This window comes from Paenibacillus sp. FSL K6-1217, from assembly GCF_045040735.1.
Lineage (GTDB): Bacteria > Bacillota > Bacilli > Paenibacillales > Paenibacillaceae > Paenibacillus_AQ.
In genome coordinates, this window is the sequence record NZ_CP150271.1 from 1 (window position 1) to 230,686 (window position 230,686).

182 protein-coding genes, 4 tRNA genes, 1 pseudogene and 1 riboswitch (1 of these 188 cut by a window edge) are annotated in these 230,686 nt (G+C 53.7%); of the genes and pseudogenes, 141 read left to right on the forward strand and 46 right to left on the reverse strand.

Annotated features, from left to right (window positions below; genetic code table 11):
- The first annotated feature begins 455 nt into the window (after positions 1-455).
- From MHH28_RS00005 to pyk, 5 genes are all read left to right on the forward strand, one after another.
- On the forward strand, positions 456-956 hold the full coding sequence (locus MHH28_RS00005) for a phosphatidylglycerophosphatase A (RefSeq protein WP_405110071.1): 501 nt from the start codon (positions 456-458) through the stop codon (positions 954-956).
- A 147-nt stretch (positions 957-1,103) separates the two neighbouring features.
- A complete protein-coding gene (locus MHH28_RS00010; RefSeq protein ID WP_036700684.1) occupies positions 1,104-1,292 on the forward strand; it encodes a hypothetical protein in 189 nt (62 codons plus the stop codon).
- An 84-nt stretch (positions 1,293-1,376) separates the two neighbouring features.
- The gene (accD, locus tag MHH28_RS00015) at positions 1,377-2,270 is read left to right on the forward strand and encodes an acetyl-CoA carboxylase, carboxyltransferase subunit beta (RefSeq protein ID WP_405110075.1); all 894 of its coding nucleotides are present in this window, start codon (positions 1,377-1,379) and stop codon (positions 2,268-2,270) included.
- 1 nt (position 2,271) lies between these two features.
- Entirely contained in the window at positions 2,272-3,273 is a 1,002-nt protein-coding gene (locus MHH28_RS00020) for an acetyl-CoA carboxylase carboxyltransferase subunit alpha (protein WP_405110078.1), read from the forward strand.
- Positions 3,274-3,638: 365 nt separating this feature from the next.
- Positions 3,639-5,063, forward strand: a complete 1,425-nt coding sequence (gene pyk, locus MHH28_RS00025) for a pyruvate kinase (protein WP_340942247.1) — start codon at positions 3,639-3,641, stop codon at positions 5,061-5,063.
- A 266-nt stretch (positions 5,064-5,329) separates the two neighbouring features.
- On the opposite strand, the gene MHH28_RS00030 is transcribed toward pyk, so the two are convergent.
- Entirely contained in the window at positions 5,330-6,073 is a 744-nt protein-coding gene (locus MHH28_RS00030; RefSeq protein ID WP_405110082.1) for a G1 family glutamic endopeptidase, read from the reverse strand.
- A gap of 102 nt (positions 6,074-6,175) precedes the next feature.
- Here MHH28_RS00030 and MHH28_RS00035 point away from each other — a divergent pair, with 102 nt between their 5' ends.
- From MHH28_RS00035 to MHH28_RS00045, 3 genes are read left to right on the forward strand one after another with little or no spacing between them, the layout of a single operon-like run.
- Positions 6,176-7,357 carry an MFS transporter gene (locus MHH28_RS00035; RefSeq protein ID WP_405110085.1) on the forward strand — a complete coding sequence of 394 codons (1,182 nt, stop codon included), beginning with the start codon at positions 6,176-6,178 and terminating at the stop codon, positions 7,355-7,357.
- Between the two features lie 45 nt (positions 7,358-7,402).
- Entirely contained in the window at positions 7,403-7,924 is a 522-nt protein-coding gene (locus MHH28_RS00040) for an acyl-CoA thioesterase (protein ID WP_405110088.1), read from the forward strand.
- A 22-nt stretch (positions 7,925-7,946) separates the two neighbouring features.
- Positions 7,947-8,345: an FxsA family protein gene (locus MHH28_RS00045; protein ID WP_036695825.1), complete on the forward strand. Its 399-nt coding sequence runs from the start codon at positions 7,947-7,949 to the stop codon at positions 8,343-8,345.
- Positions 8,346-8,870: 525 nt separating this feature from the next.
- Here MHH28_RS00045 and ytvI read toward each other — a convergent pair.
- Positions 8,871-9,986, reverse strand: a complete 1,116-nt coding sequence (ytvI, locus tag MHH28_RS00050) for a sporulation integral membrane protein YtvI (protein ID WP_405117369.1) — start codon at positions 9,984-9,986, stop codon at positions 8,871-8,873.
- Positions 9,987-10,375: 389 nt separating this feature from the next.
- Between ytvI and citZ the strand changes: the two genes are divergently transcribed.
- From citZ to MHH28_RS00075, 5 genes are all read left to right on the forward strand, one after another.
- Complete coding sequence (gene citZ, locus MHH28_RS00055) at positions 10,376-11,488, forward strand: citrate synthase (RefSeq protein ID WP_405110092.1); 1,113 nt, start codon at positions 10,376-10,378, stop codon at positions 11,486-11,488.
- Positions 11,489-11,591: 103 nt separating this feature from the next.
- A complete protein-coding gene (icd, locus tag MHH28_RS00060) occupies positions 11,592-12,887 on the forward strand; it encodes an NADP-dependent isocitrate dehydrogenase (protein WP_405110095.1) in 1,296 nt (431 codons plus the stop codon).
- Between the two features lie 106 nt (positions 12,888-12,993).
- Positions 12,994-13,935: a malate dehydrogenase gene (gene mdh / locus MHH28_RS00065; RefSeq protein ID WP_405110098.1), complete on the forward strand. Its 942-nt coding sequence runs from the start codon at positions 12,994-12,996 to the stop codon at positions 13,933-13,935.
- Positions 13,936-13,983: 48 nt separating this feature from the next.
- Positions 13,984-14,409 carry a hypothetical protein gene (locus MHH28_RS00070; RefSeq protein WP_405110101.1) on the forward strand — a complete coding sequence of 142 codons (426 nt, stop codon included), beginning with the start codon at positions 13,984-13,986 and terminating at the stop codon, positions 14,407-14,409.
- A 316-nt stretch (positions 14,410-14,725) separates the two neighbouring features.
- Positions 14,726-15,976 (forward strand): S-layer homology domain-containing protein, encoded by a 1,251-nt coding sequence (locus MHH28_RS00075; RefSeq protein ID WP_405110104.1) that lies wholly within the window; start codon positions 14,726-14,728, stop codon positions 15,974-15,976.
- Positions 15,977-16,056: 80 nt separating this feature from the next.
- On the opposite strand, the gene MHH28_RS00080 is transcribed toward MHH28_RS00075, so the two are convergent.
- Complete coding sequence (locus MHH28_RS00080) at positions 16,057-16,377, reverse strand: GNAT family N-acetyltransferase (RefSeq protein ID WP_405117370.1); 321 nt, start codon at positions 16,375-16,377, stop codon at positions 16,057-16,059.
- A gap of 135 nt (positions 16,378-16,512) precedes the next feature.
- On the opposite strand from MHH28_RS00080, the gene tnpA reads away from it, so the two are divergent.
- On the forward strand, positions 16,513-16,911 hold the full coding sequence (gene tnpA / locus MHH28_RS00085) for an IS200/IS605 family transposase (protein WP_405110107.1): 399 nt from the start codon (positions 16,513-16,515) through the stop codon (positions 16,909-16,911).
- Positions 16,883-17,971 carry an RNA-guided endonuclease InsQ/TnpB family protein gene (locus MHH28_RS00090; RefSeq protein WP_405110110.1) on the forward strand — a complete coding sequence of 363 codons (1,089 nt, stop codon included), beginning with the start codon at positions 16,883-16,885 and terminating at the stop codon, positions 17,969-17,971. Before tnpA ends, MHH28_RS00090 begins: the two co-directional genes overlap by 29 nt.
- 83 nt (positions 17,972-18,054) lie before the next feature.
- Here the strand turns inward: MHH28_RS00090 and MHH28_RS00095 are convergent, their stop codons facing one another.
- Together MHH28_RS00095 and MHH28_RS00100 are read right to left on the reverse strand one after the other, a co-directional pair.
- Complete coding sequence (locus tag MHH28_RS00095; protein ID WP_405110113.1) at positions 18,055-18,330, reverse strand: hypothetical protein; 276 nt, start codon at positions 18,328-18,330, stop codon at positions 18,055-18,057.
- Positions 18,331-18,346: 16 nt separating this feature from the next.
- On the reverse strand, positions 18,347-19,510 hold the full coding sequence (locus MHH28_RS00100; protein ID WP_405110116.1) for an amidohydrolase family protein: 1,164 nt from the start codon (positions 19,508-19,510) through the stop codon (positions 18,347-18,349).
- A gap of 297 nt (positions 19,511-19,807) precedes the next feature.
- On the opposite strand from MHH28_RS00100, the gene MHH28_RS00105 reads away from it, so the two are divergent.
- From MHH28_RS00105 to thiH, 5 genes are all read left to right on the forward strand, one after another.
- Positions 19,808-20,680 (forward strand): SDR family oxidoreductase, encoded by an 873-nt coding sequence (locus MHH28_RS00105; RefSeq protein ID WP_405110119.1) that lies wholly within the window; start codon positions 19,808-19,810, stop codon positions 20,678-20,680.
- Between the two features lie 148 nt (positions 20,681-20,828).
- Positions 20,829-20,931: riboswitch (TPP riboswitch) on the forward strand.
- A gap of 114 nt (positions 20,932-21,045) precedes the next feature.
- Positions 21,046-21,708: a thiamine phosphate synthase gene (locus MHH28_RS00110; RefSeq protein WP_405110122.1), complete on the forward strand. Its 663-nt coding sequence runs from the start codon at positions 21,046-21,048 to the stop codon at positions 21,706-21,708.
- A complete protein-coding gene (gene thiS / locus MHH28_RS00115) occupies positions 21,705-21,908 on the forward strand; it encodes a sulfur carrier protein ThiS (protein WP_405110124.1) in 204 nt (67 codons plus the stop codon). The genes MHH28_RS00110 and thiS overlap by 4 nt, the downstream gene beginning before the upstream one ends.
- A gap of 30 nt (positions 21,909-21,938) precedes the next feature.
- Positions 21,939-22,703: a thiazole synthase gene (locus MHH28_RS00120; protein WP_405110127.1), complete on the forward strand. Its 765-nt coding sequence runs from the start codon at positions 21,939-21,941 to the stop codon at positions 22,701-22,703.
- A gap of 27 nt (positions 22,704-22,730) precedes the next feature.
- Entirely contained in the window at positions 22,731-23,852 is a 1,122-nt protein-coding gene (gene thiH / locus MHH28_RS00125; protein WP_405110130.1) for a 2-iminoacetate synthase ThiH, read from the forward strand.
- 267 nt (positions 23,853-24,119) lie between these two features.
- On the opposite strand, the gene yfbR is transcribed toward thiH, so the two are convergent.
- Positions 24,120-24,764, reverse strand: coding sequence for a 5'-deoxynucleotidase (gene yfbR, locus MHH28_RS00130; protein WP_405110133.1), 645 nt, complete (start codon positions 24,762-24,764; stop codon positions 24,120-24,122).
- 104 nt (positions 24,765-24,868) lie between these two features.
- On the opposite strand from yfbR, the gene MHH28_RS00135 reads away from it, so the two are divergent.
- From MHH28_RS00135 to phoU, 7 genes are all read left to right on the forward strand, one after another.
- A complete protein-coding gene (locus tag MHH28_RS00135; protein ID WP_405116747.1) occupies positions 24,869-26,572 on the forward strand; it encodes a fumarate hydratase in 1,704 nt (567 codons plus the stop codon).
- Positions 26,573-26,979: 407 nt separating this feature from the next.
- Positions 26,980-29,949, forward strand: coding sequence for a carbohydrate binding domain-containing protein (locus MHH28_RS00140; protein WP_405110136.1), 2,970 nt, complete (start codon positions 26,980-26,982; stop codon positions 29,947-29,949).
- Positions 29,950-30,034: 85 nt separating this feature from the next.
- A complete protein-coding gene (locus MHH28_RS00145; RefSeq protein ID WP_405110138.1) occupies positions 30,035-33,895 on the forward strand; it encodes a carbohydrate binding domain-containing protein in 3,861 nt (1,286 codons plus the stop codon).
- Between the two features lie 649 nt (positions 33,896-34,544).
- On the forward strand, positions 34,545-36,338 hold the full coding sequence (gene pnpS / locus MHH28_RS00150) for a two-component system histidine kinase PnpS (RefSeq protein ID WP_405110142.1): 1,794 nt from the start codon (positions 34,545-34,547) through the stop codon (positions 36,336-36,338).
- 127 nt (positions 36,339-36,465) lie between these two features.
- Complete coding sequence (locus tag MHH28_RS00155; RefSeq protein WP_036725566.1) at positions 36,466-37,194, forward strand: response regulator transcription factor; 729 nt, start codon at positions 36,466-36,468, stop codon at positions 37,192-37,194.
- A gap of 158 nt (positions 37,195-37,352) precedes the next feature.
- On the forward strand, positions 37,353-38,108 hold the full coding sequence (gene pstB, locus MHH28_RS00160; RefSeq protein ID WP_036695861.1) for a phosphate ABC transporter ATP-binding protein PstB: 756 nt from the start codon (positions 37,353-37,355) through the stop codon (positions 38,106-38,108).
- A gap of 77 nt (positions 38,109-38,185) precedes the next feature.
- Positions 38,186-38,845, forward strand: coding sequence for a phosphate signaling complex protein PhoU (phoU, locus tag MHH28_RS00165; protein WP_405110147.1), 660 nt, complete (start codon positions 38,186-38,188; stop codon positions 38,843-38,845).
- 149 nt (positions 38,846-38,994) lie between these two features.
- Here phoU and MHH28_RS00170 read toward each other — a convergent pair whose 3' ends face one another.
- Positions 38,995-39,534, reverse strand: coding sequence for a putative immunity protein (locus tag MHH28_RS00170; protein WP_405110150.1), 540 nt, complete (start codon positions 39,532-39,534; stop codon positions 38,995-38,997).
- A 56-nt stretch (positions 39,535-39,590) separates the two neighbouring features.
- Positions 39,591-39,813: pseudogene (locus MHH28_RS00175) on the reverse strand (hypothetical protein); the annotation flags it as partial.
- Between the two features lie 37 nt (positions 39,814-39,850).
- On the opposite strand from MHH28_RS00175, the gene polA reads away from it, so the two are divergent.
- From polA to MHH28_RS00200, 5 genes are all read left to right on the forward strand, one after another.
- Complete coding sequence (gene polA / locus MHH28_RS00180; protein WP_405110153.1) at positions 39,851-42,520, forward strand: DNA polymerase I; 2,670 nt, start codon at positions 39,851-39,853, stop codon at positions 42,518-42,520.
- Positions 42,521-42,571: 51 nt separating this feature from the next.
- The gene (gene mutM, locus MHH28_RS00185) at positions 42,572-43,414 is read left to right on the forward strand and encodes a DNA-formamidopyrimidine glycosylase (protein WP_405110156.1); all 843 of its coding nucleotides are present in this window, start codon (positions 42,572-42,574) and stop codon (positions 43,412-43,414) included.
- Between the two features lie 198 nt (positions 43,415-43,612).
- Positions 43,613-44,350: a manganese efflux pump gene (locus MHH28_RS00190; RefSeq protein ID WP_405110159.1), complete on the forward strand. Its 738-nt coding sequence runs from the start codon at positions 43,613-43,615 to the stop codon at positions 44,348-44,350.
- A 9-nt stretch (positions 44,351-44,359) separates the two neighbouring features.
- Complete coding sequence (gene coaE / locus MHH28_RS00195) at positions 44,360-44,956, forward strand: dephospho-CoA kinase (protein ID WP_405110162.1); 597 nt, start codon at positions 44,360-44,362, stop codon at positions 44,954-44,956.
- Complete coding sequence (locus tag MHH28_RS00200; protein WP_405116749.1) at positions 44,956-45,519, forward strand: lytic transglycosylase domain-containing protein; 564 nt, start codon at positions 44,956-44,958, stop codon at positions 45,517-45,519. The genes coaE and MHH28_RS00200 overlap by 1 nt, the downstream gene beginning before the upstream one ends.
- A 98-nt stretch (positions 45,520-45,617) precedes the next feature.
- Here the strand turns inward: MHH28_RS00200 and MHH28_RS00205 are convergent, their stop codons facing one another.
- On the reverse strand, positions 45,618-45,836 hold the full coding sequence (locus tag MHH28_RS00205) for an alpha/beta-type small acid-soluble spore protein (protein WP_042126012.1): 219 nt from the start codon (positions 45,834-45,836) through the stop codon (positions 45,618-45,620).
- 166 nt (positions 45,837-46,002) lie between these two features.
- On the opposite strand from MHH28_RS00205, the gene nrdR reads away from it, so the two are divergent.
- The 8 genes from nrdR (at position 46,003) to MHH28_RS00245 (ending at position 49,761) form a co-directional block, all read left to right on the forward strand.
- Positions 46,003-46,479 (forward strand): transcriptional regulator NrdR, encoded by a 477-nt coding sequence (gene nrdR / locus MHH28_RS00210; protein WP_405110167.1) that lies wholly within the window; start codon positions 46,003-46,005, stop codon positions 46,477-46,479.
- Positions 46,480-46,488: 9 nt separating this feature from the next.
- Positions 46,489-46,620, forward strand: a complete 132-nt coding sequence (locus MHH28_RS00215; protein WP_405110170.1) for a hypothetical protein — start codon at positions 46,489-46,491, stop codon at positions 46,618-46,620.
- A gap of 106 nt (positions 46,621-46,726) precedes the next feature.
- A tRNA-Ala gene (locus MHH28_RS00220) sits at positions 46,727-46,802 on the forward strand.
- A 9-nt stretch (positions 46,803-46,811) separates the two neighbouring features.
- Positions 46,812-46,884, forward strand: a tRNA-Lys gene (locus tag MHH28_RS00225).
- 974 nt (positions 46,885-47,858) lie between these two features.
- Positions 47,859-48,002, forward strand: coding sequence for a hypothetical protein (locus MHH28_RS00230; protein WP_405110173.1), 144 nt, complete (start codon positions 47,859-47,861; stop codon positions 48,000-48,002).
- 17 nt (positions 48,003-48,019) lie between these two features.
- Complete coding sequence (locus MHH28_RS00235) at positions 48,020-48,499, forward strand: IS1096 element passenger TnpR family protein (RefSeq protein ID WP_405110176.1); 480 nt, start codon at positions 48,020-48,022, stop codon at positions 48,497-48,499.
- A gap of 195 nt (positions 48,500-48,694) precedes the next feature.
- Entirely contained in the window at positions 48,695-49,288 is a 594-nt protein-coding gene (locus MHH28_RS00240; protein WP_405110179.1) for a TetR/AcrR family transcriptional regulator, read from the forward strand.
- Positions 49,289-49,308: 20 nt separating this feature from the next.
- Entirely contained in the window at positions 49,309-49,761 is a 453-nt protein-coding gene (locus MHH28_RS00245; RefSeq protein WP_405110182.1) for a hypothetical protein, read from the forward strand.
- Here the strand turns inward: MHH28_RS00245 and MHH28_RS00250 are convergent.
- Positions 49,744-50,604, reverse strand: a complete 861-nt coding sequence (locus MHH28_RS00250) for a substrate-binding domain-containing protein (protein WP_405110185.1) — start codon at positions 50,602-50,604, stop codon at positions 49,744-49,746. The genes MHH28_RS00245 and MHH28_RS00250 overlap by 18 nt on opposite strands.
- On the opposite strand from MHH28_RS00250, the gene MHH28_RS00255 reads away from it, so the two are divergent.
- The 3 genes from MHH28_RS00255 (at position 50,530) to MHH28_RS00265 (ending at position 56,255) form a co-directional block, all read left to right on the forward strand.
- The gene (locus MHH28_RS00255; RefSeq protein ID WP_405116751.1) at positions 50,530-50,865 is read left to right on the forward strand and encodes a tautomerase family protein; all 336 of its coding nucleotides are present in this window, start codon (positions 50,530-50,532) and stop codon (positions 50,863-50,865) included. The two genes, MHH28_RS00250 and MHH28_RS00255, sit on opposite strands and share 75 nt — an antisense overlap.
- Before the next feature lie 30 nt (positions 50,866-50,895).
- Positions 50,896-51,222 (forward strand): carboxymuconolactone decarboxylase family protein, encoded by a 327-nt coding sequence (locus MHH28_RS00260; RefSeq protein ID WP_405110188.1) that lies wholly within the window; start codon positions 50,896-50,898, stop codon positions 51,220-51,222.
- 278 nt (positions 51,223-51,500) lie between these two features.
- Positions 51,501-56,255 carry an Ig-like domain-containing protein gene (locus MHH28_RS00265; RefSeq protein ID WP_405110191.1) on the forward strand — a complete coding sequence of 1,585 codons (4,755 nt, stop codon included), beginning with the start codon at positions 51,501-51,503 and terminating at the stop codon, positions 56,253-56,255.
- A gap of 216 nt (positions 56,256-56,471) precedes the next feature.
- Here MHH28_RS00265 and MHH28_RS00270 read toward each other — a convergent pair whose 3' ends face one another.
- The 4 genes from MHH28_RS00270 to MHH28_RS00285 form a co-directional block, all read right to left on the reverse strand.
- Positions 56,472-57,776, reverse strand: a complete 1,305-nt coding sequence (locus MHH28_RS00270; protein WP_405110194.1) for a TerD family protein — start codon at positions 57,774-57,776, stop codon at positions 56,472-56,474.
- 54 nt (positions 57,777-57,830) lie between these two features.
- Positions 57,831-58,406: a hypothetical protein gene (locus tag MHH28_RS00275; RefSeq protein ID WP_405110197.1), complete on the reverse strand. Its 576-nt coding sequence runs from the start codon at positions 58,404-58,406 to the stop codon at positions 57,831-57,833.
- A 135-nt stretch (positions 58,407-58,541) separates the two neighbouring features.
- Positions 58,542-59,927 carry a sensor histidine kinase gene (locus tag MHH28_RS00280; RefSeq protein ID WP_405110200.1) on the reverse strand — a complete coding sequence of 462 codons (1,386 nt, stop codon included), beginning with the start codon at positions 59,925-59,927 and terminating at the stop codon, positions 58,542-58,544.
- Positions 59,927-60,631 (reverse strand): response regulator transcription factor, encoded by a 705-nt coding sequence (locus tag MHH28_RS00285; RefSeq protein ID WP_405116754.1) that lies wholly within the window; start codon positions 60,629-60,631, stop codon positions 59,927-59,929. Before MHH28_RS00285 ends, MHH28_RS00280 begins: the two co-directional genes overlap by 1 nt.
- Positions 60,632-60,803: 172 nt before the next feature.
- On the opposite strand from MHH28_RS00285, the gene MHH28_RS00290 reads away from it, so the two are divergent.
- From MHH28_RS00290 to MHH28_RS00300, 3 genes are read left to right on the forward strand one after another with little or no spacing between them, the layout of a single operon-like run.
- On the forward strand, positions 60,804-61,721 hold the full coding sequence (locus MHH28_RS00290; RefSeq protein WP_405110202.1) for an ABC transporter ATP-binding protein: 918 nt from the start codon (positions 60,804-60,806) through the stop codon (positions 61,719-61,721).
- A complete protein-coding gene (locus MHH28_RS00295; RefSeq protein WP_405110205.1) occupies positions 61,718-62,470 on the forward strand; it encodes an ABC transporter permease in 753 nt (250 codons plus the stop codon). Before MHH28_RS00290 ends, MHH28_RS00295 begins: the two co-directional genes overlap by 4 nt.
- Before the next feature lie 12 nt (positions 62,471-62,482).
- Complete coding sequence (locus MHH28_RS00300) at positions 62,483-63,208, forward strand: ABC transporter permease (RefSeq protein WP_405110208.1); 726 nt, start codon at positions 62,483-62,485, stop codon at positions 63,206-63,208.
- Positions 63,209-63,319: 111 nt separating this feature from the next.
- On the opposite strand, the gene MHH28_RS00305 is transcribed toward MHH28_RS00300, so the two are convergent.
- The 3 genes from MHH28_RS00305 to MHH28_RS00315 all read right to left on the reverse strand — a co-directional run bounded on the left by MHH28_RS00305 (position 63,320) and on the right by MHH28_RS00315 (position 66,607).
- Complete coding sequence (locus MHH28_RS00305) at positions 63,320-64,462, reverse strand: asparaginase (RefSeq protein ID WP_405110211.1); 1,143 nt, start codon at positions 64,460-64,462, stop codon at positions 63,320-63,322.
- Between the two features lie 271 nt (positions 64,463-64,733).
- Entirely contained in the window at positions 64,734-65,501 is a 768-nt protein-coding gene (locus tag MHH28_RS00310; protein ID WP_405110214.1) for an ABC transporter ATP-binding protein, read from the reverse strand.
- Positions 65,501-66,607 carry a FecCD family ABC transporter permease gene (locus MHH28_RS00315; RefSeq protein ID WP_405110216.1) on the reverse strand — a complete coding sequence of 369 codons (1,107 nt, stop codon included), beginning with the start codon at positions 66,605-66,607 and terminating at the stop codon, positions 65,501-65,503. Before MHH28_RS00315 ends, MHH28_RS00310 begins: the two co-directional genes overlap by 1 nt.
- A 401-nt stretch (positions 66,608-67,008) precedes the next feature.
- On the opposite strand from MHH28_RS00315, the gene MHH28_RS00320 reads away from it, so the two are divergent.
- The gene (locus tag MHH28_RS00320; RefSeq protein ID WP_405110219.1) at positions 67,009-68,076 is read left to right on the forward strand and encodes an ABC transporter substrate-binding protein; all 1,068 of its coding nucleotides are present in this window, start codon (positions 67,009-67,011) and stop codon (positions 68,074-68,076) included.
- A 44-nt stretch (positions 68,077-68,120) separates the two neighbouring features.
- Here the strand turns inward: MHH28_RS00320 and MHH28_RS00325 are convergent, their stop codons facing one another.
- Genes MHH28_RS00325 through MHH28_RS00340 form a run of 4 tightly spaced genes read right to left on the reverse strand, consistent with a single transcriptional unit; the run spans position 68,121 to position 71,960 of the window.
- A complete protein-coding gene (locus MHH28_RS00325) occupies positions 68,121-69,137 on the reverse strand; it encodes an ATP-binding cassette domain-containing protein (RefSeq protein ID WP_405110221.1) in 1,017 nt (338 codons plus the stop codon).
- Complete coding sequence (locus tag MHH28_RS00330) at positions 69,137-69,919, reverse strand: ABC transporter permease (RefSeq protein WP_405110224.1); 783 nt, start codon at positions 69,917-69,919, stop codon at positions 69,137-69,139. The genes MHH28_RS00325 and MHH28_RS00330 overlap by 1 nt, the downstream gene beginning before the upstream one ends.
- Positions 69,920-69,948: 29 nt before the next feature.
- Complete coding sequence (locus MHH28_RS00335; RefSeq protein WP_405110227.1) at positions 69,949-70,767, reverse strand: ABC transporter permease; 819 nt, start codon at positions 70,765-70,767, stop codon at positions 69,949-69,951.
- A complete protein-coding gene (locus MHH28_RS00340; protein ID WP_405110229.1) occupies positions 70,767-71,960 on the reverse strand; it encodes a serine hydrolase domain-containing protein in 1,194 nt (397 codons plus the stop codon). Before MHH28_RS00340 ends, MHH28_RS00335 begins: the two co-directional genes overlap by 1 nt.
- 297 nt (positions 71,961-72,257) lie before the next feature.
- On the opposite strand from MHH28_RS00340, the gene MHH28_RS00345 reads away from it, so the two are divergent.
- Both MHH28_RS00345 and MHH28_RS00350 read left to right on the forward strand, forming a co-directional pair.
- On the forward strand, positions 72,258-73,565 hold the full coding sequence (locus tag MHH28_RS00345; protein ID WP_405110232.1) for an APC family permease: 1,308 nt from the start codon (positions 72,258-72,260) through the stop codon (positions 73,563-73,565).
- 144 nt (positions 73,566-73,709) lie between these two features.
- Positions 73,710-73,782 (forward strand) — tRNA-Lys (locus MHH28_RS00350).
- 506 nt (positions 73,783-74,288) lie between these two features.
- Here MHH28_RS00350 and MHH28_RS00355 read toward each other — a convergent pair.
- The gene (locus MHH28_RS00355) at positions 74,289-74,642 is read right to left on the reverse strand and encodes a VOC family protein (protein ID WP_405110235.1); all 354 of its coding nucleotides are present in this window, start codon (positions 74,640-74,642) and stop codon (positions 74,289-74,291) included.
- A 99-nt stretch (positions 74,643-74,741) separates the two neighbouring features.
- Here MHH28_RS00355 and MHH28_RS00360 point away from each other — a divergent pair, with 99 nt between their 5' ends.
- The 3 genes from MHH28_RS00360 to MHH28_RS00370 all read left to right on the forward strand — a co-directional run bounded on the left by MHH28_RS00360 (position 74,742) and on the right by MHH28_RS00370 (position 79,388).
- Complete coding sequence (locus MHH28_RS00360; protein WP_405110238.1) at positions 74,742-75,107, forward strand: DUF4180 domain-containing protein; 366 nt, start codon at positions 74,742-74,744, stop codon at positions 75,105-75,107.
- Positions 75,108-75,240: 133 nt separating this feature from the next.
- Positions 75,241-78,171, forward strand: a complete 2,931-nt coding sequence (locus MHH28_RS00365; RefSeq protein WP_405110241.1) for an insulinase family protein — start codon at positions 75,241-75,243, stop codon at positions 78,169-78,171.
- A 167-nt stretch (positions 78,172-78,338) separates the two neighbouring features.
- The gene (locus MHH28_RS00370; protein ID WP_405110244.1) at positions 78,339-79,388 is read left to right on the forward strand and encodes an Atu2307/SP_0267 family LLM class monooxygenase; all 1,050 of its coding nucleotides are present in this window, start codon (positions 78,339-78,341) and stop codon (positions 79,386-79,388) included.
- A gap of 107 nt (positions 79,389-79,495) precedes the next feature.
- Here MHH28_RS00370 and MHH28_RS00375 read toward each other — a convergent pair whose 3' ends face one another.
- Positions 79,496-80,383: a fructose bisphosphate aldolase gene (locus MHH28_RS00375; protein ID WP_405116756.1), complete on the reverse strand. Its 888-nt coding sequence runs from the start codon at positions 80,381-80,383 to the stop codon at positions 79,496-79,498.
- A gap of 175 nt (positions 80,384-80,558) precedes the next feature.
- On the opposite strand from MHH28_RS00375, the gene MHH28_RS00380 reads away from it, so the two are divergent.
- Positions 80,559-81,206: a hypothetical protein gene (locus MHH28_RS00380; protein WP_405110247.1), complete on the forward strand. Its 648-nt coding sequence runs from the start codon at positions 80,559-80,561 to the stop codon at positions 81,204-81,206.
- A 374-nt stretch (positions 81,207-81,580) separates the two neighbouring features.
- A complete protein-coding gene (locus MHH28_RS00385; RefSeq protein WP_405110250.1) occupies positions 81,581-82,819 on the forward strand; it encodes an RICIN domain-containing protein in 1,239 nt (412 codons plus the stop codon).
- An 84-nt stretch (positions 82,820-82,903) separates the two neighbouring features.
- Here the strand turns inward: MHH28_RS00385 and MHH28_RS00390 are convergent, their stop codons facing one another.
- Both MHH28_RS00390 and MHH28_RS00395 read right to left on the reverse strand, forming a co-directional pair.
- Entirely contained in the window at positions 82,904-84,424 is a 1,521-nt protein-coding gene (locus MHH28_RS00390) for a hypothetical protein (protein WP_405110252.1), read from the reverse strand.
- 20 nt (positions 84,425-84,444) lie between these two features.
- On the reverse strand, positions 84,445-84,939 hold the full coding sequence (locus tag MHH28_RS00395) for a sigma-70 family RNA polymerase sigma factor (RefSeq protein ID WP_405110254.1): 495 nt from the start codon (positions 84,937-84,939) through the stop codon (positions 84,445-84,447).
- Positions 84,940-85,171: 232 nt separating this feature from the next.
- On the opposite strand from MHH28_RS00395, the gene MHH28_RS00400 reads away from it, so the two are divergent.
- Complete coding sequence (locus MHH28_RS00400; RefSeq protein ID WP_405110257.1) at positions 85,172-85,558, forward strand: iron chaperone; 387 nt, start codon at positions 85,172-85,174, stop codon at positions 85,556-85,558.
- A 144-nt stretch (positions 85,559-85,702) separates the two neighbouring features.
- On the opposite strand, the gene MHH28_RS00405 is transcribed toward MHH28_RS00400, so the two are convergent.
- Entirely contained in the window at positions 85,703-87,394 is a 1,692-nt protein-coding gene (locus tag MHH28_RS00405) for a M3 family oligoendopeptidase (RefSeq protein ID WP_405110260.1), read from the reverse strand.
- Between the two features lie 382 nt (positions 87,395-87,776).
- Between MHH28_RS00405 and MHH28_RS00410 the strand changes: the two genes are divergently transcribed.
- Positions 87,777-88,052, forward strand: coding sequence for a CD3324 family protein (locus tag MHH28_RS00410; protein ID WP_405110262.1), 276 nt, complete (start codon positions 87,777-87,779; stop codon positions 88,050-88,052).
- Positions 88,053-88,376: 324 nt separating this feature from the next.
- Here MHH28_RS00410 and MHH28_RS00415 read toward each other — a convergent pair whose 3' ends face one another.
- Together MHH28_RS00415 and MHH28_RS00420 are read right to left on the reverse strand one after the other, a co-directional pair.
- Complete coding sequence (locus tag MHH28_RS00415) at positions 88,377-88,499, reverse strand: hypothetical protein (RefSeq protein ID WP_405110265.1); 123 nt, start codon at positions 88,497-88,499, stop codon at positions 88,377-88,379.
- A gap of 415 nt (positions 88,500-88,914) precedes the next feature.
- Positions 88,915-89,562, reverse strand: a complete 648-nt coding sequence (locus MHH28_RS00420) for a transcriptional regulator (protein WP_405110268.1) — start codon at positions 89,560-89,562, stop codon at positions 88,915-88,917.
- Between the two features lie 321 nt (positions 89,563-89,883).
- Here MHH28_RS00420 and MHH28_RS00425 point away from each other — a divergent pair, with 321 nt between their 5' ends.
- The 3 genes from MHH28_RS00425 (at position 89,884) to MHH28_RS00435 (ending at position 91,801) form a co-directional block, all read left to right on the forward strand.
- Positions 89,884-90,144: a LytTR family DNA-binding domain-containing protein gene (locus tag MHH28_RS00425; protein WP_405110270.1), complete on the forward strand. Its 261-nt coding sequence runs from the start codon at positions 89,884-89,886 to the stop codon at positions 90,142-90,144.
- Positions 90,145-90,154: 10 nt separating this feature from the next.
- Positions 90,155-90,316: a hypothetical protein gene (locus tag MHH28_RS00430; protein WP_405110273.1), complete on the forward strand. Its 162-nt coding sequence runs from the start codon at positions 90,155-90,157 to the stop codon at positions 90,314-90,316.
- A 162-nt stretch (positions 90,317-90,478) separates the two neighbouring features.
- Positions 90,479-91,801 (forward strand): amidase, encoded by a 1,323-nt coding sequence (locus MHH28_RS00435; protein WP_405110276.1) that lies wholly within the window; start codon positions 90,479-90,481, stop codon positions 91,799-91,801.
- Positions 91,802-91,879: 78 nt separating this feature from the next.
- On the opposite strand, the gene MHH28_RS00440 is transcribed toward MHH28_RS00435, so the two are convergent.
- The gene (locus MHH28_RS00440; RefSeq protein ID WP_405110279.1) at positions 91,880-93,154 is read right to left on the reverse strand and encodes a S8 family peptidase; all 1,275 of its coding nucleotides are present in this window, start codon (positions 93,152-93,154) and stop codon (positions 91,880-91,882) included.
- A 210-nt stretch (positions 93,155-93,364) separates the two neighbouring features.
- On the opposite strand from MHH28_RS00440, the gene MHH28_RS00445 reads away from it, so the two are divergent.
- Both MHH28_RS00445 and MHH28_RS00450 read left to right on the forward strand, forming a co-directional pair.
- Positions 93,365-93,679, forward strand: coding sequence for a hypothetical protein (locus tag MHH28_RS00445; RefSeq protein ID WP_405110282.1), 315 nt, complete (start codon positions 93,365-93,367; stop codon positions 93,677-93,679).
- Positions 93,680-94,212: 533 nt separating this feature from the next.
- Entirely contained in the window at positions 94,213-95,622 is a 1,410-nt protein-coding gene (locus MHH28_RS00450) for an FAD/NAD(P)-binding protein (protein WP_405116758.1), read from the forward strand.
- A 90-nt stretch (positions 95,623-95,712) separates the two neighbouring features.
- Here the strand turns inward: MHH28_RS00450 and MHH28_RS00455 are convergent, their stop codons facing one another.
- The gene (locus MHH28_RS00455; RefSeq protein ID WP_405110284.1) at positions 95,713-96,801 is read right to left on the reverse strand and encodes a low temperature requirement protein A; all 1,089 of its coding nucleotides are present in this window, start codon (positions 96,799-96,801) and stop codon (positions 95,713-95,715) included.
- A 184-nt stretch (positions 96,802-96,985) separates the two neighbouring features.
- Here MHH28_RS00455 and MHH28_RS00460 point away from each other — a divergent pair, with 184 nt between their 5' ends.
- Positions 96,986-98,878, forward strand: coding sequence for a UbiD family decarboxylase (locus tag MHH28_RS00460; protein WP_405110287.1), 1,893 nt, complete (start codon positions 96,986-96,988; stop codon positions 98,876-98,878).
- Positions 98,879-99,336: 458 nt separating this feature from the next.
- On the opposite strand, the gene MHH28_RS00465 is transcribed toward MHH28_RS00460, so the two are convergent.
- Both MHH28_RS00465 and MHH28_RS00470 read right to left on the reverse strand, forming a co-directional pair.
- Entirely contained in the window at positions 99,337-100,734 is a 1,398-nt protein-coding gene (locus MHH28_RS00465; protein ID WP_405110290.1) for a transcriptional regulator, read from the reverse strand.
- 170 nt (positions 100,735-100,904) lie between these two features.
- The gene (locus MHH28_RS00470) at positions 100,905-102,062 is read right to left on the reverse strand and encodes a glycosyltransferase family 4 protein (protein ID WP_405110293.1); all 1,158 of its coding nucleotides are present in this window, start codon (positions 102,060-102,062) and stop codon (positions 100,905-100,907) included.
- Between the two features lie 322 nt (positions 102,063-102,384).
- Here MHH28_RS00470 and MHH28_RS00475 point away from each other — a divergent pair, with 322 nt between their 5' ends.
- Entirely contained in the window at positions 102,385-102,576 is a 192-nt protein-coding gene (locus MHH28_RS00475; protein WP_405110296.1) for a hypothetical protein, read from the forward strand.
- An 821-nt stretch (positions 102,577-103,397) separates the two neighbouring features.
- On the opposite strand, the gene MHH28_RS00480 is transcribed toward MHH28_RS00475, so the two are convergent.
- Entirely contained in the window at positions 103,398-104,381 is a 984-nt protein-coding gene (locus MHH28_RS00480) for a zinc dependent phospholipase C family protein (protein WP_405110298.1), read from the reverse strand.
- 135 nt (positions 104,382-104,516) lie between these two features.
- On the opposite strand from MHH28_RS00480, the gene MHH28_RS00485 reads away from it, so the two are divergent.
- Together MHH28_RS00485 and MHH28_RS00490 are read left to right on the forward strand one after the other, a co-directional pair.
- Positions 104,517-105,524, forward strand: a complete 1,008-nt coding sequence (locus MHH28_RS00485) for a helix-turn-helix domain-containing protein (protein ID WP_405110301.1) — start codon at positions 104,517-104,519, stop codon at positions 105,522-105,524.
- 147 nt (positions 105,525-105,671) lie between these two features.
- Positions 105,672-106,466: an SDR family NAD(P)-dependent oxidoreductase gene (locus MHH28_RS00490; RefSeq protein WP_405116760.1), complete on the forward strand. Its 795-nt coding sequence runs from the start codon at positions 105,672-105,674 to the stop codon at positions 106,464-106,466.
- Between the two features lie 89 nt (positions 106,467-106,555).
- Here the strand turns inward: MHH28_RS00490 and MHH28_RS00495 are convergent, their stop codons facing one another.
- Genes MHH28_RS00495 through MHH28_RS00505 form a run of 3 tightly spaced genes read right to left on the reverse strand, consistent with a single transcriptional unit; the run spans position 106,556 to position 109,607 of the window.
- Positions 106,556-107,035 (reverse strand): GNAT family N-acetyltransferase, encoded by a 480-nt coding sequence (locus tag MHH28_RS00495; RefSeq protein ID WP_405110304.1) that lies wholly within the window; start codon positions 107,033-107,035, stop codon positions 106,556-106,558.
- Positions 107,035-108,846, reverse strand: coding sequence for a family 20 glycosylhydrolase (locus MHH28_RS00500; protein WP_405110307.1), 1,812 nt, complete (start codon positions 108,844-108,846; stop codon positions 107,035-107,037). Before MHH28_RS00500 ends, MHH28_RS00495 begins: the two co-directional genes overlap by 1 nt.
- A complete protein-coding gene (locus tag MHH28_RS00505; RefSeq protein WP_405110310.1) occupies positions 108,843-109,607 on the reverse strand; it encodes a sugar isomerase domain-containing protein in 765 nt (254 codons plus the stop codon). Before MHH28_RS00505 ends, MHH28_RS00500 begins: the two co-directional genes overlap by 4 nt.
- Before the next feature lie 634 nt (positions 109,608-110,241).
- Here MHH28_RS00505 and MHH28_RS00510 point away from each other — a divergent pair.
- The 7 genes from MHH28_RS00510 to MHH28_RS00540 all read left to right on the forward strand — a co-directional run bounded on the left by MHH28_RS00510 (position 110,242) and on the right by MHH28_RS00540 (position 118,936).
- Positions 110,242-111,096 (forward strand): carbohydrate ABC transporter permease, encoded by an 855-nt coding sequence (locus MHH28_RS00510; RefSeq protein ID WP_405116763.1) that lies wholly within the window; start codon positions 110,242-110,244, stop codon positions 111,094-111,096.
- Between the two features lie 66 nt (positions 111,097-111,162).
- Positions 111,163-111,951: a carbohydrate ABC transporter permease gene (locus MHH28_RS00515; RefSeq protein ID WP_405116766.1), complete on the forward strand. Its 789-nt coding sequence runs from the start codon at positions 111,163-111,165 to the stop codon at positions 111,949-111,951.
- Between the two features lie 104 nt (positions 111,952-112,055).
- Positions 112,056-113,417 carry an ABC transporter substrate-binding protein gene (locus MHH28_RS00520; RefSeq protein ID WP_405110313.1) on the forward strand — a complete coding sequence of 454 codons (1,362 nt, stop codon included), beginning with the start codon at positions 112,056-112,058 and terminating at the stop codon, positions 113,415-113,417.
- A 123-nt stretch (positions 113,418-113,540) separates the two neighbouring features.
- The gene (locus MHH28_RS00525) at positions 113,541-115,340 is read left to right on the forward strand and encodes a histidine kinase (RefSeq protein ID WP_405110316.1); all 1,800 of its coding nucleotides are present in this window, start codon (positions 113,541-113,543) and stop codon (positions 115,338-115,340) included.
- Between the two features lie 19 nt (positions 115,341-115,359).
- On the forward strand, positions 115,360-116,994 hold the full coding sequence (locus MHH28_RS00530; RefSeq protein WP_405110319.1) for a helix-turn-helix domain-containing protein: 1,635 nt from the start codon (positions 115,360-115,362) through the stop codon (positions 116,992-116,994).
- Positions 116,988-117,767 carry a glucosamine-6-phosphate deaminase gene (locus tag MHH28_RS00535; protein WP_405110322.1) on the forward strand — a complete coding sequence of 260 codons (780 nt, stop codon included), beginning with the start codon at positions 116,988-116,990 and terminating at the stop codon, positions 117,765-117,767. Before MHH28_RS00530 ends, MHH28_RS00535 begins: the two co-directional genes overlap by 7 nt.
- Positions 117,764-118,936, forward strand: coding sequence for an N-acetylglucosamine-6-phosphate deacetylase (locus MHH28_RS00540; protein ID WP_405110325.1), 1,173 nt, complete (start codon positions 117,764-117,766; stop codon positions 118,934-118,936). Before MHH28_RS00535 ends, MHH28_RS00540 begins: the two co-directional genes overlap by 4 nt.
- Positions 118,937-119,934: 998 nt before the next feature.
- Here the strand turns inward: MHH28_RS00540 and MHH28_RS00545 are convergent.
- Positions 119,935-120,504, reverse strand: a complete 570-nt coding sequence (locus tag MHH28_RS00545) for a YdeI family protein (RefSeq protein ID WP_405110328.1) — start codon at positions 120,502-120,504, stop codon at positions 119,935-119,937.
- A 537-nt stretch (positions 120,505-121,041) separates the two neighbouring features.
- On the opposite strand from MHH28_RS00545, the gene MHH28_RS00550 reads away from it, so the two are divergent.
- The gene (locus tag MHH28_RS00550) at positions 121,042-122,952 is read left to right on the forward strand and encodes a methyl-accepting chemotaxis protein (protein ID WP_405110331.1); all 1,911 of its coding nucleotides are present in this window, start codon (positions 121,042-121,044) and stop codon (positions 122,950-122,952) included.
- Here the strand turns inward: MHH28_RS00550 and MHH28_RS00555 are convergent.
- Entirely contained in the window at positions 122,932-123,831 is a 900-nt protein-coding gene (locus MHH28_RS00555) for an NAD-dependent epimerase/dehydratase family protein (protein ID WP_405110334.1), read from the reverse strand. The genes MHH28_RS00550 and MHH28_RS00555 overlap by 21 nt on opposite strands.
- 51 nt (positions 123,832-123,882) lie before the next feature.
- Positions 123,883-124,650: an RNA polymerase sigma factor gene (locus MHH28_RS00560; RefSeq protein WP_405110337.1), complete on the reverse strand. Its 768-nt coding sequence runs from the start codon at positions 124,648-124,650 to the stop codon at positions 123,883-123,885.
- 22 nt (positions 124,651-124,672) lie between these two features.
- On the opposite strand from MHH28_RS00560, the gene MHH28_RS00565 reads away from it, so the two are divergent.
- The 3 genes from MHH28_RS00565 to MHH28_RS00575 are packed head-to-tail and all read left to right on the forward strand — an operon-like array spanning position 124,673 to position 125,821.
- On the forward strand, positions 124,673-125,413 hold the full coding sequence (locus MHH28_RS00565) for an ATP-dependent Clp protease proteolytic subunit (protein WP_405110339.1): 741 nt from the start codon (positions 124,673-124,675) through the stop codon (positions 125,411-125,413).
- Positions 125,414-125,431: 18 nt separating this feature from the next.
- Positions 125,432-125,638 (forward strand): hypothetical protein, encoded by a 207-nt coding sequence (locus tag MHH28_RS00570; RefSeq protein ID WP_405110342.1) that lies wholly within the window; start codon positions 125,432-125,434, stop codon positions 125,636-125,638.
- Positions 125,639-125,653: 15 nt separating this feature from the next.
- On the forward strand, positions 125,654-125,821 hold the full coding sequence (locus MHH28_RS00575) for a hypothetical protein (protein WP_405110345.1): 168 nt from the start codon (positions 125,654-125,656) through the stop codon (positions 125,819-125,821).
- A 44-nt stretch (positions 125,822-125,865) separates the two neighbouring features.
- Here the strand turns inward: MHH28_RS00575 and MHH28_RS00580 are convergent, their stop codons facing one another.
- The gene (locus MHH28_RS00580) at positions 125,866-127,320 is read right to left on the reverse strand and encodes an MDR family MFS transporter (protein ID WP_405110348.1); all 1,455 of its coding nucleotides are present in this window, start codon (positions 127,318-127,320) and stop codon (positions 125,866-125,868) included.
- Between the two features lie 164 nt (positions 127,321-127,484).
- Between MHH28_RS00580 and MHH28_RS00585 the strand changes: the two genes are divergently transcribed.
- Positions 127,485-128,087: a TetR/AcrR family transcriptional regulator gene (locus MHH28_RS00585; protein WP_405110351.1), complete on the forward strand. Its 603-nt coding sequence runs from the start codon at positions 127,485-127,487 to the stop codon at positions 128,085-128,087.
- 94 nt (positions 128,088-128,181) lie between these two features.
- Here the strand turns inward: MHH28_RS00585 and MHH28_RS00590 are convergent, their stop codons facing one another.
- Positions 128,182-130,020 (reverse strand): acyltransferase, encoded by a 1,839-nt coding sequence (locus MHH28_RS00590; protein WP_405110354.1) that lies wholly within the window; start codon positions 130,018-130,020, stop codon positions 128,182-128,184.
- 156 nt (positions 130,021-130,176) lie between these two features.
- Between MHH28_RS00590 and MHH28_RS00595 the strand changes: the two genes are divergently transcribed.
- From MHH28_RS00595 to MHH28_RS00610, 4 genes are all read left to right on the forward strand, one after another.
- A complete protein-coding gene (locus tag MHH28_RS00595) occupies positions 130,177-131,013 on the forward strand; it encodes a helix-turn-helix domain-containing protein (RefSeq protein ID WP_405110357.1) in 837 nt (278 codons plus the stop codon).
- 512 nt (positions 131,014-131,525) lie between these two features.
- On the forward strand, positions 131,526-132,725 hold the full coding sequence (locus tag MHH28_RS00600) for a saccharopine dehydrogenase family protein (protein ID WP_405110360.1): 1,200 nt from the start codon (positions 131,526-131,528) through the stop codon (positions 132,723-132,725).
- 26 nt (positions 132,726-132,751) lie between these two features.
- Positions 132,752-133,888: a carboxynorspermidine decarboxylase gene (gene nspC / locus MHH28_RS00605; protein ID WP_405116768.1), complete on the forward strand. Its 1,137-nt coding sequence runs from the start codon at positions 132,752-132,754 to the stop codon at positions 133,886-133,888.
- 191 nt (positions 133,889-134,079) lie between these two features.
- A complete protein-coding gene (locus MHH28_RS00610; RefSeq protein ID WP_405110362.1) occupies positions 134,080-134,226 on the forward strand; it encodes a hypothetical protein in 147 nt (48 codons plus the stop codon).
- A 12-nt stretch (positions 134,227-134,238) separates the two neighbouring features.
- Here the strand turns inward: MHH28_RS00610 and MHH28_RS00615 are convergent, their stop codons facing one another.
- Together MHH28_RS00615 and MHH28_RS00620 are read right to left on the reverse strand one after the other, a co-directional pair.
- Positions 134,239-134,994: a class I SAM-dependent methyltransferase gene (locus tag MHH28_RS00615; RefSeq protein ID WP_405110365.1), complete on the reverse strand. Its 756-nt coding sequence runs from the start codon at positions 134,992-134,994 to the stop codon at positions 134,239-134,241.
- A 28-nt stretch (positions 134,995-135,022) separates the two neighbouring features.
- The gene (locus MHH28_RS00620) at positions 135,023-136,546 is read right to left on the reverse strand and encodes a stalk domain-containing protein (RefSeq protein WP_405110368.1); all 1,524 of its coding nucleotides are present in this window, start codon (positions 136,544-136,546) and stop codon (positions 135,023-135,025) included.
- A gap of 163 nt (positions 136,547-136,709) precedes the next feature.
- On the opposite strand from MHH28_RS00620, the gene MHH28_RS00625 reads away from it, so the two are divergent.
- Positions 136,710-137,333 carry a deoxynucleoside kinase gene (locus MHH28_RS00625; RefSeq protein WP_405110370.1) on the forward strand — a complete coding sequence of 208 codons (624 nt, stop codon included), beginning with the start codon at positions 136,710-136,712 and terminating at the stop codon, positions 137,331-137,333.
- Positions 137,330-137,983: a deoxynucleoside kinase gene (locus MHH28_RS00630; RefSeq protein WP_405110373.1), complete on the forward strand. Its 654-nt coding sequence runs from the start codon at positions 137,330-137,332 to the stop codon at positions 137,981-137,983. Before MHH28_RS00625 ends, MHH28_RS00630 begins: the two co-directional genes overlap by 4 nt.
- 69 nt (positions 137,984-138,052) lie before the next feature.
- On the opposite strand, the gene MHH28_RS00635 is transcribed toward MHH28_RS00630, so the two are convergent.
- Positions 138,053-138,742 carry an SDR family NAD(P)-dependent oxidoreductase gene (locus MHH28_RS00635; RefSeq protein WP_405110376.1) on the reverse strand — a complete coding sequence of 230 codons (690 nt, stop codon included), beginning with the start codon at positions 138,740-138,742 and terminating at the stop codon, positions 138,053-138,055.
- 154 nt (positions 138,743-138,896) lie between these two features.
- Between MHH28_RS00635 and MHH28_RS00640 the strand changes: the two genes are divergently transcribed.
- The 35 genes from MHH28_RS00640 to MHH28_RS00810 all read left to right on the forward strand — a co-directional run bounded on the left by MHH28_RS00640 (position 138,897) and on the right by MHH28_RS00810 (position 202,856).
- Positions 138,897-139,484 carry a TetR/AcrR family transcriptional regulator gene (locus tag MHH28_RS00640; protein ID WP_405110379.1) on the forward strand — a complete coding sequence of 196 codons (588 nt, stop codon included), beginning with the start codon at positions 138,897-138,899 and terminating at the stop codon, positions 139,482-139,484.
- Between the two features lie 356 nt (positions 139,485-139,840).
- Positions 139,841-140,164, forward strand: a complete 324-nt coding sequence (locus MHH28_RS00645) for a hypothetical protein (RefSeq protein ID WP_405110382.1) — start codon at positions 139,841-139,843, stop codon at positions 140,162-140,164.
- Positions 140,165-140,273: 109 nt separating this feature from the next.
- The gene (locus MHH28_RS00650) at positions 140,274-140,675 is read left to right on the forward strand and encodes a DUF4279 domain-containing protein (protein WP_405110385.1); all 402 of its coding nucleotides are present in this window, start codon (positions 140,274-140,276) and stop codon (positions 140,673-140,675) included.
- Positions 140,676-141,083: 408 nt separating this feature from the next.
- The gene (locus MHH28_RS00655) at positions 141,084-146,636 is read left to right on the forward strand and encodes a hypothetical protein (RefSeq protein WP_405110388.1); all 5,553 of its coding nucleotides are present in this window, start codon (positions 141,084-141,086) and stop codon (positions 146,634-146,636) included.
- A gap of 27 nt (positions 146,637-146,663) precedes the next feature.
- Entirely contained in the window at positions 146,664-154,439 is a 7,776-nt protein-coding gene (locus tag MHH28_RS00660; RefSeq protein WP_405110391.1) for an S-layer homology domain-containing protein, read from the forward strand.
- A gap of 87 nt (positions 154,440-154,526) precedes the next feature.
- Positions 154,527-163,262 carry a chitobiase/beta-hexosaminidase C-terminal domain-containing protein gene (locus MHH28_RS00665; RefSeq protein ID WP_405110394.1) on the forward strand — a complete coding sequence of 2,912 codons (8,736 nt, stop codon included), beginning with the start codon at positions 154,527-154,529 and terminating at the stop codon, positions 163,260-163,262.
- A 30-nt stretch (positions 163,263-163,292) separates the two neighbouring features.
- Entirely contained in the window at positions 163,293-163,982 is a 690-nt protein-coding gene (locus MHH28_RS00670; protein ID WP_405110396.1) for a serine protease, read from the forward strand.
- Positions 163,983-164,247: 265 nt separating this feature from the next.
- Positions 164,248-164,610, forward strand: a complete 363-nt coding sequence (locus tag MHH28_RS00675; protein ID WP_405110399.1) for a LytR/AlgR family response regulator transcription factor — start codon at positions 164,248-164,250, stop codon at positions 164,608-164,610.
- Between the two features lie 86 nt (positions 164,611-164,696).
- A complete protein-coding gene (locus MHH28_RS00680; protein ID WP_405110402.1) occupies positions 164,697-165,875 on the forward strand; it encodes a MalY/PatB family protein in 1,179 nt (392 codons plus the stop codon).
- A gap of 245 nt (positions 165,876-166,120) precedes the next feature.
- A complete protein-coding gene (locus MHH28_RS00685; protein ID WP_405110404.1) occupies positions 166,121-168,424 on the forward strand; it encodes a helix-turn-helix domain-containing protein in 2,304 nt (767 codons plus the stop codon).
- 443 nt (positions 168,425-168,867) lie between these two features.
- Positions 168,868-169,785, forward strand: coding sequence for an ABC transporter permease (locus MHH28_RS00690; RefSeq protein WP_405110407.1), 918 nt, complete (start codon positions 168,868-168,870; stop codon positions 169,783-169,785).
- Between the two features lie 13 nt (positions 169,786-169,798).
- On the forward strand, positions 169,799-170,698 hold the full coding sequence (locus tag MHH28_RS00695) for a carbohydrate ABC transporter permease (RefSeq protein ID WP_405110410.1): 900 nt from the start codon (positions 169,799-169,801) through the stop codon (positions 170,696-170,698).
- A 19-nt stretch (positions 170,699-170,717) separates the two neighbouring features.
- Positions 170,718-172,403 (forward strand): ABC transporter substrate-binding protein, encoded by a 1,686-nt coding sequence (locus tag MHH28_RS00700; RefSeq protein WP_405110412.1) that lies wholly within the window; start codon positions 170,718-170,720, stop codon positions 172,401-172,403.
- Between the two features lie 93 nt (positions 172,404-172,496).
- Complete coding sequence (locus MHH28_RS00705; RefSeq protein ID WP_405110415.1) at positions 172,497-173,864, forward strand: alpha-L-fucosidase; 1,368 nt, start codon at positions 172,497-172,499, stop codon at positions 173,862-173,864.
- A gap of 81 nt (positions 173,865-173,945) precedes the next feature.
- Positions 173,946-174,413: a RidA family protein gene (locus tag MHH28_RS00710; protein ID WP_405110418.1), complete on the forward strand. Its 468-nt coding sequence runs from the start codon at positions 173,946-173,948 to the stop codon at positions 174,411-174,413.
- 41 nt (positions 174,414-174,454) lie between these two features.
- On the forward strand, positions 174,455-175,507 hold the full coding sequence (locus MHH28_RS00715; RefSeq protein WP_405110421.1) for an alanine racemase: 1,053 nt from the start codon (positions 174,455-174,457) through the stop codon (positions 175,505-175,507).
- A 90-nt stretch (positions 175,508-175,597) separates the two neighbouring features.
- Positions 175,598-176,785, forward strand: a complete 1,188-nt coding sequence (locus tag MHH28_RS00720) for an ArgE/DapE family deacylase (RefSeq protein WP_405110424.1) — start codon at positions 175,598-175,600, stop codon at positions 176,783-176,785.
- Between the two features lies 1 nt (position 176,786).
- Entirely contained in the window at positions 176,787-177,845 is a 1,059-nt protein-coding gene (locus MHH28_RS00725; RefSeq protein ID WP_405110427.1) for a Gfo/Idh/MocA family protein, read from the forward strand.
- A 536-nt stretch (positions 177,846-178,381) separates the two neighbouring features.
- Positions 178,382-179,239: a sugar phosphate isomerase/epimerase family protein gene (locus MHH28_RS00730; protein ID WP_405110429.1), complete on the forward strand. Its 858-nt coding sequence runs from the start codon at positions 178,382-178,384 to the stop codon at positions 179,237-179,239.
- A gap of 45 nt (positions 179,240-179,284) precedes the next feature.
- Positions 179,285-182,392 carry a glycoside hydrolase gene (locus MHH28_RS00735; RefSeq protein ID WP_405110432.1) on the forward strand — a complete coding sequence of 1,036 codons (3,108 nt, stop codon included), beginning with the start codon at positions 179,285-179,287 and terminating at the stop codon, positions 182,390-182,392.
- A gap of 37 nt (positions 182,393-182,429) precedes the next feature.
- Complete coding sequence (locus MHH28_RS00740) at positions 182,430-183,296, forward strand: sugar phosphate isomerase/epimerase family protein (RefSeq protein WP_405110435.1); 867 nt, start codon at positions 182,430-182,432, stop codon at positions 183,294-183,296.
- A gap of 390 nt (positions 183,297-183,686) precedes the next feature.
- Entirely contained in the window at positions 183,687-184,643 is a 957-nt protein-coding gene (locus MHH28_RS00745; RefSeq protein ID WP_405110438.1) for a nucleoside hydrolase, read from the forward strand.
- Between the two features lie 141 nt (positions 184,644-184,784).
- A complete protein-coding gene (locus tag MHH28_RS00750; protein ID WP_405110440.1) occupies positions 184,785-186,035 on the forward strand; it encodes a stalk domain-containing protein in 1,251 nt (416 codons plus the stop codon).
- A 162-nt stretch (positions 186,036-186,197) separates the two neighbouring features.
- Positions 186,198-187,151 (forward strand): radical SAM protein, encoded by a 954-nt coding sequence (locus MHH28_RS00755; protein WP_405110443.1) that lies wholly within the window; start codon positions 186,198-186,200, stop codon positions 187,149-187,151.
- Positions 187,152-187,230: 79 nt separating this feature from the next.
- Positions 187,231-188,259 carry a bile acid:sodium symporter family protein gene (locus MHH28_RS00760; RefSeq protein WP_405110446.1) on the forward strand — a complete coding sequence of 343 codons (1,029 nt, stop codon included), beginning with the start codon at positions 187,231-187,233 and terminating at the stop codon, positions 188,257-188,259.
- 469 nt (positions 188,260-188,728) lie between these two features.
- Entirely contained in the window at positions 188,729-190,762 is a 2,034-nt protein-coding gene (locus MHH28_RS00765; protein ID WP_405110449.1) for a methyl-accepting chemotaxis protein, read from the forward strand.
- A 432-nt stretch (positions 190,763-191,194) separates the two neighbouring features.
- Positions 191,195-191,470 carry a CD3324 family protein gene (locus tag MHH28_RS00770; protein WP_405110452.1) on the forward strand — a complete coding sequence of 92 codons (276 nt, stop codon included), beginning with the start codon at positions 191,195-191,197 and terminating at the stop codon, positions 191,468-191,470.
- 340 nt (positions 191,471-191,810) lie between these two features.
- Positions 191,811-192,800: a phosphotransferase enzyme family protein gene (locus MHH28_RS00775; RefSeq protein ID WP_405110455.1), complete on the forward strand. Its 990-nt coding sequence runs from the start codon at positions 191,811-191,813 to the stop codon at positions 192,798-192,800.
- A 241-nt stretch (positions 192,801-193,041) separates the two neighbouring features.
- Complete coding sequence (locus tag MHH28_RS00780; RefSeq protein WP_405110458.1) at positions 193,042-194,367, forward strand: ABC transporter substrate-binding protein; 1,326 nt, start codon at positions 193,042-193,044, stop codon at positions 194,365-194,367.
- A 93-nt stretch (positions 194,368-194,460) separates the two neighbouring features.
- Positions 194,461-195,354 carry a carbohydrate ABC transporter permease gene (locus MHH28_RS00785; protein WP_405110461.1) on the forward strand — a complete coding sequence of 298 codons (894 nt, stop codon included), beginning with the start codon at positions 194,461-194,463 and terminating at the stop codon, positions 195,352-195,354.
- Positions 195,355-196,188 (forward strand): carbohydrate ABC transporter permease, encoded by an 834-nt coding sequence (locus MHH28_RS00790; protein WP_405110464.1) that lies wholly within the window; start codon positions 195,355-195,357, stop codon positions 196,186-196,188.
- 161 nt (positions 196,189-196,349) lie between these two features.
- On the forward strand, positions 196,350-198,017 hold the full coding sequence (locus tag MHH28_RS00795; RefSeq protein ID WP_405110467.1) for a family 43 glycosylhydrolase: 1,668 nt from the start codon (positions 196,350-196,352) through the stop codon (positions 198,015-198,017).
- Between the two features lie 45 nt (positions 198,018-198,062).
- Positions 198,063-199,379, forward strand: coding sequence for an ABC transporter substrate-binding protein (locus MHH28_RS00800; protein ID WP_405110470.1), 1,317 nt, complete (start codon positions 198,063-198,065; stop codon positions 199,377-199,379).
- Between the two features lie 29 nt (positions 199,380-199,408).
- On the forward strand, positions 199,409-201,220 hold the full coding sequence (locus MHH28_RS00805) for a sensor histidine kinase (RefSeq protein ID WP_405110473.1): 1,812 nt from the start codon (positions 199,409-199,411) through the stop codon (positions 201,218-201,220).
- Positions 201,213-202,856, forward strand: a complete 1,644-nt coding sequence (locus MHH28_RS00810) for a response regulator (RefSeq protein ID WP_405110476.1) — start codon at positions 201,213-201,215, stop codon at positions 202,854-202,856. The genes MHH28_RS00805 and MHH28_RS00810 overlap by 8 nt, the downstream gene beginning before the upstream one ends.
- 322 nt (positions 202,857-203,178) lie before the next feature.
- On the opposite strand, the gene MHH28_RS00815 is transcribed toward MHH28_RS00810, so the two are convergent.
- On the reverse strand, positions 203,179-204,456 hold the full coding sequence (locus tag MHH28_RS00815) for a histidine--tRNA ligase (RefSeq protein WP_405110478.1): 1,278 nt from the start codon (positions 204,454-204,456) through the stop codon (positions 203,179-203,181).
- Positions 204,457-204,752: 296 nt separating this feature from the next.
- Here MHH28_RS00815 and MHH28_RS00820 point away from each other — a divergent pair, with 296 nt between their 5' ends.
- From MHH28_RS00820 to MHH28_RS00835, 4 genes are all read left to right on the forward strand, one after another.
- Entirely contained in the window at positions 204,753-205,406 is a 654-nt protein-coding gene (locus MHH28_RS00820) for an HD domain-containing protein (protein ID WP_405110481.1), read from the forward strand.
- A 90-nt stretch (positions 205,407-205,496) separates the two neighbouring features.
- Entirely contained in the window at positions 205,497-206,948 is a 1,452-nt protein-coding gene (locus tag MHH28_RS00825) for a DEAD/DEAH box helicase (RefSeq protein WP_405110484.1), read from the forward strand.
- A gap of 114 nt (positions 206,949-207,062) precedes the next feature.
- On the forward strand, positions 207,063-207,731 hold the full coding sequence (gene catA / locus MHH28_RS00830; protein WP_405110487.1) for a type A chloramphenicol O-acetyltransferase: 669 nt from the start codon (positions 207,063-207,065) through the stop codon (positions 207,729-207,731).
- Complete coding sequence (locus tag MHH28_RS00835) at positions 207,724-208,134, forward strand: hypothetical protein (RefSeq protein WP_405110490.1); 411 nt, start codon at positions 207,724-207,726, stop codon at positions 208,132-208,134. Before catA ends, MHH28_RS00835 begins: the two co-directional genes overlap by 8 nt.
- A 246-nt stretch (positions 208,135-208,380) precedes the next feature.
- Here the strand turns inward: MHH28_RS00835 and MHH28_RS00840 are convergent, their stop codons facing one another.
- Positions 208,381-210,096 carry an ABC transporter ATP-binding protein gene (locus tag MHH28_RS00840; RefSeq protein ID WP_405110493.1) on the reverse strand — a complete coding sequence of 572 codons (1,716 nt, stop codon included), beginning with the start codon at positions 210,094-210,096 and terminating at the stop codon, positions 208,381-208,383.
- Between the two features lie 219 nt (positions 210,097-210,315).
- Between MHH28_RS00840 and MHH28_RS00845 the strand changes: the two genes are divergently transcribed.
- The 19 genes from MHH28_RS00845 to MHH28_RS00935 all read left to right on the forward strand — a co-directional run.
- On the forward strand, positions 210,316-210,420 hold the full coding sequence (locus tag MHH28_RS00845) for a YjcZ family sporulation protein (RefSeq protein WP_405110496.1): 105 nt from the start codon (positions 210,316-210,318) through the stop codon (positions 210,418-210,420).
- 336 nt (positions 210,421-210,756) lie between these two features.
- Complete coding sequence (locus MHH28_RS00850; RefSeq protein ID WP_405116770.1) at positions 210,757-211,911, forward strand: CynX/NimT family MFS transporter; 1,155 nt, start codon at positions 210,757-210,759, stop codon at positions 211,909-211,911.
- 213 nt (positions 211,912-212,124) lie between these two features.
- Positions 212,125-213,096: an ABC transporter substrate-binding protein gene (locus tag MHH28_RS00855; protein WP_405110500.1), complete on the forward strand. Its 972-nt coding sequence runs from the start codon at positions 212,125-212,127 to the stop codon at positions 213,094-213,096.
- A 27-nt stretch (positions 213,097-213,123) separates the two neighbouring features.
- Positions 213,124-214,725, forward strand: a complete 1,602-nt coding sequence (locus MHH28_RS00860; RefSeq protein ID WP_405110503.1) for a helix-turn-helix domain-containing protein — start codon at positions 213,124-213,126, stop codon at positions 214,723-214,725.
- A 76-nt stretch (positions 214,726-214,801) separates the two neighbouring features.
- Positions 214,802-214,885: transfer RNA gene (locus MHH28_RS00865), tRNA-Leu, on the forward strand.
- Between the two features lie 421 nt (positions 214,886-215,306).
- Complete coding sequence (locus tag MHH28_RS00870; RefSeq protein WP_076078321.1) at positions 215,307-215,552, forward strand: acyl carrier protein; 246 nt, start codon at positions 215,307-215,309, stop codon at positions 215,550-215,552.
- A 13-nt stretch (positions 215,553-215,565) separates the two neighbouring features.
- A complete protein-coding gene (locus MHH28_RS00875) occupies positions 215,566-216,894 on the forward strand; it encodes a hypothetical protein (protein ID WP_405110507.1) in 1,329 nt (442 codons plus the stop codon).
- Positions 216,895-216,927: 33 nt separating this feature from the next.
- A complete protein-coding gene (locus tag MHH28_RS00880; RefSeq protein ID WP_405110510.1) occupies positions 216,928-218,037 on the forward strand; it encodes a hypothetical protein in 1,110 nt (369 codons plus the stop codon).
- The gene (locus MHH28_RS00885; protein ID WP_405110513.1) at positions 217,991-219,169 is read left to right on the forward strand and encodes a radical SAM protein; all 1,179 of its coding nucleotides are present in this window, start codon (positions 217,991-217,993) and stop codon (positions 219,167-219,169) included. Before MHH28_RS00880 ends, MHH28_RS00885 begins: the two co-directional genes overlap by 47 nt.
- A 2-nt stretch (positions 219,170-219,171) precedes the next feature.
- Positions 219,172-220,059, forward strand: a complete 888-nt coding sequence (locus MHH28_RS00890; protein ID WP_405110516.1) for a hypothetical protein — start codon at positions 219,172-219,174, stop codon at positions 220,057-220,059.
- Positions 220,056-220,970 carry an FkbM family methyltransferase gene (locus MHH28_RS00895; protein WP_405110518.1) on the forward strand — a complete coding sequence of 305 codons (915 nt, stop codon included), beginning with the start codon at positions 220,056-220,058 and terminating at the stop codon, positions 220,968-220,970. Before MHH28_RS00890 ends, MHH28_RS00895 begins: the two co-directional genes overlap by 4 nt.
- 10 nt (positions 220,971-220,980) lie before the next feature.
- Positions 220,981-221,964 carry an ATP-binding cassette domain-containing protein gene (locus MHH28_RS00900; protein ID WP_405110521.1) on the forward strand — a complete coding sequence of 328 codons (984 nt, stop codon included), beginning with the start codon at positions 220,981-220,983 and terminating at the stop codon, positions 221,962-221,964.
- On the forward strand, positions 221,961-222,764 hold the full coding sequence (locus MHH28_RS00905) for an ABC transporter permease (RefSeq protein WP_405110524.1): 804 nt from the start codon (positions 221,961-221,963) through the stop codon (positions 222,762-222,764). The genes MHH28_RS00900 and MHH28_RS00905 overlap by 4 nt, the downstream gene beginning before the upstream one ends.
- A gap of 9 nt (positions 222,765-222,773) precedes the next feature.
- Positions 222,774-223,577 carry an ABC transporter permease gene (locus tag MHH28_RS00910; RefSeq protein WP_405110527.1) on the forward strand — a complete coding sequence of 268 codons (804 nt, stop codon included), beginning with the start codon at positions 222,774-222,776 and terminating at the stop codon, positions 223,575-223,577.
- Positions 223,578-223,604: 27 nt separating this feature from the next.
- Positions 223,605-224,663, forward strand: coding sequence for a Gfo/Idh/MocA family protein (locus tag MHH28_RS00915; RefSeq protein WP_405110530.1), 1,059 nt, complete (start codon positions 223,605-223,607; stop codon positions 224,661-224,663).
- Complete coding sequence (locus tag MHH28_RS00920; RefSeq protein ID WP_405110533.1) at positions 224,653-224,907, forward strand: acyl carrier protein; 255 nt, start codon at positions 224,653-224,655, stop codon at positions 224,905-224,907. The genes MHH28_RS00915 and MHH28_RS00920 overlap by 11 nt, the downstream gene beginning before the upstream one ends.
- Positions 224,901-226,391 carry a discoidin domain-containing protein gene (locus tag MHH28_RS00925; protein WP_405110536.1) on the forward strand — a complete coding sequence of 497 codons (1,491 nt, stop codon included), beginning with the start codon at positions 224,901-224,903 and terminating at the stop codon, positions 226,389-226,391. The genes MHH28_RS00920 and MHH28_RS00925 overlap by 7 nt, the downstream gene beginning before the upstream one ends.
- Before the next feature lie 116 nt (positions 226,392-226,507).
- Positions 226,508-228,952: a glycoside hydrolase gene (locus MHH28_RS00930; RefSeq protein WP_405110539.1), complete on the forward strand. Its 2,445-nt coding sequence runs from the start codon at positions 226,508-226,510 to the stop codon at positions 228,950-228,952.
- 373 nt (positions 228,953-229,325) lie between these two features.
- A protein-coding gene (locus tag MHH28_RS00935; protein ID WP_405110542.1) for a response regulator crosses the window boundary here: on the forward strand, positions 229,326-230,686 show its 5' portion. 193 nt of this gene lie beyond the right edge of the window; the window shows 1,361 of its 1,554 coding nt (coding positions 1-1,361); its start codon is at positions 229,326-229,328; its stop codon lies off the right edge, out of view.

Below are 230,686 nucleotides of genomic sequence, written 5' to 3' on the forward strand. Positions count from 1 at the left end.
GCAGCGTCAGAATTAACTTATGGGTTGGATTAGCTGACCCGCTATTTTTAATCTGATGCGCTACTAGGAGCTTGTTCGAAGTGAACATTCACATAGGTGTATTATGTGCAATTAAAACCGTGAAAAGAACGACTTTCCTCTCCTAACTGTAGTCTGTACAACTAAATTTGCCCGAATAGGTGAAAACCGGCATATAGAGGCAGTTTAACTGTATCAATTGCAGCTAAATGGATGGTCGGCAGTTAATCAGGCGATTTAGTTGTACAGAATGCACTTGAGCATACCCGTTGCACCATAATCGCGCCATAGATACACTGATCTTTTTAGCACATTTGCCCCCTCTTCCGCATACATTAGGGAACCAATAGAGTGAACTTATGAATCTGTCAGGCTTCACTCTCAAGTTCAGCCAAATCATAGCGGGCCATTGTCCCGTGCGGAAGGGGAATGACATCATGTCCTATCAAATGGCGGAGGAACTGCTGGAGCGCCGGGGAGTCTCGCTGAGTGCGGTCGCGGAGATCGTCTATACCCTGCAATCGGTCTATTATCCGAGCTTAACGCAGGACGAATGCCTGAACAGCGTCAAGTCGGTACTGAACAAAAGAGAGGTCCAGTATACGCTAATGACGGGGATTGCGCTGGATGAACTGGCCGAGAAGAAGCTGCTGCCCCAGCCGTTTCAGGCGGTGATGGAAGCCGATGAATCGCTCTACGGGGCGGACGAGACTCTGGCCCTGGGCATCACCAGCGTATATGGAATGATCGGTCTGACCAGCTTCGGCTACCTGGACAAAATAAAGCTTGGAATTATCGGCAAATTGAATGATGATAAGGGGAGCATTCACGTATTTCTGGATGATCTGGTGGCCGGAATCGCGGCTGCCGCATCAGCCCGGATCGCCCACCGGCATGAGGGTGCGAAGGTCTATCCCCATGTAACCGGGACCGAATAACGGCTGCTCCTGAACCGCTGCGACCGGCCTCCCGGGCCTGAGTCCTTCCTGCCAGGCTTGCTTGCGGGAAAAAAGAAAACTGTGTTATCATAATTTCAATATATTCAGGATACGGCTGGATTCGAGATTAGGGAGGCCTTGCAGGGCATGTGGACGGTAATCTATATAGCGCCGACCGCCAAAGTGGCGGAGATGATCCAGAGGAAGCTTACGGAAGAAGGATTTCTGATTAAATGCCGTCCCATTAATATGTCCAAGCAGCAGTTTGAGATTCTGGTTCCTTCGGGAGAGCTTGAAGAAGTGCAGGAGGTCCTGAATCTGATTCTGCATCCCTGAAGAGTACATCGTAGAGATTCAAGAGCATTCATGACAGCGGCAAGCTGCTAATTACGCAAATAAACGGCTGAAGAGGTGCGACCCTTGTTCAAAGATTTATTTCAGAAAAAACGGAAGTACGCGACTATTCCTTCAGAGCGTCTGGAGCGAAGCGGCGGACCGGCGGAAGGCGAGCGCCCTAAGCGGGAGATTCCCGAAGGCCTCATGAGCAAGTGTCCCAAATGCGGAACGATCCAGTACAGCAAGGAACTGGAGAAGAATTTGAAAATATGCCCGTCCTGCGGCTACCATATGCGCCTGAATGCAGCGGAACGGATTGCGATGACGCTTGACCCGGAAGGATTCATTGAGTTCGACAGCGAGATGGCATCGATTGATCCGCTGAAGTTCCCCGGCTATGCCTCGAAGCTTGCGCAGCAGCAGTCCAAAACCGGACAGGTTGAAGCCGTAATCACCGGCCAGGGCAGCATTGGCGGACATCCGGTAATTGTGGCCGTGATGAACTTCGAGTTCTTCACCGGCAGCATGGGGTCCGTGGTCGGCGAGAAGATTACGAGAGCGGTTGAAGAAGCGACAGAGCGGGGACTCCCGATGCTTATCTTCTCCACCTCTGGCGGGGCCAGAATGCAGGAGAGCATTCTCAGTCTGATGCAGATGGCGAAGACAAGTGCAGCGCTGGCCCGGTTCAGCGAAACGGGCGGACTGTATATTTCCATCGTTACTGATCCGACCACCGGCGGGGTATCGGCGAGCTTTGCCAGCCTGGGCGACATTATTATTGCCGAGCCGGGAGCGGTATTCGGATTTGCCGGACGGATTGTCATTGAGCAGACGATCCGCCAGAAGCTGCCCGAGGATTTCCAGACGGCAGAATTCAATCTGCAGCACGGACAGCTCGATATGGTCGTGCACCGTAAGGAAATGCGCTCCACACTCACCAAGCTGCTGGAGCTGCATGATGTGAAAGGGGGATTTTAGGTTGGCAGGAGAGATGCCTTTTGAAATGCCTCTGGTAGAAATGCGCAAAAAAATCGCTGAACTCAAGCAGTTCGGCGAAGAGAAAGGGATAGATTTCAGCGATGAGGTAGCCCGGCTTGAGGAACGCTACAGCGAGCTGGAGAATGAGATCTATTCCAATATATCCCCGGCCCAGAAGATGCATCTGGCCCGTCATCACGTACGCCCGACCTCGCTGGACCTGATCGGGCTTATCTTCACGGATTTCATCGAGTTGCATGGCGACCGCCTGTATGGCGATGATCTTGCTGTAGTCGGCGGAATTGCCAAGCTCAATGGCCGCCCTGTGACCGTGATCGGCCAGCAGCGCGGCAAGGATACGAAAGAGAATATTCTGCGCTTCTTCGGCAGCGCCCACCCGGAAGGGTTCCGTAAGTCCCTGCGGCTGATGAAGCAGGCGGAGAAGTTCGGCCGCCCGATCATTACCTTTGTGGACACCAAAGGCGCTTACCCCGGCAATACCGCTGAGGAACGCGGACAATCGGAAGCGATTGCCCGCAATTTGTTCGAGATGTCCCAGCTGGCCGTGCCGGTCATCTGCGTGATTATCGGCGAGGGTGGCAGCGGCGGAGCGTTGGCGATGGCGGTAGGCAACCGCGTACTGATGCTGGAGAATGCGATCTATTCGGCGATCTCCCCTAACGGTGCGGCATCGATTCTGTGGAAGGATGCGACCAAGGCGGAGCAGGCGGCGGAGGCCATGAAGATTACGGCCAACGATCTGCTGGAGATGGAAGTAATCGAGGAGATTATTGCGGAGCCCCGTGGCGGTGCTCACCGGGATTACGAAGCGACGGCCGAGGCGGTGAAGGACACGGTCTGGCGTCACCTGGAGGAGCTGTCCGGCATGGATGCGGCAGCGCTTAAGGAAGACCGGTACCTGAAATTCCGCAAGATCGGTGAGTTTTCCGAGTCGGTCCTGGAGCAGGATTCCGAGCAGGAAGAAGCGCAAATTGTGGACTAGGCGGGAGATGCCCGCCTGAGGACGGGCGTCAGCGCCGGTTTGCACTTTTTAACATACCCCCGCTTATTTCTGCCCGTGAACGGGACAAGGCCGGGTATACAATTATTCCCATTATAATCATCCTGCGCTTCTTGCAGGATGATTTTTCTGTTGACGGTAATCCTATATTATTCGACTTTAAATTACAGCAAAAATAGGCACTAACATTGATTTTGTCTTCAACATGCAGTAATATTCATAAGGGCGCAATAAATCGTGCATGTCTTTACATGTGATAAAGTTCCTATACAGAGAGCAAGCCTTATAGTAGATTTTGTAGTTGGAAAACGCGAGACAGAGAGAACGAAAAAACGGAGGAAAACCTAATGCGGAAAAGTAAAATTGTATGTACGATCGGACCTGCAAGTGAATCGTTGGAGAATATCAAAAAATTGATTTTGGCTGGTATGAATGTGGCCCGTCTGAACTTCTCCCACGGTGATTTTGATGAGCATGGAGCCCGGATCAACACGATCCGTCAAGCATCCAAGGAACTTGGCAAGACCGTTGCCATCCTGCTCGACACCAAAGGACCTGAGATTCGTACAGGCAAGCTGGAAGTAGAACCGATTGAACTGGTTCAGGATGAGTATCTGACACTGACTACGGAAGAGATCCTTGGCGACCACAACCGTATCTCCATCACTTACAACAACCTGCCTAACGATGTTCAAGTAGGATCGACCATCCTGATCGACGACGGCCTGATCGGCCTTACTGTTGTCGACATTCAAGGCACCGAAATCAAGACCCGTATTGTTAACGGCGGTACGATCAAGAGCAAGAAGGGTGTAAACGTACCAGGAGTTTCCATCTCCCTGCCGGGCATTACGGAAAAAGATACCAATGATATCATTTTTGGGATCGGTCAGGACATTGATTTTATTGCCGCTTCTTTCGTACGCAAAGCCAGCGACGTTCAGGAAATTCGTGAACTGCTTGCGAAGCATGATGCTTCCCACATCCAGATCATCTCCAAAATCGAGAACCAGGAAGGTGTCGATAACCTGGATGAGATCCTGGCAGTATCCGACGGCCTCATGGTTGCCCGTGGTGACCTTGGTGTAGAAATCCCTGCTGAAGATGTACCTTTGGCACAGAAGCTGATGATCCAGAAATGTAACATTGCCGGCAAACCGGTAATCACAGCTACCCAAATGCTGGATTCCATGCAGCGCAACCCGCGCCCGACCCGCGCTGAAGCAAGTGACGTAGCGAACGCAATCTTCGACGGAACCGATGCAATTATGCTGTCCGGTGAGACTGCTGCCGGGAAATATCCGGTAGAATCCGTACTGACTATGTCCCGTATTGCTGAGAAAGCTGAATCTGCCCTGAACCATCGTGAGATCTTCATGAAGCAGCAGATTGCCCAAGAAACTACTGTAACCGAAGCGATCAGCCAATCCGTAGCGATCTCCGCTCTGGACCTGAATGCCAAGGCCATTATTTCTTCGACAGTAACCGGCCACACGGCACGCGTGGTTTCCAAATATCGTCCTAAATCACAGATCATTGCTGTCACCACTCAGGAAAGAACGATGCGTCAACTGGCGCTGGTATGGGGCGTAACTCCTGTATTCGGTCCGGAAGCTCATTCTACTGACGAACTGCTGGAAACAGCTCTTAACGGCGGTAAAGCTTCGGGTCTGGTCAAAGCCGGCGATCTTGTAGTGATCACTGCAGGTATCCCGCTTGGCCGTTCCGGCTCCACCAACCTGGTGAAGGTAGACACGATTCCAGCCGACTAGGGTGTGGAAGAGATTCTGCAGCACGAATTGAATAGATGAATAAGAGCAGTGGTGCCTGATGCCGCTGCTCTTTTATTTATAGATAAGAATTTATATGTTTTGGGGTCCCCGCAAAGTACCTGAGTCATCATCTGCGCTAAAACCCCACTTTGTGGGGTTATTTTACAGGTTTTCGGGGATATTTTGGACTATGGGGATTACTGCGGGTTGATGTAAATGCTGCTATTATATATAGTGGACTGAGCGTTTTTGCGGGCAGCGGAGGGTCAGGCTTTTTTGGCGAGCGTTTTTTTGGATTTTGCCGGGGTCTTGCTTGTGGGATAGATCCGTCTGACCGTGAAGGCTTCTCCGCAGGAGCGCGGTGCTGAAGGCAGGGCCAGCAGGACATTATCCTGGATCATAATGCCGCCGTCGGAGGCTTTAAGTCCGGGGCTGCGTCCGTTGACCCGGCAGCAAGTGAAGCATACCGGAGAGATTTTGGCCAGCGGTGCGATATCGAAGCCGATCTGCGGAGCCTCTACAATCCATTCGGCGGAGCTTTCCGGCCCGTTATAGCGCTGTACGGTGCGGAAGACCCAGCACTTGCTGAGGTTACGCAGGGTGATGCACCATTTGCCGGGACTGAGCTTGACGATGGAAGCCCGCATGTGGTCACCGGGCGATACCGGCAAGGGAATAACGGTCTCAGAATCAGGTAGAATTTCCCACCAGGCATAATAGCGGACCTTCCCGTTTACCGATTCATGGCCGGTTCCGGTCTGAATCAGACTGCTGTTCTTGAAACCGTCAATGCCGATCCAGGCCGAGGAGAACGTAGCTTTTACCGTAGGCTTTACATAAGGGACGATCCAGTCGGCGAATATCCGCCGGTAGCTGCCTTTTTTGCCGGAGATGGCATAACCGCTCCAGTTGCTGGAAGTCCAGCCGAAGCCGGAATGGGTGGCTCTGCCCGTATTGAGTTTATCCTTCAGACAGGGTTTGCTCCGTGTTAATCTATTGACTTTGCCCACTTGTCCACCGCCTTATAATAGGTTGTGCTCTATTTAATGCAGCAGGCGGCTATGAAGGTTGGGTATTCTGTTAAAAAGAATGAGAGAGGACTTGTAATCCCCATGGAAAAAATATCAAAGCTGCGCGGGTTCTATCTGTTTCTGGGACTGGCCGGGGGCTCCTTCGGCTCCTACCTCTCGCTGCTGCTGAAATCGAACGGACTTGAGGTCAGCCAGATCGGCTTGCTCATGGCGACGGGTACGCTGATCGCCATCTGTGTCCAGCCTTTATGGGGAGTGGTCTCCGACCGGTACAACCAGGCGCGGCTGGTGCTTATTCTGAGCGTCGCGGTTCCGGCGGTGCTTGCGGTCCTGTACCGTTCAGAATATTTCATCGTGCTGATGCTGGTGTACACCGTGTCTACGATCTTCTCCTCCACACAGGCTCCTATAGCCGACTCTTACGCCATTGTGGCTGCGAACAGAGCTGGCTCCACTTACGGGAGCATCCGGATGATGATGAGCATAGGCGCTGCTGTAGGGGCCATTGCGGGGGGGCAGTATGTCTCCCGGTTCTCCGTATCTACTATCTGGCTGCCGTTTCTGCTGCTGAACTGCGTGGCGGTGGTCATTGCCCTGACTCTGCCGAAGCAGGCGGAGGAGAACCGCATGATGAGCCAGTCCTTCTCCCAGGGCGTGAAAAAACTGCTTGGCAACCGCATCTTCCTGGCCTTCCTGGGCGGCAGTTTCCTGGTCAACCAGACGATGACTGCGTTCGGCACCTATTTTGTCATCGCCTTCCAGTCTGTCGGAGGATCGACCGGCACTGCCGGGATCGCCCTGTTTCTGGCGTCGATCACCAATGTTCCGTCCATGTTCTTCGCCTCCAAAGTAATCCGCAGACTGGGGATGGAGCGGACACTGCTGCTTGGCGCAACGATCTATGTGCTGCGCTGGGGGATTCAGGTGGTTTTCCCGTATCCTTCGGTCATGATTGGCGTGCAGGTGCTTCACGGCCTGTCCTTCGGGTTCTTTTATATCGCAGCGGTGGAATATGTATCGAAGATTACTTCTGCGGAGATGCAGGCGACCGGGCAAAGTGTATTTAACATCGTATTCTCCGGGTTAGCCGGCATTCTGGGCAATTTGCTGAACGGGATGCTGCTGAATCAGGGCGGGGTCGGACTGATGAACCTCTCCTGTATGCTTAGCGCGGGAGCGGGGGCGGCCCTGCTGTTCTATGTCGCCCGGAGCTCGCGCCGCAAGCTGCCGCTTGCGTCTGCATCCGGCGGTGTCGGCGCTTAGCGGGCTGCTGGCCGTATAGGCTGTATTTTAGAAAGGAGCATGACTATGAATCCGCATCAACCGGGATGGACCAGCCGCTGGCACAGTACCTCCCTGCGCGTACGTTATCAGGAAACCGACCAGATGGGCGTAGTTTATCATGCCAACTATTTGATCTGGTTTGAGTGCGGCCGGACGGAGATGTTCCGTGAGCTGGGCTTCGACTACCGGAGACTGGAGGGCCTCGGTCTGCTGCTGCCGGTAACCTCCGCAGATTTGCAATTCAAAAGCCCCGCGCGATATGATGATCTTGTTACCGTGTATGCGCGGTTAACAACCTTCTCGGCTCTGAGGGTTGTCTATGAATATGAAATCCGCCGGATGGCGGCGGGTAGTGAAGGCGAAGGGTCCGGGACCGTTAAAGTGCATCCGGCCGATGGCGGAGCTCTCCCCGGCGAGCTTCTGGTCAGCGGCTCGACGAGTCATGTCTGGCTGAACGGGGAATGGAAGCCGGTGCGGATCGACCGGGCACAGCCTGAGCTATTCCACGCTATCGTGGCTGCACTGAAGGAAGAAGAACAGTGTTAACGGAAGAAGAAGGAGGAGCAGTATGATCAGGAACAAATGGCTGTGGGCTGCACTGTTTGCAGTCCCGGCTGTGGAATTATTCGGTTTCATCTATGTCTCAAGTTTTCTTGGAGCGCCCAAGACACTGCTGATCATGCTGGCTACTTCAGTCATCGGTTTGCTAATGATGCGGTTCGAAGGCAAGAAAGTGCTGCAGGACAGCAGAACTCATATGCAGGAGGGACGGGTGCCCGGGCGGACCATGCTGGACGGCTTATGTATTTTCTTCGGCGGTCTGCTGCTGATTCTGCCGGGATTTGTTACGGATCTGATCGGCTTTACTCTGGTATTTCCGCTGACCCGGCCGCTTTACCGGGTTTTTCTGCTGAAATGGATCGAGAAGAAGATGAAAAACGGCACCTTCACCTTCTACCGCAGGTAAGTGGGGAGTGAGGTAGGGCAGGCGGGCGGTTGCTGGCGGTAATAAGGAGTAGTAAGGTTACTTAGGAATACTATGGAGTAATCTGGTGTGTCAAAAGGTGTTCAGTTGCAGGGTGCTGCGGCTGGAGGCCTTTTTGGCGTTAGGGAGTGGTCGGGATAGACCATCAGTTATATGAGTGTGAGAGTTACTTTGACTAACCGCTTGCTGAGGGATTGCCGCGCCCCGATTAAGGCAATGGAGTGGCTTAATTGCAGTCTGTACAACTAAATCGCCGGATGTGCCGCCGAATCTCTGTTTAGCTGTATTTCGTGCAATTAAAATGCCTCTATATCTGGATTTTCGCCCATTTGGGCAAATTTAGTTGTACAAGCTACAGTTAGAAGAGGAAAGCCTTCCGTTTCGCTGTTTTTAGTTGCACAGACTACACTTATCGCTAATGGTTCACTACGCTCAACTAGTTTCGTACCGAGGATGGCAGAGGCAATTAGCAGAGCGCGACGGGCCACCGTTAGTTTTCAAAAGCCCCTAATGCAGCCTGCCGCTGAGAATGTAGCTGCGCAGGGCGCGGAACACACCGGCGCGGGCGAACGCGTCGAGAATAACGAGCAGCACAGGGCCGAGGATCAGGCCAAGCATGCCCAGCAGCTGGAGACCGGCGAACATGCCGATCAGCATGGCGAGCGGATCGACGCCGATACTGCTGGCGAGTACCTTGGGCTCCAGCACCTGGCGGGTGATCAGGATGACACCGTAAAGTACCAGCAGCCCGATGGCCAGCCCCATGTTCCCGGTCATGTAGGAATATAAGGCCCACGGCAGAATGACGATGCCGACGCCCAGATAAGGGATCAGATCGACGATGCCGATGGTCAGGCCTATGGCGAAGGCTGAGCTTACGCCTAGCAGCAGCAGGCCGATAATCACAATCACCGCAGTTACGGAGATCAGCACCAGCTGGGCGCGGATATAGCCGAACAGCGCCTTGCGCAGATCCTTCCAGATCTCCGACACCGGTCTTAGCAGCGGCGCAGGAAGCAGCGCAGTCAGCCTGGCGTTATGCCGTTCCCAGCCGGTGCTGAGGAAGAAGGCGGCCAGCACAATTACAATCAGAATGGTACCAAGGCTCGGCAGCGAGGAGATCAGTCTCAGGATGATATTGAAGAACCCGGTAATCATCTGTGTCACGGCATGGCCGACGGTCTCGGTGGTCCGGTTGATATTGCTGTCAATGGTGGCGTGATAGCCCGGGTTGTCGTGGTAAAACTGGTTGATTTGGTTAATAATATTCTGAATGCTGGCATTACGGCTTAGAGACAGCAGCAGCTCCCGCCACTGGCCGGTATGGAGATCGAAGGTCTGGAGCAGCCCGATCAGCTCCTTCACCAGCCGTGTAATGAGGGCGGTCAGGACAAGAGCGGTGCCTCCGATGTAGAACAGCAGCGAGAGGGATACGGCGAGCCAGCCGGGGAGCTTCATTCCCTTAAGAACCAGGACCAGCGGATGCATGAAGTAAGCCAGCAGCCATGCGACCAGCAGAGGGTACAGGAGCGGCAGCAGTACATATACAGCCAGCAGAATCAGGGCGGCGGCAAGCACGACCCAGAGGCCGCGCAGCATTCTTTTCAGCACAAGTGTATCTATTTTGGTTCCCTCCCACTCTGGCGGACTTCAGGAATAACGGCTCGTCTTATATATATTCATAGGGGGTGTGAAAAGACTAGCGGCGATAGAAAAGGGCAGGTGGCGGGCATATCCATAACCTGGAAAAGTATTCATGAAACAGTTTTTGTATTCGTTTTTTTCTATCCCTCCGATAAAATCATTTGATGCCCTGCAAAGCTTCCATGTTGTTCACATAACCGACAAAATCCGGTATGATAATTAAAGGTTAAAGAGCAGAAATATAGTTGCAATCTTCTGAGCCGGTCCTGAAGCTTTTTTTCAGAGAGTTGAAATACTTAGAAATGTAAATGGTTACATGAGGTTTGAAGCGGCACTATACACTCTTGTTGGCAAAGGAGAGAGATACTATGACAGCTACCAAAGGACTTGAAGGCATTGTTGCAACGACCTCCTCGATCAGCTCTATCGTAGATGGAGTGCTCACTTACCGCGGTTATGATATTGACGATCTTGCGGATCATGCCACATTTGAGGAGACCGCTTATTTGCTCTGGTTCGGCAGTCTGCCGACAGTGCCGGAGCTTGAAGCTCTGCGGCGCGATCTCAGCGCCCATGCTGCGATCCCGGAGCAGGTCCTCGCCCAAATGAAGCTGTACCCCAAGGAAGCCAACACCATGGCCGCTTTGCGTTCAGCCGTATCCAGTCTGGCACTCTACGATGAATCGGCCGATGATATGAGCAAGGAAGCGAACCAGACCAAGGCGCTGAAGCTGCAGGCGCAGATTCCGACTGTAGTTGCCGCACTGGCACGCATCCGCAAAGGACTGGAGCCGGTAGCGCCCAAAGAGGGCCTGACCATCGCCGAGAACTTCCTCTACATGCTGTGGGGAAAAGAGCCGGATGCGGTATCGGTTAAGGCGCTGGATACGGCGCTTGTGCTGCATGCCGACCATGAGCTGAACGCTTCGACTTTTGCAGGACGGGTAACGGTTGCGACCTTGTCCGATATCTATTCCGGTGTGACCTCGGCAATCGGTGCGCTTAAGGGACCGCTGCATGGCGGGGCGAATGAAGCCGTAATGAAGATGCTGGAGGAGATCGGCAGCCTGGACGCGGTGGAGCCGTATATCCTGGGCAAGCTGGAGCGCCGCGAGAAGATTATGGGCTTCGGACACCGGGTATACAAGAACGGCGATCCTCGCGCCAAGCACCTGATGAAGATGTCCAGCGAGCTGGGCACGATGAAGAATGACACTAGTCTCTATGACATGTCAGTCAAGGTGGAAGAGCTGATCACCAGCCAAAAGGGGCTGAAACCGAACGTGGATTTCTATTCGGCTTCGGTCTATACACAGCTGGGGATTGAGCGCGAGCTGTTCACCCCTATCTTCGCGATCAGCCGGACTTCCGGCTGGACGGCCCATATTCTGGAGCAGTATGAAGACAACCGTATTATCCGCCCGCGCGCGGAATATACAGGCATGTCCGACATGAAGTACGTCCCTGTGGACGAACGATAAAGCAGGCGGCAGGCAGGGCGGCCCTTGCGGGCTGCTCTACCCCTTTAGTACAATGAATAATATGAATGCTTGTACATCATACTTTTAGGAGGAATATCTACAAATGTTGAAACTGGAACAATACGATCTGCCCACAGAAGGCGAACAAATTACAATCGAAGACGGCAAGCTGCTGGTTCCGGATCAGCCAATCATTCCATTCATCGAGGGTGACGGGACAGGCCGTGACATTTGGAAAGCCTCCAAGCGGGTGCTGGATGCAGCTGTAGAGAAAGCATATGGCGGTAAGAAACAAATTGCGTGGTATGAAGTGTTTGCCGGCGAGAAGGCCTTCAATACATATGGTGAATGGCTGCCGAACGACACGCTGGAAGCGATCCGTGAGTACATCGTTGCGATCAAAGGCCCGCTGACCACTCCAATCGGAGGAGGTATCCGCTCCCTGAATGTGGCGCTGCGCCAGGAGCTTGACCTGTACGTATGTCTGCGCCCGGTGCGCTACTTCGATGGCGTTCCTTCCCCGGTGAAGCATCCTGAGCTGGTCGATATGGTAATTTTCCGTGAGAACACGGAGGATATCTATGCCGGTATTGAATATCAGGAAGGCTCCGCTGAAGTGAAGAAAGTGATCGAATTCCTGCAGAAGGAAATGGGCGTGAACAAGATCCGCTTCCCGGAAACATCCGGTATCGGCATCAAACCTGTCTCCGAAGAAGGCTCCAAGCGCCTCGTTCGTTCTGCAGTGGAGTATGCGATCAAGCACGGACGCAAGAGCGTGACCCTGGTACACAAAGGCAACATCATGAAATTCACGGAAGGCGCATTTAAGAACTGGGGCTACGAAGTGGCTGAACAGGAGTTCGGCGACAAGGTCTTCACCTGGAACCAGTATGATGTCATCAAGGAACGTGACGGCGAAGCGGCTGCGAACGCTGCCCAGAAGGAGGCCGAAGCAGCAGGCAAAGTCATCGTGAAGGATGCCATTGCGGACATTGCGCTGCAGCAGGTATTGACACGCCCGACAGACTTCGATGTCATTGCGACACTGAACCTGAACGGTGACTATCTCTCCGACGCACTGGCTGCCCAGATCGGCGGTATCGGTATTGCTCCGGGAGCGAACATTAACTATATTACGGGACATGCTATTTTTGAAGCTACTCACGGTACGGCACCGAAATATGCAGACAAGGATGTAGTGAATCCGGGCTCTGTCATTCTCTCCGGCGTTATGCTGCTTGAGCATCTGGGCTGGCAGGAAGCGGCTGACCTGATCTACAAGGGAATGAGTACGGCGATTAACAATAAGACGGTTACTTACGACTTTGCCCGCCAGATGGAAGGCGCGACTGAGCTGAAATGCTCTGCCTTCGCTGACGAGATCATCAACCATCTGTAAGCAAGCCTGCCGGTTAGTATGACAAGTATAAGCTGCACATCCGTGTAGCTTATACTTGCGTCAGGCGGTCTGCAGATCAACATCCTGCTTGGAAGGGAGGGCTACCGTGGCTATCAAACGTTCAAAAATCACTGTCGTAGGTGCCGGGTTCACCGGTGCGACCACAGCGCTTATGCTTGCCCAGAAGGAGCTTGGCAATGTGGTGCTGCTCGACATTCCCCAGCTTGAGAAGCAGGCCAAGGGCAAGGCGCTCGATATGCTCGAAGCGGGACCCGTGCAGAAATTCGATGCCCAGATTACCGGAACCTCCAGCTATGAGGATGCCGCGGATTCTGACATTGTGATTATTACGGCTGGGGTTGCACGCAAGCCCGGCATGAGCCGGGATGATCTGGTCAACACCAATGCGGGAATCATCCGATCGGTCTGCGAGAATGTGAAGCGGGTGGCTCCAGAGTCGATTGTAATCATTCTGAGCAATCCGGTGGATGTCATGACGTATGTGGCCTATCATGCGCTCGGCTTCCCCAAGAACCGCGTAATCGGACAATCCGGTGTCCTGGATACGGCCCGCTACTGTACCTTCATCGCCCAGGAGCTTAATGTATCGGTAGAGGATGTCCGCGGATTCGTGCTGGGCGGCCATGGGGATGATATGGTGCCGTTAGTACGTTATTCCAGCGTAGGCGGTATTCCGATCGACACACTGATCCCGGCAGAGCGTATCGCGGAGATTGTGCAGCGGACCCGGGTCGGCGGGGGCGAAATTGTCAGCCTGTTGGGGAACGGCAGCGCGTATTATGCCCCGGCAGCCTCGCTGGTTCAGATGACGGAGGCGATTCTGAAGGACAAGAAGCGGATCATACCGGTGATCGCTTTGCTTGAGGGTGAATACGGCTATGAGAACCTGTTCCTGGGTATTCCTGCGCTTCTGGGTGCGGAGGGCATTGAGCGGATCTTTGAACTGGAGCTTACGGCGGAAGAAAAGGCTGCGCTCGATCATTCGGCCGATTCGGTCCGCGCGGTGACTGCTTCTGTAACCCTGTAACGGCAAATGCAACGAAGCTTGTACACATTCGAATAGGAGGAGATTACGATGGGTCACATTTTCTTTTTTCTGCATATGATCGGGACACTGGCACTAGGCTTCTATCTCGTGCTGCCGTTCATTCTAAGCGGGACGGCGAAGCTGTCCTCCCCGGCGAAGGAAGGCACCTTGAGTGCTATCGGCGGATTCAACCGGTTTGCCCAATACGGGCTGGTAATCCAATTACTGACTGGCGGCTACATGATGACTAAAGGCGAGTATTCCGTGCCCTGGATGATCATCGTGACTGTACTGCTGCTGGCCATGTTCGCGTTCGGCGGAATTATGACCAAGCCCCTGCGCCTTGCTGCGGCAGGCATGAGAGAGAACCGCGATGTCTCTGCGGAGACGGCTAAGATCCGTACGATGAGCCTGCTGCTGATGCTTTCGCTGGTTATCATGATCTTTTTCATGGTGTACAACTCGATTATTTAAATGGAAGCAAGGATTTATATCAGACGCATTTAAGATTTGAATTGGGAGCATGGTCGTCGTTGCGGTGAACTTTGGACTTCCGGCCGCTGTAGTGTTTGGATTTCCTATTTAAAACCGCTCCTTGCGGTTTTGCTTTTTGTTAATTGCTGTGGTGCATCTTAACTAACAGCTCTGGAAGCCTCGGCCTCCAGGGCTATTTCGTATGTCTGGATGCGCATTGTTGGAGATTGTTCCCAACGGCCGTGGATTCCGCTACACTGTAAATAGGTGCTTGGTTCATTTGGCATCACATACATACATTGGAGTGAGCGCAGTAATGATAGGAAGAAAATTAGTAATGGTGGGGCTAAGTCTGGGCTTGCTGCTGGGTTCAGCCGGGGTTATGAATGCGGCAGCCGATTATGAAGGACACTGGGCGCAGAAGCAGATTAGCCGCTGGCTGGAAAAGGGATGGCTGAAGGGATTCGCGGACGGGACAGTCCGGCCGGATCAGGCGATCACTAGAGCGGAATTTATCGCGTTAATCAACAAGTTTGCCGGGCTGACGGCGGAGAGCAAGGTGAAGGCCGATTTCAGCGATCTGCCTAAGACGGGCTGGGCCTACGAAGAAATCTCCAAAGCGCTCGATGCGGGTATCATCAAGGGTTACGGAGGCACGATTCGTCCGGGCGATCCCGTTATGCGCCAGGAGGCGGCGATTATGGTGAGCAGATTGCTCTATTATGAGACGGGGGGCACGGAGGTATTATCCCGGTTCAGCGATAAGGATCAGATTGCAGGCTGGAGCCAAGCCGATGTCGCTGCAATGATCAATGCCGGAAGAATGAAGGGGTACCCGGACGGGCGGTTTGCTCCAGAACAGGCGATGACCCGGGCCGAAGCGATTGCCCTGCTGGATTACAACAACGTCACAAGTGGCGGCTTGCAGAGTGTAACTATCAGCAGTTCCGAGGGCCTCGGAAGCTTTGAACCGGGAGCCATCAAATATTATAACAATGTTACCGTATCCGGCTATGATGTGCTGCTGCAGAATCTGAAGATTTTCGGAGACCTGATCCTAGACGAAGGTATGGGCAGCGGAGTGGTAACCTTGGACAGTGTTGAAGTACTAGGCAAGGTCATCATACAGGGCAGTGGAGATCCGTCCGTGCAGCTCAAGAACACAACGCTGAATCAAGTGAATGTGCAGAGCAAGAGTGGAACTGTCCGCCTGGTAACCCAAGGCTTGACGTTGGTGAAGGCGGTGTCGGTACAGTCCAGCGTGATTCTGGAGGAGGGGGAGGGTGCCGGAGACGGGTTCACCGATGTTGATCTGCCATCCGGCCTTGCAGCCGGGCTCGTAGTGACGCTTAATGGCAATTTCAGAGACGTGAACATTGAAGCGGAAGGACCCATCCTCCACCTGCAAAAAGGCTCCATACGTACGTTTAAGACTGCGGCCTCTACCTCAGGAGTTAAGCTGGAGCTGGATGAAGGGACAACGGTTACGCAGGCTATTCTAAATAGCTCAACGAAGGTTACAGGGGCGGGTAAGGTTCAGGATGCACTTGTAAAAGAAGATGAATAAAGTTCTGGAAGGAAGGCCGCGATCCCAAGGAGAGCGGTCTTTTATTTGGGTTTAGAACCAGCCTCCAGCGGCATAAGGTATCAGCATCGTTCCCCGGCCTCTATTCCGGTACTCCCCAGGTACTCCCGGTCCAGTATCGCATAAAAGTATTGGTTGACCCACTGGTTGTTCCAGTGTATTTCTTCCCGGAATACGCCTTCGCGGATCATCCCTAGCCTATCCAGCACCTTGATGGAGGAGGTGTTATATTCATTGCACATAGCCACGACTCTGTGGGCCTTCCATTCTTCAAAAGCAAGCATCAAGGCCAGCTGCGCTGCTTCGGTGCAGTAGCCTTGCCCCCGGTATTCAGGGAAAAGACTGTAGCCAAGCTCCCAGCTCTCTCGCTCTTTTACAGAAATTAGTCGAGAAAGCCCACTCCTTTAGGGATGGGATGAATCGTCTTTGTTTAAGGAATATCCTTATGTTGTCAAAAATGTTTTAAATGAGCGCATGTTTTTGTAGCAGTTAAATTATTTTATTGATACAATCTAGGTATGAGACAATCCTACCGAAATACCAAAACAACCGTATCCTTAATTAACTATCATTTTGTTTTTTGCCCTAGATACAGACGTAAAGTGCTAGTCGATCAAGTGGAGATTCAGTTTAAGCAAATCGTTATAAAGATATGTGCCGATCAGGATTGGCAGCTACTCGCATTGGAAGTCATGCCTGATCATGTGCATATTGTTCTAAACGCACGGCCAACCGATTCTCCTGCAGAACTGATGGCGAAACTGAAAGGAATCACTTCCCGGCGCCTCCGTGAACAATTTAAGCACTTGAACCACTTGCAATCCCTCTGGACTCGTTCCTACTTTGTCAGTACGGCAGGGAACGTTTCAAGCGAAACGATCCAACGATATGTTGAAGAACAAAAAACAAGGGGGTGAAACCCTGCAAACCGTAACGATTCAAATCCGCATTTTTCCAACCCATCCGTCTGTACTGGTGGATATGGGTAATGAATACATTCGAACCGTCAACGATTTAACGGAGCAAGCCGAAAGGTCTGGAACGTTTCCTAAGCTAACTTCAAAAACCGTTCGTGCCAATCTACCCTCTGCCGTAAAGAATCAAGTAATCCGAGACGCCAAAAGCCTATTTCAGCGGTTCAAAAAAACGAAGAAGCGTCCTATTCTCCAAAAGAGTGTGTACTACGTGAACAATCAAAATTATACGATTCGGGGCAACCATATTTCTTTCCCCGTGATCCTGGATGGAAAAGTACAACGTCTTATGGTTCCTGCGCTTTTTTCGGATAGGGAGCGAGACATGCTTTCGAATGGGAAGCTTGGACTTCTGCGCGTGGTTCAAAAATCAGCGAAATGGTTTGTTCAAATTTCAACCGAACGCCCCACTGAGCCACCCGATGGTCATGAAGTGATGGGGATTGATTTAGGCTTGAAAGTTCCTGCTGTTGTCGTGACTTCTAGTGGCAAAACAACATTTTGCGGAAATGGACGTAAAAACAAATTTGTTCGCCGTAAGTACAGTACCTATCGCCGCAAATTAGGAAAGCTTAAAAAGCTATCCGCAATCCGTAAGCAGAACGACAAGGAACGTCGTTTTATGAAAGATCAGAATCACAAAATCAGCCGCCAGATCGTGAATATGGCGATTCAAGAAAAGGTGTCAGTCATCAAGCTGGAGAAACTGACGGATATTCGGAAGACGACAAGAACAAGTCGTAAAAACGCTAAACATCTGCATCAATGGTCTTTCTATCAGTTGCAAATGTTCATCGGATATAAGGCGACACTCGCTGGAATCCAAGTGGTTGAAGTGAATCCGGCATACACCTCGCAAACCTGTCCCTCTTGTGGAGGGCGGAACAAAGCAAAGGATCGAACCTATCGATGCGACTGTGGTTATACAGCACATCGGGATCGGGTCGGTGCCATCAACATCATGCGTCAACCTTTGGCAGATGGTAACAGTCTGTCAGCCTAGATAGCTATAAGCTCTGATCTAGGATGGGCGAATGAACTCGCCCTTAACTTAGCAGTAGGGCAAAGCGGAAACGTATGCGCCCGCTAACTAGCTAAGAATCCCACCCTTTTAAGGGTGTGGAGGTTCAAATACCAGTGTATATGCACTTCCCCTACAGGGGTTGCCTCCGGGGAGGAGAGCCGGATCACGAATTGTTTGTGCCAGTCGCTATGGATTCGTTCCGCCACCGTCTTCCGGACCGCCTCCTTGTCGGCTGGAATCATATCCTCGAAAGGCCAGAGCGAAGCGCTCATTTCCAGCTCTGAAATGAAATCGATATCGTCCGGGGTGACCGGAGATAGGGTGATTCTTGCGTTCATTTTGCAAAACCTCCTGCTAGTGTAATTTCGATACGATCTTGCCGTCTTTCATTACCCAGCTGACCTGACGCAGGTTGTTAATATCCGCCAGCGGATCTCCCCCGACGACTAACAGATCTGCCCTCTTGCCTGTCTCAATGGTACCGAGTTCATGATCTAACTTACAGATCTTGGCACCAGATGAAGTGGCGGCCACAATAATCTGCATCGGGGAGAGGCCGGCCTGGCCTAACAACTGGATTTCCTTCCACGGCATACCGGCCCGGTACCACGGAGGAGCTTCTTCGATAAAATCATCCCCCAGGCCAATCTCTCCGCCCGCCTGAATAAATCTCCGGACATTATCCAGCCCTTGCTCCAGTAGCGGCGCTCCGAATTTGTCCTGAAACAACTGAAGTATGGTGAGTGTGGGGACGATGCGGATGCTCTCGCTCACCATTTGCCGGATCAGTTGATCGTCCAGCTGGTCGTAAATCATATGCGCAGCATCGCTGATCCCAGCATCCACCAGAATCTGAAGATTGCGCGCACTTGTAACATGAGCAGATACGTAAGTGCCCATGCTCCGGGCCTCCCGGCAGATCGCTTCGAGAATCTCCTGATTCAGCTGCGGCAGTCCGGCGGTTGCGGGATCGTAGCCGTCTTCCAGCGCTGTTTTGATGAAATGTATTCCTTGTCCCAAGACTTCACGGACCTTAAGCCGAGCCTCTTCTGTACTCTCTACCCCGATAGGCTCCTGACCACCGTAACCGCCTGGAGCCGTGAATACTTTACCGGACGTAAGAACTCTGGGAAAAGCACCGCCCTCCAGCTGCTGCGTCTGAGTGACTACATCGTCAATCGATGCTGCCGTAGTCATCCCCTCATCGCGGATCGTAGTAATTCCTTCTGTAAGGCACGCAGCCAAATATTCCGTATGATATCCGTTAAGCGGCTCATTCTGTATGTACTTGAAGCTGGTATGGGCATGGGTGTGAATAAACCCCGGCAAAATGAACAGACCCTCTAGGTCGATCACTGTAGTTGCGGAGTCAGGCCCGGTTCTCCCGTTAATGTCACTATGCTGTGTAATGGTACCGAAGCGGCCATTAACAATCTCAATGCTTGTATGATGCAGCGGCGGCCGTCCGGTTCCATCGATTACAGTTCCATTCGTCAGCAAGATGCGCTCATTTCTCATGATAGAAGCGTCCCCTCAGTTAAGGTAGTTGTAATGTCTTTCCTCACAAAGTATAGGACATTCCCCTTAGCAGATATAGATAATATTCATTTTGGAAACGTTCGTTGCTTACCGTACTATCGTTCCGCTATAGGTGCCGGTAAATGAAGATTGGGTGTTTTGGCAGCCGCCAAGTGTGGTAAGTAACATAACGTAAAGTGATTGTGACAAGCGAGCAAGATGCATAAACACCCGACCTTAAGCCATGCTAACATGATGAATTCAACATTACATGGAATTGCGAAAGGAGAATGGATTATGCCAGATACAAGCAAGCAATCCGTCAAAACTTTACCTCCGCAGGTACAGGATCAACAGCCCGGAATAGAGAGTGAGATGAACCCGCTCCCGGAATTTGAGACACCGGCCTATAAGGCAGCAGGCAAGCTGCTGGACAAGGCAGCGCTCATTACCGGAGGAGACAGCGGGATCGGGCGTGCGGTTGCCGTTCATTTTGCCAAGGAGGGCGCGGATGTCGTAATCTCCTATCTGAACGAGCATGAGGATGCGGAAGAAACCAAACGCCAGGTGGAGCAGGAGGGCCGCAAGTGTATTCTGATCGCCGGGGATATCGGGGACGAGGCCTTCTGTCAGGATTTGATTCATAAAACCGTGGAAGGACTCGGCAAGCTCGATATCCTGATCAATAATGCGGCGGAGCAGCATCCGCAGGACAATATTGAGGACATTACGGCTGAGCAGCTGGAGCGTACGTTCCGGACGAATATTTTCTCCATGTTCTATCTGACCAAGGCAGCCATGCCCCATCTGAAAAAAGGCTCCACCATCATCAACACGACCTCCATCACGGCGTATCGCGGCAGTCCGCAGCTGCTGGACTATTCATCCACCAAGGGAGCGATTCTCAGCTTCACCCGTTCGCTGTCGATGAATCTGGCCGATAAGGGCATCCGCGTGAATGCGGTGGCGCCCGGACCGATCTGGACTCCGCTGATCCCGTCAACCTTTGACGCGAAGAAGGTCAGTGAGTTCGGCGGCACCCAGCCGATGAAGCGTCCGGGACAGCCGGAAGAGCTGGCTCCTGCTTATGTATACCTGGCTTCGGACGATTCCTCCTATGTGAGCGGACAGGTGATGCATGTGAACGGCGGCGAGGTTGTCAACGGATAAAAAGCAGCGTAACCATACTAATTACACCATTTGCTTAGCAAATGTGGAGAAGCCAGCCGGAAGGCTGGCTTTTGTGCGACGAGATAGGTATAGCCCTGACAGGAATAATATGCTAATATACAACAAGCAAGATGAAACAATCGCATAGAACGATCACTAGGGGTGCCGCAAGGCTGAGACGGGCGTAATGGTCCGGACCCTTTGAACCTGATCTGGTTGATACCAGCGTAGGGAAGTGGAGAACGAATATTGCAGCGGGGGCATACGGCTAGTCCGGGATTCCTGCTTGTGTTCGGAGACTGCTTCCTTTATGGGAGGCGGTCTTTTTTGTGTTGAAGGTGATGGGGGAGTAGGAGGTGAGGGCATTGCAAGAGATTCACGTGATCTCGGACGGGCGGATGCAGCCTGAAGCGCTGGCCGAATGGGCCGTGGCGGTACATCCCAACGTGGACTATATTCATCTCCGGGAAAAGAAAATGTCCGCCCGGGAGCTACTGGCGGCTGCGGAGCAGATACTCGCAGCAGGGGTTCCTCCGGCGAAGCTGGTCATTAATGACCGGATCGATGTCGCGCTGGCCTCCGGAGCAGGCGGTGCACAGTTAGCCTGGCACAGCCTTGGGCCAGCCGCAGTACGCAACCTTGCACCGGCCTTGCGGCTGGGCAGGTCGGTTCATTCCCCGGAGGAAGCGGCAGAGGCCGGGCGGCAGGGAGCGGACTTCTGCCTGTACGGGCATGTGTTCCCGACTGCCTGCAAACCGGGGCAGCAGGCACGCGGACTGGAGCAGCTGGCGGAGGCCGTCCGCCGGAGCTGCGTACCGCTGATTGCACTTGGAGGGATTACTCCGGACAATACCGGAGCGGTGCTGGCCGCAGGGGCGGACGGCATTGCCGTCATGTCCGGGATCTGTGGTGCCCCGGACCCTGTGGCTGCGGCTAATGCGTACAGAGCTGCGGTTGAACGGGCTGCGGCGTGTGCGGAAGCCCGGACTGTGTCCCCGGCACTGGGCGAAGGAGGTGAACAGGCATGAATGTGACCGTTAACGGGACCCGCCAGAGGGTGGAAGAGAGCTGCCGGACGCTGGCGGATCTGCTGGCCCGGCCCGAGTGGGCCGGGAAGCTGGTGATTGTTGAGCTGAACGGCGAGCTTGCCGGAAGAGAGGTTTATGGCGATACGTTACTGAATGAAGGGGACCGGATTGAGCTGGTTCATTTTGTAGGCGGAGGCTAAACACGAACACTTATCCCAGGAGGCGTTAACATGCAAGATCCATTGATGATTGGCGGAGTGACTCTAACCAGCAGACTATTCATCGGCACAGGAAAATACAGCCGCAACACCCTCATTCCCGAGGTCATTGCGCGCTCAGGTTCACAGGTCATTACCGTTGCGCTGCGCCGGGTTGACCCGGAGAGCAAAGACAATATTGTCAGCCATATTCCTTCCCATATGACCTTGCTGCCCAATACCTCCGGTGCGCGCACCGCAGAGGAGGCGGTACGGATTGCCCGGCTGGCGAGGTCGGCGGGGCTGGGCAACTGGGTGAAGATTGAGGTCATTAACGACCAGAAATATTTGCTGCCGGATAATATTGAGACGATCCGGGCGACAGAAATCTTGGCGGCGGAGGGCTTCGTGGTGCTTCCGTACATGAGTCCCGATCTGTCGGCGGCCCTCCGGCTGAAGGCTGCGGGGGCAGCGGCCGTTATGCCGCTGGGAGCGCCAATCGGCTCCAACCGCGGATTGCAGACCAAGGAGCTGATCCGCATTCTGATCTCCGAGACGGATCTGCCGGTGATCGTGGATGCCGGAATCGGCAGGCCGTCCGAAGCGGCTGAGGCGATGGAGATGGGCGCTGCTGCGGTTCTGCTGAACACAGCGATTGCAACCGCCTCAGATCCGCTGCTGATGGCAGAAGCCTTCCGTGAAGCGGTATCCGCAGGGCGCAAGGCTTATCTGGCCGGACTGGGACCTGTGGAGGAGATGGCAGCAGCCTCTTCACCGTTGACCGGATTTCTGTCCTGACTGCTGAAATAAGAGGGAGGAACGATGATGAGCTTTTATGAAACGGTGACCCGGCTGGAGCAGCTTCCTTACACAACATTGTGGAGCCGCTATACGGCAGAGGATGTGAAGCGCGCGCTTCGTGCAGAGCGGGTCGATGAAGAAGGGCTGATGGCGCTATTGTCACCGGCAGCGGAGCCTTATCTGGAGCAGATGGCGCAGAAGGCACACAGGTTGACGCGCGCGCATTTTGGCCATGTGATGCAGCTGTTCACACCGATGTATCTGGCAGATTACTGCGTGAATCACTGCACGTATTGCAGCTTCAGTTCAATTTATGATTTTCCGCGCAAAAAACTGACCCTGGACGAGGTCGCCCGCGAAGCGGAGACCATCGCAGCCACGGGCCTGCGCCACATACTGATTCTGACCGGAGAATCCCGCAATGACAGCCCGGCTGCTTATGTGAGGGACTGCGTGAAGGTGCTGCGCGGATTTTTCTCGTCCGTCAGTATTGAGGTGAACCCGCTCTCGACAGCGGAATATGCGGAGCTCAGGGAAGCGGGCGTAGATGGCCTGACGCTCTACCAGGAGGTCTACCACCAGGAGACTTACCGCGCGCTGCATGTAAAAGGCCCCAAACGCGTCTATCGCAACCGTCTGGATGCTCCCGAGCGGGGCTGTCAAGCCGGCTTCCGTTCGGTAAATATTGGGGCCCTGCTCGGCATGTACGAATGGCGGCAGGAGGCGCTGGCCACTGCGCTGCATGCGAGGTATTTGCAGGACAAATACCCCGAGTGCGAGATCGGGTTGTCCATTCCCCGCTTCCGGCCTTACTTAGGCGAATTCAATCCGGCAAGCGACGTAACCGACCGGGCGCTGGTGCAGATCATCCTGGCCTACCGCCTGTTCCTGCCGCGCTCCGGCATCTCACTGTCCACACGCGAGCCTGCCGCTCTGCGCGATCATCTGGTCCAGCTCGGCATCACGAAGATGTCCGCCGGGGTATCCACCGAGGTGGGCGGACATTCAATGGAAGGGGGCACCCCGCAGTTCGAGATCTCGGACAACCGCAGCGTGAACGAGATTGTTGAGATGCTTGAAACGAAGGGGCTGCAGCCGGTATTCAAGGATTGGGATATCTTGTCGGAGCCGGTTGGCTTGACTTAGATAACGAGAGTCTGATTTATGTAATCTGGGCAGACTGAACACATTGAGCGGATTGAGCAGACTGACCAGACGCATATAACCCGCCGTGAGGCGGGTTGTTTGCGCGCGAAGCGTGCGGGCCGAATGTACACTCCTCATAGCTGACACCGGACGCGGCCAGAAAGCAGGCGGATGGAAAAATCGGCTGCCGTTTAAGAGCGGCATAGGCGTCCGCATGATTCACGCGTTAGGGTGTCTGCAAATGCTATCCCGCATACTGTATTCTATTCACTCCAGGGGTTCAGGCTGTCCACCAGACTGTGATTGACTCATACTGGAAGAGAGCTCGTCCAGCGACATTTCGAAGCCCGGAGCCATGTGGGCAAGGAAATACTCCATCTCAGGCATCTCCAGCGCATGCAGCCTGGCTGCGGTCTGCTCCCGGGCGGCGGCGAATTCGCGGTTGCCTGCGGCGACCTCCCAGACGCATTTCAGATATGCGTCCAATACATCCGCTGCCTTGACGTAACGGAGCAGTCCGGCATCCTCGGAGCCGGGCGGGCTGGTCTGCGGCTGCAGGAGCGGCGCATAGACTGCGCTCAGCTCCGGCGGGATCATGGCCGCCAGCCGGTCGGCGGCCACCTGCTCCATCTCGCGGAAGTTCGACAGCAGACGCGAGTTGTTATGCTTCACCGGCGTAGCGATGTCGCCGGTGAAGACCTCGGTGGCGTCGTGGAACAGCGCCATCGTGGATGCGCGGTCGGCGTTCAGCGTCCGGCCGAAATGGGCATTGCCGATGGTGCACAGCATGTGCGCCAGCAGGGCGACATGGAACGAATGCTGCGCCACGTTCTCCGGGGCGGTGCTGCGCATGAGGCTCCAGCGCTGGATATATTGCAGCCGGTAGAGATAGGCGGAGAAATGGTAGTTCAATTTTGAAGTAACCCCTTTCATGAGCAGCTTAATGTGCTATTATAGTAACTAATTGTACCAGAGTTAGGGCTGCTTGAACCAGATGGAGAGGAGACTGAATGAAGATGCAGCATTTTGAAGAGAGCATTTATAATTTGATTGTAGAGACCTCCACGAATTTGCCGGGTGATGTACGCCGGGCGGTGGCCAGAGGGCGGGCGCTGGAAGACCGGGCGACACGCTCCGGACTGGCACTAACCACGATAGCGCAGAATATCGGGATGGCGGAGCAACAAGTATCACCGATCTGCCAGGATACAGGGCTGCCGACTTTTATTATCCATACGCCGGTGGGCGTGAATCAGATAGAGATGAAGAAGGATATTCACAGCGCGATTATCCGCGCTACGAAGAACGGCAAGCTGCGTCCGAATTCCGTGGATTCGCTAACCGGCGAGAACAGCGGGGATAATCTGGGGGCAGGCACACCTGTGATTCACTTCGAGCAGTGGGAGGAAGAGGGCATTGACGTCAGGCTGATCCTGAAGGGCGGCGGCTGTGAGAATAAGAATATCCAGTATAGCCTTCCGGCAGAGCTTGAGGGTCTCGGCAAAGCCGGACGCGATCTCGACGGTATCCGCAAATGCATTCTGCATTCCGTATACCAGGCGCAGGGACAGGGCTGTAGTGCAGGATTCATTGGCGTAGGCATCGGCGGCGACCGTACCACAGGGTATGAGCTGGCTAAGAAGCAGTTGTTCCGCAAGGTAGAGGATGTGAACCCCAACGAAGATCTGGGCAAGCTGGAAGATTACATTATGGAGAATGCCAATAAGCTTGGGATCGGTACGATGGGCTTCGGCGGTGAAGTGACGCTGCTTGGCTGCAAAATCGGGGTCATGAACCGGCTGCCAGCCAGCTTTTTCGTCTCTGTGGCTTATAATTGCTGGGCTTTCCGCCGCCAGGGCATTCTGGTCCATCCGGCTACCGGTGACATTCAGGAATGGCTCTATGAGAGCGGCACCGGGATATCTGTTGAGGGGGAAGCTGCACCGCAGCCTGCCGCTGAACCTGTGGGTGTAGCTGCTGCAGATCGGGAAGCCTCCGGTGTGGTTCCAGAGGATGCTACAATCCCTGCGGCACCGGCTATTGTATCCGGTACGGGAGAAGCGGCTTCAGATCCTGCCGTACAGGGGAATGTGGCAGCATCCGAACCGGCTGCATCTGCTTCCGCGAGCTCAGGCGGCTCGCGTGAATTCCGCCTGAGCACACCGATCAGCGAGGAGGACATCCGCAGCCTGCGTGTCGGTGATGTGGTGATCCTCTCCGGCGAGATGCATACCGGCCGTGATGCACTGCACAAATACCTGATGGACCACGACGCCCCTGTCGACCTGAACGGTGCGGTTATCTATCACTGTGGCCCGGTCATGCTGAAGGATGACGAGGGCTGGCATGTGAAGGCGGCCGGACCGACAACCAGCATCCGCGAGGAGCCGTATCAAGGCGATATTATCAAGAAGTTCGGAATCCGCGCCGTCATCGGCAAGGGCGGCATGGGACCGAAGACGCTCAAGGCTCTAGGTGAACATGGCGCAGTCTACCTCAATGCCATCGGCGGTGCAGCACAGTATTACGCGGAATGTATCAAGAAGGTCAATGCGGTTGACTTCATGGAATTCGGAATTCCGGAGGCCATGTGGCATTTGCAGGTGGACGGCTTCGCAGCAATCGTAACTATGGATGCGCACGGTAACAGCCTGCACGCCGATGTCGAAAAGGATTCCGCCGCCAAGCTGGCCCAGTTCCGGGAGCCAGTGTTTAAGTAAGCGCACAGTTCCTGCTTCGCTGCCGTCTCTAATGAACGGTAACGTCGTGTATAGCAGCATATCCAGTCAGACCAGAACCTCTTTCATTCCGGTGAAGGAGGTTCTTTGTTGAGGTTTGGAGCTAGTGCGGCGCGTGGCCGAATGTAATCAAATAACCGAACACAATCTGCCTGCTGCACTGCTGCATGAACGCGCGTTTTTGGTTTTTCGGCAGAGCAGGGTTGGCACAGGAGATTTTTTTTGCAGCGAAGTTCGCGGATTTGTCTTGACAGCGCATACAAGAGCGTGGTAATTTTTAGTGGGGAAACCGGTTTCCCTATCATTAACAAATTTCAAAGATTCTGTCGTCGATGTGTTGCTAGAGTTTTAAGCTTGAGCACAGGTTATCCATGAGAGGGAGATGAGGAATGAAAAGAGAACGTAACCGCCTACTTATTCCCGTTCTAATCGCATCCATTGTACTGTCTATCACGATGAGTCTGTTTGTTGTACCGCCTTCTAAGGCGGAGGCTGCGAGTATTGGTACAGTAACCGAGAATGACACGATCTATCAGATTATGGTTGACCGCTTCAATGACGGGGATTCTTCCAATAACGCAACAGGAGCTGCCATCCGCTACGGGGAGAACTCTGAGGAGGATTTCCGTTACATGAAGGGCGGCGACTGGCAGGGGGTCATTGACAAGCTCCCGTATATTCACAATATGGGCTATACCGCGATCTGGATCTCACCGGTAGCCGAGCCGCAGATGACTAACCGTGAGAACAATGGAACAGGCAAGAACACTGCCTACCACGGCTACAATGTCAAAGATCCGAACAAGGCCAACCCTTACTTCGGCACCAAAGAAAAGCTGAAAGAGCTGGTAGACTCCGCGCATGCGCTCGGAATTAAGGTCATCATTGATGTCGTTCCTAACCACATCGGCGATTACATGCTGGGCACTCAGGCTTTTTACGATATCCCATCCTTGCAGCCTGCCGCTCCATTCAATAATCCGGCCTGGTATCACCACAATGGGGACATTAACTGGTCGCTTGCCGATGGACGGTACGATCAGTGGGCCCAGGATTATCTGGAGAATCATGATCTGGGTGGTCTGGATGATATCGACTTCGATGTTCCTGCCGCCAAGCAGGCCATCTTCAGCTCGATCAAGGGCTGGTTTGACTATACCGGTGCAGACGGCGCCCGTGTTGATGCGGCCAAGCTGATGAAGCCGACCGATATCGGCGAACTCCAGAATTTGCTGGGCGTAAATACGTTTGGGGAGAATTTTGACGGCAATGCCGAATTCGTCTCCCGCTGGGTCGGTACCAACAAGGAGTGGGGGATGCTCGACTTCCCGTTATTCTTCTCTGTGCTGAACAGCTTCGCTTACGGACAGTCTTTTGACGCGAATATTAAAGGCACTCTGGCTCAAGACTCCTACTACGGCGGCAACGCCAACCATATGGTTACCTTCATCGACAATCATGACCGCAACCGCTTCCTGACGGAGGCCGGGGGCAGTGTAGAGAAGCTGCAGAATGCGTTGTCCTTTATTTTCACCGTGCGCGGAACGCCTGTCGTCTTCCAGGGAACCGAGCAGAACAAGGGCAACGGCAACGGGCAGATCATGACGGGCGGGATCGCCGATACGTGGAACCGCTGGTCGATGGTGAAGCGGGATCCAAACGGCAATGTGCTGGAGAATTATTTCAATGAGAATGCCAGTACCTTCAAGCATGTAGCCAAGCTGAACGAAATCCGTAAAAATAACCCGGCCCTGCGAACCGGCACCCAGCGCGAAATGTGGTCCGCACAGAATCTGTACGCCTTCTCCCGGCGGATTGATACCGGCACGAATGTCGGCCAGGAAGTGATCTCCGCATTCAGTAATGCGTCTGGGGGCTCACAGACAGTGACGCTGCCGCTGCGCGCCGAAAGCACGCTTACCGCAGGTACGGTTCTGGTGAATCAGCTGAACCCCTCCGATACTGTGACCGTGCAGGCGGGCGGTGTTACCGGTAAGCAAATTACAGTTACCCTAGGCGCCAATTCGGCCAAAATCTACTCCAAAACACAGCCGGTAACCGATACGCAAGCACCAAGTGTTCCCGGAAATGTAACAGCCACCGTACAGAATGCCTCCAGCGCGTTGGTATCCTGGTCAGCATCCACCGATAATGTCGGGGTGACTGGGTATGAAATTTACCGCAATGGAGTGAAGATCGGAACTTCGGCAACGACCTCTTTTACAGATAACGGACTGGTGGGCAGCACCAATTATTCTTATACAGTAAAAGCGTATGATGCCGCCATGAATCTGTCGGCCTTCAGCGCAGCCGCCCTGATTGTCACCCCTGCCGGTAACAGTGTGACGATCTACTACAAGCAGGGTTACACCAATCCGTACATTCATTACCGCCCGGTGGGCGGGACTTGGACGACATCTCCGGGTGTAGCCATTCCAGCCGCCGAAGTAGCAGGCTATAACAAAATCACGATCAATATCGGCGCAGCCACCCAGCTGGAAGCCTGCTTCAACAACGGCAGCGGCACCTGGGACAGTAACGGCGGCAGCAATTACCTGTTCGGGACAGGCACTTGGACCTATACGCCTACAGGCAATATTCAGGCAGGCGGTCCGGTGACGCCAACAGCATCGCCGACGGCTACACCAACCGCGACACCAACTCCAACCGTAGCGCCGACGGCGACACCGACCGTAGCTCCAACCGCAACACCAACCGTTGCGCCAACGGCGACACCTGTGCCAACCGCCACTCCGGCGGGCAACACCGCGACAATCTATTACAAGAATACAGCATTCAGTAACTCGTATATCCATTACAAGCTGGATGGGGCGACCACCTGGACGACTTCACCGGGAGTGCCTATGCAGGCCTCAACCTTCAGCGGCTACAAGTCCATTACCATTCCGCTCGGCACTGCAACCGGATTGACCGCAGCGTTCAATAACGGCAGCGGCACTTGGGACAGCAATGGCGGGAATAACTATCATTTCGGTACTGGCAGCTCCAGCCTGGTAGGGGGGAGCTTAACCACAGGGGAACCGCAAGCAGACAGCGTGACCTTCCGGGTCAGCGTTCCCGGGTCCACCCCGGCGAATGCTCCAGTCTACCTGACAGGATCGTTCAACAGCTGGAATGCGGCAGATTCTGGCTACCTGCTGACCCGCGGCAGTGATGGCGTCTACTCCGTCACCTTGAATCTTCCGGCAGGCACTGCTGTAACGTATAAGCTGACGCGCGGAAGCTGGGGCACGGTAGAGACCGCGTCCAATGGTGCAGATATTACGAACCGGACGCTTACACCGGCAGGCGGAGCACAGACGGTGACGCTGACCGTGCAGCGCTGGAAGGATCAGTAAACAGCTTGAGGGGGCGAAGGATGAATGTCCGGCGCCCCCGTTTTTTTGACGAAGAAGAATGAACCCGATAAAAAGGAGTTGACCAATGACCAGGAAAACCAGGTATCTGCGCCAAATTACAACCCTAATCTTGGGCGGGCTTCTAATCGTTCCGGCAGCCGCGCCTCCTGTCTCAGCAGATATTGCCGCTACGCATGTCTATCATAATCATATGCCTAATTTCTGGGCTTACTATGATCTGAACACTTACAATTCCACCCCTGTAGGCAGTCCGATCCGTTATACCTACGATGGTGAAGTCATCCAGCTGAAGCAGAATCCGCCCGCGGGATATCCCTATTATCTGCCGAATGGATCTCCCATGCCCCATGATGATCTGGTCTCTTACTATTCCCATCACGCAAAGACGGGCGCGTATCTAACGTGGCCCTGGAGTGTGGCGAATACGCTGCACAGCAGTCATCCGCAGGCGCAGATGCATGTGACCATGTCGGGGTCTGTAGTGAACAATGTGAACAGCATCATTCAGCAAGGAAATGTAAGCGGATACAACAATCCTGCCTGGGGAACCCCATGGAAGAACGCCGTAACCCAGCTCAAAACCGCGGGCGGCGACAATAGGCTCGACCTGATTCATTTCTCCGGACATCATTCGATGGGACCGCTGGTTGGCAATGATTATTTGCTCAAGGATATGATCTATCATGGAGCGACGATGGCCCAGCCTTATTTCCTTGGCAGCAGCTACAAGTCATCGAAGGGTTTTTTTCCGACAGAGCTGGGGTTCTCGGAGCGGATCATCCCGGTGCTGAACAAGCTGGGTATCCAGTGGTCCGTGATCGGCAACAACCATTTCTCCCGCACACTTAAGGATTATCCGCTGCTGGATAGTCCAGGCACAGATACGATGATCTCACCGCCCAACCGCAGTGATCTGCAGAATGTCAGCACGGCCGGGGCCTGGGTAAATGAACCGATGTTCAACGAGCAGCAGGTGGTCTACAACAAATATCCGTTTGCCTCCACGGCCCATTGGGTCCGTTATGTTGACCCGGCAACCGGGGCTGAATCGAGAGTGGTCGGCGTACCTGTCGCTCAGGCGCAGTCCTGGGAGGAAGGCTATCTGGGTCAGGTAAAAGCAGATGCGCTTAAGCCGTATGAGAATCTGGTCGCGCAAAAGCAGATTTTTGTCGTGGCCCATGACGGGGATAATTCTTCGGGGCGGGCCGGCTCCGAGGAGACCTGGCGCAATGCCGGGAATGTTACCTATACGGACAGTGGCGTAACCGGAATGGGAATCGATGAGTATTTGCGCAGCAATACACCGGCCGCTGCCGATGTGGTCCATGTGCAGGACGGCTCCTGGATCGATACCCGGGATTCGTCCTCCGATCCGACCTGGTACCATTGGCATCTGCCGTTTGGGATCTGGAAGGGCCAGTTCGCGGCTTTCAATCAGGTGAACGGGACCGCTTACGCCCCGAAGAAGAATTTGGCGGGTGTCGAGGAAGGCATGACGGTATCCTTCGAGAAGGGCTATCATTATCTGGAGCGTAATTTCGCACTGCTTCAGGCTTCCCTGAACTATGCCAAGACCGCCGAGCAGATCTGGCTTGAGGAGCATCCGAATTACTGGAAGCCCGCTAACCCGCTGGACCGGGAGGTGACCTACGAGGGCAATCAGTTGAATCCGTGGATGCTCTCCTATCCCGTGAAGGGCAACCCCGCGAACGACTATGCCGGAGGCGCCAATCCCGCCGAGCTGGCCTGGTACTTCCTGCTGCCTGCGATGGACTCGGGCTTCGGCTATTATGATGAGAATGTGGATGACAGCGTGAAGCCGGCGTTGTCCTTCAATCAATCGCTGTATTTCTCCAAGCCCTATGTATCGCAAAAGCTGGCCAAAGACAAAACCGGCCCCTCCGTCTGGTGGCCGCAGCGCTACCCGTACAATCCGGGCAGCGCGAATGTCAGCAAGGCAGAAGGCTGGACCCTTCAGCATTATAATAATGCTTTTGCCATCTATACCTATGCATTCGATACGAGCGGGATCAGCGAGATCAAGGTGAAGGTCCGGGCACACCGCGATAAGACGGCAGACGCAGCGGATAATACCTTCAAGGTCTATGATCCGGCAGGTCTGGCCGCAGCAGGGATAGCCAATATTGATCCCGCCAAGGTCGGTGCGTGGACGGAGTACCCGATGAATGTCCGCGACCTGAGCGCCGATATCAACGGTGTAGACTGGCAGCCAAGCAGCAAGACGATCATGCAGAAGGTTCCGGCCACGGATATCGGGAATCTGTATTTCTCCTACATCTCCGATTACCGCGATCAGCTGTTAGACTACTATATTGAAGCCAAGGATGCCAAAGGCAATGTGACTCAAAGCGATATCCAGCAGGTCTATGTCGGTGCCGGAAAATATAAGCTGGCGAACGGCAAATATACCGAAAGCATGCAAGGGACGATTGAAGGAACGCATCCGTTCATCACCGATGTGCCCGCTGTCCCGGATACAGAAGCTCCGGCTGTGCCGGCCAATCTTCAGGCCACGGTGGTGAATGCTTCCTCTGTCGGGCTGAGCTGGAATGCCGCTACAGATAATATCCGTGTAACAGGCTATGAGATCTACCGCAATGGCGTCCGGATCGGCACAACTCCCTCTACCTCATATACAGACAGCGGCTTGTCAGCCAGTACAGCCTATGAATACCGGGTTAAAGCTTATGATGCCTCCGGTAACCTCTCCGGCTTCAGTGCGGCAGCAACTGCGACCACACCGGCGGGTAATCATGTAACGGTCTATTATAAGCAGGGTTATTCCACGCCTTACATCCATTACCGTCCCGCTGGAGGGACATGGACGACAGCTCCGGGTGTAGCGATTCCGGCGGCGGAAGTGGCAGGCTATAACAAAATCACCATCAACATCGGCGCAGCCACCCAGCTCGAAGCCTGCTTCAACAATGGCAGCGGCACCTGGGACAGCAACGGCGGCAGCAATTACCTGTTCGGCACAGGCACCTGGACCTATACGCCGACTGGCAAAATTCAGGCGGGCGCTCCGGTTGCACCTAGCGCAACGCCAACAGCTACGCCAACGCCTAAGCCAAGTGTTACGCCAACTGTAACACCAATAGCTACACCGACCGTGGCGCCTACTCCATCACCATCGCCAACGGTGGCACCGACAGTTAAACCAAGTGCAACGCCTATTGCAACACCAACTGTAACACCAACTGTATCGCCGACCGCCACACCGACTGTAGTACCAACAATAGCACCAACCGCAACACCAACTACATCACCATCGGCGGCACCTGTACCAACCGCCACACCGGCGGGCAACAGCGCTACGATCTATTACAATAATACGGCCTTCAGTAACGCCTATATCCATTACAAGCTGGATGGGGCAACCGCCTGGACGACTTCACCGGGTGTGCAGATGCAGGCCTCTACTTTCAGTGGCTACAAAGCCATTACCATTCCGCTCGGCAGCGCCTCAGGCCTGACCGCTGCCTTCAATAACGGCAGCGGTACCTGGGACAACAATGGCGGGAGTAACTATCATTTTGGTACCGGCAGCTCCAGTCTGACGGGAGGCAATCTGATTACCGGCGAACCTCAGGCGGATAGCGTAACCTTCCGGGTCAGCGTTCCCGGATCCACTCCGGCGAATGCTCAGGTCTATCTGACGGGCTCATTCAATAGCTGGAATGCGGCAGATCCGGCCTACCTGCTGACCCGCGGCAGTGATGGGATCTATTCCATCACCTTGAACCTTCCCGCAGGCAGCGCCTTGACGTATAAGCTGACGCGTGGAAGCTGGGCTACGGTAGAGACCACATCCAGCGGTGCAGATACCCCGAACCGGATGCTTACGCCGGCAGGCGGAGCACAGACAGTAACACTGAGCGTTCAGCGCTGGAAGGATCAGTAGTACTTGTAAGTAACAAGCAGTAACGCCTTTTCTAAATGGTGCGGTCGCCATTTAGGAGGGCGTTTTCTGGTTGGTGAGGTGAGCGGACCAATGTAATCGGAAAACCGATTACAATGGGAACGTGCGAGGTGAGCGGGCCGATTGTATGCGAAAACCGAATACAAGGGGCAGCGGTGGGGTGCGGGGCTAAGGTATGCAGGGTTTTCCTGTATCTCCCACCTCTTAAACAGCGCAGCGGGCGGACTGATTGTGGAGAAGCGGTAGCGTTCGCCTTTGTGTCCGGATTTTCACCGATCAGGTAAAAATAATGAAAAATCTGGACACAACAGCGATCGGAACAACGGTCCGTTTGCGGAGCGTCCATTAGAACTCCCACATTGCTCATCCCTCGCCCAGGATTTTGAACCTCAGACACCGCTCCTCCCTCGCCCCCAGGATTTTGAACCTCAGACACCGCTCCTCCCTCGCCCCCAGGCTCTTGAATCTCAGACACCACTCCCCCACGCCCCTCAGTATATTCCAGCCTCCGCATCCCGCTGAGCCCAGATTTTACACTCCGTTGATAATCGCCGCCGGAACTGGTATTTTGCCGAAAATGCAGGTAGAGTGTTCTCAAGGACATAAACACGAGGGAAGAGGACCGCCGCAGATGAAACCATTCCGCATTCGACTTACCATCATACTTATGGCACTGATAGGAATATCAATGACCGGGGCCGGGATCACCATGGCTCAGCTGTTCAAGGATTCGCATATTTCCGTGCTGGAAGAGAACATGTCCCGGGAAATAAAGCTGCTCTCCGGCACCTTCTCATTCATGGATACCAGCAGCCCGGATGCCCTGAACTACTATACAGAACAGGCACAAAAGATCTCTACCTTGACCGGATCACGTGTCACCTTCATTACAAAGCAAGGCCGGGTGATCGGCGACTCGGAGAAGAATCCGCGCGAGATGGACAATCACTCTACCCGCGAGGAGGAGCTGCTGGCCGCGAAGGAAGGGATTGGCCGGGCGATCCGTTACAGCGATACGTTAGACCGTGAAATGATGTATGTGGCGGGTTCCGTGTCCTCGGACCAGGGCTTCGACGGATATATCCGGCTGTCGATGGGGCTGGATACCGTATCCGAAGGGCTGAACCGCGCGTGGATGATCATGGCAGGGGGGCTGGTGCTGCTGTTCATTGCCGCAACCTTTGTGAGCTACAAGGTGGCTTCCAGTATGACCTCACCGCTGGAGCAGATCACCAGAGTGGCGCGGCGGATTACCGATCTGGATTATGATGCCCGGGTGCCGTTGAAGCGCAAGGATGAGATCGGCCAGCTGGCAACGGCGATTAATGCGATGGCGGACAGTCTCCAGGCCCAGCTTAAGACCATCCGCGACAATGAGGACCTGCTGCAGAGCGTACTCGACAATATGACCGGCGGGATCGTGATGATTAACGCAGAAGGGGAGATTGCCCTGCTCAACCGGGCGGCTGAGCGCCTGCTCGATGTGAAGCACAGCGAGATGACCGGACATTCCTATAAGGAGATTAAGCATCACTATGAGCTGACGCGGCTGATTGATGATGGAGTATCCGCAGGTGAACCAATTCACGAGGAGCGTAGCATCTATAATCCGGTAGAGCGGATTGTGCGTCTGGACGGAGTGCCCATGATCCAGGACGGCTGTTCCCGGGGCATGCTTTTCCTGCTTCAGGAGGTTACGGAAATCCGCCGTCTGGAGAAAATGCGCAGCGAATTCGTCGCCAATGTCTCCCATGAGCTGAAGACTCCTGTCGCTGCGGTAAAAGGCTTCGCCGAGACCCTGCTGGGCGGAGGCGTTACGGATGAGAAGACAGCGCGTTCGTTCCTGCAGATCATTTACGATGAGAATGAACGGCTGAACCGCCTGATCGGCGACATCCTGGAGCTGTCCAAAATCGAATCCAAACGCGTTCAGCTGGAATGCTCGCCCATCCACTTAATTGAGTTTTTCGATTCTGTGCTGGAAACGCTCAGTAAGGTGGCAGAGAAGAAGAAGATTACACTTAGCTCGGATGTGCCTGCGGAGTTATTCATGGAGGGAGATGAAGACAAGCTGCGCCAGATCTTCATGAATCTGCTGTCCAATGCGATCAACTACACTCAGGACGGGGGAAATGTCAGAGTGACCGCAGGGAGCATCCAGAAGAAAGATAGCACCGAGAGCGTGCGTTTTACAGTCAGTGATACGGGGATGGGGATTCCGCGCAAGGATCTGCCCCGGATCTTTGAACGCTTTTACCGGGTGGACAAAGCCCGCTCCAGAAGCTCCGGCGGAACCGGCCTGGGTCTGTCCATTGTGAAGCATCTGGTGGAGCTGCATCGCGGGTCGATTAACGTGGAGAGCGATCTGGGCATCGGCAGCTCGTTCATCCTGGAATTGCCGCTGCTGCAGGAAGAGAATCAATAACCCTGCGGTCCATAGATCATAATAGAGATTATATTCGTGATTTTACACTAAGTTAACATTGTGGTGCTATGATGTGCATGTGTGCAGTTTTGTAAAATTAATAACCTATGAAAAGACGGGGGAACCTATGGCACAACGATTGCTTGTCATTGAAGACGAACCGACACTGGCCCGGCTGCTGTCTTATAACCTGACACAGGAAGGCTACGAGGTGACGGTGGAGGATCATGGAACGGCAGGATATGACCGTGCGACTAGAGAACCTTTTGAATTGATCGTACTGGATCTGATGCTGCCCGGCATGAACGGCATTGACATTCTGGATAAATTGCGTGGACAAGGCATCCGCACACCGGTGATAGTGCTGACGGCCAAGAACGCGGAAGAGGATGTTGTCCGCGGGCTGAAGTCCGGGGCGGATGACTATATTACGAAGCCCTTTGGCGTTTCCGAGCTGCTGGCCCGGGTTAGTGCAGTATTGCGGCGGATCTCCGGCATTGCCGAGGAAGCTCCGCCCGAGACGGCGGTATCCGCATCGACGATTATTCTCGGACAGCTGGAGATTTACCCCGAGCGGTATGAAGTCTCGCTGGGCGGACAGAGCATCAATCTGCGGCCGAAGGAATTCGAAGTGCTGCTGTATCTGGCCCGGAAGCCGGGCGTCGTCCTGACGCGGGATGATCTGATGAATGCGGTCTGGGGCTTCGACTATATCGGAGGCCAGCGTACCGTCGATGTGCATGTCAGCTCCCTGCGCAAGAAGCTGGAGCTTGACCCTGAATCCGTGCATATTGATTCCATTCGCGGCGTGGGCTACAAACTGGTCGTCAACAAGAAGAGAACACCGGTCATTTAACGTGGCGGTGTTCTTTTCTCACACAATGAGCACCTTCTCTCCTGCGCTGTTTCACCGCCCAAGGATTTTACACTGCGTTAACAATTCTCTGGAGCTCTATTTACACTGAAAGCTTATCATGGGGAACGAAGATGATGAGAAGGAGACAACAGAAACTAATGAAATCCATCATTGACATAGAGAAGCTAGATCTCTACTATGAGTCATTCCATGCCCTGAAGAATGTGGATTTGCAGATTCCGGAGAAGCAGGTGACCGCTTTTATCGGACCTTCCGGCTGCGGGAAATCCACCCTGCTGCGTACCCTTAACCGTATGAACGACATGATTCCCGGAACACGTATTGAAGGTAAAGTGAATATCGGCGGCAAAAATATCTACAGCGACGAGATCGAAGTGGAGAGTCTGCGCAAGCAGGTGGGGATGGTGTTCCAGCAGCCCAATCCTTTTCCCAAGTCGATCTATGACAATGTGGCTTACGGCCCGCGCCTGCACGGTGTGAAGAGCAAAGCCGAGCTGGATGTCCTGGTAGAACAAAGCCTGCGCCAGTCTGCACTCTGGGAGGAAGTGAAGGATTTCCTCAAGAAGTCTGCCTTAAGCCTGTCGGGCGGCCAGCAGCAGCGTCTCTGCATTGCCAGAGCCCTTGCCGTACAGCCGGATATTCTGCTGATGGATGAGGCGACGTCTGCGCTCGACCCGGTGTCCACACTCAAGATTGAGGAGCTGGTCCAGGAGCTGCGGGATAAGTATACGATTGTAATGGTCACGCATAATATGCATCAGGCCGCCCGGGTATCGGGCCGCACCGTATTTTTCCTGAACGGCGTTATTGTGGAGGCTGCGGATACGGAGCTGCTGTTCTCGAACCCGAAGGACTCCCGCACAGAAGACTATATCTCCGGCCGCTTCGGCTAAGGGTAGCTGCTGCGTAATTCTCAGGTTCTCAGTTAAACCGAATTGACCATTTGTTTGTGAGGAGGATCACTTTCGATATGATTCGCAGAAAAGAATTCGATAAAGATCTGGAAGAACTGCGCTCCCTGCTGCAGCAGATGGGCGAGCATGTAACGGATGCACTCGATGGTGCGATACTGGCCCTGCAGACCCTGGATACGGTACGGGCCCAGGAGATTGTCAAAGCGGATCTGCGGCTGAACGCCATGGAAGACCGGATTATGGAGATCGGCTCACGGCTGATCATCACCCAGCAGCCGGTGGCGAAGGATCTGCGCCGTATTATTGTAGCCTTCAAAATCTCCAGCGACCTGGAGCGGATGGGCGATCTGGCACTGGATGTAGCCAAGGTGACGATGCGTATCCAGGGACAGCAGCTGATCAAGCCGCTTGTAGATATTCCGCGCATGGCGGAGCTTGTCACGATCATGACCACGGAGGCCATTCAGTCTTATCTGGACGAGAACACGGATCTGGCCTACAAAATGGCGCAGGATGACGATCAGGTGGACGGATTGTACAGTGCCATGATCAATGAACTGTATGCCTATATGGTGGAGAAGCCGGAGTCGCTGAATCAGGCAATGCTGCTGACCCTGGTTGGCCGTTACATTGAACGGATTGCCGACCATGCCACGAATATTGGCGAGAGTGTAGTGTATCTGGTTACAGGTAAACGTCCGGATTTGAACCAATAATTGCATAAAGTTGGCGCACAGACACAGCTTCGCAGAACTCTGTGCCCTGAACATCAGGCAGCAAGCCTCCTCCCCGGGGCTTGTTTTTTGTTAGGCTCTGTTAAAGTTTAATGCTGATAATTAAGTTATAAAAATGGAACTTCCATAAATTAGGAAGTTCCCGTTTTTGTTAAATTATCTATTATCTTTAATTGTCTTTTCCGTTCTTTCGTTGATGCATCTAAGGAATTATTAGTTAAGTTATTTACTACCCTTATTGCGTAATCACTGCAAACCATTGCATGTCCTCTCATATGTCCAGTTGCAATGGCCTGAGCAAATGAACGCGCGGAATACTTACTAACGTCAGATGTAGACTCTTTAGCTAATTCGTTAACGGTAAATCCAACTTTTCGTAAATCATAAGCTCTTATACTTCCATTGATTCGCTTGTTTAAAGTTTCTATGCCTAAATTTATACGTGAGTCATTTATTAAATGGTTATCGAGATTATTCAAGTATTGAGTTGCTACTTTTAAAGCCCATTGAGCAAGTAATTTCTGTGGCATTTTTTCCAATTCTTCTTCGATTTTATTTCTTAATTCATTGTTATCAAATATCTTAATTTTAGGGAGACTGTATGTAAATTCTTTCTCCTCTTTCTTTGTTTTCTGCTCGTGTTTATTCCATGCATAATCATCAATGTTCACTTCTATCTACTCCTGTTTTGTATTAAATTCCCTTTAATAATCAAGTCATTCATGCTCCAGTAAAATAATGTGACGTGGGGTACGTTACCCACTAATTCAGCAGACTTACGAAGAGATTATCCTTCTATTATACACTCAACAAACTTTTTTGCGTTCAGATAGTTCCTGCAGAACAGCTCCTGTCGAGGAAGAGGCAGTAAGAATATCAATTAAATACTCTTGTAGGGGGATGGGGCTTCTGGTCTCAGGTTCTGTTTTGTGCGGAGCATATGGTACTATGTAAGGAGAGAAAGCAAGAAAAAGGCGAGGTGCTAGTGTGGACAAGTTGATACTCATTGATGGAAATAATATCATTTACCGGGCGTTCTTCGCCATGCCGCCGCTGACGAATACAGCGGGACAGCAGACGAATGCGGTATACGGTTTCACGACGATGCTGCTGCGTCTGCTGGAGGAGCATAAACCGACACATATGATTGTGGCCTTCGACGCGGGGAAGATAACCTTCCGGCATGAAGGCTATGAGGATTATAAGGGCGGACGCCAGAAGACTCCGCCGGAGTTGTCCGAGCAGTTCCCGCTGCTGAAGGAGCTGCTGAAGGGTCTGGGGGTTCCGCAGTTCGAGATTGAAGGCTATGAGGCTGACGATATTATCGGTACGATCTCCCGGGAGGCGGATGCCGCCGGCCGTCAGGTGATGATTGTGTCCGGGGATAAGGACATGCTACAGCTGGCATCCGAGCATACCACCGTAGCGCTGGTGCGCAAGGGAGTTACGGAAGTGGAGCTCTACGGACCTAAGCAAATTCGTGACAAATATGATCTCACCCCTGAGCAGATCATTGATCTGAAGGGGCTGATGGGCGATGCCAGCGACAATATTCCCGGGGTGCCGGGAGTCGGGGAGAAGACAGCGCTTAAGCTGCTCCAGCAGTTTGGATCGGTGGAGGGCGTATTGGCTGGAACCGGTGAGCTGAAGGGGAAGATGAAAGAGAAGCTGGAAGAGCATGCGGACAGCGCCATTATGAGCAAAAAACTGGCGACGATCTACCGCGAGGTTCCGCTTGAACATACCTGGGAGGATATGGTGTTCAGCGGTATCCATAAGGATACTGCGGGGCCTGCCCTGGCGAAGCTGGAGTTCAAATCCCTGCTTGAACGCCTGTCGCTGAGCGCCTATTCGCATGCGGCGGACGGCCTGTCCGGTCCCGCAGCAGTGGAAGCGGAAGAGCTTACGATTACGATTGTTGACGAAGCCGGAATAGGCGAGCTGGTCCAGGCACTGCCGGGCATCTCCGCCCTGCATGTGGAATCGAACGGGGAGAACCCGCACCGTGCCGAAGTGATCGGCCTCGGGCTGTCTTCGCCGGAGCAGCATTACTTTGTGCCTTTTTCCCTGCTGAAGAGTAAGGCGGCAGCACCCCTGCGTGACTGGCTCGGCGACGAGCAGGCGCCGAAGAGCGGGTATGATCTGCACCGTGCCGATCTGGCGCTGCATTGGCAGGGGATTGCTTTTGCCGGAGCCGCGAATGATGTTCAGCTTGCCGCCTATCTGCTGGATCCGACCGAAGCGAGCCAGAATCTGAATGACCTGACTACGAAATACGGCCTGCCGCGCTTGTCACCGGATGAGGATGTCTTCGGCAAAGGGGCCAAATATCGGATTCCTGAGCTCCAGATTCTAGGTGAGCATGTTGCCCGCAAGAGTGCGACTGTGCTTGGCATTGTGCAGAAGCAGCAGGAGGAGCTGGACAAGACGGGGATGACCGGCCTGTTCCAGGACCTGGAGATGCCGCTGTCGCGGATTCTCGCTGATATGGAGAAGCAGGGTATTGCAGTTAACAAGGATGATCTTCTCCAGCTCGGCAAGGAATTTGAAGCCCAGATCTCCCGGCTGGTCACTGAGATCTACTCCTCCTGCGGAACCGAATTCAATCTGAATTCTCCGAAGCAGCTGGGCGAGGTTCTGTTCGAGAAGCTCGGTCTGCCGGTCGTGAAGAAGACGAAGACCGGATATTCGACGGATGCCGAGGTATTGGAAAAGCTTGCGCCTTATCATGACGCCGTACGCCTGATTCTGCAATACCGCACCCTGGCCAAGCTGCAATCTACGTATGTCGAAGGTTTAATGAAGGAAATTTCGCCGGAGACGGGCAAGGTGCATACCTTCTACCGGCAGACGATAGCTGCTACGGGCCGGCTCAGCAGCCAGTTCCCGAATCTGCAGAATATTCCGATCCGGCTGGAGGAGGGCCGCAAGCTCCGCAAGGTCTTTGTTCCCTCCGAACCGGGCTGGTCGATTCTGGCGGCGGACTACTCGCAGATCGAGCTGCGTGTGCTGGCGCATATCTCGGGCGATGAGCGGATGAAGGAAGCTTTTGTCGAGGATATGGATATTCATACCAAGACGGCGATGGACGTATTCGGCGTTCCTGCCGAGAGTGTGGACAGCAATATGCGCCGCTCCGCCAAAGCGGTTAACTTCGGCATTGTCTACGGCATCAGCGATTACGGCCTGTCGCAGAACCTGAACATTCCGCGTAAGGAAGCGGCCCGGTTCATTGAGCAGTATTTCGAAGTGTTCCAAGGCGTCCGCCGTTACATGGATGATATTGTGGTCGAGGCCCGCAAGCAGGGGTATGTCACTACTCTGCTGGAGCGCCGCCGTTATCTGCCGGAGATTAATGCGAAGAACTTCAATCTGCGTTCCTTCGCCGAACGTACGGCGATGAATACGCCGATTCAGGGAACCGCTGCGGATATTATCAAGCTGGCCATGGTTCATATGGACAAGGCGCTGCACGAGCGCGGCCTGAAGAGCCGGATGCTGCTCCAGGTGCACGATGAACTGGTGTTCGAGGTGCCGGAGGAGGAGCTGGAGCAGATGAAGCAGCTGTTGCCGGAGGTTATGGCAGGAGCGCTGCAATTATCTGTTCCGCTGAAGGCAGAGGTAAGTTATGGCAGCAATTGGTACGAAGCGAAATAGGCTCCCCGCACATGGCAGATATCCGGTATAATGGAGTGGAGGTGAGCCATAATGCCGGAATTACCGGAAGTCGAAACAGTCAGAAGAACACTTAATGAGTTAATTACAGGCAAGCAGATAGAGCATGTCACCGTCCGGCTGCCGCGGATTATTCAGCGCCCGGATGATATTCAGGCCTTTGCCCATATGCTGGCAGGCCATAGTGTAGTTACAGTGGAACGCAGAGGCAAGTTTCTGCGGTTCGTATTGGACGGGCTGGTCATGGTCTCCCATCTGCGGATGGAGGGCCGTTACGGAATGTACCGTAAGGGCGAGCCGCTGGACAAGCATACGCATGTTATTTTCCATTTCACAGACGGGACAGAGCTGCGTTATACGGATGTGCGCCAGTTCGGGACGATGCATCTGTTCCAGCCTGGAGAGGATCTGTCGCTGAAGCCGCTGAATAAGCTGGGGCAGGAGCCGCTGGATGCCGATTTCACGCTGGAGCGGTTCAAGGAGATTGTCACGAAGCGGAGCACCAAGATCAAGCCGTTGCTGCTCAATCAGGAATATATAGTAGGTATCGGCAATATTTATGTAGATGAGTCCCTGCACCGCGCAGGCATCCACCCGGAGGAGACCGCGAAGTCCCTCTCGGAAGATCAGCTGGCCAGGCTGCACCATGCTATTGTTGCGACACTGACCGAAGCGGTTAATGCCGGAGGGTCCTCGGTGAAGTCGTATGTTAACGGCCAGGGGGAGAGCGGGAACTACCAGGATCAGCACAAGATATACGGACGCAAGGATCAGCCGTGTGCCACCTGCGGCACGCTGATTGAGAAGAGTGTGGTCGGCGGACGGGGAACGCATTATTGTCCCACCTGCCAGCCGGTCCCCCTGCTGACGCTGTGATTTTTCGTAATTACAGCACAGCTTCTACAGCCCGTTTCCGGGCCAGCTGCACCTGAGTTATCCGGTTACATCAAAAGATAGGCACTCACTGCCCGTCCCGCCCATATAATGTGTGAAGATTGCTGATTACGGCGAAACGGAGTTCCGGTTAGGATCGCTTGATCCGCCGGCTCCGGTTCTTCACGGGAGGGATTGCGGGTGCTAAGCCCATTGTTGTCACTGCTGCTGCTTGCGTTTGCGCTTAGTCTGGATGGTTTTGGTGTTGGTATTACATATGGACTGCGTAAAATGAAAATTCCCTTGCTCTCGATTGTGATTATCTCACTCTGTTCAGGGGTGGTCATTTATGGTTCTATGCAGGTCGGCGTGCTGCTGGCCAGGGTGGTCTCGCCGCATGCCGCTTCCAGTGTCGGAGCGGTTATTCTCGTCTTAATGGGCTGCTGGTCCCTGTTCCAGATGCTGACGCAGAAAGAAAAGGAGCAGGAGGAGATCGTTCCAGCGGTAGCAGAGGGATATTCCGGGCGGGACGCGAGGCTGGAGACGGCCGCGGCCGTTCAGACGGTGGGGGCGGAATTAGAGGCAGAGCCGCTGAAGCCGGCCGTATTCTCTCTGGAGCTGCGCCATCTGGGCGTGGTCATTCAGATTCTCCGCACACCGTCTTCTGCCGATATGGACGCCTCGGGGAGTATCTCCTCCATGGAAGCCATGATCCTGGGCATAGCGCTGTCGCTGGATGCCTTCGGTGCCGGTCTTGGTGCGGCGCTGCTCGGATTCAGCCCGTGGACCACCTCGCTGATGATCGCTGTATTCAGCGGAACCTTTCTGTTGCTGGGGATGAAGACGGGACTGAGGTTGTCAGGCAGCTACTGGATGAAGCATGCTGCTGCGCTGCCCGCGATATTATTAATTGTTATGGGTATAATGAAGTTATTATGAGGTGAGTACATGATTATAGGCTTAACCGGAGGCATAGCTTCGGGAAAAAGCACCGTGTCTGCACTATTTGTCCGCAAGGGAGCTGCGCTGGTGGATGCAGATGTCATCGCCAGAGAGGTGATGCTCCCCGGACATCCGGTGCTGGCGGCGGCGGTGGAGGCTTTTGGAGACCGCATTCTGCTGCCTGACGGATCGCTGGACCGGGCGGGGCTGGGCGAGATTGTGTTCCGGGACCCGGAAGCGCTCCAGACTTTGAATAACCTGACCCATCCGGCAATCCGCAGGGAAATCAAGGACAGGATGTACGCACTGGAACAGGAGAAGCCGCAGCGGCCGGTCATTGTGGACATTCCGCTGCTCTACGAGTCAGAGCTGGATTCCCTGTTTGAACAGATTATTGTGGTCTATGTTCCGGGGAGGGTGCAGTTAGCCCGCCTCATGGAGCGCAGCGGAATGAAGCTGGAACAGGCTGAGGACCGGTTAAGATCCCAGATGGATATTGAACTGAAACGCAGGAAAGCAACTTATGTTATCGACAACAGCGGAGACTTGGAAGATACGGAGCGCCAGGTTGCCGGACTGTGGGACAGGCTGGTTCTGATATGATGAAGTGGCTGCGCAAAAAAAGAGTGCTGCTGCTGCTGTTCATTGGCTTCACAGCGATTCTGTTTCTCGGCTCCAACTGGATGTCCTGGTTTTATCCCATTTATTATAAAGAAGAGATCCGCCAGCACAGCCTCACATACGAGATGGACCCGTTCCTGGTGGCGTCCATCATCCGTGTGGAGACCAATTACAAGACCGGCCGCGAATCCAAAAAAGGCGCACTGGGACTCATGCAGCTGATGCCGGATACCGCCAAGTGGGCGCTGGAAAAGGCCAAGCTCCCCGAGGTGTCGCTGGAGCGGCTGAAGGAAGAGCCTTCATCCAATATTGAACTGGGCACCTGGTATTTGTCTACACTGTCCAAGCAGTTCAACGGCAACCGTATAGCGGTCATTGCCGCCTACAATGCCGGGCCCGGCAAGGTGCAGAGCTGGCTGGACGATGGACAGTGGGATGGAACCGAAGCTTCTGTGAAGAACATTCCGTTCGGTGAGACCCGTCACTACGTGCAGCGTGTGATTTATTATTATGATCAATACACCGAGCTCTACAGCGAGTTCTAGGGTGCTTATTATTTTGCTGCTGTCATGTAAAAAGAAGCATCAAACGGCCGGAGGCCGTTCGACACTTCTTAGGCAAGCTTATGTCGTTTGTGGACAGGTTATTTGTACTGACCTGCCAACTGCTGTTCAGCCAGGGTTACAAGACGTTTAGTGATGTAACCACCGATCGAACCGTTTTCGTAAGAAGTTTTATTGCCTTGGTATCCATCTGGGGAGAGGGTAATACCGAGTTCCTGGGCAACTTCATATTTCAGTTGTTCCAAGGCACCACGTGAGTTTGGAGCTACCAGGTTATTGGAGCTGTTGTTTTGGCTCATTGCTGTTCACCTCCTATCGGTTGGTAACAGTATTATGTGCCGGACATGCCATATTCATTACAACAAATAAACGGTGTTTTCTGGAAATTAACTTAAGCCCCCTACAGACCGGTTTCAACAGGGAACGGGGCCTGTCCATTCTAATGATAAGGAAGTGAAGAAGCTTATGAAATGCCCTTACTGCGATCACACCAATACCAAAGTCCTTGACTCACGACCGGCCAATGAGAATAAGTCCATCCGCCGCAGGCGGGAATGCGAGCTGTGCAGCCGCCGGTTCACCACCTTCGAGATGATTGAAGAGACCCCTCTGATTGTAATCAAAAAAGACGGCAGCCGTGAAGAGTTCAGCCGTGACAAAATCCTCCGCGGCCTGATCCGCGCCTGCGAGAAGCGTCCGGTCTCTGTAGAGCGCCTGGAGGTCATCGTATCCGAGGTGGAGAAAAGCCTGCGCGGCATCGCCCTCGCCGAGATTGAGAGCCGCCAGATCGGCGAGCTGGTCATGGAGCAGCTCTATCCTGTAGACGAGGTAGCCTATGTCCGCTTCGCATCCGTGTACCGTCAGTTCAAGGACATCAACATGTTCATGAAGGAACTGAAAGGACTGCTCTCTAAGAACACGGAGGAGCTGGACGGGCTGTAAGCTAAGGGAGTGAAGGGTGACGATGATGGCTTAGAGGGACTGGCCTTGGGGTTGAGGGGCCAGTTCCCGGGTGATGCGCTGGTCATCAAAATTAATTTTGAAAAAGTGTTGACACTGAAGGCGGATTTCTGTATTATATAGAAGTCGCCTACGAAACAAATTGATGAATAAGCGACTTGAGCCTACCGCTCAAGATGAATTTTAGAATACATAATGTAATTCTAAATTGGTATAATTGTAATAATATGGGGCCATAGCTCAGCTGGGAGAGCGCATCGCTGGCAGCGATGAGGTCAGGGGTTCGATCCCCCTTGGCTCCACCAATTTCATACGGACTCTTAGCTCAGTTGGTAGAGCAGTAGACTCTTAATCTATTTGTCCAGGGTTCGAGCCCCTGAGAGTCCATCACATGAAGAACGGCAGCGATGCCGTTCTTTTTTGCTGTTTCAGGGGATACGGATGATTAAGTGGGGATGACAATAGGGGCTTGAGATCCATTCCCGAACCGCGCCCCCAACCTAGAACCGCGAAATATGGTTTCCATCAATACCCTTCGGTTCTTAATGCCTGGAAAGGACTGCTACGGACCCCACAGCCCTTATTTTCTCTATTCAGCATAATTAAAAGGGCTAACGGACCGTATCGCGCTTATTGCTTCTTCACCATCCATATATGAGATGAAATCGAGTAAATAGCGCCATTTGAGTCCGTAAGCTTGGTGAAATTGTGCTTTTTGTAGAAATAGGCGCGCCCCGGTCCGATACAGCTGATTGATACCTCATTAGCTTTATAATTCATGCTCCAAAACATACGTTAAACTTTAAGGGGGGCTAATCTCCACAGTAAGAGTATCCCTTTGGAAGTGCTCCTGATTTTAAGTCAGGCAGCAACTTGTTAATATGCTCGATCGCTGTATCCTCCTCAAGCGATACTTTAAAGACTAGTGAGGGGCCGTCGAAACCAGGCAAAGGAGAAATCCATTCCACATCCCCCTGATGATATTGCATATGTTCTGCCAACGCCAGGGTATGGAGATATTATTCCATTCCATCAATGATGCATTCCACATAATAATCGTGATTCATAAATGGCCTCCCTTAATTGAAGGATAAATTAGCTGCTATTATGAATGATTACTCTATAATTATATTGTATAATGTAACGTGATACTTAACATAATAATGCACTCTTGATAGATGAGTAGGTGAGTTTTAATATAGTACATTGCCGTGAAAGGTCTGTCTGAGGTTAGACTTCAGGTTGAAGTGGAGGGACTATTGAAAAAGGATCGAATCCTGTCAGACGGAAAATATTACAGTAAATATATGATGGCGAGATATAAGGAATGAAGAGTAAAGGAATGGGGGATACCAGCGCTAATGGATAAACAAACCGCTCATGAACTAGTTGAAGATGATTATTCAATTGACGATATTCTTGAATCTGCAGGTATACTGACTCCTAACGAAGCAAAAGAACTGTCCGATAAGGTTCGGAGAATGCGTGAAGAAGAGTGGAATTGATAAAAGGGGAGAGTCCGATGACTAAGAACGAACAAGCCAGATTATTTAAAGTAACCCTAAGCGACTGGAACGGTGCAGTGCGTGGACGGCCTACCCGGAAGATTGCTATTTCTGCAAAGGCATCGTTGTACGATCTCGCGGCAGTTACGATTGAATCTTTTGATTTTGATCTGGATCATGCCTTTGGATTCTATGATAATCTCACAAACTGGGCACGCTCTGAGGAAGGCTATGAATCATTTGCTGATGTGGGGGCGGGGGATATGTTTCCCGGAGTGCAAAAAGCGAAAATCAGTAAAGTCTTTCATACTCCCAAACAAAAGATGCTGCTCTTATTCGATTATGGTGATGAGTGGAGAATGATTGTTCAATACCTGGGAGAAACGGAAGTGAAGCCGGGTCAGAAGCTGCCTATGATCACGGAGAGTAAGGGAGAGGCACCTGATCAATATGGCGGTTTTGATGATGATGAAGACGAAGAGGATGAAGAGGTATAACGGGTACGAAAGGCTTGTGCAAAACGCGCATCATGAATTCGGGAGCCGGAGAACAATGGAGGAATAACATATCCGTTGTAAACCAGGAACTCCCGGATCTTTTTATTTCCATGCTTATTTACAAACCGATGGTCGGTATATATAATCATAAACAAATATAATCTGAAGCAAGCTGGATGGAAGGGGAAGTTAGACTTGAAGAACGAAGATCGCCGGAAGCAAACCATCCGGCAGTTGCTGGATGCAACGAAGGAATTGCTGCGGGATAAGAGCTGTCATGCAATCACCTTAAAGGATATTATGGAGCAATCGCAATTATCGAAGGGTGCGATATTCCATTATATAAGGAGTAAGGATGAGATTTTTGCCTGGGTGCTGGAGGAGCGGCTTGAAGCTGTGAATGAACATTTTGAGGAAGAAGTAAGAGGTAGTATTGATAAAAGCTTCGACGGGCCGATGCATGCCATCGCCAGAAATCTTGCCGGATTGGAAGACAGCCATGAAGCGACCAACAAAGTGCTTCTATACCTGCTGGGTAAGGAGAATGAACCGGCGGTAGCGGAGGTGCTTGAGCATTTTCATGAGCGGTCGGTGTCTGTCTCCAGGGATTGGATTGCAACGGGGCAAAAGCACGGGGTGATCAAAGAAAACGTGAACCCTGATGAGACTGCGGAGCTGTTCGTCCTGCTGTCACTGGGTCTGCGTGTGCGTTCATCCCTGCGTACTTCATCTGAGGCCCTTTCAGCGAAAGGGGTATCGGATTTTATGGCCGGAATCCTGAAAAATTAAAGTTGAGGGAAGAAGATACAATGGTTCCTTTTATAGCGTTTATCATATCCTTTTTGCTGTTTCGGGTGGTTGGTCTGCTGGGCTTGACTTATTGGGATGACTGGCAGACATCTCTTCAATGGGCCATATCCATTATGCTACTATTGGGTGCTTCTGCCCACTGGGGACGGCGGCGCTCCGATTTGGTAAGAATGGTGCCGCCTGCTTTTCCGCAGAAAGAATGGATCGTGACGGTTACCGGGATTCTGGAAATGTCCGGAGCTATAGGTATCCTGCTACCCGCTTTCTCAGCAATTGCTTCTGTATGCCTGATCTTGCTTCTTATTGCCATGCTCCCCGCCAATATTTTTGCAGCACGCAGTAACATGACTATCGGGGGCAAGCCTGTGCCGAAATTACCAATCCGTATAGGGATTCAGCTCGTTTTTATCACTGCAGTGCTGCTCGCATCCCCGTTACTCTACCTGCCTTAATCGTGGATAGGACTCCAGTTCTTCTTTTACAAATTGCATTAAAAGCTTCTTGGATGAGGATTGATACTCAACGTTGCGTGATTGTAGCAGACCTATCGGAATGGCGGCGTCCTTCTGCTCAACATGAAGTCTCACAACATTCGGCGGTAACGGCGTGGATTCGAGGACGGCTCCTACAACAGCGATCTGCTGGACGAAGCCCGCAATGGCAGAGATTTGACTTACGGTATGCAGAAAGGGAGTTTCGGTGTACCGGGAGAACTGCTTCGATAATTGGGAATGATATAGACAGGTAGCTCCCCCCGCCATGATTGGATAACCAAGCAATTCCTCGAAAGCAATCTCCTCTCTTGCGGCCAAAGGGTGGTTGTTCCCTGCGATAAAAGTTATCCGTTCCTGATACAGGGGTTCGAAGTGATATGAAGCTGGATCAGCAGGCTCCCCACAGATGGCAAAATCCAATTGATTCTGAAGCAGTGCATGCGAGAGCGAAGCGGTGTTACCGATCACAAAATGGCAGGATACATTAGGCTTATGCTCCATGAATCGCAGAAGCGACCTTGGCAGTACCTCTTTCGTTAACGTTTCCAGCCCGCCGATACTAAGCGTACCGATCTCTTCTTTTTGCAGAGCCTTGGCCTGATCCGCAACATAGGTCCAATGTCGAATCAGACTATCGATCTCAGCAGCAAATATTCGCCCCGAAGCTGTAAGCTCAGAGTCCCAGCCCCGTTTGAACAGCTTGATGCCCAGTTCCTTGACCAACAGCTGCCTATCATTAGCCGCGAAATTAAGAATGCTCTTAGGGAGCATTTTAACGTGCCGCAAGATGATTTCTTTCAAGTCTTCCATGCCCATAAAGCAAGCGAGTTTTATTACAGTCCGAACTATTTAAACATAGAGCGAACGGATGGGCTGCTCTATATTCAGATTACGCTCAAATCCGGGAGAAGCAAGGAGCAGAAAATGAGCTTTTACAGCAAGCTGGCCGAAACGTTGTCGAGCACACTGGGCATCAGGAAAGAGGACGTTTTCGTCGTGCTGGTCGATACAGAATTCGAGGATTGGACGTTTGGCAATGGCATCGCTCAGATGATTGAATGATTGTTCATTGAAGGAAGAGAGGTACTTGGAATGAAGCATCGGAAAATTGCATCGAATGCCCTTGAAGCTTTTGGAGACATTGCTCCTTCGTTCGCGCGTTATTCGGAGGATGTGCTCTTTGGGGAGGTATGGAGAAGGGCAGAATTGTCGCTTCGGGAACGCAGTCTCCTGACGATATCGGCCCTGGTTGCCGGAGGGCTTACTGAGCAGCTACCCTTTCATATCCGTCTGGCCCTGGAGAACGGTCTATCCGAAGAAGAATTGATCGAGGCGATGACTCACCTCGCTTTTTATACAGGCTGGCCGCGTGCCGCATCGGCGATACTAGTTGCCAAGGAAATTTTCGAGGAAATATAACCACACTTGCGCATGTGAGCGAAAAGCTCCGTGCGCTTTTTTGGTTTAGACAATTTTTTTGATAAGAGGTTAGAAAATCGCAATTATTTCATTTTTTCAAGAGCTATACCCCATTTAGGTCCTGATGAATCGGTTTTTGTCGAGAATTGTTAAGAGTTTGTTTAGAGCTGTCTGCTAGAATGGGCGCATATATGAAAATTTCTAAGGGGGCAGATGCCACACTCCAGCAGAATTTGCAATATAGCGCACAGGATGAATGAACAAGGGGGAGCGATACATTGTTTAAGGGTAAGGGATTGAAAAAATATTTCTCGTTGTTACTCGTGATCAGCTTGGTATGGACCGGAGTCTTTCCGGTATATGCGGGTTCAACAGACAACGGTGAGGCAAGCTGGGAGAATCTCGGTTCGCTGCCAGGCGGCAAAAAAGTAAACGGAGTTGCTATAGGCTCCGAAATATTAGTTGCAGTGGGTGAAGAAGGTAGCATTGTTACGGCAAGCGGCCCTACGTCATGGGCAGTTCGTAATTCTGGGGTAGAAGAGGATTTGAACGGCGTTGTTTATACGGGGACAGGCGGCAAATATGTTGCGGTTGGTGACAACGGGATAGTCCTGACGTCAACAAATGGCGTGTCCTGGATACCCTCCGATGGATCCGTCGGTTTTAACTGGAATGGAGTCAGTTATGGCGATGATAAATTAGTTATTGTTGGAGATTCAGGATTTATCATGGAGAAAAATGACACTGGAACTGACTGGAATATAGTATACTCAGACACTACTGCGAATCTGAACGCTGTGGCTTACGGCAACGGTACGTTTGTAGCAGTGGGTGATAACGGTACAGTGGTAATGTCCAAAGATGGATCTGATTGGACTAAGGTAACACGCAAAACAAGCGAGAATTTAAAGGGCATCAGCTTCGGCGGTGGCATGTTCATGGCTGTTGGGGCGTCAGGAACCATTATTATCTCTCCGGATAGTAAGAGAGGCGTTGAGCAGACCCTGGATTCTAAAGTGAATCTGAATGGAGTAGCTTTCGGTAACAGCGTCTTCATGGCCGCAGGAGATGGCGGGAAAGTGTTTTCCACCACCGATATGGGGCAGACCTGGAAGCCTGAGACTACAAACGCGACTGCTAAGCTTAACAGCATCGTATTTTTTCAAGCTATTAATCAATTTATTGCAGCAGGTGATTCCGGTGTGATCATTAGGTCTTATACCGTTCCCAACATTACGCGGGTGCTCAGTCTGACTCCGGGAAATGATGATACCGATGTAGCAGTAGATGCGAATCTGGAGCTGATGTTCAATCAGCCGGTGACGGCAGCCACTGGGGAAGACTTTAATATTAAAATTTTCAAGGCTGCGGATCTGTCCACTCCTGTTGAGACCATCCCAGCGGATGACACCAGCAGAGTAACGGTAAATCCACTTGCCGATACGGTAACGATTAATCCGGGCAAGAATTTCGATCCAGGTATGAAATATGCTGTAACAATTGACGCGGATGCTTTCACTAACGGTGACAGCGGCAATGCAGCGATCGCAGCGGAGGAGTGGAGCTTCACGACTGTTGCTGGACCAGCAGATGAGACCGCTCCAACCGTTATCGATTATTCTCCTGTGCCAGGGGCGATAGGGGTTGATATTGAAACGAATCTGACGCTCACGTTCGATGAGCCTGTAACGAAGGATAGCGGAAACATTGAGATTTACAAAAGTACGGATGAAGTTAATCCGGTAGAAGTAATTCAGATTGATGATGTTACAGTTCTTGATAAGGTAGTAACAATTGATCCTTTTGCAAAACTAGAATATGACACAACCTACTATGTGAAAATAGGAAATACAGCATTCAAAGATGCAGCAGACAACTATTATGCCGGCATCGATGACAGCACAACCTGGCAGTTCACAACAGAAGAAGCGCCTGATACTGCGCCGCCGGTGGTGAGCAGTTATTCTCCTGAAAGTGGAACAAAGAATGTAGAGATCGGCACCAACCTGACTCTTACGTTCAATGAGGATGTACAGAAGGGTGAAGGGCAAATTAAGATATACAATAGTGTCAATAGTGTTAACCCGGCCGCGACAATTCCTGTCAGCTCCGATGATGTAACCATTGACGGCAATATAGTAACGATCAATCACCAGGGGAATCTGGTTTACAGTGCGACCTACTATGTGATGATTGATAATGGTACATTTACGGATATGGCAGGCAACAGCTATGCCGGTATCACGAACAATACCACCTGGCGGTTTACAACAACCAGCCGGCCGGATACGACAGCCCCAATCGTAAACACATACTCGCCTGAGAATGGGGCTACAGATGTAGCTATCGGAGCTAACCTGAAGCTTGCTTTTAGCGAGAATGTACAAGCAGGGGAAGGCAGTATTGTGATTTACAACAACTCGTCCGACAAAATAGCAGCTACGATCTCCGCCGGAGACGTAAGCATTCTGAACAATGTAGTAACCATTAATCCGGTGAACAATCTGGAGTATGGTACAAGCTACTATGTGAGAATTACAGGAGATGCCTTCGCAGATCTATCCGGCAACTTCTACTCCGGAATTGCGGACAGTACAACCTGGCACTTCACCACCCCGGCTGCGCCGGATACAACTGCACCTGTGTTGAACACGTACTCACCTGAGAATGGTGCAACAGGAGTAGCTATTGGAACTAACCTGGAGCTTACCTTCAGTGAGAATGTAAAGGCTGGAGAAGGCAATATCGTCATTTACAATAGTGCGAATCATACACCGGCAGTGACGATTCCAGCGGCTTCCGGGAATGTAACTATCCATAGCAATGTAGTGACAATTAACCCTACAGAAGATCTGAAGTATGGCGCGAGCTACTATGTCCAGATTGGAGCCGGGGCATTCACTGATCTCGCAGGCAACGGCTATGCCGGCAATGCTGAGAGCGCAGACTGGGAGTTCACAACCACAGATGCACCGGATCGGATCTCGCCAACGGTGATTACGTATTCGCCGGAGCCTTGGGCTACAGAAGTGGCAGCGAACGCGAATCTGGTCCTGACCTTCAGCGAAAATGTACGGGCGGCGGCGGGTACCATTGAGATTTTCCGCAGCACCGATGACATTCATCCGGTAGTGGCGATTCCTGCCAGTTCGGAAATGGTGACTATCCTTAATCATGTAGTAACCATTAATCCGGCTGACCATCTGGAGCTTGGGACAAGCTACTTTGTACGTATCTCTGAGGGCGCATTTACAGATCTCGCAGGCAACAGCTATGCCGGCATCTCAGGTATTAATGCCTGGCGGTTTGTAACAACCAGCGGGCCGGATACGGCAGCGCCTCTGGTGACAGCTTATTATCCGGCAGGCAATGCAACGCATGTACCTGTATCTGCTACACTCACACTGACTTTTAACGAGAATGTGTTAACTGGAAATGCCAATATCGAGCTTGTTAATGCAGAGAATGGTGAGGTCGTTAAGTCGATTAAAGCGGACGATAAGACGCTAGTCTCGATTACGGGCTCAACCGTCAGCATCAACACGAACGGCCTGCTTAAGCAGGGTGGCAGCTATTATGTGTTGATTCAGGCGGGGGCTTTTACAGACGAATCAGGTAACAGCTATGCAGGACTTGCGGATAGTAAGGTCTGGAGCTTCTCGACAGTTCCTGTTCCGGTCACGCCAACTGATCCTCCTACACCGGCACCGGGCGGCGGTTCAGGATCAGGCGGGGGAGCCCCGGCTCCGGTACCGACACCTTCTCCGCAGACAGAAAGCATTAATGCAAACGTTGAGAACGGCGCCGCTCAAGGCTCCATGGTATCCTCTGTGGTCATTACCCGCACTAAGGATGCAAACGGAGTGAAGAGTGACACGCTTACGTTCACATTGGAGCAAGCCATCCGGGCAGTTAATGAGCTTAAGGCCGCTGGGTCCAGTATTGCCAGAATCAACGTGCCTGATAAGAATGATGAGGTGGCTGGAACCAGATTGACCATTCCGGCAACTTCCAGCAAGCAATTTGCTGATAATCAGATTATGTTGGATCTTTTCACAGTGAATGCTGAGGTGAAGGTGCCGGGCAGCTCGATGGCCGGATTCGGTACAGATATTTATTTCAATCTGGTTCCACTGAAGACGTCACAACAGAGCGCAGAGGTTGAAGCCCTTGCAAAAGCACAGGTGCAGAGCGTATCCCCCGGTGCCACAGTTACACTTGTGAGCCGTCCGGTAACGATCGACACCAACCTGCAGAGCCGTCCGGTTACGCTGGTGCTTCCGCTTAACAACAGTTCGTTAACAGCGGAGCAACTGAAGGCACTGGCGGTCTTCATTGAACATAGTGACGGCACCAAAGAGCTGGTCAAGGGCGAAATCGTACCTTTCGGCCAGACCGGAAAGTCAGGAATTCAATTCAGTATCAGCAAATTCAGTACATTTACAGTTGTTCTTGCGCAAAATCCTGCGGCCCAACTGAAGGCGTATATGACGGGGTATGCTGATGGCACCTTCAAGCCGGGGAACAGCATCACACGGGCCGAGGCTGCCAGCATTATTGCCCGAACCTTCAGCCAGTCCGCAATTACTGCCGGCGTAGCTTACTCTGATGTCGCTGCCGGACACTGGGCAGCAGACGCCATCGGTCAAGTGACGCGAAGCGGCATCATGAAGGGGTATGGGGCCGGCAGCTTCAAGCCTAACCAGACGATTACAAGAGCCGAAATGGCGACCATTCTGTCCCGTCTGATTACAAGCGCTCAAGACCATGCGGCCGGCTTCAGCGATATTGCCGGACACTGGGCTCAGACAGCCATTGAGCGGATGTCCCAGGCAGGCATCATCACCGGCTACGAGGACGGCACGTTCCGTCCAGACCAGACGTTAACGCGTGCGGAAGCCGTAACCATCGTTAACCGTGCTCTTGGTATCGCTCCGCTGACCAACGCGGTCCAGAAATGGACGGATGTCCCGGCTAGCTATTGGGCATTCGGCAGTATCCAGGCAGCCTCTGTAGATCATTCTGCAGAATAGAATAAGTGTTGCACAAACAGCCCTTCCATCCGTCTTCTGACGGGGAAGGGCTGTTTGGTGTGCAGCTGAAGATATAGGCTGCCACGAGAGCGCGTGAGCCCAATGTAATCGAAAACCGACCACATTGGGCCGGCAGAAGGTGGCTCAGCGCTATCGGCGGTATCCCCCGCCCGCCAGGGGACGTTGTTCCTGATCATGCAGGCCGCTACTTACTCCCTACTTGCTCCCGGTCTCCCACCGTAGATTCCAATGGTAACGCTGGTCCAGCTCCTCGTGACCGCTGAAATACTCCACAAGCCGTTCCACGCTGAAGCTACCATCCGGCTGGCTGTGAAGCATAGCAATGGCGCACATTCCCTTATCGTTGTTGTGCTCGTCCAGCTTGACCTTGATCTCAGGTCCGCCCTGCTGGCTTATGGTTACAACGGCGTTAGCTTGCGACCAGTTTGCGACGCCCTCATAGATGAGGGCAAAGATAACAATCCGCTTGATCTCGGAGAGATAGCGGCTGTTAATCCGCAGATTCTCGCCCGTGGCAATCGAGCCGGTGCGGTCATCTCCGTCCAGGAGAATGTAAGGCGGCCGGTTCAGACTGCCGAAGGATTCGCCGAGCGCCTGGACCGCGCCTTTGAGGCCATTGCTCAGTTCAAACAGACAGCCCAGATCGAGATCTATTCCTTTTCTGCCGAACCAGCTGGAGGATTCGGTCTGAACCCAGTTGAGATTGATGATTATCTCGCCTGCAGCTCCCGGCCCGCTCTGAAGCCGGACCGTCTCCCCCCGGTTCTTCAGCAGCCGGTCTCCGGAATTTCCTGGAGAACCGGGCGGCGAAGCCGGAGGCAACAGGTCCGCCGGCCTCTGCTTAGGGCGTGGCCGCAGCTCCGGCAGAACAAAAGGAGACTTCCGGGGCGGAGCCTCGGGTCTCGCTGTCTGAACCAATGCCTGAGCCTCATCTGCCGGTATACCGTAGCTATGACAAAGGGCGGGCAGGCCGCCGGCATAACCAGAGCCGACTGCGCTGAACTTCCATTCGTTCCGATACCGGTACAGCTCCCCGGCAACTATGGCAGTTTCCACCGTATAACCGTTACCCAGCGGATAACGGAGCAGCTCCGTTCCGTCTGCAGCGCTCATGATCCGCAGATAAGCACCGTTCAAGGAAGAGAAGCTCTGCTGCCGCTTCACGGCTTCATGGATCGTCAACACAAACGCAATGCGCTCGTATTCCGCAGGAATCTGATCGATCCTGACTGCGATTTGTGCGTGGTCAGCCATGCCTGTGCTGATCTGTTGCTCAGGCGGCAATAGGGCTACAGACTGATCATCGGCAGCGGGATGCCCATAGAATATGAGATCCGCCGCAGAAGAGACCCGCTGTGCCTCTGTAAGCAGAACAGCAGAGCTATCAATCTCAATCCCGGCTCCCGCAGCCTGCCAGCCCAGGCCGATGATGAGCTGCGTGAGGCGGGGGTTGTCTTTGGTTATGCTGCATTTTTGCCCCTTGATTAGCTCAAGTGTCATGAGAACCAGCCTTTCCTATGAGTAATTCAAGCTTGAATAAGTGCGGTGTCAGGCTCAGAATCTGCCCCGGCTTCCGGCATCGAGGTTCGGACCGTTCAGATCACTCAGCCGCTCCAGGGTTTGCTCATAGATTCGCACGATATCCTGGATCTTCTGGAATTCGGGGTCCGAGGGCCCCAGATTGTCCATGAACATGCGCTGGAGAATTTCCTTATAGAAGGAGATGCGGCTTCCAACCAGACGGCATTCGTAGTCTATGACCTCTTCAATCGAATGCTGCTGAACGAATTCCATCAGATCATCGGCTAGATCGTCTGCAGGGTTAACACGTGACTCGCGCTCATTGCGCGCAGCAACCGGCGTGTTGACATTATCGAGATTGACGGTGGAGCGGATATCGGTGAACAGAATCCCTTCCTTGGCCAGCATGACCTGAAAAGGCTTGTGCTTGAACAGCTCCCCGGCAACCAGCGTACACATTGCCTGATTCCTCAGCAGAATTCCGTCAAACGGATGAAGCACCCACCCGTAGTCATCCCGGAACAGGTTGAATGTAAAGTACTCACCCCCATACTCATATCTCAGATTAATAGCGGTCTCAGAAGTAAGCTCGTATTGAAATGCATCCATTCTACTGCACGCCTCCTGTTTCTACTTTGGATTTCTATTAGCATAGCAGAAATTGGGGGATCTTGGAGAGAGGATTTTTGCCTAAAAGAAAGAACCCCTTGCAGCGCAAGAGGCTTTTCCATTCGGTGTCTATTATTATTCGTGGAGAGGGGGAAGCTGCAAGGTTGCGCGCAGTCCCCGGCCGGTGGCGCTCTCCAGAACAAGCTTGCCCTTATGGGCTTCGGCAATACGGGCGACCATCGGGAGACCGAGTCCATGGCCCTGGCGGACGGGCCGGGTCCGCCGCCCGGAATATGGCAGCAGGATTAGCTCCGGTAAGTACTCGGCCGGAACGCCCTGCCCGGTATCCGATACGGACAAGGCGAAGCAGGAGGCTTCCTGGCTGCGGAAGATACTGACAACAATTCCGCAGCCGTCCGGGTTATGCCGGATGCTGTTCTGTACCAGATTGCTTACTGCCCGGTACAGCAGCTTCTCGTCTCCCCGAACCTGCAGGCTCTCGTCCGTGAGACAGAGGTCAATCGTATACCGTTCCTCCAGGCCGTTGTTCATGATGTCGGAGACAACAGTTCGGGCCAGAGCGGATAAGCGGACAGGCTTAAGCTGCAAGGGCTGCATGTCATATTCCAGCATAGAGACGAGGTTCAAGTCGCTGACCAGCGACCTTAGCTGTTCCCCCTGACGGCGGATAATTGCAGCCTGCTGTCTTTGCTCTCCGCTCAGATTGGTTTGCTCCTCCAGATTGCTGGCGTAGCCCAGGATCATCGAGAGCGGGGTGCGGATGTCATGGGAGATTCCTGCGATCCAGTTGGAGCGGGCTTCATCCCGTGATTTCAGCAGCGTGCTCCTGTTCTGCAGGGTAGCGGAAGCCGAATTAATGCTCTCGGATAAATCGCTGAAGATCCCGGCAGTCTCCAGGTTGACCGGTTTGTCTTTGGCCAGGGCATGAATGCTGTTGATCAGGGGCCGGATACTGCGGATCAGCCGGGTGCCGATGAACAAGGAGAGGGCCACGGCCAGTACCACATTGCAGACCAGAAGGAGCAGCACCCTTAAGGGAAGGGAGCGCAGCCAATCCGTCAGGTATCCGAGCTGATATTTCTCATACGAATATTTGGGATAGCCTACGACAAGTAGTCCTTCCGGATGCTCCCAGATATACACAGGGTACTCCAGCAAGTAGTAGCGGGAGAATTTCGCCACCTCTATGAGGCTGTAAGCGCGCGGAATTTCCGGCGGCAGCTGCTCACTCCACTGCACCTTGCCTCCCGCATCCAGCAGCATGGCCCAGGCCCTGTTCTGCTGAAGCAGCGCGGCTCCTTTGGGATCCAGGGAATATTTCCCGGCAGACCCTTGCAGCTTTGAGGATATTTCCTGTACGACCTTCTCCGGCGAAGCCTCCTGATGGGTCTCCTTGAAGATTAGAGAGCCGATCAGAATCAGGTTGAACAGGAGCAGCAGCGAAGAGACCAGCAGGGTGGAGCCTACGAATTTGCGTAAAATCCGGACCGCACTGTCCATTACAGCGCCTCCTGCACAATGAGCTTATAACCCAGCCCTCTGACCGTCAGCAAATGCACTGGCTTCGAGGGGTCTGCTTCAATCTTCTCGCGGATTCGCCGGATATGTACCATTAAAGTGTTCTCATACCCGTAGCTGTCATCGCCCCATACCGCCTGGCAGAGGGCATCGCTGGTGACGATCCGGCCGTGGTTCTGGTGCAGCTTGATTAGAATGGCATGCTCCTTCGCCGTCAGCGGCAGCTCCTGGCCTTCTCTCCGTACCACAGCGCTGTCCAGATCGACCACTTGCTCACCTGACCTGAAGACAGGCAGCCGCTCCGGAACGGAGGGCGCATACACCCGCTTCAGTACAGCCGTCAGACGCAGCATTAACTCCCTCGGCAGAAAAGGCTTGACGATATAATCGTCGGCCCCCAGGCCCAGCCCCAGCAAGCGGTCCTCATCTTCGCCGCGCGCCGACAGGAAGAGGACCGGCATCCCGGAGAAGGTCCGTATGGCGGAGAGGAGCGAGAATCCGTCCCCGTCCGGCAGCATCACATCGAGAATGGCGATATCCGGCTTCTCCAGGCGGCACAGCGCGAGGGCACTGCTATAATCTCCAGCCGTATATATGCGGTAATACCCTTCTTTTCGCAAAAAAAGCTCCAGCATCTCACGTATTTTGGGCTCGTCCTCAACAATCATTATTTTGCGGTTCTTCATCGTATTCAATCGTCATCACCCATGAATTAGTATACACGATCAGGCGTTGAAGAATGGGAGGGGCCGGTGTATTTAAGGTAGGCGTAAGGTTAGCTTCAGCCTGTAGCAAGGGAAGGCCTCTATGCTTGGAAGCAAGAGCCAACTTGACAGAAATGGAGCTGAATACGAATCTATGAATACTCATCCAATCATTGAGACTAAGCAATTGACCAAAACCTATGGAGGAACGTCCCGGGTCGATCACGTAAATCTGAAGGTGCAGAAGGGAGAGATCTTCGGCTTCCTCGGTCCGAACGGTGCCGGTAAGACGACTACGCTCAAGATGCTGCTGGGCCTGGTGCAGCCCACTAAGGGGACGGTCAAGCTGTTCGGACAGGAGCTGCGGAACCACCGGCTGGAGATTCTGAACCGGACAGGCTCGCTGATTGAGTCGCCTTCCTATTACGGACATCTGACGGGCCTGGAGAATCTGAGAGTCATGCAGCGGCTGCGCAGTCTGCCCGCCAAGAATATCGATAAGGTGCTGCAGATCGTCCGGCTGGAGAATCACCGGCATAAGCCTGCCGGGCAGTATTCTCTCGGTATGAAGCAGCGTCTGGGTCTGGCCATGGCCTTACTGGCATTCCCGAGCCTGCTGATTCTGGACGAACCCACGAATGGGCTTGATCCGGCGGGGATCGGAGAGATAAGGGAGCTGATTAAGTCCTTGCCTGCCCAGTATGACATGACGATTGTGGTGTCCAGCCACCTGTTATCCGAGATCGAGCAGACCGCTACCTCAGTGGGCATCATCAGTGAAGGCCAGCTGCTGTTCCAGGGGACGATGGCTGCGCTTCAGACGCAGAACCAGGCCAAGATCCACTTCCAGATCAATGATCCCTCCGCGGCGGTCAAAGTGCTGGCTGCACAAGGATATAGGCCAATCATGCAGGAACGGCGGCTGGTGTTCGGCCCTATGCAAGACTCAGAGGTGTCGCGGATCAATGAAATTCTGGTGTCAGGGCAGATTGAAGTGAGCCGGATCGTAGAGTCGAGGAAGAGCCTTGAGGATATTTTCCTGGGTCTCACCGGAAAGGAGCGGAGCCTGTGATGAAAGCCTTGTTCCTGGAATATTATAAAATCCGGCGGAGAAAGGTGTGGGCGATGCTGACGCTCTTTCTGACCGCAGAGCTGGGCTGGGCGTCCATGTCCATGAGCATCTCTATCTCGCGGAGTGCGGACAATGCCACCTGGGAAGCGCTGATTTTCAGCCTCTCGTCCATGAACGGACTGTTCCTGCCGATACTGTCGGCCATTGTGGTGTCCAGAATTTGCGATATGGAGCATAAAGGCGACACCTGGAAAATGCTGATGACCACTTCTGTCGGACGCCGGACAGTGTATGCTGCCAAATTCGTCTGTGCGGGCAGCCTGATCTTGTACGGGATTCTGGCCCAGGCCGTATTTATTGCCGGCTTCGGCAGGTTCCATAAGCTCGCAGAACCGCTCCCGGCAGGCCTGCTGCTAGAGTTCGCTGCGGGTACGCTGATTGCCAGTCTGCTGGTCATCGCGATGCAGCAATGGATATCGCTGGCGGTGAAGAATCAGGCGTTTGCCCTCTGTCTTGGCATGCTGGGCGGGTTCCTGGGGACGACAGCCAGCTTGTTCCCTGCTGCTGTCCGGCAGGTGGTCGTCTGGTCCTATTATTTGGACCTCAGTCCGGTGACTTATGTGTATAAGGCTTCCTCTGGAACGTATATCACAGGGAACATGCCTGTTATTCCATGTATTATTGCCCTGCTGGTCACGCTGGGGTTGTATGTTGCCGGGAACACCCATATTTCCAGACAATCGGTCTAAGGAGGAGAGTTTATGCTTAGAAGTATTGCGGCCGAATGGCCCAAGCTGCGCCGCTCCCGGATGGGACTGGTACTGATCAGCCTGCCTGTAGTCAGCCTGCTGATCGGCTATGCCAACTTTGTGATGAACCGGGAGGCCTTGCAGGGAGAGTGGTACAGCCTATGGACTCAGGTAAGCTTATTTTACGGGGAGTTCTTCCTGCCGATTCTGATTGCCATCTGCTGCGCCTTTGTCTGCAGGCTGGAGCATGTGAACCGGAACTGGAATTTGCTCCTGGCTGCGCCTATATCCATAACCAGTCTCTTCATGGCTAAGCTGGCGATTGTCGGCGTGCTGATTGCGGGAGCGCAAGGCTTGTTTCTATTGTTATACTGGACCGCCGGACAGGCGTTGTCCTTCAGCGGACCCTTTCCGCGGGAAATGATTCTCTGGACCTTCCGCGGCTGGATAGCTTCGCTGAGCATTGCCGCCCTGCAGCTCGGGTTGTCCATCCGTATCCGCAGCTTTGCCACTCCGATTGGAATCAGCCTGTGTGCGGTTTTTGTCGGGCTGGGCCTATATGTATTGAAGCTGGGACTGCTGTTTCCTTATTCGCTGCTGACGCTTGGCATGGGCGTGCTCACTCAGCGGGGTCTGACGGCTATGGAGAATCTGCTATTTTTCTTAATGAATGGGGTGTATCTCGTAGTCTTGTCAATCTGGTCGATCCGCAGGCTCAAATATAAGGATATTGCCTGAGATCTGGCGGGCAGGCGAAAAAAAGACAAGTGGAGGACACCGTCCTCCGCTTGTCTTAGGTATCACCATATGGAGTGGTTAATGCGGGGAATTCACTCAAGCTGCGGCTTCCTATTTGCTCATATCGAAATCCGGCATGCCGATGGTAGAGAACCACTGGCGGATCTGCTCCTGATCCTTGGAGAAGGTGAGGCCGAGCTGAAGCAGGATTCTTGCCTTCTGCGGGAGCAAATCGCCTGCGCCGATGATTCCTTTGGCCCCGGTGTCATATACTGCCCCTGAGCCTGCACGCGTAGCGCTTACGAACAGGACGCCCTTCTCAATGGCCGCTGTGCGGGCGGCTTGCTGCGCGGTGGAGAGGCCTCCGGCACCGTGACCCGCAGTTACAATTCCCTTAACCCCTTCATCAGCCAAGGCAGTGATGGGAGTTGCGGAGGCTTCCGTGTAGCTGTATACTACGTCAACCTTAGCCAGATCCTCCGGCTGGATCGTACTGAGATCAAAAGGAGTCTTCCACTTCTCGGTTCCGGCATCCTTGACGCGGGCCGGCGCACGAACCGCGCGAATCCGGTTCTCGTCTACAGTCCCCAGAGCGCCGTATCGTCCCCCGTCAAAGGTATCCAGGCGCAGCGCATCGGTTTTGGTGACTTCTCTTGCAGCGAAAAATTCATCATTCATCATCAACACCGTTCCGTAATAGGCCGTTTTCTTACTTGCAGCCAGCCGGATTGCATTGAGCAGATTAGCTTCTCCGTCGAAGGAGATGGTATTGGATTGTCTCATCGATCCGGTGAAGACAACGGGCTTCGGACTGCGGACGGTGAGGTCGGTCCAGTAGGCCAGCTCCTCCATGATGTTAGTGCCGGTGGTAACAACTACGGCATCGACAGCAGGGTTGCTCAGCTCTTTATCAACAGCAATCGTAAGATTATATAAGTCCTTGGAGGTGGTTTGCGCCGAGCTGATGTTGCTTAGCTCCGTGCTGGTGACATTAGCTACTTTGGATAGCTCGGGCTGTAATCTTTGGATAATATCCTTTATAGGCACTTTGGGTGTGCCATAAGTTTGAAACAGCTCTCTGGAAGGAGAGGTGGAGGTAATCGTTCCGCCGACGCCTACCACTACAACATTAGGAATGATTTTCCCGGATACGCTGACCTCAGCGGCCTTCGTGAGGGAAGGGAAGGATAACAGGGTGAAGAGAACCAGCAGGGCAGTGAAGAGATTTAGACTTCTTTTGGGAATGAAATTCATAAGTGACCTCCTTTTATTTTAAATTCAATGTAATTATAGGTGACATAAATCATAAATGTCAAAATTATAAATTTACTTTTATGTAAAATAAATCTATAAAAATGCATTAATAACGTATAAATATTAAAAATATTTATTCTAATGTTATTTTATCTAACATCTAAATGTATTTCCTTCCGGTTGGATGTTAATGAAGCTATACGCAAAAAGAATAAACCTGCGGTCAGAAAGCCGCAGGCTGTAATAGATTGTATGATTGAACCCGGGTGGGTTACCTTGTCTCCAGATAGGCGATGCCTAGCGCTCCGGTAACGGGATTGCGGTAGGTCTCGCACTCCACATCGAAGACCTCGCGGATTAATTCCTTCGTCAGAATATCCTCAGGAACTCCGCTGGCGGCGACCCGGCCTTCCTTCATGACATACAGATAGTCGCAGTATTCAGCGGCCAGGGTGAGATCGTGGAGGGCGGCGAGAATGCCGATATCCAGCTTTCGGACAATATTCAGAATTTGCAGCTGATATTTGATATCCAGATGGTTGGTCGGTTCGTCCAGAATCATGAACTCCGGCTGCTGGGCCAGCACACGCGCCAGAATGACACGCTGCTTCTCGCCGCCGGATAAGGAATTATAGCTGCGGTCTGCATGTCTCTCCAGATTGACCTTACTTAGAGCAGAGGAGACGATATCCGAATCCTGTTGATTGTCAGTCTCCAGCATCCCCTTGTGGGGAGTTCGGCCCATCGCTACCATCTCCCGAACGGTGAAGTCGAAGCTCAACTCGTTGAACTGGCCGACCACGCCCAGCTTCCGGGCAACAAGCTTCGGGCTGGCTTTCATTACATTAAGCTCTGAGAGGAAGACATCCCCCTGACGCGGCTTAATGACTTTGTAAATGCTTTTGAGCAGCGTGGACTTTCCGCAGCCGTTCGGGCCGATCAGGCCGACGAATTGCTTATTTTGAACTCTCAGCGAGACCTCCTGGACAATCTTCGCCTCACCGAAGGAGACACTTAGCCGTTCAACATTCAGATTCATCAGCTTTTCCCTCCGAAGGCATAGCCTTTTCTTATCAGCATGTACATGAACATCGGTGCGCCAATTAAGGCGGTAATGATCCCGATCGGCAGCTCCACATTCGGAACGATGGTCCGTGCAATGACGTCCGTCCAGATCAGGAAGATCGCCCCGAACAGAATCGAAGCCGGCAGCAGCCTGCGGTGATCCGAGCCCACCAGTCCCCGCACCAGATGGGGGATAATCAGTCCAACGAAGCCGATCATGCCGCAGCTGGCGACCATGACTCCTGTAATCAGCGCCGTGAGGATCATATAGACTCTGCGGTAAGCGCCCAGATGAATGCCCAGCGTAACCGCCGCCTCATCTCCGAGCAGCATGGCATTCAGCACACGGAACTGCGAGAGGAACAGTATAACGGCAAGCAGGACGGCGATCGAGATCAGCGGAAGCTTGTCCCAGCTTGCGGCAGCCAGGCTGCCCATTGTCCAGAAGGTCACGGTCTTGATGCCTTCGGCGTTGTTTGCGAAATAGACAATGAAGTTGGCGAAGGCGGTACATAGCGCGTTAATGACCATTCCGGCCAGCACCAGCTTGACGGAGGTCATTTTGCCGCCTGCACTGGCGAGTGTGAGGACAAGCAGAGAAGCGCCAACTGCCCCTGCAAAAGCCCAGAAGGCGACTCCGGTCTGGCCGAGCAGCCCCATCGAGCCGAAGCCGACCAGGATGGCGAAGGTTGCGCCCAGCGAAGCGCCGGAGGAAATACCGAGTATGTATGGATCAGCCAGGGGGTTCTGTACCGCCGCCTGCATGATCGTTCCGCACAGCGTAAGTCCGGCACCGATGAACATCGCCATCAGCACACGCGGGAAGCGGATTTTCCAGATAATGTCCACGAATGAACCGTTCGTCAGCTCCTGCACATCTCCAATCTGGATGCCAGTGAGGTGATGCAGCAGAATCCGGTAGGATTGGGAGACAGGAATGTCCACCTGGCCGAAGGAGACCGCAGCCCCGGCGGACAGCAGGGTAAGAATGAACAGCACGCCTATAACCGCTGCGAATCCGTAACGGGTATGAATGAGCGATTGCTTAGGTTGTGAGGATACGGCTATATCGGTATGCATGGCAGTAATAAAGCTCCTTCATTGATAAAATTAAGAACACATAGCAGCATAAGTTTCTGGGCACCGGTTAAGTACACAAGGAACATAGATGTATGTGCTTGGGCCGAATGTAATCGAAAAACCGAACACAATTGGACTGGACGCGCCACGTAGGGCGTGCGTTCATCGCAGGTTGTGCCAGATGTATTTTCAGAAAAACCGATCACAATGTGCCAGCGCGAGCACGTAGCGATGTGGTTTTTTAAATATAAGGCACATTGAGAATGATTGTCAATGATAATAATTCTCATTGACATGGCGGGCAACATTCTATATTCTACGGAGGTATCCCCTGCAAGGCGATGGGCTTAATGCCATTCCCGCAGGATCATAACGTACATACAGAAAAGGGGACCAAGAGAATGAAAACAATATTCAAAAGATATGTACCGCTGCTGGCAGTGCTGGTTATGGCGGTTATGCTGGCCGCTTGTTCATCCGTAGCAGGCAATACGAAGGACGCAGCGGCAACGGCTGCACCTGCATCTGCCAGCCCCGCACCGGTGGAGACTGCACAAGCTGCCAAGACGGTATATCCGCTAACAATTGAGAACCACACGAATAACGGGGAAGGCACGGAATGGAAGACTCACTCCCAGACCTTCGACAAGGCTCCTGACAAGGTAGTTGCGAATACCCAGGGTGCGGCCGAGCTGCTGATTAAGCTGGGTCTTACCGACAAGATGGTCGGAGTAGCAGCCCTCTACGGCGCCGGCGACCCGGCAGTCCAGGAGGAATTCAAGAAGATCCCCGTGATTTCCCAAGACTATGCCAGTAAAGAGCTGGTTGTAGGCAGAGGCCCGGATCTGGTGATGGGACGCGGCGGCCTGTTCGCAGATGCGGATTGGGGAGTCGGGACGGTAGGCGGACTCAATGAACTGGGCATCAAGACCTTCGTGCAGAGCACCAGCCTGGCCGGGGCGACGCTTGACAGCCTGTACAAGGATATTGAGCAGCTCGGCCAGATCTTTGATGTGCAGGAGAAGGCCATTGCATACATCGCAGAGCTGAAGGAACGTGCGGCGAAGCTGAAGGAGGGAGCGGCAGCCACAGGTGCCAAGACCTTCGCTTATGTATCTGACGGGGGCAACGGGGCGATCGCTGTCTATAGCGGCAATGTCGATACTTTTGCGGGAGATGTGCTGGGACTGCTGGGACTGACCAACAGCTATGCGGATGTGACCGGTGAGATCAGCAAGGAGCAATTGATCGCCACCAACCCGGATGTCCTGCTGATCTCGGTCTACACAGGCGGTGTTGATCCTGACCAGACGCTGAAGGCCTTCTACGCTGACCCATCGCTGCAGAGCCTCAAGGCCATCCAGAACAAAGCGATCTATAAGATCGACTTCAACCAGTTCTGGGGCTACAGCTATTCGATCTTTGACGGGGCGGAGAAGCTTGCGTCCGAACTGGCTGCTGCGAAGTAAGCCGAAGCTTGCCATACTCTGTCAAAAAAAAGCAGCCTGAGCTGTCACTGTAACGGGTGACGGTTCAGGCTGCTTTTGGCATTCTCATAGATATTCATAACCACCTGCTGGATCGGCAGCTCCTTGACGGAAATATCCGAGAAGCCGTGCTTCCGGGAGATGCCTTCGATGAACTCGCTGATTGAGATCCGGGCGGTGTCTACCTCCAGCGTGATCTGGAAGTCGGAGGGGCGTTCCATTACCTTGGTGAAGTCGTTGTCGAACGGCGTGTCCCGCACAGACTCGTTGAATGTAAAGCTCACACGCTTCTTCTCCCCCAGGAACAGCTTCAGCCGCTGCAGCGAGTCGTCAAACACCTTCTCGCCGTGGTTAATGACAATGACCCGGTGGGCCAGCTCCTCCACATCCTCCAGATCATGGGTGGTGAGGATGCAGGTCATGTTCTGCTGCTTGTTCATCTGGCGGATGAACTCACGGATTTTGACCTTGGCGATGACATCCAGCCCGATGGTCGGCTCATCCAGGAACAGGATATCCGGCTGGTGCAGCATGGCCATGACGAATTCACATTTCATGCGTTCGCCCAGCGACAGTACACGGGTGGGCTTCTCCATCACCCCGGCGATATCCAGCAGCACCGCCAGTTCCTCCAGCCGGTTATTGAAATCCGATGTGGAGATGCCGTAGATTGCTTTGTTCATCTTGAAGCTGTCGATGGGCGGGATATCCCAGATGAGCTGGGATTTCTGGCCGAAGACGGCTCCGATAGTGCGTACATAATGCTTCCGGTCCCGGGCCGGAGAATGACCGAGTACGTCAATCTCCCCGCTGGTCGGATAGAGCGCGCCGCAGAGCATTTTGATCGTTGTGGATTTACCTGCCCCATTCGGACCTAGCATCCCGCAGATTTCACCCCGCTCAATGGCGAAGCTGATATCGTTCACAGCCTGGACGGAGACGGCTTCACGCCGGAAGAAGCTCGTGAAGGTCTGCCCCATGCCTGCGCCCCGCTTATAGGTAGTATAGCTCTTCGTTAAATGCTTGACATCAATAACCGGCATCAGCCGCCAACCCCCTCATATAATCTGATCATGTGCCGGTATACCCAAATGCCGACCCAGAGAAAGATAAAGCAAGGCAGAATCGCGATGAAATCACCGGCCTGAACCCGGCCTAGCAGTGCGGAGGCCGGGAGGTAGCCGACCATCCCCACGGGAATGATCAGCGTAGCTGCAGCCTGCACCGCCTTCGGGAAGATCGGCAGCGGATATTTGCCGATATGCAGCACACTGTCCGCCAGCTCGGATATCCGCGAATTGCCGACCCATTTGAAGGACATCGCCGCCATCATCAGCGATAATCCGGCCAATACAGCCGTCCCGGCCAGGAACATCCCGGTGAATTGCAGCCACGCGAGGGCGGAGATAGCGCCGATATGCAGAGCGGAGAAGATGAATAATGCAGCACCTCCAAGGAATAATCCGACACTCTCTACAGAGAAGGTAGTCGCTACAATGTAGAACAGCGGATTCAGCGGCTTGAGCAGAATGACCTCGAAGCTTCCCTCACGTACATGCGACATCGTTGTCCACAACAATCCACCGAAGACCAGACTGGAGAGCCCGCTGGACATAGTGAATATAGACTGGATCAGAAGGACCTCGTATAAGCTCCAGCCCGGGAAGCTGGTACCCGCCCTGTAGATTAACAGCGTCACCAGCGGAAACAGAATGTTGCCGATGAGTGTAATCAGACTGCTGACGATGAAGTTCATCCGGTAGGCCGAAGCGGTCTGGATAGCAGAGTACATGCACTGCTTGTATACATCTACATATTTTTTCATAACAGGAACGTTCCTTTCCCTCCGCGTATTCATGCGCCAACCGCCGTGAACTGCTTCATCGCCCGGCGGCGGACCAGCTCATTGCAGCCGAACATTACCAGAACAGCGGCCGCCTGCATGCCTACGGCTTCGGGAATGGACAGCTCAAGGCCGCCAAGTGAATAATGGCCGGTGAATACCATGGCAGGCATGTAAGCAATGTACTGAAAAGGCAGGAACAGCTGTATCACCTGAAGCCAGTGCGGGAAGAAATCAAGCGGAATGAGCGCACCGGAGAAAATACCCGACACCAGCAGGAAGGCGCTGCGAATCCCTCCGGACTGCACCAGCCAGAAGGAAGTCAGGCCAATCGTATAATTAACATAGAAGTTCATCAGGAAGGCCAGCGCCACGGACACCAGGGTCCACGGGAGGCTTGCCGGCCGCATATCGATCCCGAAGATGAAGATAAAGATCAGCAGACACGGCAGGAACTCAAACAAGAAGCCGAGCATCCGGTGCCCGAGCTTCTGGTACAAGGCAAAGGAACGGTGATGCACCGGACGCAGATGGAAGGTGAGGAATTTGCCGGTGCGCACCAGCATCGACAGGTTCCAGTCGGCAAAATCCATAATCAGATACCCGATCAGCGCCGTTGCCCCGAAATAGCGGATCATCTGGGGGAGATCAAGCCCGCCGAGCGTAGTCTGCCCGCCATAGACTGCGGTCCAGATGAAATATTGCACCATGAAATACACCGGGCCGACGATTACGGAGACTAGGGAGTGGGTGCGGTAAGCACTCCATTCCTTATAGGTCACCTCCGCTACCGCCCGCCCAATTAGCCAATTATGCTTGAAGCGGTTCATTACATCAATCCTGACCAGATGATATTGGTTACATTGAACAGGGCTTCCGCATACCAGTTATCGCCTGTGAAGGGCACGAACCATACGGCGGTTAGCTGCTCAGCGGGGTCAATGACCATACAGCAGGCACCGGCACCTTCGTGGAAATAACTGCCCTCGGAATAGAGGAACGCGGGACCTTGGCGCATATCCAGCCCAATGCCGTAGCTCCGGTCTTTGACATTGTTGCCCCAGCAGTAGTCGGGCACGCCATAGAGAGTGCGGGTAGTGATCTTCTCGATGGCTTTGCGGCCCACAATCCGCGTATCCCCCAGCGTTCCCATGCCCAGCAGCATGTTGGCGAACTTGGTCAGATCGGCAGGAGTAGAGACCAGCCCCCCGCCTGTGCGGGATACGTTCTCCCACAGCTTCTCTGCTGGAGATTCATCCGGCAGTGTGCCGTGAATCAGGTCATGGAGCTGCTTTTCTCTACGTTCATTTCGTATAATGAAGCGCCTTGCCAGCGCGGGAGTCGGCTCCCACATCGTGTCCCTCATGCCGAGCGGCTGCAGAATCTGCTCCTCTATGTATTGTTCAGCGGGAATACCCGTGACCTTCTTAATAATCTCACCGAGAATACAAAAGCCGAAGGAGCAGTATTGCCATTCCTCGCCAACCGGTTTGGCGATTCCGCAGCTCAGTGATGCAGTAATCCAATCCAGCTCCCCGTTCTCCGGTTTGTACTGATCGAAATATTCGTCCACCCGTTGCCAATATGACTTATGATAAGGAATCATGCTGGACGCACAGTCCGGGAACAGGCCGGAGGTATGGGTCAGCAGGCTGTAGATATCGATTTTGCTAAAAGGCTCTACGTTAAACGGTTCCAGAAAGGTTCCCACGGGAAGGTCCAGCCGGAGAATGCCATCCTCTACCAGCTTGGCTATGGCGACCGAAGTAACCGATTTGGTGATGGATGCAATGTTATGAACGGACGTCGGCAGCAGCGGCTCCGTGCGGTCTTCGCGATAGGAGAGGGGGCCGATGGCACCGTGCATGAACGTCTTGCCATACCGGGAGACGCAGTATGCAGCGGCCTGGATTTTTTTCTCATCGATCAGTTGCTGAAAGTGGGTATGCAGTACCCCGATTCTTGATGCGTCATATTGAACCTCTGCCGGTGAGCAGTCGGTAATGCCGGGAGTGTGCAGCATAAGTAGATGATTCCTCCTTAAGGTTAGTAGTACCGGGCTTGGGAAGTAGTCAATGAGAACGTTATCCATGAAGAGGAGAACTTCCTGCCATTTCAAAGGGCGGGGCTGCCGGCACGATACGTATAAGTATATTTCCAGGGAATGGATGTGGCAATGACAAGTTTATTTATAACCAAAGTTGACTTAAAGTTGACTTGATGTGGAATTAATCCGGCCCAAAAGCAGGGGAGCGGAGGAGCAGCATAGAAATACAAGTCATATACATACTTACAGAATGGAAGGACAAGGAATGAAGTTATGACAACAAAGCCGTTAACCAAAAGTATTACGTTTGTGCAAGCCCTGGCCCTGGTGGTCGGGATGATTATCGGATCGGGGATTTTTCTGAAGCCTGGCATTGTATTGAATAACGCGGGAAGCCCGTGGATGAGTATTCTGGCCTGGGGCGCGGGCGGAATCATTACCCTGGCTTCGGCGCTGAGTGTGGCGGAGATCGCGGCTGCCATTCCGAAGTCGGGTGGTCTATATACTTATTTAAGTGAATTGTACGGCGGGGTGTTCGGTTATCTGCTGGGCTGGGTGCAGGCGGTGATCTCCTATCCGGCTTCTGTAGCGGCGCTGGCTATTGCCTTTGCAACCTATTCCGGTTACTTCCTGCCGCTGAATTCATGGCAGCAGAAGCTGCTGGCCGTAGGCATTCTGGCCTTCATTCTGCTGATGAACGTCATAGCGACGAAGTTCGGCGGAATCATCCAGACGGTGGCCACGGTGGGGAAGCTGATTCCGGTAGCAGGCATTGTAGGCGTGGGGCTGTTCTCGGATCTGGCTCCCGGCTTCGGCGGTATCGGTACAGCGGCAGCGGGTGCAGGCTTCGGGGCTGCGGTGCTCGGCACACTCTGGGCTTATGACGGCTGGATCAGCGTAACCAATATGGCAGGAGAGATCAAAGACCCGGCCAGGACGCTGCCGAAGGTCATCTCGATTGGGGTTATTTTTGTCATCGCCGTGTATGTATTGTTCAATATTGCGGTGTTCCAGGCGCTGCCCTATGACCAGATTGTGTCGTCCCCGACTCCCGGAGCCGATGCGGCTGAAGCGCTGTTCGGGAGCGGCGGCGGAGCCTTCATTACAGCAGGCATTATCGTCTCTGTACTGGGCGCGCTGAATGGGTATCTCATGACCGCAGCACGGGTGCCGCAGGCGATGGGGGAGCGGGGACAGATTCCGTTCTCCCGGGTGCTGGGCAGGATTCATCCGAAGTTTCAGACACCGGCGAATGCGCTTGTTTTTCAGAGTGTGCTGGCCGTAATCTACATCTTCTCGGGAACCTTTAATACGCTGACAGATCTGCTGGTGTTCGTGCTCTGGATTTTCTTCACCATGGGCGTGTTCGGTGTGTTCCTCCTGCGCAGGAGGCTGCCGCCCGTACAAGGCCGCTACCGCGTGCCGCTCTATCCGTTCACCCCGATTCTTGGCGTAGCAGGGGGACTCTATATTCTGGCCAGCACGGTCATCAGTGATCCGCTGCGCTCGCTTATAGGGATTGGCATCACGCTTGCCGGACTCCCGGTGTATGTGGTGATGAGGCGGAAGAATCGCGTGTAGACAGCAGTTCATAGCCGATGTGAGAAAAGATGAATAAAACAGTTGACAGCACCCGTTCAAAAAAGTATACTATGAAAGTACTTTTGAGCGGGCGCAGTCAGCTTAGAGATCATCGCCTAGAAGAATGATACATAGACACCATACGGACTCTTAGCTCAGTTGGTAGAGCAGTAGACTCTTAATCTATTTGTCCAGGGTTCGAGCCCCTGAGAGTCCATCCCTTAAGAAACGGCAGAGATGCCGTTTTTTTGCTGTCTATGCTGTTTAGGGTACTTCGCTGAAGGTCTGCGTATAATCGAATGCAATCGGCTGCTGCAGCGGCAATAGGGTGCCGAATGTATGTGGAAAACGGCATACATTGCTACCCAAAAGTAGGCGCATGGCCGAATGTGTGTGGAAAACGGTATACATTGTACCCAAAAGTAGGCGCATGGCCCGAATGTATGTGGAAAACGGTATACATTGTGCTCAAAAGCTGGCGCATGGCCGAATGTGTGTGGAAAACGGCATACATTATGCTTGCTCCAAGGTAATCCCTCCTAATCATTCGAGTCTGAAAAGAAGAAGACGTAGGCGGAAAACAAATAAAATGTAGTAGGCGCGTGTGCGTAGGCCGAATAAGGAGCAGGAATGCAACTTATCCAGACCCAAACGCAAGCTAATTCAGAAAATCTGGTGCTCTACTATTGCCAGTCTGTGGATAGCAAGCCAGTCCTAACGCTGCTACATATGCTCGGCAAGCTGCACCTCGAACCCGTCCGGGTCCAGGATATAGAAGAAGCGCAGACTGGGATTCGGCGCGATGGGGCCGCGGGCTACCGGGATTCCTTCCTTACTAAGCTCCGCCATAGCTTCGTCCAGCGACCCAACCTCGAACCCTACGGATACTCCGCATTCCGGCTTCAGCGGCGGGTCATTGCCCTCTATCAGTTCAAGCTTCGGCTGCCCCTCTATCCCCAGCATGACAATCTGCTTCCCTCTGCTCTCGAATCTGCGCTCCACCGGCAGACCCAGAATTCTGTGATAGAAATCAAGGGAAGCCTCCAGATTACGCACCCTGAGTGTCATCCAATTCATACTAAGCTTCATCAATATCCATCCTTTGCTGTACAATTCAGTTGCTGCTGTTATAAGCTATCCGCATATTCTATCATATGCGATCAGGAGGTTGTAACCATGAACATAACAACTATAGAAGCAGGCGGCAGAATCATCGCTATAGTGAGCGGCAACGAGGCCGTGGTGGGGGATGTCCAGAGCGCGCTTGATCTAATGGCAACGGTACGCTATGAGACGGACTGTGACCGGATCGTGATCCATAAGGCGCTGCTGAGCGAGGAGTTCTTTGACCTCAAGACAAGGCTGGCCGGCGAGATTCTGCAGAAGTTCATTAACTATCAGGTGAAGGCAGCGGTAGTGGGTGATTTCAGCAGCTATACCAGCCGCAGCCTGCGTGATTTCATCTATGAATGCAACAACGGGAAGGATATATTTTTTGTGGCGGACGAGGAGCAGGCGGTGGAGAGATTAAGCCGGGTCTAGCATTCGCAGCGTCAGAGCAGGGGACTGCATCCGTTAGCCCGATCCTCTGTGCAGCCGGTAGTGGAACCCGAAACCCCGGATATGATAAGCTCATGGAAACAGGGCAGACCTGAACTCAAGGAGGGAAAAATATATGGGCAGCTTAAACACAGGTGAGATCTATTCCGGGTTTCAAGTCATACGCAAGGAGTACATACGGGAAATCGAATCCTCCGTATACACGCTGGAGCATCAGCAGAGCGGCGCAAGGCTGCTCTATGTACAGAATCAGGATGACAACAAGGTGTTCAGTGTCACCTTCCGGACGCCGCCTGCGGACAGCACGGGAGTGTTTCATATTCTGGAGCATTCGGTCCTGTGCGGCTCGGACAAATTCCCGGTGAAGGAACCGTTCGTAGAGCTGCTGAAGGGCTCGATGAAGACCTTCCTGAATGCTTTTACCTTCGGGGATAAGACGATGTATCCGGTAGCCAGCCAGAATGACCAGGATTTTGCCAATCTGATGGAGGTTTATCTGGACAGCGTCTTTCAGCCGAACATCTACAGTCAGCAGGAGATCTTCGAGCAGGAGGGCTGGCATTATGAACTGCCGGATTCGGGGGCTGAGCTGATCTATAAGGGTGTTGTCTACAATGAAATGAAAGGCTCATATTCTTCGCCGGTGACGGTGCTGATTGACCGGATCAAAAAATCGCTCTATCCCGGCACCATCTACCGTCACTCCTCCGGCGGTGATCCGCAGAATATCCCTGCCTTGACCTATGAGCAGTTTCTGGAGGCGCACCGGAATTATTACCACCCGTCGAACAGTTATTTCTATCTCTATGGCGACCTGGATATCGAAGCGCGGCTGCAATTTATCCATGAGGAATATCTCAGCCGCTATACCCGCAAACCCATGGACACTTCGATTGCTCTCCAAGCACCGACCGGTATTACCCAGCTGACGGCGGAGTATCCCATTCTGGAGACCGAAACCGCTGCCGACAAGACATACTTGAGCTTGAATTATGTAATCGGCACCTCTCTGGACCGGGAGCTGAATCTGGCTTTCGCCATTCTGAAAAGCATGCTGATGGACAGCAACGCCGCCCCGCTAAAACAAGCGCTGCTGGAGAGCGGCCTGGGGAAGGATGTGGTTGCTTTTTATTCGGATAGTATGGTTCAGCCTATGCTGGGTATTGCCTTGACGCATTCCAACCCGGACGCCAGGGAAGCATTCGTGAATCTGGTCAGGGCCACGCTAACCCGCTTAGCTGCGGAAGGCCTGGATGAGAAGCTGGTGCTGGCTGCGGTGAACAGCAAGGAGTTTGAGCTGCGGGAGGCCGATTTCAGCCAATATCCCAAGGGTCTGACCTACAATATGGAAGTCATGAAGGCCTGGCTGTATGACGGGTTACCGTCCACCTATCTGGAATACGAGGCTGCGCTTACGTCGATCCGTGAGCAAAGTGGAAGCCGCTATTTCGAGCGGCTGATTGAGACCTATCTGCTGAACAGTAACCACTGCAGTGTCGTTGTCCTCCAGCCCTCTCAGAGCCTTGCAGGGGAAAAGGATGCCGCCACCCGCAGCCGTCTGGCGGCATACAAAGCGTCTTTGGCCCCGGCGCAGCTGGATGAGCTGGTGCTCAGCACGCAGAAGCTGCTGGCCCGGCAGAACACCCCGGACGCCGCAGAAGACCTGGAGAAGCTGCCGAAGCTGACTCTCCGGGACATTAATCCTATGGCCCCGGCAGGGGTGCCTACAGTGGAATATGTGCTGGATGGAATGAAGGTGCTGCATCATGAAGTGGCTGCCGGTGCAATTGCCTATATCAAGCTGTACTGGGACACCAGCGTGCTTGCCGCGCAGCAGATTCCTTATCTGGAGCTGCTGGCGAGAGTGCTGGGACAGCTGGAGACGGAAGCCTACAGTATTGAGGAGCTGACCAGTGAGATCGGGATTACGACCGGGGGCATCCGTTTTCAGAACGAGGTGTTCGGAGCCGGGAAATCTGCGGAAGGAAGCTATCAGCCCAAGTTCAGCACGCGGATCAAGGTGATGCAGGGCAACATCGGCGGTTCCCTGAAGCTGCTGCATGAGCTGCTCTATGGCAGCAATCTGGATAATCTGTCCAAGCTCCAGGAGATTGTCCGCCGGGAAGCTTCCGGCATGGAAGCGATGCTGACCCAGAAAGGCAACGAGATTGCAGCCAGCCGGGTGCTGTCTTATTTCTCGGACCGGGGGATGTATGAGGAGCAGCTGGGCGGCGTAGCCTATTACCGCTTCATCAAGGAGCTTGCCCGCAGCATTGACCAGCAGGCGGAGGAGCTTGCGGATACCTTGAAGGAAATCTGCGGGTTGTTATTCAATACGCAGAATCTGACGCTCTCTATCACCGGTACGGCGGATACTTATGCGGAATTCGCCGCACATGTGCAGGAACTGGACCTCAGCAGACGGGCAGTGGAGTTCCAGCCGCTCTTGTCAGCAGAGGGGCAGGCGGTCAACGAAGGCTTCATGTCCGCAAGCCAGGTACAGTATGTAGTCAAAGGTTATGACTACAAGAAGCTGGGCTTCGCCTATTCCGGCAAGCTGCAGGTGCTTAAGAAGATCCTCAGCCTGACCTACCTGTGGAATACGGTCCGGGTCAAGGGCGGTGCGTATGGCGGCAATCTGCTCCTGCGCCGCGACGGGGTAATCCTGTTCACCTCCTACCGCGATCCGAACCTGCTGGAGACGCTGGAGATCTATGACCAGGCCTCCCGGTTTGCCGGGGAATATGCGGCAGATGAGGCGGAGATGGAGAGGGCGATTATCGGTACCCTGGCTATGCTTGACCAGCCGCTGAGTCCCGGCGCGCAGGGCCGTCAGGCGGACCGGCATTATTTCGAACAGATCAGCGCGGAAGACCTTCAGCAGGAGCGTAATGAGATCCTGTCGGCCACAGCCGGGGATATGAGAAGCTTTGCCGGTCTGCTTGGGGCGGTAACGCAGCAGAACTACTTCTGTGTGGTCGGAGGCGAATCCAAGCTGAAATCGGCCTCTGGTGTATTTGGCAGCCTGGAGGAGCTGGTGAAATAAGCGGGAGCTTCGAATAACCCATTAGCACAATATCAGCACGAAACAGGGTGCCCACGGGCTGTTGATACAGCCGGGCACCCTGTTTGCTGTGGCTTGAAATTTTCTTTGAATATTCAACTATTTAGTTTTAGAATATAAAGATTACTGACTTCTAGGAGGAACAATACGTGGAACTTGGAATAAGCACCTTTGTCGAGACAACGCCTGATGTGAATACCGGAGTGACTCTGAGCCATGCAGAGCGGCTGCGCGAAGTGGTGGAGGAGATCGTGCTTGCGGATCAGGTGGGACTGGATGTATACGGCGTGGGTGAGCATCACCGGCCTGATTTTGCAGCATCATCGCCTGCTGTGCTGATGGCGGCGGCTGTACCGCTGACGACCCGAATCCGCCTGACCAGTGCGGTCATGATTCTGTCCTCAGCGGATCCGGTACGGGTATTCCAGGATTTCGCTACCCTGGACGGAATATCGGGCGGCCGTGCCGAGATTATGGTGGGCCGGGGCTCGTTCACCGAGTCGTTTCCGCTATTCGGCTATGAGCTGAAGGATTACGAAGAGCTATTTGACGAGAAGCTGGACCTGCTGCTCAAGCTGCGGGAGCCCGGCAAGGTGAACTGGAGCGGCAAGCACCGCCCGGCCATCAGGGATCTGGAGATCTATCCGCGCCCGCAGCAGAACCCGCTGCCGGTATGGATTGCGAGTGCCGGAACGCCGGAGTCTGCGGTCCGCGCCGGTACTCTGGGCCTGCCCTTTGCCCTGGCGATTATCGGCAATGTCAATCCTTCCGATTATGCCATGCATGTACGGCTCTATAAGGAGGCAGCAGCCAAGGCCGGTCATGATGTGTCCAAGCTTCCGATTGCAACGCACTCCCATGGGTATGTTGCGGAGACGGACGAGCTTGCGGTAGAGGGCTTCTTCCCGTCTACACATGCGCGGACGAATGTCCGTGCAGTGGAGAAAGGGCTGCCTCCATATCACCGTGCGGATTACGATGCCGCCCGCAGCTTTGACGGGGCTCTATATGTGGGCGACCCGGAGACGGTTGCCCGCAAAATCATCTACCTGTACCAGCATGTAGGCATCACACGCTTCCTGCTGCATGTCCCGCACGGCTCTATGCCGCATGCTCAGGTGATGCAGGCCATCCGCCTCTTCGGGACAGAGGTAGCGCCCAGAGTGCGGGAGGAGATTAAGCGGTTGAAGCAAGCCTAATGACATTACGGGCTTAGGCAACAGTTAATAGCCCCGGGGCCTAATGGCCGGGGGGCTTAAGTCTGCCAATCTAAGTTACCAGAGTACGGACAGTCAGGTGGAGGACTTTAAGTAATCGAAGCCTCATAGATGGCCTGGATAGACGCAGCAAGGGTGCGGCCAAATTCCTCCTCCGTCTGCTGATCACTAAGGCCCTGGGACAAGGCGCGGGAGAAGCTGGCAATCACTCCATGCTGGCGGGCCAGCTTCTCGTTGGCTTCAGCCTGGGTATACCCTCCTGAGAGGGCTACGATCCGAACTACATGGGGATCTGCGGCGAGCCCGCTGTACAAATTATCCTCTGTCGGGATCGACAGTTTGAGCATAACCTTTACGTCGTCTGCCAGCTCAGACAAGTGTGCGGCCAGTTCCCGTTTCAGCAATTGCTCTGACGCCTGCTTGTCCGAACTAAGAATGTCTACTTCCGGTTCAATAATCGGAACCAGTCCGAAGGCGGCAATCTGCCGGGCCAGCTCGAACTGCTGCTCCACTACCTGCCGGATACCCTCCGGGTTCGCTTCATGGATTACGGAGCGCATCTTGGTGCCGAAGATATGCTTGCTGACTGCCCGCTTCAGCAGTTCATCGAGGGCGGGAATAGGCTTCATGAGCTGGACACCGTTCTGAAGAGCGGCCAGTCCCTGGTCAATTTTGAGAAAAGGCACGACGCCCTTCTGCTCCCACAGGTAATCGGCGGTATATTGCCCGTCTATGAGGCGGTCCATCGTGTTCTCGAACAGAATTGCACCGAGAATATGCTCGCTTGTAAATGCGGGGCTCTGAATAATGCGTGTTCTCATGCTGTGAACCATGGTGTACATCTCTTCGTCCCCTGAATAACGGTCTTCCTTAATACCGTATTGCAACAGCGCTTTGGGGGTGCTTCCCCCGCTCTGGTCCAGAGCAGCTATGAAGCCTTGGCCAGTGTGAATTCGGTTCAATTGTTCGGTATTCATGGTTAGGGTCATTCCCTTCTGCAAGATGAGATGGTTGCTGTACCCTGTCTAGTATAGCACTTGCGCATAAGGACATACATCCGGGCCCGGCAGAGCTTTCCATTTGTGCCTGAGAGATATGGTATGTTACCTTGTTCAATAGGATGGTATGATAGAAAGTGGGGTGAATTTAATTATGACAAACGAAACAACCAATGAGACTACGAATGAGCCGGTCAACGGGGAAGCGGAAGCTGCCGGGAAGGAAATGACCGAAGAGAATTGGAATGAGCTGCTCAAGGCTGTTTTTCATAACGGCATTGTAGCTCTCAAAATGAGCTTCAGCGATGTGGAAGGACAGGTGCTGAACCTGGACAACTACGGCCCGGTCTTTGTATTCCGTGTGAAGGATCAAGATAACGCTGATTATTACTGCGGCTTCTTCCTTCGTGAGCTGGCTGGCCGGTTCCAGTCCGGCAACAGTCCGGAGATCTGGATGGCCTCCTTCTTCCACGAGCTGATGAAGAACAAGGGAGGCAACTCCATGCCCAAGCCGCTCGCCAGCGAAGAGGAAGCCAAGGCCGCTGTCGATAACGTGCTGGTTCCGATGTGTATCGCCGCTGTAACGGAGGAGTTCGCTCCAGAGCAGGTGCATGCCGGACTGGCCTGGAACGAGGAGCATGGACCGGTCTTTGAGGCAGGCTTCCCTGCAATCACGGACGGGAACAACGTATGCGCTATCCCGCTCCACCTGTTACTGACGCATCTGCAGCTTAACCGTGATCCTTCGGAGCTGCTGCTGCAAGGGATGTACAAGATCCGGGAAGAGCACGGCCTGGAGTAGTACGGCAATAACAGTATCATTTTAGCAAAAGCATGGACCGCTTCCATTGGAGAGCGGTTTTTTGCTGTGTTTGATCTTGATGAGGCCTGAAGTTTCGTCTCACTGGTCCCATCCATGAATTAAAACCTGACGCTCTACTAGTGTCTTCCGAAGGACAGCACCCCCGTTCCTCCGGGTTCGCTGGATTGTCAAATTTCTGGTTCTTCGGGGAAGCAAAAGCGATATATATGGGTTGTAGAGGATGAAGGCGTTACCAAGCCAAGGGGATTTCCGAAACCGGTTGGGTAAGCATTCCTTTTCAGGTTTCAATGGCACGAACGTACGCGTGCATTGAAATAAGGCTGGCGAATTTGAATTGTTAGAGGAGGACGAAGATGGTTAAAAGAGGTAAAGTCTTAAGCTTGTTCATGCTGTTCACGTTATTGCTCGCACTGGTGCCTGCGGGTAGCGCAAGCGCAGCAACCTGGAATCTGGCTTGGAGCGATGAGTTCGACGGCTCTTCCCTGAACACGGCCAACTGGACGGCCGAGACAGGCACAGGCAGCGGCGGCTGGGGGAACAATGAGTTGCAATATTATACGAACCGGGCACAGAACCTGAAGGTTACCGGCGGCAACCTTGTGATTACAGCGCAGAAGGAAAACTACGGGGGCATGAACTATACCTCGGCACGGATTAAGACACAGGGACTCAAGAATTTCACTTACGGCAAAATCGAAGCCAGAATCAAGCTGCCTTCCGGCCAGGGAATCTGGCCTGCGTTCTGGATGCTCGGCGCAAATATTACCTCGGTTGGATGGCCGGCCTCTGGAGAGATAGATATTATGGAGCGGGTGAACAATAACGCTGTTGTTAACGGTACGGTGCACTGGGATGCCGGCGGCCATGCCGAATTCGGGAGGGTATCCGGCAATCTGGATTTCTCCCAATATCATGTGTACAGTGTGGAATGGGATTCCAAGTATATCAGATGGTTCGTGGACGGCAACCAGTTCAATGAATTCTATATTGAGAACGGAACCGGCAATACAGAGGAGTTCCAGAAGCCGTTCTTCCTGCTGCTGAACCTCGCGGTAGGCGGCAACTGGCCGGGCGCTCCGAACGGCGCAACCAGCTTCCCGGCGCAGATGTCCGTGGATTATGTGCGGGTATATCAGGCGGGTGCTCCGTCAAGCGGCATTGTCAGCGGCGGAGTCTACACCTTAATGAACAAGGCGAGCGGCAAGGTGCTGGATGTGAAGGATGTCTCTACGGCAGACGGAGCCAAAATGCATCAGTGGACGAATCACACCGCCGCCAACCAGCAATTCAGAGTGGAAAGCACAGGGGACGGCTTCTACAAGCTTACGGCGATGCACAGCGGAAAATTGCTGGATGTGCCGAATGCTTCCACCGCCAGCGGAGTCCAGCTCCAGCAGGCGAATGACAATGGCAGCAACGCCCAGCGGTGGAGCATCGTCGATGTGGGCGGCGGGTATTACAAGCTGATCTCCAAGGCCAGCGGGCTGGCTATGGATGTCGATAACTCCTCTACCGCAGACGGTGCTGTCGTGCAGCAATGGACGGACAATGGAACCGATGCGCAGAAGTGGCAGCTGACCAAGATTAATTAGGGGATGCTTATATTGCTGTAAAAGGGCTGAAGTAAGCAAGAAGCCCCGCAAGCCTGTCGGCTGGGCGGGGCTTCTTGCTCTATTCTATTTCTTTGAGAACAGCTCCATACTTTGCGTCTCCATAATTGGATTCCAAATGCGCCAGACCGATTGGGTAAGCGGCTGCGGGTAGTCTGCAGCTTGACTGCCAAAAGATAAACTCATCTCGACAATTCCCGTACCATCTCTAGAGACCGTGGTTCCGCCGAAGTTGATAAGTGGCGTTTCCCGATTGGTTCTATCATGCACCCGGCCGTTCGCATCGGTGAATTTGTCGTCCAGTCCTACGCCGATGGACTCTGCCTGTACCGCCCCTTGCGAATCGGTATAATAAAACATGTCGGTCATCTTGCGCCGGAGCAGAATCTCTTCCGCCGTTGCATTATGTTCTTTTTTGGAGGTGACTATTTCCCAATCGTTTGTCGGTGCTTCAATCACTTGCTGCTTGTTCGGATCGACCACAAATTTCATACGGTCCGGCTCCAGCGCCGAGATACCGGCAATTTTCAGCGCGATGGAGTCCGGCTGGTTAAGCCCGGTATACCTGAACACCAGCGTTGCCTGCGAGTTGTCTTTGTACACCTCAGAATTATCGGCCGTGATTCTACCCGGATATACCAATTTCTCGGTTTGACTCCCGGTTGCTGCGATCAGAACAGGATTCAGCAGGCTGAAAATCTGTTTGGTGTTCGCCTTGTCATACTCCAGATCGACATAAGTATGGAACGGAGTATACTGTACCTGGCGCACTTTGATCTTTTGACCGTCCACGGTAAGCGTGCGATTCACAGGGAGTGTGCGCACCTGGTTTTTGAATTCGTCCGGGTCAAGCTGAAACGATACCTCCAGACTGGTCCGATACTTGTTGCTGCTGGAAGTGAGCGCCTGGTCGGACGTTCCGGTGAGAATTAGAGTGAACTTCACCTCCTTGGAATCAGTGATGGAAGCCGGATAGTTAGTGGAATAAATAAAATTCTTGTTTTCGCCGGGCTGAATTCTGGATTCGCCACTGTTCCCTAATTCCAGGGCTGCACCCCGATGCGGATCTGGAACCTCATAATCACCGAATTGAATTTTCGTATGCCCAGGATTGACTACTGTATCCGTACCGTTGTGCACATTGAATAGGATATACACTTTACGGCCATCCGTGACGGCGCCCTCCACATCCATACGGTATCCTTTGTTTGTTGCGCTTTGACGGACCGGCTTTACCAGATTTCGTTCCAGGATGCCGCCAATCAGCCGGTTCGTTAATGGCTGTTTGCGATAGTCTGCAAAATCATTCCAGCTTGTGGTGCTGGCCGTCTGCACTGAACCGCCGAGGACGGAACCGTCTGTACCTCCGGCTGGCAAGCCGAAGGATGAGACAATCACAAAAATGGCTGCGGCCGTGGCTAATACGGCGCCGGCCCCATAGGAATAGAAACGCCGTTTGCTGCGTTTTTTCCCTTGCGCCATTCCACTGCGCATGGCCTTATAAATTTTCATTTCCTGAATCGTCTGTGCATCAAGATTGACCTCCTGGGCATCCTGTTTCAGAACGCGCTCTTCTTTTTCCAACATTTCTGCCACCTCCCACATGCTCACATATATTTCCGCAACTGCATGAGTCCTTGACGCATCCAGGTTTTGATCGTGCCTTCCGGCTTATTCAGGACCTTGGCAATTTCGGCGTTCGTCATATCCTGGTAATACTTGAGCATCACGGCATGCCGGTATTTCGGCTTCATCCGCTTCATCGCCCGCTCCAGATCGAGACGATCGCTGCTCCTCATCTCCCGGGCTTCTTCCTCCTCGAGCTTCTCCGTCAGCACGACACGTTTTTTACGCCTTAACTCATCCATGCAGCAGTTGATGGTAATCCGGAGTAGCCACGGTGTGAAGGCCTGCTCGTTTTTGAGCTGTTTGCGCTTCATCCAGGCCCGGCACGAGGCTTCTTGCACCGCTTCCAGGGCATCTGCTTCTGAGCGCAGATAGCTGTACGCGAGCGCATACAGTTTACGGTGCTCACTGGCAAGCCGCTCAAAGAACACCTCTTCATCCATCAGCGCCGGATCTGCTGTATCGGCTTTGTTCATTGTCTTCCCCCCCCATTCACCATCCCCTCTTCCTGTTGTGTTGGTCTATGGAAGAAGTCGTCCTCGAAATATGTTTTCACAAGTAAGACGGAGCTGACCGGAAAAACGATTGATTTTTATTAAAACACATCTCAGATGGTTTACGAAATACACATTGAATTTTGAAAAGCGGTGTGCTACATATAAGTTGGGTTGGCTTAGCGGTCATGCACCTAAAGGAGATGAAGCCTAAGTGGAAAAGAATAAAGTTACCTATGAATCGGTTGACCAGTATATTGCGGACTTTGTACCGGAGATTCAGGAGATTCTGCAGAGCCTGCGCAAGGTCATTGCGGAAGCCGCGCCGGAGGCAGTGGAGAAGATCAGCTACCAGATGCCGACCTTCCACCTGCATAAGAATCTGGTGCATTTCGCCGCCTTCAAAAATCATATTGGATTCTACCCCGCACCTCAGGGGATTGAAGCCTTCAAGGAGGAGCTGGCACGGTATAAAGGGGCCAAGGGTTCAGTGCAGTTCCCGATCCATGAGCCGCTCCCCTATGATCTCATTACCAGAATCGTCAAATTCAGAGTGGAAGAGAACAAGCAGGAGGCCGCAGAGAAGGGGAAGAAGAAGTAAGCGGACAGGCTTATGATCGATCCAACTCAAAAATAAGGGCTGTCCCGGGTAGCCACTTGCTGGCTTCGGGACAGCCCCTAATCGTTGACGCTGTGCTTGATGGTGAATGTAACTTAATTGTAGCGGGTATATGAATCCCGGTCTCTACAGCGCCTTATCGTCTATGCTGTTCAGCCAGCCTTCAATCTCACCGATGACGGAGCCGATGCAGCCATCCTCGAACGGGGAGGTTAATCCGGCAAGCTTCACCAGCTCCGTGAAGGAGCGGCTGCCTCCGGCCTGGCAGAGCTTCAGATAATCCGGCCAGGCCGAGGTGAAGTCCTCGTTCGAGCGTTTCCAGAACTGAAAGGCGCAGAGCTGGGCCAGGGTATAGTCAATATAGTAGAACGGGGAACGGAAAATATGGGCCTGCTTGTGCCAGAAGCCGCCTTGTTCCAGATAAGCATTACCGTCATAATCACGGTGCGGCAAGTATTTCCGTTCAATCTCCCGCCAGGCCTGCTTGCGTTCCTGCGGCGTAGCTTCCGGATGCTCGTACACAAAATGCTGGAATTCATCGACCGATACGCCGTAGGGAATGAACTCCAGACTGTCCGCCAGGTGGTTGAAGCGGTATTTGTCCGCCTCCTCCTTGAAGAACAGGTCCATCCAGGGCCAGGCGAAGAACTCCATACTCATCGAATGAATCTCAGCGGCTTCGGAGGTTGGGAATGCATATTCAGGGACCGCCATATTCCGGCTGGAATACACCTGGAACGCGTGCCCGACCTCATGGGTCAGCACATCGATATCCCCGGAGGTTCCGTTGAAGTTGGAGAAAATAAACGGAGCACGGTAGTCGCTGAAGAAGGTGCAGTAGCCGCCGAATTCCTTGCCTTTTTTGCTGACCAGATCCATCAGCCCGTTCTCCTGCATGAAGGTGAAGAATTCCCCGGTCTGCGGGGACATCTCCTGGTACATCTTCGCACCATTCGCCACGATCCAGTCCGGGTCTCCCTTGGGGGTAGCATTGCCGGAATTGAACTTAATCCCCTCATCATAAAATTTCAGTCCGTCCAGCTGAAGGCGTTCGCGCTGGCGCTGCTTCAGCTTCCCTGCAACCGGCACGATATGCTCATGCACCTGCTTGCGGAAGCCCGCCACCATCTCCGCATTGTAATCGGTACGTCCCATCCGGTCATACCCGAGCTCCACGAAGCTCTTGTATCCCAGCTTGGCAGCGATTCCTGCCCGGACCTTCACTAACTCGTCATAGATCCGGTCGAATTCGGGTTCATGCTCTGCCATGAAGGCATTGCGGGCCTCGAATACGCCTTTGCGGACTTCACGGTCTGTGGAAGAATCGAACGGAATTAACTGTGCCAGCGTGCGTTCTTCGTCCTGGAACAGGATTTTGGCGGACGCGATCAATTGGGAATATTCGGAGGACAGCTTATTCTCCAGTTGCAGATCTTCAATGACTTCAGGGCTGAAGGTGCGCAGTGAGATCTCGGCCAAGCTTAGGAGCTGTGTTCCCCATTCCTGCTCGAACTCGGCTCTGTACCTGGAATTGACGAGGGCTCTGTAATAATCTGTGATGTACTCCTGGATCACCGGTCCGGTCTCGTCCATATAATCTTGCTCTGCCTTGTAGAATGCATCCTCCGTATTAATCGAGTGACGGACGCTGACAAGGGTCTCCATCGTATCGAAGCGGCTTCTCAGCTTATTCACCGCTGCCACGGCAGCCTTCTGCTCCTCCAGATTGCCTGTCTCCAGGTCCTTCAGCAGAGCCGTGAATGCAGTCTTGAATTGCTCCACATCCGGTCGTTCGTATACATATTCTGTGAATTTCACCAGCTATCAACACCCTTTCTTTGCCATATAAATCCTATTATATAATCGGCACCGGCAAAAAACTAATGTTCAGGCAGTAAACTTTGATTATAGCTAAACGTCAGGCTCATTGCGCTGCCCACTTCCATTGTTGAACCCTTCTGGAAATTACACTAGAATAGAGTTAATCTGCACCAATTCTAGAATCCCGGGAGGTGAGGACCCATGTTTCGAATGAGTCATTATGTGAACGGCACGCTCCATGCAAAGCCTGTGGAATAACTAAGGCGAAAGCTTGGCATGGAGCGGATATATTCGCCTGAAGTATGTTTTAAGAAATACAGTTATTTATACACAGGCTTTGCCCTTAAAAGATCAATATATTTTAAGGAGCGAGCCAGAGATGCAATGTATAAATGCAGCAAAACTATTGCCAGACCACCTGTTGAAGGAGATTCAGCAATATATTCAAGGGGAAGCCCTGTATATCCCCACCTGCAAGAGCAAACGCAGAAAATGGGGCGAAAGCTCAGGCGCAGCCGATTACTATAAAGTCCGCAATGCGGAGATCCGTAGACGCTTCCAAGAAGGTGTGGAGTTGGACCAGTTGTGCGAGCTATACGGCTTATCCATCGACAGCATCCGTAAAATTGTATATTCCAAGAACTCGCAGAGCTGATCTGCGGGTTCTTGCTGCTTGGGAGGGACGCTGCGGACCTTAGCGGGAAAAGGGCCGAGCGGATGCTGCGGATGATCAAGTGTGCATAGGTAATAGAAAGTGTGTGGTCAAGGGCATCGACTAAACTGCTATAGCCAAGTGTTCTAAGCGGCTGCGGACTGAGATTCCGCTATTGTGGATTTTCAGGGCCAAATGGACATTTGGTGGACTGACAATCCGTTATTGCTGCTCAGACAGGCCGTTTGGGCGATTTCAAAGGCGGTTAGTGGAGTCTCAGTCCGCGAACAAGCGAATAAGTAGCAATTTCGGCAAAATAACGGCTTCTCAGTCCGCGCCATCAGGCTCACGCACATCCGCGCCATCAGGCTCACACACATCCGTGCCATCAGGCTCGTACACATCCGTGCCATCAGGCTCGTACACATCCGTGCCATCAGGCTCGTACACATCCGCTACCCCAAGCTCGTCGCAAAATCGAATATTCCAAGAACCCGCAGAGCTGATCTGCAGACTTTTTCGGTTAGTGGTGGGGGGGGCGGACTGAGATTCCGCTATTGTGGATTTTCAGGGCCAAATGGATATTTGGCGGACTGACAATCCGCTATTGCTGCTCAAACAGGCTGTTTGGGTGACTTCTAGGTCGGATAGCGGAATCTCAGTCCGCGAAGCGCAGAAAAAACTTGTTTTTAGCAAAATAGGCGCTTCTCAGTCCGCGCCATCAGACTCGTGAACATCCGCACATCAGACTCGTACCCCAGGGCACATCAGGCTCACGCACATCCGACCCCATTCTCACGCACATCCGAGCCAGCCCACCCAGCTACACAGGCTTACTTCTCCCGCCCGCAAGGCTCAGCGCACACTAGCCCCGGAGCTTATACGTGCGAATCCGCTTAGAACCACTCGCCACCTCCAGGATTTGCAGCTCAACGAGATGATGAAGAATGCGCCTCGCTTGACGGTCACATACCCTTAGGTGCGCGGCCAGCTCCAGCGGAGTCAGCGGGCGCAGAATGCGCCGGGCCAGGCGGACGGTTTCTGCCTCCAGCCAGGTTAAGGATGCAGCTACATCAGTAGCAGCGAATCTGCCAATGAACGCAAGCACAAGCTGCTGACAGAGCTGAGGTTCTTCAGTAATAGACGGGTAGGCAATCGGTAAAAAGGTCCAACCATCCAGCGCTAAGAGGCAATGCCGTCTGCATAAGTCTTTGAACCTTCTGACATCAAGGTCCCGTGCATGGGGACCAAACCCTTGAATCTCAATACCGCCCTTGGCACCGCCTGGCATATACGCCAGATCTAAGTAACGGTAACCGTTGTTGAAGTCACGGACCTCCCACTCTGCATACAGAGACTTGAAATTGCCGACAGCGGGAAACCAGATGGAGCGCAGAAACTCTACGGTCCCGTGCCCCAACCCCTTATTAAGAAACTCCAACCTTATTGAACCTGTCTCCGCATGAATCTGTTCCTGAAGCCATTCCTCATAGTGCTGCTCGAATCTCGACAATGAAGCTTCCCCTTTACAGTAGATTGGCCATGAATTCAGAGTGAACCCGAACACAAGAAAAGCCGCCCCGATACAACGTATCCAGAGTCAGCTCCGGGTAAACGTTCTATTGAGGCGGCGTGTTCTTCACGACCTATACGGGTTATTATACCGTGTTTCACATTATAACCGGTACCTTTTATTGCAGAGAGCCAACCAAGAAATTGAAGCTGCCAAACCTACAGCTTGAACCCCCTGTAGCGCAGCTTACGCAAAGGCCATTGTATAAGTCTTTTACAAAAATATACTGTTTCTGTTGGGAGAATGCAGGAGGCGGTGGCGGTGAAAACGGGGCTGCAAATGCACATCATCCATCCGCGAGATGTCTATTACTTCGAGGCGGTGGACCATAAGGTGTTCATCTATTGCCGGGAGAAGGTGTATGAGTCGAGGCAGGGGCTGTGTGAGCTGGAGATGGAATATGAGTCTGGCGATTTTTTCAGGGCATCCAAATCCAGTATTCTAAATGTTGCCCAAATCCAGTCGCTCCTGCTTCATCCTCGCCGATGTGCTGGTGATCCTCTGGCTGTGGCTGTTCACTGACGGCCCGCTGATGGATAAGGGAGTGCTGGTACCATTCGTCGTTGTCATTCTGGTGGTCAAAAGTATGGTGTACGCGATGATGCACATCGACGGGAAACGGGAAGCCAAGCAGCTTAATCAGAAGCTGAATGAGTATAAGCAAGGTGAGGGTCACGGAAACGAAGAGCTTTAGGAAGCTCTGGTGGTAGGTAGCATGAAAGCCATCTTGGAGGGAACCGTCCGGGTGGCTTTTTGAGTTTTTGAAGATGAGAAAGATTGGATATTTCTGTTACCTTTTGAAGGATGAGCCGTAACAAGCCTAGTGTTATACATAATCTTCCATGGAGATGATCTGATGCTGATTCACAAGGTATCCCTGACAGAAATGATGAGCCGGATTCATGAGCCCGGGTATTCACCCGGCAATGTGCTTGACCGGTACATGGAGCGTTACAGACAGCTTGAGCCGCATATCCATGCGTTTGTCCCTGAGCATGAGGTTGAAACCCGGCTTGACTCGGAAAAAGCTCTGCTGGAGCGCACCTCCAGCGGAGCAGCGCGTAAACCGGACTTATTGGGAATCCCTGTGGCCATTAAGGATCTCCTGCATGTGGACGGCCTGCCGACCCGGGCGGGATCACAGCTATCCGCTGAGCTGTTGGCCGGTGCCCAGGGGTCTCTGGTCACTAAGCTGCGTGCCCTCGGGGCCGTGATTGCAGGCAAGACGGTGACCGAGGAATTTGCCTACAACGGGCCTATTGCTACGCGTAACCCGCATAACACCGCGCATACTCCCGGCGGGTCCAGTGCAGGCTCCGCCGCAGCGGTGGCGGCGGGGCTCTGTCCGCTGGCAGTGGGCACACAGACGCTGCGTTCAGTGATTGCCCCGGCCTCCTTCTGCGGGGTGGTCGGGTTCAAGCCCAGCTATGGCCGGGTGCCGCTGGACGGGGTGCTGCTGTTCTCGCCGTCTTTTGACACGGTTGGGTTCTTCACGCAGGACTTGCCGGATATGGAGGCAGCGGCAGCAGTGCTTGTACCGGATTGGGAAGCGGGTGCTGCTGAAGTCTCCCGTAAGCCGGTTCTGGGTATCCCCAAGGGAGTCTATATGGAGCTGATGAGCGCTGAAGTCAAAGGGGTATTCGAGACTCAGATCGCCGGACTTGAACGGCTTGGGTATGAAATCCGCTACGCCGATATGCCGTGGGAAGATGAACTCATCTACGGCAATGCGATGCTGCGCTTCATTGAGGGTGAGCTGGCACGGGAACATGAGCATAGATTCGCGGAGCATCGGGCGGAATACGGCCTTCCCGTGCAGGAAGCGATCCTTAGAGGGCAGCAGATTCCGGAGGAGGAGCTGGAGCAGTATCGCACCCGGCAGCAGATGCTGCGGCAGGGTCTGATGGAGCTGATGGAACAGGAGGGGATTGATCTGTGGGTGTCTCCGGCGCAAGGGGGGACCGCCCCGAAGATAGAGGAGCGGAATACGGGCTGGGCAGGGATGCCTGCGGTCTGGGGATTCGCGGGCCTTCCCTCGGTAAGTCTGCCTGCGGCAACGCTTGGAGGACTGCCGCTCGGCTTCCAGTGCATTGGAGGCTATGGAGAGGACGAAGCACTGTTAGCCTGGGCGCGGCAGCTATGGCCGCATCTCACCTATGAGACAGGAACCGGCGCTTAAGCTGGAGAGCCGGTCCTAAGAGCCAGAAGGGTATACCTGCTGTGAGCAACCGCTCCCTGTGTGACGGGGAGCGGTTATTTAGCGTTGTTTAGGGGGGCAGCGGCGCTTCAGGAACCGTACATCGATCTCCCCGCTGCCGCCGGTATTCGGCTTCAGGCGGAGGGGGAAGGCATTACGCTTCAGCAACTTCTTCACCTGACACGGCGTGAGACAAGGCCGGAGCTGGAGCAGCTGCGCAACGGCACCGGACACGATGGGCGTGGAGATGCTGGTGCCCGACAGCTTGAAATACCGCTTGCCGACCTTATTGCGCGGCATTTCACGGACCAGCCGGGAGCCGGGGGCACGCAGCGAGATCACTGAATCGCCGGGGGCGACCAGATCGGGCTTCACCTTGCCTCCGGGAGCGGGCCCACGGCTGGAGTAGACGGCGATGCGGTCATCCTTCTGCGTCAACGTCCGGCGGTCATTGACGGCTCCGACAGTGATGGCGGAGGGGCTGATCCCCGGTGACTCCACCGTCCGGCGCCTAGGGCCGGCATTGCCGGCGGCGATGACTACGGTGAGTCCGGCTTTGACAGCTTTTTCAACGGCCTGGACGAGCAGATCATCCTTGATATGCGGGGCCACCGGTCCGCCGAAGGACATGGAGAGGATGCGCAGCTTCAGCTTTTTGCGGCGGGTGATGCAGTATTCAATGGCCTTAATGATCGTAGAGTCATAGCCGTCCCCATTCTTATCCAGCACCTTGATTCCGACAATTCCGGCTTCCGGCGCGGGTCCCCGGTACTTGCCCCGGCTGGACCAGCCGTTGCCGGCGGCATCCCCGGTGATATGCGTGCCGTGTCCGTTGTCGTCATACGGGCGCTTCCGGTGATTGATATAATCCTTGAAGGCCAGGATACGGTTCACCGGACGGGTCAGATCGGGATGCGGATATACTCCGGTATCGAGTACAGCGATGTTAATGCCTTTGCCGGTAAGCCCTCTTGAGCGTCTGACCGCCGTAGCTCCTATGGATGGAGTCGCAATGTTAAGCGTAGCCTTCTTCATTCCGTCCAGATAGACTTTATGGACTCCATCCCAGCGGCACACATGCTCCAGACATGTCAGGGATACCTGTGAAGCGACAGCCTGGTGCAGCCGCAGATGATGTTTGACCGGGAGGGCATGCCCTCCCAGATGCTTCCGCAGTGCGCGGAGCCCCGCCGGAGTAAGCGGTTGCCTGAACTGTATAATCACCGGAATAGCAGCAGGTGCGGTTGCAGTGGAATAGGCTTTGCGGATCTTATGCTTCAGGGGCCGGTTGAGCTTGGCGGCGTGACGCCTGACCCATGATGGTTTACTTTTCATATTGGAATCACCTCTATGAAGCAGTGTATGCGGCCAGCTGCCCCGCGGGTACGAAACTATGAATGAGTACAGCGATACATTTATATAAATAACAGGCGAAAAATAGTTTCGGCCGAATCTTCAATTGCATCTACTACTGTATTCCAATAGAAAGCGGTGAGGCAATTGAAAGATTCAGAGAAGAAGGCATTGCTGGCAAAACGTCTACTGATGGCTAAAAAAGCAAGAGCGGCGGCAGTTAGACCCAAGAGACGGCGGATCAGACAGGTGCTTAATAATTTCATCGTGCTTGCAGTGAACAATAACAACGTTCCTTACGAAACGCAGGGCTGGATGGCTACATTGACCCGGAGCTCCGGCACTGTGATCACCGCACAGTTCGATGAATTCGGCGTTGCCCAGTTTAATACGATCAGCACGCTGACATCGGTCAGCTACACACTTAGAATTATCGACGCGGATAATGTGCAGCGCACGCAGAAGTTCGTCCCGTCGAACCGCGAGTTTTTTGTAGCACGCTTCTAAGGCAGCAGCGAGCCTTTACGCTATTGGGGTGCGCTGCATTAGTTTTTTGAAATAATAGATACTATAGAGGATCTGCGGAATGAGGACTGAATGAAAGAGCTGTTTCCGGGGCCGGAGGGCTGCTGGGGGCGGCTTTTTTGGAAATATAAGAATTTATATGTTTCACATGATGAATTTTCCTTCTATTTCTCGCTGAAACGGTACCGTCCTTAAAAGGACGGCAAAGTCGTTTCCACTTGCTGTTCAGGTGATGGCCGGCATCGTTCATCCGCAGAGTGAATTTGTTGCTGATAGGTGTGAGATAATATTCCGTTTGTCAAGCGGATAAGCTTAGCTGGCGTTAAAATATAGGCTCAATGTACAATCCCTTCCGCAGAATTCAGCTCAGATGACAATAAACCTTCCATCAATATTCAAAAGCGGAAGCATACCCTATATAATATCGCCATAGATGTATATCAGGGATTGTGTAACAGGATGCACAAGGAGCAGCAGCGGTGAGCTGAAGATGCCCCGGAAAGGTCGGAGGAATGATGTGCCTGGAAACCTTGAATGAACGCATAAAAACAGATCTCTCTTACCTCGCCTTCGGCGGCGCGGACTGGGTTCGCCCTGTGGAACATGACGAAGGCCATGTCTATGACGTCGTCATTGTGGGCGGGGGCCAGAGCGGACTCGGTGCGGCGTTTGGCCTGCTGCGCGAACGGATATCGAATCTGCTGATTATCGATGAGAACCGTGACGGACTGGAGGGGCCTTGGGAGACCTATGCCCGGATGGTGACGCTGCGCACGCCCAAAGCGCTGACCTCCATTGATCTGGGTATCCCGTCGCTGACCTTCCGCGCCTGGTGGGAGGCACAGCATGGGGCGGGGGCCTGGAGTGAGATGGACAAAATCCCGCGCGGGCAGTGGATGGAGTATCTGCGCTGGTACCGGCAGATTCTGAAGCTTCCGGTACGCAATGAGGTGCGGCTGACGCTGGTCGAGCCTGGTGACGATGGAATCTACCGTCTGCAGGTTACGGGAGCGGGGGCGGGGGCGCTGGCCGGAACGCTGCTGGCGCGTAAGGTGGTGCTGGCTACCGGCATTCAAGGCGGAGGGCAGTGGCATGTTCCGCCGATGATTGCAGAGCATCTGCCGGAGCATCTCTATGCTCATACTTCCCGGCAGATTGACTTCGCCGCCCTTCGCGGCAAGCGGGTGGGGATTCTCGGCGGCGGGGCATCCGCCTTCGATAATGCCAATTACGCGCTTCAGGAAGGCGCGGCTGAGGCTGAGGTCTTCGTCCGCCGCGCACAGCTTCCGGGAGTCAACCCGATCCGCCAGATGGAGGGCTCGGGAATGATTGAGCGGTTCCATACACTTGCGGATGCCGACAAATATGCGGTAATCTCGCATTTCTTCCACTATAATCAGCCGCCGACAAGCGATACCTTCCGCCGCGCAGCGGCGTGGCCCGGCTTCCGGCTGCATCTCGGCTCCCCGTGGCTGAAGGCGGAAGCTGCGGGAGAACAGGCGGTCGTGACTACGCCTGCCGGAGAGTTCAGCTTCGACTATCTGATCATCAGCACGGGCCTTCTCAGCGATCCTGCCCTGCGGCCGGAGCTGCGGCAGGTGGAGGCTCATATCGCCCGCTGGAGCGACCGGTATACGGCGCCTGCCGGAGCGGCGAATCCGCTGCTGGATGCGCACCCGTATCTTAGCCCGGGCTTTGCGCTTCAGAGCCGGGATGAGGCAGGGGGCAAGCTGCTGCATGGCTTATTCGTGTTCAACTACTCCGCTCTGGCCAGCTGCGGGTTATCGGCCTCGGCCATCTCCGGGCTAAGGAATGCCATTCCGAGGCTGGTAAGCGGTGTGGCGGATCAGCTGTTCCAGGATGACCGCAAGCAGATCCTCCAGGCCTATTATGATTATGATGAGATCGAATTCAGCGGACAGTAAGGAAGGAAGAAAGAGGCTGTACCAGAGGCCGGGAATGACCTCTGGTACAGCCTCTTGGGGTGCAATTGGGTATGCTGCCCGGCAGCCGGGTCAGGCAGTAATCCTGGCGTAGAGCGCGAAGAACAGCGCCAGCTCGCCCATGATCAGCACATCCGGTACATGGATTATGGAATCCAGTACATAGAAGAGGGTCAGGAGGGCGGTCAGCAGTGCAAGATGTCCGGCGCCGAGCCGGTGCTGCTTATGCCTGTAGACCTGGAAGACCAGCACTGTAGATGCGAAGTAGAGCAGCGCGGAGCCGAACAACAGATTCAGCATCGGCACATAATGAAGCTGATCCAGGAACAGGAGCTGGATGGACGCTGCAAGCATACATAGCGACAGGTAGATGAACAGATGCCCGTAGATGATCGTCTGCCCGGCAGTCTGGATGTGCATATCGACCTTCTTCTCCAGGTTGTCATAATACTGCCACCATATCGCGATGATTAGCACGAAGGTAAGTGCAGCGAAGCCGACAGATTGCCCGGTCCAGGTGCTGGATTGCAGGACTGCAAGGATGCTGACTACGGATTCCCCAAGCAGGATTAAGGCGAACAGGGAGAAGCGCTCCAGCAGATGATGGGTATTGGCGGGAGTCTTCACCAGAATCCGCCGGCCGGTCAGCGGAAGCATAATATCCAGCACAATCCCGGCGTACAGCACGGCATACCGAAGCCAGGAATCGAAGAACAGGGAGCAGGCCGAAATCGTAAGCCCAATCCAGAAGCGCGTTCCCAAATAGCGGGCCGTGTTCCGCAGGTGCCCGCTTTCTCCGGGATGGACATAATGGTACTGGACAGCGGTCATGATGCGGAGTCCGAGGTAGCCGATCAGAAACGGCAGATAGTTGGCATCGAAATCCACAGACAGGCTGGCCGTCATGATCAGCACGAAGAATAATTGAATGATCAGAAACACGCGGTGCGGGACGGTATCCTTCCCGTAGCGGTTGACGAAGAGGGTCTGGCCTACCCAAGCCCACCAGATTGGAATGAAGATCAGTACGAATTTACCCAGTGTCTCCAGAGACAGGGTCTCGTCTTCTACATGCAGCAGCACATGGCTGGCTTTGGAGACTGCAGCGACAAACAGCAGATCGTAGAAGAGCTCCAGCCAGGTTACTTTTTTGATGATCATTCCGTTGTCCCCTTTGCCGTTTGATTGCCCGGAGCTGTCCGGTCTACAAGTATAATATAGGCACTGGACGGAAAAAGGCAAGACAGGCCGTCAACCGGCCGGGGAATCTTCCGGGAATTGACCTGACGGACACACTCATTGATAATAAAGAGGTTCATATTCTTTAGAGAATGGGAGTAGAAGCATGTCATATCGCAATATGGAAGAATGTATTATTGACCTGGAGAAGCACGGGCATTTGATTCGCATACATGAAGAGGTGGACCCGCATCTGGAGATGGCGGCGATACATATGAAGGTCTATGAGGCAGGCGGTCCCGCACTGCTGTTCGAGAATGTGCGGGGCTCGAAGTACCGCGCGGTCTCGAATCTGTTCGGAACGATTGAGCGCAGCAAGTTCATCTTCCGTGACACATGGGAGTCGTCCCAGGCGGTCATTGCCCTGCGCAGCAATCCTATGAAGGCGCTCAAGCAGCCTCTGCGCTATATCGGAACAGGCCTTGCCGCCCGCAAAGCGCTGCCGATTAAGAAGGGCGGCGGTGTGCCTGCCGGGTTCGAGGAGATTAGGATCTCCGACCTTCCGCAGATTAAGCACTGGCAGGGAGACGGCGGGGCGTTCGTCACGCTTCCGCAGGTGTATTCCGAGGATCCCGATAAGCCGGGCATCATGAACTCCAACCTGGGGATGTACCGTATCCAGCTTAGCGGCAATGAATATGAGCTGAATAAGGAAGTGGGCGTCCATTACCAGATTCACCGCGGCATCGGCATTCATCAGGCCCACGCGAACCGGCGCGGCGAGCCGCTCAAGGTAAGCTGCTTCATCGGCGGCCCCCCTGCGCATACACTCTCTGCGGTGATGCCGCTGCCGGAGGGCTTAAGCGAAATGACCTTTGCCGGGCTGCTCTCGGGGCGCCATTTCCGCTACACTTATGTGGACGGCTTCTGCATCAGCAGCGATGCCGACTTCGTGATTACCGGAGAGATTCATCCCGGGGAGACGAAGCCGGAAGGTCCGTTCGGCGATCATCTGGGATACTACAGTCTGACCCACCCGTTCCCGGTGATGCGAGTGCACAAGGTGTATGCCAAAAAAGGGGCCATCTTCCCCTTCACGGTGGTTGGACGTCCGCCGCAGGAGGACACTGCCTTCGGCGAGCTTATTCATGAGCTGACCGGCGGGGCGATCCGCTCGGAGATTCCCGGCGTGAAGGAGGTGCATGCGGTGGATGCTGCGGGAGTGCATCCGCTGCTGTTCGCGATCGGCAGCGAACGGTATACCCCGTATCAGCAGCTGAAGCAGCCTGCAGAGCTGCTGACCATCAGCAACCGGATTCTCGGAACCGGACAGCTCAGTCTGGCGAAATATCTGTTCATCACGGCGGAAGAGGATCAGCCGGTCAGCACGCATGATATCCCCGGGTTCCTGACCTATATTCTGGAGCGGATCAATCTGCGCCGCGATATTCACTTCCAGACGAACACGACGATCGATACGCTGGATTATTCCGGCACCGGAATCAACAGCGGAAGCAAGGTAGTCTTCGCCGCAGTGGGGGAGCAGAAGCGGAGCTTATGTACTGAGGTGCCTGAGGTGCTGCGGCGGTTGGAGCAGGGCTGGGGGCCGGCGGCCATGATTATGCCGGGGATCGTTGCTGTGCAGGGGAAGCCGTTCCGGGATTACGCCTCGGCGGCGGAGGAAGTCTCCGGCTTGAGTGCTGCGATTGCAGCGCAGGGGCCGCTTGATGCCTGCCCGATGATCATTCTGTGCGATGACAGCAGCTTCATGGCGGAGACGCTGAACAACTTCCTGTGGGCGACCTTCACCCGCAGTAATCCTTCCCATGACATCCATGGGGTAAATAGCATGGTCGAGCATAAGCACTGGGCCTGTGATAATGTGATCATCGATGCCCGGGTGAAGCCGCACCAGGCACCGCCGTTAATTCCTGACCCCGAGGTGCAGCGGAGAATTGAGCGGGTATTTACTACTGGAGCAAGCTTAGGTGGACTGCGAGATCGTAACAGGTCGAGCAGCCATTCCGTAGTGAAGAAAGATAGCGAAGAAGATAGCTAACAAGAGAGCGAAGAAGGAAGAGGCAGGGGGTTTGTAGACGCCTGTCTTTCTTTTGGGTGGCTGTAGGTGTTAGGCGCATAAACGTCATTGTTTGCTATGATGACTTTTATGCGTCTTTTTCGTGATTGGAGAAGAGTCAGGAGAATCGAGGGGAAACGGATTACCCCGGCAGGCCGAATGGTAAATGAGGAGTATGAGATGTAGGCGGAAAACCGAATACAGTTGCTAGTACTAGTGCGCGTGCGCGTGGGCCAGGGGAAGTTCGGGGAGAGCAAACAGGGGCACGGATGCCCCTGATTTTTCTGCAAGTATGATCACTGCTGGATCAGCCGTCCTTGGAACCGTTCCTGGATCAGCCGTCCCCCGTCCCGTGACCCATAGGCTGAACCACGGATTGTACAGCGGCCTCTGTTGCAGATTCATAACCCTCCAGGGGAAGAAAAGCCATAACCGCCAAGCTACACGAAACTAGAAGCATAATCCATTTTCTTGTCATTAGAATCCTGCACCTCTCCAATCAGAAGTCTGTATTGCTCTGTCTGTTCCTCAGTGGCCTGATGCCGGAACTGCTCAAACAGATTGACACATTTAATGATTATGCTGTCACTCTTAATTTTAGCAGCGGATTCCAGACTTTGGAGCAGGAACCCCATTCCTTCCTGGCGATGATGGCGTAAATAATACAAGGCTAATTCAGCGAGAAAGGTAGAATACTGGTCAGCCAGAATCTGCTGGTTGTGGAGCTGCCCGAAGTCCTTCAGACTGGTCCGGTAAGGGATATAGGAAGGGAACTGTTCAAGCACCTCGTCGACATTCCAAGCGAAGCGGTTGGCTGAGATCATAATATGGTACAGGGCTACGAAAATCTCGCTGGCATGCGGGGCAATGTAAGCCACATAATCAGGCAGCACTCCACGGTCGCCGGCCATCATCCGGTAGAGGAGGGTATTGGCCGTGCCCCACTCCTGGAATTGGTCCAGGATGTGCCGGGTGTCATCCCCTTTTTCGCGTATCCAGCTCTTATCCATGTATAGGGCTACGTATTTCAGCGCCGATTCATAGTCCCGGAATTCTTCGCACACACTGGCACGCATCAGGTGCGAATACAGCGCATAGAAGAAAACCGGCTTCTCCGGCGATTTATCCTGGCGGTCCCTGCGCTGTGAACGATGCAGATGGTGGTAGCTGAGCATGGCAAGACGGTGCATCTCCTGGGCCAGCGCATCTACCTTATCCCACTTATGCAGCGAGTAATAGACATGCATCAGAGCTTTTAGCCCATCGAGCTGATCCGTCACCTCCAGCCGGTCCATATAACATTCGAACAGAAGGGCGGCCTGGAGGTTGAGCGTCTGGTTGTCTCCCAGGGCAATGCGGAACAACCGGTATTGGCAGAGGGCTAGCCGCTCCGAATGCTGATACTTCTCGCTGGCGCTTATATTCTTGTACAGCACAGCCGCTGCCTGCCAGTGTTGCTCCTGGAACAAGTCCTCTGCCACTTCAAAAAGCATCGGTGCGTAGATCAGGTTGTCCAGCAGATTTTTGACTACAAGCTCAATACAGTCCAGCCGTCTCAGCTCTGCCGAGCTCAGGATGAAGGGACGCAGCCGCCGCCAGGTCGGTGCTGAATACAGGAAGCATTCATCGACATACATGCTATAGAAATGATCCTCCGGCAATCTCATGCCCCGGGTGATCAATTTCAGATGATTCATGGCAATGGGCTGCTGGCCGCTGAGGATACGGCTTAAGGTGCCGGAATTAATGCCGGACTGGATGGAGAACTGATTAATGGACAACTGCTGGGAATAGAGATAAGCCTCAAGATGACTGCGAATAGTTGTGAGAGGCTTCAAGGGATCACCGCCTGACTGAATTCCATATTTTGGATTATTGTATATGTGTATAATATAAGTCATTATTCCAATGGTCAATAGAGTGATAGGGAGAAACCGTGAACAATACAAAAAAAGCATTCCCGTGATCCCCGGAACGCTTAGTCTTCCTATGTGTGCAGCCAGCAGGGTCAGGCGGTATAAATACCCGCCCGGCTCTTGATTCTCCGGCGCTCGATGACCTCCTCGTAATCCTTAATCAGTCTGTCAAAAATCTGCTCCCAGGAGCGCTGAAGGGCTTGGCGCCGCCCTTCACGGCCCATTGCACTGCGCAGCAGGTGCCCGGCGGCAGCAGTGCTGATCTGCTCTGCCATGGCTTCCGGGCTGCGGGGCTTGAACAGCATGCCGGTGACACCGGGTGCGACCAGCTCCCGCGTTCCTCCGGCATCTGCGGCAATCACGGGAAGCCCCGACGCCATGGCTTCAAGCACGACGTTGCCGAAGGTCTCCGTGCAGGAGGGGAAGACGAACAGATCGGAAGAGGCGTACAGCTGTGCCAGCTCTTCGCCGTGTCTGGCACCGGTGAAGATGACATTCTCCGGTGCCTGCGGCTTCAGCTCGGCCAGCAGCGGGCCATCGCCGACAATCACCAGCTGCACCTTAGAACGCACGGACTCCGGAAGGAGCGGCATGGCCTGAAGGAGGGTAGGGAGATCTTTTTCCGGGGCAATCCGTCCGACATAGAGCAACATTAGCTCTGCTCCCTTGCTGTAACGCTCCCGCACTTCTTCGCTTCGTTTCTCCGGCGAGTAGAGGGTACAGTCCACGCCTCTGGACCACAGGCGCAGCCGGGTGAAGCCCTCCATGCGCAAGCAGGTCAAGGTCTCGCGGGAAGGGGCCAGGACAGCATCGCAGGACCGGTGATACCACTTCATGTATTTCCAGTAGAGCGGCAGGATTCTTCTCATTTTATAGTATTCGAGGTAACGGTCGAAGTGGGTGTGATAGGAGGCGACATGGGGAAGCTGCTGCTTGCGGGCGTAGCGGAGGCCGGTTAAGCCGATGTTGAACGGGGTGGCGAGATGGAGCAGGTCCGGGGCGAAGGCGGCAAGTTCATTTTGCATGGAGGACATGCCTGGCAGGGCAAGCCTGCACTCGGGATAGAGGAAAAAAGGGATGCTGGCGACGGGCCTGACAGGATCGGGGTAACTGCTCTCGGGGGCTGACTTTGGAGTGAACAGCAAATGATCGATTCTCCGGCGGTGCAGGTGTCCGGTTAACCGGCCAAGCGTACGGGCAACCCCATTGGTCTGCGGAAGAAAAGTGTCCGTGAATAGAGCCAGACGCATCGGTATCCCTCCCAGGATTCGTGTTGTCTTGATCTTAACAAGCAACTATTACTTGGAGATCAAACGCAGGTTAAACATCTGGCATGAAGAGGGTAATTTGCAGCGAGGGCCGGAGGGAACCCGGGAGGAGTAGGGAGGAGTAGGGAGGACCAGGGTAGACCCGGGAGGACCAGGGCAACCAGGGAGGACCAGGGAAGACTAGGGAAGACTAAGGAAGACCAAGGGAGGGCCAGGGAGGATCAGGAAGGGCCAGGACAACAAGGTTAAAGGAGGAGCGGATCGGGTATACATGAGGTATCAGGAATGAAGGAGGTATAAGGAGATGAGCAAAGATCTGCCGCCAGAGGTTCCGCCGAAGGTTGTCCCCGATGTGAAGCCGGATATCCTCCCGGAGCCGGTTGTGATCCCGCCGGAGATTGTGCCGGAGAAGCATCCCGAAATCGTACCGCCGGAGCATCCCGAGATTATTCCTCCAGCCCCGCCGGAGATTCCTCCGAATGCTGATCCGCTGTAAGCTGGAATGCTATCTGACATAAGGATAATGTATAGATTATGCTGAGCGCCCGGGGAACCGGGCGTTTTTGTGGAAATATATAGGATACGATAGTTTCCTGCAGCTGTGGAAAAGGTGAGTGTAAATTTGTATGGAGATGACTTCTTGGAATGATTCGCAGAATGACTTTGATGCTGAATGTGACTGAAGGCTGAATGTATGTGAAAAACAGCATACATTCGCTCGCAAGCAGGCATCTGGACCGAATGTATGTGAAAAACAGCATACATTGTGCTCGCAAGCAGGTAGAGGGACCAAATGTATGGCAAAAACAGCATACATTGTGTTCACGCAAAGTACCTGAGCAAGTATCAGAGCTAGGGCCGGAGGGAGGTATGGCTTTGCGGTTATTTTAGCTGCTTAGGGGGAAGGAGGGGGTGTTCGGACAAGCAAGGAGTTACTGTAAAGGGATTTTGTACACTTGCTGATGAACGAAGGCTCTCTGCTGGAACCACAGTTGGATAAACAACACTTAATTTGCCCGTTTCCTCCATAGTAGCGAAAACTAACTGGAATAAATGTACAAAATCCACTTGTTCCCCGATATTCTTGAGAAACCGGCGAAACAAAATACGTTTTTCCAATTGTTTACGGCAGGCACCCGTCTCCTTCACAGGAAAAGGGTTCGGAGGTAAAATGAGCAGGCCAGATCTTTGCTGGGGGGCCGCTCCCGATGCCGGGTTCCTGTTCCAGGATGGCCGCTCCCGATGCCCGGTTCCCTGCCCCCGCATCCGGCCCCGCACTCGCATCCCTTACCCGCCCAAATACTTCGCCCCCCGCCGTTAACTGCCCGGGAGACTTGTCCAGATCGGTTCGGCGTATTGGTTCTGCAGATTCATGCTGCAATCCTTGCCGGTATCGTAGGAGCGGTTGCCCAGCACCTGTGCGAACTGCTCCAGCTTGCGCCTTGCCGCAGCGGGGTCTGTGCTGTCCAGCCAATCGGCAAGCGCTCCGATAACAGTCCGTCCTTCCGTAAGGGCCGTTTCCCACAGCTCCCACACCGATTCTGTGCGAACCTCGGAATAGAGTGCGGGATGCCGCCATTCGGAGTGCCGCTCATTCAGATAATCCAACTGCTCCTCGCGGGCGTTCAGATTGCGGGAGAACAGCCGGCGCGTCCGCCCCCAGGTGATGGCCTTCTTCCAGCCCTTCGGGTCATAGAGGCACCGCTGGGCCAGCACCATATCGCGGTAAGAGGTCTGCCAGATCTCCTCGGGCAGCCGGGCCATCGCTTCCGGGTAATGCTTGAGAGCCGTAGTGTGCAGGATGCGGTGAACCGGACCGGGCAGGCGCGAGCCGGCGTCAATCAGGGACCAGGCCGGGTTCTTCCACGTGTTGAACTTCCGCAGCCGGCTCATAAACAAGGTGTCCAGGTCAATCTCAAACCGCTGATGAGCATGGTACTTATAACCTGCCTTCCAGTTAATATAGGGATGGAGGTTACGGTCCAGCAGATGATGGGTGAGGAAACCGAGGAAGTAGAGCTGCGCCTGAGCGGCTTCGGTTCCTTCAAGCGTCCGGGCAGCTTCCCAGAAATCAACAAGTACAGGCCCGCAGCTTCGCGTATGCATCTGGTCTCCGAGATGCAACGCCCCGGCATCCTTGCTCCAAGGGAGAAAGCTGTGATACAGCAGGAAATCCGGACCCTGACAGCCAAGATTATATAGACGCTGCTGCTGTTCCAGCAGATGGAGACACGGGAAACGGCTGCTGAATTCTCCGGCCAGCTGCTGACCAAATTCAATATGCATCCAGATATTGGGCATGATTGATCCTCCTACTAGTATGATGGACACCGTGCAGTGATGATCTGAATTCATTGTAATCCCTGAAGGTTACAACAACATAAGAAATATGTGTGAAATTTGTAATATGCAACTGGAAAAAGGAGGGCCATACCTATGAAGTCCCGTTCCTCTGAACGTGTTAAAATGCCTCCGGGATTCTGGACAGCCATAAGCCGCCTGGGGATTGCTGCCCGCGACGTAGCCCGTCAGGCACAGCTGCCTGCATCAATAACAACAGAAACCTCGGTTACCACTGCCCAATATTTCGCAATCTGGCAGGCCTATTCCGAGCTCGCCGGGGACCTTGCGTCAGGCATCACCAGGCTGGCAACCGCCTTTGATGCCGCACAGTATCCTCCCGCCGTATTAGCGACTTATCACGCCCGGGACTACCGCGATGCCTTGCACCGCATGGTCAGGTACAAACAGATGTGTCCGCCTGAAAGCCTGCGTATGGCTGAAGAGAACGGGCAGTGCACCATTGAACTGGAATGGAGGGATACAGGACAAGCGGGTCCGCCGGTGCTGGCGGGGATCACGCTGGCTTTTCTCTTGGAGCTTGGAAGAAAGGGGACAGGGCAGCCCTTGAAGGCCCAGACCGCCGAATTTGTCCATTCCATGGGCGATGAACAAGTGCTGGAGGCTTATTTGGGCTGTGCGATTCAAACCGGCGGGAAGTATAACCGGTTGACACTGCTGCAAAGCGATCTGGATCTTCCCTTTGTCTCTTATAACGAAGAACTGCTGGAGATCCTTGCTCCTGCACTGGACCGCTCACTTGATGAACAGCTTGGCAGCTTCTCTGTATCCGGGAGAGTCAAACTGATCATTGCACACGGTCTCGCGGGTGGATGCCCCGATCTTCAGACGGTTGCAAAGGAGCTTGCTATGAGCGAGCGGACCTTGCAGCGCCGGCTGACTGGCGAGAATTCGACCTTCAAGCAGCTTCTGGCTGAGGTCAGACAGGAGCAGGCACGGGAGTACTTGGCAGATCCTTCGCTTGACCTTAAAGAAGTGGCGTTTCTGATCGGCTATGAGGATCAGAACTCTTTCTTCCGTGCCTTCCGTCATTGGGAAGGGGATACACCCTCACAGTGGCGCGCGGAACACCTGAAGATCTAAGCATCTGAATGGCGCATGTGCTGGACGGTATCTTTTGGCGCGTCCGGCAAGAAGCTTGGCGCAAGAGGCTAGTTACTGAACGATCCCAACGAGATAATATAATCACTATCCGCAACACAAGAAGGTATGAATAAGGAGAAGTGCATGATGGAGATGGGACTACACAACACAACAGCATTAGTTACAGGATCAACGAAAGGGATAGGAAAAGCCATCGCCATAGAGCTTGCCAAGGAAGGCGTCAACGTACTGGTCAATGGACGGAGCAGGGAAGAGGCGGATCAGACTGTCAGTGAATTGAAGCTGAATTATCCGGCCACCAACCCTCAGAATGCCGCAGCCGATATTGCCGATCCTGAACAGAGACAAGCCTTATTCGCACAATTCCCCAGTGTGGATATTCTGGTCAACAGTATGGGCATTTATGAACTCATGCAATATGAGGAGGTGGACGATGACATCTGGGAGAAGTATTTCCGGACGAATGTGCTTGCTGCAAACGGATTAACGAAATTATATATACCTGGAATGCTCGACAAGAATTATGGCCGCGTGATCTTCATTGCCAGCGAAGAGGCTGTTATGCCCTCAGGACAAATGCCCCAATATGCGATGACCAAATCCATGCTGCTGTCCTTGTCCAAAAGTATCTCTAAACGGACCGCAGGAACAGAAGTTACTGTGAATACCATCATGCCCGGACCTACACTCTCTGAGAAGGTATATCACATCATTGAAGGGATGTATCCGGACGATAATTTAACTTTTGCAGAAAAAGAACAGAAATTCATGGCGGCAAATCTGCCGCAATCCGAATTACAGCGTTTCATCAAGCCGGTGGAAATCGGCAGGCTGGCTGCCTTTATATGCAGTCCTTATGCGGCGGCCTTTAAGGGTTCTCCCATCCGCATGGATGGAGGGATGGTGCCGACTATATATTGAGCGGGGTGTACATGCTCAAGCCAAAACAGCGGCATTCCAGGGACGGTTAAGCCCCGGGATGCCGCTGTTTTGCTGTCTCAAGGCCGGATTCAGCCGAGTTTGATCATGTCACGGAATACCCCGGGAAAAGAATCAGGGATCGCTATCGCCCCTATGGTCTTCTCATAGAAGGGCAGTGCGTCCTCGACCCAGCCGATGACGGCGTAGCCATAACCGCGCTGGTGCATCGCGGACAGGCATTCGAGCAGCAGGGCCTTCCCGATGCCCAGCCCCCGGTAATCCTTCAGCACCCCGGTCGGACCGAAGAAGTTCTTCACTACGACATCATGGCAGGCGAAGCCGATTACCTCGCCTTGCTTCACAGCAATATAGCAGTGGACGGGCAGATGGGCGAAAGCTACCTCGCATTCATTCCGCCAGCTATCCGTGAAATGGCGGCCGACAAAATCCACAATGGCCTGCTTATCTCCGGTCATCGCCCGTTTGATGGCAATGCCTTGTCCCCGCAGACGCTCCAGCAGCGCCCCGTTGTCCGGCAGGTCATACAGCTTCACAAGCATATCAGGCATCAGCTATCCCCCGCTTTCTGTTCTAGGATCTCAAGATCGGTAATCATCGCATGCAGATCTGCTTCGAATAGTTCCGGCCGGTAGAACCGGGAGCGGATGAACAGCTCCGCCATCTGCGGCACAAGCAGCCCGGCAAGCACGCTCTGCATTCTTAGCTTGGCCCGCCGGAGATCGCTGTAGCCGCTCCGGTATTTGTCCCGGAGGAAGGTCATCACTTCCTCGCTGCCCGGCGACATCGCCCCCCGGAAGAGGAAGGTATGCAGCGGAGAGCGGCGCTGAGCCGGAAGCTCATACTGGATCATGGCGTCGATCAGCTCGGCGGTCAAGCGGTTCTTCTTCACCTCCGGCAGGAGCTGCGGGAGCAGGGCATAATAGTCGGTTACCGCATAATCCGCCCACTCCTCTCCGCTCAGCCGGGCTGTGGACAGGCCATGGAACTGGTGCAGGAAGCGTGTCAGGAAGGTCCCGGACTCCGCTCCGGCATTCCAGCTCAGCTCAGCAGCGTAGAAAGCCGGATAACGCGAGGTCTCGAACAATCCGTAAGGGCTCCCTAGCGAGAACGGACATCCCCAGTTCGTATGAATAATGCCCTCCAGCTGCTCGGAACGGGCGAGCTCAATCCAGTCCAGCACATTCTTGACCCGGTTATGGATGACCGGATAATTCTGGTCGCCGTTATCATCCCAGCAGCGGACAGAGGAAGCTCCAAGGGTCTGGATGCCCGCATCCCGCAGCTTGTGAAGGATATGACGGGCATCAGCCTTCATCCGGTGCCCGCCATATATCCAGACGACCACGATCACACGCTTGTCAAGCACCGCAATCTCCTCTGCCGTAGCATGCATGATCATATCATGCCAGATCATCGGCTGCTTGCCAAGGCTGACCGTCTTCTCCGCCAGCTGATTGACGAAGCGGATGAACGAAGCCTCGGGGGTAAGCCCGGCCCGCCTGCAGTCTTCACAGGTGCCGAGGGTCCAGACCTCATCGCAGCCCAGGTGAAGATAGCTGCTGTGCGGATGAAGGGCAGCCACCTCTTCCAGAATGCCGGCCATCATCTCGAAGGAGCCTGCGCGGTGCGGGCACAGCTCCGAGACCGTCTCCGGGACCTCCCGCAGACCGATATAAGCGGGATGCTTCAGAATATATTCCAGATGCCCGAAGGACTGCTGCTTCGGAATCACGGTGACGAAGTGGTCATGTGCGACCTGGAGCAGGCGCCGGTGTTCTTCCTCTGTGAAGGCAAGCTCAGGATGGCGCAAGAAGCCCAGCTTACGGAAGGGCAGTTTGTCTTCATATTCAATGACCAGCGTATTGATCTTATAATCGGCCAGCTCTGCGATATACTCCAGGATATGCTCATAGGTCGGATAGACCGTGCGCAGATCGAGATAATCGCTGCGCAGCTTCAGCTCCGCCCAGTCGGCAATCGTCACCGCTGGCACGGTACCGCCGCCGCTCTCCAGCAGTTGTTCCAGCGTCTTCAGCCCGTAGAACAAACCCGAAGCGCTGAGCGCATACAGCTCAATCCGGTCCGTGTCTGTAATCAGCACGTAGCTGTCATACTTGCCCTCGACCCGCCGGGCCAGCAGCGGGTTGAGCGGCGTCCCCTCCGAGACCAGGGCGAATACACCGCTGCCGCCCTGAGCAGCATGCGCTGTTACCCCGGCGAATATCCGTTCAGCCGCCACCACTAGCCGGACATCCTCCCCGGGGCTCCATAACTGCACCGCCCAGCCGCGAATTCCCCTGACGGGCTCCGCACTGCGGCGCTGCACCACCTGAGGGGATGGAATCAGCTGAAGGTTCATAGCCAGCGTACCCGGCCCTTGAAGCGCTCAATGAAGCGGTTATTCCACTCGTCCCCGCCCGGGGCGTTGCCGCTGCGCCAGACCGGCACCTCGATCCCTTTGGCCCCGAGGCAGGCGGCGGTGGTCATCATCAGGGAATTGAGCAGAAAAGCATTAGCGAAGGTTGAGGTCGAACCCATCTTCGGTTCAATACCGTCAATATGCAGCGCAGCATCTCCGGGCTTCACCTTGCTGTCCAGGACATAGTCACAGAGGGCATACAGATTCTGTCCCGAAGGGTGGCGGGCAATATGATTCGTGGGTGTAGCGTCAGCATGGCCGACCGAAGTAACGGCAATTGTTGTGACTCCCCGGCGCCGTGCTTCCAGAGCGGCATCGACACAGGCCGTGTTAATCCCGTAAGCATTGGCGATGATCAGAATATCGCCTTGTCCCAGCCGGTTGTCTTCAATGACCAGGGTTCCGTAGCCGGGGGTACGTTCAACCGCCATGGAGCGCAGCGCACCATTCGAGATCATCGTGCCTTCATCTAATATGGCGCTGATATGCATCAGACCGCCGGCACGGAAGAAGACCTCGGTGGCATTCATGTTGGAGTGTCCCCCCGGCCCGTAGAGGTAGACCAGCCTGTCCTGTGCAATATGCCCTGCAAGCAGCTCCGCCACCTCCAGCAGCTTCTCCTGCGGCTCACTCCGTATCTCGTTCAGCAGCTCGACAATAGTATCCATATAAGCGGACATAATATCTGACTTCAGGTTCATGTGGAATTCCTCCTAAAAGTTTGGTAAGCATAAGCCCATGTGTGCCTGCCTAGAAGATAACAAAGCAGACTAACCGGGTAAATCAACTATTTTGCGCAATTCGGCACCGTTTTTGACTGATTTGGCCGGCAGGGTGTCATAGAGCAGCATCAGATATAATTCTGTGAATAGAATCAGATCCCGGAGGTTCCGTAAAACGAAACTGCATCGGCTGGTCGAGTTTGCTTCTAACGGACCTGAGAGACCCTATTCCCTGGAAAACGCCACTTTTTGCGGTTTAACGGACTGAGCAGCCCTTATCATCTCTCTATAAGATGTTTAAAGTAGAAATTCCAAGAATAAGGTCCATGGGGTCCGTTCCTTTGCCCAAGTGGAGACTTTCACCCGGAATAAGCGCGCCTCAGTCCGTTATGCCGGGCCAAACGCTCTAATGGACAACTCCCGTCTACGGCAGGTAAAAATTTTTCCGAACGGGTCAGGATCGTGGCTTATGCGCCGTTCTTTGCTTTTCTATAATGAGAGATAAGATCACGCAAGAGGGGGGACAGAGCCTTTGAAGACGTCAGTTACCTTACCGCAGTCCCATGAGCAACCAACCGCCGGCAGCAGAAAAAGAAAACGGATAGAAGCGGGGATGGGCTACTTTTTCACCGGTCCCATGCTGCTGGGGGTGCTGGTATTCACGCTGATTCCGATGATATTCTCCTTCATGCTCAGCTTCACCAAATGGTCGTTTGTCACCGGCTTTGACAAGATCCGCTGGAGCGGCCTGGACAACTTCCGCCAGCTGTTCCAGGATGAGGTGTTCCTGAAGTCACTGGGCAATAATTTCATTATGCTGCTGGCTGTACCTATCGGGATGGCGATCGCGCTAATCCTGGGGGTGATGATCACGAATCATGTCTACGCACCGGGTATCTTCAAGGTCATCTACTTCATGCCCCAGATCTCCAGTGTCGTGGCAGTGGCGGTAGTGTGGCAGGTACTCTTCCATCCTTCGTATGGTCCGGTCAACGGTTTCCTGTCGGCGCTCGGGGTGGACAATCCGCCCAAATGGCTGGCCGATCCGACGTATGCGCTTCCATCGGTCATGCTGCTGATGATCTGGATTGACCTCGGGGTGTCGCTGATTATCTACATTGCGGGGATCAAGAATATTCCTGCCGACCTGTATGAAGCGGCGACGATAGACGGCGCCTCGAAGCTGGCCCAATTCCGCTCGATTACCTTTCCGCTGCTGACGCCGACGACTTTTTTCCTGCTGGTGACCGGCATTATCGGCAATTTCAAATCCTTCGCTCTGGTCAAGGTGCTGACGGACGGCGGACCGGCTAACTCCACCTCTGTCGTAGTGTACGACATGTACCAGACTGCATTTGTCGATCTTCAGACCGGTTATGCTTCATCCATGGTCATGATTCTGTTCGTCATCGTGCTGGCCATTACCGGCTTGCAATGGCTGGGACAGCGGTATTGGGTCAATTACTAGATAAGGGGGCACACACCTGTGAGATTGGGCAATCTTACCTTAGGAAAAGCAATCATCACCCTGATCATGGCGCTGCTGGGCATCGTATTTCTGCTCCCTTTTATATGGATGCTGTCCGCTTCGCTCAAGCCTGAGGCCGATGTATTCAAGTATCCGATTGAATGGATTCCGCAGACCTGGAGGGCGGCCTTCAACTATCATTCCGTCTGGTTCGGCAAAGCCAACTTCACCCTGTATTACTGGAACTCGATTAAAGTCACTGCGCTCACGACACTGCTCTCCGTAGCGGTATCGAGCATGGCGGCTTACGGCTTCACCAAAATCCGCTTCCCCGGCAGAAATGCACTGTTCGTAGTGGTGCTGGCGACTTATATGATTCCTGCGGAAGCCACACTGGTGCCGCTGTTCATTATCTTCCGCTCCACCGGCTTGTACGATACGCATCTGGGCCTCATCCTGCTGGGCGGATTCAGCGTGCTGGGCACCTTTTTGCTCCGCCAGTTCTTCGCCTCACTCTCGAATGAGTACATCGAATCGGCGCAGATCGACGGTGCGGGGCATATCCGTATCTTCCTCTCGATTCTGTTTCCGCTGGTCCGGCCCGCGATTGCCACTTATGCTATTCTACGGTTCATCTGGACCTGGAATGACTTTCAGACGCCGCTGGTCTTCCTGAACAGCAAGACGCTCTACACGCTGCAACTGGGCATGAACGCCTTCGCTGACCGTAACGGGGCCTTCTATTCACTGATTATGGCGGCCTCTGTCTCGGCGATTGTGCCGCTGCTGATTGTGTTCATCCTTGGGCAGAAGCAGGTTATCGAAGGCATTTCCTTGGGGGGGGTGAAGGGGTGAGGGCCGGCAAGTTCCCGGAAGCTGCATAACCGGAAGGCAGGCGGGCGGATAGGACGGTCAGGGAGTGCATGGAACTGTAGATCACATTAGAAGGGGTGTTAGTAATGAAAAAGAATGTGTTCACTCTGGTATGGATCATCGTGCTTCTGGTAGCCCTGGCGGGCTGCGGCAATTCAAACAACACCAATGGCGCAGCTCCCACTGCTGGCAGCACGGCTGCGCCGGAGGCGGGGGAGAGTGCCGCGCCTTCCGCCGAACCGGTAACGATCAAGGTCGCGAACTGGTCCCCTGCGGCGGATATGGAGCCGATTCTGCAAGCGTACGAGGATTCCCATCCAGGAATTACGCTGGAATACGTGGAGCTGGCTGACAACGGTGATTCGGTGGCCGGGATGAAGAAGCTGGATCTGCTCGTCGCATCCGGCGAGAACCTGGATGTGGTATTCATGCCGGGAGCCACCGACTACTCCCAGCGTGCCGGACTGGGCCTGCTGGCTCCGCTGAATGACCTGATCAGCAAGGAAGGCATCACGCTGACTGATGAGTATACCGTTGATCCGTCCGTTGACGGCAAGGTGTACGCGCTTCCGGATACGCTGGAGAATTATTTCGTCCTGCTGAACAAGGACAAGCTGGATGCGGCGGGGTTGGCCGTTCCTACCGAATGGAGCTGGGACGACTACCTCGACTACGCAGCCAAGCTGACCAGCGGTACCGGCCCGTCCAAGACGTTCGGCACGTATTTCCATACCTGGGCCATGTACTGGGAGCTGGGGATTATTAATCAGGAGAAGGACAATAATCTGGTCAACAATGGGGTCGTGAATATCGACAGTGCAGGTATCCGCAAGTCTCTGGAGCTGCGCAGCAAGGCAGAGGAAGCGGGAGTAGCGGTGCCGTATGCCGATACCATCTCCCAGAAGCTTGCTTACCGCTCGGAATTCTTCACCGGACATGCCGCGATGATCGTAACGGGCAACTGGATGATCGGCGAAGCAGGCGGGTCGGAAGAATTCCCGGCGACCTTCACCACCGCGTTCGCTCCGATGCCTTCGAACAGTGCCGGGCAACCTGCGGGAGTCAGCATCGCCAACGGAAACTATGTAGGCATTCTGGAGAAGTCGGGACATCAGCAGGAAGCCTATGATTTCATCCGCTGGTACTCTACGGAGGGCGAGCAGATGCAGAATGTATATTCCGCCTGGAAGAAGCAGGATGTGGACAAGTTCATTGAAGGTGTCAAGACCAAGGCGCTGAGCCCGGACAAAATTGACGAAACGTCGCTGGCCTATGTGATCAAGAATGCGAAGCCTGCTCCCTTAAGCGTTCCGCCAACCTATCAGGGTGAGCTGGAGACGGCCTTCACCAAGGAAACCGAGCTGTTCATTCTGAAGCAGCAGGATCTGGAGACTACGGTCAAGAAGGCGCAGGCTGAGCTGCAGAAGATTGTAGACGCCAATAAGTAAAAATTGGAAGCGGAAAATAGCTCTTATTTTGCCGGAAACCTCCCGGAAAATAAGCTGCTGGAGGCGGAAAGCTGATATGATGGAAGCAGAAAACGATAGTCTGATTGTGAAGGAGGATTGCCATTGCTGCCAAGAGGATGGAGACTCGGTTTTCGCAATAAGCTGCTCGTCGCTTCTCTGCTCTGTCTGCTGCTTCCCGCCTCTATTACTCTGTATATTTCCAATTCCTACACGGAGCATATCCTCCGCTCCCAGGTGATTCAGAATGAACACCGTTCGCTGGAGCAGGAGAGCCTGTACATCTCGAACCTCTTCAGCAATATGGTGCTTGTGGCGAATTATATCCAGTTCGATCCCGGCATCACTCTCATTCTCAAAGAAAACTGGCAGCGCAGCAAGCTGCACCAGCCCGATACAGCCAGGCATATCCTGGACTTCAAAGAGGTGACCGACAAGCTGGCCAGCGTGACCTCCATGATGGAAAAAACCTTCGTTACCGTGCTCACCTCGGACGGGCAATACTATTCCAATTATTCCTATGCCAAGCTGGATGTCGGCGCTCTTCTTCAGCAGCCCTGGATGGATGCCGCCCGCCGTCAGCCTGCCTTCGAGCTGTACTGGGCAGGCGTGATTGATAATTATATTCCGACCGCAGCGGCGGGCAGCCCGCAGGTGCTTACGATTGCCCGCAATCTTAAGCTGTCCTCCAGTTCGACCTATGCTACGGTGATAATCAGTATCTCCGAGAGTAGGATCAGCCAGATCTTGAGTGATGCCGGAAAAGGACAGCAGACCCTGCTGATTGCGCCGGACGGAACGGTGATTGCCGCCCGGGACAAGTCCCTGCTGGGCCGGCCGTTCGCGCTTATGGATGCCGTAAAGCCTGCCGCCGATTCCAGCTTCATCGATTACCGGGGGGAGCAGTATCTGCTTAGCAGCCTGGAGATTCCTTACGGGAATTACCGGATTGTCAGCCTGTCGCCTTACCGTGAGGCGGTCAGCCGGATTAGCGCGACCCACCGCTGGAGCACGGCGGTGCAGGTGGTATCGGGCGCTTTTTTCCTGCTGATTCTCGTGCTGCTGGTCAGGCAGTTCACGAAGCCGGTCATCCGGCTTGATCAGGTGGCGGCGCGGGTGGACCGGGGGGAGCTGGGTCTCCGTTCCGGGGTTCGCGGCTATGATGAGATTGGACGGCTGGGTAAATCCTTCGACCATATGCTGGACCGGGTGGAGCGGATGGTGGTTCAGATCAAGGAGGAGCAGGCGGAGAAGCGCAAAGCGGAGCTGGCGATGCTGCAATCGCAGATTAATCCCCACTTCCTGTTCAACATCCTGAACTCGATCCGCCTGCGCATCATGATGCGGGGAGATGAGGAGAATGCGGAGCTGCTCTTCTCGCTGTCCCGGCTGCTCCGCATGACCATTCAACAGCGCGATGAATACACCACACTGCATGATGAGCTGCATATTGTCAGGAGCTATGTGGAACTGCTGAATTTCCGCCAGTCCGAGGAGGTTGCGCTGGATACCGAATGTACCTCCGAGAGCCTCAGCGTCCGCATCCCGCGCTTCCTGCTGCAGCCGGTCATTGAGAACGCTTATATTCACGGGCTGCGTCAGGCGGGAGGGCGTATTGTGATCCGGACCCGGACACAGGATCACCGGCTGTTCATCGAGATTGAAGACAACGGGCAGGGAATGGATGAGGCTACCCTGAACCGTCTGCGCGCCGGGTTAAGCTCCAAGCTGCCGGGTAAGGAGGAGATGCCGCCCGGCAGGCTGGCCCATATCGGAATGTCCAATGTCTATGAACGTCTGTATCTGACTTACGGTTCAGCCTTCCAGATTACGATGGACAGCAGGCCCGGAGAAGGGACAACCTTCCGGTTCGTGCTGCCGGGGCAGATTCCGGATCAAGCTTAAGGAAAGGGAGCGTGGAGCAATGTATAGCGTAATGCTGGTGGATGATGATCAGCCGGTACTGGACTTTCTCTCGGCAATGATTCCCTGGGCCGAGCTGGGCTTCACGCTGCATTCGGCCTGCAAGAACGGTCTAATCGCCCTGGAGAAGGCCGGGGTGCAGATGCCGGATATTGTGATTACGGACATTGGTATGCCGTATATGGATGGTCTGGAGCTGATCCGCGAGCTGAAGCTGCGGAGCGGGGAGGTGCGCGTGGTGGTACTGTCCTGCATGGATGACTTCACCTACGCGCAGCAGGCGGTCAAGCTGATGGTGAGCGACTATATCCTGAAGGAGACGATGAACAGAGAGCTGATCACGAACCTGCTCCGTGAATTAGGCGTAGAGCTGCGCCGCAGGGATGAAGAGAAGGCCCAGACGCTGAAGTGGAAAAGTATGGCCGAGCATCAGAAGGTGCTGCTGAAGCAAAGTGTGCTGCGGCGCATCGCTGCCCGTGAGCTGCCGGACAGCGAATGGCAGAGTGACGCTGCCGAGCTGGGCCTGGAGCCTGAACTCACGGCCCATGTTGCAGTGCTCTGCCGGATCAGCGGCGAGTCTCCGGGGGAGGAGCTTGCGCGGATGGCCCTGGTGGCATCAGCTGTCGAGTCTGTATCCCAGGATCATAATGCTGTGATATGCCTGCCCTACAGCGGCAGCGATTGTGTGCTGGTGTTCACCGGCGGCCACGGGAACGGTGCGGAGGCCGGGCACATCGCCGTGCTCGGCAGGCTGCGCTCAGCGGTTCAAGCCGTGCCGGAGGTGCAGGCTTCCTTTCAGTATCTGTGTATCCCGGCGGGCAGCGGGCATTTCCGCGAGGGGATCGTGGAGCTGCTGGCCCATGGCCGGGAATATGCCTTCTACCTGGGGCCGGGCGAGCTGACCGGGCTGAAGGAAATTCCGCCGTTCACGGAGGAGGACCTGTTCACCCGTTACGCCGAAGCGGCACACGAGATCCGTGAAGCCTTCCTGGAGGAATCAGCGGACAGGCTTGCCGAACTGCTGACCAAATGGATGGGCCACATCCGTCTGAAGCGTTATGCCCCGCGCCAGGTGAAGGAATGGATGCTCAAGCTGCTCTATGACAACCAGATGCGGCTGATGGCCCGCCAGCAGTTCCAGTCCACCTTTTCGCTGGAGCTGCTGCATGATACCCTGGCGGGCATGGAACATATCGGTACGCTGGAGAGGTGGTCCCTGGAATTCTTCTACGAGCGGCTTCCTTCGGTCCGCGAGATGTACCAGGAGACCCGCCGGGATGAGATCAAGAAGGTGAAGCAGTATGTGGACCGCCATCTGAACCGGAAGATCACGCTGGAGGAGGTGGCGGAATACACGCATTTGAATTCCAGCTATTTCAGCCGGCTGTTCAAGAAGGAGACCGGCATGAGCTTCATCCACTATGTCACCCATACCAAAATGGAGCAGGCCAAGGAATGGCTGGACCAGTCTCCGCGAAGTGTGGAGCAGGTTGCCGAGCAGCTTGGATATGAGAATAAAAGCTATTTCACAAAGCTGTTCAAGCTGCACACAGGCACTACGCCCGGAGAGTTCCGGGGGGAGGACGGCAACCGGTCCGCACAGACACCAGGCACAAGGAGGCACTACCCATGCTAAACATCACACCGATTCATACGGAACTGTCAGGCGCCATGCTTGTCCGTGTATACAAGAACCGCTCACAGCTCGGTGCCGCTGCCGGGCGTGAGGCGGCGGCAGCCATCCGGGCGCTGCTGGCCTCCAAGGCACAGGTGCGGATCGTCTTCGCCGCCGCCCCCTCGCAGAATGAATTCCTTGCCGAGCTTGCCGCTGCGCCGGATCTGGATTGGAGCCGGATTACCGCGTTCCATATGGATGAATATATCGGCCTGGCGGCAGGCTCGCCGCAGAGCTTCGGCCGCTTCCTCCGGGAGGCGCTGTTCGACAAGGTCCGGCCGGGAACGGTTCATTATCTGAATCCTGGCGCTGGTAGCGAAGCGGAATGCCGGCGTTACGGGCGGCTGCTGGCCGAAGCGCCGATAGATATCGTCTGCCTCGGCATCGGGGAGAACGGCCACTTGGCGTTCAACGATCCGCCTGTGGCCGATTTCAATGATCCGCTCCCTGTGAAGGTGGTGGTCCTGGATGAAGTCTGCCGGAACCAGCAGGTGAATGACGGGTGTTTTGCCAGTCTGGCGGAAGTGCCGCAGCAGGCCTTGACGTTGACGATTCCGGTCCTCCTGTCCGCGCAGTGGCTGTTCTGCATGGTGCCGGGCGCCTCCAAGCGCGCTGCGGTGACCCGCACGCTGCATGAAACCATCTCAACGGCATGTCCGTCCACCATCCTGCGGGAGCATGGGGATTGCCGGATGTTTGTGGACACCGACTCCTTCGGGGCGGTCTTCTCATGAACATTGACGCGCTGCAATACCGGACGGGCGAACCGGTCCGGGTTACGCTGCAGGAGGGCGTGATTGCTGCAATCGAACCGCTGGAGAAGCGGCTGACGCTGGAGGAACGGGCGGAGCTGCCGCTGGTGGCTCCGGGGCTTGTCGATCTGCAGATCAACGGCTATGGCGGACATGATTTCAATCATCCGGCGCTGACGGCGGAGGATGTCAAGAAGGCGGTCCGCGCGGTATGGCGGGAGGGCGTGACCGCCTGTTACCCTACGGTGATTACCGGTGCGCCGTATACCATTCTCGGAGCGATGCGGGCGATTGCCCGGGCCTGCGAAGAGGACGCAGCCAGCGCGGCGACGATCAAGGGCATCCATCTGGAAGGCCCGTTCCTCTCGCCGGAGGACGGGCCGCGCGGGGCGCATGCGCTGGAGCATATCCGTCCGCCGGATACGTCCCTGCTCGATCAGTGGCAGGCGGCGGCGGGCGGACGCATTTCTATTGTTACGCTGTCCCCCGAGTGGGAGGGGAGCGCGGAATTCATCCGCCACTGCGTACGGCAGGGGATCACGGTCTCCATCGGGCATACGTCAGCGGATGCCGCGCAGATTGCCGGTGCGGTGGCCGCCGGAGCGCGGCTGTCCACGCATCTGGGCAATGGCGCGCATGCCGTGCTGCCGCGCCATCCGAACTATCTGTGGACCCAGCTCGCCGAAGAGGCGCTGTGGTGCACCTTGATCGCCGACGGCTTCCACCTCCCGGATGAGGTGCTGAAGGTGGCGATGAAGGTCAAGGGCCAGCACGCGCTGCTGGTCAGCGATGCCGTTGCCCTCGCCGGGCTGGCGCCCGGCAGCTACGACACGCCGGTCGGCGGCCGTGTCGTGCTGACCCCGGCGGGCCGGCTGCATCTCGCCGGCGAGCCCGGGCTGCTGGCGGGTTCGGCGCAGATGCTGCTGCGCCACATCGCGCGCCTCAGCGCCGCGGGCCTGGCCGCGCTGCCGGACGCCTGGGACATGGCGTCCGTGCACCCGGCAGGCTTCATGGCCCTGCCTGCGGCGGCGGGCCTGGCGGCCGGAGCGCCGGCGGATCTGGCGCTGATCCGCCGCACCGGGCCGGGCGGCGGCGGGCTGGAGCTGGCGGCGCTGTGCCAGGGCGGCGGCTGGGTGTACCGCCGGGACTGAGCAGAGCGGCGGCTGAATGAGGACAGGCCCCCGGTTGCGGGGGCCTGTTATGATATGTAAGTGAATCGCTCAAAGTGAGCGATTACAGAGGGCGGGAGCGGCATGGGCTGGGCGAGGGTATGGTTAGGGCATGGGTATGGGTATGAGTATGAGTAGGAGTAGGAGTAGGAGTAGGAGTAGGAGTAGGAGTAGGAGTAGGAGTATGGCTGTTGCGCCAGCGTCTGCACCACGCCAGTAACATTAATAGTAAATGTATTCGGTTTTCAACATACATTAGCCCCGTTCGCCTACGTGCAGCGTAATGTATACGGTTTTCCACATACATTTGTCCCGATTACCTACGTACAGCGTAATGTATACGGTTTTCCGCATACATTAGCCCCGTTCGCCTTCGCGCGGCGTAATGTATTCGGTTTTCAACATACATACGCCCCGTTCGCCTACGTACAACGTAATGTATTCGGTTTTCCACATACATTTGCACTAGCATCTGCGCGATGTCCGCACTAACGTCAACGTCTGCTCCAGCACCTGGACCACAAGCTGCATCAGCATCAACATATATGTAATGAAATAGCCTCACCGTCAACCTCAGCCCCTGCCGCAGGGAACAGTTGGATTTCGGGCACTTGTTCAGGGGCGGAAGGGGGCACAGCGAGTCGTAGTTGGAAAAAAGGCACTTAATATGCTGGCATCAGAGCCATAGAGGGAGTTCGCACGAAAATAAATGTCATAAATCCAATTAATTTCCGCAAACACTCCAAAGGACCTAGAATAAGACACGTTTTTCCAACTAGTATGCATTATGTAATCTCCGTCATGTAATCTCTATCATGCAGAGCAAATCCCAGTTACTTTCAATGCACCCATCACACATCCCCACACTTACCATTTGCGCAAATCATTCAGGAGCTATATGCACCCCAGTCAGGACAATTTGTCCGAAATCAACCTCGCCACCAGAACTAATAATCCACCAGAACTACACTCCAACAGAACTAATAATCCAGCAGACGCCCGCCGTCATGCCATTGGCCGTACATTTTGTTCAGCCTGGTGTTCTCGATGAATTTGTCCAATCTGCGTTCGAACAGCTCGGGCTGATGCTTATAGCTCTGAATGTTGTCGATCCGCACCCGCTGATACAGCGCCGGGAAGGCCAGGAAATGGCGATACACCTGCTCGTCCGCCTTCAATCTCTGCTCAATCACGGGATCAATTCGAAAAGCTCCGCTGTCCATATCCGGCAGGCATCGCCGTCCCTCGTCACGCATCAGGCCCAGCTTCTCCAGCCTCCGTACGCGCTCCTTATTCAGCTCGGTCCATGAACTCCGCTTGCTGCGTGGAGACAGCCGTTGCATCAGCTTGCCCTCAGCATTCACCTTCTTCACCCCGTCAATCCACCCGAAGCACAGCGCTTCTTCCACGGCGTCCAGATACAGGATCGTTCCCGGGAGCGGCTTCAGACTGACTTCTACCCAGCAAGAACCCTCTGTGGTGCTGTTCGCCAGCAGCCAATCTCTTAATTCTTCCCTTGTAATAGCTGCAAGCTTGTTTTCTATACTCATAGTCCATGTTCAGTCCCTTCTGGCATATGCCCTCTGCTCCCTCGCTGATACAAATACTGCACTTTATACAACTTCTCCCTCATTAAATTAATCCTAATCTGAAAATATTGCATAAAAGGCAGCATTTCCTCTTCTCTAAGGGGCTGGGCGGCGATATTCCTGCAATTTGTGCAACAATATTTAAGATTACCGCTTTATCGGTGAACCAATGTTGCAATTTGTACAACAACTAGGCCTGCCGCTGCGGTCACACCAGTCGATGCTGTCATACCTTGTCTCTCTGACACCCACCCACTCACTCACCAATCGTCCCGTACAAATAAGCCGTGTTCCTATCCAATAGTCCTATTATTTCCTTAAATTCTGCACATTTGTTAACATTTTCGCAACAGAATCTTTACGCTGCGCATACACAACTTAGGAGGACAATTAATATCCGGCTTTTACAATGGGGTTATTAGCATAATATACCTATTGCACAATCAGGCTGGATATGAAGGGATGATACTTTTGAAGGGGAATCCGCTGCACTTTTCGATGAAATGGAAGCTGATCTTAAGTTTCTCGGCAATTACACTTGTTTTTCTGGGCGTGGCTGTATACCAGGGACATAAAATCAAGCAGGTCGAGCTGTCCATGGAACGGCAGAAGAGCGAAATGGAGAATAGAATTACCGTCTCAACCATCACCCAGCAGCTGCAGGAGCTGAACCGTGCGGAGACTACCTTGGCGGAATCCAGTGACCTGGAGCAGGCAGAACCCTTGCAGGAAAAGCAGCAGCAGCTGTCTGCCGAGCTGGCCAAGGTGAATTTTGAGCAGGGTACGCCTGCTGCTGCAAGCTTTAAGCTGCTGTCGGCCCGGGCTGCAGAATACGGCGCTCTAACGAAGGAGCTGGTAACGACGATGTCGGACGAGACCCTTGACCCGCTGAGTGTGCTGGAGACCATCGATGGTATACATACGAAGGCGCTTGCGCTGAATCAGGACTTGCTGAAGACCAACGGGGAGCTGTACACCGCCGCTGCCGCCAATGCCGATCAGGCCCAGGGTGTCTCCTTCGCCCTGCTGAATGATACGGTATCCATTGTGACATACGCTGCGATTGCAGTGTCCCTGTTCATGCTGGTGCTGGCCTGGCTGCTGATCCGCTCATTCCTGTCACCGGTGCGCCAGTTGCAGGCAGCGCTCAGACAGCTTGCGGATGGCGATCTGCGGCAGCAGATCAACTCCCCGTACAATGATGAACTGGGACAACTGAGCCATCATTTTGATCATATGGTCGGCAGGGTACAGGGGATGCTGCGCCAGACCTTGTCTGCAGCGGGCTCACTGGCCGAGTATGCAGATTCTTTTGAGCAGTCTTCGGCGGTCACAGCGCAGACGAACCGGAATATTGTCAGAACCATACAGGAGATTTCGCTTGGAGCAGACCAGCAGGCCACTCAGTCGGAGCAGAGCTCGCAGCTCCTGGAGGAGCTGGCCTCCGGGGTCCAGGAGATTGCCGATTATACCGATGTGATGCTGACTACAAGCGAAGCCGCTGACCGGAACAGGCAGCTGGGCTCGGATACCGTCACGGCGCTGCACCGTAGCTCCCGGCATTCCCGGGAATCCATTAGCAGGGTGTACGGGGCGCTGGAGAAGCTGGTGAACCAGACTAAGGATATCTCACGCATAACCAATTCGATTACGGAAATCTCGAAGCAGACGAATATTCTCTCGCTGAACGCCGCTATTGAGGCTGCCAGGGCCGGAGCGGCGGGCAAAGGCTTCGCTGTAATAGCCGATGAGGTGAGACAGTTGTCCATTCAGACGAATGACTCCTCTGTGCATATCAGCAGGATTATTCAGGAGCTTGAGGCCGGTATGGCTGATTTCGAAGGACATATGCTGGAGACCAGGAACAGCCTGGAGCAGCAGGACCATCAGGTGGAGCAGACGCTGGCTTCCTTCACCGCTATCGACGAATCCATTACAGGCATCAGCACACAGATCGGGCAAATTCACCACAAGATGGAGCAGACCCGTGCCCTCAATTCGCGGCTGGCCGAATCTGTACATTCTGTTGCGGCTGTAGCCGAGCAGACGGCGGCCGGAGTCCAGGAGGTCAATGCCTCCAGCACCCAGCAGGATCAGGCCATCGGTGACATCGCCCGGCAGGCCGGGGAGATTAATGAAATCTCGCAGCGGCTGTTCCGGGAGATCAATGTGTTCAAAATACCGCAAGCGGAGACGGAAGGGGGAATTCAGGCCGAGCGCCAGCGGGAGATGTATACGGGGCCCACGCAACAGACGGGAAGTAGGACAGAAGCCGGAAAGTACCGGCCGCTGCCCGTGGAGGTGCCGGTGCAGGTTGAACCTGCATCCGGCTTGAGTACACTTGTGAACGAACCGCAGACAGAAATCTCCGAAGAACTGGAGGAAGAGCTACTGGTCCTGGCGAAGTGAACGGGTCAGCAACGTGACCAGCTCCGGGAACCACTCTGATAAGGATAGGAAGCTGAAGCCCGCGCTGCGGGCTTTTTCCGTATCCATGAACCAGGATTCCGGTATCCCAAAGGGGGATTGATCCTCTTCCGCCGCTTCACTCTGGACGATAGCCGTCCTTCCGGTGATCTGCTCTATGATGGAGATGACGCTGCCAATGGTTAGGGTTCCGTCCGAGCAGGCATTCACCGGCCCCGTGACGGCAGAGCCTTCCCGGCCCAGCCAATGCAGGAAATCAGCCGCTTCGTCCGAACGGATGAACGAGATCTCCGCCTGCGGATTGGGGATGCCGACCGGCTGTCCCGCCAGAACATGCTCAATATGAAAATGCAGCCGGCGCGTATAATCATCCGTGCCCTGCACAATCGGAAAGCGCACCGCTGCCACCGGAAAATCCGCTGTCTGGAGCAGGACGGCTTCGGCTTGTCTTTTGCCTTCCTGGTAACTGACATCCGCCTTCCCGCCGGGCTTCAGCGGATAGTGCAGCGGGTCGAAATCGGCTTCGGCCAGCGCCTCCGGCTGCGGATCATACACCGATAAGCTGGAAGTCAGGATATACCGCTTCGCCCGTCCCGCCCAGATCCGCACAGCTGCCGCAGCCTCATCCGGTGAGAAGCAAATGTTATCGTAGACGATGTCCCACACGGTATCCCCTACAGCCCGCTCAAGCGCCGCTTCATCCGTCCGGTCCACGGCCAGCCGGGTGACACGTTCCCCGAAATCATCACTGGTCATCCCCCGGGTCAGAATAGTGACCTCGCTGTCCTGGTCCTGGAGCAGCAGCTCCACCAGCCTTTTGCCGAAAAATCTCGTCCCTCCAAGCACAAGCACCTTCTTCACAGGATTACCCCTCCTAAGTTATTGTCTGAGTCCTCGTTCCATTCATACGCATTAAGCAGTCATCCGAAGCTCGCCATATGCAGGCGCTCCATGGGTGTAGGCGTATCTCGCGTTGTCTGTATACACGGAATACTCGGACTGAACCGTAAAGGTGCTCACAGCCGCGGTTACCTCCCCGGCGTTCTCCTGGCGGAGCAGCTCCAGCAGCACCGGAATCTGTCCGCGCTCGTAGGCCTCGGCCAGCGCCCGCAGATAAGCCCGGTAATCGGCATCCTGTGCAAGGGCGGGGCCATCATGCCGGGTCAGCTCTTCCCTGACCTTGGCCAAAGCCTGGCGGGCGCGGTGCAGCGCTGCTTTGACCGCTCCTTCTGTGGTGTCCAGGAATCCGGCGGACTCGGCGGCTGAATATCCCAGCACATCACGGAGTACCCAGGCGGTCCGCTGCGGCGGAGAGAGATGGGCCAGCAGGGCCTGGAAGGTCAGCTCCAGCCCGGTAAGATCCTCTTGAGCTGCCGCAGCAGCAGGGTCTGATGATGCTACGGCCCGTTCCAAGGCGCGTATGAGTGACCCCTGGCGGCGTGAAGCATCGATCCAGGTATTCTTGGCAATCCGCAGCAGCAGGGCTTCGGGATTGGGACTGAGGGTGAATTTGCGGTAGCCCAGCGCTTTGGCCCAGGTCTCCTGCGCCAGATCGTCAGCCTCGAAGCGGGAACGGGTGAGCGACAGACAGTAGCGCTGCAGCGCGCCTCCCAGCTCCTGCAGATGTCTTGAATCCATATCTATCGTATCCGGCATCCGGTGATGCTCAAGAATCGTCATTGTGGCCCTCTCCTTCGCGTAAGTGTGTTGCTTCTATTATATAAACGAACGGCGCTCTGTAAAAGATACGCGGTCCCGTTATTGCAACAGATGTTCCTCTGCCCGTATCTTTGAGCGGCCCCGGACCGTTTACAGGGTATCAACACCAACACAAGAAACAGATCAGAGGAGGCACAGTAAAATGAGTGTAATTCCATACGTGATAGAACAGACATCCAGAGGCGAGCGTTCTTACGATATCTATTCCCGGCTGCTGAAGGACCGGATAGTATTCGTCGGGGCGGCGATCGATGACGGGCTGGCCAACAGCATTATTGCCCAGCTCCTGTTCCTGGCGGCGGATGAGCCGGAGAAGGATATTCAGATGTTCATTAACAGCCCGGGAGGCTCGACTACCGCAGGCTTCGGGATTTATGATACGATGCAGGTAATCAAACCGCAGGTGAATACGATTTGTACCGGTTTTGCGGCTTCCTTCGCTTCTCTGCTGCTGCTGGCCGGAGCCACCGGCAAAAGATTCGCCCTGCCGAACAGCGAGATTATGATCCATCAGCCGCATGGCGGCGCTCAGGGCCAGGCCAGCGATATCGCCATCAGCGCAAGACGTATTCTCCAGATCCGCGAGAAGATCGTTCAGATTACAGCAGAGCGGACCGGACAGCCGGCGGAGAAGGTGGAGAAGGATATGGACCGGGATTACTTCATGTCGGCCGGAGAAGCGCTGGAATACGGGATTATCGACAAAATCATCACCAATCTGTAAGTGAAGGAGCGGGTAGGCATGTTATCAGTACTGAAGGGACAGGAAGTCACGATTCATTTTCTGGATGGCAGCAGTGTCAAAGGAGGCGTACTGGAGGAGCTGGATGATAAGTTCGTGAAATACAGTACGGAATATCAGACCCTCTATATTCCGATCACCTCGATCCGCGCTGTGGATGTGCAGACCAAGGAACGGGAACGTCCGCGCGTCGGCTTCGGGCAATAGAGTCTGCAGCTTCTTGTGATACGTGATGAAGTCAGCCCCCGGTTCTCCATTATTATGGAGAGCCGGGGGCTGTTCATGCTGAATCAGAGGCAGCCGGAGAGGACAAGCGCCGCAGGGTTGCTGTTCTCTGGGGTTCGCGCTGCGGTATGGCGCGTGAGGGAGAACGCCGCAGCGGGTTGCTGAACCCGGCGGTTCATGCCGCAGTCCGGCGCGTGCCGGCAGACTGTTTATTCTTTGGCGGTTACAGCGTTCATAGGGCCGCTACGGTGCGAGGGCAATAGGAGTGCGGGAATCAGGGCGGTTACGGCAAAGCCGATCGCCCACCAGAAGGCCGTGTCGTAAGCCCCCGCAACTGCCCGGAGATCCAGGGCGGAATGCCCTGACATCTGATGTGCAATGACCGTTGCCAGAATCGCTGCCCCGAAGGCGCCGCCGATGGTCTGGAAGATTTTCATGGAGATGCTGGCATGGGGGATCTGGTCTTTGCGCAGCCCGATATAGGCGGTTACCATTACAGGAATCAGCAGTCCGTTCAGGGCAGCTCCCCGCACAACCAGCGCTGCTGCAAGCAGGATCAGATTGGTATCCGTACCTGCGAAGGCGAAGGGCAGTGTCGCAGCAATCGTGACGAGCAGGCTCAGAAGGACTATGATCCGCGAGCCGATGCGGTCGGACAGACTGCCGATCCAGCTGCGGGTAAGCAGCATTCCAAGCCCTTGGGGAATCATCATCAGCCCGGTATACATAACACTTTCACCGCGTACCTGCTGATAGTATAATGGCAGGAGAAGCAGGGCTCCGTTCATGACCATGCCTGCGAGGAAGACCGTGACGTTCGATGCGGAGAAGATGCGCGATTGGAACAGGCGCAGATCGAGCAGCGGTTCTATACGCGTCCGCAGCGCGTAGATGATGAATGCCGCCGTGAGCGCAACGCCGATGGCCAGCGGTACCCATACCCGGCTGCTGTTCAGACCGCCGTAGGCGCTGATCTGGGCAATGCCGTAGATAAGGGCAGCGAATGCCGGGGACAGCAGCAGCAGACCGGTGAGGTCAAGTGACTGCTTGCGTGTGGAAGGCTCATCCGCCGGTATCCCCCGCCAGGCCAGCAATCCGGCAATAAGCGTAATTGGAATATTGACGTAGAAAATAAACCGCCATCCAAAGCTGCCGAGAATAACTCCGCCCAGCACCGGACCCAGAATCGGACCCAGCAGGGTAGGGATGCTGATGATGGAGATCATGCGTCCGATGTTGCGGCCGCCGGTATTCTGGACGAGTACCGTCTGCATCGTCGGAATTAATATTCCCGCACCCACACCCTGCAGGAGGCGGAAGCCGATCAGGCTGCCGGGGTTCCAGGCCAGGGAGCAGAGGAGCGAACCGGCGAGAAATACGGCGAGTGAGAACAGGTATACTTTTTTGCCGCCAAAACGGTTGACTGCCCAGCCGGACACAGGAATGGCCATCCCCATGGTCAGTACATAGCCCGTAATCACCCATTGGATCACAGATACCGGGCTTTTCAGGTCAGAGGTGAGTGTCCGGACAGCAACATTAATCATCGTGGAGTCAAATAACGGCGCGAGCGCACCGAATACCAGGATGAGGGCAACCTTGAGGATTGCCGGATCAATTTTCTCCTTCCGGGCTCGCTTGGGCTTAGCTGTAAGGTCAGACATATAAATTGCTCCTCTCCACATAATAAGGTACGGTACGTACCGTACCTTATTAAATTAAGATAAAGTAAACGCAGCCAGAATGCAACAAGAGATTTCGCTGCCGTTTTTTTGCCATAGTAAATGTATCCGGAAATATCCCGAAAGTAGGAATCGAAATGGACGAAATGAAGCATGACAATCAGCCCGCTGGCGGACGCCGCCGGGGAGAGGTGTTGGAACAGGCCATTCTGCTGGCTGCCTGGGAAGAGCTGGGTGAAGCCGGGTATGCCCGCCTGACCATGGAGGGAATCGCGATCCGCGCCAAAACCAATAAAACCGCAATCTACCGCCGTTGGCCGAATAAAGCGCAGATTGTGATAGCTGCAATTAAGCAGCATATGCCTAAACCCGAGGTGACGATCCCGGACTCAGGCGATCTGCGTACAGATCTGCTGCAGTTCTTTCAGGGGGTCTTTAAGCCTTTTCAGAGCATCGGTGCGGAAACCATTCACGGGCTGATGGTGGAGCATCTCGGCAATGATCTCATTGCGAAGCTGCCGCAGCTCATGCATCCTGAGGCCGGCAGCAAGCTGCATCCGGTGATGAAGACGATTCTGGAGAATGCGGAGAGACGGGGAGAAGTGAGTCTTGACAAAATTGCTGACCGGGTGATTTCACTTCCTGCGGATCTGCTGCGCTACGAGCTGCTTACTACCCATGAACCGATCTCCGAGGAGACGATCACCGGGATTATTGATGATATTTTTCTGCCGCTGGTGCTTGTCTGACCCGGTATGAATTGGGATAAAAGGCAGAGGGCAGAAAAGGTACTGTATCCTTTTTATTTAAAAGGACAGTACCTTTTCTGTTGGTGAATAAGGATTAGTTAGGGGTGTGCTGCGCGGATAACGAGAAGGCCGGGTCCGGGCGGTGTACACCCATCGGAGTATAACCGAGCGATACACTTACACCGCACAGATCGCCCAGCAGATAGATGATACTCAGCCACATCTCGGTGCCTTGCAGACCGGTGTCCTGCTGCTGCGATAGCTGGAAGGCGAAGCCACGATCCGGCACCCAGTATCTCAGCACTTCGCTGAGCATGTTCTCCGCCCAGGCGCGGATCTCTGCCTGCCTATAACCGGTCTGCTTCAGGCAGAGCCAGAGCGGATGGACCACATCCAGCACATTACATGCATTGAGTACTTCTGTGCGGAAGAACCGGCGGTCCCGGCTGTGGGCCAGTACGGTATCGATGCTGCGCTCAGGGTACGGCAGCGGGAGGCCGAACTGGGCATAAGTTGCGCGGGTCAGCCGGTAGAAGCCGTTCACCGGCTGCAGCCAGCCTTCCTCCGCCGTAGGCTGGCCCCATAGGCCGGAGTCTGTGCGGCAGTGAGTCGCCAGCCAGCCGAAAAGATCATCCGGCCGCTTGCGCGAGCCGAAGGTCTTCAGGTTGTGGTACAGGCCGGTGGCGTAGCAATCGATCCAATCCCCGCCGCCCCAGGCATTCTTCTCCCAAGGAAGCTGGTTCAGCTCTTGATACAATGTGGCGGTATCCATATTCTCGGCAACAGCAACGGGATAGGGCAGCGCTGAGCCTAACACTTCAAGCGCGTAGCCTACAGCGAGAAGGTGATAACGCGAGAGATGATCGGATAATAACGCGGGCTGGTCATCCGGTCCGGGCGGCGACCACGGGTCGGGCAATAACCCTGTCCCGCTATCCTGGAATCCTTGTAATACAGTGATCAGCTCTTCGCTAGTCCAGCCGGGCGGCAAGCTGCCGAACATCGCAGCGATCTCTACGGCATCGCAGTAAGCCCGGACTGTCCGCTTATATCCCGGCCGGTCCCGGAACAGCTTCTCTCCCTCTATGGATTCGGAATAGAACTCCAGCAGGGGAGTTAGCTGCTCCTGCACCTGCTTGCCGAAATTCGCGAGCTGCTCATACAGGCTCTTAGGAGCAGGCTCCGCTCCGCCAAGCGGCAGTACCCCGCTGCCTGTTCCCGCTCCTTCAAGCTTAGCGGTATCTGTCTCATGTTCAGCAGACGATGGCCTCTGCGCATCCGCTACATGCTCCGCGTCTCCCCCAGCTTGCTCCTTCATCTCCATTGCTGCATCCTCCTTAGGGTCTTCTGTCACTGTATCCCCGGCCAGACGGCTGCGGATCAGCTTGGCCGGGTTGCCGCCGACAATACTGTACGCCGGAACATCGCGGGTCACTATGGCACCCGCCGCAATAATACTGTGTGAACCGATCCGCACCCCATCAAGAATAACGGCACCCGCCCCGATCCAGACATCATCTCCTATGACAATGCCCTTGACGGTCAACGGCTGGCGGAAGACCGGGATATCCGTCACGGCGTAGCCGTGATTGAAGCCGTATAGACTTGCGTGGGAAGCGATCCGCACGCCGTCCCCCATGGTAATATCGCCTGACAGCACGCAATAGCTGTTCATGGAGCAGTCGCTGCCCGTGACGAGCCGCGTACTGCGGATAATGGCACCTCCGGCAATGTAAGTCCGGTCGCCGAGCGTAAGCTTATCCGGCAATACGATGGCTTGCGGCGAGACGAAGCAGGCTTCCCCGAAGCTGCAGGGATAATCCGCAGCCAGCTGCTGCTGGTGCAGAGCCTGCTTAAGCTGCTCCTGTTCGGACAGGCCGATCCAGGGCATGTAATCCAGCGCTTGAGCAGAGGTGGACAGTGATTCAGGCATCTTGCATCTCTCCTTCATGTTTCCAGTCCTGTATGTCCTAAGTGTAGCAATGAATACAGGGGAGTGGCATGGTATAATGAACAGAATTGGCATGTCAAAAACGCTTCATATCCCTTCCCGAATGAACAGGCAAGCTGAGAAACGGAGGAGCTATTCATGGAAGAGATTCCGCAGAATCTGGTAATGGATATCCACTGGATTCATGACAAGACCACTTTCCCGCACTGGACGGATATCCGCCAGAATATACATGTACACAGCTTGTACTGGATTCAGGAGGGGGAGGGAGTATTCCGGACAGATACAGAGGAGCATCCGGTGTCGCCGGACATGCTGTTCTATCTGCGGCCGGGACTGTCCATGAAGATGAGCAGCGGAGGCGGCGAGCCTCTGCGGATCACAATGATTCTGCTCTCGCTGTACACGTTGTCGCCGTCTGCGGACAATCAGGGGAGGGTGGCGCCGCTTCATGCGCTGCCCTTGCCGTTCCATCTGAAGCCCCGTAGGGAGCCGGGCAGACAGCTGGGTCAACTCTTCCGCCGGATTGCTTACGGCTGGGTTCCCGGGAGTCCCGGAAGCCAGCTACAGACTCAGGCGCTGCTCTATCAGCTTTTGCATGAACTGCTCCAGGTCCGGGCCATTGACCATCCTGACCGTGGACAAGGCTATGAACTGTTTGTACAGATGAAGAATGAGCTTGAACGGCGCTACAGTGAACCCCTGCAGATCCAGGATCTGGCGCTGCGTTACGGGTTGTCAGCCTCGTATGTCCGCAGTCTTTTTCAACAGTACCTGCACAAGAGTCCCAAAGGGTATTTAAGTGAGATCCGCTATGCGCATGCGAAGAAGCTGCTGAAGTACACCAGATTAACGCTGAAGGAGATTGCGGATGCCTGCGGCTACAGTGACGAATTTCATTTCAGCAAAGCCTTCAAGCAGCTCAGCGGACAGCCGCCGTCAACGGTGCGGACCCGGAGTGACGGGCAATGCTAAGAATGTTGTGATCCGGGAAGCCGGACGGGTATGGGAAAGACAGGGTTACACATACTAACCGGATGGAATGGGAGAGACCTCAGGTATCTGAACGCAGGAAGTTAGCGGGAGTGAAAAACGGGTAAATAACTATAATGTGCCGCATGTTGACCTTTAGCCGGATGTTCCGCTTAAATTTGAAATATAAATGTTGAAGAACTCCGCCACTGTGATATAATTATCCGGTTGGCCTTATGGACTAAGAAGTGGACAAGGTTGCAAGCGATGTTAGATTATATGAATGTCAAAATCGCAGCAAAACGAAGGATTTCAGTGTAATGAAGTGAATTACAGAGTATTAATGCAGAAAACTGCGGATTTTACACGGAAGAACTCAATTTTTGTCGGATTTTATTGATTTATTCAGAAAGTTTCTGTATAATCAGCGTTGTTGATTTTTCATAGGATGTAGCCTGTTCCAGAGCAGCAAGGCTAATAACTAATAACTTAAGCATAATTAGGGGGTTATTAATTTGGGAAAAGCGTTAATTATTGGCGCTGGCGGTGTAGCGAGCGTTGTTGTTCATAAATGCTGCCAGAACCCGGATGTATTCGAAGAGATCTGCATTGCCAGCCGTACGGTGTCAAAGTGCGATGCGCTCAAGGAGAAGCTGGACGGGGGCCCGACTAAGATTTCTACGGCCAAGCTGGATGCTGACAACACGGAAGAAGTCATTGAGCTGATCAAGAGCTTCCAGCCGGATGTCGTGATTAATGTGGCTCTTCCTTACCAGGATCTGACGATCATGGATGCCTGCCTGGCTACCGGAGTGCACTATGTAGATACAGCCAACTACGAACCGCAGGATACTGCGAAGTTTGAATATTCCTGGCAGTGGGCTTATAAGGAACGTTTCGAGAAGGCCGGAATTACGGCTCTGCTCGGCAGCGGCTTTGACCCTGGCGTAACCGGTGTATTTACCGCTTATGCACAGAAGCATTATTTTGACGAGATCCATACGATTGATATTGTGGATGCGAACGCGGGCGACCACGGTTATCCGTTTGCGACCAACTTCAATCCTGAGATTAATATCCGCGAGATCACAGCGAACGGGCGTTACTTCGAGAATGGCGAGTGGATTGAGACAGCGCCGCTGTCCGAGAAGAAAGTATACGATCTCCCGGAGATCGGTCCGAAGGACATCTATCTTTTGTACCATGAAGAGCTGGAATCCCTGGCTGTTAATATCCCTGGCGTGAAAAAAATCCGCTTCTGGATGACCTTCTCGCAGAACTATCTGACCCACCTGAAGGTGCTTGAGAATGTCGGCATGACTTCTATTGAGCCGATCAATTATGAAGGCAAAGAGATTATTCCGTTGCAGTTCCTGAAGGCTATTCTGCCTGACCCGGCTTCGCTGGGACCAAGAACCAAAGGTAAAACAAATATCGGCTGCATCATTCAAGGAACCAAAGACGGCCAGCCTAAGACTTATTATGTCTACAATGTCTGCGATCACGAAGAGTGCTATAGAGAGGTTGGCTCACAGGCCATTTCCTACACTACCGGCGTTCCTGCAATGATCGGAGCAATGATGATTATCAAAGGCATCTGGAACAAGCCGGGCGTACACAACATCGAAGAATTCGATCCCGATCCATTCATGGATGCCCTTAACAAACACGGTCTGCCTTGGCAAGAAGATTTCTCGCCGACGCTGCTGGATTAAGGCGCATGGCCATGAAGAACAAGGACATCGATATTGATATCAGCAATCTGCCGTCTCCTGCCTATCTCGTGGACGAGCGTCTGCTGACGAAGAATCTGGAGACCCTGAATTATGTGCAGGAGAAGAGCGGAGCCAAGATTCTGCTTGCGCAAAAAGGCTTCTCCATGCACGCCATGTACCCGCTGGTAGGTAAATACCTGCACGGCGTTACGTCCAGCTCCCTGTTCGAGGCCCGCCTGGGCTTCGAGGAGATGGGCAAAGAGGTCCATGTCTATGCACCGGCTTATGTGGACCGCGAGTTCGATGAGCTGCTGCGCTACAGCGATCATATGGTGTTCAACTCGTTCGACCAGTGGAACCGGTTCAAGGGCCGGGTGCAGAACGCACCGAAGCAGATCAGCTGCGGCATCCGCGTCAATCCGGAGTATTCCGAGATTGAAGTGCCGCTCTATGATCCTTGCTACAATTACTCCCGCATGGGCGTAACTCTGCCGAACTTCCGGCCGGAGGAGCTGGATGGGATTGACGGCCTGCATTTCCATACGATGTGCGAACAGAACTCGGACACGCTGGAGCGTACGCTCAAGGTGGTCGAAGAGAAGTTCGGGCAGTATCTGCACGGTATGAAGTGGCTGAATTTCGGCGGCGGGCATCATATTACCCGTCCCGACTATGATCTGGACACCCTGATCAAGTGCATTCTGCATATGAAGCAGACTTACAACGTGGAGATCTATCTGGAGCCGGGCGAGGCGATTGCGCTCAATACCGGCTATCTGGTAGCTACGGTTCTGGACACGATGCATAACGGCATGGACATCGCGATTCTCGATACTTCGGCGGAATGCCACATGCCGGATGTGCTGGCGATGCCTTACCGCCCAGGCATCATCGGTGCCGGAGAACCGGGCGAATTCGCCCATACCTACCGGCTCGGCGGCATGACCTGCCTGGCAGGGGATGTCATCGGCGATTATTCCTTCCCGGAGCCGCTGAAATACGGCGACCAGCTGATCTTCACCGACATGGCGCACTATTCCATGGTGAAGAACCACATGTTCAACGGCGTGAACCTGCCGGCTATCGCTTCTTATAATGAAGCAGAAGGCCTCAAGGTGATCCGCGAGTTCGAATATAGTGATTTTAGCGGACGGTTGTCTTAAGGATATAGAAGCGCCCCTTCAGCTTTGGCTGAGGGGGCGTTTTTGTGCCAACAGGGCAACTGGGCAAATCCTGCAAAAAATGCAACATTACTGCCCCCGATCCGTCCACCTGCCTGAAATCCTGCAAAAAATGCAACAATAGGCTGGTCTGACCCGACAAACCGCGGGAAATCCTGCACAAAATGCATCAATTGGCAGCTCAAATCCGCCAGCCCGCTGCAAATCCTGCAAAACATGCAACAATTGGTGATACAGCGGTCAAACGGCACGCCGATCCTGCAAAACGTGCAACAATGGGCGATGCAGCGGTCAATTTCGCGTCTAAACTTTTCAACTAATACAAGTCCGAGCTATACTTCTCCCCAAAATATCTCCGTTTCATACTCAAATTCAATCCTGCCGTCCTGATGATTCCGGTCAAACAGCTCCCGCAGCTCTGCCATCATCGGGTCGTAATTTGGATGTCCGGGGTTAGGGCTGTAGGAAGAGGACAGCAAGCGGCCTTTTAAACCCTCGAAATCGAATGACTGGCTCATTCGGAAGCGTGTGTCATGCATACTTTCTTTGTTGAAAAAAGTGCGGAGTATCGACGGTGAAATGTTCTTATGATTAACTGTCTCGTAGTCGGTTCCGTACGTGCGAAGCAATTGATCGTACTCTTCACGAAAGGAGGTGCCGCTGGTCAGACGGGAGTTCCAGACCAGGACGACTCTCCCGCCCGGCTGTAGAATTCTGCGGAACTCGGCTCGCGCTGCGGCTTGATCGAACCAGTGAAATGCTTGTGCGCAGACAATGAAATCAACGGACTGATCGGGCAATCCGGTAGATTCAGCAGAGCCGGATGCAGTCTGGAAGTTCGGATGGCTTGCTAACCTTTGCTCAGCGGCTTCCCGCATAGCCTGATTCGGCTCGACCGCTGTCACATAGCTGCCCCGGTCCAGAAGCAGCTTAGAGAAGATCCCGGTACCTGAACCGATGTCTGCGATCTTGCTGTCCGAACGAAGACCAACAATGTTGTACAGATAATCAATTGCTTCATGCGGGTAACTCGGACGGTACTTCGTATAGGAATCGACCCGGTCTGAGAACCTTTCTTCATTCTTCATCTCGTCACTCTCCCCAGTAAGTGAATTTCTATTTCATACTAATCGCAATCCGGCCCTCCTGCGGCAGCCAGTCGACCTTGGCCCCAAGCTGTTCGCTGATGAAGCGCAGCGGCAGGTAGGCGGAGCCGTTAACTACAAAAGGCTTATTGGCCAGAGTTACACTTTTACCATTTACGGTTGTGGCTCCGGTTACGGTATTGATGACGATGGTGAGCTGGGGTGCGTCAGCAGCGGTGCCGGTAATGGTGGCTACCTTGTCCGCGGAATATCCGACCGTTGCACCCATCTTGCTGAACAGCGAACGCAGCGGAATGAAGTTCTGCTCACCCCGCGTAATGACACCATTGGTGAAGGGTACGGATTCTCCGTTCAAGGTGACAGAGATCGGTTTCTGCATTGGAACCGGCTGCTTATAGCTGAACTCATAGGTGCCGTACCCGAGTTCGGCATTCTTGTTCACGCCCCAGCCCCAGAGGGTGCCGTCCTTCTTCTGCATGATAATGTGTCTTCTGGCACCCTCCATTGACTGGACATCTGACAGGAGCAATGTGAACTTGGCGTCCGGCGACATGCGGTCTGCAGCAATCGAAGCGGCATAGACCTTGCTGTCTGAGGTCAGTGCTACAATAGAATGTTCAACAATGTAGGCGTCGGTCACTTTGCTAATCCCTGAGAAGAGCACGGGAATGGGCTGATCCTGATAAGTAGTGCCATCCGAATATCCGGTAACGGTGGAGCCCCAGAACCATAGACGGGATTGTCCATCAATGGCTAGCCGGGTGCGCCCGTTGTTGTAAATAGACTTAATATCTTTCAGACCGGCAAAAGGAACAGCCTTCACCTGGGCAGGGTCACTCTGGGTCTTAGGTTCATAACTATCCTGGACGGGCCAGGTCCAGACGCTGCCATCCTTGCGGAGTGCATAATTCTGCTCGAGCTGAACAACATCCTTCAGATTGGCGACTGGTTTAACAGTAGCCAATTCATCCATGCTCGTCCACACCGTCCCGTCTGTCTTCAGGAACAGGTAACGCTCCCAACTGTTATACTTGTTGTTAAGCTTGTTACTCTCATAGTATTGAGAGATCGCTGCAACATGATCCAGACCCTGTACCTGGGAAAAGGGCGGTGCCGTTTTTCCATCCTCTGAGACCACTGAAGAATAGACATTACCCTCTCCGGTGACGGCCAAATAACGGGGGTACATCCCTTGGACTCCGGTTACATTCTTGATGTCTTCGGGAGACAGGATGTCGCTGCCTTTAGCGTCAGTCTCCCATTTCGATACGCTACCATCTTTGGTTACCGCCAGTCCGCCGTTCCACAGCGGGAAAGCAGCTTTCACATCGCGTAATCCCTGCACCTGGGTAGGAACAGACTTCGTGTTCCCCCAGACCCAGAGAGAGCCATCGTCTTTGATCAGATAATCGGGTCCATAGGCAGAGATGCCGGAGGCCGCAGCACTTGCTGCAGAGCTGGTATCCGGTGTCCATACGCTCAGGATTGCAGTCAGACTTATGGTGATGCTCATCAGTACATTTCTTTTTTTCATCTTGTGATCCTCTACTTTCCCTATAATTGCACCTTCACTATAGACGCTGCTTGGGCGCGAAAAGTTTCTTTGAAAATTAACCGTTGCTGATGGCGCTCCTGTGGTACAATAATTTAGTCTGTTTTTTTGGAATTGTCCGTACTTGAGGAGGAAATTAGCGTTAATGAAACATGCACCCTTTATAGCCGTGGAAGGCCCGATTGGAGCCGGTAAAACCACCCTCGCCACGATGCTCGCCACCGAACTTGAGCTTCCGGTCATTAAAGAAATTGTCGATGAGAATCCGTTCCTGGACAAGTTCTATCAGAATATGGACGACTGGAGCTTCCAGCTGGAAATGTTCTTTCTCTGCAACCGGTTCAAGCAGCTAGAAGATACTACGACGCAGTACATAGATCAAGGGAAGCCGGTCATTTCGGATTATCATATCTATAAGAACCTGATCTTCGGGGAACGGACATTGAAGGGATCGAAACGGGACAAATACCGGGAGATCTATCATATTCTGACCGATGATTTCCCGAAGCCTAATATCATTCTCTATATCCGGGCTGATCTGGATACGCTGCTGGCCAGGATTGCCAAGCGCGCCCGTACGTTCGAAGAGATTATTGCGCCTGCCTATCTGCAGCAGTTAATTGAGGATTATGACGAGGCGATGGCTTCACTGGCCCTGCGCGAACCGTCCACTGTCATTGTCACCATCAACGGCAACCAGGTGGATTTCGTGGAGAACCCGGAAGACTTCGCCGCCATTGCGGAACAAGTAAAGGAGCTTATGAAATGAACAGTTACAACATCCCGGACAATGCAATTATCACGGTAGCCGGTACCGTAGGCGTCGGCAAGTCGACGCTGACCGCAGCACTCGCGCAGCGCCTGAACTTCCAGACTTCGCTGGAGCAGGTGGACCATAACCCGTACCTGGAGAAGTTCTACCATGACTTCGAGCGGTGGAGCTTCCACCTGCAGATCTATTTCCTCGCGGAACGCTTTAAGGAGCAGAAGAAAATGTTCGAGCTGGGCGGCGGATTCGTGCAGGACCGTTCGATCTATGAGGACACCGGGATTTTCGCCAAAATGCACGCCGATCAAGGCACCATGTCCCCGACAGATTACGCCACTTATACCAGCCTCTATGAGGCCATGGTGATGACGCCATACTTCCCGCATCCCGATGTGCTGATCTATATTGAAGGCAGCCTGCCTTCGATCCTGACCCGCATCAATGAGCGCGGACGCGAGATGGAGATCCAGACCGACGTCTCCTACTGGGAGCATATGCACGGCCGCTATTCGCAGTGGATCAACGAATTCAGCGCCTGCCCGGTGCTGCGGCTGAATATTGACGAGTATGATGTGAAGGACCCGGCTTCCATGGCGGAGATTCTGACCCGGGTCAGCGCGGTAATTCACCGGAGTACGGCGGGGAAATAAAGAGATAGAGTGAAAAAGCAGCACCAGGGATTAATCCTGGAGCTGCTTTTTTGCGTCCATCACAGAATGTTAAAATACAATGGTTTCGGGGGTTACACCCTTGGGATATTCTTCCTCCCATACGGTTTTGTCCATATAGGCTTGATACCACATGTCGGCAATCACATCCGGATCATTGATTGCGCCAGTACCCGACTCCTTAATCAACAAGCCTAAAGAACGGTGACCAACAAAAATGCCTTGAGCAGCCAATGAAGTATGAAGATTAGCTACATAATTGCGCAGCCCTGAAAGAGCAATACCGATATTCCCCATCATTGGGACGGGGTACATGGCAGATAATCCTGTGGTAAATAGTATGGAACCCTCATTCTTAGCGAGCATATCAGGGAGAACAGCATTGACAACTTGGATGGCACTGACCACATTGGCCTCAAATGCGTCCCTTACATTCTCTACGGTTAACTCCAATACAGAGGTGGGAGGATAGTTGCCTGCTGTAGGACTGAATTCCAGCACATCAATCTGGCCATACTGTGCTTTAATGTTACTGATCGCCTGTTCAATTTGTTCTTTACTGAAAATATCCGCTATGAAATAAGAGGCCTTAATACCCTCCGCTTTCAAGTCATTCACCATTTCTTGCAGCTTTGCGGCGTTTCTTGCGACTAATGCCACTTGGAAGTCATTTTTTCCAAAGCTCTTCGCAATAGACATTCCTAATCCCTTACCTGCACCAATGATCGCTAGTGTTTTCATATCTGATTCTCCTTTTATGAACACGTGAGTGTAATTGACAATTTTAATTGTAAAATCTACAATTAAAACGTTCAATGGTTGATATGAGTCAACATGATATTTAAACATCATTTTATATATATTTGACTATTATTTATGAAGGGGTGGCTTATTATTGGGCAAGGATAAGGTGGATCTGCGTATTCTTAAAACGCGAAAAGCGATTAAGGAAGCCTTCTTGAGACTAGTGCAAACCAAAGGCTACGAACGAATTACTGTACAAGACATTGCCGACGAAGCGATGATAAATCGAAACACATTTTATTTGCATTATGTAGATAAACCTGAATTCATGGACAAGTTATTTCAGGAGAGCGTAGCGAATTTGAATGCTTGCTTGAGCCTGGAGGTGAGCTCGATCCATGAGATGGACAAGGATATGTTCGGTACAATGATAAAAACGATTTTCGACAATATCGATGCCAACATGGTATTCTTTAAAACCATGCTTACTCAAAACATTCACCCAAACTTCTCTATATATTTAAAAGATGCTTTTAAAACGTTCATCTTCGCCGGAATCGGCGATTATCGCCACGATGAAAGGATGAAAATTGGTCTCGAGTACATGATATCGGGATTGGTAGGTGCGATTTGTCTATGGATTGTTGAACGAGAGAATTATAAGATGGAGGGCTTTATCGAGCATCTGAGTGAAATTCATTATCACAACATGGTTGACTTGCTGAAGAATACTAGATAGCAAAACAACTAGTAGAGAATAATGGCACAAGTACGTGGATTTCCAGGAGATTGCGCGCGTTGCGAAAATAGACCTTACCCCAAGAGAAGTATGATAAAAAGCTCACCATTGACGAAATACGAGGGAAATTAAAATAACTGATGTTAAAATGCAGCTCAGGATTGATCTGGGGGCTGTATAGTCAAAGAGCGATCAGCTTCAGCTTGAACAGTTAAAAGGAGGAGAACCATATCTCAGTATCAGCTTCAATAAGCATACGTTTGTGTGAGCGAGCTTGTTCTCTTCTATCCCTAGCCGATCTGTTTCAGAAATTCGCAGACGAAGGTTGGGATTACATAAACAACAAAGGCGAGGTTATGGTGTTGCCATTGGGCGATGATGGTGAATACAATTGGACTTCCGTTGCTGTTAATACAGACGGTCTTTTTGAACTGTTCAAGGAAAAGCGGACAAGAAATGAGATTATCGGAATTGAGTTAATGCGGACAGATTCTGAGGTTGGCTGTGAGTTGCTGATTTTTAATAAGAAGCAATTCATGTTTAGTCTATCGATAGCAAGAAAGAAAATGATAATAAAAGATGATACCGACATCACTGATTTTAGCTGGTATCTGGACAGAATATTACCCGTCTTCAGAGGTCTGCAGGTTGAACAGATAAGCTGTGAGCAATTGCTCTGATAAACTTCATTTTTCAATGCGGGAAAGACGAGGAAGAGGATCTTAAGAAAGCTTTTCAAACCTTTGGTATTCGTCTGGAGAATTTGCAAGATAACAGGTGGTGAGCTATGTGAAAGGAAGCTTCTCGTTCATCGTTCGTGGTGATAACTTAGATTTTGACGGGATCAGTACCAAGTTACACTTGTTACCGACTTCTACTATTAAAAAAGGGCAACCTGTCAGAATAGGAGGGAGTTCGATAGCTCTTTATGACCTATGGAAATTAGAGTTAGAACTATCTGAGGAAAGTGAACCGGAAGATGTACTTAGGCAATTACTTCAGCAATTAACTCCAAACGCTAAAACGATTAATGAAATGATAGATGAGTATGACGAAGTAAGCATCAATTGTTTTATGAGATCAGATTATGGTCAGATGGGTTTTGCACTTTCAAATGAAATGCTTACAAAGTTAGCAGTTTTAGGAGTCGGTATGGATTTTCATATATTGTCGTTTGGTATGGTAGAGTAAACTGTCGAAATCCATAACAAAGACACACCAAATTAACCGTAACTGAGCCAGCTCAGTGCGGTTTATTTTTTAGACATTTTTCGAGAATTCCAGGACTTTTTTCATTTTCCGAGTATATTAACCCTATTTCGGAGCGTTTGACGCAGCTTTTGTCGAGATTTGTTAAGAGTTTGTTTAGAGCTGCCTGATAGAATAAACGCAGATATGAAAAAATAGGTAGTTTACGACTCGTATGTTTTGTCCACGGGAGGGCAGGGCGAAAGGAGAATGCGGAAGCATAGGGAGTGAATCCAGACTACAGCGAAGCTTGCTGCACGGCGGACAGGACATTGAATGAATAAGGGGGAGCACCAATTGTTAATGAGCAGGAGATTGAAGAGATATACCTCGCTAAGCTTGATTCTTAGTATGTTGCTATCGTTAATACCCAGTTCCTTTAGCGGACTGGCAGAGGCTGCGGGGAATGATTATGAGGTCACGTTTCCGAATGGACAACATGTCGGAAATCTAAGCTATCCTGCAGACAATACATTTCTCAACTTTTATACCAAGGTGCAAGGCTTTAAGCAGACAGAGGAAGATAAAGACGCCAAGTACGACTGGGCCAAGGGCGATATCTTTGCCGGTGTCGATGATAATGAAGCAACGGTTAAATTCCAGGTGAATGTAGCCGATAATACCATCTTGAAAAATATGGCGGAGAGCGGACATGCCGAGATGCTTACAGGGTTCGCCGTGCTGCGGCGTCACTCCGGGTTCTTATGGACCCGTCATTCTTCCATTACAGTAAACATCGACGGAAAAGATATTATCAATGAACGAACTGGCAGCAGCCAGCGGTATAACAAGTCGGCCAAGGCCATCATCAAACCTAATTCCGTTATTACCATTAGGGTCTGGGGTGAAGGCGATGACGACGGTGAAGCAGCCGGTGTGCGCGGATTCTACCTCAAGTTCCAGGACCTCAAGCGTCCGGTCATCGATAACTATACCTTCACCGGCAATGGTGCAGAACGGCTCAACGAGAATATTAACCAGAAAGAGCTGTATGTCAAAAGAGACGAGAACATCACGCTCAGCTACAACTTCAGCGAGCCGGTCAGACCTACTTCGGTAGTGAAGGCAAATTCTGATTATTTCCTGCGGCACAAGCTGTTCATTAATGATCCGGAAACTGGACTCCCAGCAGCCGGACAGCAGCAATATCTGCAGAATTTATCCTTTAACGAGAACAATCTGGATTCCTACCAGAAAAAAATCGCCTACAGATATACGGGAGTTCCTTTTCACAACAGCGGCAATAATCCGCTGAGACCGTTAATTACCGGAGGAACCACCGGCGGTGCGCAGATGGATCTGTCGCTGGATAATAAATTGAAAGAAGCCGTGCTCAGTGATGCGGCAGGGAATAAAGCGGTTGTTAATCTCAACACCGTACCGAGCAGCGGCAGCAATGCCTGGCTGGACCGGAAAAGCGGGAACCCGTTTGACTTCGACCGGGGCGGCTTCCGCGTCATTGTCGATGCCGTGCGTCCGAAGTATTCCAAGACCAAGAACGGCATTCAGCCGGAGATTCTGACCGGGGTTACGCTCAATACGGGAGATGTCATTGATTTCACCCTGCAGATGACGGAAGAGGCGATTGCCAAAACCGGCTGGGATGAGAAGAAAACCTTCATCCTCTTCAATAACGGAATGAAAGCCTATTATGTTGCAGGCCGGAATACACCGAATTGGAGCTTCCGCATGACTGTGCCTGACGGCAAAACGGTGGAAACCCCGCTCCTCAAGGCTGTGGCTATATCTAATGATGCCAAGGGCGGCAGTGAGCCGATCCAGATGGATACCGATGTCATTCAGGATTACGCAGGGAACCTGATGATTCAGCCTGCTAACTACGATGGAATCCATAAAGAGGAAATTAAACCTTTCGGCAGTGACGATTCGCTCGCCAACTCCAAGATTGACTGGGCGAACCTGTTCATCGACAATACGGAGCCAGTGATCGGTTACCGGTTCGAGACTGGCGGCGCTACTGATAAAGAATATGCCAAAAAAGGTAAGGTTACGATTGATGCCAACGATCCTTCCATTAAAGTACCGCATCTAGATCCTACTGTAGGTGACCGTGGTACGGAACGGCCGAGCCGCGGAATCTACCGCCCTTCGAATCTGAGTGCGGAAGCTTCTCCTTCCGTGGGTCTGGTGTACTACTGGTGGAGCCAGGATAAGGCTGATCCGTTCGCCGGTGTAGCCGGAGATCATTATGCAGCGCTCAAGCGTTATGCACTCTCCGCCAAGCAGCCGTCAGATGAGCTGTATCCGGGAGAATTCGAGAATATTGAGCTGTCTGTAGTGAATAACAAGACGAACCTGCTCGCCCCTCCGGCGGAAGCCTTCGAGGAAGGGAACAGCGGTGAGTGGTATCTGCATACGTGGACTGCCGATATGTCCTGGGATTCTGCCAGAGAATTGATGCAGTACGAGAAGAAAAAAGTGTATGTGGATACTCATGAGGCACAGTATGATGCTTGGTTCGCAGAGGCACCAGGCAATGAGACAGAAAAGACCTTCTACGCCGACAATCAGGCAATGGCCGCGGTAGGACAATACGGTGATGTAAGTGTCTGGCCGCTTGCGGATTTCAAAAATGACGACTCCAACTGGAAGCATGAAGTAGGCGTGCTGAAGCTGGACAACCAGGGACCTGCCATTACGATGGCCGGTGAAGATACCGCTACGGTACAGGCTCTGGTGAAGGACCCGCATAGCGGTGTCAAAAGTGTGCAGTATCAATGGGTGAAGGACGGGGATTCTCCGGCGAGCGGCAAGTGGGCAGATACGACCTACACCGGCTCAACTGTAACCCGGTCTACTTATGAGGATATTGATGAGGACGGGGCCTATTGGCTCTATCTGAAGGCGCTGGATTTCGCGGGCAATGAGACGGTTAAGACTCCGCAGGAAAGAGCGGTGGTTGTAAGTTCAGAGGCGGCGATTCCGACACAGTTCACACCGGAAGCCAATCCTAACTACGTGAAGAGTCATGATGTTACCTTTGAGATCAGCGGTGTGCATCCGGATTATGCGGGTTTTGTGATCAGCGACAGCTCCCTACGTCCTGATGATAGTAAATTCGCCCCGATGGATGTTTCCAAGGTGTCAGACATCACCCCCCTGTCTGAGAAAAGCTTAATTCAAGACGGATCGGAACCGGCAGCGTCTGGTGCTCCTACAGAGCCAAGTCCTCCGGTTGAGCCGGAAGTTACAGCGAGCATCGGGCCGGTGGCCCTTATGAAGTTCTTGTCCTCCGGGCCGGCAGCGCCTGCGCTGACGCCGCTTGAATCGGAAGAGACTCCGGCACCGGATAACAGTGCCACGCCGGAAGCGACACCTGCTGCTTCAGCCGAAACGACTGAACCGTCAGCGACGCCAACTGTCTCAGCCGAAGCAACGGAGCCGTCAGCGACGCCTGCTGCTTCTCCAGAGGCCAGCCCCGATGCCAAGCTGGCAGCCAAGGGCCTTGGTGCTTCTGTAAGTGAAGCCACTTACAGCTATGTCATTCCTGCTGCTAAAACAGTATTGAACGGAACGCAATACATTCATCTGATGGTGAAGCATAGCGACAAAACGTACTACTACTCGAAGGCTTATTATTTTGACAATGAAGCACCGGTAGTGTATTTCAGCCCTGATAGTGTTGCTTACCCGCTACCGCTGCAGAAGACGAAGATTAGCGTGTCAGAGTTCTACAGCAAAACAGGATTGGTAAGCAAGTATCAATGGGTCAGACAAGATGCAGGTGCAGAAGTACCTACAGAGTCATCGACAAAATGGGCAGATGTTCCGGCAGGCGGCTCAGTATCTATCGACGACAACTCGCTAAAATCGGGAGAAATCTCTGAGTTCCGCTTATATGTACTCGCGGTTGACGGAGCTGGCAACAGCACGATCAAGGCAAGTGCAGGAACCTTCAAGGTCTCGGCAACAACCAAGCCGGATGCGCCGGTGTCGGATGCCAAGTCATCTCTAATCTATCTGTCCGGTGATGCAGCGGACGGCTACACAGCCATTATGAAGCTGAGTCTCGAAACGGAGGACAAGACCGGTTATGAATATTCGGTCTCACCGGATAACGGAGTGAGCTGGCTGAACTGGAAGCCTTATACGAACTTCGTAGCTGTTAAGGTTCCGACGAGTAAGGCTGAGGAGCTTCAGGTATGGGTCAAGTACAGAACGCCGGGCGGTCTGATCAGCAAACCGGCCCAGCTTGAAATCAAGCTTCCTCTTACTACCGTACAGCCGGTCTATGCGCTTGCTTCACTCAGCGTGAACAGCCCGGTTAATGCCAAGGTAGGTGCTGACATTGAGATTACGCTTCCGCCGGGTATTCGCGTCATGCCATCGAAGATTAACCCATCGGTGCCAGTGCGGACCGGGAATTCATTCAAGATCTACGAAAATGGTTACTACAGCTTCGATCTGACCGATCTCAGTGATCCGGACCGCACAGATACTCTATATCTGGTCGTGAAGAATATTGACGGTACGCCTCCTGAAGGAACCGTTGAATATTCATACATGGAGAGTACGAACGGTAATGTGGTTGCCCTTCTCCAGAGCACCTCTGAACCGGTGACGGTTGTGAATAATGGCGGCAAGACGGCCTACACCTTCACGGAGAACGGCAAGTTCGAATTCGAAATTAAGGATGCTGCCGGAAATGTCAATAAGGTTGAAGCAACGGTTGCGAACATTAACAAGGAAGTCCCTAGGGTAAAAGTAGTCCGTTCTTACCAGTATGGCGAGAATGGAAGCCAGACCTTCGGCACCCTGAAGGATAACAGCGGCAATGTGCTGTTCTCCACCGGCGTTACGGTTACGGTAGAGAAGGCGGATGCTTCGGCTAAAGCGTTCAACATCATCAGTGCCGATAAGAGCATTACACTCATGGAGAATGGAACGGCTTCATTCACTGTGGTAGATGTGTACGGCAATACGACAGTTATCAAAGAGAAAGTAACAAATATTCTCTCTGCGCCGCCAGTACCGGATAAGGTGACCTATACCTTTGTAGATGCCGAAGGCAAAGCCGTTCCGGCTGATCAGATTGTGACCATCGGCGGACAGAAATATGCCAAGGGTAAAGTGAAGGTTACGCTTAGCGGCACAGTTGCTGCTCCTAACCACATGTTCTCAGGCGTAAGACCTATTTCAGATGGAGCTGCCTATACGAACCAGATCAGTAAAGCGGATGGAACGTACAGCTACTCGCGTGCTTTTGAGAGCAGCGGTTCAGCGGTCATTGCCATCTCGGATCTGCTGGGCAATGTGAACAAGCTTCCGGTGACCATTGCAGGACTTGATAACACAGCGCCTGAGCTGACACTGAACAAGGAAACGGTCGGAATTGTCCAGAACAAGAAAGACTTTAGCTTCCGTACGGATCTCGGCGGATTCACCGTCTCCGATAATGTATCGGCTGAAGCTAACGTGAAAGTATCGGTCAGCGGGCTGGATCTGAGCAAGCTTGGACGCCAGCGCGTAGCGTACACAGCAGTTGACCAGGTAGGCAATAAGTCGGTGGTCTATCAGGATGTGGTGGTCGTGAAGGATGGCGGATTGCTGGTCTTCGGTAACGACACCTTAATCTCGGCTTCATCCGGCGAATCCGCATTGTTCAATACCAACACCATTACCTTCAAGGTATCCGGCTTCAACCAGATGAAGGTAGGCGGAGTAGACAAGGTCAATCAGGCAGGAACGTTCGATATTCTGTATTACCCTGGTCTGTACCGCGAAGGACAGCTGAAGCTGGTGAAGCAGAAGCTAAGCTATGCTGAACTGGTGAGCAGTAATTTCAAGGTCACCTTCCCGAAAACAGGCTGGTACACCATTGTGGTGAGAACCCAGGAGCGGGACCGCGAATTTGCTACCTTCTTTGTCGGCAATCTGAAATAGTTGAAACAAGAACAGGGGGAATACTTGGTGAAGTTGTTGAAACGCACAGTAGCGGTAATGCTCACCTTAATCATGGTATTTCTGTCCACCTCCGAGAGCTTCCATGCTCTCGTCGAGGCGGCCAGCAGTACCAAGACAACCATGATCCAGAATGACTTTATCAAGGTCACTGTGGATAACGAAACGGGCCGCTACGGCATTCGCACTGTAGAGGGTCAACCAATCCGCAAGAAAGATAATGATGTTAACCTGCTGTTCCAGGGGGATGATCCGGAGACTTCGTTCACGACGTTCCGGATCGACGGAACGGATTATATTTACGGCAATAAATACAAGTTCGACGCCAGCCATTATTCAGAGACTAGTGCACCTAAAGTGGTGGAGAATTCAAATGGCACCAAGCAGCTTGAGATGATCTGGAAGATGAAGGGCGTAGAGATCAAGCAGATTCTGATGCTCTACACCGACAGCAAGGATGCTGTGAATTCCGGGAATGTCAACATCCGCTATGAAGTGAATAACAAGAGCGGGGCGCAGGTCCAGGTCGGCAGCCGGATTATGCTGGATACGATGGTCGGCGGAAACGACGGGCCGCAGTTCCAGATTGGCACAGCTTACAAATCACCGCTGCAAGTGGAGCGGAAGCTGGTCCATAACCCGGAGGACGATCCGGGGATTCCCTTTGAAGATAGAGGGTACTTCAAAATTCCTGCATATTGGGTCATGCGCGACAAGCTGGATTTGACCAATCCTCAGGCAACCAATGTGGTGGCCTACGGCTTCAATAACTTTGCCGAACAGAATATTAATATTGTGGATGAGATGATTGTCGGGCACTGGAATGGTCTGGCGAATACGAAATGGGATTATAAAGTACATCCCAACCTCGACTTCACCAGAGATACCAATGATTTCGGTACGGCGGATTCGGCCGTTGCCTTCTACTGGAACCCGGAGAAGCTGGCACCGGGAGGCTTCCAGAGCTTCGAGACCGTATACGGACTCGGTGAACTCACAGCCCCGGATAAAGTGTTCTCGATCCGTTATGTAGATCAGGTTCAGCAACTGGCTACCGAGCCGGTTGAAGGCGGAGGAGTGCCGACGAAATATGAGAAAAACGGTGTCTTCAACGTTACAGCAGAAGTAGAGAATCTGCAGGCCTACAATATGGAACACTCCAAGATCGAAGTAGAGATGACGCTCGAGAGCGGCCTCAGCTTCGTCAGGCAGAATGAAAAGGGAGAGGATGTCCTGGATGCAAACGGGAATCCGGTCCTGGAGAATTCCCGCAGCAAAATGCTGGAGTTCAAAAAGTCAGCCACACCTGATGAAGCGGCGATGGGCATTGAGCCGAAGTACAAGCCGGGTGACGCGATTACCGCGACCTTCCGCGTTCAAGCCAAAGGCAGACCTTGGCCGGTCACCCGGGAGTATATGATCTCGGCGAGAAGCCCGGAGACGCAAGGCAAAATCGAAGGCGTCAAGGATGAGGGCATCAAAGCCCAGTATGAATCGACCCGTACCAACTTCATTCTTCTGCCGCCGGTGGGTGAAGCAACAGCTACGTATTCCTACGCACTGTCACCGGCGGAATTGTACAGCACTGATGTGAAATATCTGACGGTGAATCTGTCCAATATTGAAGCCTACAATATAGGCAATGCGACTACTGCACCTAACTTTGATCTGTACCTCAGAGATAAGGCGGACGGAAGCCGCTACAAAGTGAATGTGCAGGATGCAGTGGTCATGCAGCCTACAGACGATGGTTACTCGGGATCGATGCGGATTACGTACCGCGGGGGGGACCGGGTGGACGAAGGCGGCAATGTGCTGGAAGCCGGACTCGGACCTGAATTGCCGCTTGGGGAATACCAGGTGGAGATTGATTACAAAGGCGACGCCGGAGGGGACGAGGAAGTAGCGGCTCTGTATGATATGACGACTCCGCAATCCTTCCTGGTCACCGATAATAACGACACACGAATCCGTGAAGCCGGAGTGATGGCGGTTTACAAGGAAGCTGTAGATATCAGCGGCCTTGCGAACGGTGCCACTGTAAAGAATGAGCTGCTGGATCAGCTGAACTCACTGTTCCCTGGCGAGCCTTTCAAGAACGGTTCGTTCCTGTACTCTGTTGTGACCGAATATAAGAAAACCAAAGCTTTGTTCGGAGCAGCCAGCAAGGCGGTTGATCCTGAATTTGATATCAGTGAATTCATGGACGATGAAGCGCTTGAAGAGACTCCTCTGTATGCCTACAAATTGTTTGCAACCGAAGAGGACTTTGAAGCCTTCCAGGAAGAAGCGGAATCCGAGGACCCGGAATTCGACCGTGAGATTCTGGTTACGGTCCGCGGAATGATCAAGCAGGTCGGCACAGGTGATGAAGAGCAGGTCATCGTGGATACCAAGACAGAACCGGCAATTATTAATGATGCCGTGGCATATACAGGTAAGGATCTGGCTTTTGTGCGCGGCAAGCTGGACATCTTCGGAAATAGCCTTCCAGGCGATCTTCCCTTCCTGGATACCTTGTTCATCAAGGGTGACGGAACGCTCAGCGTAGCGAGTAGCGGGTTCGTCTTCCATAAGGGCGAATGGACGCTGGATTTCTTCAACGGCTTCTCGAAATCTCTTGGTGATGAGAACTACAATCCGTCCCAGGTGAAGACGCCAGAGGATGAGGAGGAAGAGGAAGAAGAAGGCAGTAAGGAAGACAAAGGCAATGACGGTAACCCGGAAGACGACAGCCAGAACGGCAGTCTGAAATGGGCCATCGGCGGTGTGGGGGACAGACTGAATCCGCTGCGCCAGGTCATGATCGGAGATGTGTATTTCAACAAGCAGTCTCTGTTCGGGGCACCAAGCTTCTCGATCGACGGCTTTGGCTTCTCCTTCAATGATTTCATTCTGAGAGAGAACGGGATCTCCTTCGGAGGCTCGTTATCCCTGAAGATCATTAACTCGGAGATCAAGAATGTTATCTTCAACAGTGCCGGCTTCTATGGCGTCGATGCCTCATTGGGCTTCGATCTCAATCAGGAGATGGGCTTGTTCGGACCGGATAAGAAGAAGGATGCGTCTAAGAAAAAAGGTCCGGATGCTCCTAGCGGCAAGGTTACAATCAAACACGCTGTGCAGGGCAAGGGGATCGGTAATGAATACGGCCTGGAGTTCGCGGCACAGCTGAAGAATATGATGGGTGTAGAGATTGAATTCTCGCTCAAAAAAGTAAAAGACGGCCGGATTCTTCCGGATGTCATTGCCTTCGGGGCAGAGCTTCCACAGCCGGGTATCCTGGTTACGGGTGCCACTTACCTGACAGCAATACGGGGAGCAGTACGTGAACTGGCGGACACGATTGCCGGCGGCACGGCACAAGATCCGTTCCCGTTGACGATTCAAGCAGGCGTAGGCATGCGGTTCGGGATTGCTCCGGCGTATTTCTTCGGCGATGTGGATCTGACGGTGAAGCGTACCGGCCTCAAGGTGGAAGGCAAGCTGGATTTCGCCGCCAAAGCCGATGCGAAGGAAGATGACCGTCTTCCGATGCTGACCAAAGCGCTGCTCGAAGCGCAGTGGGTAACGCCATGGTTCGTGCGCGTTGAAGCAGAGATGGATATTGGCGGCTGGGACATCATCATCGGGAAGGCGGGTATCTTCGTCGGACAGAATCTGGAGAAGAACCGCACTGATTTTGAAGGCTATATCAGCTCGAAGGTTCAGATTCCGAAGGATGTACCGATTGTCGGCGGCATGCCGCTGTCGAGTATGTTCCTCGGCGTCAACAATGACAAGGTCTGGGGCAGCATCGGTGTTCTGCTCATCTCCTTAGGGATTACCTACTATTGGAGCGGGGGCATTGAATTCGGTACCTCTACCGATCAGTTGCCGGAAGGCATGATCCATCTGGTGGTGGATGACCCTGAGCTTGGACCGCGTCTGATGGTGATTGGGGCAGGCGTGCAGACGCTGGCCACCTCCAAGGTAGCTTCCGAGGAAGAGAACCAGGAGATTATCTACCGTAAGGTGGATGAGGGAGTCAAATATGTAGAGAACGGCTCGATCAATGTCGGCGTAGGCGGCATTACGGTCAAGAACGGCGGCAGAATCCATGAGATTCCGATGGACGGCGTGGCCGGCAATGCAATCATTGAAATGGAGTACAGCAGCAAGGAGTTGCCGGAATTCAAATTGCAGGATGCATCAGGCAAGAATTATCCGGTGAAATTCGACAACACGAACACGGACCCTACGGCAAATGCTTTTACACAATATATTCCTGCAAGCTTCAAATCTGGAGATAAATCCAGACTGAGCGATGAAGTAGATATTCGCAGAGCTTATATCATTATCCCTGAGAATGAAGCCACAAAGGGCGGCACTTGGAAGCTGACAGCCGTCTCGGCGGTTGACACCAAGCTGCTCAACGTTCCTACCCTGCCTACTCTGGGTGAAGTCAACCTGGCGAAGGACAGCGCGGATGTCAACAAGTTCACAGCCTCATGGAAAGTCGCCAACGCAGCCGAAGGCGATACCGTGAACCTGTATCTGGCTGAGGATGCGGTGACAAACCGCAAGGAAATGCTGAATGGCCAAGAGATTCTGCAGACAGGTGATCCGGGTATGCTGATCGCCAAGGATGTACCGGTCGGAGCTGGCGGCTCGGTCAGCGGTGGAATCACGAGCGGCAGCAAAGTGATCGATGTCACCAATGTAACATTGATGGGCAATCCCGAGGATATCCGCGGGCTGCTCAGACAAGGCAACTACTACCTGCGGGCCGAGCTGAAATCCAGTTCGAACTTCGGGACGAAGACTTCGCCGCAGCGTTTTGAGATCATCGATCCGCTTGCACCTCAGAGTGTCAGTGAGGTCAAGGTTGAGCCTGCCGGCAACGGATTGTTCTCACTCTCCTTCAAGCCGGGAGCGAAGAAATCGGGACACAGCGGCTTCGAGCACAGCTACGTGGTCGATGCGAAGCTGGATGATGGAAGCAAACTGGGCGAATATGCTCCGTTTGGAGAGCTTTTGTATACCGAACAGGAGCTTAAGCCTTACTGGAATGCCTCCACAGGCAAATACGAAGGTCTGCTGATTGGCGGCTGGAAGGCTGTATCTACAACAGATGAAGTCTATAAGGGCAGTCTTGAAGGCTCAGTGATTGATCTGAGCAAGGTGAAATACGTTGGCCTGGAAGTGAAGAAGAATTACGTCATCGGCGTTACTTCAGCAACGGTTCCAACCGAAGATGCCGACAAGCACCAGAACTATCATTATGCCGAGCGGCGGGACAGCAGCAGCACCTTGCTGCCGGTTCCGAATCTGCCGGATCTGAAGGTGTTGAGTTCATCGGGGACGGTAGATGCCTCCTCCGGGAACTACGTGAACCTGTTAACGAATGAAACGAAGCAGAAGCTGACGCTCTCTTCAGGCCAGTCCAATGTGACGGTGGAAGCATTCAATGCTGACAAATCCATTGGAACAGTAGCTCTGACGAACAAGGCCGGCGGCGGAAGCGAAGGCATACTGAATCTCGACCAGTTCCAGACGGACGGGCCGTATGCGATTGAACTCAGGGCCAGAAATACGGTGACCAAGGATATCTCAGTGACCATGCTGTATCTGACAGTAGATACGATCGCGCCGATCCTGTATCTGACGGAGCCGGTAACGGGTGAGCGGACGGCGAATGGTGAGATTCGTGTAGCAGGAACTACGACTACAGGAACCAAGCTGAGCGCAGTGTATACCGTGAGCCAGTTACAGCCGGACGGGAAATACAAGGATGTTGAGATTTCTGATCCGCTTACCGTGGACTCGTTAAACGGTGATTTCAACGGAACAGTGAAGATTAACTCGGCTGACCCTTCCGTAGCCCTCAGCATTGTGGCTAAGGACGAAGCGGGCAATCAGAACACAGCGGTTGTGGATATTACGAATGCCGGCTTCAAAGTACCGGTGGCTCTGATTCTGAAGGGAGCGGAGATGCTGACTCCGGGAGCGGCGGCCCAAGTCCAGGCTTATCTCAAGGTTTCGGATGGCAAGGACGGGAATGGCAAGCCGAAATTCAAGGAAGAGCCGATTACCGGCAAGGATCTGGATAACTTGACCTATGAAGTTGCCGTAGGCGATGCAATCTCCTTGTCGCCAAAAGGTAATGTTACCGCACTTGCCACCGGCTCCAGCCTGATTGAGGCAGAGTTCAAGGTGTCTGAGGGTGTTACGCTCAAGGGCATGCTTGCGGCAACTGTAGCTGTTCCGGATTCGAAAGAATTGGGTACAGTGCAAGCCGTATCGTCTCCGATTAGCGGAGACAGCAACCATACGAAGATTACGGTGACTTCCGCCGGGGATATGACCGGACAGCAGATCGCTTACAAGGTCTTCTCGTCGAATCCGGCAGAACTGAAAAGGGATGACAATGTAAGCTCATGGAGCCTGCTTCCGCTCGATGGTATCGTTACAGCCCATCCGGGTGCCATCGTTGTACTCGCCAAGCGTACCTCCCTGGACAAGCTGGTTAGGGCATCCGGCAGTGTTCCTGCATCAGTCTGGACCAGCAGCGGTTCAGGCGGTGGTGGCGGCGGTGGTGGAGGAGGAGGCGGTGCCGTACCGGGAGTTGTTGAAGAACAAGCACCGGAACAAGCAGCCCAGATTACCGTCAACGGCCAAGCCGTGAAGACAGAGTGGAATGGACTTACAGCGATCGTACACATTACGGATAAAGAAGCTGTTGCGGGCAGTGACCTCACGGTAAGCTCCACCGATCCGAATGCCAAAGCATTCAGTATCCGGGTAGACCAAAGTGTGGTCCAGCAGCAGCTGACCGCGAAGAATAAGATTGTGATTGAAGTTCCAATGGGACAACTCGTCATTGCTCCTGAGAATCTTGCAGGTGTGACCGCCGGACTTACTATCGGCATTGGCGGTAATACCACTGCTGACCAGCAGGCTATGAAGGCTATTGCCGATCAGCAAGGCTTCACCCTGATGGGAGCGGGCCAAGGGGCAGCGGTTACTGTGAACCTGCCGCAGGCCAGCTGGACGCCTGCGCTTGCAGCCAAGATCGCGATTCCTGCGCCGCTTGCGGCCAAGGAGATTACGGCTATGGTGCTTAAGGACAAAGACGGGAACTGGACAACGGTACCGTGGAAGCTGGATGCAAGCGGCACGGCAGTGAATGTACAGCTGACCGGCGAAGGCAGCCTCTTCTTCATCCGCAACCAGAAGGCCTTCAAGGATATGCCTTCAGGCTGGGGCAAGGACGGCATCGCAGCGGCATCTGCCAAGCTGTTCGTTCTAGGGAAATCTGCGGAACTGTTCGATCCGTCAGGCCAAGTGACCCGGGCAGAATATCCAACCATTCTGTTGCGTGTTGCAGGTCTGATGAACAAGCAGGCAGCTTCGGCAGGCTTCAGTGATGTCAGCGCCAGCAGCTGGTATAACCGCAGCGTCTCCATTGCCACAGAGCTCGGTATTGTCACTGGTCTTGAAGGCGGCAAATATGCGCCTAAGGATACGCTGACACGGGTGGAAGCGATGACGATGCTCGGCAGATTGCTGAATCAGGTCAATCCGGGCAGTGAACTCAGCGAGGCCGAAGTCACTTCGATCCTCAGCGGCTTCGTTGACAAGGGCAAGGTTCCGGCATGGGCAAGACAAGCAGTGGCAATGAGCATTAAGAACGGCATTATTCTCGGGGAAGGCAACAAGGTGAACCCGTCAAGTCCGCTTACGCGTGAGCAGGCGGCAGCCATTGCCATCCGTCTGGATCAATTCATTACAGCCAAGCAATAACAAGGATGTGCCCGTTCGCTCGGCAAGCGGGCGGGCACACTCTGCTGGGAAATCCTTAAGTCACAATACTATTCAGGTGGTGTCAACATGGCTTTGAAGCGAAGATCATGGATAGGTTATTTTATAGCACTGGCGGTTATTACCGTTGCCGCAGTTGCCGGAGGCATCATGGCCAAGGCTGATCCGCAGACTTGGGACAGCGCGGCTAGGACCGAGTGGTACGTGCCAACGAATGATACCTTCAAAATAAAGACTGCTGAAGAGCTGGCAGGTGTAGCTAAACTTGTTAATGAAGGTAAGGTAAACGGGCTGAGCGGTAAAATTATGGAGATTACCGACAACCTGGATCTCTCCGCTTACCAGTGGGTGCCCATCGGTACAGCCGAGCATCCATTTCGGGGAACACTCATCACCGAGAATGGGTTAATGAAGAAGATTAACGGGTTGAATGTAGTAGCAAACCGTTCTTATCAGGGTCTGGTAGGGAACATGGTAGGCGGTACAGTAGGCGGCCTGATTTTTGAAACAGGCACCATCTCTGTTACCGGAGTAACCTATGATGTCTATGCGGGCTCTGCTGTAGGTAAAATGAGCGGCAGCAGCATTGTGTTTGACATTACCAACCAGATCAATATCACTTCGGACGCTTCCCCTTATCACTCCTACGCGGGCGGTATTGTCGGGATGGGCGGAGGGATGATCTCAAACTCTATCAATAACGGAACCGTTACAGCATATGGTTCAGCCGATGTTGGCGGAATTATGGGCTATGGCGATTCCAGAGGCATTATTATCAAAAAAGTGGTCAATCATGGAGCGATTCTTGCCCAAGGAACGGACAGCTCCGTGCTTACCGCAGGCGGGATTGCAGGGCACACCTCAGGATCGCTTCGTCTAAATGATGAAGACACTCCAATCATTAATACGGCTACTGTAACCATTGCCGGCGGAAGTCAGGTTGCGGCAGGCGGGATTGTCGGTAAAGTAGACCACACCGTCGTGTTCTCCAACATGACTACCAATAACGGCGCAATTACCGTGAATGCAGCAGCGGCAGTGAACTCGGCAGCCGGGGCGCTTGTAGGTGCAACAGGTACGGTAGCAAGCGAAGCGGCCTCCATTACGTTTGTGAATACAGCGCCGGTTACCAATAACGGCGGCAAAAACGTATATACAGGCGGGATTGCCGGATATACCGGCAGCACCTTCACCTGGACGCATCCTTATGTGAATACACAAGAGATTACAGCGACAGGCTCAGAGAATGTAGCTACCGGCGGATTCGTCGGATATGCTGCAGGCGGGCTGGTTACCAGCAATGCTACCGCTGGGGCATTTGAGAATAGTGCAGACATCTCAGTTACCGGTGGTACAGGAGTCTACACCGGCGGGATTGCCGGTTATGATGCAGGCGGGAACATCACCCATACCTCTTCCACAGGCGAACTGAAGGTTAAAGGTACTGCGGATGTCTATACCGGCGGTACCGTGGGTTACGAAATTGGCGGAACCATTGCATCGGCAGCGACCGGCAAGACGGAAAGCAAGCATCTGGCTATCACTTCCGATGGCACAGTCGGCGGAATCGTCGGCTATCTGGAAGGAACCTTAAGTAATTCTTCTATTAAATATGCAACGCTGCAGGTTACTTCTGCAGGCGGCATTATCGGCGGGATTGCCGGTAATGCACAAGGTACGGTAAGCGGAGTTACTGCTGGAGATGCTGAATCGGCAGGCTACAGCACTTTGGTGCTTCAGGCTGCGGTAGCGGGGGCGGCAGACGGACAGTATAATGTCACGTTTGGCGGACTCGTAGGCGTGAATACCAAGGCTCTGACGCTGACCGGCGGTAAGGCTGCACGGATCAGCTTCCTGAATGAAGCCGGAACCAGCGGGTATACAATCGGCGGGACAGCAGGCAAGCTGACGTCTGAGGCTGTAATCGGGACTGCAGCTGTGCCTGTAGATGTCCAGGATATCGTTACAGAGCTGAAGGCCGACAAGGTAAGCTTCGGCGGCGGCGCAGGGCATAACTCGGCTGCCCAGTTCAACGGGCACACGAATCGTATTGAGATTAAGGCTACAGGCGCTTTGGTAAAAGCTGGCGGTATGTTCGGTGAGAACCATTCAGCCGCAGCCGCTCCGTACAATCATGCGGAGAATGTAATTATCACCGCAAGTGGTGCAGATAACCAGCTTGGCGGGAATACCGGCTTCAATGCCGGACAACTGGTTAACGCAACCGTGACCCAGTTGTCTATTGAAGCCAGCGGTGTCCGTGCGGAAGCGGGCGGAATCGCGGGACATTCGGAAGGAGCATCGGCGCCTGAAGCACGTGCAGGCATTGCATCCGCAGTGCTGAATGTTCCGGGAGCTGATCCGATGATCACCCTGACAGCGGCGGATGCCAAAGCGGGCGCGATCGTTGGAGCAGCTACAACAACAGATGTTACAACGCCGGAAGTGAACGCTGAAGATGGCGCCCTGATGCTCATCCAGGCCCAAGCGGCGAAGCCGTCTGTCGGCGGTCTGGCAGGGACCCTTACAAACAGCAGCATCAGCAGTGACAGCAAAGTAGTCAATGTAGAGAATATGCTGATTCTGGCAGGACCAGCGGCTACAGATGCCTATATTGGCGGGATTGTAGGCTACAATGAGTCCTCCAAGCTGGACCGTCTGGCAGGTTCTGCGATTAGTCTGACGCTTAACGCGCCACGCGCTATTGCAGGCGGGGTGGCCGGATATAACCACGGCAGTGCTTCGGGTATTATTACGGGCACTTATATCAGCGGTCTGAATCTGAAGGCTAATGACGGTGCAGTGTCCTCATATGTCGGAGGCATTGTGGGCCTCAATGCGGCCCAGAGTATTGATCCGGTACTGAATCCGGTGACCTCAGTCAGCACGATTCAGAATACCCGGACATTGGGTACGGTCTCAGCTACTTCCGCGAATGCCATTGTGGGCGGTATGGTCGGCGAGAACCGGACGCTGATTGCCAACAACAGCATTACCGACAAGATCTCGGTGATCGCAAGAGGCAATTCCTCCATCATCGGCGGTCTGGCCGGTGTGAATACGGCATCAGGAACACTCTACTACACGTATTCCAATGCGAACCTGACGATTGAGGGTACAGGTACACATGCCGGCGGCTTGGCAGGCAGCAATGCCGGTGCAGTCATTGGCTCTTATGTAGATATTGATGTGACGGGCAATGCCCAAGGAACATCAAGCGGCTCGGTCTATCTGGGCGGACTGATCGGCAGAAATACAGCCGGTACAGTGGAGCAATCGTATTCCGTATCCAAGGTTACGGCGAACAAGGTCTATACCATTGTCGGCGGCCTGATCGGAGAACTGTCCGGCGGAACGGTCAAGAATTCCTATGTGGCGAAAAGTGTTAACGCTGCGGAAAATAATTCTTACGCCGGCGGCTTCGTTGGCCGGATTACAAACGGTAAAATAAGCAATGTCTACTCAGCAGCAGAGGTTAATGTAGCCGAGAAAAAGACCGCTTATGCCGGCGGCTTCGCCGGACGTTATGATAATGCAAGTAAAGAACTACTTTACAAGTCTTACTATATTAAAGACGAAGGACTGAATATCAACCGCGATCTGCCTGATTTCGCAGAAGGCAATCACCGCTGGCTGAATGTGCATGTCCGGCTGACCACGATTCTGTCGGAGACACTGAAGGACAGAACGGTATTCCCGGGCTTGTCGGGCTGGGACTTTGAGGGAGCCTGGAAATACGGCTCGCTTAGTGCAGCATACCGTTATCCTGAAGTCAACCGTATTGCCAATACCGGCGGCGGAGACAACGGCAATAACGTGAATGCCAATATCAACTGGTACACGAAGGATAAGGATGCGATCGGCTTCGAGATCACCTCGGAGGCTGAGCTTGCCGGTCTGGCGGGAATTGTCAACGGCACGATTGCCGGTGTGGACCAATTCAGCTTTAAGGACAGAACCGTGACCGTGATGAATCCGATCCATATCCAATCCAAGCAATGGGTACCTATCGGTGACAAGGAAGCTAATCCTTTTGAAGGAACGTTAGACGGAAAGAGCCAACTGATCGACGGTCTGACTCTGCAACCGGTATATGCCCATTCCGGGTTGTTCGGAATCATTGGGGCTAATGCTACAGTACAGAACATGAATCTTGAGCCGCTTACGGTTGCCGGTAACGGCTACACTGGCGTACTGGCTGGAACGAACCTGGGTACGGTCAAGAATGTGGACCTTAAGCTGCTTGAAGGCGTTAAGGTCAGCGGCGGTATTGTCGGCGGCATCATCGGCCAGAACTCAGGCAGTGTTGCCGGTCTGCAGCTTACGCTGGACGGCGGAAGCCGGATTGAGACAGTAGCTGAAGGCGGCATCGCCGGCGGTCTGATCGGCGACAATACAGCAGATATTACATTGGACACCTATGTCATTCATGATAAGGACGGCAGCATCGGCAGCGCAGCTGACCGTGCCGTTATCGGCGGAATTATCGGGGTTCAGAATGGGAATGTGACAGGTCTGGCCCTAGAAGTGAATTCCAGATACCGGATTTCCTCCACAGGAGTGGAAGCCACGGTTGGCGGACTGGTTGGACATTACCAGACAGGTCAAGCTGAAGGGCTGACCGTAAGCTTTGCAGACGGAACCTTGGAAGCGCGGGGGCTTGGCTCCATCCTTGGCGGTATGATCGGTCAATCCGATCAGGGGAACAGCATCCGTAATGTTACAGTAACCGGCTCCGGCAGCGGTGTGCAGCTGACAGCTAATGGTACGGCTGGCGGTGTTGTGGGCGCGAAGGAAGGCAGACTCGGCGGAATGCCGGTCCGTTCTGTGGATAACAGCAGCAGCTTCGATGTTGAACATGCAGCATTGTCAGGCGTGAAGCTGGCTACGACCAGCGACAGCTTGAAGGCTGTGCTCGGCGGGATTGCCGGATCGGCTTCCCGGACGGCGATCAATGACGCCAAGTTCAAGGCTTCTTTGCAGGCCGCCGGTGAAGTGATCACTGCCGGAGGTATTGTGGGAGAGAGTGATAACTCCATCATCTACAACGCGGATTCGTCACCTGAGCTTCAAGCTGCGGCGAAGAGCGGTGAGGTTGCGGTCGGCGGGATCGCCGGAACGATCACAGCCTCGGATATCAACCAGGGCTTTGATTTTGGCAAGGCGTATCCGCTCTATAAAGGGATCTATATTGCCAAGGTTCATGATGGCCAGATCACAGTCACTGGAACAGACCATCGTGCAGATCTCTATGCGGGCGGTTTGACAGGCAAGAATACGGATGCATCCATCTATAGCTCAGAGGTTGCTTCCGGTCTGAAGGTAACCGGCGGCAATACCGTAAGTGCAGGCGGAGTGGCCGGATACAGTAATGGTATCATTGTGGATACCATTGTCAGAAGCGGTGTGAACGCAGATAACAGCAGAGTGATCAATGCTGGCGGGCTTATCGGCCGGGGAGACGGCGGCGAGATTCATTACAGTAAGGTGATCTCCGGCTCCGGCCAGTCCATTACTGTGGGATCTGCGGTTACTCTGGGTGAATCGGTACCGAATACACGCGTCGGCGGGGTCATCGGTATGGCCGATCATGTCGTGATTACGAATACTCATACGGATATTCCGGTAACGATCGCAGATACCAATCAGGATAATACGATGTATGCAGGCGGTTTTGCCGGACTGCTGGGTGAGAATGGTACGCTTGCCGGACAAATTCAGAAGTCTTATGCCACAGGCAAGCTGAATGTCAGCGGCAGATTAGGCTCCTATGTCGGCGGATTCGCCGGGTCTGTAGATCATTATTCGATCACGGATTCCTATGCTTCCGGTGACATCAGCAATACCGGCTTCGACACACGCAGCGGCGGTTTCGCTGCCTCCGTGGAGAGAAGCGGCAGCATCAGCAAGTCTTACGCCTTGCAGAGCAAGATTTCTACTGTCGGAGTCAAGTCTTCGACCCGTTCATACAACGGCGGCTTTGCCGGTTATAATGACGGAACGTTAACAAGTGTGTACGCGAATGTGCCGCAGATCACGGTTGCGGTAGCAGGCAATAATGTCTCTACCGGCGCACTGGTCGGCTATAACTTCCGCGATGGTAAAATTCTTAGTTCGTCCTACACAGGCACACTGGATGCTGTAGGCCGCAACACAGGCGCGGCCGCAGCAGCCGTAAGTACAGCCGCTGTTAATCCGCTGGCTTCAGGACTATGGAGTATCGATTATGATACTACCTTCCTGAACGACCTGACGGACGGGGCCATTACAGTACAGACTCCGCTGCAGCTTGCAGGGGCAGTCATGTTCTATAACGAGACTGGACTGAATTATTACAAGCTGTTCAACAGAACGGCCGAGAACAAGCCGGAGCTGGCAACCATCCTGCTCGGCGCGGATATCGATCTTGCCGGACGCTTCTGGACGGCATTCGACAGCTTTACAGGTGTGTTCAACGGTCAAGGCCATACGCTAAACGGACTTTCACTGAAAGCCTCCGGACAGCAGACCGCCGGATTCATTAAGGAGAACCGCGGCCAGCTCCTGAATGTGAACTTTACCGGAGCAGAACTTTCCGGTGCAGTGAACGCAGGGGTGGCTGCCGGGATCAACCACAAGGGCGCAGTCATCCAGAATGTGAAGGTCAGCGGTTCCGTGGCGGGCAGTGCTGCCGCAGGCGGGGCAGCAGGTGTGAATCAGGGTACTCTGGAGAAGGTCACGAATGAAGGAGTGAAGCTTGCCGGAGCAGGCCGGATTGGCGGAATTGCCGGAAGCAACGCTGGTGTGATTCACCAGGCTGTATCGAAGGGCAACATTGATGGTTCATCTGCACTGGCCGCAGGCGGAATTGCCGGTGAGAACCGTGCGGAAGGCTCCATCACTGAATCCATGGCCTATGGCGATATCCGTGTAGCTTCGGCTCAGGCAATCGCTGGCGGGATCAGCGGACTGAATGCCGGAGAGATCAAGAACAGCTACTCTGCCGCCACGGTTCTCGCCGAGGGCATGTCTACTGCATGGGCTGGCGGGATTGCCGGTCTGGCAGAGAGCGGATCGATTATTTCTTCCCTGAACACCGGAGAAGTGAAGGCTGGAGTGAAGGGCAAGATTCAACCGCTGCAGGCCTTCTTCGGAGGGGTTGCCGGACAGAAATCGGACAATGCCACGATCAGCGGCTCCTTGTTCAACAGACAAATGCTGAAGAACAATATTGCCTATTACAATTTGGATGGTCAGGCAGTGGCCGGCAATAACAGCAGTGCCATGGGGCTGCCGGGTGCAGAGCTTACCACTGCGAATCTGCCAGCAGGCCTGGATGCCGGAGTCTGGACAGCCCAGAGCACCTTCTATCCAGTGCTTGCAGCCTTTAACGGAACAGACGAAGGGACTCTGGCTTCAGCCGCTGTTATCCTGGACCCGCAGGATCTGATTAACCGCGTGGGTTCGGCATTCCACATGAGCAGCGGCGGAGCACTCTCCTGGAGCGCTGATCCGTCCAAGGCTGTAGTGAACGGTACAACCGGCAGCCTGATATCAGGCGGCAGTGCCGTGCTGGAGGCAACCGCTGGAGGACAGAGCAGAAGTATTGCTATTAATACAGCTGCACTTCAGTACCTGAGCGCTGCGGTTGCACCTACTGCAACTCCTGCAGATAAGAATTTCACCACTGAAGTGAAGGTGGAGCTGGTAACAGGCGAGCAGGGAGGAAGCATCTACTATACACTGGACGGCACACAGCCAACCGAAGCCTCGATGCTTTACAGCGGAGCGATTGCTCTTAAGAGCACCACGACGGTGAAAGCCATCACGGTGGTAACAGGCAAGGAATACAGCCCGGCGGCAAGCTGGACCTGGACACTTGTAGTGCCTAATCCCGGCACTGGTTCCGGCCCTGGCGGTGGCAATGGTGGTGGTGGCGGTGGCGGTGGCGGTGGCCTAGCAGCTCCGCTTCCGAGCCCGACACCTGCACCGGCAGCTCCGTCGATCACAGCGGTCGCTGGCACAACAGCGGTAACTGGCGACAGTGAAGCTCCGGTCAAGATCGCTAAGAACAGCAAGCTGGAGCTGAAGGCTCCAGAGGGGCAGACGATCTATTACACAACGGACGGCAGCATTCCGACGACCAAGAGCACGAAATACACCGGTGAGCTGCTGATTACCAAGTCTATGACGATCAAAGCGATCACGGACAAAGACGATAAAGTCATTACCATCGAGTATGAGGTGGAGAACGCGAAGTACAGCCTGAAGAGTAATAGCAGCGAGATCAAGTATATGGCAGCCTATCCGAATGGCCTGTTCATGCCTAACGCAGCCATTACCCGGTATGAGTTGATCCAGTCCCTTGCGCCGCTGCTCGACATGGAAGAAGTGAATGTAGGCAATCTGTTCAATGATGTCAATGCCGAGAATGTGGCGTTAAGCGGCTTCTTCGCTTCTGCGGGAATTATTGAGGGGTACCCGGATGGCGGCTTTGGCGGAACCAAGGGCTTGACCCGGGCCGAATTCTCCAAAATCATGACTACCGTGCTGAAGCTTGATGTAGCTCAGACAGGCGTTACGAAGCAGAAGGATATGCGCGGCCACTGGGCAGAGAAATATGTCAATGCCCTGTCGCAGGCAGGATATGTGCAAGGCTTCCCTGACGGCACCTTCAAGCCGGGAACACCGATTACCCGTGCGCAGGCCGTGGTGCTGATCAACCGGATTGCCGGGACGAAGAAGCTGACGGTAACCTCTGTACAGTTCAAGGATCTTCCGGCTACCCACTGGGCTTACAAAGACATCATGTCGGTTGTGAAATAACAGGAATTCATATGTGAAGGAGATCGGCGGATGAAAACAAAGCTGCTTGCCGCAAGCCTGGTCCTCTCATTGATCTTGGCGGTACTCTTCTATTCGGGCACCACCAGTGCGGATACACCTGAGGTGTATAACGCTGAACAAAGCTATGGAATAGCGAGTGAGGCCATCTTTTATCTGAGGGTGCTGAAAAGCGACGGTACCGCAAGCACCACCGGAACAGGAATTATCCTGTCTCCGGCCGGTACCGCGGCAACCGCGTATCATGTGGTCAAAGGCGCACAGCGCATCGAAGGGATCATGGCCGACGGAACGGTGATCAGTCCCATTAAGGTCACGAAGTCCGATGAGCTGAAGGATGTTGCCATCCTTGAACTGCCAAGTCCTGCTGCGATGAAGCAAAAGGACAATGCCTATGCCTACCTTCCGCTGCGCAAGGACAAGCTGAGACATGGTGAAGCTGTGTATGCCCTCGGGTATCCGCTCAAGAATACAGCGATCATCACAGAGGGGATTGTCAATACACCGGCAGCCGACATTAACGGCAGAAGCCGGATTCTAACCTCGGCCCAGGTGGCAAGCGGAATGTCCGGGGGCCCACTGCTCGATACGCATGGCGAACTGGCCGGTCTTATCTCCGGTTCCCTGCGGACGATGAATAACATTCATTTGATTGTGAATACGGAGGATCTGCGCAGCCTGCTGCCAGCTTCCTTCAACTAAAAGAACAATTACAAGCAGCTTATACTTGAGGCTGCGATATAATACCGACTATGGCTGTCCTCAGACGTTTCGTAGCAAACGCGGGGACAGCACTTTTTTTAAAAATATAAGAAATTATATGTTTCACACCATAATTTATCCTTCTATTTCTCGCTGAAACGGTACCGTCCTTTACAAGGACGGCAAAGCCGTTTCCACTTGAATATAGAATGTATAAGCTGCTCTATGATCGTAATTCAACCCTATGGAAGGAGGAGGAACCCGGGTGATTAAGGCCTATTTGCTGGATGTGAATCAGAAGGATCTCTATAAGCTGTCATCCATGCTTCGGCATACAGGCAAGGTGAATGTGATTGGCATGTCAGCCTATCCCGAGAATGTTGTAGACCAGATTGTTCTGCTGGAGCCCGATGTGCTGTTTTTGGATCTTCAGCTTCCCGGCCACCAAGGAGTCGTTGTAGCAGAGCTTGTGAAGAAAAGGCTGCCGGAAATTCAGATTGTGGTGGTTACCGAGACGAAGCAGCATGCCCTGTGGGCCTTCGACCAGGACATAGTGGATTATGTGCTGAAGCCGCTGGAGGAGGTCCGGCTGGGCCAGTCTCTGGAACGGCTGCGCAAGGGAAGCTGAAGCAGGCTGGCGGATGGAATCAGGATGCCGGATGTCTCTGCCCATGGTACAATGTACGGATAAGCAGAAAGGATGGGTGATTTTAGTTGAAGTACGATTTTAACCGGATTATTGACCGCCGCAATACCCGTTCCTACAAATGGGACCAATCGGAGAAGCTGTTCGGAGACAAGGAGATCCTTCCGCTGTGGGTAGCGGATATGGACTTCGCGAGCCCTCCTGCGGTACAGGAAGCGATTCTTCGCCGTGTACAGGCAGGAGTATATGGCTATAGCGTGACGGGCGACTCCTACAAAGCGGCGATTACCGGCTGGTACCGCAGACGCCATGACTGGGAGATTCAGGAGGAATGGATCTCGGATTCTCCGGGGATTGTCACCTCACTCAGCCTGTCTGTGGAGCTGTTCAGCATGCCGGGAGATCAGGTGATTCTGCAATCGCCGGTCTACTATCCTTTTTATGATGTCATCCAGATGAATGACCGCAAGGTGGCGGTGAATCCGCTGAAGCTGGAAGCAGGCCGTTATGTCATGGACTATGTCCAGCTGGAAGAACTGATGGCCGGAGGCGCGAAGCTGCTGCTGCTGTGTAATCCGCATAATCCGGGCGGTAGAGTATGGGAACGGGAGGAATTGCTGCGTCTGGGCGAGCTATGCCTGCGCTATGGGGTAACGGTGATCTCGGATGAGATTCATTGCGACATGATCATGCCCGGACACAAGCATATTCCGTTCGCTTCCCTGTCTCCAGAGCTGTCAGATATTACGCTGACCACACTGGCGGCGACCAAGACCTTCAATCTGCCGGGGCTGCAGACCTCATATATTGTCACCTCCAGCCCGGAGCTGAAACGGAAGTTCGACTATAAGATTAAGACGCTCAGCCTGCATATGTCGGCCTTCTTCTCGCCGGAGGCTGTAGAGGCCGCTTATAACGAGGGCGGAGAATGGCTGGATGAGCTGATCCTGCACATTAACGGCAATGCGGAATATGCCATCAGCTATCTTGCGGAGCATCTGCCGCAGGTGAAGCCGATGAAGCCGGAAGCCACTTATCTGCTGTGGATCGACTGCCGATCCCTCGGACTCGATGCGGACGGGCTTAAGCAGCTGATGTACCGTGAGGCCAAGGTCGCTTTTAATGAAGGATCTGTCTTCGGCACGGAAGGCCAAGGCCATCTGCGGATCAACCTCGCTTGCCCGCGTTCCCTGCTGGCCGAAGCGCTGGAGCGGTTCACCGGGGCTGCTGCGGCTTACGTGAAATAGATATTGCCTTGCATACCATAGCTGTACGCCGTTATCTCTTGAACATTAGTTCGGGGATAACGGCGTTTTTTTTGCGGATATCGTTGTGGGGACACACTGCAATACAAAAAGTGTAATACCTAAATTTGAAGCATAATGTTATAATAAACGACATATTAATCGGGTTTGTCTTTTTTTTCGACAGGAATTCCATACAGAGTGATGTATCCTTACATCAGCAGGACTGAAAAGGAGGGGCAGCAGCCATGCGGTTGACGAAGTGGCCGGAACAGCAGCATCTGTTCATGCGTTTGATGATACCCTATATCTCTTTCATGGTTTTTGCGTTGTGTCTTGGAGGGCTCTTTTATAAGCTGACCTACGATGTCGTCAAAGATGAAGTGACCGGAAGCAATATGCAGCTCCTGGAGCAGGTCAAGGAGACGATGGATATCCGGTTATCCGAGATTAACACGATTGCCCTGCAGCTGCTCAACGATCCGATGGTGCAGAGCTTTGCCCGCGTCAGCGACCCGTTCAGCAGCACCAGAACCTACAAGGTTCTGGAGACCCAGAAGAATCTCTACAGCTATAATACCTCGAACAATTTCGTGCTGGATTACTATCTGATTTTTAAGAACAGCAATTTGGCCTTATCTTCCAATTCCACTTACGAGCTTCCCGCTTTCTACAATTACGTACTCTCCAGCGCAGGAACCGACTACGAGACCTGGCGGAGTGACCTGTTCAGTACATACCGCAACCGTGAGGTGATGGCTTCAGGCTCGGCTCAATATCAGGGCAAGAACTATGACATGCTCACTTACGTGCAGTCGCTTGGTTATCCGGGCTCCATTCAGGGGGCGCTGGTCATTCTGGTGGATAACCGCAAGCTGAAGTCGCTGCTCTCAGGGGTTGATGTCTCCGATGGCGGCTGGGTCTCGATTATCGACAATGAAGGCCGCGTAGTCAGCGCCTTGTCCGGGGATGGAACGATTCCTGATCTGGACCCTGCGGCGTATCCGGCTGATTCCGGGATTATTGAGGCTTCGGGCAAGACGAACGATATGATGGTGACTTATACCAAATCCTCTTATAATAAATGGTCCTACGTGGTGGCTCAGCCGCCTCATGTGGTTCTGGGCAAAGTTCTGTCGATCAAAAAAATAACCATTATCGTCGTTCTGGCGTTTCTGCTGGTCGGCGTGTTCCTCGCGTATCTGTTCGCCACCCGCAGCGGCAAGCCGCTGGTCCGCATCCTCTCGACGCTAACAGAACGCCCCGGCGGCAAGCAGGCCCGGAGACCGAAGGAGATGTACGGCTTCATTCAGAATTCGCTGTCTGCTCTGATTGATAACAACGCCGCCCTGCAGGGTGAAATTGAGCGGCAGGCCCCCCTGCTGCTGGAGAGCTTCTATGAACGGCTGCTCAAAGGGGAATTCCTGAACCTGAATGAGGTCCATACGCTGCTGCGGCACCAGCATATGGAGATCACGGGTGAATCCTATGCTGTCGGTATTCTTCATTTCCGCGGGGAGGCCCGGGGCATGAGCGCAGATGCACTGCGCAAGCTGGACGTGGAGCGGGTGCTGATCAAAGAGGCGCTCCGGCTGACCATGGGCGGAAGCTTCTACGTGCATGATATCGCCGAAGACAAGATTGCCATCCTGTTCGTGGATACCGCCGGGGACAGCATCCAGTTCCGCCGGACGATCGAAGGGATTATCCAGGGTACCGCTGCGGAGATTGGAAAGCGCCTGATGCTGGGGTTGTACTTCGCCATCGGCGGCTTCCGCGCTTCACTGCTGGATGTGTCCGGCTCCTATGAGGAGGCGCGCCAGTCCCTGTCGTCTATTACCTGTGAGGAAATGGTGCAGACAGCCTGGTTCTATGACCTGCCGAGCGAGAACAGCCTGTTCTATTTCCCCGGTGAGGTGGAGAACCGCCTCAGCAATTATACGAAGGCGGGTGAAACTGCGGAGCTCCGCCGGCTGCTGGATTCCCTGTTCCGTGAGAACTTCCAGGAACGGCATTTGCCGCTGGCGATGCAGCAGCTCTTCTGCTGTGAGATGATCAGCTGTCTGGTGAAGCTGCAGGAGCAGCTCATGCTGCAATACCCTCAGCAGGTAAGCAGCCTGCTTCAGCAGCTGAATGCCACCGAGAATCTGCGCGAGGTCTATAAGAGTGCAGCCGCTATTTTTCTTGCCATGAGCGAAGAAGCCGACCAGCGCAAGAAGAGCCGCAATGTCAGGCTGCTTGACTCTATTCTTCTCTATATTCAAGAGCAGTACGGGCAGGCCAATCTCAGCCTGGATGCCGTAGCGGACCATATGAATATCTCCAAAGGGTACATGTCGCAATTCTTCAAAGAGCAGACAGGCACGAACTTCTCGGAATATCTGGAGAATCTGCGGATGAACGAAGCCAGAGCGCTGCTGGCGAACACGGGTCTGCCCATACGGGATATCGCCGAGCAGGTCGGTTATCATTCCACGAATACCTTCTGCCGGGCCTTTAAGCGGGACAGCGGGCTCAGTGCCACCGCATTCCGGCAATCCGCAACCGGATAATGGATACTGCTTACATGCATAGGAAGGCCGGGATAAGCTCCTGGCCTTTTTTGATATCAGGAAATCCGGGTGCTGAACAAGAGCGGGCCGCTGTTACCCGCTGGAAATGAGAATTATCTTGAAACTCATTGGGCGCTTCGGCATTGAATTCTACTGCTGGAAAGTCACCTTAAGTGTGATATAAATTAACTTTGAAATAGCGCTACATCTAGTAATTAATCCATATAATAGAAAAAATAAGCTGAATTCTAAGCAAATGCACATGGAAACGGCAAGTGCAAAGGCAGATTTCTTAACAAATGACAACGAAACGGACGATTTACAATTTACGCTCAGACTCTCCCTGCCTATGCTGAAGGTACACGGAAGACACACGAACAAGCCCCGCCGGGGAGTGATCGCAGGTGTGCCCAAGTCAACCCTAAGAGGAGGTGAGAAGTGAATTGAGCGAGAATCCCTTCGTCAAAAAGCTGATCAAAAGCTGGCAATTGTATGCGCTGATGGCACTGCCTTTTCTGTATCTGATTATATTTAAATATATACCAATGTACGGTGCCCAGATTGCCTTCAAGGATTTCTCGGTAGTCAAGGGCATCTGGGGCAGTGACTGGGTGGGCATGAAACATTTCAGCCGGTTCGTCAATTCCTATGATTTCTGGCGGATTCTCAGGAACACGCTGATTCTCAGCTTTTACAATCTGATTGCCGGGTTCCCGATCCCGATGCTGCTGGCCCTGGGACTGAATTATCTCCGCAATATCAGATTCCGCAAAGCCGTGCAAATGGTAACCTATGCGCCGCATTTTATCTCTATTGTAGTAGTGGTCGGGATTGTGAAGGAGCTGCTGGACCCGCGGATCGGAATTGTGAACAAAATCCTCGGGTTCTTCGGAGTAAGCCCGATCAACTTTATGGGTGAAATTTCGATGTTCTCTTCTATCTATGTCTGGTCGGATGTGTGGCAGCATGTCGGCTTCAACTGTATTATCTTCATCGCAGCGCTGGCCAGTATTGATCCTTCGCTGCATGAAGCGGCGGTAATGGACGGGGCAACGAAATTCCGCCGCATGTGGCATATCGATCTGCCGGGCATTATGCCGATGGCCATCATCGTGCTCATTCTGAATACCGGGCATATTCTCGATGTCGGCTTTGAGAAGGTGCTGCTGCTGCAGAATCCGATTAATCTGAAGGCCGCCGAGATCATTGACACCTACGTATACAAGGTGGGCCTGACATCGCAGGTGGCCAACTATTCGTATTCAACGGCGATCGGACTGTTCAAGTCGATTATCAATCTGATTCTGCTGCTGACGGTGAACAAGATTGCGCAAAAAACCAAACAGGGCAGCTTGTGGTAAAGGAGGCAAGACCATGAACACTATATTCCGCAATAATTCCGCAGCCGACAAGCTGTTTACGGTTCTGAACAACATTTTCATGGGCTTTCTCTTTCTGGCCGTACTGTATCCGATCGTGTATATTGTCAGCGCCTCGTTCAGTGACTCGCAGGCGGTGGTGTCCGGGGAAGTCTGGCTGTGGCCGGTGCGTCCGAGTCTGGACGGGTACAGGGCCGTTTTTGAGTACAAGCAGGTATGGGTCGGCTTCGGCAATTCCATTCTCTATACGGTAACCGGAACGCTGGTCAATGTGATCATGACCGTGCTGGCGGCCTATCCGCTGTCCCGCAGGGATTTCTACGGCAAGAACGGGTTCATGCTGCTGTTCATGTTCACCACCATGTTCACAGGCGGCCTCATTCCGAGCTATCTGCTGGTCCGGGATTTAGGCATGCTGGATACGATCTGGTCGATGATTATCCCCGGCGCACTCAGCGTATGGAATGTCATTATCGCCAGAACCTACTTCCAAATGTCGATCCCGCACGAGCTGCTGGAGGCGGCACAGCTGGACGGCTGCAATGATTTCCAGTTTGTCTGGAAGGTGGTTATCCGGCTGTCGGGTCCGATTCTCGCGGTCATCACGCTCTACTACGCCGCTGCGAACTGGAACCAGTACTTCAATGCCATGCTGTATCTGAAAAGTCAGGATCATTACCCGCTCCAGCTGGTGCTTAAGGATATCCTGGTCAAAAATGATGTGGATGTCGGGATGCTGTCGGGCGATCCGCAGGATGCGGCCAAACGCGAGGCGATGAAGACACTGCTCAAGTATTCGCTGATTGTGATCTCTTCTTTTCCGCTGCTGGTCTTCTATCCCTTCGTGCAGAAATATCTGGTGAAGGGCGTTATGGTAGGTTCACTCAAAGGATAATTAAAGGGGGGCTATATTGATGAAATTTAAGGCGGTCGTAACACTACTCGTTGGAGTGAGCATGCTGGGCAGTATTCTCAGCGCATGCAGCAGCAGTAATAACAGCAGCACTGGGGCTGCTTCAGGGAATGGGGCTGCAGGGCAGGCGGTTACAGAGGCAGGACAGTTCCCGATTGTGGATGAGAAGATTACGCTCCGCGTCATGACCGGAGCCAACCCGGCCGTCGAGGATTTCGATACGAATGAGTTCACCAAATATTTCGAAGAGCTGACGAATATCCATGTAGAGTGGGAGATTGTCCCGACCAGTACGGTTGCCGAGAAGCTTAACCTGGCGCTGGCCAGCGGTGATCTGCCGGATGTCATTATGACCATGAACGTGACGCCTGAGCAGCAGGCTCTGTATGGACAGCAGGGTGTGCTGCTGCCGCTGAACGATTACATTGAGAAATATGGCGTGAATACGAAGAAAATGTTCGAGGAAAGCCCGCTCGTAGAGTCTACTATTACCTCGGCAGACGGCAACATCTACGCGCTTCCTGCACCGAATGAATGCTACCACTGTTCGATGCGCCAGAAGCTCTGGATCTATGAGCCATGGCTGGAGAAGCTGAAGCTGGACATGCCGACAACGACAGAGGAATTCTATGAGGTACTGAAGGCCTTCAAAACCCAGGACCCTAACGGCAACGGCATCGCCGATGAAATTCCGTTCTCCGGTGCACCGCAGGTGAATCAGACGTCAACGCTCACTACCAGCGTCGAGAACTTCCTGATGAACTCCTTCACCTATGCGCCGTTCACCCGCATCTATGTGAATGACGAAGGCAAGGTAGATGTGCCGTTCAATAAGGATGGATGGAAGGAAGGCCTGAAATACCTTAACCGCCTGTATAGCGAAGGTCTGATGGACCCGCAAGCCTTGACACGGGATGCCGCCCAGCTTGTGCAATTGGGGGAGAATCCGGATGTGCCGATCCTGGGAGCTGCCTCCGGTCCGAATATGAGTGCAATGACCCAGCTGAACGGCTCCAGCGGCAGATGGCTTGAGTATGTGGCGGTAGCTCCGCTTAAAGGTCCGGACGGGGTGCAGCTTACACAGTATGATCCGTATCAGGTGGCACCCGGACAATTCGTTATTACTAACAAAGCGAAGAATCCTGAAGCCGCCTTCCGCTTCGCGGATGCCCTGTATGACCGGGAAATTACGCTTCGTTCCACAATCGGTGAACCGGATGTGGACTGGAGATGGGCAAAGGCTGATGAGATCGGCCTGAACGGCAAGCCCGCTGTCTATATGGATATGTCCAAATTCGGGGTTACCCAGAATAAGCAATGGTCGCAGACAGGAATCGCCTACCGTCCGAACTCGCTGCGCCTCGGCCTGGTAGCCAATCCGGATAACCCGCTGGACAGCATTCTCTATAACGAGACCAAGGAGAAATATGAACCGTACCGCGTCGATGTCGAAACAGTGCTGCCGCCGGTCAATTTCACGGTGGACCAGTCTTCCGAAATCGCCGATCTCTCCAAAACAATCTATGATTACACCAACGAAATGATGGCCCGCTTCATTATCGGCGATGCCGACATCAACACCGGCTGGGATCAATATCTGACCACGCTGGACAGCATGAACCTGAGCCGATACCTGGAAATTAATCAGGAGGCTTACGATACGTACAAGTCGGCTGCAGCGAAATAGAGACAACTTCCTACTTCCACCTGTAGCTGCCTGAAATTCGGGCAGCTGCAGATATAACATGCCTACAATACAAAAATCAGCAGGAGGACACACATGACCACGCTAGAATTCACCGTACCGGATCACTGGAAATGGTTCACCGAAAGCCGTTACGGCATGTTCATTCACTGGGGCCCTTATGCACAGTATGGCCGGGGGGAGCAGATTCTGTTCCGTGAGCATCTGGACCAGCGGGAATATGCCGAGCAGGCCGCTGCGTGGAATCCGCAGCATTTCGATCCCGAGCTGTGGGCAGCGACTGCCGTGAAGGCCGGCTTCAAGTATGCCTGCTTCACGACCAGGCATCACGACGGCTATTGCATGTGGGACAGCGCCTATACAGATTACTCCAGCGCGAAGCTGGCTCCGCAGCGCGACTTCGTCCGCGAATATGTGGATGCCTTCCGCAAGGCCGGGCTGCGGATCGGGCTCTACTACTCTTGGATTGACTGGCGGCTGCCAGCCTATTTCGACGGTCCGGCCAAAGATCCGGAGGGCTGGGAGAAGGTGCGGAATTACCTGCACAACCAGGTCAAGGAGCTGCTCACCAATTACGGGCAGATCGATCACTTCTTCTTCGACGGCGTGTGGCCGAGAAATGCCGATGAGCTGCAGAGTGTGGAGCTGCTGAAGGAAATGCGCAGGCTGCAGCCGGGCATTCTGGTCAACAACCGGCTGGGCTACTCCAGTACGCATGATGAATACCGCGCAGACGGCGGTGTCGGCGCGGGCGACTCTGATACACTGGGTGACTTCGGAACCCCGGAGCATCTGATCGTTGCCGACCGCCGGCGCCTGTGGGAATCCTGCCAGGTGACCACCTGGCGGCTCTGGAGCCATGTATTCGGCGAGCGCTGGCGTCCGGCTGATTACCTGCTGGATATGCTCTGCGAATGTGCGGAGAAGGGCGGGGCCCACGGCGGGAATCTGCTGCTGAACTGCGGTCCGACAGCAGAGGGAGAGCTGCCGCCGGAATTCGTAGAGCGGGCGCTGGCGATCGGCCGCTGGCTGGAAGTGCACGGGGAGGCCATCTACGGCTCTGACGGCGGCTCCATTACTGAATTTATTACCAGGGGACGGCAAACCACACGCGGCAATTACCTGTATCTAATCATCCGCTTCTGGGATGGACGGCCTGAGATGAGACTGGCGGATCTGACCAGTAAGGTGAAGTCTGTAACCCTGCTGACGACAGGACAGACGCTGGAGTTCGAGCAGCGCGCTGAGGAATTATTCATTAAAGGGCTGCCGGCTGAAGCGCCCTCCAGGCTGTTCCCTGTTATCCGTGTGGAATGTGAGGGTAAGCCTGAAGCCAATCAGTGGGGCCGGGAGCGCCTGTGGGAAGGCGATCCGGCCCGGGTGGCGGAATGGGCCCGCAGCCAGCGCGGTACCTCGGTCTACGCTGACGGCATCGAACGGTGATTAAGTCCCGGGGGCTTCACTCTGCCGCAGGAAGCGGACAAGGGATCAGCCACAATCTTGGAGCACAAAGGAGAGAGTAGCATGGGGAAGGTAGAGCAGCTGCTGCAGGAGAAGGGAATTGTATTGGGAAAAGTGCCTCCGGCAGTAGCGACCTATGTGCCTGCCACTCAGGCAGGCAATCTTGTATACACCTCAGGCAATGACTGCCGGATTAACGGAACACTGATGCTGACGGGAAAGGTAGGCTCAGACCTGACCGTGGAGCAGGGGTATGCCGCCGCCCGTCAGGTGGCGGTCAATCTCCTGGCTGTGCTCAAGGAGCACCTGGGGGAGCTGGACCGGATCAAGCAGGTGGTGAAGATGCTGGCTTTTGTCAATTCAGCACCGGGCTTCACGGAACAGCCTTATGTCATCAATGGTGCGTCCGATCTGCTGGTAGAGGTGCTGGGCGACAAAGGCAGACATGCCCGTTCGGCCATATCGGCCAATGAGCTGCCCTTTGATACCCCTGTGGAAATCGAGCTGATTGTAGAGGTAACCGAAGCATGAGCCTCTACGGGAACTTGCCGACCCCTGTTGTAATTATTGACATGGATATCCTGCAGCGCAATATTGTCGGGATGGCGAAGCGGCTCAAGGCTTGCGGTATTCAGCATCGTCCGCATATCAAATCGCATAAATCGGCAGCTATCGCCCGGATGCAGCTTACGGCAGGTGCCATTGGAATCACTACTGCCAAGCTGTCGGAAGCTGAGGTGTTTGCCGCCGCAGGTGTGGAATCAATTCTGATCGCTTATCCGTTAATCGGTGCAGATAAGCTGGACCGGTTCGCGGCGCTGCATATGAAGTGCAGGATGATCACTGCTGTTGACAGTATCACCGGAGCTTCCGGCCTGTCGGAAGTCGGCATGCGTACCGGGAAGCCGGTCCGGGTGCTGGTCGAGATCGACGGCGGGCTGCACCGGGGAGGCCGGCAGGCAGGCGAAGACGCCCTGCGGTTTGCCTTAACGGTCCAGAGTCTGCCGGGTATCCGCGTCTCCGGGCTGATGGGGTATTTCGGGACGATATACCGGAATACAGGCGAGGCGGCATTCATCGAAGCCGCCCGTGAGGAAGCAACCCTGATGATGGATACTGCAGCGCTGTTCCGGGAGGCCGGGCTGCCGGTGGACATCATCAGCACGGGGTCTTCGCCCGCTGCCCTCATGTGCCGGGAGCTGGGTGGTGTGACAGAGGTGCGTGCAGGGAACTATGTGTTCTGGGATGCATCCGGTGTGGGAATGGGGCTTGCTTCCGAAGAAGATTGCGCGCTGCGCGTGATTGCTACTGTAGTCAGTATCCCCCTGCCGGGGCGGGCGACTATCGATGCCGGTACCAAGAGCCTGACCAGCGACAAGGCCCACGGGCGTGACGGCTTCGGGATCATTGCCGGGCATCCGGAGGTCAAGCTGGCTGCTCTGAACGAAGAGCATGGCTTCCTGCAATATGACCCGCTCTTGGAGCCGTTTCAGCTTGGGGACCGGATTGAGATTATTCCCAACCATTCCTGCGTCATTCCGAATCTCCATAACCGTGTAGCGGGTGTCCGTAACGGCCGGTGGTCAGAATGGATTGCGGTGGACGCCCGGGGCTGCACTACGTGATGACGGGACAGCTGGCTGAACGACTGGCGGAACGACTGATATGAAAGATGGCAGCAACGACCGGCATGTAAAAAGGAGGCTGGCCTATCTATGGGACAGGTGAAGATTGAAGCGGCTGAAGTCACCCGGGTGCTGCAGGAACTGGTAGCCATTCCTAGCGTCAATCCGGCCTTTGAAGGCGGCTGCGGAGAGACGGGTGTCGCAGAATATGTGAAGCGTTATCTGACAGGGCAAGGAATTCCGTTCCTGGAGCAGCCTGTCCAGCCTGGCCGCAGCAACATTATTGGGATGCTTCCCGGCGGGCTTTCAGGTTCTGCGCTGCTGCTGGAGGCGCATATGGATACGGTACAGGCCACGGAGATGACGATTGATCCTTACGCCGCCGCTGTAATTGACGGCAGGCTGTACGGGCGTGGTGCCTGCGATACCAAAGGCTCGCTGGCCGCGATGCTGGTTGCCATGGCCGCGCTGAAGCGCAGCGGCCTGCCGCTTCCGGTAGGCGTGCATCTCGCGGCAGTCGTGGATGAGGAATACCGGTATACCGGAGTCAGCAGGCTCGCAGCCGCAATCCGCGCTGGTGAGCTGAGTTATTGCGGAGCTGTTGTCGGGGAACCGACTGGCCTGCACCGGGTAACGGCCCATAAAGGCTGTGTCCGGTTCTACATTGATGTGCTCGGCAAACCGGGCCATAGCTCCGAGCCGGATACAGGCATCAATGCGATTGAACAGATGGCCGAAGTAATCCGTTATCTGAAGGAAAAGATTGCACCCGCCTATGCGCTGCAGGAACATCCGCTTACTGGAGCGCCGACGCATTGCATCAGTGAGATAACCGGCGGTGCTGCGCCCAATACCATACCGGGCAGCTGCCGGATCACTATCGACCGGCGGACGGTTCCGGGCGAGGAGCCGCTGGAGGTCTGGCTGGGCTTCAAGGAGAAGCTGCGGGAGCTGGAGCGGCAGATTCCGGAGTTACAGCTTACCGTACAGGAGCCGTTCATTATCGACTATGCTCTGGACATCTCCGGCAGCCATCCGCTGGTGCGCCAGCTGGGCGCGGCGGTTGCCGTTTATGCTGAAGGCCGCCTTGAGCAAGGGGCCGCTTATGGGACGGATGCCAGCAAGCTGGCCCGTGTCAACGTGCCGTCGGTAGTTTTTGGACCCGGGAATATCAGCCAGGCACATACGGAGAACGAGTGGGTGTCTGTGCAGGAGGTAGTCTCCGCAGCTTCGGCGCTTGCCGGACTGGTTCTACATTATAGAAGGGATGGGATATGACATGACTATGATCAAAATTGGCATCGTGGGGGTAGGCACCATCTCCGAGCTTCATCTGAATGCGTACCGCAGTAACCCGCATGTAGAGATCTGCGCGGTATGCGATCTCAATGAGGGACGGGCCAAACTGGCTGCAGACAAGTATGGGGCAGCCAAAATCTACACCAGCTACCACGAGATGTTCGCGCAAGCTGGCATTGATGCGGTCAGTATCTGTACCTGGAACAACACACATGAGGACATCGCCGTTGCTGCCGTTCAAGCCGGAATTGATGTGCTGCTGGAGAAGCCGCTGACCACTACTGTAGAATCGGCGCTCCGGCTGGAAGAGGCAGTGAACAAGTCCGGGCAGATTCTGCAGGTAGGCTATGTGCGGCGGTATGATAACAACGCGCAGCTCGTCAAGCAGTTCAATGACCTTGGTGAATTCGGGGCTTTCTACTACGCCCGGGCCTCCAGTATCCGCCGGATCGGCAATCCGGGCGGCTGGTTCGCCGACAGGTCGCGTTCCGGCGGCGGACCGGTCATTGATATCGGCGTTCATGTCGTGGACCTGTGCTGGTATCTGATGGGCCGCCCCAAGGTGAAATCCGTCTCTGCCAACACTTACTATCAGCTGGGCAACCGGTCGAATGTGCAGCATCTGGCCGCTTACCGGGCCGCTGATTATGATGCTGCCGCAAGCTCGGTCGAGGACATGGCCAATGCGCTGATCCGCTTCGAAGGCGGAGCTTCGCTGATGCTTGACGCCAGCTTCACCCTGCATGCCAAAGAGAACAAGACCACCATTCAGCTCTATGGGGACAAGGGCGGCGTTGAGGTTGATCCGGTGCTGTCCTTCACCACGGAGAAGAATAATACGATTCTCAACACTACACCGCAGACCACACATCCCGGCTTTCATCTGGACACCGCTTTTCAGAATGAGATTGATCATTTCATTGAATGTGTGCGGCAGCGCCGCGAGCCGCTGAGTCCGGTGTCTGACGGCGTAGAGATCATGCGCATGCTGTGCGGGATTTACGAATCGGCGAAGCTTGGGAAGGAAATTGTTTTTTAAATGCACACAGGAACCGCATAGCTGAAGCCGGATTGTAAGATGAATTGCCCGGGTTGGACTTAACCGGCTCGAAGCGGATCGGACGGGATTAGATGGGAGCGGGCGGGAGAGGACGGGACGGGATCAGAGCGGGAACGAATCAGACCAGACCAGACGGGAGCAGATCGGATCAGATCAGATCGGAGCGGACCAGATCAGAGCTGACCGGACCGACCAGCCAAATGTTGTAGTTATTGCAACTTGGATTCTTGGTAAATGGGGAAATTGCAACAATTATTGCATAAATTGCAGGAATTGACACGCTAAAACGTCTGGAGGAGGAGAATTGCTGTCTTTCATGCAACATTCTTTGAACAGAGCGGAATGCCGGGAGAAAAAGTTGTATTTTCTGCAGGATTACAATGAACACAAATGATCGAGAGCTTGCTGCATGCACAATTCATCGCATTTAACGTTATCAAGCGAATGCTTCCGAGCTAGTTTAGCGAAGCTGAGACAGGAAGCGTATGCTATCTAAACTTTAGGAGTGAGAAAATATGAAGCTTGGCGTCAGCACCTACAGTTTATATAAAGCGATTCAGAGTGGAGAGATGGATGTTCTGGACGTCATCGAATGGACGGCAGCGGCGGGCGGGGAGCATGTGGAGCTGGTGCCGATCGGCTACGATCTGCATAAGCAGGACGGACTTGCCGAACAAATCCGCAGCAAAGCGGACGCATGCGGCATTGAGCTGTCCAACTATGCCGTCCGGGGCAATCTGATTACAGACAGCGAAGAGAGCTTTCATGCCGAGCTTGCCCGGCTGAAGACGGAGGTGGATATGGCGGCCCGGCTCGGCGTGAAGCTGCTGCGCCACGACGCAGCCACCCATCCGGATACCTCCATCCGGCATTACCGGAAGCAGTTCGCCCGGCTGACGGAAGGCTGCCGGGAGATTGCGGATTACGCGGCGGGCTTCGGCATTACTACCAGTGTGGAGAACCACGGCTATTTCCTGCAGACCAGTGACCGTGTGCTCGGACTGGTGGATGCCGTTGACCGGGACAACTTCCGCACCACACTGGATGTAGGCAATTTTGTCTGTGCCGATGAAGACCCGCTGGCGGCAGTTCTGAAGAATGCGCCGTATGCTTCCATGGTGCATTTCAAGGATTTCTACATACGTCCGGGAGACCGTGATCCCGGCGGCGGCTGGTTCCGCAGCGCCGCAGGGCGGTATTTAATGGGAGCCGTTGCCGGGCATGGCGATCTGGAGCTGGCGGCCATTACAGCAGCCGTTAAGAACTCCGGTTACGACGGGTATATCTCCATTGAATTCGAAGGACGTGAAGAATGCACAGCAGGGACTAAGCTGGCGATGGAGAACGTCCGTGAGCTGTGGGAGCAGGCGTAAGCCAGAGCTTCGCTCCCTGTCAAACCATACGAAACGGGGATGGATATGAACATACTGGTATTTTACGATGATACATTTCCTTATTCGGGTGACAGACCATCCCGTAGCATTATTGAAGGCATAAGCCGGTGGGCTACGGTGTCGGATGCGTCAGACCTGGCGGAACGCCTCCGGGCAGGCGGATGGGATGCGCTGATTCAGCTGCATGGCCCCTATTTCCCCAAGGCAGCCTGGAATGAAATCCATGCTTATCTGCTCGGCGGCGGGGGGCTGCTGCATACCGGCGGGGTTCCGTTCCGCGAGCCGGTGTCTGCAGGAGCCGAAGGCTGGAAGGTGGAGCGTCCGCAGGTGGCCTACCACCAGCTGCTGAACATTCATGATGCGCTGGCAGTCAGCCCGGCTCCGGTCGTTACCTTCAAAGCTTCCTCCGAATACCCGCTGCTGGAGAATTATGAGGAGCTGTTCACGGTCAAGCCTACCTGGGGACTGACGCTGCACCCCGCCAAGACCAGCGATATTCCCGAGGAGATGGGCGCCTGCGGCCCGATGGATATGTTCATCTATCCGCTGCTGACCGGGATGGACCATACCGGGCGGAAGCGCTCCGCTCCGGTTGTTCTGCTGGAGCTGTACAAGGGGGATTACGCCGGGAGCCGGTGGATACTGGTCAATCAGGAGCTGGACGAGCTCTTTTGGAGCAAGGGCGGGCCGGAGCTGCTGCATGAACTGGCGGATTATACAGCTCAGGGTGCAACAGAAATATGGCTGAAGAGCAGCTTTGCCTCCTATGAGCCGGGAGAGCAGGCACTCTTGACCTTGCAACTCCAGTCGTTATCACGAACTTCTGCGCTGGATGCTAAGTGGCAGTTCAGGCTGGAGATCAGCAAGGACGGAACTGATGAAGTGCTGTGGGAGGCCTTGGCTGAGCTGAACGCTGGAGCGGCCGCGCCGGATTTGCAGTTTGTGCGTTTGCCGGTTTCTTTGCGGCTTGAGCCGGGCTTGTACCGTGTATGCTGTACTGCGGAATCCTCGCGCGGAGAGAGACGCGTGCTTACGCAGGCCTTCTGGGGAATGGACCGGGCGCTTCTGCAGAGCGGGGAACCGCTTAGCACGGGCCGCGATTATTTTCGCCGGGGTGGCCAGCCGGTGCCGATCGTAGGTATGACCTACATGACCTCGGATGTCTCGCGGAAATTCCTGCAGCTGCCGAATGTGGACCGCTGGGAGTCGGACATGGCAGAGATGAAGCGTGCCGGGATCAATCTGATCCGCACCGGGATCTGGACCGGCTACCGGATGGTCATGTTCGCGGACGGTCATGCCGCCGAGGATGTGATGCGCGCGGTGGATGCCTTTGTGCTGACTGCGAAGCGCCATGAGCTGGAGGTAACGTTCACCTTCTTCTCCTTCGCGCCGGAGGCTTGGGAAGGGGAGAATCCCTATCTGGACCCGCGGTCGGTGGAGGCGCAGAAACGGTTCATTGCCTCCATCGTCTCCCGCCAGAAGGGGACAACCAATGTGCATTGGGATCTGATCAATGAGCCCTCGCTGTTCCATCCGCGCCGCGTCTTTCAGGGGCCATACACAGCCGGAGACCGCTTCGAGCAGGCGGCATGGAGCGAGTGGCTGCGTGTAAAATATAACAATGATCTCGCTGCGCTTCAGGAGCGCTGGAATATGACGCCCGGCCAGCTGCCTTCGTTCGAAGCCGCCCTTGCACCGGACCCGGATGACACGTATTTCCAGAGTGTGGTGCAGCCGAAGAAGTGGCTGCGCTGGACGGATTATTCTCTGTTCAGCATGGATATGCATAACCGCTGGGCCTCCACGCTGATTAGGACGATCCGCCGGTCGGACCCGGCTCAACTGGTAACCGTAGGCCAGGATGAGGGCATCTGCTCGCAGCGGCCTTCTCCGTTCTTCTATGCGGAGACAGTAGATTATACAACCGTGCATACCTGGTGGCAGATGGACCACCTGGGCTGGGACGGAATTTTCACCAAGACGCCGGATAAGCCGAATCTGATTCAGGAGACCGGCATTATGCATGTTCAGCGTCCCGATGGTATCGCCAAGCGGACGGAAGAGGAGCTGCGCAACATTCTGGAGCGCAAATATGCTTATTCCTTCTCGACAGGCGGAGCAGGTGCGGTGCAGTGGATCTGGAACACCAATTACTTCATGAATAACGCCAATGAATCCAATATCGGCGCCCTGCGTGCCGATGGAACCCAGAAGCCGGAAGCGGATGTCTCTTATGATTTTGGCAGCTTCATGGCGGAGATCGCCGGGCTGTTCGAGTCGCGGGAGCTGGAGGAGATTGCGGTGGTCTACCCGTTCTCGAATGATTTCTCGAACCGCAAGCTGGCCTTCGAGGCCACCACCCAGGCGGTGCGGGTATTGGCATTCGGCATGAATGTACACCCGCGTGGAATTGGCGAGTACCATCTGGAGGCCCTGCAGCGACATCCGGCTAAGCTGATTATTGTGCCAAGCGCGCATAACTTTGCTGATGAAGCCTTCGTACAGCTGCTGGAGCTGGCCCGGCAGGGCAGCACCGTGCTATGGAGCGGGCCTCTGAGGCTGGATGAGCATTGGGGACCGGCCGGGGATCGTCTGCGTGAGGAGCTTGGCGCGCTTGAGCACGGCAATATCCTGCGCGAGGAGATGCTGAAGCTAGGCGGGGAGCATTTCCCGGTAGCTTTTGGCCAGAAGAAAATCGGCAATCTGGCCGTGGAACGGCCCGCCGGAAGTGGCGGAGCGCAGGAAGTGCTGGAGGTTGCCATTGGAGCGGGCAAATTCTTGTACTGTCCGCTGCCCGTGGAGCTAAATGAGCGCTGGGAGCCAATTCAGGCATTGTACGCCTCGGCAATAAATAGCACCGGGGTACAGCCGGAGCTGGACTGGCTTCAAGGGGGAGAGCTGCCGGGTGTTTACGGGCGCAAGCTGGCTTTTGCGGGCGGCAGTCTGTACATCTTCGTGTCCGAATTCGGCAGCGATGCCGATATTGAAGTGCGTGACCCTAAGCACGGAACGGCGTATGCCTTCACTCTGGAGCGTGAGCGGACCGTCATGTTTGCCGCTGGTCTTGAAGGGCAACTGCTGGCAGTCTATCGTCCGCAGCAGGTGCAGATCCGGGTGAATTTGCAGTAAAATCATATAAACGAATGATGAGAAAGGGTGAACTATAATGGGATTGGGCTTATCCAACAAAATCGGTGTCATCGCCGACAGCTTCGGCAGGGATCTGCGCAGTAATCTGCGGATTGCCAAGGAACTCGGAGCAGAGGGCGTTCAGCTCTGGGCGATTCAGGGCGAGATGGACCCGGCCGGACTGACGGCGCAGGACCGCAAGGCGATCAGGACTTACCTGGCGGAGTTAAATCTTGAGTTGTCAGCGCTTTGTGCAGATTATGGCGGCCAGGGGTTTAAGAATCCGGAGGAGAATGGCTGGAAAATCAGCAAGTCAAAGCAGGCGCTGGACCTGGCGCTTGATCTGGGCTGCAACATTGTTACGACACATATAGGAATTGTGCCGGAGGACCCCGGCGCTCCGGAATATGCGATTCTGCTGGCGGCGTGCAATGAGCTGGCGGCCTACGCTTCCGGGCGCGGCGGCTATTTCGCCATCGAGACAGGGCCGGAGCCTGCCGCCCGGCTGAAGTCCTTCCTGGATTCGCTGGACACCAAGGGAGTCGCCGTGAACTTCGACCCGGCGAATATGGTCATGGTGACCGGAGATGACCCGGTCCGGGGGGTGTACGCATTGCAGGACTATATCGTGCATACTCATGTCAAAGACGGCGTGAGGCTGCGCGAGGTCGATCCGCATGAGGTATATGGGGTACTGGACCATGAACGGATTGCTGTTATGGGGGAAGGCGGAGCAGGCTTCCGCGAGGTTCCTCCGGGAGAGGGGAGCGTGGATTTCCCCGCTTATTTCTCCGCTCTTCAGGATATTGGCTATAAGGGATATCTGACCGTGGAGAGAGAAGTCGGCAACCGTCCCGAGGACGACATCGCTGCCGCCGTAAGATTCATCGGACAGTTCCGGTAAGCGGGGCAGGCATCCGGTGCGATAAAGAAACTGCCTGGAATAGGCACTATTGTGTTTCAACATGAGAACAGCGGCGCTTCCTTCCGTGTGAGCCAGCCGCTGTTTTTGTTGCAGTGAACACATTGGGCGGGGCTGAATTGCTAGGGGCAAATGTAATCGAAAGACCGAACACATTGAGCGCTGCGGAGATGTGCGGGTCAAATATACAACACAAGTCGCCCCTCCTTGCCGGCATACTCATCCGCCATGCTACTTATTGAGCAGATCGCAGACCCATGATAAGATGGGCAGTGCAGTATGGCTGATAGCATAAGTATGAGCAGATAGAGTAAGTATGAGTAGATAGAGTAAATATACGAGTAAGATTAAATAGAGAGTGGAGAGATAGAGATGAGTAACAGCACAACTAGAATCATCATCGATTGTGACACAGGAATAGACGACGCACTGGCCATATTGTATGCGCTCCGGGCACCGGGTGTGGTGGTCGAGGGGATCACGACAGTGTTCGGCAACATTGATGTGCAGCAGGCGGCGGATAATACGTTGCGGCTGCTTGAGCTTGCGGCTCCGGGCTATGAAATCCCGGTAGCGCTTGGGGCTTCCCGGGCGTTGGTTCGCGAGCTGACAGGCTTCTCCACCCATGTTCACGGGGAGAACGGCATTGGCGGCGTTCAGCTGCCTCCTTCCCGGCAAGTGCCGGTTCAAGAGACGGCCGCAGAGTTCATTGTGCGGATGGCGGATGAGCATCCAGGAGAGCTGGTGCTGGTGACGCTCGGACGGCTGACGAACCTGTCGCTGGCCCTGGATCTGGACCCTCAGCTGACCTCCAAGCTGAAGAAGGTGGTGGTTATGGGCGGCACGGTCTTTAAGCCGGGCAATGTCACGCCGGTGGCCGAAGCCAATCTGTGGGGCGACCCGGATGCGGCTGACCGTGTATTCACCTCAGGGCTGCCTGTAATGATGATCGGGCTGGATGTGACACTTCAGACGCGGATCACTTCTGAGCATGTGGAGCTGCTAAAGCGGCATGGGCGGGAGGAGAACAAGGCGGTCATTAATTTCATGGAAGAGTCGCTGGCGTATTATTTTAAATTTTACCGTGAGGCGAACTATCTGATCAATAGCGCTCCGCTGCATGATCCGCTGGCCCTGATGGCTGCCTTGCAGCCGGATCTGGTAACCTGCCGCCGGATGAAGGTCCGTGTAGAGCATCAGGGAACGTTCACTTCCGGTATGGTCGTAGCCGATTTGCGGGCACAGCCGAAAGAAGGGGAGTTCATCGAAGTCGCCGTAGAGGTGGATGCTGAACGTGCGGTCGGTGTCTTTTTAAGCGTATTTATGTAGGTGTAAAGGGAACCCCGGACGGGTGAATCTGCAATGGTTACAATACCTTCATTTGCTATATTTATCTAGTTTGCTAGAATAGTAGGGGATGTAAGGTTGAGAGATTCACAATCTATCTAAGAGAATGGGGAACTTACTTATATGAAGCATCTGGCCAAAATAGTATTATGCGCAGCCATCTCACTCGGCAGCCTCTCGGCACTTCCGGCGAGTGCGGTCCATGCTGCACCTGCGGGTGTAAGTATCATGCTGGACGGTTATCCGTTGCCGTTCCCGGTGGCGCCGGTGATGATGAACGGAACGACGATGGTGCCCTTCCGCGCCATCTCTGAAGCCCTGGGAATTCAGGTGGAATGGGATCAGAAGGCCCGCAAAATCACAGCCACCCGGAAGGCCGCAGCCGGAAGCGCTCCAACTGTAGTGGTCCTGACCCTCGGCAGCAAAGATGCAGTCGTGAACGGGACAGTAGTGAAGCTTGCGGCAGCGCCGCAGGATATCCGCGGAACAACGATGCTGCCGCTCAAATTCTTCAGCCAGCAGTTCGGGGCGGCTGCCTCCTGGGATCAGGCGTCCAAGACCGTATCCATCACCTCCCCGAAGCGGGACATGTATACCTTGGGCTTCTACGCGCAGAAGGCTTACAGTGAGGTCTCGCTGATTCCGAGCTTTGATGCGGTTGCTTTTGGCTGGGCCCGGATTGACAAGAACGGCCAGTTCACCACTACCGGCAAGGATTTCTGGTGGCCGGAGGCGGCAGGCGAGGTTACGCCGGAATCGATTGTGCAGAATGCGGCGGCGGGAGGGACCGCTCCCTACCTGATGATCTATTCCAGTGACTCGTCACTGGAGTTGAGCAAGAATCTGGAGGACGCGCAGCTCCAGCAGCAGACGATCGCCAGTATTGTTGAACTTGCTTCCAGCAAGGGATTCAAGGGTATCGGACTGGATCTGGAAGGACTTGGGCTGACGGGGGATAAGGCGCTGGTGCAGAGCCAATATAACGCTTTTGTCAAAAATCTCTCCACAGCCGCCCGCGCCGCCAGTCTCAAACTGACCGTCATTCTGCATCCGCTGAACAGCTCCTACAAGGGCTATGATTACAAGACGCTGGGGTCACTTGCAGATGATTTGGTCATCATGGCTTATGCCTATGAAGGGGAGACCGGGCCGGAGCCGATGAATAAGGTCGATGAGAGCATCCGGCTGGCGCTTGATCAGGTCAGCAAGGACAAGCTGATTCTCGGGATATCGGTCTACAGTGAGAACGAATCGTCCGTCAATGCCAAGATCGGCCTGGCCAAGCGTTACGGGCTGAAGGGAATTGCGGTCTGGCGTCTGGGGATCATCGGCCAGCCGGTGCTGAACCGGATGGGCGAAGCTGTCGAGCTGTAACAGGTTAATTGATCTGAATGAGACTGCCGTATGGTGAGCCTATAACCATGCGGCAGTCTTTTTGCAAAGATCAAATGTCACATTAACCTCGCGGGCTAACCTGTATAATTCTATAGTTAACTTTATTGCGAATGTGCCAACATCCAAGGAGGACTATAGAAGATGAGTACGAAATACAAAGCACTGGAACTGGATAAGCCGATGACTTACGAGCTGGAAGGGCTGGAAGTCGGCGTGACCTCTAACTGCAATTTCCGCTGTGATTACTGCTGCGCTTATAATAGAAACGATGGTCAGACACTGGACGGTAAGGAGGTCATCCGCATTCTGGAGGAGCTGCCTAATCTGAAGCGTGTGCGTCTGTCGGGCGGAGAGGTTACACTGAAGTTTCAGGATTGCGTGGAGATCGTTGCCTATTGCACCTCCCGGGGCATTCAGACTCAGCTCAACTCGAACGGCAGCCTGCTGAATGAAGAGCGAATCGCACAGCTGGTCGAAGCAGGTCTGACAACGATACATATCTCTTTCAACTTCACCACCGCCGAGGGCTTCTCGCGTTATTACAACATTCATCCGAGTGTCTATCACAAAATCAGGGAGAATATCACCATGTTCGCCAAAACCCGTGTCAATGTGGTGCTGGAGACGCTGCTGTTCAATGAAACGCAGGATCATATGCAGGAAATCAGTGAGCATGTCTATTCTATGGGCGTAAGAACGCATGAAATTCAGAATAGCATTATTATGGGACATACCGGCTGGAAGGCGATTGCCGCCCGGGAGCAGCTGAAGAATGCCGTCAATGAGCTGATTGCACGGAAGCCGGAGGATACCACCCTCTACTTCACCTGTATGGACCGGTTCATGGACGCGATGGGCTTCGAGGAGCAGCCGGGTGTCTACTTCCCGCATTGCATCGAGGGCATGAAGCAGCTGCATCTGCACGGCAACGGCGATATTCTGATCTCCGAGCTGTGTCATCCGGTCATTATCGGCAATATCTATAACGGAACTTCACTTAAGGACTTGTACAGCAATATGCCTGCACCGCTGTCGGACTATCTGGAGAAGCGCCCTTGTCCGGCGCTGGACGCATTGTTCCCGCAAGGAGTGTAGCTCTGTTACCGGCTTTGACAGCATTGGCGGACAGTGCAGCGGCGTATGGTGGTATAGTGAACATGGGGGGATGAGAACCATGCTTGGTGCAATAAGACGCGGATTAGTATCATCCAATCGTGTGCTGGAGCGCATCATGCCGCTGCTGACACCCGCAGCCATTGTGGCCGGGGTACTGAATGAGGCTTCGCTGCTTCCGTTAACCTGGCTGGTGCCATGGATCTTTGCGGGGATGACGCTGATTGGCAGTCTGAAGTCCAATTTCCGGGATCTGCTTGCCGTGCTGGTCAAGCCGCAGAAGCTGATCATTCTGCTGGTCATCCTGCATGTCGTGATGCCGCTGATCGGCTGGCTGTCCGCGATGCTGTTTTTCCCGGAAGATCCTTATACCGTTACAGGGTATGTGCTGCTTTTTGCGATTCCAACCGGGGTGGTCAGTGTAGTCTGGGTGTCCATGCATGGCGGGAATATCGCTCTAACGCTGGCTCTGATCCTGATCGATACGCTGTTATCGCCATTAATTGTACCGGCTACCCTGTATGTTCTAATGGGCGCAAGTGTACAGATGGACGCCGGTGAGATGATGCGGGGTCTGCTCTGGATGGTGGTGCTGCCCTCTGTTGCGGGAATGCTGCTGAACCAATTCAGCAAAGGCAAGATCAGCGCGGCCTGCGGCCCGCCGCTTGCCCCGTTTGTCAAGGTGGGCTTGTTCATCGTAGTCTCTATCAACGGTGCCAGCATTGCCCGGTATCTGAAGCATCCGGACGGCAAGCTCGCGCTGATTATCGCGGTTACCTTCGTTACAGTTGCGCTCGGCTACGTCATTGGAGCGATAGTCTCACGCCGCCTGCACTATGATCATGAGAGCTCCGTTGCCGTGCAGTTCAACTCCGGCATGCGCAATCTCAGTGCAGGTGCAGTGCTGGCCGTCCGCTATTTCCCGCCAGCCGTGGCATTACCGGTAATCTCCGGTATGCTGTTCCAGCAGATTCTGGCCGCCTGCTCCGGCATGTTCATCCGCAGCAGAGTGAGACGGCGGCAGGAGGCTGATCAGCAGACAGATCGGCCGGGTGCCCCAGCCCCGGCAGACAGCCGCAGCCCGATGTAGATTAGCCTCCGGTATACGAACCCGTTTTTCCTGATCATGCCGCTGTCAGCGGCAGAAGGGAAGAGCGGGTTTTGTAGTGTGTGGGATAAAATGTATAATTTATGCCGACATTCGACAAAATTCGATATTATTTCTGAAAATACTACAAGGAATATTCATTATTTTCGAGGAAAATCCGATAATCATTGTAATAATGTAACCATTTTGGCGGTTTAGAAGCTATATAAGCAGCATTCAAGAAATAAACGAAAAGCAAAAAGAAGCGGAGGGGAAATTTGGAACTGTAGGAGCGATAGCGTCCGCCTTTGTCAACGGATTTCTACCACGAAGAGCGGATTAAATCTGAGAAGTCTGTTGACAACAGCGCCCGAAAGTCCAAATGTTCACCGCAGTGACGACCTTGCTTCGAGTTCAAAACAAAGTGCGCTTTATTAGTGGATAAGAAAAGGGCGGAAGGAAGTAGAAGAGCATGAAGATTCGTATGAAGCTATCGGTTATGATGATTGTCGTCACACTAATTTCTACAGCATTAATGGGGATTTTTACGTACACCAAATCCACAGGCACCATCATGAATCTGACTGAAGCTTCCATGGCACAGGCGAATACCAACAAAGCGCAGACCATTGCCGCCATGATCGATAAAGAGAAGCGGAGCATGCAGCTGGTAGCCGGGGACAGCGAGATTGTGCAACTGTTGACGCAGGCTGGAAATAACAGATTGAGCGCCGGGAATCCCCTCCAGAATCAGGTGAATGCGAAGCTTCAGGGTCTGGTGAAGGATGCAGGCAACCTGGAGCATATGTTTGTGGTGGATCTGAAGGGAACGGCGGTAGCGGACAGTGATACCAAGCTGATCGGCTCAAACTTCAGCGATAGAAATTATACGAAGAATGTCCTGAAGACAGGTGCGCCTGTAATCAGCGAGACGTTGAAATCCAAGTCAACAGGGGCGTATATTCTGGCATTTGTCCATCCGGTGAAGAGCGGGGAGCAGATGATCGGGTTCGTCGCTTCAGCGGTCAGGGCGGACAGTCTGGTCACCTATCTGGCTGATACCAAAGTAACTAACGCGCCATCCTCTTACGCCTACCTGGTCGATGAAACGGGGAATACGCTGTACCATCCCGATGCGAAGAAGATCGGTTCACTGGTAGAGAACGAATCGATCCAGGCGGTGGTAGAGCGGGTGAAGGCGGGGGAGACGGTACCGGATGGCAAGGTGGAATACACTTTCAATGGGGCCAAGAAAAAAGCCGCCTTCACCGTGCTCCCGGAGACGAAGTGGACGCTGGTGCTGACCGGAGATGTGGACGAGGTGCTGCAGCCGGTGAGTGAGATGACGAACTTCATTATGCTGCTCGGCCTGGGAAGCCTGTTGCTCACCCTGCTGATCGGCACTACAGTGGCTACCCGGATCTCTTCGCCGATCATCAAGCTCACGGAGCTGGTGAACCGCACGGCAGAGCTGGACCTCAAGTATGATAACCAATATGAATATCTGACTAAGAATAAAGACGAGACTGGGACCATTGCCAAGGCTATGTTCCGTACCCGTGCGGCGCTGCGTGAGATGGCAGGCAGTCTGATTGCCATCTCCTCCAAGGTGCTGGACAATGCCGAGACGCTGGAGAAGCTGTCGAACGAAGTCAGAGAGAATGCGCATGATAACTCAGCCACAACCGAGCAGTTGTCGGCAGGCATGGAGGAGACAGCGGCTTCTACTGAGGAGATGACGGCGGCCATTCACGAGGTTCAGAACTTTGTCAGCATGATCACCAGCAAGGTAAAAGAAGGCTCCGGCTTATCCAGCCAGATTACGGAGCGGGCCCTGGCCCTTCAGCATGATGCGGTGACCTCCACCGGGAACGCGAAGCAGATCTATAGCTCGGTCCGAAGTGAGATGCAGAAGGCTATCGAGCAATCGGGAGCGATCCACGAGATAAATGTGCTGGCAGATACGATTCTCTCGATTACCAGCCAGACCAATCTGCTTGCCTTGAACGCAGCAATTGAAGCTGCACGGGCGGGTGAGGCAGGCCGGGGCTTCGCCGTGGTCGCCGGTGAGATCCGCAAGCTGGCCGAGAAGTCCTCCGAGACGGCGGCCGGCATTCAGGAGGTTGTTAAGAATGTATATTCCTCCGTAGAGCAGATGAAGGAGCATTCTGAAGCCGTGCTGACGTTCATTGACCGCAATGTGCTGGGCGATTATGAGCGCCTGACCGAGGTCGGCCAGCAGTATAACAGTGATGCTTCCACGATTAACGAGCTGATGAGCCAGTTCGAGGAGTCAGCCGATCATCTGAACGAGACCGTCTCCAGCATCGCCATCGCCGTCAATGAAGTGGCGGCTACTGTGAATGAGGGAGCTGTCGGCGTGCAGGATATTGCGGAGAAGACGGCCGATATTGTGGAGAAGACCTTCCATGAAGCCACCATGGCCGATGAGAATACGCAGAGTGCCAAGGAGATGCAGCAACTGGTAGAGCGGTTCAAAATCTAAGCCGGTTTCAGCAGATCTTTACCTGGGCTTCATCTGTTTTTAAGCTTCGGGGGGTATAGTACTGGCATACCCCCCTTTAATATAACTTTTGACCCCGCCGGACGCTGGCGGGGTCCCTTTTTTATTTCTCGCTGAAACGAATGCCATCCTTTAAAAGGACGGCAAAGCCGTTTCCGCTTGTGTACACTATTTGCACAGAAGCCGGGGCATCCGGTATGCTATATGTAAGTATAATACTGGAAGGAGGAGGACGCTCCATGAGAAGATTAATGCTCAGCTCTGCGCAGAGTCTACGGACCCACACACAGCGGTTAATGTGCAGAGCGGATAGCTATACTCCGCTGTAACGATTCACCAGTTCCTCTGTGAACACCTGTCTGATAGACTCTGCTGCCTTGATAAGTTGAACTAACTTAAAAGGAGCGGAGCAAGATGAAATATATTAATGCAGATGTGATATTGCCGCAGCAGCTGCTGCAGGAGGTTCAGAAATACATGCAGGGCGGAATGCTCTATATCCCGAAGTCCGAGGGGCAGCGCAAGCGGTGGGGGGAGAGCTCCGGCGGCCGTTCCTATCTGGAGGCCCGGAACCAGTCCATTCGTGAGCATTATGCCAGCGGATTGAGCGTAACCGAGCTGGCGGAGCAATTTTGCCTGTCAGCCGACAGCATCAAGAAGATTGTGTATGGGAGCAAGCAGAGAGGATAGAGGTCTTAAGGGCACATAAGGCAGCCATTTCTGTTTATGGGTTCACCCCGGGCTGGCTTCGATTGCACTATGTACACTTGATTCTTCTAAAACCCCTCGAAAACTAGCATCAGCTGCACTCTGTACAGTAGAATTCAGGAAATACAATTGTAGTGTCAACACACAAGCACTCAAGCTGCCACCTGTAACACAGAGGGCTGTCCCAAGAAGTCGCGTCATGACTCTTGGAGCAGCCTCTTCTTTTTTGTGCAAAAGTCAGGTTATACCTGTCTATTATCTATGTCCGCCGCCTCTGCCAACCCTATAATGAATGCAGACATCCATATGAGGGGGCAGGAAGATGAAATTAGAAACAGCAGCAAGGGATATAGTACTGCGGGCGCTCAAGGCGTATGAATTAGATTGGACGAAGATCGAATATATTGGACAATCCGATAGTGTTACCTTCAAGCTAGAGACGGAAACTGCGGGGAAGCTGCTGCTGCGGCTTCATGGCGAACGGTGCAGCCGGGCAGAAATTCTGTCGGAGCTGGAGTGGCTCAGGCATCTCAGCGGGTCAGCGGAGCTGGTTGTCCCTGTTGGGCTGCCCGATTCAAGCGGGAGTTATATCCTGGAGACTGGCAACGAAGCTGGCAGTGAAGCGCAGCAGCTTAACTATGTTACCCTGATGCGCTGGGTCGAAGGGGAGCATTCAGCGGGCAATCTGCAAGATGAGCAGCTCCACGCTGTAGGCGTGATGCTGGCCGGGATGCATGAAGCGGGCGAACAGTTTGTACCCTCCGCTGAGTTCACCCGACCGGCTTGGGGAGCGGATAGCTTCCGCAAGGAATGGGATAAGCTGGAGAAGCATCATGAGGCTATGGTCCCGGAAGCTGGGTGGAAGCTCTATCAGGCTGCCGCCGCCAGAATCCCTCGTGAACTCGATGCTATGACGCCGGACCCCGGAAGCTATGGCCTGATTCACGGTGATCTGCACTTTGGGAACGTTGTATTCGCTGAGGGTCAGCCCCGGGCAATTGATTTCGGCCGCTGCGGCTACGGCTTTTACCTCTATGATCTGGCCGCGGCTCTGCTGGAGCTGTCCACGGAGCAGCGCAGGAGCCTGATTCGGGGCTACAGCAGCATCCGTGCGCTGAAACCTGATTATGAACGGAAGCTGGAATGTTTCTTCATTATGATCATGATCGGGAACTACAGCCACCACATCTCTAATCCCGATGAGCTCCCCGGCTTGCGCGAAGAACAGCCGTATGCGCTGGCTTATCTTAGAGAATACGTGAACGGCGCGAGCTTTCTGTTCAGGAGAATTGAACCCTTCGTGATAGCGTGAGGGGCCGTACTTCACTTGCTGTTCCCCGGAAGATGCCGGTGGAGCGGCTTTTTTGTGTGGGCCTTGGTTCCGCCTCATCCCTATTGAGCCATCCGTCAGACCCTTTGTCTTCTTCCCGGCAATCTGTAAATATGTCCATTGATCCTAGAGTGAGGACATTTATTGCGCTTCCCCGGGGCGTTACCATAAAGATATCAAAGAGCAGCCAGCTTTGAATCACCGGTAAAAGGGGCGTATACAGATGAAACGATCCATGCAAAAATCAGCATCTATCCTAATGACGGTCATGATGTCGGCCATGGTTGTAACCGCTTGCGGCGGAAACAATGCGAACAGCGGCAGCGGCGGCAATACCGCAAGCGGCGGGAACAGCGGCACCGAAGCACAGGGCAGCAACAGCAGTGGCAGCAGCGGCGGCAAGAAGACAGAGCTTCTGTTCTGGTCACCGTTCTCCGGCTCGGACGGCCCGTTCATGAAGAAAATCGTGGATAAATACAACAGCTCCCAGGATCAATACAAAGTGAATTTTGTGATCCAGCCGAATGGCGAGTATTACAAGCAGCTTGATGTTGCGCTCAGCACCGGCAAGGAACGGCCGGATCTGATGATCATGCACGTCGATCAGGTGCCGACCTACCAGAGCAAGGATCAGCTCCAGCCTGTCGATGAGCTGGCGGCGGCAGCCGGAATCAATCCGGCTGATTTTGCCGAAGCCCCGGTTAAATACGCCACTATCGACAGCAAGCTGTACACGATTCCGCTCGATATTCATCCGGTAGTGATGTATTACAACAAGGATCTGTTCGAGAAAGCAGGAGTCACCGCACCGCCAACAAACCGTGCTGAATTCGATGCGGCAGTGGAGAAGCTGACGGATAAATCCAAGGGTGTCTACGGTTATGTAGTGCCTACCCTCTGGCCGCAGCAGTTCATCTTCCCGTCGCTTGTCTGGCAGAACGGCGGAGAGCTGTGGAACGGAACGGATGTGGCCTATAATTCTCCGGAGGCGGTGGAAATGGTGCAATGGCTGCGCGATATGGTCGACAAGGGCATCTCCCCGGCCAACGTACAACAGGACGGCGAGAACACCCTGTTCTTACAGGGAAAGAACGCGATCCAGTTCAACGGCCCATGGATGAAATCACAGTTCGATGAAGCCGGACTGAATTATGGCGTAGCCGTAATGCCGCAGATCGGCAAAGCGAAGCAGGCTATATATGCAGGCTCTCACGGTTTTGTGGTTCCGAAGGCTGTCACTGACAGCAATACGCTGGCCGGCATCGGGGATTTCCTGAAATACGTCTCCGGCAACTCGCTGGACTGGGCTGAATCCGGTCAGGCGGTCGCCTCCAAGACCGTGATGGACAGTGCGGAATTCAAGGCGATGGAGTTCCAGAGCACCGTATCCCAGAGCTTCTCCTCCGTACAGTTTGCACCGAATGTGTTGAACTGGGGCACTATTGTCGAGCCGGTATGGAGCGAGCTGAGCAATGCCATTCTCGGCAAAAAAACACCCCAGCAGGCGATGGACGATGCTGTAGCCAAATCCCGTCAGGCGATGAAATAGCACCCGGAATGAACGGTTCATTTCGGTAAGCAAAGCGGGGAGCGCTGCACAGCTTCCCGCTTTTCCCTATACGAGGAAATGGAGGAATCCCTTTTGAAAAGCACATGGACGTCCCGCTTCACCTCATTTCTGTTCATCCTGCCCTATCTTGCAGCCTTCGGAATGTTTCTGCTCTTTCCTATTCTGTACGGCTTTGTAATCAGTCTGCAGGACTTCGAGCTGCTGTCTGACGCGCATCCCTTTGTGGGGCTGCGTAATTATATTACGATTTTCACCCCCGGAACGTATGAGAACAGCATTTTCTTCCGCGGCCTGTGGACCACCTTCCAGTTCGTCCTGTATTCCGTTCCGTTGCTAATCCTTGCGGGGCTGGGGATGGCGATGCTGGTTAATGCGCTGCCGGCGAAGCTCCGGGGGCTGTTCCGGACGTTCTACTTCCTGCCCTACGCTCTGTCAGCCTCCGTAATGGCCGTGATCTGGCTGATGATGTTCGATACCAATGCCGGCTTCATTAACAGCCTGCTGCAAAAGCTGGGCCTGACCGGTATCCCTTGGCTGACGGACACACCATGGGTCTGGATTTCACTGGTGCTCACCACGCTCTGGTGGACGATTGGATTCAACATGATTATTTTTGTGAATGCGCTCAATGAAGTGCCGGAGGAGTATTACGAGGCGGCTGCCATTGACGGGGCAGGAGCCTGGAACCGGTTCGTATCGATTACACTGCCTACGATCCGGCCGGTCATGCTGTTCGTGATGATTACCTCGACAATCGCTTCCTTCAACATTTATGCCCAGCCGTTCCTGCTGACGCGCGGAGGGCCGGGAGACACCACCAAGGTGCTGCTGATCAATGTGCTGGACCAGGCATTCGCGCGCAAGGACATTGGCTCGGCTTCCGCAATGGCGATACTGATGGCGCTGCTGATCATGATGGTGTCAATCGTACAGTTCCGTCTTACGAACCGGAAGGAGAACGTCTAAATGGGTAAAGCCAAACAAACGGGCCTGCTACTGCTGGCCATCCTGATTGCGCTGTTCGTGCTGCTGCCGCTGGTCTGGATGCTGTCCACGGCATTCAAGAATGACTTCGAAGCCCTCTCCGGGCGGATGAACTTCTTCCCGCAGAAGCCCACGCTTGATAATTTCGTTCAGGGGCTGGGCGGTGAGCTGATGAACACCCCTATTCTCCGCTGGATCATCAATTCCCTGTCTGTCGGGATAGCCGGTACAGCCATCGTGCTGCTGATTGACTCCATGGCGGCGTTCGCGCTGGCCCGGCTGCCGGATCTGCCGCTGCGCCGCACGCTGCTGTCCATGTTCATCGCCTCGCTGATGATTCCAGGCGTGCTGACCTTTCTGCCGATGTACATGGAGTTCAATGCACTGGGGCTGATCAACACTTATCAGGCGCTGATTCTGCCGGCTACAGCCGGGGCGTTCGGAGTGTTCCTGCTGTACCAGTTCTTTGTCTCTTTTCCCAAAGAGATTGAAGAGGCTGCCCGGATCGACGGAGTGAACAAGTGGAAGCTGTATACCCGGATTTTGCTGCCCTCGGCAGTCTCAATTATGATGACGCTGGGTATTTTCACCTTCATGGGAATCTACAATGACTTTGTCTGGCCGCTGTATGCCACCACCTCGCCGGAGATGCGGACGATCACTGCGGGGATTGCCATGATGGCCACAGGAAGCTACACCCAGAGTTACGGCAAGCTGATGGCCATGACTACCGTCGCCGCACTCCCGGTGCTGATTATCTTCATCGCCGGACAGAAGTCATTCGTGAAGGCGATTACGAGTTCGGGAGTGAAATAGCGTCTGCTGATGCTGTAAGAAATGTTAGATAACCTTTGGAGGAGTAGACAATGCTAATAAAGCCAGAAAAACCGCAGAAGGCATGGGCAGGTAGGAAGTCACGTAAAATAACCTACACCCTTGCGGCGGTTCTCTTAGTGATACTCGCAGGAGGTGCATATTTGTTGCTGCAGCAAGGGAATAGCGGAACAGATGAGGTCTATAAAGGGCATGGCGGAACATTCAAGAACACGCTGGCCGAGATGGATACGCCTGATCCGAGCGTGATTTACAGGGAGGGGTATTATTACATGACCTTCACCCATAACGGTACGGATATTATGGTGATGAAGTCTCGCACCCTGGATTTCCGCCAGGCAGAGCGGAAGGTGGTGTGGTACCCGCCGGCCGAGACGGCCTACTCGGCGAATCTCTGGGCACCCGAGCTGCAGTATATCCGGGGCAGCTGGTATATCTATTTTGCCGCAGATGACGGAAAGAACGAGAACCACCGGATGTATGTGCTGCAGGGGAACAGCAGTGATCCGCTGGGCGGTTATACCTTCAAGGGTCAAATAACCGACGACACCAATAAGTGGGCGATCGACGGGCTGGCGATGGAGGTGAATGAGGAGCTGTATTTCGTCTGGTCCGGCTGGGAAGGCGGGGTGAACGCTTCGCAGAATACCTATATCGCGCCGATGAGTGATCCGCTGACAATCAGCGGGCCGAGAGTGCTGCTGAGCGAGCCGCTGCTCCCGTGGGAGCAGGCCGGAGGCCCGCCGTATATCAATGAAGGCCAGTCTGTCCTTCAGCATGACGGCCGTGTCTTCATTGCCTACTCCGGGGCGGGCAGCTGGACGCCGTATTACAGTCTGGGTCTGCTGGCGCTGAAGCCCGGCGGCAATCCGCTGGAGGCGGCAGACTGGACTAAGGCGGAGCAGCCGCTGCTGGCGATGGATGAAGCCGCCGGGGTATACGGGCCGGGGCATAATTCATTCACGGTCTCTCCGGATGGCAGCGAACAATGGATTGTCTATCACGCCACGACAGGAGCAGCGGACGGCTGGAACAACCGCAAGGCGCGGGCCCAGCCGGTCCGCTGGGATGATGCGGGGCTGCCGGTCTTCGGCAAGCCGCTACCGCTAAGCACAGCGCTTGAAGTTCCTGCGGGAACGGGAGTGTTCCTGGCGGAGAATGCCATCCGCAGCGGAACCCGGCTGGAGTTCCCGTCCCTGCCGTCCACAGTGGATAGCGCTACCCCGCTGCTGGTGCATTATGTCAATCCGGGGCAAGAGCCGGTTGAGGCGGCTGTCACAGTGAATGGTGGAGCGCCGTCAATGCTTCAGCTGACGCCATCCGGGGAAGGGCAGACCGGATATGCCTATGTTCGCTTTCCGTTCGCAGCCGGGATGAATACGGTAGCTCTGGAGTTACCACAGGGGGGAAAGGCTGAACTGCGGGCGGTAGAAATACCGCGTTACGAAGGTGAAGCCCAGTCGCTGGAGGGGGAGGCCGAAGCGGAGGATAATCCGTATGCCTCGGGCGGGGCAGCGGCAACCCTCAGCGGGAGTGCTGCGGCGCTGCGCTTCAGCCATGTTAATGTTCCATACAGCGGAACCTACACGCTATCGGTGGCGGTTCTCAATGCTTCGCCGGATGCGAAGCTGGAGGTATCTGTGAACAGGAGGCCGAAGGCCGCCTCTCTCCCTGAACGGCTGGAACGGAACCAGCCAGCATTCATAGAGCTGAAGCTCAAATTACAGGGCGGGGCCAATGAGATCATTCTTTTTGACAGACAAGGCAGCTTCGGTATAGATTATATGGATATATGGCAGAAGCGTGAATGAGCCTGACAGATTCATAGACGGCAAGCAAGGCGGGGGCTTACTCATATGAGAGATACCAGAGGCAATACCGGACATAGACGAAATAAACTGATTGCGCTTTCAATCCCGCTGCTGGTTATGCTGCTGGTGCTGGGCGGCTGCGGTGCTGAGGATGCGGCAGAACCTCCGCAGGCTGTTGCCGATCCGGTAACGCTGGAGTACTGGACACCGTTTAGCGGTGGAGACAACATCTTCATGACCGAGCTGGTAGAGCAATTTAACCGGGAGCATAGGGATATCCGGATCGATCAGATCAACTCCCGGCTGGATGATTATTATTCCCGGCTGCGTACGGCTATTCTGTCCGGCAATGCACCGGATCTGGCTATTATCCATGCCACCAATCTGCCGCAATTCGTGCAGAACAGTTATATCGAGCCGCTTGACGGACTGGCTGCGGATACCGGGCTGGACTGGGGCCAATTCAATGCCAAAATCGCTGAATCCACGGTCTACGGCGGCACCCATTACGCGGTACCTCTGGATACGCATACGCTGGTGCTCTATTACAACAAGAAGTATTTGCGGGAAGCCGGGCTGCTGGACGCTGAAGACAAACCGTTGATCGGCCAGGGAGAACAGGGGTTTACGGCATTCCTGCAAAAGCTGAAGGAGGTTGTCCCGCCTGGTGTCGCCCCGCTGGCTCTTCCCAGCACACGTATTGATTCTGTGTGGTTATGGTGGAGCCTGTACAATCAGCTGCCGGGCGGCGGTGTCTTTTACAACCCGGAAGGCACGCAAGCGGTCTTTAACAACAAGGCCTCACTTCAGGCGCTGGAGTTCGTAAACCGTCTGTATCAGCAGGAGCTTATCCCTCCGAATATCAATGATGCCTTTAAGCTGTTCTATGACGGTGAGGCGGCTACGCTGATTACCGGGGTGTGGGGAACCGGCGCTTTTGAGAAGGATGAGCAGCTGGAGCTGGGGGTCGTGCCGGTACCGGTCATTTATGACCATCCGGCGGTCTGGGGAGATTCGCATACACTGGCAATTCCGGCCAAAAGTGAGATGAGCGCGGAGAAGCGCCGAGCGGCGATGATTTTTGCCCGCTGGGCAGTGGAGCATGGGGTGATGTGGGCGGAAGCCGGGCATGTGCCGAGTTCCCGGAAGGTCGTGGAGAGCGGGGCGTATGCTGCGCTGAAATTCCGCAGTGATTACGCCAACACCGCCAATTACGTAGCCTATTGGCCGAGAAATGTGAAGCAGTGGAGTATTAATGAAGAGATTATCCGGCAGTTTGAGCGGATGATCTATAAGGAGCAAAGTCCGCAGCAGGCTCTGCAGAGGGCGGTGGACAGCATTAACCTTCAGCTGAAGAAATGACGGTAAGGGGATCGAAGGAGAGAATGCGGTTGAAATCATTTCGCGGCTGGTTCAGGAACCTCGCGCTTGCGCGCAAGCTTATTCTTATCAATGTCGTGTTCATTGTGTTTCCGCTGGGACTGATGGGCTATTTCGCCTTTGCCCGTTTTACCGATACGACGGAGCGCAAGGTAGGCGATTATCAGCTCCAGACGCTGAAACAGCTTACCCTGAATATTGATACCTATATGAATGAGCTGAATCGGCTGACCGTAATGCCGTACCAATATCCCAAGGTTACCGATTATCTGGCAACGAAGCGCTCCCCCGGAGAACCCTTAACGCTAGATGAGATCAGCGGCTTGAACAGCTTCGTTACCCAGGTGTTCCTGAACGGCCGGGTGGATATTCTGGGCGTCTCGCTATACGGCACCGGAGGTGCCTCTTATGTGGTCATGCCGGAGAGCCAGTATGTGACAACCTACAAGCTGGATGAGAATGTAAGCTGGCTGAACAAGTTCAAAGGGCATTACGGACAGCCGGTCTATGTTGCCACGCATGACATAAGCGCAAGCGGCGGTAAGGTGTACCAGGCCTTCTCCATTGTGCGGGAGCTGCGCAGCTTCGATGACGGGGTGACTCTCGGCTACATCGTCATAGATGTGGACCCCAAGTTCATCCGCGAGATTCTGTCCAAAGTAAAGCTGGACGCCAGGGAGCAACTGTACATTACGGATGATTCGGGCAATCTGGTGATCGGCAAGGATCACGGAGCGCCGCAGGCTGCGCCTTCCCGCTCACCGGGTAAACCCGCCGAAGGGGTAAGCCATGTGAAGTCGGAGGGAGAGGGCCAGCTGATGGCCCGCGTAACTTCCGAAGTGACCGGCTGGACAACGGTAGGTGTCGTTCCTGTATCCAGCCTGATGAAAGATACCGAGGTGCTGCGCACCTACATTATTCTGATTGGCATCCTCTGTGTGGGCCTGGCCCTGCTGCTGTACGTGTTCATCGCCTACCGCATTACCCAGCCGCTGCGCAAGCTGAGCCGGTTGATGCGCAGTGTTGAGCGCGGGGACCTCAGTATGGCTTTTCCGGTAAGCGGCACGGATGAGGTAGGGATGCTGGGCCATTCCTTCAACGGCATGCTGGCCAAGCTCAGCGAGCTGGGGTATCTGCTCTATGAGACGGAGATCCGGGAGAAGGATGCGCAGATTGCTGCGCTACAGAGCAAGATTAATCCGCATTTTCTGTACAATACACTGGGCTCGATCAGCATGTACGCCGAGCTCGAGGGAAGTCCGGAGATTATTGCCATGTCCAACAATCTCAGCAAGCTGCTGCGGTATAGTCTGAGCGGACGCAGGGAGCGTGTGACGCTTCAGGATGAACTGGATCATGTCGGCGGGTATATGACCATCCAGCAGATGCGTTATGAAGAGCGGATTCAGTTCAGCATGAGTATCGAACCTTCGCTGCTGGGCTGTGAGGTCATCCCGCTGATGATCCAGCCGCTGGTGGAGAATGCCATTAATCATGCGCTGGACCAGGGGGTGGGGCGGGGCGTGATTTCACTGACCGCAGGCAGCAGCAATCAGGTGCTTACAATTACGGTTGAGGATGACGGAATCGGTATGAATGCGGAGGCGCTGGAGACGCTCCGGCAGCATCTGCGGAATACGCAGGAGCTCGGCGGACGCTCGGGTAACGGCCTGCTGAACGTCCACCGCCGGATTGTGCTGCATTACGGGGAGGAATACGGCCTGTCTCTGGAGAGTATGCCATATCAGGGCTTCAAGGCCGTGCTCAAGCTGCCGGTCATTCACCAGCAGGACAGAGCAGAGGAGGATGACGGAGTTGCCTAGAATACTGATTGTTGACGATGAATCGGTCTTCCGCAAAGGTCTGCGCAAAATGATCACCAGCCTGGACGGCAACTGGGAGGTGGTCGGTGAAGCCGCTGACGGCTATGATGCGCTCGACAAGCTGGCCGAGCTGGCGCCCGAAGTACTGCTCACCGATATCCGCATGCCGCGGATGGACGGCATTCAGCTGCAGCAGGTGGCTGGGGGACGCTTCAAGGATCTGATGACTGTCGTGGTCAGCGGGTATGACGAGTTCGCCTATGTGCAGCAGTCGATGCGCCAGGGAGCGAAGGATTATCTGATGAAGCCGGTCGAACGCCAGGAGCTAAGCCGTGTGCTGGAGAGGCTGGGCCGCGAACTGGCCGAGCGTAAGGCAACGCCGGTGCTGAAGAATGAGCCGTGGCAGGTGCAGCCTGTGCTGAAGCGGCATGTGGCCGGTCATCTGATCGAGAGTTTGCTGAAAGGCAAGACAGAAGAGAGCGACCTCAAGCTGTTGCGGGAGATGGGTTTTGCCTTCGGGCACCCCTATTTCATCTGTATGGTGATCAAGCTGGATAAGCACTCCGTGGAGAAGGAACGTTACCAGCGGGGCGATGCCTCCCTGTTCCTTCTGTATATACAGCAGGTTGTGCAGGAAATGTTGAACCGTCATGCCACAGGATTAAGCTTTGTGCTGTCGGATACTGAAGTGGTAGCCTTGCTCAATACGGCGGACCCGCAGCATTCCTTATCGGCACCGGGCAATCTGGGCGACCAGATCCGCAGGCAGATCCGCTCATTGTCCAACCTGACGGTGACAATCGGGGTCAGTAATCCGGCGGAAGGACTGCCGGGAATTCCCAGGGCGTACAATGAGGCCGGAATCGCGCTCCTGTACCGGTTGATTGAGGGCGGTGACAAGCTGCTCGATTATGCCAAAATGAAGAGGCGTCCCCACACAGGAAACGGCCCCCTGAAGTGGTCTTGGGAGCTGCTGGAGAAATCGATTACCGGCGGCAGAGTGACGGGCATTGGCCCGATTGTTGAGCGTATGATTGAAGAGCTGTGCAGCACGGCGGAATCACCGGAGAGCATCCACCAGCAGATCTGCAAGCTGCTGCTGTACTACTACGAGCTGGCCGAGGAGCTGGATGTTACTGAGTCGTGGCTGGGGTCCAAGGACATCCGCAAAGTTCTGTTCGATGTGTGCAGCCTGTCCTCACGGCAGGAGCTGGCTGAGAAATGCCAGGGGCTGCTGCTGGGCCTGACGGGAAGTATTGCGAAATCCAGAGAGGCAAAGGATATCGATCCGGTCACCGCTGCCCAGCGCTATATTTCGCAGCATTATGACCATCCGCTGAGCCTGAAGGAAGTGGCGGATGCGGTTTATTTGAACCCGGCGTATTTCAGCAACCTGTTCAAGCAGAGAACCGGCGTCACCTTTATCGAGTTCCTGACGCAGATCCGGATGGAAGAAGCCCGCAAGAAGCTGGCCTTCACCGATGAGAAAATCAGCAGAATCGCAGAGGAAACAGGTTTTGGCAATGTGCGTCACTTCAACCGCGTGTTCAAGAACTGCAGCGGTGTTTCACCTAAAGCATACAGGGACGGCACTCGCAGAGCGCAGGCGGCTTCTATGAATAGCCAGGACAGATAACCCGGACCGATAATCCGGACCGAAATCCGATCCAGTAGCATAGAACTTTACCATGAGCAGTCCCAGCGTGCCGGAAATCCTGCACAAAGTGCAACAATCGGCGCTCCACAGCCCCAGCGTGGCGGAAATCCTGCACAAATTGCAACAAACGGCGCTCAACAGGCCCCAGCGTGACGGAAATCCTGCACAAAGTGCAACAATCGGCGCTCAATAGGCTGTGCTCATCAGCCAACAGCATCCATATTCCAAGACCGCGGAGGGACGCATAGGCTGACTCGCAGTTATCGGCTATTACTCGCAATCACCCGACTATTACTCGCAATTACCCGGCAGTCGCCCGAATCGCCTCCTCTACTGTAACCAGCTGCTCGCTCCCCAGCTCCATATCCTTCAGCCGCAGCTTCTGCTCAGCGGCTTCGCTCTCTCCAACCATGATCACGTAGCGGATGCCCTTGGCTGAAGCTGCGGCCAGTGTTTTTTTGAGCTTGCGCGTGCCGGTGTCCACGCCCGTGCGGATACCGGCGGACCGCAGCGCAGCGGCAGCAACCAGAGCCTCCGGCATATACCCGCCAATCGGAATGATCAGGACGCCGGAACGGTCCGCCGCATCCGCCGGGCGTTCGCCCAACAGCGCCATGATCGACTCCATCCCGAAGGAGATGCCGACGGTTGGATATTCTATATCGTCCCGCCCCACAAGCTTGCCGATAATCGCGTCATATCTGCCGCCGCCGCCCAGGCTGGAGGAATAGCCGCCGGAAGCATCGAAGATTTCATAGACCGTCCCCGTGTAGAACGACAACCCGCGTGACAGAAAAGGATCAAAGACGCACACCTCCGCAAGGCCAATCGCGTCAATCAGCTGCTGCAAGGCAAGCACTTCAAGCGCCCCGGGCTGCCCGTCCAGCGAATATTTCTCCACCAGTTGTCCGAACTCAAGGTTCCCCAGCTCCAGCAGCTCGGCAATCCGCCGAATTGTAACCGCCGTCAGCGCTTTGTCCGTCAGCTCAGCCAGCACCCCGCCGCTGCCGATTTTGGCCAGCTTGTCGAGGGTCAGCATCACGGAGAGCTGCTCCTGCTGTGGAACACCGACCGCACCCAGAATCTCGCCGAGGAAGCGGCGGTTGTTCCACTTCAATACCACCGGGATCTCCAGGCTGCGGAAGACTTCAGCGGCCAGCTGCATCAGCTCGGCTTCCGCCTGCGGACCGGCAATGCCGACGACATCGGCGTCACATTGCAGGAATTCGCGCAGGCGGCCTTTTTTGACCGGACCATCCCGGAACACCTTGCCGATCTCATACCGCCGGTAGGGGAATTCAATCCCCGGATTTAAGGCAATCACCTTGGCAAAAGGAATCGTCAAATCGTACCGCAGCCCCACCCTGCGCCCGCCTTGATCTGTAAGCTGGTACATCTCGCGCAGAATCTCATCGCCGCCGGCGTATTTGGAGGTCAGCAGCTCCAGCTCATTCAGCAGGGTCGTATCCATCGACGCGAAGCCGTACAGCTCGAACAGCTCCTGAAGCGTAGTCCGCACCTTCTGGCGGATGGCCTGTTCCCGGCCGAAGTAATCATAAGTCCCTTTAATATTTTGCATAATTAGCAGCTCCCTTGTATGTGAATTCGGTGACAATAAAAAACGCGCCGGACCCCGTGGTCCCGCGCGCTTATCTATGCCGCAGGGAGGTCAAACGCGAAATGCGTTAGCCCTCCCTTGAATGAATTCAGGGGTGTGCTAACGCTGCTTGTGATGATGAAGTTGATTCGTTATGATGGACAGGCGGTTCATAGGAATCTTTCCCTTCGGCTTTTGATTACAGCACATTATAGCGGATCGGGAGCAGCCGCGCAACATCTGTATATTCCCTATTTTTCAAAAAAGGAGCCATCATAATGAATTATACACAGCTCATTACCGCCGCAGAGAATTTCGCCAAAGAGCAATTAAGTCAGGATACCACCGGACATGACTGGTTTCATACCAACCGTGTACGGAATACAGCCGCATTGATCGCAGGGATGGAGGGGGCCAATGTGGTGATCTGCACGATTGCCGCACTGCTGCATGATGTGGCTGACGAGAAACTGAATCCCTCCAAGGAAGTGGGCCTGCTTAAGGTACAAACTTGGCTCGCCGCACATCTCCCGGATGAAGCGGCTTCCCGGCATATTATGGAGATCATCGAAACGATGTCCTTCAGCGGCGGCGGGGGCGCACCGATGTCTACGTTGGAAGGACAAGTGGTGCAGGATGCCGACCGTCTGGATGCGCTGGGGGCGATTGGCATCACGCGCACCATGGTGTTTTCAGGAGCAAAGGGCCGTCCGGTCTATGACCCGGAGATCGCCCCGCGGGATGAATCGTTGAAGCAGGAATACCGCGATTATTCCAAGGGGACGGCGGTCAATCATTTTTATGAGAAGCTGCTGAAGCTGAAGGACCTCATGAACACCCCGTACGGCAAACAACTGGCGGAGGAGCGGCATCAGTTTATGCTGATTTTTTTGGAGCAATTTTATAAGGAATGGAATCAAGGGGCGGAGTAGGTGTTATAATGAAATAATGCGCAAGATGGATGGAACGCGGGAGAGCCCGCCTGAACCGGAACAATCGGCATAGAAGAGGTTGAATATAATATGAGTGAAGTACAAGTACAGTTTAGTGAATATGGTCTGAATGAAGAGATTATCCGCGCGCTGGAGGTTCTGAAGTACGTGGACCCTACAGAGGTGCAGCGGAAGGTCATTCCGGTAGCGCTGAAGGGGCAGGATCTGATCGTCAAGTCGCAGACCGGCAGCGGCAAAACCGCAGCCTTCGCCATCCCGCTCTGCGAGCTGGTCGATTGGGCGGAGAACAAACCACAGGCGCTGGTGCTGACCCCCACCCGGGAGCTGGCCCAACAGGTGCGCGAGGACATTACGAACATCGGCCGCTTCAAGCGGATTAAGGCGGTAGCCCTGTTCGGCAAGCAGCCGTTTGCCCCGCAGAAGATTGAGCTGACCCAGAAGACGCATGTGGTTGTAGGTACGCCGGGCCGCGTATTCGACCATATTGAGCGCGGTACGCTGAACCTGAGCCGGATTCAATATCTGGTTATTGACGAGGCGGATGAGATGCTCAGCATGGGCTTCATCGAGCAGATCGAGAAGATCATCAAGCAGCTGCCGAAGGAACGTGTAACGATGCTGTTCTCTGCGACACTGCCGGATGTGATCAAGAATCTGTGCCGCAAGTATATGACGGAGCCGGTAGACATTGAGATTGAAGCCAGCGGAATTACGACATCGTCGATTGAACATGCCCTGATTGAGGTCGTACAGGCTGCCAAGTTCGGGCTGCTCAGCGATCTGCTGACGGTGGAGAACCCGGATAGCTGCATTATTTTCTGCCGGACCCAAGAGCAGGTGAATTCCCTCTTCCGCGGGATGGCCGACCTCGAATATCCGGTGGACAAGATCCACGGCGGCATGGAGCAGGACGAGCGGTTTGAGGTGATGAATGCTTTTAAACGGGGCCAGTTCCGGTATCTGATCGCCACCGACGTTGCGGCCAGAGGGATTGATATCGAGAACATCACCCATGTCATTAACTACGATATCCCGCTGGAAAAAGAGAGCTACGTCCACCGCACCGGCCGGACTGCCCGTGCAGGCAAAAGCGGCAAAGCAATCACCTTCGTGACGCCGAACGAGCACAAATGGGTCAGGGAAATCGAGGGCTATATCGGCTTCAGCCTGCCTGTTATGAAGGCTCCTTCGGACGATGCCGTGGCTTATGCCAAACCGGCCTTCGATCTGAAGCTGGGCAAGCAGCAGGTCCGCAAAGCCGGCAAAACCGAGGTCATGAATCAGGACATCATGAAGCTGTACTTCAATGGCGGCAAGAAAAAGAAGCTCCGTGCGGTTGATTTCGTCGGCACCATCGCGAAGCTTGAGGGCATCACGGCGGCGGACATTGGAATCATCACGATCCAGGACAACGTCACCTACGTCGATATTCTGAACGGCAAAGGCTCGCTTGTACTCCAGACGATGAAGGAGACTACAGTCAAGGGCAAGCTGCTGAAGTGCCATATTGCCAAAAAATAAGCCGGAGTTGCTATTGCGGCTGGTGTGCTTGTATAAAGGATGGACGCTAATGAAAAAGGCAGACAAGTCAGCCTCCTAAATTCATTTTACACAAACATTTAGGAGGCACAGCCAATGGATTTTAACCTGATTGATTTGGATAACTGGAAGAGACAAGAGATTTTTAATCATTATCTGAACCAGGGCACGACCTTTAGCATGACGGCAGAAATTGAGATTAGCGGTTTATACCGAAAGATCAAACAACAAGACTATAAGCTGTATCCTGCGCTTCTATTCTTAATGACCAGTGTGGTCAACTCCAATACAGCGTTCAGAATGGGGTACAATAGTGCGGGGGAATTAGGGTATTGGGAGAAGGTAGACCCGCTGTATACGATTGCTGATAATGTCTCTGAATCCTTTTCTGCTATTTGGACGGCTGGCACGGACGATTTCAGGGCGTTCCATGACTCCTATCTTTCGGATGTGGAGAATTATAAGGATTCCGGGAGATTGTTCCCCAAGACACCCGTACCTGAGCATACCTTTTCTGTATCTATGATTCCGTGGACTTCCTTTACCGGATTTAACCTGAATATCAGCAATAACGGGAAGTACCTTCTGCCCATTATTACTGCAGGGAAATTTATGACCAGAGGCGATTCCATATACCTGCCGCTGTCGTTGCAAGTCCATCATGCTGTCTGTGACGGCTATCACGCAGGATGGTTTATGAACGAAGTCCAGGCCATGGCAGACCGTGCTGGGGAATGGATGGGCGGAGGGTGTTCTTTTGGCTAAATTACAAGACCATTATGAGAATGATAAATCTTTGAAAATGGAATTTGTTTATCGTGATGAGAGACCGGACCAGGGCTGTAAGTTTATCGTTACAATTACAGAGAATAGAAGCATAGTTGTGAGTGAAGTAGGGTGGACGAATTTTACATTAAATAAATTCGTTGAGATGCTTAATCATTTCCCGATGGATTTATATAATGGTTATTTTTCGCATTATGACGAATCCTTTGAGTGGACATGGATAGAACAATCCGATCAACAGTTGTTTCTAATCACCGTTTTTACTGCGGGCGATGAATTTTCTTACACCAGCAGTATTCAAGAGATTCAAGCCTTTGGTGCTGCGATTGTTGAAGAAATTAAGAGTGCATCACAATTTTATTGTACAAGAAACTATGCCTAAAACCGAATACAATGGCTGGTATAGCGGCCTATGGACCAAATGTATGTGAAAAACAACATACATTGTGCTCGCAAACAGGCCTATGGACCAAATGTATGTGAAAAACAGCATACATTATACTCGCAAGCAGGCACACGATCTGAATGTATGTGAAAAACAGCATACATTGTGTTTGCGCGAAGGTAATCAGGCCCAATGTATGCGGAAAACCGAATACAATGCTATACCTTGTACGGTAGGATGACCTTAACTATTATACTGCGCCTGATACAGTCGGCTGTATGTGCCTCCGGCATTGACCAGCTCCTCGTGGCGGCCCTCCTCGGAGATGCCGTCCTCGCTGACGACAACGATCCGGTCGGCGTTCTTGATCGTCGTCAGGCGGTGAGCGATGACGAGTGTAGTACGGCCCACCGACAGGTCGGCCAGCGACTGCTGAATCGCGGCTTCCGTCTCGGTGTCGAGCGCCGAGGTGGCTTCATCCAGAATCAGAATCGGCGGATTCTTCAGGAACATCCGGGCAATCGCCAGGCGCTGCTTCTGTCCGCCGGACAGCTTGACGCCGCGCTCGCCGATCACAGTGTCCATCCCGTCCGGCAGGCTGTTAATCAGCTCCTCCAGCCGGGCCTGTCTGGCAGCCTGCCAGATTTCCGGCAGCGCTGCATCAAGCCTGCCGTAGGCGATATTCTCACGGATCGTGCCGGAGAAGAGGAACACATCCTGCTGCACGATCCCGATCTGCTTGCGCAGCGAGCTGAGCTTCATGTCGCGGATGTCGATCCCGTCGATGGAGATCGCGCCGCCGGTCACATCGTAGAACCGGGGGAGCAGGCTGCAGATGGTTGTTTTACCCGCACCGGAGGGTCCAACGAAGGCAATCGTTTCACCGGCATTAACGTTCAGGCTGATATCCTCCAGCACCTTACGGTTGTCTTCATAGCCGAAGCTGACCTGGCTGAAGCTGATATCTCCGCGAAGCGGGCCTACCGCTACGGCATCCGGTTTGTCGGCGATATCCGGCTCGGTATCAATGACTTCCAGGTAACGCTTGAACCCGGCAATCCCCTTCGGATAACTCTCGATTACAGCATTAATCTTCTCAATCGGCCGGAAGAAGACGTTGGACAGCAGGATGAAAGCGACAAATTCCCCGATTTCCAGTTCTCCCTTAATGAAGAACCATGCACCGCAGACCATCACTACAATAGTGATTAGACGGGTCATCATGTAGCTGACCGACGAGCTTTTGGCCATCAGCTTGTAAGCCATGAGCTTAGTCTCGCGGAACTTCTGGTTGTCCACTGCGAACAGCTCTTTCTCGAATTCCTCATTGGCAAAAGACTGAACCACGCGGATTCCGCCGACATTGTCTTCAATCCGGGCATTGAAGTTCCCGACATTGCCGAATAAACGGTGATAGGTCTCGGTCATGCTGCGTCCGAAGTGGATAATGACCCAGGCCATAATCGGCACGATGATGAAGGTAATCACGGCCAGCTGGAGATTGATATCGGCCATCAGCACAAAGGCGCCGACCAGCGTCATAACGGCAATGAACACATCCTCCGGCCCGTGATGGGCGACCTCCCCGATATCGTTCAGGTCATTGGTAATTCTGCCAAGCAGATGACCTGTTTTGTTGTTGTCGAAGAAGCGGAAGGAGAGCTTCTGGATATGATCGAACATTTTTTTGCGCATATTGGTTTCAATATTAATCCCCAGCATATGCCCCCAATAAGTGACCACGTAGTTCATCGCCGTATTGAGCGCATAGATCCCGAGCAGGGCAACGCAGGCAATCAGAATCAGCGGCCAGTCCTGACCCGGCAGCAGATCGTCAATAAATTTATTAACGGCTACAGGAAAAGCGAGCTCCAGCAGACCGGCACCTACTGCACAGGTGAAATCAAGGATAAACAGCTTCTTGTAAGGACGGTAATAGGAGAAAAAACGACGCAGCATCTCTTGTTCACTCTTTTCTGTATTGTGTTATGTATCTGGCTATTGAGAGTAATTCTCAATTAAACCTTATTCTTAGGATACTAAAGTGGGTTACACGTTTTGTCAACGGTAAGAAATATAAAATTGAATATAAACAAGGTATTCATTGCCGCTTAACCCATACCGGGACGAGTTTTTATACATATTTTAACAGAATACAAGGATAAAGGAGGAGTTAACATGAGCGAAAATGTTGGGGGATACGGCGGAGCTTTCACTTCCACAGGAGCGATTCTGGTTCTGTTCATCCTGCTCGTCATCATCTCTAAATCTCTGTGGGTCTAATGTAACTGTGATTTCATGTGTGCGGCCGCTGGTCCTGAAGACCGGCGGTTTGACCTGTTATGGTCAGCATCAGGAGGGGTGTCAACCCTGTGGAGGAACTTATAGTTGTGCAGCCTCCGCCGCAAAGGGCTATAATTGACACATGCACCTTGGACCAGCAGTATCCAGTCTGCCTGCAAATCCGGTGTAATACATATCACAGCTTACTGCCCTGACAAGCCTGGACTTGGCGGGTGTTTTGCTGCGACCTGGAGGATCATCATGAAATTCAGCCGTAAAAACAACATAGCGGGGACAAGCCTGCCCGCCCATGATTCAAATACCGGAAAGCGGTGGATGCTCATCATCGGCATTATTTGTGTCGCAGCCGCGCTGCGCGCCCCGTTCACATCCGTCGGCCCCCTGCTGGAGATGATCCGTGATGACCTCGGCTTGTCCAATACCCTGGCCGGAGCCATCACGACCTTGCCTTTATTAGCCTTTGCGCTGCTGTCTCCCTTCGCTCCACAGCTTGCCCGCAAGCTGGGACTTCCCAATATCCTGATGCTGGCCATGTTGACGCTGTCGCTGGGGATTCTGGTCCGTTCGGCTTCCGGGACAATCACCTTCTTTGCGGGTACGGCCATGATCGGCCTGTCGATTGCCGTCTGCAATGTGCTGCTCCCGGGACTGATCAAGGGGAAGTTCCAGCACCGCATCGGCCTCTTGACGGGCGTGTATACCGTTTCTATGAATATATGCGCTGCGGCAGCTTCCGGGGTGAGTGTTCCCTTGGCGACCCGTGCCGGGCTTGGGTGGAGAGGAACACTGGCGCTCTGGTTTGTGATCGCAGCCCTGGCAACCCTCTGCTGGATTCCGCAGATGAAGAGCCTCGGGCAGACCGGTGCTGGCGCTGTTCGCGCTTCGGCCGTACAGGTCTGGCGCTCCCCACTTGCCTGGCAGGTTACGCTGTTCATGGGGCTCCAGTCTTTGCTCTACTATGTCCTGATCTCCTGGTTCTCAGTTATTCTCGGGGAGCGGGGGATGACACCAGGCCATGCGGGGTGGATTCTCTCGCTGATGCAGCTGGCCCAGCTTCCGTTCACGTTCTTCGTACCGCTCTGGGCCGGACGGATGAAGAATCAACGCCTGCTAGTAGTCATTACCTTCGTTCTGTTCATCATTGGTATCCTTGGGGTTTGGCTGGGCCGCACAGAATTAATGGTGATATGGGCCATCTGCATTGGAATAGGCGGCGGTTTTGCTTTTGGCCTGGCGATGATGTTCTTCAGCCTGCGCACCCGGACCGTGCAGGAAGCAAGCGAGCTGTCAGGCATGGCCCAGTCAGCCGGATATCTGCTGGCGGCAGCGGGACCCGCACTGTTCGGCCTGCTGCATGATGCTTCGGGCGGCTGGAATGCTCCGCTGGCGCTGCTTGCGGCAGCATGCGTGCTGTTGCTGCTGGCCGGTATGGGGGCTGGACGCGACAGATATGTGGGAGACCGGTTGTGAACAATGGCCCCGTCAGCTTGGCGGGGCCTATCTATAAGTTTGTATAGTTTGTATAAGATTTTTGCAGAGAAAGTGCATTGAAAGCTGGTCAGAACATGCTACGATGTGTTTAACTAATTGAGAATGATAATCAATGAAATTAGACACAGGAGTGAAGCGGAAATGATAAGCTGGGGTAGGAAATGTATTGGGACAGTCGTTCTTATAGTGGCAATGTCTGCTATAGCGGCTTGCGGAAATAATAATCAGGCTGCGGACGGCAAGGCCGTGCAGACAGGGAATAAAGCGGAGCAGACAGCAGCAGCCAGTACAGCTCCAGCGGAGACTGGGAACAAGCCATCCTCCGCAGCGGCAACCCGTACGATTGCCGGGGAATTCGGAGAGGTCGAAATTCCGGTGAACCCCCAGCGGGTGGCAGGGATCTATCTGGAAGACTATTTGAAGGCACTGGGCGTTACTCCGGTGGTGCAGTGGTACCATCCAAGCTGGGGCAAGCAGGATTATCTGGATCTGGATGTGCCTGAATTTGATATCAGCGGCAGCATAGAAGCGCTGCTCGACAAGAACCCGGATCTGATTATTGCTGATGGCGGTGTAGATGCCGCTAAGTATGAGCAGTATTCCCAGATAGCCCCAACCTACCGCCTGCCGGAGAGCGTATTGCAGGATTCAAGGCTCATCCTGACAGCGGTCGCAGACGCGCTGGGTATTCCTGAGAAGGGGAAGGCTGTGCTGGCCGAATATGACCAGAAGGTGGCAGATGGCAAAGCTGCGTTGCAGCAGGCCCTGGGACAGGAGAAGGTGGCTGTGATCCGGCTTAATGTGGCAGACAAAACCGTTGCTCTTTTTGGAGTCAAAAACCGCTTTACCGGTGTGCTCTATAATCAATTCGGGCTGACACCTGTTCCTATGGCCGCTGAGATGACGGAATTCCAGTCGATTATCTCGGAAGAAGTGATCCCGGAGCTCGATGCGGATCATATCATTGTATTCCCTGACAACGGGGGTTGGGATACTGCGGCTAATCAAGAGGCGATTCAAATTCTCGATGGCCCTCTGTGGAAGAACCTGCCTGCGGTGAAGAACGGAAACATCTATAGAATGGAACGCTCCCACTGGCAGTCCGGTGCCATCACGGCCAATATGATGAAGCTCGATGACCTGTTGAAGGTCATGGTGAAATGATAGCGGTTCTTAATCAGGAGGGGTAGAATGGCGGAGCATTGGCAGGCAAGCACCGGAAGAACGCTGCTCTACAGCCTGGTTAACATAGAAGAGGTTACCCGGTCCCCCGGGGGAAATGAACCAGTCGCTGTATATCAGGAGCATGTGTTGATTATAGTGTCGGCAGGAGCGGGCTGGCTCAAGGCAGATCATTGGCGTTATCCCTTGGAGGAAGGTACGGGATTTCTGATTGAAGCCGGATCAGTATACAGAATCCAGGCCGGAGAGCAGGGGATAAGCTTTTACCAGATTTCCTTTGAAGTCATCCGTAGAGGACTCAGCAATCCCGGGAGAGTGGACAAGCTGTCTGGAGATAGCCTGCTCGTACCGGGACTTCTCAACTGCAGGCCCTATTCACAGTGTGCCCTGCTGCTGGATTCCATCTATTATAGCTGCCGGCGTCCGGAGGATATGGAGTGGTTTGCGGCTCAGACCCGTTTTCAGGAGCTGTTGCTGCTGATAATACGGGCGAATTCCCCGGCAATGAAGACCAAGAATGACCATGAGGCGGTGGAGCGTTCGATCCGCTATATGGAGGAGCATTTCAGTGAGGCCTTATCCGTTGACCAGCTGGCAGAGATTGCCGGGATTGCCCGCGCGCGTTATACGCAGATCTTCAAAGAAATTACCGGGCGGATTCCCCTGGAGCACTTGAACAGTCTGCGGATTGAGCAGGCGCAGCAGCAACTGCTGCTGACCCGGGACCGGCTGCATGAGGTTGCACTGGCTGCCGGGTACAGTAACGAATACTATTTTAACCGGCGGTTCAAGGCAACGGTTGGGGTTACTCCGGGTCAATACAGGAGTCTTCATCAGGAAGGTGTGCGCGTGTTTGCGCCATTTCTGGAGGATTACCTGGTGGCCTTGGGGGTTATGCCAGTGGTGCAGTATTGCCATGCCCAGTGGGGCAAGCAGGAGTACCTGGGTCTCGATCAGGTTCCGGCGTTTGATATTTCGGGCGGAGACTGGCAGGGGCTCGCCCGGTACAGGCCCGACCTGATCATGCTGGATGACGGCTTCCAGCGCTGGCAGCTGGGAGAGTGCCGCCAGGTGGCTCCGTTGTTCCGGCTCCCGTTCCATCAGGAAGACTGGAGGGCCACACTGCGCTCGGCGGCAGCAGTCTTCGGCAGAACCGGCCGTGTGCAGGAGGTCATCAGCGACTATGAGCAGCAGGCCCGGCAGGCAAAGCGTCAGCTCAGCCGCAGCGTCCGGGGACAGACGGCGGCCCTGCTGCGGATTTCTGCCCATGGCGTTGCCCTGTATGGCAGTGAGCGTCTGGGATATTCCGCCCATGTTCTGCATGAGGATCTGGGGCTGGAGCGGCATCCCGCCGTCCAGCGTCTTACCCGGGGACAGAAGCGCGTCAATCTGACCGATGACGAGCTGTCAGGGTTGACCGCAGATCATTTGTTCATTACGTTTGATCTTCAGGAAGGCGAGAGCCGGGAGCTGCTCGATACTCCGCTCTGGAGAAGCCTGCCTGCTGTGCGCAACCGCTGCGTCTACGAGGTGGATTTCATGGCCTGGATGAATTACGGTGTCCTGTCGCATCAGCGGAAGATCGCAGATGTGCTCAAGGTATTGGCTTGAAATTAATGCTTGCATTTCCGCTCCAAAGAGCGTATATTCTTAATTACGGTGATTGAATCACTGCAATACATAATATGCGGTCATGGCGGAATTGGCAGACGCGCTGGCTTCAGGTGCCAGTGATAGCAATATCGTGGAGGTTCGAGTCCTCTTGACCGCATCATATTTTACAATACAGGTTCTTGCTTGGCATTTATGCCGCAGGGACCTGTTTTTGTTTGGCTTAAAGCCTGTAGTTCGTTCCCCCGCTTAAACAGCGGAGAGAACGGAACGAATGTGGAAAAGCGATAGCGTTCGCCTTGGTCTCCGGATTTTCTCCGCTCAGGGGAATGAAAAAAATCTGGAGACCACAGCGATTGGAACATCGGTCCGTTCGCGGAGCGTCCACCCAAGCTCCCACCCAAGCTCACATGCGGATCTTACTCCAAACAGTAATCTCTCTGCTCTCTGCTCTAATCAATTCCAATAAAAATCCTATACATTTCATAAAAATGTGCGTTAGAAGCCGGAACCCTGAGGCTGTATCATAACTAGTAAGCAATCTGTTTAATTAAAATTCATGATGCGAGGAGAACGGTGATATGCAGGATACCATTGTGCGGATCTTGAGTGAAATTAAGAACAATCCAGAGCTGTTGCTCACTGCCACTGAAGCCACCGATATTGTGAATGAGGTAGGTCTGGATTCCCTGCAAATGATTAATTTCATTCTCCGGATCGAAGACGAATTTGAAATTGAATTTGATTTTGATCATTTTGCCTATGAGGATTTCCAGTCGATCGGGGATTTCATGGGGTTCATCACAGCCACACAGACCGCTTCTTAAGGGGGCTTCCTGGATGGAGTCAACCGTATATCTGGGCACCTTCGATTCCGAAGCGTGGTGGCGGAGTCCGAATCGATCTATGCTTCCTTCTATGAGCAGCAGCCAAGCTGTGACGATGGGCATGGATGAATTGTTGTTTCCGTTATGCAAGGAGCAGGACATTCTGTTCACCCGGCAGCCCATGGACGAGCATCTTAGAAGCTATCTATCGCAGCTCGGCTATACCTTCACCAATATTCATTGCAGAAACCCCGATCATGCGGAGGACCACAGTCTGCATGTGTTTGATCTTCTAATGGCTGATGCTGGCTACTATCAGCAGTTACTCCCTGTAGAAGCTCTGATCTCTCCCTATTCTATTCTTTCCGATGCCGATGAGTTTGTGCGCAGGTTCAGTTTCGGTAATCATTTTCCCTCCTTAGATACAGTAAAAGCAGTGAATTCAAAGATTTATTCTCATGAACTAAGACAACGATTGGGCATTCGCAATAGTTCCTCTATAGCTGACAGCTCGGAGGAACTGCTGACCCTGGGCTCGGAGCTGCTGCAGACCGGACAAGTGCTGGTGAAGGACCCGCTGGGCGTCTCAGGACGGGGCAATATGTTAATTCCGGGCGAGCGAATGCTGAAGAGAATTGCAGCCTATCTGCAAGAGCAAGAGAACAAAGGCAAACGAACACAGTTCATCCTCGAACCCTTGCTGGATAAAACGGAGGATTTCTCCTGTCAACTCTTCATATCAGAACAGGGGGAAGTGCAGTGTATCTCCGTTCAACGAATGGTTAACGAAGCCTTCTCCTATGCAGGCTCCTATCCTGCCGGTTCCGGGTTTGTGGAGCGTCTCCAGGAAACGGATTATTTCAGCATCATGGAAGCAGCCTGCAGGGACTTGTTCGAGACAGGCTATCACGGAGAGGTATGTATAGATTCCATGCTGCTGGCAAGCGGTGAGATAGTGCCCATCGTTGAGATTAATGCCAGGAAGTCCATGGGGCTGATTAATCATCACCTCAATCACTATGTACAGCAGTATTCCATGTTCAGCTTTTTGACATTTATTCAGGCAGGCTACGCCACGGAAGTCACCATGCAGCAGATTCTCGGGGTACTAAGAGCGAGCGGATTGTTGTTTACGCAAGAGAACAGGCAAGGAATTATACCGCTGGGTGCAAGCACGCTTCTAGGCTCCGGCAATACAGCAATCGCTCAGGCGGAGTCTGAATGGCGGAAGGGAAAGCTGTACGTAGCTGCTCCCTATACCTCTGATGTAAGTGAAGCCCGTACTTTAATCCGCCGGGTGAAGGATGTCTTGAAGTCTCTGTCGATGAAGATTTATAACTAACCAGTCTTTAGGGTAGAACGAGGGAGCTGACAAATGATTACCATTTTATGCTCATCTGTCGCTTTGGGGGTGTATACGCCCGCGGTCCTGTTACGTGAGGAGCTAAGCGGGTTATACGAGGCCGATCTGGAAGTGCTGGAAAGCCTGTATCCGCCTGAGACCAGACTGAAATTAACCGAGAATAAGAAGGTTTTCTCTACGAGGTTTGAAGTAGCCAAGCTGGGTCACAGAATGATTAAGGATATCACACCTAATCTGGACCCGCAGCTGGTAACCCGTCTTTTAGGGAAGTGGGCTGAACAGAACCGGAGGGTTTTTATGGTCTTCTCGGGGTTTTGGATGCCCATTATCGAAGAGTATGCGAAGAGTTACCGCAACGATGTCCATGTGGAGCTGATCCATATGGATGCGGTGATATCGCCTTCGTGGAAGCTATATTTCCATAATATCCGAAATGATCTGTTTACGGTGAATGATGTCTGGTTTTTTGACGGGGCCGCCAAGCGGGTGAATTACAGTATTTCTATGGGTCATACTGCCCCCAAGGACTATAAGGAACGTGACAACCGGCTTGTCATCCATGGCGGCGGCTGGGGAATGGGGACCTACAAGGAGACGGCAGCGGAGCTGAACCGCTCTCTGGATTTGAACATTGTCATTCATGAGTTGGCAGATGATCAGGCGTATGGAGCTAACCACCGTTACTATATGGTGAAGCCGGGCTGGTCGCCCTGGATGAAGAACGAAGCGAATGAATATACCCTGCCGCCGTTCGGTGAAGTTATCCATCATAGTTTTCACGAGGATACCGGGGTGAAACATAGCTTCTATCAGCTGATCTGTAACTCGAAGGCTATTATCAGCAAGCCGGGAGGAGGAACCCTGCTGGATTCGCTGGAATCCTGCACGCCGGTTATTTTCCTGGAGCCGCTGGGTGAACATGAAACGAACAACGCGCAGCTATGGGAGCAGCTTGGGTTCGGCATAGGGTATGAGAAGTGGAGGAAGCTTGGCTGTCCGTCCGGGATGCTGGAGACATTCAGCGGGAACTTACAAAGCTATAAATCACAGGTACACAATTATGGGAGGTGTTTTGATGAGACAGCCGCAAACATCCGTAGTGCTGGACCGGGATTCCTTTGAACGCCTGAAGAAAACCATTAAACATATGTCGGTCACGCACAAGCAGGTACATCTCAATCCCACGTATTCCACGAATCTTCCGGTCGAGGTCGGGCTTAAATTAACCAATGGCTGCAATCTGCGCTGCAAGCATTGCTTTGAATGGAACGCTGAGGGCTATCACCGCGATTTGGGCAGAGCCGAGCAGAGAGAAGAGCTGGATTTCGCTGTAATTGAGAAGGTGTTCCGCCAAACCAAAGAAACGAACGCCAATATGTTCCTGTGGGGAGGCGAGCCTCTGTACTACAGCCGGTTCAATGAACTGGCCGATCTGCTGGAGCAGGACCCCAGATGGACAGTGTTATGCACCAACGGCATTCAAATTATAGAGAAGCTGGATTCCATTCTCAAGATGTCCAAGAGTCTGGTCTGTCTGATCAGTCTGGAAGGCTTCGAAGAGGAGAATGATGCGATCCGGGGCAAGGGCACCTTCAAGAAGGTGATGGCGGGCATTGATAAGCTGCTGGAGCTGGAGAAAGAGGGCCTCTACCAAGGGAAAATCTCCATCCATCTGACGATTAGCGATGTCATGATTGATAAGCTGTATGATTTTGTGGAGTTTTTTGAGAAGAAAGGAATTGACTCGGTGTATATTACCTTCCCGTGGTATTTGCCGGATGAGGTATCTAGTAATATGGACCGCTATTTCAACGAACATTTCAAGTGGCTGGCGGATGATCTGGAGGAAGGGCACCGCAATAGCTGGCATTCGTTCAAATATAAAATTTCGCCTGAAAGAATTGATCCGCTGCTCGCGCAGATGGAGCGGATTAACCAGCGAACCTGGAACTTAAGAACACGGTATCAGCCTGCGCTTGAACTGGATGAAGTCCGGGACTTTGTACTCGGTTCAGAGAAGCCTGCCCAGAACAAAACGCAATGCTTGTCGATCCGCACCAGGCTGGATGTGCTGGCGGACGGGGAAGTCAGTGCCTGCAAATTATTCCCGGAGTTCTCCTTGGGCAATCTGGCGGACCAGGATCTCAAGGACATCTGGGATGGCGAGAATTTCGAAAGGGTCCGGGAAACCCTGCAATGCGGCCTGATGCCGGTATGCTCCAAGTGCATTCTGCTGTATCTTCACGGAAAATAAGCATGGATTCTGTAACGAAGAATTCCGCTGTGAGCCGCAAGCTGATGGATTGGGCGGTTCCGCTGGGCCCTTATGATTGTTTGTTGAATGCGGTTACATTGTGGCTGTCTGTTCATCATGCCGATCCGAAGCCGCTGTACAGGTATAATTTCACCATTAATTATTATGCAGGCTATGACTGGTTCGACGCTGCGGTGCCGGTGAATGAACTGTTTCACTTCCTCCGGCACGCTTATGGGGTTGAATCGAAGTCTTGCCGTTTAGACTCGCTGGATAGCGGGAAAATGTATTTGCTGCCGGTGGACGCCTATTATGTGCCTTATATGAAGGAGTTGTACGGGAGCAGCCATATGCTGCATTATGTGCTTGCTGAAGCGGTAACGAATCAGAGCCTGAGAATTACAGATCCTTATTTCAAAAAAAGCCTATTGGCAGACAGAACCTGCGTGGAGCAGGCCTGGCGCACCTTCAGCGAACCGGTTATGGAAATTAGCCCGCCCCTCAGCCTGAATCCTGACCTGAACGCTATCCGGCCTTACTTAACTACACAGCCCTATGAAGAGCTGCTCCCCCGCACCTTTGCCCGGATTTCGGAACGGATCATGGATGTTGGAGCATGTAGGGAGCCGGCGAATTTAATGGATGACCCTGTGTTCAAACAACAGTTCGGCTGCATCCGCACGATCGCTCTATCGCGGTTAAGGCATTTCGGCACCTGCAGCACCATGGATGTTGCTCCCCTCGGCTCAGCCTGGAGGAAGCTGGAAGTGAGCTTTATGAAGATGACGATAAGCTTGGACAGAGGGGTAACGGCTACCGTGAAGCAGCTGAAGCAGCTTGCGGAGGATGAGCTTGCTTATTTACATTCCTATGCCACAGGAGGACGATGATGCCTTACGAAACCAGGTATGAGCAAATCCAGCGGATGTTTTGGGAGAAGAGGGTTGAGGCTGTCCAATTGCTTAGACGGGCGCTGAAAGAGCAGGTGGAGCAGATTGAGATTCATAAGGAGGAGACCCGGATCAGGCTTACGGACGGGAGACGGTTTCATTGGGATCTCGGGCATGTGAACAGTCTCGGATTCCTCATGCGGGATGGAGTTGTCGAGCAGGAAGAGAGCCGGATATTGTCCATACTGATCCGTGAAGGTTTTGAAGTGTTTGATATCGGGGCGAATTATGGATGGTATACCACGTTATTCGCACAGGCGGTGGGGCAGAGCGGAAGAGTTCACAGCTTCGAGCCGGTAACCCCCACATTCTCGGAACTGGCCAGAAACATCCAACTAAACAAGCTGGAGAATGTAGTTCTCAATCAGCTAGCGCTGTCTGACTACAATGGGGAAGCTGAAATCTATCTGCCTGTAAAAAGCGGATCGGAGGACGCTGCGTTAATTATTGACTCTGCCTTGCAGCACGAAACCTACTCTTGCCGGGTGCAGACTTTGGATACGTATATTGAACAGCATCAACTGAGTCATATTGACCTGATCAAAATGGATATTGAAGGCGGCGAATTCAAAGCTTTAAAGGGCTTTGAACAGTATTTGCAGCAGCACCAAGCGAAGCCCATGCTTATGCTGGAAGCGACGGAGGTTCTGGCTTTGCAGTTCGGAAATTCGGTAATCGATGTATTCCGGTTCTTGCAGCAGGTTCAGTATCAGCTCTTTCAACTGGCCGCAGAGGAGCTTGTGGAGCTGGATAACGCTGCGGAGCTTACGGCGCAGAATATCTTTTGTCTGCAGCCGGAGCATATCAAGAGGTACGGCCCGTTCCTAAGATTGATAACCATTGCAAAGTAGGGATGCCGGTATGGTCATTCATGTGGATCAGTTAAGCAAGTCCTTTGACTACTACAAAAAAGAAACGGGAATCAGAAACTCCGTCAAGAATCTGTTCCACCGGGAGAAATTAACCAAGGATGCCGTGAACAAGGTCTCGTTTGATATCAACGAAGGCGAGATAGTTGCCTTTCTGGGGCCGAACGGAGCAGGCAAAACCACCACTCTGAAAATGCTCTCCGGTATCCTGTATCCGACAGGCGGCAGTGCAGAGGTACTGGGCTACACGCCTTGGGAACGGAAAAATGAGTTCAAGAAGCAATTTTCCATCGTCATGGGCCAAAAAAACCAGCTGTGGCTGGATCTGCCGGCAAGCGATTCCCTGTATTTAAACAAATGTATTTATGAAATCAGCGATCAGAAATACAAGGATACACTTGACGAGTTAGTAACTCTGATGGATGTCAGACATCTGCTGCATGTACAGGTCCGAAGACTGTCCCTGGGTGAGCGGATGAAGATGGAGCTGATCGCAGCTTTGCTGCACCGGCCGAGGATTATTTTTTTGGATGAGCCGACGATTGGCCTGGATCTGGTGTCACAGAAGAACATCCGCGAGTTCCTAAAGGCGTACAATCATGAATTCCGCACCACCCTGCTGCTGACGAGCCACTATATGAAGGATATTGAAGACCTCTGTAAGCGCACGATTGTGATCAATCAAGGCAAGCTGGTGTATGACGGGGAGATCCGCAAGATCAATGAGGTCATGAATGAGAAGAAACGGATGAAGCTGACCTTCTCAGCCATCGTCGAGCGGAAGGATCTGGCCGTTATGGGTTCTATTAAAGAATATAGCGGCTATGATGTCATTCTCGAAGTGGAGCGTGCGAAGTTTAAGGAGTATTCCAGAATGGCCATGGACCACTTTCCCGTCATTGACCTGAATCTGGAGGACATTCCCCTGGAAGAAGCCATTGCACGTTTGTATGAACAGCCGGAGCCGCGCGGATGAACAATAAATTTGCCGTCAGCTTCTCGCTGGGAATCCAGAACTCCATGGAGTACCGCTTTAACTTTTTTATGGGTTTTGCCAGTCTCTTTTTCCCTATCTTCATCCAGCTCTTCCTGTGGAAGGCGGTCTATAGCCATGCCTCCAATATGAACTTATATGGCTATACGTACCACCAGATGATCGTCTACACGATCGTAGCTGCCCTGATCTCGCGGCTGGTGGCTACGGGTCTGGAATATGACATTAACTATGATATCAAGAGCGGGGGGCTCAACAAATATCTGGTGCGGCCGATCGGTTATTTTCCTTATAAAATATGTGTCTACCTTGGCGGGAAGGTGCTCTCTTTTGCCGTTACATTAATCATGCTGCTGGGCGTGGTGCTGTTCATGGTCTATTATTTCAAAGCGCCAATCAGCGTATCGCGCCTGCTGGTGTTTGGGGTCGTACTTCTGCTGGCGGTTGTGCTTAATTTCATGATTTCATTCTCGGTCAGCGCGATTGCCTTCTGGTTAAACGATGTCTCTTACTTTTTTCATGTGACAGCGTTATTGATTCAGATCTTTAGCGGCGGGATTTTCCCGCTTGATATTTTTGGGGCGACATGGCTGGCTGTCTTCGATTACCTGCCGTTCAAGTATACGATCTACATGCCGGTGAATGTAATCAATGGCAAGCTGACCCTGCTTCAAGCGCTGCATGTGATAGAGCTTCAACTGTTATGGATTGGACTCCTTCTGGTGCTTACACGCTATATATGGAAAGTGGCGATCAAGAAATATATTGCCGTAGGGGGTTAGGTGAACCCGATGCTCAGATCACTCCGGAAGTACGGATTCATATACACCTTATTCATCAAAAATTCCCTGATGTCCCAAATGGAGTATAGAGTGAATTTCCTGATGGGCCTGCTGGTGGAGACCTCTTACCTGTTCGCCAAATTCCTGTATGTGATTATTGTCTATGAGGCCGGCTTAACGCTGGATGGCGTGCCCATTGACGCGATATTGCTGTTTATTGGCACCTACACCTTGATGACCGGGCTATATTGGGGACTGTTTGCCATCAACTTCGTGCAGATCCCTGAGCATGTAAGAACCGGGTCACTCGATATTTTGTTAACGAAGCCGATTTCCCTGCAATTTATGATGACGTTACGGAATGTGGATTTTGGTCTGGCGATTCCGAATGTGCTGGGCGGCGTAATCATGATTGTCGTGGGCTGGAGAAGAGTGGGGCTTCCAGTTGATGCAGCTTCAATAGGCGGGTTCATCTTATTCCTCGTGCTGGGGCTGTTCGTGACCTACACTTTGTTCCTGATTCCGCAGTTATTATCGTTCTGGTTTATTCAAATTGCGGCTGTAAATGACATCTCAAACGGCCTGTTCGAGCTGAATAACATGCCCATAATGATTTACTCCAAATGGATTCAGCGGATAGGGGTATTTGTGATTCCTGTTCTATTGATTACTAACTTTTCACCATTATTCGTTCTGGACCGGCTGCATCCGGGCTTCTTCCTCTGGGCCATTCTGTCTCCCATCCTATTGCTGGGAATCACGAGATGGATCTGGTCCAAGGCCATTCGTAATTATAACAGCTCGGGCGGCTGAACACCCGGGATAACGGGAGGTATGGGTATGGATACTCAGAAGCAATATAAGATTGGAATTTTGGGCTGCTCCACGATCGCGCCGTTCTCGATTATTAACCCGGTCAAGGTGCTTGACCAGTTTGTAACGTATGGTGTGGCTTCGCGTGATGTGGAGAGATCGAAGGCTTACGCACTGAAGCATGAGATTCCGCATGTGTTTGAGAGCTACGATAAGCTGCTGGCATCGCCGGACATTGATGTGGTCTATATTCCATTATCCAATTTCCTGCACAAGGAATGGACGCTGAAGGCGATTGAGGCTGGCAAGCATGTATTGATTGAAAAACCGATAGCCTTACATGCCGATGAGGTTCTGCTCATCAATGAACGGGCCAAGCAGCAGGGGGTGTATGTCCTTGAAGCGCTGATGGTCCAGCATCATTCGTGGCAGCAGGATATAACGGATATGATTAGAGCTGAAACCTACGGCAAACTGAAAAAAATCAAAACCCGGATCTCATTTGAAATTCTGCAAAGCAACTACAGTGCGGATAATTACCGGTTCAAGCCGGAGTACGGCGGCGGCTGCTTCATCGACGAATGCTCGTACTGGCTGCAGTTTATACAAAAGGCCATTGGCCTAAAGCCGCAGGCACTGGACGGATTCTCGGCATTCTCAGGCATCAATCAATGTGACTGGACCTTTCACGCAGCGCTGCAATATGAGGGGGGCGTCGAGGCAGAGTTCCTGGGTTCGTTCGAAATGCCGAACAATGCCACCCACTGGCTGGAGTTTGAGCGGGCCAAGGTCAGGATCAGCGGTTTCTTTAAGCCTTGCTACGGGGATTACAAGATTATCATTCAAGTTGAACATTCGGAAGAGGGAACAACAGACAAGCTTGTGTACTCCCCGCAGAATTACTATGTGAACCAGCTTTGGTTTTTGGCTGAGGTGCTTGGAGGCGCAAGAGAGAATATCCCCTTATCCGAATCCTATGAACGGGTGGCAACCATGAACGCCATCTATGAGATTGCCAGGAAGAAGCATGATGAGCAGCCCGGCCAGGCGGATAGACCCGACGGGGAGGCTGTGAATGTTGGATAACCGAGAACAGGTGCTGCGTACGCTGCTCGCTCAATTGCCCGGCGGTCCTCCCCGTCTGAAGAATGCAGGTATGGATGCGGATTTGCGAAGCTATGGCATGGATTCTTTGTTGTTTATTCATTTTGCGGTGGTTCTGGAAGAGCATTTCTCGATAGAGGTGAGCCCGGAATGTCTCGATATAGATAAACTATATAGTCTTCAAAAGTGGCGAGAATATATTGATTCACAGGATCTTGTATGCTAGTAGCCTTGGAGATGGACTATTTCAGCGAGGGCTACCGGACCATGCACTCCAATTGTGTGGATTTGCCTATGGCGGGTGCCGCAGGCTTTCATCAGTATGAGAACTATTTCTACTATACCTTTTTGTATGCAGTCATGATGAATTGGGGAGAGGCGGCGGACGGGGACTGGGTGGATTCCAGACGCAGCATCCTTAACAAGCTGGGATTAAACCTTAAGGTGACGGAGGTCTCGGATGGTGCTGAGCTTCTGTCTGCGATTCGCATGAACATTGATCGGCAGTGCCCGGTGGTGATGATTGCCAACTACAAGCATCTGTTTTTTTTGACCCAATATGAGACGGTCATAGATGATCATGCCTTCTTAATCACGGAATATGATTCAGCCAGAAGGCTGGTAGTGATCCGGGAGAATCAGCTGAACAAGGAGGTCACCTTGAATGTGATGAAGGGGGAGCCTTTTTTCAAGCTGCAGCTGACTGAAGACCTGCTGGCGGATATCTGGAGTCAATCTAATGCTTCTCTTAAGGAAATCCGGGAGTATTGCTATAACAAGCTGTTTAGTGTTGAGAGAACGGGCCCGCCGGAGTATGGCGGCTACCTGGAGCTGGTAGAGGATTTCGTGGAGGGTTATCAGAACCGTTCCAGCCGTTTAATAGAAGCCGTGGCACGGTTCAATGACCGTGTCTCTCTTATGGCGGGGCTTAATGACGCCAATGCCATTGCGGTTGAATTTGAAGTGATGCGCAGGAGTTATCACGGCTCGGCGATCATTATGTTTGATATCTTTGAGAAGGCGTTGCCCTGGTTATCCGCCCATGAAGGATGGCGGGAGATCTTTGCCGGGTTCCGGGATCAATATATCAAATTCAGATACCAGCTCATCTCTGGTTGCCATGCAGATACGCTGAGACGGAAGCGGATGCCGCCGGATCGAATCCTTCAGCTTCAAGAGGAGATTAGACAACTGGATACGGAGCTGTTCTCTCTGCTGGGCAAGCTGCTCGCACATCACCATAAGGAGCAGGAATCTTACCATGCCGCACAGGCTTGGATGAATTATGCAGCTTGTGCTGAGGTGTCAGCGGATAGTGAGTATAGTCTTGACCCGCAGACCGTCTGTCAAGCCAGCCAGGTGGTGAATGGCCGGCGGGAGAACTGGGTCACGGATTCCTGGCATTCGGACACAGACCAGCCCGTCCATTGGCTGCTGCTGGATCTGCGGGAACGGAGGGATATTCTGAAATTTGTGATCAGGCATTCGCCTGCCCCCGGCTATATCACGATGGATTATGAGCTTCAGGGAAGCCATGACAAAGAGCAATGGGAGCAGATAGCGGCTGTACGTAATAATGAGTCTGTTGTAACTGTGCATGAGACGGACGGCTGTTCATTCAGATACATCAGACTATATATTACGTATCCGGCCCAGAATGATTTTCAGGCGCGGATCTATGAGATTGAGGTGTGGGGGCTGCCTGTATAACTCAAGCCTCAAGAATCTGATATGTTTCAAAAAAAAGTAGGATATCCTTCCATTTGGCCTGCTGGCATAATAAAAATGACTTAAAATAAAATGCCATATTGATTGGAGAATCAAACATGAACAACAAGAAGAAATGGACGATTTATGTGATTCATCATTCCCATACGGATATTGGCTACACCGAGCGGCAAGAGAAGATCGAGCAATATCACGTGGACTTTATCAGGCAGGCCATTGCGATCTGCGAGGCGGCTCAGACAGAGGCCCGTAAGGAATGGGCGGGCTTTAAATGGACCTGCGAAACCTTCTGGGCTGTGGAGAAGTTTCTGGAGGAAGCCACGGAAGCGGAGAAGGAACAATTTGCAGCCGCGCTCAGACGCGGGGATATTGAGTTATCGGGCACCTACTTGAATATGACAGAACTGATCAATTTTGAGTTACTGGGCAATATGCTTGCACGGGCAGGGCAATTCGCCCGGCCGCTGGGGCTTCAGGTGAAGTCGGCCATGACCGCGGATATTAATGGATACAGCTGGGGTTACGCGCAGGCCTTGGCCGATGCGGGAGTCGAGAATCTGCTGTCCTCTATCCACACGCATCATGGAATGTTTGCTATCGGGCGCAAGCAGTTCCCCTTCTATTGGGAGACCCCCAAAGGCAACCGTCTGCTGGTATGGAGCGGTGAGCATTACATGATGGGGAATGATCTGGGGATCAATCCGGACGGGGCGTTGTCCTATACCATCAAAGACGAAGACCCGGTATGGGGGATCTCCAAGGATCACTGGAAGCTTGCCGAGACCCGGATTGCCCGCTATCTGGACCAGCTGGAGAAGGAGCAGTATCCCTATGATTTTGTATTGGTGAATGTCATGGGGCTGCTGCGGGATAACTCGGCGCCGAATCCCGGAATCATGACCTTCATCAAGGAATGGAATCAGAAGCACGGGGACCAGGTAGAGATAGAAATGACAACGCTTAACCGGTACTTCGAGCTGCTGCGGAAGCAGGAAGCTGATATTCCTGTGTATAGCGGGGACTGGCCGGACTGGTGGTCCGATGGCGTGGCTTCAACCGCGATGCACACCCAGATCTTCAGGAATGCCCAGCGGACCCTGGACGTAGTCAAGCGGCTGGACCCGGAGCGCAAGCTGGCAGCGTCAAGCGATATTGCCCAGGCAGAGCAGCAGTTAATGATGTATGCCGAGCATACCTGGGGATATCACTCCTCCATCTCGGAGCCCTGGCACATCATGGTGCAGGAGCTGGCCGTCCGCAAAGAGGCGTATGCCGCCAATGCCAGCAGACTGGTTCATGCCTCGCTGGATGCGGTTCTGAAGGAGCGGGGCGATGTGCTGCTGAGGGCAGACCGGGCATTCACCTACAAAGTAATCAATTCCTTCGATTACCCCGTAGAGGATCTGGCTCATTTCTACCTGGAGGAGCAGTGGGAAGCGGATTATTTCCGGAAGGGGCTCGAGGTGGTCGATGAGCAGAGCGGAGAAGTGGTCAACCATCAACAGGAGAAGGTTAGCAGAGGATACCAGATTGCGGTTATGGTCAAGCTGGGCGCGAAGGAAGAGAAGTGGTTCAGTATCCGGGAAGCCTCGAAGACCGTTCCGGTGACGACCAGCAGCACCCGCTTGCGGGGAGCCGACCGGATTCATGATATACGCGATCTCTTCCCTCCTGTCCGCGAAGAGACCGCCCGGCTGTTCATCACGGAGAACCACATAGAATCGCCTTATGTTCGTATTGCGTGGAGAGCCGGAGAAGGCATCGTCTCCTGGACGGATACACAAACAGGCCAGGAATTCATTGATCCCCGTCAGGCACACGGAGCCTTCACCCCGGTGTATGAAGTGACCCGCGGCGGCGGTGACGATCAGATGACGGTGAGAAGAATCATGGGCAGGAACCGCAAAGGCATGAATGTTGAGCGTTCGGAGGGTGTCCTCGCAGGCGTGAAGGAAATAACGAATGGCCCGGTGTACGGCATCATTGAATTGAAGTATCAGGTTCAAGGGATGAGCCACTATTCGTTATTCCTGAAGGTGTTCAAGGACCGGAAGAGAGTCGATGTCTCCGTCCGCATCCACAAGGACAGTGTATGGGACCCGGAGAATGTGTACGTTGCCCTCCCCTTTGATACAGGCGGCGGCAGTGAGCTGTGGTTCGAGAAGGCCGGGGCTATCCTAAGGCCGGGAACGGATCAGATACCGGGCACCTGTACGGATTTCTATTGTATCCAGGAAGGGCTTGCGGTGATATCCCCTCAAGGCGGGCTGTCCATTGCGACCCCGGATACACCGCTGATGCAGACCGGACCTCTGGAATACGGCCCAAGACTCGTGCAGGGCCAACAGGAAGAGGGCGCTCACAAGTCGTTGTATGCCTGGGTGCTGACCAATTATTGGGAGACGAACTTCAAGGCGACCCTCGGGGGCTTCTACGAATTCCGATATATGCTGCAATGGGGAAGCGAAGCAGGTACGGCAGAACAAGCTATTCAGCTGTGCCACAGTGCCAATGCAGGTACGGTTGCGTTCAGAACCACATAAATTCCGGCGGGCAGAAGAAGGGTGAATCTTTTATAGAGAAGCCCTTTTTTTGTTAAATTTATAGGCTTCAAGCTATAAGAAGCACTAAAAGAAATAAACAAAAAGCAAAAGAAGCGGAGGGGAAATTTGGAACTGTAGGAGCGATAGCGACCGCCTTTGTCACCGGATTTCACCCGCGAACAGCGGTTCAAAATCAAGAAATCTGGGGACAACAGCGGCCGGAAGTCCAAATGTTCACCGCAGTGACGATGAAGCTTCAAGTTCATATCTTAAGTGTGTCTTATTTATAGATTGAACTTGAAAATATATAGACAGGGAAAAGTGGCGGAAGAGAATTTTGGAACGCTTTTGGTAGAAAAGGGAGGCGTGCGCTGTGTACCGTATTCTAATTGTGGATGACGAACGCATTGAGAGAGAAGGCATTCAGCAATTAATCCAGGAACACTATCCGGAGCTGGAGACGGTCCTGGCGGCGAATGGCGAGATTGCGCTGGAGATCCTCGGGAAGCACAGGGTTGATATTCTGATTACAGATATCAAGATGCCTTTTATGGACGGACTGGAATTGTCGGAGAAGGTTAGCAGCCTGGGCCTGGATATCGAAATGATCATCTTCAGTGCTTACCATGAGTTTGAATACGCGAGAAGAGCCCTGCGGACCAATATATCGAATTATTTGCTCAAGCCGGTTCATATCCCGGAGTTTCTCAGTGTGATTAACGAGGCGATCAGGGCCTGTGAAGACAAAGCGGCGGAGAAATTGCGGAACGAACAACTGGTGGAGGGATATAACCGGGGGCTGGTGTATGAGAAGGAGAAAATGCTGCTGGACGCCCTAAACGGAGTGAAAATCAATACAGAGGCCTGGATGTCCCCGGAATTGCTGGAATATGTCCATCACAAGCATTGGCTGCATATGATTCTTGTGGACTGCCGCCGGAAGTTTTTTGATATTCACAATGAGGAATTCATTAGGCTGTTACACGATAACCTCAGCTACGCCTTCGATTATGTGAATTTGAGCGAGCATCAAAGCATGCTGTTCGTCAAGCACCCCCGTTCCATCCCCAAAGAGACGCTGCGGCTGCTTGGAGACCAGATCATCCGCGCCGCCGCCGGGAGCCTGGATCTGAATGTGGGTCTGGTGATCGGCAGAGCGGTGAATCAGCCGCAGCAGTTATATGATGCCTATACCGAGATGGAGCAGATGCTGGAATTCAAATTTTTCATGGATGAGTACACCCTTCTATTTGCCGATGAACCTTTTGAGCAAGCGGGTTTTGATGATATTGAATTGAATCCGATTCTGGATAAGATCCACCAGTGTCTGGAGTATAACGACCTTACCGGAGCGAAATACAGTATTGAGCTGCTGTTCACCTACCTGAGAACCAAAGGGCAATTCTCGTCCCTGTACACCAAGTTCATCTGCTCGGAAATTATGAAAAAGGTGGTGACGAGAGAGAGAAACCATGAGCCGCTGGAAATGAATCATTACTTGGACCAAATTCATAAGACCGTTTCCCTCCAGGATCTGAAGGATCATATGTTTGCGATTCTTTCCCTAATTGAAACCGGCAGCGGAGTGAGCCCGAAGAAAGCCGCCAATCTCAAGCTGATCCGGACGATTACAGATATAATCGACAAGGAGTACGATCAGGACCTGTCTTTGGAGGGCATTGCGGAGAGGGTCTATTTGACCCCCAGTTATCTCAGCTATTTATTCAAGAAGGA

Coding starts and splice junctions, on each gene's coding strand:
- MHH28_RS00595 (WP_405110357.1), top strand. CDS start 130,177: ATGGAAGAGATTCCGCAGAATCTGGTAATGGATATCCACTGGATTCAT.
- MHH28_RS00520 (WP_405110313.1), top strand. CDS start 112,056: ATGAAAAAGAATGTGTTCACTCTGGTATGGATCATCGTGCTTCTGGTA.
- MHH28_RS00155 (WP_036725566.1), top strand. CDS start 36,466: ATGGCACAACGATTGCTTGTCATTGAAGACGAACCGACACTGGCCCGG.
- MHH28_RS00355 (WP_405110235.1), bottom strand. CDS start 74,642: ATGAATTGGATGACACTCAGGGTGCGTAATCTGGAGGCTTCCCTTGAT.
- MHH28_RS00725 (WP_405110427.1), top strand. CDS start 176,787: ATGACTATGATCAAAATTGGCATCGTGGGGGTAGGCACCATCTCCGAG.
- MHH28_RS00495 (WP_405110304.1), bottom strand. CDS start 107,035: ATGCCTGATATGCTTGTGAAGCTGTATGACCTGCCGGACAACGGGGCG.
- MHH28_RS00900 (WP_405110521.1), top strand. CDS start 220,981: ATGGTCATTCATGTGGATCAGTTAAGCAAGTCCTTTGACTACTACAAA.
- MHH28_RS00280 (WP_405110200.1), bottom strand. CDS start 59,927: ATGGACAGTGCGGTCCGGATTTTACGCAAATTCGTAGGCTCCACCCTG.
- MHH28_RS00270 (WP_405110194.1), bottom strand. CDS start 57,776: ATGACACTTGAGCTAATCAAGGGGCAAAAATGCAGCATAACCAAAGAC.
- phoU (WP_405110147.1), top strand. CDS start 38,186: ATGATTCGCAGAAAAGAATTCGATAAAGATCTGGAAGAACTGCGCTCC.
- MHH28_RS00455 (WP_405110284.1), bottom strand. CDS start 96,801: ATGATCATCAAAAAAGTAACCTGGCTGGAGCTCTTCTACGATCTGCTG.
- MHH28_RS00925 (WP_405110536.1), top strand. CDS start 224,901: ATGCTAGTAGCCTTGGAGATGGACTATTTCAGCGAGGGCTACCGGACC.
- MHH28_RS00740 (WP_405110435.1), top strand. CDS start 182,430: ATGGGATTGGGCTTATCCAACAAAATCGGTGTCATCGCCGACAGCTTC.
- MHH28_RS00120 (WP_405110127.1), top strand. CDS start 21,939: ATGCAAGATCCATTGATGATTGGCGGAGTGACTCTAACCAGCAGACTA.
- MHH28_RS00380 (WP_405110247.1), top strand. CDS start 80,559: ATGACAAACGAAACAACCAATGAGACTACGAATGAGCCGGTCAACGGG.
- MHH28_RS00655 (WP_405110388.1), top strand. CDS start 141,084: ATGTTGCTATCGTTAATACCCAGTTCCTTTAGCGGACTGGCAGAGGCT.
- MHH28_RS00330 (WP_405110224.1), bottom strand. CDS start 69,919: ATGAAAAAATATGTAGATGTATACAAGCAGTGCATGTACTCTGCTATC.
- MHH28_RS00670 (WP_405110396.1), top strand. CDS start 163,293: ATGAAAACAAAGCTGCTTGCCGCAAGCCTGGTCCTCTCATTGATCTTG.
- MHH28_RS00515 (WP_405116766.1), top strand. CDS start 111,163: ATGGCGCTGCTGGGCATCGTATTTCTGCTCCCTTTTATATGGATGCTG.
- MHH28_RS00500 (WP_405110307.1), bottom strand. CDS start 108,846: ATGAACCTTCAGCTGATTCCATCCCCTCAGGTGGTGCAGCGCCGCAGT.
- MHH28_RS00840 (WP_405110493.1), bottom strand. CDS start 210,096: ATGCTGCGTCGTTTTTTCTCCTATTACCGTCCTTACAAGAAGCTGTTT.
- MHH28_RS00445 (WP_405110282.1), top strand. CDS start 93,365: ATGGCTAAAAAAGCAAGAGCGGCGGCAGTTAGACCCAAGAGACGGCGG.
- MHH28_RS00310 (WP_405110214.1), bottom strand. CDS start 65,501: ATGAATCTGAATGTTGAACGGCTAAGTGTCTCCTTCGGTGAGGCGAAG.
- MHH28_RS00105 (WP_405110119.1), top strand. CDS start 19,808: ATGCCAGATACAAGCAAGCAATCCGTCAAAACTTTACCTCCGCAGGTA.
- MHH28_RS00885 (WP_405110513.1), top strand. CDS start 217,991: ATGAGACAGCCGCAAACATCCGTAGTGCTGGACCGGGATTCCTTTGAA.
- MHH28_RS00700 (WP_405110412.1), top strand. CDS start 170,718: ATGAAATTTAAGGCGGTCGTAACACTACTCGTTGGAGTGAGCATGCTG.
- MHH28_RS00530 (WP_405110319.1), top strand. CDS start 115,360: ATGTATAGCGTAATGCTGGTGGATGATGATCAGCCGGTACTGGACTTT.
- MHH28_RS00435 (WP_405110276.1), top strand. CDS start 90,479: ATGCTGATTCACAAGGTATCCCTGACAGAAATGATGAGCCGGATTCAT.
- MHH28_RS00825 (WP_405110484.1), top strand. CDS start 205,497: ATGAGTGAAGTACAAGTACAGTTTAGTGAATATGGTCTGAATGAAGAG.
- MHH28_RS00870 (WP_076078321.1), top strand. CDS start 215,307: ATGCAGGATACCATTGTGCGGATCTTGAGTGAAATTAAGAACAATCCA.
- MHH28_RS00585 (WP_405110351.1), top strand. CDS start 127,485: ATGAAGCATGACAATCAGCCCGCTGGCGGACGCCGCCGGGGAGAGGTG.
- MHH28_RS00045 (WP_036695825.1), top strand. CDS start 7,947: ATGATCAGGAACAAATGGCTGTGGGCTGCACTGTTTGCAGTCCCGGCT.
- MHH28_RS00590 (WP_405110354.1), bottom strand. CDS start 130,020: ATGCCTGAATCACTGTCCACCTCTGCTCAAGCGCTGGATTACATGCCC.
- MHH28_RS00880 (WP_405110510.1), top strand. CDS start 216,928: ATGATTACCATTTTATGCTCATCTGTCGCTTTGGGGGTGTATACGCCC.
- coaE (WP_405110162.1), top strand. CDS start 44,360: ATGATTATAGGCTTAACCGGAGGCATAGCTTCGGGAAAAAGCACCGTG.
- MHH28_RS00615 (WP_405110365.1), bottom strand. CDS start 134,994: ATGAAGAATGAAGAAAGGTTCTCAGACCGGGTCGATTCCTATACGAAG.
- MHH28_RS00205 (WP_042126012.1), bottom strand. CDS start 45,836: ATGAGCCAAAACAACAGCTCCAATAACCTGGTAGCTCCAAACTCACGT.
- MHH28_RS00910 (WP_405110527.1), top strand. CDS start 222,774: ATGCTCAGATCACTCCGGAAGTACGGATTCATATACACCTTATTCATC.
- MHH28_RS00360 (WP_405110238.1), top strand. CDS start 74,742: ATGAACATAACAACTATAGAAGCAGGCGGCAGAATCATCGCTATAGTG.
- MHH28_RS00550 (WP_405110331.1), top strand. CDS start 121,042: ATGAAATGGAAGCTGATCTTAAGTTTCTCGGCAATTACACTTGTTTTT.
- MHH28_RS00040 (WP_405110088.1), top strand. CDS start 7,403: ATGAATCCGCATCAACCGGGATGGACCAGCCGCTGGCACAGTACCTCC.
- MHH28_RS00135 (WP_405116747.1), top strand. CDS start 24,869: ATGCAGCATTTTGAAGAGAGCATTTATAATTTGATTGTAGAGACCTCC.
- MHH28_RS00845 (WP_405110496.1), top strand. CDS start 210,316: ATGAGCGAAAATGTTGGGGGATACGGCGGAGCTTTCACTTCCACAGGA.
- MHH28_RS00760 (WP_405110446.1), top strand. CDS start 187,231: ATGCTTGGTGCAATAAGACGCGGATTAGTATCATCCAATCGTGTGCTG.
- MHH28_RS00815 (WP_405110478.1), bottom strand. CDS start 204,456: ATGCAAAATATTAAAGGGACTTATGATTACTTCGGCCGGGAACAGGCC.
- MHH28_RS00290 (WP_405110202.1), top strand. CDS start 60,804: ATGAATACTCATCCAATCATTGAGACTAAGCAATTGACCAAAACCTAT.
- MHH28_RS00790 (WP_405110464.1), top strand. CDS start 195,355: ATGGGTAAAGCCAAACAAACGGGCCTGCTACTGCTGGCCATCCTGATT.
- MHH28_RS00385 (WP_405110250.1), top strand. CDS start 81,581: ATGGTTAAAAGAGGTAAAGTCTTAAGCTTGTTCATGCTGTTCACGTTA.
- MHH28_RS00820 (WP_405110481.1), top strand. CDS start 204,753: ATGAATTATACACAGCTCATTACCGCCGCAGAGAATTTCGCCAAAGAG.
- MHH28_RS00635 (WP_405110376.1), bottom strand. CDS start 138,742: ATGAAAACACTAGCGATCATTGGTGCAGGTAAGGGATTAGGAATGTCT.
- MHH28_RS00510 (WP_405116763.1), top strand. CDS start 110,242: ATGGGCTACTTTTTCACCGGTCCCATGCTGCTGGGGGTGCTGGTATTC.
- mutM (WP_405110156.1), top strand. CDS start 42,572: ATGCCGGAATTACCGGAAGTCGAAACAGTCAGAAGAACACTTAATGAG.
- MHH28_RS00375 (WP_405116756.1), bottom strand. CDS start 80,383: ATGAATACCGAACAATTGAACCGAATTCACACTGGCCAAGGCTTCATA.
- MHH28_RS00470 (WP_405110293.1), bottom strand. CDS start 102,062: ATGCGTCTGGCTCTATTCACGGACACTTTTCTTCCGCAGACCAATGGG.
- MHH28_RS00745 (WP_405110438.1), top strand. CDS start 183,687: ATGAGTAACAGCACAACTAGAATCATCATCGATTGTGACACAGGAATA.
- MHH28_RS00715 (WP_405110421.1), top strand. CDS start 174,455: ATGGATATCCTGCAGCGCAATATTGTCGGGATGGCGAAGCGGCTCAAG.
- icd (WP_405110095.1), top strand. CDS start 11,592: ATGTTGAAACTGGAACAATACGATCTGCCCACAGAAGGCGAACAAATT.
- MHH28_RS00300 (WP_405110208.1), top strand. CDS start 62,483: ATGCTTAGAAGTATTGCGGCCGAATGGCCCAAGCTGCGCCGCTCCCGG.
- MHH28_RS00090 (WP_405110110.1), top strand. CDS start 16,883: ATGTTGAAGAACAAAAAACAAGGGGGTGAAACCCTGCAAACCGTAACG.
- MHH28_RS00075 (WP_405110104.1), top strand. CDS start 14,726: ATGATAGGAAGAAAATTAGTAATGGTGGGGCTAAGTCTGGGCTTGCTG.
- MHH28_RS00430 (WP_405110273.1), top strand. CDS start 90,155: ATGGATAAGGGAGTGCTGGTACCATTCGTCGTTGTCATTCTGGTGGTC.
- MHH28_RS00620 (WP_405110368.1), bottom strand. CDS start 136,546: ATGAAAAAAAGAAATGTACTGATGAGCATCACCATAAGTCTGACTGCA.
- MHH28_RS00630 (WP_405110373.1), top strand. CDS start 137,330: ATGAACAGTTACAACATCCCGGACAATGCAATTATCACGGTAGCCGGT.
- catA (WP_405110487.1), top strand. CDS start 207,063: ATGGATTTTAACCTGATTGATTTGGATAACTGGAAGAGACAAGAGATT.
- MHH28_RS00755 (WP_405110443.1), top strand. CDS start 186,198: ATGAGTACGAAATACAAAGCACTGGAACTGGATAAGCCGATGACTTAC.
- MHH28_RS00720 (WP_405110424.1), top strand. CDS start 175,598: ATGGGACAGGTGAAGATTGAAGCGGCTGAAGTCACCCGGGTGCTGCAG.
- MHH28_RS00765 (WP_405110449.1), top strand. CDS start 188,729: ATGAAGATTCGTATGAAGCTATCGGTTATGATGATTGTCGTCACACTA.
- citZ (WP_405110092.1), top strand. CDS start 10,376: ATGACAGCTACCAAAGGACTTGAAGGCATTGTTGCAACGACCTCCTCG.
- MHH28_RS00245 (WP_405110182.1), top strand. CDS start 49,309: ATGGTTCCTTTTATAGCGTTTATCATATCCTTTTTGCTGTTTCGGGTG.
- MHH28_RS00235 (WP_405110176.1), top strand. CDS start 48,020: ATGACTAAGAACGAACAAGCCAGATTATTTAAAGTAACCCTAAGCGAC.
- MHH28_RS00390 (WP_405110252.1), bottom strand. CDS start 84,424: ATGTTGGAAAAAGAAGAGCGCGTTCTGAAACAGGATGCCCAGGAGGTC.
- MHH28_RS00410 (WP_405110262.1), top strand. CDS start 87,777: ATGCAATGTATAAATGCAGCAAAACTATTGCCAGACCACCTGTTGAAG.
- MHH28_RS00365 (WP_405110241.1), top strand. CDS start 75,241: ATGGGCAGCTTAAACACAGGTGAGATCTATTCCGGGTTTCAAGTCATA.
- MHH28_RS00920 (WP_405110533.1), top strand. CDS start 224,653: ATGTTGGATAACCGAGAACAGGTGCTGCGTACGCTGCTCGCTCAATTG.
- MHH28_RS00440 (WP_405110279.1), bottom strand. CDS start 93,154: ATGAAAAGTAAACCATCATGGGTCAGGCGTCACGCCGCCAAGCTCAAC.
- MHH28_RS00665 (WP_405110394.1), top strand. CDS start 154,527: ATGGCTTTGAAGCGAAGATCATGGATAGGTTATTTTATAGCACTGGCG.
- MHH28_RS00145 (WP_405110138.1), top strand. CDS start 30,035: ATGACCAGGAAAACCAGGTATCTGCGCCAAATTACAACCCTAATCTTG.
- MHH28_RS00860 (WP_405110503.1), top strand. CDS start 213,124: ATGGCGGAGCATTGGCAGGCAAGCACCGGAAGAACGCTGCTCTACAGC.
- MHH28_RS00100 (WP_405110116.1), bottom strand. CDS start 19,510: ATGAGAAATGAGCGCATCTTGCTGACGAATGGAACTGTAATCGATGGA.
- MHH28_RS00905 (WP_405110524.1), top strand. CDS start 221,961: ATGAACAATAAATTTGCCGTCAGCTTCTCGCTGGGAATCCAGAACTCC.
- MHH28_RS00875 (WP_405110507.1), top strand. CDS start 215,566: ATGGAGTCAACCGTATATCTGGGCACCTTCGATTCCGAAGCGTGGTGG.
- MHH28_RS00490 (WP_405116760.1), top strand. CDS start 105,672: ATGGAGATGGGACTACACAACACAACAGCATTAGTTACAGGATCAACG.
- MHH28_RS00480 (WP_405110298.1), bottom strand. CDS start 104,381: ATGCCCAATATCTGGATGCATATTGAATTTGGTCAGCAGCTGGCCGGA.
- MHH28_RS00850 (WP_405116770.1), top strand. CDS start 210,757: ATGCTCATCATCGGCATTATTTGTGTCGCAGCCGCGCTGCGCGCCCCG.
- MHH28_RS00325 (WP_405110221.1), bottom strand. CDS start 69,137: ATGCCGGTTATTGATGTCAAGCATTTAACGAAGAGCTATACTACCTAT.
- MHH28_RS00140 (WP_405110136.1), top strand. CDS start 26,980: ATGAAAAGAGAACGTAACCGCCTACTTATTCCCGTTCTAATCGCATCC.
- MHH28_RS00505 (WP_405110310.1), bottom strand. CDS start 109,607: ATGAACCTGAAGTCAGATATTATGTCCGCTTATATGGATACTATTGTC.
- MHH28_RS00580 (WP_405110348.1), bottom strand. CDS start 127,320: ATGTCTGACCTTACAGCTAAGCCCAAGCGAGCCCGGAAGGAGAAAATT.
- MHH28_RS00710 (WP_405110418.1), top strand. CDS start 173,946: ATGGGGAAGGTAGAGCAGCTGCTGCAGGAGAAGGGAATTGTATTGGGA.
- MHH28_RS00570 (WP_405110342.1), top strand. CDS start 125,432: ATGTTATCAGTACTGAAGGGACAGGAAGTCACGATTCATTTTCTGGAT.
- MHH28_RS00890 (WP_405110516.1), top strand. CDS start 219,172: ATGGATTCTGTAACGAAGAATTCCGCTGTGAGCCGCAAGCTGATGGAT.
- MHH28_RS00035 (WP_405110085.1), top strand. CDS start 6,176: ATGGAAAAAATATCAAAGCTGCGCGGGTTCTATCTGTTTCTGGGACTG.
- MHH28_RS00320 (WP_405110219.1), top strand. CDS start 67,009: ATGAAAACAATATTCAAAAGATATGTACCGCTGCTGGCAGTGCTGGTT.
- MHH28_RS00200 (WP_405116749.1), top strand. CDS start 44,956: ATGAAGTGGCTGCGCAAAAAAAGAGTGCTGCTGCTGCTGTTCATTGGC.
- MHH28_RS00730 (WP_405110429.1), top strand. CDS start 178,382: ATGAAGCTTGGCGTCAGCACCTACAGTTTATATAAAGCGATTCAGAGT.
- MHH28_RS00735 (WP_405110432.1), top strand. CDS start 179,285: ATGAACATACTGGTATTTTACGATGATACATTTCCTTATTCGGGTGAC.
- MHH28_RS00545 (WP_405110328.1), bottom strand. CDS start 120,504: ATGAGTATAGAAAACAAGCTTGCAGCTATTACAAGGGAAGAATTAAGA.
- MHH28_RS00915 (WP_405110530.1), top strand. CDS start 223,605: ATGGATACTCAGAAGCAATATAAGATTGGAATTTTGGGCTGCTCCACG.
- MHH28_RS00070 (WP_405110101.1), top strand. CDS start 13,984: ATGGGTCACATTTTCTTTTTTCTGCATATGATCGGGACACTGGCACTA.
- MHH28_RS00775 (WP_405110455.1), top strand. CDS start 191,811: ATGAAATTAGAAACAGCAGCAAGGGATATAGTACTGCGGGCGCTCAAG.
- MHH28_RS00450 (WP_405116758.1), top strand. CDS start 94,213: ATGTGCCTGGAAACCTTGAATGAACGCATAAAAACAGATCTCTCTTAC.
- MHH28_RS00560 (WP_405110337.1), bottom strand. CDS start 124,650: ATGACGATTCTTGAGCATCACCGGATGCCGGATACGATAGATATGGAT.
- MHH28_RS00005 (WP_405110071.1), top strand. CDS start 456: ATGTCCTATCAAATGGCGGAGGAACTGCTGGAGCGCCGGGGAGTCTCG.
- pnpS (WP_405110142.1), top strand. CDS start 34,545: ATGAAACCATTCCGCATTCGACTTACCATCATACTTATGGCACTGATA.
- MHH28_RS00625 (WP_405110370.1), top strand. CDS start 136,710: ATGAAACATGCACCCTTTATAGCCGTGGAAGGCCCGATTGGAGCCGGT.
- MHH28_RS00780 (WP_405110458.1), top strand. CDS start 193,042: ATGAAACGATCCATGCAAAAATCAGCATCTATCCTAATGACGGTCATG.
- MHH28_RS00695 (WP_405110410.1), top strand. CDS start 169,799: ATGAACACTATATTCCGCAATAATTCCGCAGCCGACAAGCTGTTTACG.
- MHH28_RS00770 (WP_405110452.1), top strand. CDS start 191,195: ATGAAATATATTAATGCAGATGTGATATTGCCGCAGCAGCTGCTGCAG.
- MHH28_RS00285 (WP_405116754.1), bottom strand. CDS start 60,631: ATGAAGAACCGCAAAATAATGATTGTTGAGGACGAGCCCAAAATACGT.
- MHH28_RS00535 (WP_405110322.1), top strand. CDS start 116,988: ATGCTAAACATCACACCGATTCATACGGAACTGTCAGGCGCCATGCTT.
- MHH28_RS00750 (WP_405110440.1), top strand. CDS start 184,785: ATGAAGCATCTGGCCAAAATAGTATTATGCGCAGCCATCTCACTCGGC.
- MHH28_RS00895 (WP_405110518.1), top strand. CDS start 220,056: ATGATGCCTTACGAAACCAGGTATGAGCAAATCCAGCGGATGTTTTGG.
- MHH28_RS00095 (WP_405110113.1), bottom strand. CDS start 18,330: ATGAACGCAAGAATCACCCTATCTCCGGTCACCCCGGACGATATCGAT.
- pyk (WP_340942247.1), top strand. CDS start 3,639: ATGCGGAAAAGTAAAATTGTATGTACGATCGGACCTGCAAGTGAATCG.
- MHH28_RS00645 (WP_405110382.1), top strand. CDS start 139,841: ATGGTGTTGCCATTGGGCGATGATGGTGAATACAATTGGACTTCCGTT.
- MHH28_RS00230 (WP_405110173.1), top strand. CDS start 47,859: ATGGATAAACAAACCGCTCATGAACTAGTTGAAGATGATTATTCAATT.
- thiS (WP_405110124.1), top strand. CDS start 21,705: ATGAATGTGACCGTTAACGGGACCCGCCAGAGGGTGGAAGAGAGCTGC.
- MHH28_RS00475 (WP_405110296.1), top strand. CDS start 102,385: ATGAGCAAAGATCTGCCGCCAGAGGTTCCGCCGAAGGTTGTCCCCGAT.
- MHH28_RS00800 (WP_405110470.1), top strand. CDS start 198,063: ATGAGAGATACCAGAGGCAATACCGGACATAGACGAAATAAACTGATT.
- MHH28_RS00340 (WP_405110229.1), bottom strand. CDS start 71,960: ATGCTGCACACTCCCGGCATTACCGACTGCTCACCGGCAGAGGTTCAA.
- MHH28_RS00485 (WP_405110301.1), top strand. CDS start 104,517: ATGAAGTCCCGTTCCTCTGAACGTGTTAAAATGCCTCCGGGATTCTGG.
- MHH28_RS00395 (WP_405110254.1), bottom strand. CDS start 84,939: ATGAACAAAGCCGATACAGCAGATCCGGCGCTGATGGATGAAGAGGTG.
- pstB (WP_036695861.1), top strand. CDS start 37,353: ATGAAATCCATCATTGACATAGAGAAGCTAGATCTCTACTATGAGTCA.
- MHH28_RS00540 (WP_405110325.1), top strand. CDS start 117,764: ATGAACATTGACGCGCTGCAATACCGGACGGGCGAACCGGTCCGGGTT.
- MHH28_RS00930 (WP_405110539.1), top strand. CDS start 226,508: ATGAACAACAAGAAGAAATGGACGATTTATGTGATTCATCATTCCCAT.
- MHH28_RS00260 (WP_405110188.1), top strand. CDS start 50,896: ATGAAGCATCGGAAAATTGCATCGAATGCCCTTGAAGCTTTTGGAGAC.
- MHH28_RS00345 (WP_405110232.1), top strand. CDS start 72,258: ATGACAACAAAGCCGTTAACCAAAAGTATTACGTTTGTGCAAGCCCTG.
- nrdR (WP_405110167.1), top strand. CDS start 46,003: ATGAAATGCCCTTACTGCGATCACACCAATACCAAAGTCCTTGACTCA.
- MHH28_RS00855 (WP_405110500.1), top strand. CDS start 212,125: ATGTCTGCTATAGCGGCTTGCGGAAATAATAATCAGGCTGCGGACGGC.
- MHH28_RS00010 (WP_036700684.1), top strand. CDS start 1,104: ATGTGGACGGTAATCTATATAGCGCCGACCGCCAAAGTGGCGGAGATG.
- MHH28_RS00305 (WP_405110211.1), bottom strand. CDS start 64,462: ATGAATTTCATTCCCAAAAGAAGTCTAAATCTCTTCACTGCCCTGCTG.
- MHH28_RS00685 (WP_405110404.1), top strand. CDS start 166,121: ATGCGGTTGACGAAGTGGCCGGAACAGCAGCATCTGTTCATGCGTTTG.
- thiH (WP_405110130.1), top strand. CDS start 22,731: ATGAGCTTTTATGAAACGGTGACCCGGCTGGAGCAGCTTCCTTACACA.
- MHH28_RS00460 (WP_405110287.1), top strand. CDS start 96,986: ATGTCATATCGCAATATGGAAGAATGTATTATTGACCTGGAGAAGCAC.
- MHH28_RS00275 (WP_405110197.1), bottom strand. CDS start 58,406: ATGGATGCATTTCAATACGAGCTTACTTCTGAGACCGCTATTAATCTG.
- tnpA (WP_405110107.1), top strand. CDS start 16,513: ATGAGACAATCCTACCGAAATACCAAAACAACCGTATCCTTAATTAAC.
- MHH28_RS00315 (WP_405110216.1), bottom strand. CDS start 66,607: ATGCATACCGATATAGCCGTATCCTCACAACCTAAGCAATCGCTCATT.
- MHH28_RS00335 (WP_405110227.1), bottom strand. CDS start 70,767: ATGAACCGCTTCAAGCATAATTGGCTAATTGGGCGGGCGGTAGCGGAG.
- MHH28_RS00705 (WP_405110415.1), top strand. CDS start 172,497: ATGACCACGCTAGAATTCACCGTACCGGATCACTGGAAATGGTTCACC.